Here is a 183,366-nt window from a genome sequence, read left to right as displayed (position 1 = left end):
AGACTGTCACTCCTTTAAATCTTCCAAATGTGGCATCAGCCATGAAGTGGAAATGTCGAAGAAAATAGGTTGGTGCTGATATTTATCCCCAGTAGGCAATATGAAGAGACAAAAAAATATGGATAAATTTGATTTGTTCACAACTTTATCCACAGCTTGTTGATAATTAAGAGAACAAACAAATCTATTCACATTCAAAAGTAATACCATCATAGCAAAACGCCCCTTGTTTTTCAATGAGCAGGGCTATTTTATCCACAAATTCAAGCACTTGTGTACAATTATTAGGAACACCACTACATATTGTTGATAATTTGTTTACGGTTCGACACTTTACGCCAAAGGTTCGATAATTTTATACACAGGTTGTGCTCAACTGTGAGTAGTCGACTTTATTTTTTGATCACAGGTGGATAACTGTCATATCTTGTGGATTACTTTTTTCCTGGGGAGAGTTGTGGATAAACACCTGAGCTTGAGGGGGAGGAACAAGCCGGTTACTAGGTTGACTTTTGCTCATAAAATATGTTTAAATATATAAAGGTGTTTTCTGTAAGGATATGTCTCGATATATAAAAATGATAATTCTTGTAGATACTGTCCCTACTATAAGGACGGCTTAGTCCGTTTCTGCTTATATGACAGTAATTAAGTTCCTGTAAGGGAGGTGCAATTATGAGACCGACATTTAGACCAAATGTGAGCAAACGTAGTAAGGTTCACGGTTTCCGTAAAAGAATGAGCACGAAAAACGGCCGTAAAGTGCTGGCAGCTCGCCGCTTGAAAGGCAGAAAAGTTTTGAGTGCGTAAGTTAGGCCACTAAGGGACCACTGCGGTGGTCTTTTTTTACTGCTTTTTATTATTATTGCTCTGCAAAAGTCTAGGATCTCGCTTAATGCGCTAGCTACACTTTGCGGGGCTATTTAACGTATATTGAGAAATATTTTGTGAGAAGTTGAAATTATTTTTCCTACTATATATAGAAGCTTAATTTCAGCACAGCAAATGTAGTCGTTTATGGCTGCTTGCAAATGCCTATACTATTAGAAGAAAAAATTCGGAGGGACACTTAAACCGGATTTTTATGAAGGAGATTCCCGTGCACAAAAAGTTACGTTTACGAAACCGTGCCGACTTCAGTCGTGTATACCGCCATGGGAAGTCATTTGCGAATCATCAATTTGTAGTGTATTGGTTTGGCAAAAAAGAGGTAGAGCGATTTAGAGTAGGTGTGTCTGTTAGCAAAAAGGTCGGAAACGCGGTTGTCCGTAACCGTATGAGAAGATTAGTTAAGGAAATCGTCCGTCACCATGAACCTGAGATTGCAGGTGGCTTAGACATGGTGTTTATCGTAAGAAAAGGAGCGCTTTCCATGGAGTATGCAGAGCTCGAAAAAAGTGTGCTGCATGTGCTTCGTAAAGCCAAGCTACTCAAGGCTTCCCGCAAATAAAGGGTGCTTAAGAGGCTTGTTTATTTGTATTCATAATTATGGTATGATTTACGGTGGAATGGAATGTTTAAGAGAGGGGTTTTGAAGTGTCTCTAATGAAGACTAGACGAGGAAAATGGTTTCTCCTCATCACGGTAATGGTGTTGTCGTTAGCTGTTCTGTCGGGATGCGCTCCGTCGACTGCTGTCACGCACACTACGGAGGATTTGAAGAATGGAGGCTTCTGGCAAAGTAATGTAGTGTATTATTTCGCCATTGCCTTGGACAAGTTTGCAGATTGGTTTAACGGAGAATATGGTTTAGCCGTACTTGTGATGGTTATTATTGTCCGCACGTTGATTCTTCCGCTTACTATTAAACAGGTGAAGAGCTCGCGTGCAATGCAAGCCATTCAACCGGAACTCCAAAAGATCCAGAAAAAATATAAAGACACACCTGAAAAGGTGCAGCAAGAAACAATGCGTTTGTTCCAAGAAAATAAGGTTAACCCAATGGCGGGTTGTTTACCGCTGATCGTACAAATGCCTATCTTTATCGCTCTCTACAACTCGATCTACTATAATCCACATCTACGGGAGCATACCTTCTTGTGGCTGGAGCTTGGTAAACCGGATCATCTGTTTATCTTGCCAGTACTAGCAGCATTAACAACATTTATTCAAACTAGAATGATGACCAAAATGAACCCAGTGCAACAACAAGGGCCAATGCAGTTCATGATGATGATCTATCCAGTTCTGATCTTCGTGATGTCGTACAATTTCCCTGCAGCCTTGCCACTATACTGGGTGTACAGTAACCTTTACACTATTATTCAGAACTACTTCTTATACCGCAACAACGATAAACACAAATTGGCAATCGCAAGTGCTGTAAAAAGTACAGATGACTCCAGTCCTGCTCCGAAGAGCAAAGGCGGCAACAAGTCATCGAAGGGAGCCAAAAAGTCAAAATGAGCAAAGTCGTCGCAACAGGGAAAACCATTGAAGAAGCTGTAGAACGGGGACTAACCCAGCTTGGAGTTCAAAAGGACCGGGTAACGGTCAACGTACTTGAGCAGCCATCAAGAGGATTCCTGGGATTGATCGGTGCGAAAGGTGCCAAGGTTGAACTAACCTTGATAGCCGAAGCCGCACCGGCATCAGCGGCGAGTGCTCCGTCACTGCCTCAACAGTCAGCAAGAGAGAGCAAACAGGAGGCCATCGGCGGTGTGCCACGCCAAGATTCCGGACAACCGGTGGAGGAAGCTTACCAAGAAGCCGTTCATTTCATTGTGGATGTCGCTAAGAGCATGGGGCTCGAAGTGGAGGTAGAAATCGTCCACACCAAGGAATCCACGATTCTGCAAATTTCCGGTCCAGATTTGGGACTGTTAATTGGCAGAAGAGGACAAACTCTCGATGCTCTACAGTATTTGGCTAATATTGTAGCTAACCGTTATTCCGACAGTTTTATACGGCTTGTGTTAGATGCAGAGAACTTCCGTGAGCGCCGTAAAAAAACGCTTGAAGAGCTGGCTGATCGTTTAGCCGGACGTGTAATTCGCACTCGTAAAGAGGTTGTATTGGAGCCAATGTCTCCTCAGGAGCGCAAGATTATCCACTCCAGGTTACAGGATCACCGGCAAGTGAGTACCCTCAGTAAAGGCGAAGAGCCAAATCGCCGCGTCGTTATAACCTTGAAGTAAAGACTATATGGATGCAATGACTCCTTGACCAATGTAAGGGGTCATTGTTTTTTTAAAAATAAAAGAACGTTTCTATTCAAAAAATATAAGTTTTGGGGTGAAAAACAGCATGCTTAGTGACACCATTGCTGCCGTATCGACGGCATTAGGCGAGGGAGGAATTGCTATTATTCGGGTAAGTGGCCCAGAGGCTATTTCCCAAGTGGCACCATTATTTCGTAGCCGAGTTCCATTAACTGAAGCGGAATCGCATACCGTTCATTACGGACATATCGTCAGTCCTGATAACGGAGAGAAGATGGAAGAAGTGTTGGTAACCGTTATGAAAGGACCACGTTCTTTTACGACAGAGGATGTAGTAGAGATCAGTGCTCATGGCGGTGTAATTTCTGTAAGAAGAGTGATGGATTTACTTCTGCAGCAGGAGATAAGGTTAGCCGAGCCGGGGGAGTTCACCAAGCGTGCTTTCTTGGGCGGACGTATCGATTTATCGCAGGCTGAGGCTGTTATTGATTTGATTCGCTCTAAGTCTGACCGGGCTTTTTCTGTAGCTTTAAAACAGGTTAGCGGATCCTTATCGGATCGAATTCATGCTTTACGCCATACACTTATTGAGATGCTGGCTCATATTGAAGTGAATATAGATTATCCAGAACATGATGTAGAATCCATGACAGCTGAATTTATTAAAGATAAAAGCAGTGAGGTTATGGAGGGAATAACAAAGCTGCTTAAGACATCTAATGAAGGAAAAATACTTCGTGAAGGGATTACGACAGCTATTGTCGGACGTCCGAACGTTGGTAAATCATCATTGCTAAACGCATTAGCGCGTGATAACAAAGCGATTGTAACAGATATTCCAGGAACAACACGTGATGTAATAGAAGAATTTATAACGATAAATAATATACCGCTTAAGCTGCTCGATACAGCGGGAATTCGTGAAACGATGGATGTTGTTGAGAAAATTGGGGTGGAGCGCTCCAAAGCGGCAGTTAGTGACGCCGACCTGATTCTACTTGTGCTGAATGCTAATGAAGAGCTGCATGAGGATGAATTGGCATTGATGGAACAAATCCACGGTAGACAGTGCCTAGTAATCATGAATAAAATGGACTTACCGCCCAAACTGGATAAGGATAAGTTGCTCTCATTTTTTGAAGAGTCTAACATTGTACCGATGTCCGTTCTGGAAGAGGAAGGTCTAGACAAACTTGAAGATGCCATTTCGACACTCTTTTTTGGTGGAAAGCTGGAATCGGGTGACTTGACATATGTGAGTAATGTGAGACATATAGCCCTGCTCAAAAAAGCCTATAAATCACTTCAAGACGCATACGATGCTGCAGAACAGTATATACCGATTGATATGATTCAAATCGATGTACGGCTCGCATGGGAACAGCTTGGTGAAATAATTGGCGATACTGCAGCTGACTCTTTGTTAGACCAAATATTCTCACAATTTTGTTTAGGAAAATAAGATTCACGATTTAATATAATTTCAAGGGGGAAACAGGACATGAGTTATGATGGAGGCAACTATGACGTTATCGTCATTGGCGCTGGTCATGCTGGCTGTGAAGCAGCACTGGCTGCAGCCCGGATGGGTTGCAGTACGTTAATGATCACAATTAACCTGGATATGGTTGCATTCATGCCCTGCAATCCGTCCATAGGCGGACCTGCCAAAGGACATGTAGTGCGTGAAATTGATGCGCTTGGCGGAGAAATGGGCCGCAATATAGATAAGACATTCATTCAACTGCGTATGCTGAATACAGGTAAAGGACCAGCAGTACATGCTTTACGTGCACAAGCTGATAAATTCCTTTATCAACATACAATGAAGGAAACTATGGAGAAAACGCCTAATTTGACACTTCGTCAAGGGATGGTTGAGCGTTTAATCGTTGAGGATGGACGCTGTGTAGGTGTAGTTACGAAGACTGGCACTGAGTACCATAGTAAGACTGTTATCCTGACAACAGGTACTTACCTGCGTGGTAAAGTGATTATGGGTGAGCTAACATATGAAAGTGGACCTAACAATCAACAGCCATCTGTGAAGCTTTCTGAGAACTTGCGGGAGCTTGGGTTTGAATTGGTGCGTTTTAAAACAGGTACTCCACCACGTGTACATCGTGATACGATCGATTTCTCTAAGACAGAAATTCAACCAGGGGACGATGAACCGAAATTCTTTTCGTTCGAAACGAAATCATCCGATAACGAACAGCTTCCTTGTTGGTTAACGTATACCTCTGAGGTTACTCATCAGATTATTAATGATAACCTTCATCGTGCGCCGATGTTCACAGGTATTATCGAAGGAACTGGCCCACGTTATTGCCCTTCTATAGAAGATAAGGTCGTAAGATTCAGTGATAAATCTAAGCATCAGATCTTTTTAGAGCCAGAGGGAAAAAATACATCGGAATACTATGTACAAGGTCTGTCCACTAGTCTTCCTGAGGATGTACAGCTAGCTATCTTACGTTCCATTCCCGGTATGGAAAAGGTAGAGATGATGCGTAACGGCTATGCTATTGAATATGATGCAATGGTTCCTACACAGCTATGGCCATCTCTTGAAACCAAACGTCTTCCAGGTCTGTTCACTGCTGGACAAATCAATGGCACTTCCGGTTATGAGGAAGCAGCAGGCCAAGGGGTTATGGCTGGAATTAATGCAGCACGCAAAGTGCAAGACAAAGAACCCGTAATACTAGATCGTTCACAGGGATACATTGGTGTACTCATTGATGATCTCGTGACTAAGGGAACGAATGAACCTTACCGTCTGCTTACTTCACGTGCAGAATATCGTTTGTTGCTTCGCCATGACAATGCAGATCTAAGACTTACACCTATCGGTTACGACATTGGTTTGATCACACAGGAGCGTTTCGATAACTTCACAGATAAGAAAGAACGGGTGGAGCGTGAAATTGTTCGTCTGCAAGAAACAAAGGTTAAACCTGTTGATGTAAACCAAGTACTAGCGCAATATGAATCGGCACCTATTGTAGATGGCAGTAATTTGCTTGTTCTGATGCGGCGCCCAGAGCTTGTATATAATTTTGTTGATCAAGTATCACCATCACCAGAGATGCTGGATGCAGAAATGAAGGAGCAAGTAGAAATCCAAATTAAATATGCCGGATATATAGAAAAACAACTTCAACATGTGGAGCGCCTGCAAAAGATGGAGAAGAAAAAAATTCCAGATGACATTAATTATAATGAAATCCATGGATTAGCGATGGAAGCGCGGCAGAAGCTGACTAAGATTCACCCGATCTCTATCGGGCAGGCTTCTCGGATTGCGGGAGTTACACCTGCTGATATTTCCATTCTTCTTGTATATCTTGAGCATTACAACCGGGTAACCGCGGCGAAAGGATAAGCTATGGATAATACGGAAGTTCAATTCACACAACTATTACAGGTACGAGGCATATCCCTTACAGCAGAACAGTTAGCACAATTTGATCTGTATTATAAGGAACTCGTAACCTGGAATGAAAAAATGAATCTCACGGGTATAACTGAGCGAGAGCAGGTATATACGAAGCATTTCTATGATTCTATTTCATTAGCTTTTTTCCTTGATATTAACGAGATCACCAATCTCGCAGATATCGGTTCAGGAGCTGGGTTTCCAGGAATCCCACTTAAAATATGTTTTCCTCATTTGAAGCTAACGATTGTTGATTCGCTCAATAAACGAATTTCATTTTTGCAGCATGTAAGTACGACATTGGGATTAACTGATGTACAATTGATCCATGGGCGGGCAGAGGAGGTCGCGCGCAAGTTCACTCATCGTGATGCCTATGATTTGGTTACAGCACGTGCGGTAGCAAGACTGTCTTTATTGAATGAATTTTGTCTTCCCTTCACACGCAAAGATGGGGTGTTCGCTGCAATGAAGGGCAGCGATCCTTCAGAGGAATTAAGCGAAGCTAAGTACAGCTTAAAAGAGCTTCGTGCTGAACTCAGCAAAGTGGAGTCGTTCAGCTTACCAGTGGAGGAGTCGGATCGACATATTATTATGATCCGTAAGACAGGAGCAACACCAGCTAAATATCCAAGAAAAGCGGGAATTCCTGCCAAAACACCATTGATAAAATAATGTTTCACGTGAAACATTGCCGATACTCAAAGTTCCTTTAGGAGCATTCTCTTTGAACAAAGGGAATGCTCTTTTTTTATGAAGTTGATGATAACAAAAATCGATAAATATCAAATTAGATAAAAATTAGATTTATAAGCTGATTTGGTTGTTGCACCTGTAAAAATGCAGGAAAAATAGGTCTTTACGGAGAATATGATTATGTGGAGAAAAGTGATAGAATAGCATAGTAGACTTTAATTTTGTATATAACTCCTTCTCTGTACTCTTGTTCGAAAGAAGGAGAGATTATGATGCCTGTTCATTATAGGTAATTCCATAATATCAGAATGTTTTAGATTGCTGTACGATATGCTTTCCGTGAAGAAGGTCAAGAAGATCGTACTATAACGAAATTAGGTGGTTATGAACGGAATGAAAGAACAATTTACCAAGCTATTTGGGTTTAACGAGCGGAGCAGCGGAGAAGAAATCAAACAAATACCAGTTCATGAGGTCGTTAGCAGTCCTTACCAACCACGGACTATATTCGATGATGACAAAATTGATGAGTTATGTCAGACAATTAAAACTCATGGTGTCATTCAGCCTATTGTTGTACGTATGCGAGATTCCATATATGAGATCATCGCAGGTGAACGGCGCTGGCGGGCAGTTAAAAAGCTTGGTTTAGAGACGATCCCTGCTATTGTCCGTGAGTTCAATGATTCTCAGGCTGCATCTATTGCGCTCATAGAAAATCTACAGCGTGAAGGTTTGACCTCCATAGAAGAAGCTGTCGCTTATCAGAAGTTAATTGATCTTCATCAATTAACACAAGAAAGCTTAGCACAACGCTTAGGCAAGAGTCAGTCGACTATTGCGAATAAGATTCGTTTACTCCACTTACCTGAAGAGGTTAAGACAGCGTTGATGGAACGTCAGATTTCCGAAAGACATGCGCGTTCACTCTTATCACTGGATAGTGTGGAAATGCAATTAAAAGTTTTGGCAGAGATTATTGCAAAAGGATTAAATGTTAAACAGACGGAAGCTCGTATTGCTTTCTATAAACAAGTTTCGCAAACTAAAAAGTCAAAACGGGTCTCCTATACCAAGGATGTTCGTCTAGCTCTTAATACAATTCGTCAATCTATTGATATGGTGTCAGGCTCAGGTATGGAAATCAAAACGTCAGAAAATGACCGTGGTGACCATTACGAGATTGTAATCCAGATCCCCAAAAGATAAATTGTTTCAAAAGCTGAAGGCGGCCTTAAAGTGATTGGCCGCCTTTTGTGTGACTTAAACCAGGATGTATTGCTCAGTCCTGCATTTTAGAGTTTTAGCTCATATAAAGTAACATAGTTTGGCCGTTTGTACTTGCGATCTACGAGAAGATTCTTCCTAACTATTCGAGGTGAAATTAGTGTCCAAGATTATTGCCATAGCAAATCAAAAAGGCGGTGTCGGTAAAACAACATCCTCTGTGAACCTAGGTGCCGGTATGGCTACATTAGGAAAAAGAGTGCTTCTAGTTGATATCGATCCTCAAGGTAACACTACCAGCGGCGTTGGCATCAACAAGGCGGACGTAGCGAATTGTATATATGACATTCTCATTAATGAAGTAAATCCTCTAGAAACGATACTTGAAACTCAAAATGAAGGACTGCACATCATCCCGGCAACCATTCAATTAGCGGGGGCGGAGATCGAATTAGTATCAACGATTTCCAGAGAGTTGAAATTGAAAAAAGCCCTAAATGCGGTTAAAAATAATTATGACTATATCATCATTGATTGTCCTCCATCCCTTGGGATTTTGACGATCAATTCCCTTACAGCTGCTGATTCGGTAATCATTCCGATTCAATGTGAATATTATGCGCTCGAAGGGTTGAGTCAGCTTTTAAACACCGTGCGTCTAGTACAAAAAAATCTTAATCCGCATTTAAAAATAGAGGGAGTACTATTAACCATGTTGGATGCCCGTACGAATCTAGGGATCCAAGTCATCGAAGAGGTTAAAAAGTATTTTCAGGAAAAAGTTTACAGAACTATCATTCCTCGGAATGTCCGCTTAAGTGAGGCACCGTCTCATGGACAATCCATTATTACTTATGATCCTCGCTCAAAGGGAGCAGAAGTGTATTTAGAGTTGGCAAAGGAAGTGATTTCTTATGAGTAAACGTTTAGGAAAAGGTCTGGATGCTCTGATTCCTTCTTTATCTATTAATGAAGATGATAAGGTAGTAGAAATCCCATTAGCTCAATTACGGGCTAACCCTTATCAACCACGCAAGGATTTCAATGAAGAAGCAATCCAGGAATTGGCTGAGTCCATCAGACAACATGGCGTGATTCAACCGATCATTGTACGGAGTGTTTTGAAGGGGTATGAAATCATTGCCGGTGAACGCAGATTCAGGGCATCGCAATATTGTGGTAAACCTACGATTCCAGCAGTCGTAAGAAATCTAAGTGATCAACAGGTCATGGAGATCGCCCTGATTGAGAACTTGCAACGTGAAAATTTAAATGCAATGGAAATCGCAGTTGCTTATCAAGGTTTGATGGATCAATTTTCACTCACACAAGAAGAGCTATCACTTAAAGTTGGAAAGTCCAGATCACACATCGCTAACTTCCTAAGATTGCTTACTTTACCGGAAGAAGTAAAAGAATATGTTTCACGTGGAACAATGTCTATGGGACATGCACGAGCTATTGTTGCCCTGAAAGATCCGGAAGTTATTAAACAATTGGCTGAACAATGCGTGGAACAGCAATGGAGCGTAAGAGAGCTTGAAGAAACAGTGAAAAATCTGGATCGAAAGCCAACGAACGGTACAAAGATTAAAGTTGTTAAACGTGATCCCTATATTGATAATGTAGAGGAAGTATTACGTGAACGGTTTAAAACAACGGTTAAGATAAAACAAGGTAAGGAAAAAGGGAAGATTGAACTGAATTACTACAGTGCGCAGGACTTAGAAAGATTGTTAGAATTATTGGGTAACTAAATGGGTATCTATGCCAAGAACATATCCTGAGCTATCCGTAATCGGATAAGTAGGGGTATGTTTTTTCAAAATATAAGGATGTATAAAGTGCAGCTGAATATTATCCTTATATTTTCTACAGATAAGGTTATTATCAATAAAGGGCGACAACGTTGTTTCTTCTTAATGAAAAAGAGTATGAGACGAGGAGCGGGGTTATGGAAGACTTCGTATATTTGGATCATGCGGCTACGTCCTGGCCTAAACCTCCAGAGGTGGCAGCTGCGATGATGAATGCTTTGCAGTCGGGAGCAAATGCTGGCAGAGGAAATTATTCGTTGGCCATGGGAAGCGGACGGGTGTTGGTGAGAGCCCGGAGTTTGCTGGCGGAGTTGTTTGGGGTTTCTAATGCACAAGACATAGCGTTTACCCAAAACACTACGATGGCATTAAATATGGCGATTAGAGGTACGCTCAAAGCAGGGGATCATGTAATCTCTACAATGACTGAACACAATTCTGTGCGGAGACCTTTGGAATATTTACGTAAGTCACTAGGGATAAGTGTTGATTATCTGAAGGTGGATCGAGCGGGTCAATTGGATTTGAACGAATTGGGCAAAACGTTTCGACCAAACACTAAAATGGTAATTTGTAATCATAGCTCCAACTTATTAGGTAGTATACTTCCCATTGGTGAAATCGGGGATCTAGCTAAAACAAAGGGTGCTATATTTCTAGTGGATGCTGCTCAAAGTGCAGGCTCGCTTGATATTGATGTGAAAAAGATGAATATTGACTTATTAGCTTTTCCTGGGCATAAAGGATTGCTTGGACCACAAGGGACTGGTGGGCTCTATATATCACCTGAATTGGATCTCGAGCCCTTAATGCATGGAGGGACAGGCAGTCAATCTGAGAATAGTGAACAACCCTCTGTTCGCCCAGATCGGTATGAAGCGGGAACGCAAAATGCGGTAGGAATTGCTGGTTTACTAGCTGGTGTTCAAAAGGTAAAATCGATAGGGACAAACGTTATCCACGAAAGAGAGTGGAAGCTGACTCAACTGCTGATGGAGGGCTTGTCCCATATTCCAAACATTAAACTGTTAGGGCCCACATTAGGGGCTCCGAGAACTGGAATTGTGTCGTTTGTAGTGGATGGGGAAGAATCGGCGAATATAGCCCACCGTCTAGATCGTGAGTATAAAATAGCTGTCAGAGCGGGTATGCATTGTACCCCACTGGCACATAAGGCTGTTGATACACTAGAAAGTGGTGCTGTTCGGGCGAGTGTAGGCGTAGATACAACAGAGCATAATATAAGCAGAATGCTAGCTGCTATGGATGAGTTATATGGCTGATGCCCGCAGCAGATAAATAAAAAGGATGGTCCATTCATGTCTGAAATGAATCAATTAATTAATGAACAGTTGCAGTGGTTTGTGTTTGGTTTCGTAGTAATTATGCTAGTACTGATAGTGACTGTAATCGCCCAGGGAGCTAAGCTGCGGACTATACGGCGCAAATATGAGGCCATGATGGCAGGAAGCGGTGTGGAGGATCTGGAAGGCCTTCTGGTTGATCTGAAGAACCAAAGCGACATGCTGGAAGAAGAACAACGTGAGCAAAAAGCGTTGATAGAAGCTACCCAAGTCAAAATCCGCGGCATGAAGTCAAATATCGCTCTGAAGCGTTATAATGCCTTCGGTGAACGTGGTAATGATTTGAGCTTCTCGGTGGCTATTCTGGATGACAATAGCAGTGGCATTGTATTAACCAGCCTTCATAATCGTGAGAACTCATATATTTACTCCAAGCCTATGCAAAATGGGGAATCACAATATGCCTTATCGCCTGAAGAAAAAGAAGTTATAACTCTCGCGTTGCAGCAGAAGTAGCATGCAGATTCCATTGTTTTAAAGCAGAATATAGACTTGTAGCGATAATATCAGATAATCGCATGACTAGACTTAGCCGTGTATTCTGCAATACGAAATACTCCATAAAGCCGCCGACATTAACGATTCCAGTCAAATGGATATCTCCAACCGGCGGCAATTGTTTATTTACGCCAGCTCCTGGTCTGAGGGGACCTTCAACGACTTGGATGCAGCCAACACTAGTAGAGTGACCTAAGCAGGCATCTATTCCGATGACAAACGGGTTATTATATTTTTCATTAATTAGAGACAAAGTCTCTTCAAGATTGACGGCATGAACCGGTTCTTCAAGGGTACCGTATAAATGAAACAATGGACTATGAAAACGGGATAATGCAGTACCAACAAGAGGACCGAGAGAATCTCCGGTGGAGCGATCAGTGCCTACACAGATGACGATAATTTGAGTCTCTGGACGCGTGCGTGAAAAGTGAAAAAGTAGCCGATGAGTAATTGCGGAATAGATATCGGGATCTGTATGTGATATTTTTAAACAGGACGTTTCTTGCGCTGCTGTAGCCTTGGATGAGGAGTTCATACCATCTTCCTTTCTAAGGGTGATTCTATTTGTTGGTATCTAGTATATGGATAGAAGAGGGGTTTTATACTCCAGCAGCAAGAGATAGGACGATAAACCTATGGAGAGGCTTGACGTATATGCAGGATGAGATGTTAATAGCGTTTGACTCCACCCAGCAGGCGCTTCGTGCTGAAATGCTGCTTGAGTATGCTGAAATAGAAATTGATATATTTCCAACTCCGAAGGAGATCACCGCAGGCTGTGCAATTTCAATTCAGTTTTTTCAAAATGCGCTGGAAGAGGTAAAAAGAATTATAGTTGAGCAGGAAATAGAAATACGCGGCATCTACGGAAAACACAACGAGAACTACATACTGATTTAGGGGTAGGGAGGAGTACATGCGATGAATATGTGGATACTGGAGGCTGATACACCCGGTGCGGATACATTAAAAGATGCCATTCGCTTTAAAGATAAGGTGTGGAATTGGTTTACCGATGCTGATATGTGGGCGGATGTATTATTTGCGGGTCTACGGATTCTTGTTATTTTTCTCTTAACCCGGGTTATTATTAAAATTGTTTCTAATATTATTGATCGTTCGCTTGAGCGTAAAACCGGTGGCAGACTTCTGTCCAACACACGAAGGTTTACTACGGTTGGGGAATTGATGAAAAATGTAGTGACAGTTATCTGTAATTTTGTGATGATCATGCTCGTGCTTTCTGAGTTCCACTTCGATTTGGCACCATTGTTGGCTGGAGCGGGTGTGCTTGGTTTAGCAGTGGGTTTTGGGGCGCAAAGTTTGGTGAAGGATGTTATTACAGGTTTCTTTATTATTTTAGAGGATCAATTTGCAGTGGGTGATGTAATTCAAACGGGGACCTATAAAGGAACGGTAGAATTAATCGGACTGCGAACAACCAGACTGTTAAGCACAACTGGAGAAGTATTTATTATCCCGAATGGATTAATCACGAACGTGACCAATTATTCTCTCTCGAATGCATTGGCTGTAGTTGATGTTCCTGTAAAAATGGAGCGGAGCTTGGAGGCCACGCTAGGTTTGATTGGAGAAGCGCTAAAAGGAATAGAAGAGCGTAACTCTAATGTTCTTGCTTATCCTAATGTGCTCGGTATACAGTCCATGAGTACTTCGGAATATGTAATTCGTATAGCGGCTAGCTGTTTACCTAATGCAAAAGAGGTTGCGGAGAGACAGATTCAGAATGATATTAAGCAGGCACTAGAGAAACTAAGCAGTCTAGAGCAGACCCAAGCTGCTCAAGCCGAAGAGGAAGCGCGTTTGAAGGCAGAAGAAGAAGCAAAGGCTGAAATTGAACTGGCAAAAGCAGAAAATGAGCAGGAAGTATCGGATACGCCTGACACTGGATCAAGACGCCAAATCGCAGCTACACAAGAGGGGAAAAAGGGGGAAGGGTAGTGGAACGTAAAGTTTTTCAGCTTGGAGATATTGTACAGATGAAGAAACAGCACCCTTGCGGTTCTAATGAGATGGAGATCATTCGTATGGGGATGGATATCCGCATTAAGTGTACAGGATGTCAGCATAGTGTTCTGATTCCTCGGGCGAAATTCGAGAAGAATATGAAGAAGGTACTGCGTTCTGCAGAGGGAAATACAGACAATAATTAAACTTGCAAATGGCATGTCTGCATGATACAATTATTTTTGCTGCGGAGAGGTACCCAAGAGGCCCAAGGGGGCTGACTCGAAATCAGTTAGGCGTGTCACAGCGTGCGTGGGTTCGAATCCCACCCTCTCCGCCACTTCAGCATAATATAACATTTTAATGAATCCTTCGTTCCAGTAACGGAGGTTTTTTTGTGTCCACTGAGCTGTTTGCAAAAGATCATAACATGCAAAAAGAAGGGCCCTTTCGGGTCCTTCTTCAAGAGGCAGTACATCAATGATGTTGGAATTTCTCTGTATATAGCGACTAAAGTGATTTAGGCGTTGCTGAGGTTACTGCTTTTTAGACAATAACCCACTACTATTCCCAGCTAACAATAGATGCTGAATCAGATATCCTGTGATTGTGTTCGTCTACGACGGCCAACGGAACCACACCTCTCTTTTGTACTGCCTGAGTATAGTATGTGTAATGTCATTTTTTTTATACACATTTATTTTTATTTAATGTACACGTGCTTTTTCAACCTTTTTCCACTTCCGATTTTTGTTACTGGTCTCGGGGAAGGTGTCCCCTTTTTCCATTTTAATATGCTGTGGATTCTGAATTTCGGTATGGAAGCTTCGCGCTTCACCTACCTCTGTATACATGCCTGGATTGGGGGCCTTGTCGCCTTTTTCATATTCTGTCTTTTCGCCCATCATTATCGCTCCTTCCTTAAGTGCAGATGAATTCACTGATTATTGTGCGCAGGTAGGGTTTTTTTCATGTAAAAAGAGGGTGGAAGGATGTCCGGTATTAATATTGCTTGCACTCTGCTGCTCGTTTTGGTATATTAATCAGGTGCGAGTCTATGTTTGTGCTCGTTCCTTGCTCCTGACGTGATTAGGGGCCTCAGACCATAAGGAGGTGAAAATTATGCGCAAATATGAAGTGATGTACATTATTCGTCCTGACATTGAACAAGAAGCTGTTCAAGCAGCAGTCGATAAATTCCAAGGCATCATCTCCAATGGCGGGGAAATTACAAAGCACGAAGTGCAAGGTAAACGCCGTCTTGCGTATGAGATCAAGAAATTCCGTGATGGCGTTTATGTTTTGGTTAACTTCAATGCAGAACCTGCAGTAGTTACTGAATTAGAACGTCTTATGAAGATTTCTGACGAAGTTATTCGTTATCTCATTACGAACGACGTTGCTTAAGATCTTGACAAGCTTTGTAATGAATCGCTCTAAAGGAGGGGACCAGAATTGTTGAACCGTATCATTTTGATCGGACGGTTGACCCGTGACCCGGAACTTCGTTATACTCCCGCTGGTGTTGCCGTAACTCAATTTACGCTTGCCGTAGATCGTAACTTTACGGGCCAGAACGGTGAACGTGAGGCAGACTTCATCCCGGTTGTTACCTGGAGACAGCTAGCAGAAACCTGTGCCAATTATTTGCGCAAAGGTCGTCTGACAGCAGTGGAAGGACGCATCCAAGTGCGGAACTATGAGAATAACGAAGGTAAACGTGTATACGTAACTGAAGTTATTGCTGATAATGTTCGTTTCCTGGAATCTTCACAAAGCCGTGAAGGTGGAAATACTTCAAGTGGTGCAAGTAGTATGCCTGAAGAGCCAGCATATGGTGGCGGTGGTAACGCTGGACGCGGAAATAACAACAATAATTTCTCGCGTAACAACAATACTCAAGATCCTTTTTCGGGCGATGGTAAACCGATTGATATATCGGATGATGATTTGCCATTTTAATTAGGAAGGACTGAAAAGAATATGGCTTTTAAACCAAGAGAAGGCGCTGACAACGACAAAAGACCAGCACGTCGTGGTGGACGCAACAAGCGTAAAAAAGTTTGCTTTTTCACTGTGAACAAGATTACTCACATTGATTATAAAGATACTGAACTTCTTAAGAAGTTCATCAGCGAACGTGGAAAGATTTTGCCACGTCGTGTAACGGGTACAAGTGCAAAATACCAACGCGCTCTTACCATTGCTGTAAAACGCTCGCGTCAAATCGCGTTGCTTCCTTACACAACGGAATAGGACGTTTTATAGAAGCAGTCGGGAAACCGGCTGCTTTTTTGTTGTGAAAAACCAGCGTGTGGATTACGTTGACGTTCCATCTGGAATGTGTTAAATTACAGCTATCCTATAACAAAAGGGGAAATATTGATGTTGGTGACCGTTCTTAACTAGCAATTTCATAACACTGGATTAGGAAGGCTTTAGCAGGCTCGTCTTTTGGCGTTTACGTGCTCTATTTGAGTTCGTTTCGCGCAGAGGTCTGTTGTTCCTAACGGTGGATGATTTAGTTAAGAACACACGAAGCGTCATATGGCCTCTTTACGGCTGTTGTTCTCTTTGTAATTAACCGTGCTCTTAGAGCACGGTTTTTTTGTTTTTCGGCCACCCTGGCTTTTATGGGGACCTTAAGACGCCAGAGAACAATAGCATAAAAAGAAGGGCAAGGACTGCCATAGTGGCATTCTTTGTCCTTTTTGCGTTAGGGAGATTTAGTTCCAAAAAAAGTTAGATCAATAAGGAGGATTTGCTGTGAATTTACAAAGTCTAAACACGTTGGAATACGAAATTATTAAAACCGAGCTTAGCCGTCATGCGGTATCTTATGTAGGAAAGAAAACTGTAGAAGAGCTTATGCCTATGACCTATTTGCCTTCGATTCAAAGAGCGATGGAGGAAACGTCTGAAGCTAAAGAGCTGCTCGAGCGGGGGTCCAGTATACCGATTCCTTCATTGGAGGGGATTGAGTGGATCATGTCACTAATGGGGACTGGATATTTGTACAGTGAGCAAGACTTCACTGCAGTGGCTACATTTCTAAAGAGCTGTAGTCAATTGCGCAAATATATGGCTTCTAAAGAGCAAAGTGCTCCCCGGATTGCTGCTTATGCTTCCTCGCTGCTGGAATTAAATCATGTGCGGGAAGCAATTGATCGTTGTATTCGCTTTGGGGCGATTGATGATGGAGCTAGTAAGGGGTTAGAGCGGGTTCGTAAACGGATTGGCGTAGCTAAAGAACGTCTTCATAAAAAAATTGACGGGATCATGTCGCGCCATCAATCGATTTTGCAAGAGAATATTTATAGTCAGCGTGGTGGACGTTACGTTATCCCCGTAAAGCGGGAGTATCATAAGCAAATAAAGGGATCGGTACTTGATCAATCCACAAGTGGACAGACGGTGTTCATCGAACCAGATGAGATCGCCTCCATGCAGATTGAGCTGGATTTGTTATTAGGAGAAGAGGCGCGTGAAGAAGCTGTGATCCTCAGTATGCTGACCAGCATGGTAGAACAGGAACAAACTGCACTGCGCCTAAATATCGAGGTTACAGGCACCTATGATTTTATTTTTGCCAAAGCAAAATATGCAAGAACGCTGGGAGCATCTGAGGTTACTCTAAATGATAGGGGTTTTCTAAGGATGAACGGAGGCAGACATCCCATGCTGCAGGGCATGATTCCAATTAGCCTGGAGATAGGGAAGGGATATAAATCCCTAATCATTACAGGTCCAAATACAGGCGGGAAAACGGTGGTGCTCAAGACCCTCGGGCTGCTGACCCTCATGGCTCAATCCGGGTTGTTGATTCCGGTCGAGGAGGGGAGTGAGTTTACGGTCTTTACGGATGTGATCAGTGTAATCGGAGACGGACAAAGTTTGGCCCAATCACTCAGTACATTTTCGGCACAAATGAAGTGTATTGAGGGAATGCTGAGAGATGCCTCTAAAGGGGTGCTGCTGCTCATTGACGAGCTGGCGGCAGGTACAGACCCTGGTGAAGGAATCGCCCTCTCAATCGCCATTCTGGAAGAGCTGAGCCGTAAAGGGGCCAATATTATCGTCACAACCCATTTTAATGAGCTAAAAGCCTTTGCCGCTGCGACAGCCGGTTTTCAAAATGCAAGAATGGAATTCGACAAAGAAACGCTGCAGCCGTTGTATCGTCTGACTATCGGAGAAGCGGGGGAGAGTTACGCTCTGCAAATTGCCAAAAAGCTGGGTATCCAGGATAACGTTATCAAGCGTTCGTGGGAGATCGTTGAGGCGCAGCAGCAAAGGCTACAGAAAGGTGATGGGTCGGCATGGGCAAGTCTTTTTAGCAAAGAGGGGGAGAAAGGGAAGACTGCACCTGTTATAGAGGATTTTGAAAAAGAAGAAAAGTCTGCGGAATCACTGAGCGATAAGGAGAAGCAGACCCAATATGAAATTGGTGATGCTGTTCTTGTAACTTCACTAGGGCGGATAGGCATTGTTTATGAGAAAAGAGATCACTTAGGAATGGTCGGAGTGATGATCCAGAAGCAAAAAATGCGGATTAATCATAAACGTTTAAAACCATATCTATCCAAAGATGAGCTGTATCCTGAGGAATATGACTTTGATATAATTTTTGAGAGCAAGGATACCCGTAAAAAGCGGAAATTGATGCAGCGTAAGCATGTCGAAGGCTTGAGAATTACGCATAAGGATGAAGAATAATGTAATAAAAGGATCTGCCTATGAGGTAGGTCCCTCTTTTTTATAAATACTATGAAATATGCGTAAATTCAAGCAGGAGTATAGGCCTAAAGCTTAGAAGTTATTGTAACCATTCTAAAACTTTGTTACAGTAAATATTTATTCCATAGCTTATATGTAGATATACGTTCAACTAGAGAAGGGAAGGAACACATGAAGAATAAGAAGATATGCGGGTTCTTGTTAACAATGCTCGTGATGACTACTGTATTGTCAGCATGCAGCAGAGCAGGTACCAGCAGTAATTCATTATCTTTACATCACAATGAGGTGGTCGAAAAGCCACAGACTGGCGGAGTAGTTACTTATGGATACTCATCGCCGTTTATGGGCTTCTTTGAGCCTGCTTTTTATGAAGGTGAAGATGACTTTCATGTGCTGGAGTTTATTACTGAGGCCATGTTTACGATAGATGATGATTTATCAACGGTTCCTAATATCGCCACTTGGCAGGAGTCCGAGGATCATAGAATATTTACCTTTAAAATTAAACCGGGAATCCGTTGGCATAATGGAGATGAACTGACCGTAGAGGACTGGAAATTTGCGATGGAGACTATTGCTAGTCCAGAATACACCGGATCGCGTTATTATAGTGTGGAAATGATTCAAGGTGCAGAAGCCTATCATAAGGGTGAGGCGAAGAATATAACAGGCCTTAAGGTTATAGATCCTTATACTTTGAAAATAACAATGACAGCTGCCCGCGTTAATACGATTGATAATCTATGGCCGTATCCGATGAATAAAAAATATTATACTGGAGTCGCTGTTAAGGATATGCCTGAGAGTGATCAGATGCGAAAAAATCCGATTGGGATTGGCCCCTTTGAGGTGAGCCTTATTGAACCTGGCCAGCGGGTCGAGATGAAGCGCTTTGATCAATACTATAAAGGTAAGGCTTTATTGGATGGTGTGTTGTATAAGGTATTTGATGACAAGGAAATCATCAGCCTGTTTGAACAAGGCGTAATTGATATAGAGAATGCCCCACGAGATACTTATGAAAAGCTGAGCGAACTCGATAATATTAATATTTTACAATCAAATGAGCTTGCTTATGAGTATATAGGGTTTAAATTTGGGTATTGGGATAGTGAAGCTGAAAAAATCGTAATGGATAACCCTAAATTTGCGGATAAAAGATTACGTCAGGCGATGTATTATGCACTTGATCGGGAGGGGATCATTCAATCATTTTCTCATGGGTTAGGCAAGCCTATAGAAACTCCGGTTTCCAGTGCAAGCTGGGCGAAGATCCCTGACAGTCAGATTAATACGTATCCCTATGATCCGGAAAAAGCGAAGCAGCTGCTTGATGAGGCTGGTTTTGTAGATGTTGATGGAGATGGGCTGCGTGAGGATCAAAAAGGAGAAAAGTTAGTTATTCATTATGATTCTATGCTAGGCAGTCATTCAGCGGAGTTACGAACTGCTGCTATTCTGGAGGATTGGCGAAATGTGGGACTCGATGTGCAGCTTAATGGTGGGGCGTTAAAAGAGCTCAATACCTTCTATGAAGCAGTAGAGGCTGATGATCCGTCCATTGAGTTGTTTAACGGGGTATGGGGATTAGCTAATGATCCTGATCCTTCAGGTCTCTGGAGGGAGAATGATTTGTGGAACTACCCACGTTGGTCCTCGGAGCGGAATGAAGAATTGATTCGCGATGGCACAAGTATGAAGGCATATGATAGAGATTATCGACAACAAATCTATTATGAATGGCAGAAGCTAGTGAATGAAGAGGTTCCAATGATCTTTTTTGCGGAAAGAGAAAGCATTACTGCTGTTAATAAACGTCTACAAGGTGTGCGTGTTGATTCTTTGGGCTCCATAATTGAGCCTAATAAATGGTGGATAAAGGACTAAATTAAAAAAAATAAAAAAAATTACGCAAAAAGTGAAATCAAATTGCTGTTTCATTCGTCATATATATTATGGAGGATGACAACGATGAAGAGACGGATATTGATATGGGCTGGTGCAGCTTTGATAGTCGTTGTCTTAATTACGGTGTGGAGGCCTATCGAGCTGGGCTTTAAACCGGATATTGACGCGGGTTCAGCAGTGCTGCTAGATATGGATAGTGGAGACATATGGGTCAATATAAACGGCGATGTGCCTATGCCACCGGCCAGTGTGTCTAAATTAATGACTGAAATGATTGTGCTGGATCACATAACCTCTGGAACCCTTAGGTGGGAGGATAGAGTCCCTATTAGTGCTTACGCCAGTCAAATGGGAGGTATGAGTCTCTCATTAAAACGAGGAGATTTCTATACAGTAAGGGAGCTATTCGAAGGCATCACCATCTATTCTGCTAATGATGCTGCAGTTGCATTGGCAGAATATATGGCAGGATCAGAGGATTCTTTTGTACTTATGATGAATGATAGAGCACGTAGTTTAGGTTTATCTCCTAATACGGTATTTACCAACGCCTCTGGATTGTCGAGCAAGGATCTTGGTATCATTCGTCAGCCTACGCATATCGGTGGCCAGACGTTGATGACAGCGAGGGATACAGCCAAATTGGCAGCTGCGCTAATCCATAATCATCCTGATGTACTGAATATTTCCGGTCGTACACAGATGCAATTAAAGGATAAAGGGTTATATGTTAGTAATAGCAACCTTATGCTTCCAGGTATGGGCGGCGCTTACGCATACGATGGAGCAGATGGGTTGAAGACTGGATATGATAGCCAGACGGGATATTGTATTGCGGGATCAGCCCAGCGAGAGGGGCACCGGCTTATTGCGGTCGTTATGGGGGCAGAGACCTATGGCAGCCGATTTGAGGGTGCTGCTAAATTGTTCGATTATGGGTTTTTCCGCGGTTTACATTATGGAGAACGGGTAAAACATATTATACATGCCCTTGGAATTCGAAGTTAAATTTGGAGCATCATACCAGTAATTATTACTTGGTATGGTGCTTTTTCCCTATTCATGTCGGTATTTGTTGTTTCTTTTTATCCATTTAGTGATTACAATAGAAATATTGTTTTATCCCATATTATTTTAGAAACGCAAAAAAACTTTTTTCTATAATTTAGAATGACCCGAATTTCCTGAAAGGGGGGACAATAAGATAATGGAATAAGGGACAGTAAATTCGCCGCCGAGAGAAATAAAACCATGACTGCCTGAGAACGATCAGGAGGCATTGTAAATATATGGTATGTGTAATTATTCTACAATAAAGAAGGAATCAAAGATGAAAAAAATAAAGAAAAGATACATTGCGCTAATTGTTCTCGTCGTTGTTATAGCGGGAGGCTTTCTCTTTCGGAATTCTTTGGCCGTATTAGCCTTTGATCTCTTTTTGTCCGATCGGGTAGAAAGCAAGCTGAAAGAAGAATCTTACCAGCCACTTAAGGATGAGAATAAGGTTAAGCCAGAGCCGGTTGTATACAAAAGCGATCCATTCTCGCTGATGCTGCTCGGGACTGATCAACGCGACAATGAAACCGCACGTTCAGACACTATGATGTATGCTGTTGTTCGCCCTGAGGATTACAAAATTCTGCTTATTTCTATTCCACGTGATACGTATACCGAGATTATTGGGCATAACGATAATAAAAAAGATAAGATTACCCATGCTTATGCTTTTGGTGGGCAGCAAATGGCTAAGGATACTCTGGAAGCACTGCTGGAGCATGATATTCAGTATTATGCCACCATTAACTTTCAAGGGCTCAAGGATGCCGTTGATGCTATTGGAGGCGTTCCGCTGCCAATCAAGAAGGACATTGTAAACAAGGGTAAGGACCATGAAAAGTTTACGATCGAGGGTGGAAAGTCGAATTATAACGGTCAAGAAGCACTCAACTATACACGCTACCGTGAAGATAGTGACTTTAACCGGACCAAACGCCAACAGGTTTTTATTGATGTCGTAGCTAATAAAATGTTATCGATCAGCCAAATCGGCAATATTCCTAAGCTGCTGGATATTATGGGCGATAATTTCAAGACCGATATTGAGCCTTCAATGATTATTAGTCTGGCCAAGAAATTTATGGGCGGCAAAGATATGGATATCTCAAGCTTTACGGTAATGGGCGAAGGAAAACGTATTGACGGACTTTATTATGATATCGTTGATGAAGAGGACTTGCGCGAAGCTAAGGCGCTGATTGATAATTGGATGAATGCAGGAACACCTGTAGATCAACTGATTGAGCCGGGAAAAGCAAGTAATGCACTCGAGCCCAAAGCAACAGCAGTTACGCAGTAATTCTAATTGGAAAGCTAAACTCATATAAATAAATTGCAGCAGCCATAAACATTCTCATGGCTGCTGCTTACTGTCTTCATGTTATAATGAGTTGGAACTATTATTTAGCTGCTACGTATAATCACATTGGCATGGCAGTAAAAGGAAGTTAAAGAACCGTAATTCCTTCGGAACTCTTTGAGGAGGATCAAGAGATGAATATTGCATTTTTTTTACTTCCGAAACAGGAGGTGGCCTGCGTAACGCTCGATTCTACGCTGCGCCAAACGCTTGAGAGGATGGAGTTTCACCGCTATACAGCAGTCCCGATTCTTAACCGTAATGGAGAGTATGCCGGCACGGTAACGGAAGGTGATCTGCTCTGGTACATGAAAGAGTCGGAGGGTAAGGTTTCGTTTGAGAACGCTTCAAAATTTTTGCTGAAGGACGTTCCATTACGTATGAATAACAAGCCGGTCTCAATTGATGCGGATATGGAAGATCTAATTAATTTGGCTAAGGTGCAGAACTTTGTACCTGTGGTCGATGATATGAACCGGTTTATTGGAATTGTTCGCCGGAGTCAAGTCATAGAATATTGCGAGAAATTTGTAACAAGACAATCACAGGAATCATTATAGTCCCAGTGTATTCGCGGTTATAGAAGCTATCGGAACAAGGCCTGTATTTCCGGCGATAACGGAATGCGGGTCTTTTTTAAAGAAAGCTCCTCTCCCAAAAGAGGCATAGTCAGCATGGATTGAAGCATACTTAAGGGGCGCGGGGCGTCCAGTGTGACACCGAATTTTTTATGCTATAATGGAGAATAAAGCTTTTTGCCGGAGGTAGAGAGACGTGTCCAATGTGCCGAAGGATCTGGATGTAGCCAAGCGCGCCAAGGTAATTGAATGGCTGAAAACCGAAGTGATTGATCAAGTTTCAAGGTTATTTAAAGCGTTATGGGAAGGCAGTACTACCCGTGTCGGTGACAGTCTGGCTAGCTTGATTATGAGCTCTTATATTTTGGGCCGCAGACTAGGGATTCCTTATCGTTCTTTAGATGACTTGCTACTGGAGAAGCTTAGAAAGCACAAGCAGGAAGGGCATCAACTGGAAGATTGGTACCAAGATATATCTGCTTTAGAAGAACATATGCGTAAGAGGTGAATACTGTTGAAATTTCGCTGGTCATCTGTGGCTTGGAGCGTAGCATACTTACTTTTGCTGCTTAGTTTAACGACTCCACTCCTCATCATCACTACCCTGTTTATGATTGTTCCGGCAGTAGTGTTGTTTACTACCCTGAACACGAGACAATTTGTGCTGCATGTATTGCCGGTGTTGCTGATTGTAGGCTTGATTACACCAATTTATCTGTTGATAGCTGCGTATTTCTTAATACCGGCTCTGGTTATGGGGCGCTGGTATAAAAGACATGCCCCGGCCATGTCTACCGTGATCGCAGGTACGGTTACGATTCTTGCACAGTTCCTGCTGCTTTTGCTGCTGGGTACGGCATTATTTAATTTTGACCTGTCTACCTATGTGAACGATGTATTGCAAATGGTTAATTCACCTCTGTCTGAGCTCGGAACTACCAATCCTCTGCTCACTGATATTGGATTTTCAACTGAGGATGTAAACAAGATAAGTCATATGACGGTTCAAATGATCCCTATGACTCTAATCGTAAGCTCCTTCATGATTGCTGTGATTACGCATTCTATTGCCCGCCCGATTCTGAACAGTATGAATTATGCAGTACCTAAGATGAAGCCTGCACGTGAATGGAGACTTTCGAGATCGTTTATTTGGTACTATCTGATTGGTGTTGTTCTACAGCTCTTCTTCTCAGGGTCGGAGAACAATTTCATCCTCATGATTTCTGCCAATCTTCTGCCACTGCTGCGAATTGGCTTTATGATTCAGGCCATCGGATTTTTCTTCTTCCTGGCGCATGAACGCAAATGGAACAAGATGTCTGCCGTTTTGTTAGCGATACCGGTTATTTTACTGCCGCCGCTGCGCATTATTGGTATTATTGATCTTGCGTTCCCACTGCGGGAGTATGTGACCAAATCGAAACGATAGGGTGAGAGTTCATGCCTAAATTTCTGCAAAGACGCTGGCACGGCTATCATACCGTATGGGCGTTCATGCTGCTGTTGGTCCTTATTATAATTGTCAGTGTTTATAACTGGGCGCTTGGGGTCGCCGGCCTGTTTCTGTCAGGTACTTTATGCTTCTATATGTTGAAAGCGGAGATCTCGTTCCGCCGTAATCTGGTGGAATATATTAATGGGCTATCTTTCCGCATTAAGCGGGTAGAGGGCGAAGCAGTCAGCATGCTGCCGCTTGGAATCATTCTGTTTAGCGAGGATCGAACGGTGGAATGGAATAACCGCTATGCCGGCGATATTTTCGCACGCAAGTCTTTAGTCGGGGAATCACTGCAAGAATTATTGCCTGATATGCAGTCTTTTTTCACAGGTGCTGCAGCGGGTAAGCGGGAGGTCGCCAAAGAAGGTGTGCTCCATGACACCCGTCTTGAGATCACCGTGGATGAACGATTTTATCAAGCTGTCATTATTCCGAGTGAGCGTATTCTTTACTTGTATGATATCACTGAGCTTGTGGTGTTACGTGAGCGGTATGAGGATGAGAAGCTGGCGATCGGCATAGTGATGATGGATAACCTGGATGAATCTGCTCAAGGGATGGATGATCAACAGCGAACCTCGCTGATTGCTAAGGTGACGAGTGAAATCACTGAATGGAGTAAGCAGTTTGAGGTTTATCTGCGGCGGTTGTCCTCGGAACGTTATCTAATGCTGCTTAATCATCGTAGCCTGCAAGCGTTGGAAGAGAGCCGCTTCGTGATTCTAGATGAAGTCAGAGAAATGACTGCTGATCTTAAGGTACCCATGACACTGAGTATTGGTCTGGCCTTTGGCGCAGACTCTGCAAGTGAATTAGGGGCATTGGCCCAATCCAGTCTAGATATGGCGCTTGGCCGAGGTGGTGATCAGGCGGCTGTAAAAGCAGGCCAACGGTTATCCTTCTACGGTGGCAAGAGTAATGCTGCTGAGAAGCGTACCCGAGTGCGGGCGCGGGTCATTGCGCATGCTTTGCGGGATCTGATGCAGGAGAGCGATCGTGTGCTGATCCTCGGTCATCGGACACCGGATATCGACGCTGTGGGTGCTGCAATCGGCCTGTTAAGGGCTGCGCAGATGTATAATGTAGAGGCTAGCATTGTGATGGAGACTCCTAATCCATCGATAACTAACATGATGGAGCAGATTCGTAAGGATGATGAATTGTATAAGTCATTCATCACAACGGAGCAATCCCTACAGATCATGACAGAGCATACCCTGCTTATTGTTGTGGATACACATAAGGCGTCTATGACGATGGAGCCGCGGCTAGTGCAATATGCCAGCAGAATTGTAGTGGTGGATCATCACCGCAGAGGTGAAGAGTTCATTAACGATGCTGTATTGGTGTATTTGGAGCCATACGCTTCATCGACTTGTGAGCTGGTGACAGAGCTGCTTCAGTATATTCATGAGAAGGTAAAGATCAGTCCGCTGGATGCTACAATGTTGTTAGCGGGGATCACGGTGGATACGAAGCATTTTGCGCTTCATACGGGGTCGCGTACCTTTGAGGCCGCAGGCTTCCTGCGCCGGAATGGTGCCGATACCGTACTTATTCAGCGCATGCTCAAGGAGGATTTACAGGAGTATATTTCCAAAGCCGAAATTATCAAACATGCGCGGATGGTGTATGACCAAATCGCGCTTGTAGTTACGGCACCAGGCATGAAAATTCCGCAGCTTCTTATTGCTCAGACTGCGGACACGCTGCTTGGGATGACCAACGTAGTCGCTTCATTCGTCATCAGCGAGCGGCCTGACGGCCTGATTGGCATTAGTGCCCGATCACTAGGACGTATGAATGTACAGGTCGTGATGGAGAAATTAGGCGGCGGAGGGCATCTGTCCAATGCCGCGGTACAGCTTGAAGGAACATGTAAAGAAGCAGAAGCCAGATTACTGCAGGTGCTGGCTGAAATCGAATCGAAAGAGGGGTTATTCGAATGAAGGTCATATTCATAAAAGATGTTAAGGGTCAAGGTAAAAAAGGTCAGGTTAAAGAGGTATCCGAAGGTTATGCTTCTAACTTCTTATTGCCACGTGGATTGGTTCGTCCGGCAACGGAAGGTAACGTGAAGACGCTGGAGAATCAAGCGGCTGCTGAACAACGCCGTAAAGATAACGAAAAAGAAGAAGCACAGCAATTGGGTAAGAAGCTTGACGAGCTAACACTGACAATGAAAGCAAAATCAGGTGAAGGCGGACGTTTATTCGGTGCTATTACAAGCAAACAGATTGCTGAGACACTGGCTTCCACCAAAGGAATTACTATTGATAAGCGCAAGATTGAATTAGGTGAGCCAATTCGCCATATAGGAGTATTTCAAGTAAGCGTAAAATTGCATACTGAAGTAAAGGCCACACTTAAGGTTGAGGTAACGGAGGAGTAACATGGGTGGAGATCTCTTTTTCGATCGGGTTCCCCCGCAGAATCTTGAAGCCGAGCAGGCGGTAATTGGTGCGGTTCTGTTGCAGGATGAAGCGCTCATTACTGCAATGGAACGGGTGAATACCGAAGACTTCTACGATAAAGCGCATCAAATGATTTTTGAGGCGATGGTGCAGCTCGGAGAAGAGAGCCAGCCGATTGATCTTGTTACACTTACGTCCAGACTGCAGGACAAAGGAGAGCTTGAAGATATTGGTGGGGTTAGCTACTTAGCTAAGCTGGCGCATGCCGTGCCTACTGCTGCTAACGTAGAATACTACGCCCAGATTATCGAAGAGAAAGCCATGCTGCGCCGTTTGATTCGCACAGCCACGCAAATTGTGAGCGAAGGTTATACTGGCGGTGAAGATGTAGCCGATATGCTGAGTGATGCAGAGCGGCGCATTCTTGAAATCTCCAACCGGCGGAGCGGCAGTGGATTTATTGCGATCCGCGATGTCTTGATGGAAGTGTTCGACAAGGTTGAGTTGCTTCATCAAAATAAGGGGGGTACCTCAGGTATCCCAACCGGATTTGTGGATTTAGATCATATGACTAACGGATTCCAACGTAACGATCTGATCATTGTTGCGGCTCGTCCATCTGTTGGTAAGACTGCATTCGCCCTGAATATTGCACAGAACGTGGCAGTACGCGCTAAAGAAACTGTTGCGATATTCAGTCTGGAAATGTCAGCGCCACAGCTGGTACAGCGGATGATTTGTGCTGAAGCCAACTTAGATGCCAATATTATGCGTACCGGTGACTTCAAGAGTGATGATGATTGGTCCAAGCTGACGATGGGTATTCAGTCTCTATCTGAAGCGGAGATTTATATCGACGATACACCAGGTATCACGGTAACCGATATTCGTGCAAAGTGCCGGAGACTGAAGAAGGAAAAAGGACTTGGCATGATCGTCATCGACTACTTGCAGCTCATTCAGGGCCGCGGTAAAGGCGGAGAGAACCGTCAGCAAGAAGTATCGGATATATCTCGTACACTGAAGCAGATTGCTCGTGAGCTAGATGTGCCGGTTATTGCCCTGTCGCAGTTAAGCCGGGGTGTAGAGCAGCGCCAGGATAAACGTCCAATGATGAGTGACTTGCGTGAATCGGGTTCTATCGAGCAGGATGCCGATATTGTTGCGTTTCTGTATCGTGATGATTATTACAATGCGGATACGGAGAAGAAGAATATTATTGAGATCATTATAGCTAAACAGCGTAATGGTCCCGTAGGCACGGTAGAACTGGTCTTTCTTAAAAATTTCAACAAGTTCGTTAACTACGAGCGAGCACATGCGGAACCATTTGCTGGTTAAACCTGACATGTATAATTCCCGAACGATTGCACATTTCTTTGTGTAATCGTTCGTTTTATTTGACTTTGAAAAAAACCGCTGTTACACTGAGAATTGTCCTTTAGCGGGTTAAATCTGCTTGGCGTCCGGAGGGCCACGTACATAAGAATGACGTATAGGGTCCATATTATGAAAAATAATGGTGCTAAGTAGCACCTACGGAGGAATGAACATGTCAACGGTAGTCGTCGTGGGAACACAATGGGGAGACGAAGGTAAAGGGAAAATCACTGACTTTCTAGCGGAAAGTGCAGATGTGGTCGCCCGTTATCAAGGGGGCAATAATGCCGGTCACACGATTCTGATTGACGGTGAGAAGTTTAAGCTCAGCTTGATCCCTTCGGGTGTATTTTATAAAGAGAAAACTTGTGTAATTGGTAACGGAATGGTTATTAATCCGGCTGCCTTGATCCAAGAAATTAATTATATTCATGAGAACGGTTTTGATACTAAGAACTTAGTGATCAGTGATCGTGCTCATGTCATTATGCCATACCATATGGTGCTGGATGCTCTCGAAGAAGACCGTAAGGGTCCGAACAAGATTGGTACTACACGTAAAGGTATCGGTCCTTGTTATATGGATAAGGCAGCACGCAACGGTATCCGTATTGCTGACTTGATGGACGCTGAGGAATTCGAACTGAGACTCCGCCCCTTGATGCAAGAGAAGAACCAAGTGATTACGCAGGTCTATGGTGCCGAAGCTCTTAACGTAGAAGAGATTCTGACTCAATACCTGGAATATGCAGAAGTGCTGCGTAATTATGTAACAGACACCTCTGTTATTCTTAATGATGCCATTGATGCGGATCGCAAAGTGTTGTTTGAAGGTGCGCAAGGAGTAATGCTTGATATCGATCAAGGCACGTATCCGTTTGTTACTTCATCCAACCCATCTGCCGGTGGGGTGTGCATAGGTTCTGGTGTGGGACCGTCCAAAATCAAACAGGTTATTGGGGTTGCAAAAGCCTATACCACTCGTGTTGGAGATGGCCCGTTCCCTACAGAGCTGAATGATGCAACAGGTGATTATATCCGTGAAACAGGTCATGAATATGGCACAGTTACCGGACGTGCACGCCGTGTAGGCTGGTTCGACAGTGTAGTTGTGAGTCACGCTCGTCGTGTAAGTGGAATCACAGGGCTATCTCTTAACTCGCTGGATGTACTTAGCGGACTTGAGACTGTGAAGATCTGCACAGGCTACAAATACCGTGGTGAGGTAATTACTCATTACCCTGCTAGCCTCAAAATGCTGGCAGAATGTGAAGCGGTATATGAGGAGCTTCCAGGCTGGAGCGAAGATATTACTTCTGCAAAAACGTTGGATGATCTTCCAGCAAATACACGCAGATATGTTGAACGTGTATCTGAGCTTACAGGTATTCCGATTGCTATCTTCTCAGTGGGTCGTAACCGTGAGCAGACGAATCAAGTATTGCCAATTTATATCTAAAACCTAGTTATACTAAGGAGCCTCGTTAGAGGCTCTTTTTTTTGTTCTGAGGACTATCTCTCTCTCTTTTGGGGCCTAGATTTATACCTAGACGTTTCCCAAGGCCGGTTCTAGTCAATACTGGATGTATAGAAGAACATGTACATGATCTACCAGATAGACTTGAACATAGGTGAGAGGAGAAATGAAGATGAAGATCGTGAAGCGAGCACTTAGCGTATGTCTGATTGTGGTACTTGCCAGCACTCTTTCAATTCTAACAACGGGCGTGGTTGTAAATGCTTATATTCAGTCGGTACTGGCTAGCTTCGATATTAAAGTGAATACTCCCGGTCCGGGATTTGGAGGAATGATTCGGAGCATCATTGGCATGGATAACAAATCTGACTCGGATACAGCCAATAAAGAAGTAACCACAGGGAGTACAGTTAGCAAGGAGACCGACAAAAGCACGGATTCGCCAGCTAAAGGCAAGGGCGAGCCCGTAGATGATAATACTCCGACTGATGCCTTACCAGTTATGGGGCAAGTTACAACCGAAAGTTCAACTGATAACGGAAGTGGAAGTGTTGGTGACCAACAATTAGTAATGACACCTGAGGCACTCAGTGACTTCAAAGATAATCTTCCATCGGAAGAGAAGGTAAATATATTCAATATTTTGATGTCCAAACTACCCCAGGATGAGATGGCAAAAATTTCAACAGCGATGGAGGATGGATTAACAGAAGATGAGGTTAAAGAGCTGCAACAGGTAATTGCAAAATATGTTGATGCAGACGAATATGAGAGCATAATGAAAATGCTTACACCAACTACAGAATCTACGCAATAGCTTTTATAATTGTCACTTTATAGACACAAGAAAAAGGTTAAAATTTCATATTTGCGCAAAAAACCCGCGTATTTGGCGGGTTTTTTGTCATGTCTAAAGTTGAAATTTTTCTCTAAGCTATGGTACAGTAAACAAGGACCTCAAGAGGTTAAATTTTTGTAACCTCCTTAACAACCTTTTTATAGGTTCATTAGAAGCAGGAATTAAGCACTAGTATACGTAGAAATTTACATGGACGTAATCTATATAATCGAGGTCGTACAATTAGCTTGGCCGCTTTTGTCGGAAGTAAAAGCGGACTGAAAGGGAGAGTTTCATGAAGGGATTTAAGTTCATGCGTCGGATGAGCAAGCTGCAGGATGGACATCCAGCAGCATCCGAGGCGAATGTTCAACAGAGCCACAATTTCGATCACGACTCCAAACACTTTCAACAAGAGAAAGGTACTCGCAGATTTCGGCGTGCTTGGATTTTGGGATCTGTCGGCCTTGTGCTTCTAGCTACGGTGTTGGTTGGAGCAGAGAAAAAGTATGTAGCCGCTAACACGGTTACCTATTATCAAGTGTTGGTGAAGGGTGAAGAAGTCGGAAGACTTACCGATCAGACGCAGCTTAACCAGCTATACGATAAGAAACAACGAGAATATCAGGAGAAATATCCGAATTCAACCATGGTGCTGCAAACAGAGGGCATAACAATAGAAGAGCAGAAGGCATACAAGCCAGAAGTTGATAGTGAGGCGACACTTACTAAACTAGATGGAATGCTGAAAGCTTATGCGGTAGGCGTGCAATTGATGGTAGATGGCAAGGCCGTTGGCATAGTTAAGGATCAGGAAACTGCTAATGCTGTGCTCGAAGGGGTAAAAAATCATTATGTCCCACAAGCAGAAGTAGCAACGACGGCTAGTAAGCTAACAAGAACGGCTGCTTCCAGCTCATCTGCTGCAAAAGCGAAGGCTCCAGAGCAAGTAGAGTCGGTAGAGATTAGCGAGGATATTTCTATCGTTCCTATCAAAGCAGATCCTAATAAAGTGTTGGATGTGGAAGCGGCGGTCCAGACACTTACCGAAGGCAAAGAGGCGCCTCTTCTTTATACCGTTCAAGAGGGCGATACGATTTCGGGGATTGCCAAACGGTTTGAAATCACCCAAAAAGAGATTTATAGTAACAATCCTAACGTGAAAGAGCTGACGTTGAAGATTGGAGATACACTGAAGCTGAAGGTACCCCAACCAGATGTTACAGTAGTAACTGTGGAAAAAGTGACTGAGCAGATAGTGACTGAGCCGGAAGTGGTTGTGCGTTCGAGCGATCAGCTAGCGGCAGGCAAAAGTAAAGTGGTTCGCCCAGGGCAAACTGGACTTAAGGAAATGGAGTATCGGGTAACGAAGGAAAATGGTACGGTTGTCCAAGAAGAATGGTTAGGCCAGACCGTTATAAAAGCCTCGCTGCCAGAAGTTGTTTATCGGGGAACGAAGGTTGTTGGTGAAGGAACAGGCATGTTCAGTTGGCCGGTAAGCGGCGCAACCCTGACAAGTAGCTTCGGTGAGCGTTGGAGCCGTGCCCATAAGGGTATTGATATGGTATCTAGCAATCGGAATATAAAAGCTTCTGATGCCGGGACCGTAATCTTTGCAGGGGTGCAGAGTGGATACGGGAATGTAGTTATTGTGGACCATCGCAACGGATATCAAACCTATTATGGTCATTTAAAAAGTATCTCGGTTTCTACAGGCCAACGTTTGGAGCAGGGTGGCAAGATTGGCGTAATGGGCAGCACCGGACGTTCGACGGGTACACATCTGCATTTTGAGATTCGGAAGAATGGCACTGCTGTAAATCCAATGAAGTATTTGCAATAATTCATACTTAATCCTTTAACTGCTCGATTTTAATCGGGCGGTTTTTATTTTTTTTAATCTACGAGTGACGGCAAAGCCGGTTCTTTTTGCTGGGCAGGGGGATTGCTTATTTCGTAGGATGTGACGGTTAGACAGGTATGTTAAAATAAAGGAATGATCATTAAGTAAGGATAGGAAGGTGAAGCTGGGACATGCAGATGGGAACGATTCTGGTAGTAGATGATGAACAGCCTATTGCTGATATATTGAAATTTAATTTAGAAAAAGAAGGCTACGAGGTTATTTGTGCTTTTGATGGCAACAGTGCAGTGGAGCTGGCATTGTCCAAAAGGCCCGATCTTATGCTGCTTGATCTTATGCTGCCCGGCAAAGATGGCATGGACGTCTGCCGCGAGGTGCGTTCTGCGCACTTGGACATTCCTATCATTATGCTTACAGCCAAGGACGGAGAGATTGATAAGGTACTTGGCCTGGAGCTTGGTGCTGATGACTATGTGACCAAACCTTTTAGTACACGTGAATTGCTGGCCCGAGTTAAAGCCCAGATGCGGAGACAGCATAAACCGTCACCACAGGGGATGGCGAGTGAACCAGCAGAGAATAAGCAGGGCATTTATCATTTTGATCTGTTTATAGATACAGATATGTATATGGTCTATAAGGGCGGGGAGCCGCTTGACTTGACCCATCGTGAATATGAGCTGCTCTACTATATGATCAAACATGCCGGTAAGGTGATGACTCGGGAGCATTTGCTGCAGGCAGTGTGGGGATTTGAGTATTTCGGTGATGTGCGGACCGTTGATGTGACGATCCGTCGTCTAAGAGAGAAAATTGAGGAGAACCCCAGCAAGCCCGAATATATTTATACTCGGCGTGGACTTGGCTATTTGATGCATAGCCCTAAAAATGGAGGACTGTGATGAAGTGGCGGTCCTTTATCCGGACAATTCAGGCAAAACTTATTATTATTTACGTGTTGCTGATTCTGATAGCTATGCAGTTGATCGGGGTTTATTTTGTGAGCTCGATGAAGAACTCGTTAACAGATAATTTCACCAAGGACCTTAAAGCACGTGCTGAGATGTTGTCTATCCTGACTGCTGATAAATTTGGTAGTGAGGCTGGAACGGCTGATGAGGAAACGGCTGTGGAAAGTCTGCGCGGGATGGTCAATAATCTGTACATTAACGGGGCTGAAATTCAGGTACTGGATGCCAGCGGCAAAATCATCACCACTTCCGTTCCCTCGCAGAATGACTATGTCGGGCAGCGTAACACCCAGACAGTTGTGAATCGGGCCTTGCAGGGCATCAGTGATAACGAGGAATATATTATTGCGGATGATAATGTGCGGAAAAAGGTTGTGGCTAAGCCTGTGCTCTCGGGGGACAAGGTAGTGGGCGCAATCTATATTGCTGCTGACATGAAGGATCTATACGCCACGATGGGCCGGATCAATAGTGTATTTATCTCAGGTTTGCTGTTAGCTCTAGCGTTAACGGTTGTTTTATGCGTCATTCTGGCGCACACTATCACGCAGCCTATTAAGGAAATGACGAGGCATGCTACGGCGGTCGCTGAAGGCCGATTCAATCGTAAAATGCCCGTATTGGGCAATGATGAAATTGGACAACTCAGTCAGGCGTTCAATTATATGACCGGTAGATTGCGTGAGGCACTCTCGCAGAATGAAGAAGAGAAGGAGAAGCTTACCTCTATTCTGACGAACATGAGTGATGGTGTTGTGGCTACAGATGAGAACGGAGTAGTGATTCTGATGAATCGGCGGGCAGCATTGATGCTCGGAAATGAAGGTCCGTTGCCGGAAGGTGCTCCTCTAGATAAACTGTTGGGCTTAGATTACGAACAAAGCGGATCCCTGGCTAAAGGCAATGCCCAATCTGCAATGCTTCATCTGACCCATATGGGTGGAGAAGATTCTAATATCGTAAGAGTGACGTTTACTCCGATTCATCGTCGTGAGGGTGGCATTGCCGGCACAATTGCTGTGTTGCAGGATGTCACCGAACAGGAGAATCTGGAGGAATCACGCCGGGAGTTCGTGGCGAACGTTTCGCATGAGCTAAGAACACCACTTACCACTATTAAAAGCTATGTTGAAGCACTGGATGATGGAGCACTTGAAGATCCGCAGCTGGCGGTTCGGTTTGTTGGGGTGATTCGCAACGAAACGGAACGGATGATTCGTCTGGTTACGGATTTGCTGCATCTTTCCCGTCTGGATTCCAAGGAAGCTCTCCTTCGAATTCAGCAGACAGATATTACCGAGATGCTGGAGGATGTTGCGGATCGTTTTTCTTTTCAAATTCGGCAAAAGCGTATCGATATCAGTACAAGGGTCCGCAAAGATGTTACTACGGCGTGGCTTGATCGTGATCAAATCGACCAGGTCTTGGGGAATTTGGTCTCCAATGCGCTAAAATATACGCCAGAAGGCGGTACAATTGAATTGGAAGCGTTGAAGAATGAGGATGGAATGCTCTCCATTTCTGTACGTGATTCGGGGATAGGGATTCCGAAAAAAGATATCGAGCGGATCTTCGAACGATTTTATCGCGTGGATAAGGCACGTTCGCGGAACATGGGAGGCACTGGACTTGGCCTTTCCATTGCCCGGGAAATTGTGAAGGCACATGGAGGCTCCATTTCCCTGCAATCCGAGCTAAATGAAGGTTCAAAGGTAACCTTTACCCTGCCTTTGAACGAGCAAAGGGGGAGTGAGGCGTGAAGGAACGAATCAAATCATGCATTCTAGCCTTGCTCGTGCTCGGAAGCCTGGTTGAAAGCTATTATTTGATCTACCGCTTGCCTGGTGCTGATTCTGCGGTGCTTTCTGAGAACCTGTATGTGAAGACAGATAATATGGGTCCGGAAGAGAAGGTAGAGAACCTGTTATACCCTGACAAAATGATCATCCATATGGGGGAAGGCAAGCATACGCTTTTTTATCCGGACTCTACGTTCTATAGCTTGATCATGAATCGCTTAAAAGGTCGTGGCTTCGAAAGCTTTCAGCGGCACTCGGTACAGGATTATGATTGGGATAAGATCCGCAATGAGAATCCTGGGATTGAGCTTTCGTTCGGAGCGGGCATTCCGGTAACGTTATTGCAGCGGGTGATGCAGTTATCGCCAGATTCCCTTTTTGAAGGAGAAAGCATCGATCGCATTTGGATCTATAACATTAAGAACGATTCCAAGGCCCATGCTATTTTCTTCAGTACGAGAGGCGACATCATATACGAAGCGGCAAAAGCGGATTTAACGGTTCAGGATGTGCAGCAGCATGTTGATTTCGGTAAGAATTGGACGCCTTACAAGACCGTAAGCGGGGATTATTATGTGCCAGACAGTAAGATTTCTCTGGTTCAGGTAGACATGCCTTCCGGGATGTACACCATAGAGCAAATGCAGAGTAATCTTTTCTTCGATGTTGGAAGTACTAGATATATCCGGGAGAAAAACGGCTCGGAGATTTATACGGACAGCAAACGAAGCCTTCAGGTGGACCAGGGTAAGAACTGGATGAGCTATAGCGACCCTGCGGCTCTTCCAGCTGGAGAAAGTACCCCTGCCAAGGATGCTTTGGAAGCTGTAGAATTTGTGAACCAGCATGGCGGATGGAATGGGACTTACCGTTTGGAGGCTACAGAGGAAGGGAGACAGGAGAGAAAGGTCTCTTTTCAACAATATTATGGCTCCTATCCGTACGGCTCCTATCCGATAATGAGCCATTCATCATTACAGTATGGTGTAATAAATCTGGAACTGCAGCAGGGAACAGTATCCTCTTATGAACGTTCTCTAATCTATATAGATGAAAGTAAGGCCGTAAAAAAGGTAGTGGAGCTATCTGGAGGTGCGGATCTGGAGTATAGGTTGTCTCTGGTCAGTAAAACTTCGGCAGTGAAGGATTTAACGCCTGCTTATGTGCCTGAGGTGAAGGAAGATCATCTGGAGCTGATACCTGTCTGGAAAGTTACACTTAGTGATGGCAGCGTGCTTACTTTGAATTAATGGGCAAGTGGTTCATATAACATTTAGGAGGTTCGGGTATGGATTGGGGAAGAGCTAAAAATGTACTGATTTGCGCCTTTTTAGGTCTGAATCTGCTGCTATGTTACCAGCTGTGGGTCGATTTGCGCGATCAGGTTAGTGCTAATCTTGATTTTACTTCCCTGTCTGCTGAGACCCAAGCCGTAATGGAGCAGAAAGGGATTCGTGTATTGTGTCCCATTCCGGCCTCTACCCCGCAGCTTCCTAACATTACTTATCGTTATTCTGCTGAAGAGCAGACTGAACCACCAATTAAATTAGATGTACCTATAGACAGCAAGCTGATCTATTCTTCCTTCTCAGAGCTTAGCAAGGCACTTGAGGATAAGATTCCTGACATTTCCAATTATCGCTTTGATTCACAGGAAAGTGAGGTTGGAAAGTTTGTTCTTCATCCGCTGGTTCAAAATCAGTGGTCGTTGTTCCGTGTTAGGCTAGAGTTGATTAACAGTGATCAAAAAATCGTAGCTTACCGCTGGCCGAAGATTGAAATAGGGACAAGCAGCAGCGATAAAGAACAGAAGGTGCTTCCAGCATCGCAAGCACTTAGTAGTTTGATAGAGAAGTATTTCCCGGCAGATTCCGTAGTGAAGGAGATTGAGCTGGGGTATTACGGTGAGCTGTTCAACTCGGAAAGTCAGGTAGCTTCGCCGATGTGGCGGTTTATGCTGGAGAACGGCAATGCCTATTATGTGGATGCTATTAGTGCGGACATCATCAGTCCTAAGACAACAGAGTAGAAGGAGTAAGGAAAATGGGGATTTCATTTACAGTACTGTCCAGTGGGTCTACCGGCAATGTAACGGTGGTACGAAACGGGGAGACAACACTTATGATTGACGCAGGTTTTAGTGCCAAGCGGATCGATGAGCTGTTGGCCATGCGTGAACTAACGGGTAATGATATAGACGGGATTCTAGTTACACACGAACATTCCGATCATATCAAGGGACTCGGGGCCATGGCCCGTAAATACGATCTTCCGATTTATGCGAACACCAATACCTGGGGAGCTATCGAGAAGGGAATTGGTAAAATACCGGAGTATAACCGTATGATCATGGAGTCTGGCCAGCACAAGGATTTCGGCAGTATGCGAGTAGAATCCTTTGCGATTTCTCATGATGCGGCGGAGCCAGTGGGTTACAATTTTTATGATGGAAAAGAGAAGTTATGTGTAGCTACAGACCTGGGCTATGTTAGTGATAAGGTAAGAGATGCAATTTCAGATGCAGATGTATTGGTGCTGGAGGCAAATCATGATATCGAATTGCTGAGAATGGGACGTTATCCGTGGAATACGAAACGGCGCATCCTAGGCGACATGGGTCACCTTTCCAATGAGGCAGCTGGAGCTGCGCTTAGCGAAATTCTTACAGGGCGGACCAAACGGACCTATTTGGCGCATTTAAGCCGGGATCACAATATGATGGATTTGGCAAAAATGTCGGTACGCGGCGCAATGGAGGATCGGGGCTGTTTTTTCAAAGATAGTGAGTTCAGACTGTGTGATACGTATTATGATCAACCTACGCCATGGGATAAGCTGAGCCAGTCATAAGCTGATCAAGTTCAGCGGTCTTGCGATCTAATTCTTGGCGGGAGATTAGGCCTTTTTCAATCATCAATTCGATCATTGCGCTAAAGGCAAGGGTCATGTGGTAGTGTTCATCCTTTAAGTCACCAAGCTTACCGATAAACTCGACTAAATCCATACTTGTTGAAAAAGAACTCATAATTAATCCTCCTTTAATAGTGTGAATATATAGTGTAATTAGAACTGAAAACTGTAAAAAATTCGCAGGTGTTTTAGCTGAGGAAAATCCCGAATTGCAGGTTGCCTGTGATACAATTAAAAGCGTGATGAGCAAAGCTAAAATTTTAGGGACACTTCTATTTTATTGTAGTCTTTTAAGTTGCAAAATATTCCTAATAGAGAAGATATATTAAAAGATTATCATAATCTAACGATTGATCGAAACTCTTGTGGGGTTAATGGATAAAGTGAAACTTTTTAGTGATATTTGGAGTCTAATGGTTACAGAGGTTTGGTTCGGACGTGGTTGCTATAGGTTCAGGTCTTACCAACAGTGAACGCTTGGCAATAGAAGGGGGAGATTTTCGGTGGGATTGTTTGATGACGATTTCTATTCAACTAAAGTTTCGCGGTCCAGAGGGGATGAAGCATCAAAGGGATCGTTTGCTAATCGTAGACATTCTGTACGCAGATCGCGTAAGGGTTTATCTACTTGGCAAATATCCGCCGTTTGCTCCTTAGTCAGCGCTGTGGTGGCAGTTTTGTTATTCAGTATGTTTACAGGCCAGATGAGTCATGAGACTGCTCAGAAGCCGGTTGTAGCAACTGGAAATGTTGCCCCAAGCAGTAGTGATCCATTTGACCGGATTATTCAAGCTGCTGCCACGGTTCGCCCTGCAGTAGTAAGTATTATCAATCATAAAGAAGATAATGAAGAATTAAACATTCTGGATGAGTCTGCACTAGGCTCAGGAGTGATCTATAAAAAGACAGGGAATAAAGCATTTATCATTACCAATAATCATGTCATTGAAGACTCCGGTAATCTCGAAGTAGTTACAGTGAACGGAGAGACTCGTAAGGCAACACTCGTTGGAACGGATAAAGTAAGCGACATTGCGGTACTCTCTATTGATGCCAAAGGAATCGATACCATCGCGCAGCTCGGTGATTCCTCTAAGCTTCGTCTAGGTGAAACGGTCATTGCTATCGGTAATCCGCTAGGACTTGGTGATACATTGACCTCGGGGATTGTTAGCTATACTGAACGGATGGTCCCCGTATCCCTTAATCAGGATGGAGTATATGACTGGGAACAAGAAGTGATACAGACCGATGCGGCGATTAATGAAGGAAACAGTGGCGGCGCATTAGTGGATCTGGATGGCAAGGTCATTGGAATTAACACAATGAAGATTTCAGATACGGGTGTAGAGGGTCTGGGTTTTGCAATTCCTGCGAATCATGTGATAGATATCGCTAATGAGCTGGCTGAAAAAGGACATATTGCCCGTTCGTACTTGGGTGTATATTCAGTTGATTTGAACAATCCGTACGTTCCACTAGCAGAAGATCAACGCAATGAATTGAACCTGCCGAACAGTGTTAAGGATGGAGTAGTTGTTCTAGAAGCCGTTGGCCCTGCGAAGGAAGCTGGACTGCAATTCAATGATGTCATTACCAAATTTAATGATCAATCAATCATATCTACCCTTTCTCTTCGCAAGTACTTATATAATCATACGAAGATCGGTGATGATCTGAAAATTACTTATTATCGAAACGGCGAGGCCAAACAGGCAACAGTTAAACTTCTTGAAAAACCACAGGAATAATATGCTGGAAGTCGGTATATAATGATATAGCAGTTACGACAAGTAGAGCGGACTACCCCTTCGATTCCGAGGGGGTACCTTCTTGAAAAAACGGATGAAAGTAACGTTTTTGGAAAAGCTATTTTTCTAAAACCATGATAATTATGCCAGAAAAAGGATCTATTTAGGGAATAAACACTAAGTGGCAGCCCTTACATTGGAAGGTAATACTTATTAGGGCAAAACCGGATATATTCGGATGCTTGCTTGCCTTTGCTAATCAGGTGTGGTAATATGATATCAATCATACATTTAGTCCCTAATTCTCGCATTGAAAAGGGCTGTCATATTTGGTAATACAACCTTTTTCAATGTGTGAATTTTTTCTTTGTTTGAAGATAAAAAGAACATATTAATTTAAATTTGTGGAGGTAACACACATGCAAACAGGTACAGTTAAATGGTTCAACGCAGAAAAAGGATTCGGATTTATCGAAGTTGAAGGCGGAAGCGACGTATTCGTTCACTTCAGCGCAATCACTGGCGACGGCTTCAAAACTTTGGACGAAGGCCAACGCGTTGAATTCAACGTTGTTCAAGGCAACCGTGGACCACAAGCCGAAAACGTTGTAAAACTGTAATAATAGAAGAAACCGTCCCAGCTTGTGAAAGTTGGGACGGTCTTTTTATATCTAGTTACTCACTATTGACTTACAGGATGGGAGGAACGGCAATGAACTACCGGAAGAAACCTTTGGAAGAAATACCGGAAGAAAATACCGCAATTTGGGCATGTACCAATGAGGGATGCAACGGATGGATGAGGGATAATTTCGCATTTGAACATGCGCCTTCTTGCCGTCTATGTGACTCTCCAATGGTTCGCAGCACGAAGATGCTACCCCAATTGCTTAATTCGAATGGCGATCTCAAATCGCTGAAGAAGGGTATTTCCATCTAACCAATACCTAAATGAGTCAAGCATTTAATAGAACGACGAACCACTCAAGACGGGTAAACCGTCTTATTTTTTTTGCTTTCTTTATGCTAAATTGTGATCTTTGTCACAAATCATTTGAATTTCACCGTTAAATGACTATCTTTATGTGACATTTATCACAAAAAGAAGTTTAAATTTTTGACAGAATATAATTAACGAAAAGGGGAGAAGGAAGGGACAAATATGGATACAGTAATGCTGTCGCGTATACAATTTGCGTCGACGACAATATTCCACTATTTCTTTGTACCGGTATCAATCGGACTAGCGCTCTTGATTGCAATCATGGAGACAATGTACGTTAGAAAAGGTAATGAAGAGTACAAAAAAATGGCGCAGTTCTGGGGAAAGCTATTCCTCATCAATTTTGCAGTAGGGGTAGTTACAGGGATATTGCAGGAATTTCAGTTCGGGATGAACTGGTCCGATTATTCACGTTTTGTTGGTGATGTATTCGGGGCTCCACTTGCAGTTGAGGCATTGGCAGCCTTTTTTCTGGAGTCTACTTTTATTGGGATATGGATATTCGGTTGGGATAAAGTGTCCAAGCGAGTACATTTACTGTCCATCTGGCTGGTAGCATTCGGTACGATGTTATCTGCATTCTGGATTCTAGCGGCTAACTCTTTTATGCAGCATCCTGTGGGTTTTGCGATAAATAATGGACGTGCAGAAATGAACGATTTCTTCGCGCTTATTACGAACGGACAATTGCTGGTTGAATTCCCACACACCGTACTGGCTGCTTATGCAACAGGTGCTTTTCTTGTAACAGGTATTAGTGCTTATAAAATATTGAAGAAACAAGAGGTTTCTTTCTTTAAGAAGTCTTTTCAGATTGCAGCCATCGTAGGGATTATTTCTTCTATTGGTGTAGCTGTTGCTGGTCACGCCCAAGCGCAATATTTGGTTGAAACTCAACCAATGAAAATGGCAGCTTCCGAAGGACTGTGGGGTAAGAGTGGTGACCCGGCACCTTGGACCGTATGGGCAAACATTGATCCAAAGAATCAAATTAGTAGTGGAGAATTTCAAATTCCTTATATGCTGAGTTTCCTTTCATACAGTAAATTTTCCGGTGAAGTTAAAGGTATGCTTGAGCTGCAAGCGGAGTATGAGCAAACCTATGGCCCCGGTGACTATATTCCACCTGTACGTACGACATTCTGGAGTTTCCGGATCATGGTTCTAGCAGGAACGTTAATGATTGTATTGGGAATGTACGCTATGTACTTAATGTGGCGCAAAAAAATGGACCGTCCGAACACTTGGTTTATGCGGTTTATGTTATGGGGCTTGTTGCTTCCTCCGATTGCGAATACAGCCGGTTGGGTTATGACCGAATTCGGGCGTCAGCCATGGACGGTATTCGGACTGATGACAACGGAAGACAGTGTGTCGCCTAATATTACAAGTGGTCAAGTTCTGTTCTCCGTGATTTCTTTTACAACGATTTATTTAATTCTAGGATTAGTGTTGGTCGGATTGTTTATTAAAGTGATTAAAAAAGGTCCTTATGCAATGGATAACGATCACGGCGATTCGAATGATCCATATAACGAGGAGGGTTCCCATGATATCTCTTAATGAATTGTGGTTTGTGCTGATTGCAGTTCTGTTTATAGGGTTCTTCTTCCTGGAGGGTTTCGATTTCGGCGTAGGGATGGAAACACAAATTCTCGCTAAAAATGATACAGAGCGCCGTGTTCTGATTAACTCGATCGGACCCTTCTGGGATGGGAATGAGGTATGGCTTATCACAGCTGCGGGTGCAATGTTTGCGGCTTTCCCCGAGTGGTATGCAACGCTGTTTAGTGGATTCTATATTCCTTTTGTATTTGCCTTATTAGCTCTGATAGCGCGTGGTGTCGCTTTTGAATTCAGAGGTAAACGTGATTCATTGGCTTGGAAAAGAACTTGGGATGCCTGTATTTTTATCGGCAGCTTCCTTCCACCATTCCTCTTGGCTGTAGTGTTTGCAAGCTTTATCAAAGGGTTGCCTATTGATGGGGAGATGCAAATGTATGCAGGGTTCACAGATATCGTGAATGTGTACACTGTAGTAGCAGGGCTTACTGTTGTCCTTCTGTGCCTGGTGCATGGTCTTATGTTCACAACGCTACGTACAGTGGGTGATCTACAGGCTCGCGCTCGCAAGTTGGCTCAAAAATTGCTAATCCCACTCGCAGCTTTATTTACTGCTTTTGTGATTATGACTTATAATATGACGGATATTTTCGAGCAACGTGGAACGATTCTTATGATTATTGTAGCCCTGGGAGTTATCGCCTTTGTACTGTCCGGTTACTTCATGACGAAGAAGAAGGATGGCTACGCTTTTGGAATGACAGGAGCAGTAATGGCGCTTTCGGTAACTTCTATCTTTGTAGGATTGTTCCCGCGTGTTATGATTAGTTCAATTGATCAAGCTTTTAATTTGACGATCACTAATGCGGCTTCGGGCCATTACTCTTTGAAGGTAATGACGATTGTGGCACTGACTATCCTTCCGTTCGTATTGGGATATCAAATTTGGAGTTACTTTGTCTTTCATAAACGGGTTCACGAGAAGGAGCATCTTGAATACTAATGGATAAAAACTTGCTTGGGTATAAAGGAGTTAAGCCAGTCTTTCTGATTGTAGGCTTCCTTACCCTGGTGCAAAGCTTGTCCATACTTCTGCTGGCTAAATCGCTGGCAGAAGTCATCTCTGCGCTATTTGCGGGAGAACCTCTGAAGGAACAATGGGGCACTGCGCTATTGTTCCTTCTTGCATTTCTTGTGCGCCATGCTTGTGCTATGCTGATGAGCCGTGTCTCTTACCGCTTCGCGGAAGCAACGGGCAGCACTATGCGGAGGGAAATGATGGACAAGCTCTTCCAGCTTGGCCCTAGAATGGTGGGCGGGCGTGGAACCGGGGATCTTGTTACACTGGTGCTGGAAGGGGTAACTAAATTCCGCACGTATCTGGAAGCGATCATTCCTAGAATGGTAGGGATGTCTGTTACACCGATCTTGGTGCTTATTTACGTCTTTACGATGGACACTACGAGCGGGATTATTCTTACGGTAACTATGCCGATTATTATTGTTTTTATGATTTTGATTGGGATGACGGCCCGTAAGCAAATGGATCGGCAATTGAAATCGTATCGCACATTATCTAATCATTTCGTAGACTCATTACGTGGGCTAGAAACATTAAAATTCCTAGGACGCAGCCGTAGTCATAGCGACAGCATTGCTGCTGTCAGCGATCGTTATCGCTCGGCGACCATGCGTACGCTGCGAGTGGCCTTTTTGTCATCGTTCGCCCTGGATTTCTTCACTATGCTGTCAGTAGCTTCTGTAGCGGTAAGTCTTGGTTTGCGGCTTGTAAATGAACAAATGACATTGGTTACGGGCTTAACGATTCTAATCTTGGCTCCGGAATATTTCCTGCCTGTCAGATTGGTAGGTTCAGATTTCCATGCTACTTTGGATGGGAAAGAAGCCGCTGAAGCAATGAAGAGCATTATAGATCAAGATGAGGTGAAGGCTGAAGTAATCGTCCCTAACGGTGATCTATCTGTCGGTTCTGCAGCAAAAACATCGGAACAAATATTCACTTGGCATGAGAATAGCGTGCTCACATTAAATGACGTTAGCGTGAAGTATGAGGAAGCAGGGCTTTCTTCGCTGGAAGCGCTGAACCTGCAATTTAAAGGAGCTAGCAAAATTGGGATTATCGGAGAGAGCGGGGCCGGTAAATCTACTTTAGTGGATATATTAGGGGGCTTCTTACACCCTACTTCAGGAAGTATCACGGTTAACGGTACTACGGTTAGTGCATTAACGGATGAGGCTTGGCGAAAACAGACCTCGTATATCCCGCAGCGTCCGTATATTTTTAGCGGTACGTTAGCTGATAATATACGTTTTTATTACCCTGAGGCTTCTATGGAGGCTGTTGCCGCGGCAGTGAAAGCTACGGGTTTATCGGGTTTGGTGGATACTCTTCCGCATGGCTTAGATGAGATGATTGGTGGCGGCGGCCGTTCGTTCAGCGGTGGCCAGGAGCAACGGGTGGCATTAGCCCGGGCACTGCTTAGCAGCCGTCCGATTATGCTTCTAGACGAGCCAACGGCGCATCTGGATATTGAAACGGAATATGAGCTAAAGGAGACGATGGTGCCCCTTTTTGAAGGAAAGCTGGTCTTTCTGGCTACCCATCGCCTGCACTGGATGCTCGATATGGACATTATTGTAGTAATGAAGCAAGGCCAAGTGGCAGAAATCGGTACCCATCAGGAGTTACTTGCCCGCAAGGGTGCGTATTATGAGTTGATTGGGTCGCAATTGGAGGGAATCCATTGAAACGTGAAGGATGGTTTGCTCCCTATGTATCGTCGTATTTTTGGCGTTTTGTGCTAATTATTGTGCTTGGGGCGTTGACGATTTTTACTGCCTCTTCATTGATGTATACTTCAGGATTTCTGATCTCAAAAGCGTCTACACCGGTCGAAAATATCCTGATGATCTACGTGCCGATTGTTGGTGTACGTACGTTCGGAACAAGCCGGGCAGTCATTCACTACGTGGAACGGCTGATTGGGCATGACACCATTTTACGGATTCTTTCTAAAATGCGTGTGCGCCTGTACAATATTTTGGAGCCACAGGCCTTGTTCCTGTCGTCGCGTTTCCGTACTGGGGATATTCTCGGGATGTTAGCTGATGACATCGAATATTTGCAAAATGTATATCTGAGAACCGTATTTCCAAGTGTTATTGCTTTATTGATCTACGGGGTTGCAGTGATTGCGTTGGGCACCTTTGATATCGGTTTTGCGTTATTAATGGCTTTGTATATTTTGGTGTTGGTCGTGGTATTACCGCTTATATCTTTGTTGTTCACCCAGAAACGTCAACGTGAAGTGAAGGTAGAGCGTAATCGCCTCTATCAAAAGCTGACGGACGCCGTTCTTGGTATGGGCGATTGGGTCATTAGTGGACGGCAAAGCCAGTTCGTGGAGACCTACGAAGCAGATGAGAAAAAAGTGGCCAAAACTGATGCAGCGCTGCGCAGCTGGGCGCGTCTACGTGCGTTCATCGGGCAAGCAGTCGTTGGGGTTGGTGTACTTTCGATGTTATATTGGGCCGCCGGAGAGTATGCGGATGGTGCTATTGCAGGTACTTTGATTGCGGCGTTTGTCTTGGTTGTTTTTCCTGTAGCAGATGCTTTTTTGCCAGTATCCGAAGCAGTGGAGAAAATCCCGCAGTACCGTAACTCGCTGGAGCGGTTGTCTGGAGTGGTCGGAGAAGAGCAGAATATAGTTTCCGAACAGGCATCTGTAGTCGATGTTCTACCTCAGGTCATAAAAAGTGCTCATATCAAGCTCGAAAATGTGGATTACCGCTATGGATCAGAGGATAATTGGTCGGTTCGTGATCTCAGCCTCGACATCCCACAAGGTAAAAAAATTGCCATCATTGGCCGTAGCGGGGCAGGGAAATCGACGTTGTTAAAGGCTATTCAAGGGGTTATCCAACCTTCTGCAGGTTCGGCTATGATTAATGGAATCGCGGCTGCTGCCTATGGCGATAATATTCCTTCTATTATAGCGGTGCTAAATCAAAGCCCACACTTATTTGATACTACGGTAGCGAACAATATTCGTATGGGTGATCCGAAGGCTTCCGAACAAGCGATTAAAGAAGCTGGCGCATTAGCCAAAATGGATACGCTGATCTCCTCGTTACCAGATGGATACAGTACCTTTGTCCGTGAAGCGGGGCAACGTTTCTCCGGTGGAGAGCGTCAGCGGATAGCGTTAGCTCGTATTTTGCTGCAAAATACACCTGTCGTCATTCTTGACGAACCGACCGTAGGGTTGGACCCAAGCACGGAGCGTGATCTTTTGCAGACGATGTTTGAAGCTATGGACGGTAAATCTCTAATCTGGGTAACGCATCATTTGGTTGGTGCGGAGCAGATGGATGAAGTGATTTTTATGGAAAATGGCTCGGTAGAAATGCGTGGAACCCATGCAGAGCTGATGGAAAAAGAACCACGTTACCGCAGATTGTATGAGCTGGATCGTCCAGTGGAGTTTCTAGGGTAGGATGGAGAGTTTGCAGATAACATTTATAGAAATTAGAGAGATATTAGTGAAAAGATTCCTTTTGCCCGTTTGGGGTGGGAGGAATCTTTTTTTTCGGTAGGGCAAGAATATAGACAATGGATGAACAGATTGCTGGAATGGATAGATAGGAGTTCCATTTTCGTGGGAAGTATGGTAGAACAATAGAAGGAGTATTAGGCCGCAGCGGCACAGAAAGGGATGCTTGGTTGAATGTATGTAGTATGTAAAGAACATGTAGAGTTAGCCATCGACAAATTTGTGGACGAGTATGAGGATGCACCTGATATTGTGGACTTGAAGGAGACCGAGTTCTCGGACTGGGACCCGCCGGCCAAATGTGCGGAATGTGAGAAGAATGCGGAATATTTAGTGGTCTAAAGGACTGTTAAAATTTATTAAAAACACCTTGCAGTCCCGGAAATGGGCCGCAGGGTGTTTTTTTGCATGAAATAATATATGTGTTAGCCGATTAGGTCTTATGCATCTGCTGCATCTACTATGTCGGTCAGCGAGCTACTTCGGTTGCCTCGGCGATAGAGAATAGCTGAGATGATGGCGATCAATGCTGCAATAGAGAGTCCCCAGTAGATATTGGAGTAGGCTGCAGAAAGCGGCAGTCCGCGCTGCCATTCCAGAGCGCTTGCGGCCATAGCTACGCTGAAGGCGCCGCTAAAGAATTGCAGCAGCTGGAACAGGCCCATTCCAGAGCCGATTTGCGAAGAAGGCAGAATCCGAGAGATTTCATTGGATACACTACTGGACAGTGTCGTGAAGGCCAGACTCATAATCATATAGATGAACATGACGGCAATCCATGACCGCCCAGCAAAGAAAGCGAATAGGATGGTAGCGGTCAATACGAGCAATGGTGCAAAACGTAAAATCCCCGCATTGCCATAACGGTCAATGATTCGTCCCACGGAGCGGGAGACAAAGATGGCGAGCAGCGAACCCGGAAAGATCACAAGCCCGGCATGGCTTGCGCTGAAGCCGAAACGGTGAGTCAAAATCTGCGGCAGCAGGAATAACGTGGCAAAGCTGCACAGGTAGGAGGCAACTCCGATCAGAGCCAACACGAGATATGAGCGGTTACGGAAAAGCTCCGGCATCACGAATGGATCAGGTGTGCTGCGGATACGGCCAACAAATAAAGCAATTGCGACAATTCCGGCGATCAAGGCAATCCACAGCCCGCTGGTCAGGAACAGCAGCAGCCCGGTCGTGCCGACGCCCAAGAACAGCCCGCCAAGCACATCAAAGGAGCCACGGGTGGGTACTTCTTTGGGCAGCAGAATAAGGAACAGCGGCACTAGAAGCAGAATAGCTGCCGTTACAGAGAATAACCAAATCCAACCGAGATATTCGACGATGGCTCCGCCCGCGACCGGCCCAAGCCCTAGACCCAGCGAGACGGCTGACATAATTGTCGCCATTGCTTTGCCGCGGCGGGCTTGCGGGATATAGCGGGTAAACAGGACAAGAGATAAGGACATTACCGCGCCCGCGCCCGAGGCCTGGAGAATGCGAACGATAAGCAGGAAGATAAAGTTGGTGCTGAAAAAGCCGGCAACAGCCGCGAGGCCCAGCGTCAACAAGCCTATAACCAACAGACGGCGAATCGGCAGAAAATCAGAAAGCCGGCTGTACGTGATTGAGGCAATCGAGAACATAATGGAATACCCGGTGACAATCCAAGAAGCGGACGCAGCCGTAATCCCAAAGGCTTCGGTCACATCAGGCAGCGCCAGATTGAACATAGCCGTATTCATGATGACGAGAACCACAGCGACACTGAACAGCAGGGTCAGCAGGCCTTCTCGTGGAAGAGGCGCTTCCGGAACGGAGGCTTCATGATCCGCATTCGCGGAGAGGTTATTTACAGAAGTCATGTGCGAAGCACTCCTTTTATTATTGTTTAATAGTTCGATTACTTACGAACAATTGAAATATAGCATGCGTTGATATAAAATGCAATTAGGAACACCAATATTTTTTTCGCATTCATCGTACGACAAAAGGGGATAATCATCCGTGAAAATACTATTTCATCCGGACCGCAAGGACATTCAGCTTGCCTCCGTATTGTATGCACTCAGCGATCCGATTCGCTTACATATCGTATCGGATATTCACTTAAATGGAGAACAGGCTTGCAACTGCTTCAACGTCCCGATCGCAAAATCCACCATGTCTCACCATGCCCGTACTTTGCGCGAGTCAGGGGTTGTTTTTACACGAGTTCAAGGAACACAGCGCATGTTGTCCCTGCGGACTGAGGATCTTAATGCACGTTTCCCAGGCTTGCTGGACTCTATATTGAGTGCTTATGAAGCTGGGGAGAAACCGGATTTTGTGATGGAGGAGCAGGGGGAGAGTAAGTAGAAGTAGATTGAACCTGCTGAGGACGGGGAATACATGAAATTCTAGATTCAGGCAATCTAGGAATACGTGGGATCAGATCCAGGGATTGCATGAAAAATAGGACATTTAGGGACTGCGCAAGGTAGGCCGTTTTAATTGTCGTTTCTTTTCCACCAAATATGTGATAGAACAGAAGGTACTTACTAAAACTACAAGGGACGCCCAGTGCGCGTCCTTTTGCTATTTCTATAGAGGATTATGACAGGAGGCACTTATGCTTATTCAAATTATTGGCGTAGGAAAGTTGAAGGAAAAGTACTTGATCGATGGCATCGCGGAGTATGCAAAACGGCTGACACCATACCTGAAGTTTCAGGTCATTGAGGTGGCAGATGAAAAAGCACCCGATTCTCTAAGCGAAGCAGAGGTCGTGCAGGTGAAGGGACGCGAGGGCGAACGCATCCTCGCGCAGATTAAGAGCGAGGCGCATGTCATTGCGCTCGCGATCGACGGCAAGCTGTGGAGCTCGGAAGAGCTTGCCGCAGAAATTGACCGGCTCGGCACCTACGGGACGAGCCATGTCGTGTTCGTCATCGGAGGGAGCCACGGGCTCTCCGACGAGGTCATGCGACGCGCGCAGCAGCGCATGAGCTTCGGGCGCATGACGCTGCCTCATCAGCTCATGCGCCTGGTGCTGGTGGAGCAGGTGTATCGCGCGGTGAAGATCAATCGGGGGGAACCTTATCACAAATAGTGGTAAAGCGGAGAACAGAACTCAATATTAGTTTAAATGACTTGAACTGCACGGCATAACGGTTGAAAGCCAATACAATTGAAATAACAAAAATGTAAAAAGAGCCTCCACTTCGATTTTAGTGGAGGCTCTTTTAAGGCTGCTAATCAATGCGCCAGATGCTCGCTCATACTTATGTAAAATTAAATGTTTGCTACTTGGCAATGATAGGCACCCATAATTCCTGCTCAATTTTGGCTCCCGGAGCCAAATAATTCTCTATACATGAGGAGTGACGAGTTTATGGTTACCTCAGCTGAGAGCGATATTCAGGATATTGTAGGTATGCTTCGTGACGCTAATGATGAGAAGATACGCGTGGCGAAAAATGTACTTAAGAATTATTATGAGATACGTCCCTCAGAGCAAATGAGGTCATTTAAAACAAGCGCACAAGCCATTGGCTTGTGCGTTTTGCTGCAGCTTAAGTATAGTTCTTATTTTATGATTAATGGTAATAGTCTGAAATTTGATTTTCTAATAATCTTATTAATTTAAACGGGAGCGGCCATGTCGTCATTTATCGGATTTATAGTAGTTATTATCGTATTATCCATCTTAACTGGGATGAAGCAGGGGACTAAGAAGAAGAGATGACGGAGTACGGCAAGCGGAAACCTGCTGTTAAGAAAAGCAATAACAAAAGCGTGAAAACGACCTTTAACCGTTCTTCAATACCATGCAGTCCTGACGATGTACTTTTAAGAACACCTTTGGACAAACTAGCATGCAAAACTTGCCGTTACAGACAAAGCGCTGAACCGTATCACAAGTAACTACAAATTTTATTAATTTTTGGGTCATAAGGAGGAAGAAATGACTGAATTACTAGCTCCAGCAGGAAATATGGAAGCTTTAAAAGCTGCAATTTCTAATGGTTGTGATGCCATATACTTAGGAATGCAAAAATTTGGTGCGCGTGCATACTCATCTAATTTTGATTTAGAAACGTTAAAAGAGGCTGTTACGTATGCGCACCTGAGGGACGTTAAACTCTATGTTGCCATGAATACCATCGTTTTTGAAAACGAAGTTGAAGAGATGAAAGAGCAGATCCACGAATTAAATAAAATCGGTGTGGATGGCATTATCGTCCAGGATCTGACTGCGTTCGATTATATCGTTAAAAACTTTCTTGATATGGAAGCACATTGTTCAACTCAAATGGGAATAGACGATTTAGACGGAACTTTATTATTAAAAGAACTTGGTGCCAAAAGAGTTGTTCTGTCCCGTGAGGTTGAGATTGAAAAAGTAAAAGAGATCAAAAGAAAAGCTGAGATACCTTTAGAAATTTTCGTTCACGGTGCTTTATGTGTATCTTACTCGGGAAACTGTCTAATGTCAGGATTAATGGGTAATCGAAGCGCAAATCGCGGAAGATGTGTGGGTTCATGCCGTAAGGAGTATGAACTCATGGATAAGACAACAGGTACATCTTTAGGGAAAAACCATATTCTATCTACCAAGGACTTAAACACAATCGACTATATCGAGGATTTAAAAGAAATCGATTCTTTAAAAATAGAAGGCCGAATGAAAGTGCCTACGTATGTTGCTAATGTTGTATCCAAATATCGCATGGCCTTAGATCATAAAATAACCGAAGAAGATAAAGAAAATCTGAAAAAAACATTCAATCGAACATTTACTAAAGGATATTTGTTTCACGAAGATAGGAGAAATATTACAAACATTTTAAGACCTAATCACTTTGGTTATGAAATTGGAACAATCAGCAAGATTGTTAAAGATAGGTATGAAATAACACTTACACGTCCTTTAAATCAGAACGATACCATTCGAATCAGTCACAACAATGAAGATGTTAATTTAACGGTTGCAAAACTGTACGATAAAGAGGGCGAATTAATCAACAAAGCAGATGATGTCTGCTATATCAAAATCAAAGAAAAGATGTCTACGGGAGATTTAGTATATAAAACGAAGGATTATTTCTATAACAAAGAATTAGAATCATCACTGGAAAAAGAATTTAAGCGGTTTAACCTCGATATTAGAGTATATGCACGTCCAGATTCAAAGCTTGTCATAGATGCGGAGGGCTTAGGCTGTCATTATTCATATGAAAGCGAGGAAATACTAGGCGAAGCCATTAATAATCCAACAACAAAAGACCAGGTAATCAAGCAATTTTCAAGATTAAATGATACGATATTCGAACTTAATCATGTGGATTTTGAGGAATGCAATGCTTTTATTCCAGCTAAACTGTTAAATGCAGCAAGAAGAGATATTGTACTGGGCTTATATGACTTAAAGCTTAACAGCCAGAAGAAAAGAACCAAGGCTTTGGAAGCAAAAGAAAAAATAAGCTTTGCCCCTGAAAAACCATACTTTACGGCCTCTGTAACGACTAAGGAGCAGTATGATGCTTGCGTGAGCTGTGGAATTAAGGAAATCTATTATGAAAATGTTGTTAGAAGAAATCAGAATCGTTATAAGGAAAAAGAAGGGCAGCTACTAATCGGAGGATACGGCGGAATTTATCACTACAGAGAAACGAATCCGTTTGTTACGGACTATTCTATAAATGTTGTTAATGCTACTAGTTGCTATGAATTATATAAATTAGGTGCAAAACGAGTCACTTTATCTTATGAATTGAATAAGAGCCAAATTGAAGATTTAAGGAATGCCTATTATGAAGAAAATGACGGCTATCCTGCACTGGAAATGATTGTATATGGCAAGGTTCCTTTGATGTTTACAAAATATTGTCCGATGAAAAAAATGAATCAATGCAGAATTTGCAAAACGAAGAGCTATGAGTTAAAAGATGAGCACGGAACGTTCCCTATCATTTCCCATAATGATTGTACAACGACTCTCCTTAATGGGAAGACGCTTAATCTTTTAGATGAGCTACAAAACATCAAAGGAATCGAGGCGCTCAGATTAAACTTCACAGTTGAATCCAAAGAGCAGGTTGTGAAAGTCATTAATATGGCGTCAGGCAAATTAAATGGCTCTATGAATAATGCTGTCTTTAATCAGGAAACAGACACAAGAGGACATTTTAATAAAGAGATTGTGTAGTCGTGGAATTCATTAAATGTTCTAAAATCTTGGGGAATACTATAAGTAAATCCGAGACAGGTGCAATTCAATCCAATCCTAAGGATGAACTTCAGATGAAAATATTATTAGTTGAAGATGATAAGACGATCGCGTCGGGACTGGAATATTCGCTGCAGCAAGAGGGTTATTGGACTGTTCTCTGCCATAATGCCGCTTCAGCCCGAAAGGTGCTCGCCGAAGACATCGATCAGTTCACTATTACGAGCTAGAGAAGCTGTCCATCTATTTACGGGAGATTAGCAGCGGCCAGGCCTCCCTTGACCCTCGCGATAATCAAGAAGGTGAGCTTAGCATCTTAAAGAATGATATTTACAAGGTGACACGCATGCTCTCCGAGCATCGTTCTCTATTGCAGCAGGATAAGCTTCAACTGACCGATGCCATCTCCGATATTTCACATCAACTCAAAACACCGATCACCTCTATGACAGTCATGGCAGATCTGTTAAGCGCCCCTGATCTGCCTCCACTCAAAAGAACGGAGTTCACCCATCATATTCGCATTCAACTTGAACGGATCGATTGGCTTGTTTCATCTTTATTAAAGCTAGCGAAAATGGATGGGGGACTATCCCGTTCAAAAAAGATCGAATACACATGAAAACCCTAATCCTAAATGCACTGGAGCCGGTTATGATTCCGATGGATATTAAGGGACAGACCGTTTCCATCACAGGGGATGACAACGTCTCTTTTGACGGCGATTTCCATTGGACTGCTGAAGCGGTTATCAATATTTTGAAGAATGGAGTGGAGCATACACCTGAGGGCGGTGCGATCACCATCACATTTTCCGACAACGTGCTATTTACGGAAATCGTTATTGCTGACAACGGAGAGGGCATTCCGAAAGAGGATTTGCCTTATATATTCAAACGTTTTTATAAAGGAAAGAATGCTAATGAAGGAAGCATCGGTATAGGGCTTGCGATGGCTCACAGCATCATTGCAAGCCAGAACGGCGTGATTGATGTAACGAGCGACAGCGGGACTGGTACAGAGTTTCGGATCAAATTTTATAAGCATGTGATTTAACAGCACTCCATAAGTGACTAAACTGTCACCTCCAATGTCACTGTAAAGTCATTTTGGACAGATAAAATGATATTCATCAGATGAACGATGGAGGTACAACCATGCAAATGAAGCAGCATCGCAAGATTACTTTTTTTATCACGATAGGCTACACCCTGATTATTCTTTATTTTATGTTTTTTGCTTTCGGCAGAGCGGATAAGGTAGATCTAACCAGTCAGTACACCTTTATTTTTTTGCCGGACGATTTTTTTAGGGTGCCGGGTCTTTCCGATCTTCTACATCCGACACTGATGGACTTGGTGGGTATTGGAAACATTGCAGCCTTCATACCTTTTGGCATACTGTTTCCGTTGTTATACCGCACCAGCTTTGTTCGCTTCATGACAGGGTTTATCCTGTCCATTCTTGTGGTGGAGACCATCCAGGCACTAACATTCCTCGGCAGCTTTGACACGAACGACGTCATAAAGAACTCATTGGGCGCTGCTATTGGATTCGGGGCCTACAAGATTGGCTTCCGTACAAAAAACTACTGGAGAAATATCACTGCTACGGGAATTGCCAGTGCTGTCTTAATGCTCGGCGTGTGGGGGGTCTTAGGAGTAGTTGATCAAGTGTTCACCAAAGAGTTGGCCCCTTTTGTAGCGATAAACGAATGGGAAGATAGTACCGGAAATCGATTAACGGGAACCAAACAGAACAGTCTTAAGATTGGCGGTCAAGACGTGACACCCCAATATAATGTGTATGGCATCGAAGGTAAAAAGAAGGAAACATATACGTATTCGCTAGACAATAAGGGAGATCTGTATCTTAGCTTGAATTATGGAATTCCTGATCATAAGGATTTTCAGGGCAGCATTAAGGTTACCGTTGACGGGCATGAGCTCCTGTCTGTATCTACAGAAGATCAGCTCCATGAGCCGGATATGAGGATCCTTTATCTCACCGGGGCTAAGGAGCTTAAGATAACCATTGAGGGGAATGAAACCCTTTGGGATGTTGGATATAGAGAGATGGTATATACCTGGAATTGAGCATCTAGGGAAGGAGGGATGGCAATGGAGATTTTAACAATTGAAAATTTGTCCGAAATATACGGCACAGGCGAATCGGCGGTGAAGGCGCTTGATGATGTTTCCTTTTCGGTCCAAAAAGGTGAATTCGTCGCAATTATCGGACCTTCCGGATCGGGGAAATCGACACTCCTTCATATGCTGGGCGGTGTGGATCGACCGACTGGCGGGAAAGTGTATGTACAGGATACGGATATGTATACCTTGGACGAAACGCAGCTGGCCATCTTCAGACGCAGGCAAATCGGGCTGATCTTGTGAATACGTTGAATTTGCAGCATCGATTAAACCATCTGCCGAATCAGCTATCCGGTGGACAGCAGCAGCGTGTCTCGATTGGCAGGGCGATCATCGGCAATCCTGCGATCATGCTGGCCGACGAACCCACCGGGAATCTGGACAGCAGGAATAGCAGCGAGATCGTCGTTTTATTGAAAATACTGAATAAGACCTATCATCAGACACTGATCGTAATCACGCATGACGAACGGATCGCCCTGCAAGCCGACAGAATCATTTCGATTGAAGATGGGAGGATTGCCAAAAACGAGGTGATAAGGCGATGAATATTGTCAATACATTAACCATCCGGCATCTGAAGCAGAACAAGAGACGAACACTTGTGACTATTTTTGGCGTAATTATTTCGGTATCCATGATGACCGCTGTCATTACGCTTGTTTTTTCCTTTGCGGATTTAATGATCAGACAAACTATCACAGATACAGGGGAGTGGCATATTCAGTATCAAGATATAACCAAGAAACAGCTTGCGGCGATACAGGGCGATGATGCAACCAAAACGGTTGCAATCACAAGAGACCTTGGGTATGCCCCATTAGAAGGGGGACAAAATTCCAATAAGCCGTACTTGTTCATTAAGGAATATGATGTGCAAGGGTTCACACAATTTCAGATTGAAATAAGCAAGGGACGTCTTCCGCACACGGACAAGGAGGTTGTGATCTCCGAGTCTGTTGCAACAAATGGCAAAGTGAAGTACGAAATCGGCGACCGTCTAACGCTTCGCGTCGGCGACCGATTCGAACAAGGGGGCGATCATCCCCTGGATCAGACGGAACCGCTGCGCAGGAAAGACGGCACATTGACCGAGACATTACAGCATAGCATAATTAGGGATTATACGGTGGTAGGCTTCATTAAACGTCCGGTGTCGGAAACGGCTTGGGCCCCGGCTTATACGATCATTAGCTATGTCGATGATCATATCATCGGGGGGGACGATCGGGTCGATGCGTCGGTGGTCTTGCAGCGGGTCAATCCGTTCTTGTTCGCACATGCGGAGAAGTTGGCTGAGAAAAACCAAATTGACACTGTCCAATATAATAACGATTTGCTTCGTTATTATGGCTTGTCCAGCAGCGGGGCCTCATCCAGCATGATGTTCTCATTATCGGCAATCATTATAGGGACTATTATAATTGGCTCGGTTGGACTCATCTATAACGCTTTTGCGATATCCGTCTCGGAACGTTCCCGCCATTTAGGGATGCTCGCGAGCGTGGGGGCGACGAAAAGGCAGAAGCGAAATTCCGTATTTTTTGAAGGTATCGTCATTGGTTTGATCAGCATTCCCATTGGTATCTTATGCGGTCTTGCCGGAATCGGAATCGCCTTTTCGTTCATGAACACAATGATTGAAGGGGCATTATGGACTAGTGAAAAGCTGAGGCTTATCGTCACGCCGTTATTGCTCTTGATTACTTGTCTTGTTTCGATGCTGACGATTTTCGTTTCGGCGTATCTCCCGGCGGTTAAAGCATCCAGGGCATCTCCCGTGGACGCGATTCGCCAAACCACTGACGTAAAGCTTACGGCCAAAGCAGTGAAGACGTCGAAGATCATTCGTAAGCTCTTCGGAATCGAAGCAGAAATCGGGCTGAAAAACTTAAAAAGGAACAAACGAAGACATCATGTTATTCTTTTTTCGCTTGTCATCAGCATCGTTTTGTTTTTGACGATATCGTTTTTCACGACTGGCCTGACACAATCTCTGGCATTGTCGCTGGAAGGCATCAATTACGATATTGAAGTGTCGTCCAGTAATGGCGAAAGACTAGATGACCGGTTGATGCAATCGCTTGTATCTCTGGATGGCGTCACGGAATACAACGTGAGTCATGAGTTAGTCGGGAACGCTTGGGTCGATGCAGCAAGCATCGCCGACGAGTTGCAAGAGAAGGTTCAGCAGGATAAGAGTATGCTGCAAGACGGGAAATACCCTTACGAAATTAAGCTCTATGCAATGAATGATTCGAGCCTGCAAGCCTATGCCAGAGCGGTTGGCGCAGATTACGAACAGCTTACGGATCTGGATCATCCCGCCGCAATCGTGATGGATACGATTCATTACAAAGATATAGATACGGGTAAATATATTCAGACGAAGTCCATATATGCGAATATCGGACAACATATCGAGCTAACGAGTTTTATTAAAGCGAGCGGGGAAGAAACGAAGGCAAATAAAGTGATATTTGCCGCATTGACGGATAAGGCACCGATGGGGATGAGCCCGGTAGGCGTAGGCGGGTTAAATATGATCGTGTCGGAACGCGTCATGAATCGGCTGGCAGACGGCGAGGAGCTGGCTAACGCTTCGATGTACCTCCATTTGAAAAGCACGGAACCGGTGAAAACGCAGCAGGAAATTGAAGCGATGAATGAGACCAATCTGAATGTCTACAATGTATATCAATTCAGAATAAGAGAAGAACAACAGATTCTGCTGATGAACGTCTTTTCTTACGGTTTTATCGTATTAATCTCTGCGATTTCTGTTGCGAACATCTTTAATACGATCTCAACAGGGCTGGCTCTTCGCAAACGGGAATTCGCGATGCTGAAATCCGTAGGCGCGACGCCAAAGGGGTTTGCAAAAATGCTGAACTATGAGAGTGTTTTTTATGGGGTCAAGTCGCTCTTGTATGGGCTTCCTGTCAGTTTCGCCGTGATGTTTCTGATCTATAAAGCATTTGCGAACAAATTCAGCTATGGGTTCACCCTGCCCTGGATGAGCATTCTGTCTGTCATTGTGTGTGTATTTGTCATTGTCAGCTCTGCGGTTGTTTATTCCGGAGCTAAAGTAAAAAAGGAGAATATTATTGATGCATTAAAGCAAGAGAATATATGATTCACTTACTTCACCCAGAGGAGGAGACGTTACCCGACGTCACACACAATCATGCGAGTCGACCGATTGCTCTCCATGCTGCTGATCATCTCCGGTAAAGGTACGGTAACGGGCAAGGAGCTTGCCGAGCATTTCGAGGTATCCTTGCGAATGAAGAATTTTCACGGCTTGTTTGGCAGGAACGAAGCTTTTAATGACATCATGTTAAAGGTTGAGCATACCTATAAGCGGGAGTCCGATAAGCACAAGCTGACTCTGGATATGTCCCATTTCAGCATGGAGCAGGAAAATAAAGAATACATTGGGATCATAAGCAAGGCCATCACGGATAACAGGCTGCTGGTGTTCGACTATATCAATAGGGATATGGAAAAGCTGGAGCGAACGGTAGAGCCAAGCTGGATTGACTTTCGCCACGGCCATTGGTATGTGATAGGCTTTTGCCGGGTCAGAGAGGACTACCGCAGATTCAAGCTCGTGCGGATTAGGTAACTGAGACAGGGGCCGCCTTTTGCAAAAAGAGAGCTGCCGGAAGACCAAATCGCCGAGGTTATTAAGCAAAGCTATTCGCAGCGGGACATACAGGTCGTACTCAGATTCACTTCGCGAATTGGCGCGCAGCTTACCGAGTATTTTGAGAAAGAGAAGATTAGCCGGGGTGAAGATGGCAGTAGGACGCTCCAGCTATATTATGATAGAAATGTGTATAAAGTGAAATTTATCTACATTGATCCATTTACACAAGAAGAAAAGCTAATCAATGAGGAAACCTATCGTTTCGGCGTACAATTCATGATTCCAAGTAAATCTGTCTGGGGATTAGGAGTGACTGGAATTGGATGGAAGGCGTTAGACGGGGCACCGGAAATTGATGAGTATGCTATGAACTTAGTGCCGGCACAAAATGTGACTTATGAGCTTATCTTGCCTGACGAAGGAAGCGGAGAAGGTGGAGAAGGTGGAGAAGGTGGAGAAGGTGGAGAAGGTGAAAATCCGGGATTTCAGGGAAGTCAATTCCCAGGCCTTACGGGTTTTATAAAGTTCTAATGTAGCTGTTATCATTTAGTTGGTTCTTATGAAAAGGTTCATCGCGGCTGACTGCTGCGATGAACCTTTTTTGCTGACTGTTCTATCACACAGACCACTTAATTTGCCGTCTTATTGATAAAATCAATCTCATTTCTGATCCCTTTATGGGCGTCATTCCACAGGCCCTTTGTCAGGCGAATGCGCAGCAGGCATGTGTTAGGATCTTCGTCGTTATTGGCTTCGTTATACCACCCGGCGAATATTGTGCGCAGCTTTGTCATCATCTCCGCGTTTTTCTCGTCACATACCCAGCCCAGGTTTTCACCGATACCATAGGCCGTAAAGTTTTCGACGATGATACAAACAGCGACTTCGGGGTTTTGGGCGATCTGCTGCATCTTGCCTGAGGTTGCGTAAGTAACGGTGTAGAACGCACCGTCCTCATAATAGGCGTCTACAATGCGGGCGGAGGGACGGCTTTTGCCATTAGTCCCCGGTTCCAGTGCGATGGTGGATAGTGAGATCAGGCCGTCCTTGTTACCCGCTTGTTCTTCCAGCAGCTTCATGGCTTCGTCGTACTTGCTCATTATATTACCTCCTAAAGTGTCATAAGGCATACATTATTAAGCTTATCATTGTAAAATCTTAGTGAATGTGAAGAATAATACGATAAAATATTAAATCGCTATCAATCCAAGCTTATACTCGATGGTCTTTTTTTTATGCCATTTAATCTCCAGTCTACAAATATATCTATTTTTTTATCTAATAGACATTGTAAATTACCCTGGTCCTATTGTAGAATCAAGAAGTTGTCGAATAATGGTGTAAAATGCCATCCTTGGAACTCACTAGGACGACAGACTCATTGATATTTTTAGAGTAAGAAGGGGGAAGAAACAATGTTATTCCAAGCAGCACGCCGTAAACTCAGTCTGATGATTGTGTTTGCCCTATTATTAAGCACTCTTACGCCACATATGGTGTTTGGTGAGGCCGCGCAGTTCAAAGACATCACAGGCTCTTATGCGCAAAAGGAGATTCAATCATTAACTGAAGCAGGAATAATCTCAGGTTATGAAGATAACTCTTTTAAACCGAAAAAGGCTATGTCACGTGCCGAACTGGCGAAAATCATAGTCCTGTCGTTGGGTCTAGAAGCAAATGCTGATCAAGCCGCACCGTTTAAAGACGTTGCCGCGAACAGTTGGTATCGCGGTTATGTAGGTGCATTGGTAAAGGCAGGCATTACGGAGGGGACATCGGCCACCACCTTCAGTCCTAATGCAAATGTCACCCGTGAGGAGCTGGTCGTGTTTTTCATCCGAGCTTTCGAATTGGATGAAACAGCGAAGAAGCTTCCGGTTGATAGCAAGCTGTCGGATATCTCAGAGGTGTCCGAATGGGCAAAAGCGCAAGTATCCCTTGCCTTCAAAAATGGTTTCATCAACGGGGTCCAAGGCAGTGACGGCACTCTGAAATTCAAACCGAAAGAGCATGCGGAGCGCCAGGCTCTGGCTCGTCTGGCTTATGAGTTCAAAACCAATAAATCAGTATATGTCGAGAAATCCAAACAGCTTCTGGCTGAAGAGCTTAATAAGGGCAAGAGTCCTGAGGCAACACCGACTGCCACCCCGGCAACAACTGACCGCGGGACATCTGTGACAGCACCGGCGCCGGGAGCTTCAGGTCCGGGAACGGCAGCATCGGCAACCCCAGCACCGGCAACCCCAGCACCAGTGACACCAACACCAACATCGGCACCGACACCGACACCGACACCGACACCGGCAACCCCGGCACCGGCAAATGCTCTCCAGGTTGTGGTGAAGGGGGAGATTTCAGATGCCATTTATGTGGAAGAGCCAACAGAAGTTATATTCCGCTCATCGATTAATGCGCCAGGAACGGTAATTGCTAGTGTCTATCAAGTAGATGACAGCGGCAAAGTCATTTCGCAAATCATTTCGTTGTACGATGACGGTTTGGAAGCCCATGGAGACAGTCTTGAGGCAGACGGACTGTACAGTGGCAAAGCAGTATTGACTGAAAGTACGGAGGGTTACATAAATCTGCAGGCGTTTGTGGGAGATGTGCCAAGCAGCACAGTTTTTAAATTATCTGTAATGAAGCATCTTACGGATGAACAGCTTGCACAAACGGAAATCTTTGAAAATAATACACAGAGTAAGCTTGATCAACTGGTTACTTCATATGGTAATTTGCAAAAAGCAAAGGAAGAAACTGTGGCTTGGCTCCAAGCCCAAGCAGAAGTAGAGCATGCTGGGATTTCGGGTGAAGGAGGAAGCATCTGGTATTTGCTGGACAACGGGATTCTAGGGGGGGTTTCCGCAGCTCCTGAGAATACAAAAGGGTTAAGCAGCACCGTAGAAGAGGCTGCGTCCAGTACTGCATTGGCGGCTGAGGCGCTAACGCAAAATGTGGAACAAACCGTAGCCACCATAGGAAGCCAGCGGGTTGCTGTAATTTCTCCGTTCTCAGGCACACTTCCATCTTCGACTGTTTATGATGCTGTATATCACAGCTTCGACCAGTCGAGTTACCCCTTCCTTGTGGAAAGAGTAAAGGACACCGCAGCGGGCGTTAATTTCTTTAAAGGGCTGAATCAGTATGGCGTCGTGGTCTTGGATACCCACGGAGATACTTACTATGATGAAATAGTGCTACAGAAGCTCCATAATAAATACGGCATTGATTTCAAATACGCTGGACCGCAAGTCATGTTCTTGACAGGAGAAAAGGCAACGACAGAGAGCAAAAAGACCTATGAGTTGGACTTGAAAAAGGGAAGACTGGCTATTATATCCGGTTATTATGCTATTACACCGTCTTTTATTACACGGTACAACGATATGCTTCCTGATACCATCGTATATAATGGCAGCTGCCGCAGCGCGTACAACGATTCCATGGCAGATGCCTTCATCAACAATGGTGCTGGCACTTATTATGGATATACCGATTATGTAAAGCTTGCATATGATCAAGCTATTGCTAAATCCGTATTTACCGCTTTAAACGATGACAACATGACAACCGAAAAAGCTTTTCAAGCAGCAGTGGCTGCCCATGGAGCAAACGATGGGTTGGCAGCATTCTTCATGAAAGGAAGCAGCATTGGCACTAAGACCGAAGGGGTCATCAACGGAACCTTTGAAAACGGAACTTGGACCGGCTGGAATGGAAACGGCGATGTTCGGGTGATCTCCAAGCTGGGACCGCTTAAACCGACAGAGGGGAACTACATGGCTATTATCAGCACTGGCCTTGGGTATGAAAACAATGATCAAGGAGGATATGACTACAATTCAGACAGTTATATCGAGCAAAGTTTCATTGTTCCGGCGGGTGCAACAACCCTATCGTTCGATTACAATTTCATTTCTGAGGAGCCTAAGGAATTCGTTGGAAGCAAATTCAATGACACCTTCAGAGCAACGGTAACTTCCAGTGTATACATTAATACGGCTTCCCTCATTACTTCTCACATAAATGGCGGCAATACAGTGACGTCCAGTGTCTATGGTAATGATTCTGTTATTATCGGGGCTGAATCGATTAATGAATCCACGGCCTATTGGATTGAAGAGAACAAAGTAGCGATTGATTTCTACGGCGGGGATCATACAACATACATGACGAATTGGAAGCATGTACAATTTGATGTAAGCCAATTTGCCGGCAAGGGCTCCATTGTCCTTCGGTTCCATGTTTGGGATCAAGGAGATAGTATCTACGATACGGCGGTACTAATCGATAATGTAATATTAAAGTAATCAAAAAACGGCTGGATCAGGGGAACCTGACCAGCCGTTTCTTTTGGAAATAAGCTAATGGGCGTGCGTTTGGATATGGATTCCAAATAAAGTGTGCATATTGCACATAATTTGTGTTATACTTTATTATGTGCAATATGCACATAATATGGGGTGGAAGAAGGGTGTAAATATGAAGGCAGCAATCGTAAAGGTTAAGGGGACGATTCCCGTAATGGGTCATTTTGATTCCCCCGTTGGGACAGAGGGGCTAGTTATAATTAACGTTACGGCCACAGCCTTGAGTCGAGTTAGCAAGTTCCGTTCAATGGGTATGCACTATTCTTCTAAAGATAACTTTCCAATTGTAGCCGGTATCGACGGTGTAGGAACTTTGAAAGATGGGTCTCGTGTTTACTTTGCGCTGCCTACTGCACCATATGGTAGTTTCGCTGAGCAAACAATCGTCAACGAAAAGCTGACTGTCCGTTTACCAGATGGTATTGATGATCTCACTGCTGCCGCTATCGCCAACCCTGCTATGTCGTCATGGGCTGCATTGGTATTTCGAGCTGGTTTTAAATCCGGTCAAACTGTATTGATTAATGGCGCTACTGGTGCATCCGGTAGTTTAGCAGTTCAGATTGCTAAGGGTCTGGGGGCCAAGAAGGTCATTGTAACAGGACGCAACGAATCAAAGTTGCAAGCACTTGAAGCTGATGAGGCCATTGCATTTGATATGACAGCCGACAACGGTCAAAAAATGTTTGAAAACGCCCTAATGCCAGTTATTGCTGAAGGTGTTGATGTTATATTGGATTATCTTTGGGGCGACAGCGCACTCGCCATCATGTCAGCTCTTGCTAAGGCGAAAACGGATCGTTCAACCCGTTTTGTAAGCATTGGAACTTCATCTGGCCAAGAAAGCATTCATTTACCTTCATCTCTTTTACGCTCATCAACAATCGAACTCGTAGGTAGCGGAGATAAGAGTGTTTCCAAAGCTGATATGCTATCCGCTGTTAGAGGTGTCTTTGAAATGGCCGCCGAGGGGAAGATAAAAATTACCACAAAAGAGTTCGCTCTAGAAGATATTGAAGAGGCCTGGAATGCCCCGCTAATGCCTCGTCCTGTTGTAAGGGTGAAATAAAATGGAAAACGATATTTTTAAAGCGCTGATCGATTTAGTTTCCATTATCAATAGGCCAGACCGCGATAAGAAGATGATTGCTAATGCTGGCGTAAATTTGGAGGCAGCAACCTTTCGTGTCTTTGTGGGCATCGTGCATCTCCAACCGACTAGTGTTGGTGATTTGGCCGCCATGATGGGAAAAAACTATTCGAGTGTTAGCCGGCAAATCGATAAGTTAGAAAACGCGGGGTTGGTTCATACGTATCCATCAAGTGCAGATTCCCGCATTCGTGTGTCTGAATTGACGAAAAGCGGGGAGGAAATCAATGCAATGATTAGCCTCACCCGTGAACGAATTTTGCATGAAGCTTTGGATGACTGGACTCTGGAGGAAAAAAACAGCTTATTGAATAACTTAAGGCGTTTATTTGAATCGCTGCAAAGATTCGACTAGTTGCAGATTATGACTGTTCACACACAGTTCGATGTTTATTGCCATGGTGGATATTCGGGTAAAAGGAATTACGGATTCAATAGGGAACCATTCTGAAATCGGATTTACGAGGAAGCCACAAAAATGCTAAAACGCTACTGACACACCGTTGTCAGTAGCGTTTTTGTATATTAGGTGTATAGCGAGTAGCGCATTGTTTTGGAGATAGGGTGACCTTGCTCATAATCTTATTATAGAGGTGGAATTTATTCATGAGTAATATCAAATGGGAAGTGGATCCGGATCACAGCTCCGTCGAGTTTTCGGTGACGCATTTAATGATTAATAAAATCAAAGGAGTCTTTGAGCGTTTCCAGGCGATTTTAAGTTTTGATCCCAACGAGTTAACGACCATGGGTATTCAGGCTTCCATAGACGCAAATAGTATCACAACTCGCCAAGCGCAACGAGATGAACATTTGAGGGGCGACGATTTCCTTCATGCTGCCAAGTATCCAACCATTGCATTTCAAAGCACCAACTGTGTCTTTGCTGGTGAGCGGCAATATGAACTTACAGGCAATCTAACTCTGCATGGAGTAACCCAATCTGTTACTTTTCATACTGTTTTTGAAGGACTAAACAAGGACCCCCGCGGACGGGAACGTGTAGGATTTCATTCAACAGCCAGTATTGATCGTAATGAATTTGGATTGAAATTCAACTCGCCTCTGGAAACGGGTGGAATTATAGTCGGAAATGAAGTGAGGATCGAGCTTTGTATTGAGGCAATTAAAATAAATTAGTGACCCTAAAGACTATCCTTTTATCGGGATGGTCTTTATTCAAAACTTGCTGTTACAGAAATTGCGCTGAACCGTATTACTAATTAATGTACTCTTGCACCGAGCGGAGAAGCTGCTTGGGCTTTTTTTATGTGCAGAAATGACTAGAAGATGCCTTGACTTATATTTGCATTAAATGACCGGGAGGATGGCATGCAATTTCAACCAATTTATTATAATGGGGAATTATTTCTACCGAAGATCGAATTAAATATGACACCGAATCAATCGGTTGGCATCATAACGGACTTGAAGCGAAAGCAGCTTTTAATGAATCAATTAGGTGATCATTCCCAATATTATTTATTTCGGGCTGGGCAAAACGAGTATATGCGTTTATCGGTGGAGGAACTAATCACTTTTCTAATCAGAATAACGGAGAGGTATGAGCGTGCCGCTTCGTTGATAGATTATTTTGCTTTAAAGGAAGAACGGAAGGTAAAGATCAAGGATCTAAGCTCATCGAAAAGAATGTATGTGACATTGCTGCGTGTATTTTTTGCGCATCAGCCTACACTTGTACTGGAGGAACCCTATTTTTACTTGGAAGAGCAAGATTGTCGTCAACTCAAACGGATTCTTGATGATCTTTCACAAGAAAAGCAGATCTTAATTTTAACTTCGAATTTAGAGGATGCCCTTATTTCCTGTGATGCCATTTATCGGTTGAACGAATCGGGATTTCATCCATTGGATATTCGGGACTTCGACGAGGATAAGCAGGAAGTACAGAAACAAGACGAGGCCAATATAACCTTGCAGAAGATCTCTACCAAAAGAAATGACAAAGTGATTTTATTTAATCCGCCTGAAATTGATTTTATAGAAAGTGTAGAGGGGTCAATCCTTGTTCATGTGGGCGGTGAAAATTATGACTGTGCGCTGACGCTGACCGAGCTCGAGCAGAGATTATTAAATTTCGGTTTTTTTAGGTGTCACCGATCCTATATTGTTAATCTGCAAAAAGTAAGAGAGATTATTACATGGACGAAAAATAGCTACAGCTTGCGATTAAATACAGGTCAAGATGCCGTGGTTCCGTTATCCCGTTCAAAATTGTCTGAATTAAAAGCACTTCTTAACATTTAAAGGGTACCATTCAGGCGCTTACAGCTACATTTCGGCGCGTTTTGATGGCAGGAAGCATGTAATCTGTATATGTTTAAGCCATCAACACTAAGGATGTGGAGTTAATGAATGTTATTCGGGTAGAACGTATCCGTAAGAGATTTGGAGAAAAAGATGCGTTAGCAGATGTTTCTTTTTCAATTCCTAAGGGTGAAATTTTTGGTTTCCTTGGACCGAGTGGCTCAGGCAAAACAACATTAATCAAGATTTTAACGGCACAATTAAATCCGACAAGTGGACAGGCAAGTGTATTTGACCAGCCAGCGGAGATGATGCAGCAGTCTGCTCAGAAGATGCGTTTTGGCATTTTGACGGATAACAGTGGTCTATATGAGAGGTTAAGTATTGAGGAAAATCTGGAGCTGTATCGTAAGCTATATGATCTTCCCAAATCTGCGGTCGACAAGGTGCTGCAGTTTGTAAACTTAAGCGGAGAGCGCAAAAAGAAAGCCAACCTCTTATCCAAAGGGATGCGTCAGCGTGTCATGCTGGCATGCGCGATTATCCATGAGCCGGAATTATTATTTCTGGATGAACCAACTTCGGCTTTGGATCCGGTAAACACAGCACATATTTATAAAGGCTTACGCTACTTAAATGAGAAAGGAACAACGATTTTTCTGACTACGCATGATATGTCTGAAGCAGAATTGATATGCAACCGTGTAGCGATTCTGTATCAGGGACAAATCCAAACCATAGGCTCACCAAAGGAACTTAAGCGGCAGCACCGGGAGAACGTAATTTGTGTGGACTTAATCAATGGGGAAACCTACGAGCTCCCGATCGATGAGGGGGCGGCTGATCAAATCGCGGATTGGATGAAGCGGGGGCTAATTGACCGGTTAGAGATGAAAGAACCAAGTCTAGGTGATATCTTTATTAAAATGACAGGAAGTGAGCTACTATGAGTATCTCATACAAACGTGCCCGGGCGATATTTGTGAAGGATTACAAAGAGTTTTCACGTAACTACGCGCTGTCCATTATGCTGATTTTTCCTATTATTATCGCTCTGATTTTCAAGAGGGCAGGTGCGTCTTTACCTGGAGCCAGCGGTTTTCTTTTTAATAGTTCGTTTGTATTGCTAACATGTTTCGCACAAGCCTGCTTGATTGCGGAAGAGAAGGAGCGTAACACTTTACGGTCATTAATGATGACACCGGCTACGACCATGGATGTACTAATCGGTAAAAGCAGTTTGGTCTTTGTCATGTCTGTTGTTGTTCTCGCTATTTCCACATTATTATTTGGCTATGAGCCAGCTAATATATGGGCGTTTGTGGCAGTAATCATTCTTTCGATTATTCTGTACACTGCAGCCGGGACGATCTGCGGCTTATTCTCCAAGACGTTGCTTGAAGCCTCATTATCTATACTCCCTGTGGCGTTCATATTTATGGGGGCACCGTGGGGAGAAGTACTAGCGAAGGATTATCCGGTCTTCAAAGTGCTGGATTACATGCCAAGCAGTCAGCTTGTGCATCTGCTGGGTCTAAGCAATACAGGTTATACGACGGGCGATGTATTGAAACCACTCCTCATTAATTTGGTATGGACGGTTGTGCTAACAGTAGTGTCTGTCATTTTGTATCAGCGGCGGTTGAAGGACGAGTAAGGGAGCTCTGAAGGGACTTTAGCCAGCCTTCGGTGGGTCTTTGGTAGGGTTGAAACAAGCGGCCGACTGAGACTATACGACGATTATTTTCCAATTGAGGCTGTGATGTTGTCATGACGGGGCCTGCCGGGTAATAAAGATGATTAGAACTTTCAAATTTGGCTGATTTTGGATTGGGAGCCAAGGAAACGGGGGGAAAGATCATGGCGGCACAGACAGTATCAGGCATCAGCTCCGTACAGACCATTGCGGCCTACGGCGGTACACAGAGTGATGTCAGTTCTCTGGAGAAACAGCGAAACCGGCTGATGATGGAACTGGATAAAGTGAATGCGGCACAAGGAAGTGAGATGCAGACGCCTTATCGCCGGGAGCAGCTGCAGCGGCAAATCCGGCTGCTGGAGTCCCAACTGGTACAGAAAAGCGGGAGCAGCACCTCCGTAAATTTTGTGCCTGCTTCTCCGCTTCAGGATCACCTCCCCCTTTGGGGAAATGAAGGAATGGGAGGCCTCAAGGGCATCGGCCTGACTGATCCCCGGACGGCGACGGTGGACGCGGAGGGTCATTTCGACGCGTTAATTTAGGCAAGCGAGCGAAGGTGCGGAAAGCGTCAGGTGATGAACTGACGGCCCATAATCATGAGGCTAGCTGAGCTTCCACCGAGAAGACCAGCAACACGGTAGAAACAACAAAATAGGCGAGAGGGAAGCTTCAACACTTCCTCCTCGCCTATTCGTGTTCATGCAGTTGCTTAGGGTTCAACTACTTTATTCTGGTGTTCCTTGGGTTACCCCATGGATATACGAGAGCGTTGGGGAATCGACGGCCCCTTGTCCCGGATTATAGGTGAAGGAGTACTCGATGGTATCCCCGTGTTGCAGGTGATTTACAGGGTAGGTATAGTTTCCGTTTCCTGCCGGGGTCATGGCTACGTTTAGCTGCCCACCGTTATTTAGCTTATAGTGTAAGTCGGCAAAGGTTGCGCCGTTCACATAGAACAGCAGGTCGTCACCTATTTTCTTCAGACCCCGCACCTCATCGCCGACGATGATAACACCGGATGATGCTGCCGGTACAACAGTGATGGTGGAGAGGGCTGTTTTATTGCCGTCGGCTGTTGTAGCCGTTGCGGTTGTTGTGCCTGGAGTGAGTCCCGTCACGAGACCGTTCGGATTCACGGAAGCGACGCTGGTACCTGATACGGTCCAAGTGACCTGCTTATTGGTTGCATTAGACGGGGCAATATTGGCGTTCAACTGCACAGTCTGTCCAACCTCCACCTGCGCAGTAGTTTGATTCAGAGAAATACCAGTAACTGGTACGTTTACCGGATTCTCGCTGTTGCCTTCTTTATAGACACGAACATAATCCACTTGCATTGCTGCAGGAATATCGGACGGATCTGGGGTTTGGCCGCTGTCGAAGTGCCCGCCGATCGCCAGATTCATAATGATGTAGAAGGGTTGATCGAATGGGGCATTCGGATTGTTAGGTGCAGCTACGGAATACCATTGATCTCTACTGACTTTAAAGAAGAACTTGCCGTCCACATACCATTTCATATTATCTTCTTCCCAGATCATGGAGTACACATGATAATCATTGGCGAAGGTCTGGCCTTCAGGGAAGTGATATTCACCAGCAATATATCTGTTTACAGGCCATTGTCCGCCAAAGTGTATGGCCCCGCTGGTCGTGCCGGGCAAGCGTCCTTTGGCTTCCATAATATCAATTTCTCCGGATGCGGCCCACGCTCCATAAGCGGCATCTTCCGGAAGCATCCAAAGCGCTGGCCAAACGCCGTTACCTGTAGGCAGCTTAGCACGAATATCTACTCTGCCGTACTGGAAGGACAAGTGATCTTTGGTGTTAATCTTGCCGGATGAGTACTGGGCATACCGGCTTGGGTCCTGTGGAAAGGATTTTGAATCGTTCAAAGCTCTGATATTCAGCTTTCCGTCCTGTACAAATACATTTTGTGTACTGTCTGTATAGTGCTGCAGTTCCGCGTTGCCCCAGCCCCAGCTATTCGGATCGTCAGTAATATAATAACCTTGTTCGTAGCTCCATTTGCTCGTATCGAGCGCTGTTCCGTTAAATTCATCCTGCCAAATGAGATTCATGCCTTCTATCGCGGTGTCGTTTGGTGTTCCGATGGCAATGTCATCATGGTCGGATACATCCGGACGTGGGGCATCTGGATTACCGATAAAGGTATAGTTGACGTAATTGTTGCCGACACTTCCGCCCGCCTGTCCATTTAATGGATAGCCAATACGGATTTGCACATCCTCTTGGACGGGCTGGAACCAAAGCCCATAGATATAGTCAGCCCAATATCCCCACTGGTTGGCATCGGACATGTTGTTATAGCCATTGCCGGCGTATACAAATCCGCTTTGGCTGGAATCACTCATAGCAACCCATTGTCCGTTGATGTTAATTTGGTATACGTAATTTCCTAGCTCAGTGCCTATTGGAGCGCCCCCATCAATCTTAGGTAGCGGTACACCTATTACACCTTTTGCATCTGCGGTAAAGGTCGTTCCCTCATAAGGAGTTAAGACATATGAATTTCTTACCGGTTTATTAAAGGTGAGGGTATAAACGACGTTAGCCGTTGAGGTTTTCGATTCTAACTTGACGTTGATAGACTCTGTTACGGTGAACCAGTAGCCGCCGCCGCCTTCGGTGAATTGTCCGAAGTTGTTATCATAGATCCAGCCGCTGGCTGCATTATTGTCAATATCAATCCATGTATTGCTGCTTACAGGTTTTACATATACCTTCAGATCTTCAGCTACGGCTTCATAGGTAACGGCCGGATCATTGTTGAAGGTAGGATAAGTAAAGCCTGCACTTCCTGTAAATCCTGCTGTAATCTGCGGCCCTTGTGTAGGGGCCATAGCAGTAATGGTCGTTTTGTTTATGTTTTGAAATACCAGGGTGTAATCAAGTGTAACTCCATTAGCCTTGGAGAATAGCTGAATCTCCGTTGTTGCGGAGAGAGTGAACCAATAGCCATTCAAGCCACCGTCGCTCCAGTGTCCCCAGTTTTGGTTGTAGGTATAGCCGCCTGCATTGTCAATATCCACCCAGTTTCCAGCAACTTTTACTTTTACACCGACGTCATCGGAAACATCATTCCAGGTGGCAGAGCCCCCATTAAATGTAGGCATGACGAAACCATAGCTAGCTTGCCCAACCCCTGATTTTGAGATGACAGGACCGTCTGCTGCTGAAAAGTAAGACATAGAGGTAACTGTGGTTCCTGCTGCCTGCACCTTTGAAGTCGGCAATAGGCCAACCCCAGCTAACAGTACTACTGCTAAGAACAAACTAAATACCTTCTGCTTAAAACCACTCTCCGTATTGTAAAGTCGTTTCATACTTGCCCTCCTTTAATAAAATAATGAAGAAACGAAACCGCTTACATTTAGGGACATCTCTATTCTATCGAATATAATAATCAGCTAAAAGGTACAATTATTTTTGTTCTAACCCAATTTTTTGGCTTTTGATTATTTATAGCGCTGTGTCACGGTACTTTTCCCCGCTGTCGTGCTTCCGGCGCATCATTTGCCGATATTCTGTGGGCTGCATATCCATGACATCCCGAAAGGATCGTGTAAAACTTTTGTAGCTTTCATACCCTACCATGGTGGCTACCTCTACAATTTTATGATCGGTTTCGGCCAGTAGCCGCCGGGCTTTATCCAGGCGCACATCGCGCAAGTATTCTGCAAAGCCTTTGCCGATATTTTTTTTGAACAGGTTAGAAAAATAGGCATAATTAAGCGACACGTGATTCGATACCATCGCGAGATCCAGGGGTTTATGATAGCTTTCGTGTATAAAGCGTATGGCTTCATTTAAATCTTGCGAGTTGCGATAGCTGCACTTATATTCATAATAAAATTGGTTCAGCCGAAGCAGCTGTTGTTGCAGCGCCTGAATATAATCGCGAATACCCGGATAATCGAATAGATTTCGTAAACATTCGATGTCCAGCGCTTCTTCCCCCATGTACGGGCGGATCACACGTACAGATTCCTCCAGCATCTGTACAATGGCACGGCATAGCTGCTGTGTGTATTGGATGTGATAGCGTTGCAATGTATCTTTGTGAAATATCATAGAAATGCCTTGGGTGATTGTACCGCTGTTTTTGGTGCCGATTAACTGAAACAGGGCGTATAACTCTTCATAGGGAAGCTCCCACTGCTGCTCCAGTCGCTCAATATGTGTTGGCAAGATGCAGCTCTTCTCTGGAAATAGGTAACTGTGGCGATAGAGCTCCAACGCTTGTGTATAGCTGCGGGGCAACTCCTTCAATCCTTGCTGCGGGCTGGTCATAGCAGTAATGGCATCTATTTGTCCTGCTTTGAGGGCGGCCGGGAAGGCTCCCGTATCTACGGCCGCATCAACCGCGAGAATCAGGTACGGGCGGTGTTGCAGGCATATACACCCTCGTCTGCCATACACACGGTAGGCAAGGGATTCCATGCTGTGGCTACTGTCGGCTCCCGGTTGGTTAATCCATAATTCCTCCCGCAGCAGACACAGGCGGTAATTACTCCACAACTCTGGATTCTGTTGCTGGGTCTGGATAACCCACGCCTCATCAATCATTGCACCCTGCATGAACACACTCAGTTCTTTGCGGTCTGTCTCCCGGGCGCGGCGGGAGATATGCTCCATATTACGCGAGAGCGTCTGCCGTGTTTTTATCTCATTCGCTACATGTTCTACTGCGGTTTGCAGATCTTCACGTTTCACAGGTTTGAGCAGGTAGCCCTTTGCTCCAAGTTCGATGGCCTTTTGAGCATAGGCAAAATCACTATAGCCGCTAATAATCAGATAATCTACCTCGATGTGCTTCTGTTTGCTCTGCGCCATCAGCGTCAGTCCATCCATATCGGGCATCCTGATATCAGTAATCACCAGTTGGATGTTGTGCTGACTCAATATATCCAAGGCCTCAATTCCGTTTACTGCACAGTAAATATTGTCCAGCTGCAGCGCAAATTGGCGCAGCATAGCCTGCAGCCCATCACGAATGTGCTTTTGATCGTCCACAATTAGAATATTGATCATGCCCTACCATCCTCCAAGATTCACATTTTCCCAAGGCAAACGTATGGTTACACAAGTATAGGCGCCCTGCACACTGTCAATCCAAAGACCGCAGTCCTTACCATAATGAAGCTGTATGCGCTTATGCACGTTCTCCAAGCCCAGTCCGTTTTTGCTGGTAACAATCGGTGAATCTGAGTCGCCCCGCAGCACAGCCTGCAGACTGGACAGCATTTCCGGGTCAATACCTGCGCCATCATCTCGTATCTCAATTAGCAGAAGGCTGTCATTTTCTACCGATACGGTAATTTGGATACTTACGCTGCCGCCCGAGGGCGCTGCATGATGAACGGCATTTTCGACGATGGGCTGCATGCACATTTTAGGAATTGTATAACGCAGTACCTCCTGCGGGAGATCGGCCGTCAACTCAATGCTGCCATCCTCCATAAAGTTTATGAATCGGACATAGCTGTGTATGTTGGCAAGTTCTTCGCTAAGCGCAACCGTATCGCTGCGCCATTGCATGCTGTATCGCAGTTGTGAGCCTAAAGACACCAACGCTTCCGCGATAGCCGGCTGTCGCTGAACCTCCGCGAGCATACGGATGGATTCCAGCGCGTTATATAAAAAGTGTGAATTGATCTGCGAATGCAGCGAGTGCAGCTGTGCATTTTTGGCGATCAGCTGCTTATCTACCACTTGGGTCATCAAATGTTTGATTTCGTCCAACATATTATTGTAGCTGACGGCCACCTCGTCGATTTCGTCACCGGTTTCGTTTTTATCCAGGCCGGTATCAATTTTCGCATCCAGTTGGCCTTGCCGCACCTTGCGCATAGAAACCAGCACCCTGTCGAGCCGGCGGAAAATGCGCCGAGTGGTATGTGAAACGAGCAGTAACATCAGCAGCAATACACACAATGTGATCGCTACTACGAGCAAATACCAGCTTCGGGGGCCTTTCATCAGCGCTTGATGAGAGGCAATATCCACTACATAGGCGTTCAGTGGGGCGATGTAGCGATACAACGCGTAGTAAGTATGGTCGCCTACCTTTACCTTAATGGGGCTACTCTGCTGCAGCACATCCAACCGCTGGTGAATGCTGCCTAGAATTTTATCCAATTCTTCACCGGCATTTTGAGAAAAAATATGCTCAGGATTGTATACCGATCGGGAAGAGTCGGCTCCATCCATCACTACAGAAAAGAAATCCCCCCCGCTATCCTCAAGCAAGTCACTGAAAAAGACGCTATGCTGGGCGCGGATTTCCATAATGGTAGGGAGTTTCTGCTGTTGCCCCTGAAGACGTACCAACCGGTAATAGGATAGCGTATGCTCTCCATCTTTAAAAGCAAATAAGCGGTATGCCGCACCGCCTTCCTCCCGAAGTGTCACCCAGTAGTCCTTCGGCCAGAACTTGTCATAATGGTAGATTTCAGGCCAAATCTCAAATAGGTTTGGATTATCGACATAGAAACTGAGCTCGCTGATCATCTCGTAGCTTTGAATGATATTATGCATTTGCTCAAATTGATTTTGTCTAAATTTTACGAGACGCAGGCCATCCCCGCGCATATTGGAGTGAATAAAATCTACAAATGCCTTTTGATTCAGCGCAGTAGAGGAAGCGTTCTCAATAATGCCCATTTTGCTGCGCAGCTGTTCGTTAATTCTTGAGACATGGCTGCTGCCGGTAGCCATAGCGTCCTTGTATAGCTGACTTTCCTGTGTGCGGATAAATAAAAAGGATACCACAATCGCAGGGATGGCAATCATCATGCTAAAGGCCAAAAACAATTTTTGGGAGATGCGGGAATTACGGTACAGCTTCTTCATTTTAGTCAGCAGATACTTCATTTAAGTAGCCTCCTACCCTTGTAATATACCATATATTACAAACTGCCCGGTAGGTAACTAGGCTGTTTTGTTAAATGGTTAAAAGAAGCGAAAAAGGGAATACCGGCCAACCTTTCGGTGGCCGGCAGTAATCTTTATACGGGCATTATTACTCTGCCATTTTGGATTTTCGCACATCCAGTTCAGCCTGGCGGTATTCCATCACCTTGCCAAAGTTGTAATTCTCGCGGCGGTCAAGGAAATTGTCGAAGATTTTATCAAATTCAGCCTCATTCTTGGCCGTAATTAGCTCAGGGAGTACTTCCTCCCAATTTTGCGAAATACGGGACCAGGCTACCGACACATCAGAATCGCCCTGTGGATCTAAGCCCTTATAGATACCGCTATCAATATCGGCCTGCTTATTGGCGAAGTCTTCCATTTGCTTAATGACAGGAGATTTCTCCGGTCTCCACTGGTTGACGATTACAGGGTTTCGCATCATCCAATAGGTATCCATGATGCCGTATTCTTTCTCCAGCTTCTCAATATCAGTGTCGAGTAATTTTACCATTTCAGGCTTCAGTTGCGGCTTGCCATCCACCATCTCCCATGTTTCGCCTTCCTTGCCAAGGAACAAATCTCGCTGGCCTTCTTCGCTGGCCAGATAGGTCAAAAAGCGGATGGCTCGTTCAGGGTTTTCGGTTGATTTGCTAATCATCGTCACCATCCAGCCGTCCATGTTGCCAGGGAATAACTTAGGGTTATCGCCCTTGCTGTTCTTTGGCCCATCGACTGCGATGTAGTAAGAGTCCGGGTTGCCGCTAGCAGCCAGCATAGGATTGACAGCCGACATACCGGTCCACTCGCGGACCATCATGAAATAGCGGGCGTTGTTTGTTTTTTCCTCTACCTGAGTATCGGAATCCACCAGGAAATCCACATTAATCAACCCGCGCTCGTAAGCCGTACGGAAGGTTTTAAGCCAGGCAATATAATCGGGATCGGTAATGCGGTCGTATACTTTTCCGTCTTTCTCATGCGGTACGGCCAGTAGGTTCTGCAGATATTCGGTCATCCCGTAAGGGACGTTCCCTTGTGCAAAAAAGGGACTGATGGGCTGGCCTTTATATTGGGAGTACTTATCCTTTACCAGTTGCAGTGCGTTCAGAAAGCCCTCTGGAGTGCTAAGGTCCGGGCTGCCCATCTCCTCATACAGATCTTTCCGCACCAGGAAAGTCTGGTTGGCGGCCGTCATGCCAGTTTCATGCATCAGGTTGGGGCTATATGAATCATTCGGAACGCCATAGGTATTGCCATTTTCTTGACGATACCACTTCAGTGTACCGTCCCCGGCCACCTTGAAGAAGTAAGGGTCATACTTGTCAGCTAATTCATTTAAGGCGTAGACATGATCGCCTTCCCACAGCTTTTTGACAGCGGTTTCCCACGAACCCATTGATATCAAGTCTGGCAGCTTGCCCGAGGTCATCATTAGGGTAATATGCTCATTCGCTTCACCAGAAGGTACTTCAAGCTTGATGTTTACGCCTGTTTTTTCCGTTACGTACTTGGAGGTCAAGCTGTCTCCCCAAGTGTGGGCATACCAGTTAGCACCTACGAACCAGGTCAAATCAACAGGGCTGGTATCCAGCTTCCATGCCGGATCATCGGGATTGAGCTTTGCTTCACTCTGCGGCGGCTGTGTACTATCTGTAGGCTGTGGTGTTGGCTTATTTTCACTATTCGCTGAATTGGAACACGCGGCTATGCCTAGCATCAGGCTTGCGGCCAGAACGAGGGTCAACCCCGGCTTAATGAGATTGCGTTTCATGACATAATCATCCTTTCTTTGCTGCTTCTGAATTTTTGTATACCAGTTTCTAGACACTCACACTCTTATCCCTTAATGGCGCCAATCATTACACCTTTGACCAGATAGCGTTGAATGAAAGGATAGACTATCAGAATAGGCAGTGTGGCCACCATCATGGATGCAAATTTAATAGAGTTGCCGGGAAGTCTTGCGCCGAATTGCGCCATAGCTTGCTGCTGCATGAAGGACATAGAATTCTCCGCAATGATTTTGTACAGCATGGTCTGTAGTGGCAGTAATTCCTGCGAACGGATGTAGATGACCCCCTGGTAATAATCATTCCAATGATAAACGGCTGAAAAAAGCGATATAGTCGCAATGACAGCCATGCTATTGGGCAATACGATTCTGAACAGGACACCATAGTCTGAAGCACCGTCTACTTTCGCAGATTCCTCCAGGCTGTCAGGTATGGTGCGGAAGAAGCTCATGAAAATGACCATATTAAAAAAAGTGTACATAGAGGGAATGATGAATATCCAAAAATTATCATATAATCCCAGCTTCGTCATCAGAATAAATGTAGGGATCAGCCCGCCTGAGAACAGCATCGTAACCAATGCGATTTTAAGATACAGCTTGCGTCCGATTAGATTAGACTTGCTCATTCCGTAAGCAATAATGGCGGTAAACAACACATGCGTTGCTGTCCCGATGACTGTGCGCAGAGTGGTGATGTAAAAACCGTTCATCATTGTTTTATCATTGAACACAACGCTATAGCTGGCCAGCGATAATTCTTTGGGAAACCAGTTGACGGTGCCCAGGGATGCCTGCTGCGGCGCATTAAGCGAGTTAATGAATACAAACCACATCGGGTACAGTGTTAAAAAGCAAACCGCCAGCATCAGCAGGGTGTTGCAGACCTCAAATACTCCAATTTGCCGAAATCTTTTGCGTCTTTCCATACCTCTGTCCTCTCCCTTCTAAAAAATGCTGTCGCCGGTTAGTTTTTTGGATGTGTGATTTGCCAAAAACAACAAACCTAGCGCCACAATAGAGCGGGCGAACAGGACGGCTGTTGAGAAGGAATGGCGCCCGGAGACCAACCCCATGTTGTAGATATACAAGTCTAGGCTTTCCGCCATCCTCATGTTCATATTGTTCTTCAACATAAAGATCTGCTCAAAGTTACTGCCAAGTATCCCGCTGACAGCGAGGATGAACAAAATAGCGATGGTGGGGCGTATACTCTGAATGGTGATATGCCACATCCGCTGCCGCCGGTTTGCGCCATCCAGCTCAGCCGCTTCGTACAACCCCGGATCAATGCCGGATATTGCCGCTATGTAGATAATGGCGCTCCAGCCGGTTTCTTTTAACGTATCGGTGAAAAAGGTGATCCACCAAAAGTACTTAGGGTCGCTGTTAAACAGGATTTCGCGTTCCTGGAGCCCGATCGCCATCATCAACTGATTGATCACACCGCCCTCGCCCAGCCAATTGAGCGCAATGCCGCCAAAAATCGTCCAGGCAATAAAGTGCGGCAGGTACGAAATGGTTTGTACCGTTCGCTTAAATCGAAGACTCCGTATTTCATTCAGCAGCAAGGCAAACAAGATAGGAATGGGAAAACCCAAGACCAGCTTGATGCTGCTCATCCCCAGCGTATTGCGAATCGAACGCCAAAAACGCTCATCCGTCAAAAAATCCTGAAAATGCTTCAGCCCGACAAACGGTGATTCTAGTAAGGGTTTGGCGATGCTGTAGTCCATAAATGCAATAATGAGCCAAAACATAGGGATATAACAAAAGATAAACATCCAGATGATTCCCGGGATAACCATGCTTTGCAATTGCCACTGCTTAAAAAGCGCTTTCATTTGTTCCGTTCTGTATTGGAACATTTTCCGTGCCCCCTTTCTATTTCATCGTATGAAAAAGCGTATAGGAAAAAAAGCCCATGATTATCGACCCTATCCCATTTTTTTAGATTTGTTTGACCAGCCGCAAAAATTAAGTATGCTGTGATTAAATGAAGGGAGTGTGCAAAGGATGAATAAACCTATATGGGAACAGAATTTCTTAGATAGAAATGCCGATTTGAAGCTATGGAATATCCGCCTTGGCAACGACTTATTAGATAATGAAGGTAATCCCATAGACCCAGGTTGGGGCAACGGAGAACAGCAGTATTACACGGATCATTCCAGCAATCTGTACATCGATGAATTTGGCTTAAACCTATGCGCACGCAGTGAATCCTATGGAAAGGATGGGCGCAATTTTGCATATACCTCGGCTCGTTTGGATACAAAGGACCATTTTTCCTTTTGCTATGGGAAGTTAGTTGTGCGTGCAAAGCTGCCGGTGGGGCAAGGGGTTTGGCCTGCCATCTGGTTGCTTCCGCAGGAACAGGCTTACGGACCTTGGCCAGCTTCCGGCGAGATTGATATCATGGAAGCCAAAGGCCGCTTGCCTCAGCAAATATCCGGAACACTGCACTACGGAAAGGATTGGGAACATCAAATCGTCGAGGAGTTCTCGCACCATTTTGAAAGCGGAACCATTAATGAATTCCATGATTATGCACTGGAATGGACCGCCAGTTCGATTCGATGGCTGGTAGACGGACATTGCTTTGCCGAGCGCTGCTTGGAGCCAGGGGTTATGCCCTTTAACGAGTCATTTTATCTGGTGCTGAACCTTGCAGTGGGCGGCTGGTATGACAATGTAGCGGTTGACGAGGCTGTACTGCCAGCGGTGATGACGGTTTCAGGGATATGGCTGTACCCATAATTAAGAATCTTTGTGAGGCTCTATTATCGATTTTCAATACCTACATCCCATCTGGTAGAATAGGGAAAACCATATTTCTCTATATTCTAGTAACTTGATTATAAGCTTGGGAGGTAGACCATGGACAAAGAACTAATCGCACAGCTGACACAGTGGCATGAAGATGATGAACACCAGAAGATTGTAGACACTCTGATGGAGATTCCTCCAGCGGACAGAGATTACGAGATGGTCAGCAGTCTGGCAAGAGCGTATAACAATTTGGAACGTTATGAAGAAGCCCTTGAACACTTCGCGAAGATTGCGGAACAAGGACAGAATGATTATCTGTGGCATTTTCGTGTGGGATATTCCTACTATTATTTGAATCGATATGAGGAAGCGGTGAGAGTGCTGGGTATTGCCCATGACCTCGATCCGGATGATGAGAATACGGCCATGTTTCTGAAATTCAGCCAGCGCAAGCTACGCAAAGAACAACACGCCGCAGCCAGACAGGCAATCAGAGAGCAACATAATGATTCGGGGACGACTGCAACTCCTTTTGAAGGGATGGACCTCTCCGAATTTTGGAAAGATAGCGATTATGCGCTAAAAGAATATGTTTCGGCCCCGCCTACGGATGAGCTGATTGCTTCTGTAGAAGAAGAACTGGGTTACAAGCTTCCTGCCTCTTATATCAGTCTGATGAAGCAGCACAATGGGGGAGTGCCTTATAATACCTGTTTTCCTACGGAGGATGCGACCTCATGGGCTGAGGATCATATTGCGATTACGGGCATTATGGGCATCGGACGTGAGAAAAGCTATTCACTCTGCGGCGATCTCGGCAGTCCGTTTATGATTGAGGAGTGGGGATACCCTGACATTGGCGTGGTAATTTGTGATTGCCCTTCGGCAGGTCATGATGTCGTGATGCTGGATTACCGGAATTGCGGGAAGGACGGTGAACCCGAGGTGATTCATGTGGATCAGGAAGATAATTATGAGATTACGTTTCTGGCCCCAGACTTCGAGACGTTTATACGCGGCCTGGTGAGTGATGAAGAATACGACACCTCTGAAGAAGATAAAGAGGAGGATTTGCGCAAAGTAGCCGTAGGCCAATTCTCACCATTGCTTGCGAAGCTGTGCAGCCATGTGTCTGAAGTAGATCATCTTGAGCATAAGATCCGTAAAGTATGTACCCGAATCGTTGAAGAGAAGGGACACTTCTCCTTTCATGCGGATGAGCTTTCTACTCTGATGTATGATGTGCAGTTCTGGCTATACACAAGCTCTTATCCAAATACGAGCCGTCAACAATATCTGGATGTATATGAAGAAATGATTGCTTTTGGCGGCGAGTTCGGCCAAGGCGGGTATGCTCCCGGCTGGATCAGCGATTGGCTGGATGGCCGAATACGGGAAGGACTGATCGTTCAGGAAAACGGGGTGCTTAGCTTCACAGATCAAGCCCGCTCAGAGGTCATTGCACGGCTGGAAGCGGAAGCTGCAAAATAGGAGACGTTGATTCGGGATTTATTCCCGTGCGGAGCTCGATTGATCACGATAGTATTCAAGGGTCATCCCACAAGGGATGGCCCTTAAACTTGCCGTTTCAGACAGTGCAATCCGCATAATAAGCGAAAGGAAATTAAAGCGCTTACTCTTGAGTGTTTATATAAAAATGTAATTATTAACATTTTTCGACAACATTCACCTTACTTTTACATGGTAGTTATGATATATTCTGGGCGAATATGGATAACAAAAAAGAGAAAGGGGAATGAGTATGGAAGCGTTGGTGTGGACATCCAATCATAAGCTGGAGCTCTGCGAATGGGAAGAGCCGCAGATTGCAGCACCGGATGAAGTCAAGATCCGGATTGAGATGACAGGTGTATGTGGAACAGATTTAGCAGTCATAACTGGGAAAGAGGAGGGGGTTCCAGGGGTCATTCGGGGTCATGAGGCAGTAGGGACTGTAATCCAAATCGGCAGCAACGTTGACCGTGTTAAGGTAGGCGACCGAGTAGTTATCGATCCGAATCAAAGCTGTGATGAATGCTATTTTTGCTTGAAGAAACAGCCGCACCTCTGTACGGGCATCGATGGAAATGGGATGCCTATTGCGGGTTTGAATCGAAATGGGACATTCACTTTTTTTTACTCAACTGCACAAACGTTTGCACACCGTCTTCCCGATCATATGAGCTGGGAGACGGGGGTTTTGATTGAGCCGCTTGCCTGTGTACTGCACAATTTCAAAGAAGCCAATGTCACAGCAGACGACAAGGTACTTATTCTTGGATCGGGTCCAATGGGACTGTTAAGCCAAATTGTGAGCAAGTCGAAATCTGCGCTCACGGTAGCGACTGAAGTCAATCCCTATCGGCTAGCTTTTGCCAGAGAGATCTCAGATTTTGCTCTAACCCCTGCCCAATTAAATCAAGCTACCGTAGACAAAATCTGTGCGGGACATAAGTTTGATGTGATTATCGATACGGTGGGCACTCAACTCGAAATGGCGGAGAAGTGGATTGAACGTGGAGGCCGCATCGTTCCTTTTGGTATTAATGCGAAGTATCGCTACACCTTTTCCCCTACCAAATTCGTGCAGCATGCAATAAAAATTATAGCAGCAGGTGAATACCGCTACATGTTCGAGGAAGCTTTGCGGTTTGCCGCTGAAACTCCTGAAATGGAGAAACTAGTAACTAGAAAAGTTAAGCTCAGTCAGCATGAAGCAGCGATAGATGAGTTAATCGGCTATGAATTGAACTCTTTGAAGGTGGTTGGGAGTGAAACCGTAAAGACGGTTTTTGTTCCCTAAACGTAAGACTACAATCAATGAGAGGTGGCACTGTTGATGAGCAATGATAGCAAATTCAGATTAATTCAAGATTACTTGTCTACACAAAAGGCCAAAGAGGTAGAGCCAATTTGGATACCCGCAGTGTGGAATGAGTGCCAATATGAACGTGTTCTCTTAGAAAAAGAGGGTGAAATTTGTGTACACCCGTATGATTTTTTGACTGATCATTTGAATTATGTGGACAGGCTTTCGTGGAGATATCTGCTTAATGAACGCATAAATCTGGACGATAGCGCGATCTATTCTTCGCTTATTCGCTATTCTACGGCTTGGGATTATAACCATGACGGAAAAATTGAATCGGGTACTTTTTTAAGATTCTTTATTCTTCTGCCTCTGCTAAAGAAAATGGGCATCAATATTCTGTACATGCTTCCAGTTAACCAGTACAGCAAGTTGAATCTGAAGGGGGATATTGGGTCCCCTTACGCAGTGCAATCGTTATTCCATTTGGACGAGAACCTGCACGATAGCCTATTGGATGATATGGAGGAGTTTACGATCCACGATGAGCTCAGCGCTTTGGTAGAGGCTTGTCATTTACTTGATATTAAGACTGTTGTTGATTTCATTCCCCGTGTGACGGCGAAAAACAGTGTGTTCATTACCGAGCATCCTGAATGGGTATATTGGATCAAAATGGACGAATTAGAAGGCTTTGCGCCGCCCGCGATTCCCCAGCTTGGATTTTTTGAGGAGTGTACGCCGGACAAATTGGAGACGGTCTACCGCAGCCAGGAGACAGCAGTATTTCTGCGGAAGTTCACGCCACCGCCCAATGAACTCCATCCAATTCTTTGGCAGCACTTAAAGGAGAAAGCTGCTAAAACTGGAGATGAGCTATTAACTTTGGTGGAGCAAGAGATGGGCATAACGACTGCTCCAGCGCATTCGGATTGGATAAATGATGTGCAGCCGATTTGGACAGACATTACGTTCTTACGCCTCTACGAGGATTTCTCTCCGCAAGTGAGACATCTTATAAGTCCGGATCAGGCGCCATATGTCCTTTTTGATACGATTAAATGTAATGACTACCCGGGAGAGGAGCCGAATCTGGAGCTGTGGGATGTTCTGGAGGAGGCAGTACGGGTTAATCTCGAAAAATATGGGATTGACGGCTTCCGCATCGACATCGGACACGTGCTTCCTATTCCGTTGTTGACTCGTATTTTTGACACGATTAAAGAGATGAATCCAAATGCGATCTTAATCAGCGAAGATTTGTTCAATCGCAACCACAAGAAGGCGGCAAACACCGGCTATAACATTATGCTTGGCAGTGGGTGGAACGTCATGACACAAATTACTAAAGACAATCTCGTTTCATTCTTAGAAGAGCTGCCTGAGTTGAATATTCATGTATTTGCTTGTGCAGAAACAGCAGATACTCCTCGGATCACCAGCCGTGGTGGTGTTGAGGTTGCTCGGATGATTGCGGTATTTAATCAATTTCTTCCGAACGCAATTCCATACGTGACGACGGGTTATGAAATGAATGAGGAGCAGCCGCTCAACTGTGGTCTTGGAGACAACACGAACGGAGAGGAGATTTCCCGAGCTTTTTTTAACGTCATGCAAATTAATTGGACCAATCCTACACCGATGCTGCCGCTGTTGGCGGAGCTAAGTGAACTCAAGAGAGATTGGCGCCACCTAGTGAAGCCGGAAAACTTTTTCGTGGCTCAATCCCCGGAAGGTATTGTTCTGTATGGGTATATGCAAGGGGATGAAACGCTGCTGTGCTGCTTTAACTTGAGTGCTGATGCTTTCTGCCAAGTTGATTTGAAGGTAGCCGTACCTGGCCGATGCCCAATGACGGTAACACTGGATAGTTCCTTAACGGGTAGCAGCGTAGGTCAGGCGTTAGACTGCTTGCTGCTTGCGCCTAATCAGGCTTTAGTGCTCGTAAACAATCATAGACAATTTAGGTAAGGGAGAGAGGCTGCAATGGAAAAGAACAATAAGGAAGTCGTGATATGGCATGAGTTTGATGGTCCGGGAGATACCTCGATTGAGGTGCTGGAGGGAATTTGTAAGCTGTATACTGAGCGCTTTGGGGTACAAATTACGCCACAAGTCATGAATATTACGGAGCTGACTGCGCGTCTGAACCAAATTAAGGACACCCAGCAAGGTCCGCATCTGGCGATGGTTCCTGCCGACATGTCCTCCTATGTTGAGAACGGTCTTTACTCCGAAGTGCCAGGCGGGCTTTTTGGCGATACGCTGACTGAGGGTGCCCTTTCAACGATGCAAATGAATGGTGTACAGTATGGTATCCCGGTATTGCGGGGCAATCATCTGGTTGTGTATTACAACCCGTTGTTTTACCCTAGTGCGCCGACGACATGGGATGTGTTCGAAGAGGCAGCAGAAAGGTTATCCGCCCAAGGTATCGTACCGATTGGAGCAGATTTACAGCAAGGCTATTGGTTTATTCCGTTCCTTACAGCTTTCGGCGGCTGGCCTGTACAGAATGGAAAGCCGAATATCGTCACCTCTGAAATGAAGCAGGCGCTTCAGTTTATTCGCGACAAGATGGATCAAGGCGTGCTCGTTAGTCTCGACGGCTCGACAGGACTGCTTGAGCAGTTCATTGACGGTAAGATCGGCGCCATTATTTGTGGCGAGTGGATTTATAACCATCTAGATAAGCATATGAACAATAGGCTTGCGGTTTGCCAGCTTCCGAGCATCGTAGGGCGGCAATCGTTATCCATGTCTTCTTCTATTGGCCTGATCTACCCTAATCATTCATTAACGTCCGAGGAGCGGGAAGATATTTTATCATTCACGCGCTTTATGCTGAGTGACGAATGCCAAACGATGTGGACGCTGGGTGTACAGCGGATTCCGGCTCAGGAAGAGGTGCTAAACCGTCTAGCTGCCTCTGCTGCGCCTAACAAAAAGATGATTTTATCGCTTTTGGATCATTCACGGCCGATGCCGACTTATCCCTTCATGATCCATGTATGGGAGGCGTTAAATGCGGGTCTTATTGAGCTGCCCCTGAGCAATCCTGAACAAGCATTGAACAAAATAGAACAGACTATTCAAGCCTCTTGGGGCGCATTTAAAAGCTAATTAGAGATGGGGAGAGCCAAATGAAAACAACGATATTCAGCCAAATTTCTATTGATGGAAAGCTCACTATGGGCGCTGGTAATTCGAGTAAAGAGCTTTTTTCTTTATTTTCCAGTGAGGATATGGAATTTATTCATCTATTCCGGGGGAAGGTGCAGGGAATTATGGTCGGCAAAAATACAATTTTGACGGACAATCCCTTCCTTACTAATCGGTATGAGGAAAATAAAAATCCAATTCGTATCATTCCGACAACTACCTTGGATATTCCGCTAGATTGCAATGTACTCTCGGACCAAGGAAAGACGATTATTGTCACGACCGAGAAAGGACGGGATGAAGAAAAAATCAAACAGATCCGGCAAAGAGGGAAGGAGTGCCTTATCTGCGGCGAGGATAAAGTAGATTTTGTGGAGCTTGAACGTCAGTTGGAGGAGAACTATGGGATTACCAGTCTGATGGTCGAAGGCGGCGGATTCTTAAACTGGCATATTTTCAATCAGGATATCGTCGATGAGATTATTCTAATGCAGCTTCCAATCATCATAGGCGGCTCGACAAACATTACTTTAGTGGATGGAGACGGGTATCAGCAATTGAACTTTGCGAAAAAGTTCAAGGTTGTAGAAATTCAACCAAAAGATAACTACACGCTCATGCGCTACAAAAAGGTGATCTAACCTCACACTAAGTCATAGACTGCGAATGGCAATGGGTTCTGGAAAAATCGAGAATATGGGGGTTGTGAACGATACATGTCAGAGAAAGAAGATTTCTACAAAAGTGTTTATAAAATCGCTGTGCCCGTTACGCTTCAAAGCTTGCTGATGGCGTTGCTTAATTTGACGGATCAATTGATGGTTGGGCAGCTGGGAGATGTGGCAATTGCCTCGGTGGGGATGTCGACTAAAATATACGGGATCATCGCGGTTGTCTTGGCCGGTTTATCGACGGGTGTATCCATATATGCAGCCCAGTTTTGGGGAAATAAAGATTCCAAAAGCGTCTCTCAAGTACTGGGTCTCGGACTGATCACCGGCTTTGCGTTCTCATTCCTGTTCTCTGCGGCTGTCTTCATCGATTCGCCGCTCTTTCTGAGCCTGTTCACTACAGACGTGAATGTAATAGATGAGGGTTATATCTTTCTCCAGATAATGTCGATCGGTTTTGTGCCTGTCATGCTCACGATGATGTATTCCGCGATTTTACGCAGTACTGGCCATGCCAAATGGCCGATGTATGTAAGTCTAATTGCAGTCGGCTTGAATATTATACTGAATTACGTACTTATTTACGGTCATTTCGGTGCTCCTGCGCTTGGTCTGAAGGGCGCTGCCATTGCTACTCTTATCTCTAGGGTCTTCGAATGCTTGTTGATCATTGGTGCCGTGTACCGGTATCGTTTACCGGGAGCTGTCGGGTTAAAGAACTTATTCATCGTTCCTAAACCGCTCATTCGCAAGTTTTTTGGAACGACCTATCCGCTGCTACTGACTGAATTGATTTGGGTATTGGGTGAAACGGCATATGCGGTCATTTATAGCCGTATGGGGACGATGGAAATGACTGCAATGACCATTACCTTCCCACTTCAGGGTCTTTGCATCGGTTTATTATCGGGTCTGGCTAGTGCAGCAGGGGTAATGGTTGGCAACCGTTTGGGTGCGAATGAATCTGATATCGCACTCGATCATGCGAAAAGGTTCATTCGTCTAGGCATCATTATCTCTCTGATCGTCGGGGTTATCATTGCGGCAGGCTCGAAGCTGTATGTCTCTGCGTTCAATATCTCCGAGGACGCTAAACAAATGAGCATGTATATCGTTATCGTGTTTGCTGGATTTCTTTGGGTCAAAGTATCCAATATGATTATAGCCGGCGGTATTCTAAACAGCGGAGGAGACAGCAAGTTCGTATTCGGCATGGAGTCTACCGCAACGTGGCTGATAGGTGTCCCATCCGGGCTGTTGCTGTCATACATTTGGAAGCAACCTGTCTACCTTGTGTATCTCGTAATCTCGCTGGAGGAGGTTGTCCGCTTTGGTTTCGGCTACGCCCGGATTTACTCCCGTAAGTGGATGAGAAATTTAGTTAGCGATCTGGCTGAAAAAGCTATGTAATGTACGACCTGATTGGGTCGATGTGGAGTATTAACCTCCCCTAAATTGGATATCTCTTCACTTAACAATGCAAAAGGTACTGCCTCAAGGTAGTGCCTTTTGCATTGATTTTTAAATATTCAGTTGTTAACTGCCAAGTATCTTAACCACTACGTTTTAAAGCACCAGTTACTTCGTTGACGGTTATTTTGATCATAAAGTAGAATTTTTACTTCGAAGAAGTAACAAAAAACCACCAACTTACATTGGTGGTTTACGATCCATATAGTATTATTTCAATTCAATCTGTCCTTGTTCGGTTCCCCAGAACCCAGTTTGGACATTTAAAAGAAAGCCAGTCATATCTTCTGGGATTTCAAATACTACATTGCCTGTTTGAGCCAATCCAGGATTGATTCCTTCATATAAAAAATAGTCTCCGGAAGTAGTAATCAACGTTGACGGGTTATACGTAACTTCATCTTTTAGGAGTTGAAAGTATGATGAGTCTGTGGTAATCATTTTTTTACCAGCATTTTTAACAGTTACATTTACTACTAGGAAAATACTTCCGTCAGCACTAGGTGAGTAGGATAAGTAATTTCCATCTTTAATTTCCTTGGTAGTAGTTACCTTGTTAACTTTAAAAACAACATCGCCAACTTGTAATTCCTCTCCTTTTTTTGCTAGTTTTTTCGCATCTTCTTTTGAGGTGCCCTTTGTTTCTACAGAGTTTGCGGTGGTATTAGATTTGCTAGTTGTGTCGTTTGAACTATCCTTATCTTTAGCAAATATACCAATAACAATGATTAGTACAATTAAAGCGATGAATCCCAGACACCCGATTTTAAAAATCTTTTTCAAATAAAACCCTCCCAATTAGGTAATTTGAACCATTATGTGTACTATTAATATATCGGAAATTCCAGAAAATTCTTTATAAGGATTATGCTTTTTTTGAAAAAATTGTTTATAAGGAAAGTTGAGTAAACCGATATGCCTTTGAGTAGTTTCTTGGTAAGTTTTTAATAGTATTAGAGTGCAGTGTTTGAATATTTCTCGGGAGCCGTAGATGAGAGAAAAATAAGCCGCACTCCATGAAAAGAGCGGCCTATTTCTTTTTACATTTACTTAGGTTACTTACGTCTTCTGAGATAGGCCCAGATCACAAATACCGCTGCTAGAGCAATAATGGCGCTAATGGTGATAGACCTTGTTAGGTGATTATTATCGTCCGGGTAATACACGGAAGCAATGGTTTCCCAACCATCCTGCTCGTCATCGGAAGAGTCGTTCTGCATCGTCTGCAACACATCTATTAAATGTTCTGGGGTTTGAGGCTCTAAATTACTGGTTAGTCCTTTGGCTTCTGCCGATGAGGCTTGTTGTGGAACAATGATGAATTCCTGATTGTCTTTCTTGAAGGCAGCTATATATTCGTCGCGCTCACGGATTAGTGTGGGCTCACTCCCTTCACCCTCAGCCTGTAGAGATTGAATGACATAGGCTAGAGTATCAGGATTCCCTCCAAACTCAGTAACTTGAAAAGACCCGTTTGAATCCTTTTGAATGATCATTTTAGATTTGGGCACTCCGCTCGATAAAATAAGAAACTCCCAGATCTCTTGGGGGGTGACCGTTTCAATCAGACTATCGGAAGCCGCCCTAAGCTTAGCACCATCAATAAAATGAATTTGCATTCCTTCGCCTACGGTAATTATACTAATCTCTGCTTCATTGCTGTAACCGTATCCTTTAGGCTCTTTAGAAAGCCCTTCTCTAGTCAATGTTAATCCTTCTTTATTCGCAAAAGAAATAACATCTTCAGCTATGGCCTGAGCCCATGCAGGCAAGGGAAAAGTCAGAAATAATAAAAATAAAGCTATGGTTAACAACAGCATTTTCTTAATGGGAAGCCCTCCTAAAAAATATTTTCTGAAGCCATAAAGTCCCCATCTCCAGGTTCTATCGCAGTTTCAATTTACCATATATTAACTTTCGTTTGAAGTTTCAATGGTTTCATAAATCTAAAATAGTCTATGGACTGTTCAACAAATTTTGTGAGTGCTGCGGAAATGATTTTATAGGATCAGCTCCGCAAGACGATGAATACCCTGCTCAATCGCTGCCTCATTTACTTTTGCAAACCCTAATACCCATCCTTTTCTTTTGCTATCCAAACAATAGGGCCCAAGAGGGTACACACGTATTCCATGTTGTAGGGCTAACTTTGTCACAGCTTCCTCGTCGAATGTTTCCTCAGCTTCTAATAACATATGTAATCCAGTTTCTACTCCACTGAGCGTGAAGCGCTCCCCTAAACCGCTAGCCATAATAGCTTTTGCCATGACCTCGTGTCTTCGCCGGTACACATTTCTGACTCTTCGCATATGGCGCATAAAATGACCATTTTTAATGAAGTGGGTTAGTGTTAGCTGATCCATAATCGGAAGATGACGGTAAGTCAGCTCCTGCACCTTTGCTAGCTGAGCAATTGCCTCGACTGATCCAATAATAGCCGAAATACGAATGCCTGGTGCAATCATTTTAGAGAAACTCATGAGATACAAAGTATTATTAGATGCCTGACTAAACAGCGTTGGCAACGGCTCCCCGCGATATCGAAATTCACTATCATAATCGTCTTCAATGATCCAAAATCGTTCTTGAACGGCCTTATGCAGCAATTGTTGCCGGCGGGGCTCCGACATAACGACCCCTACTGCGCACTGGTGGGAAGGGGTGGCAAAGACCAGCTTGGATTGCGGGTGAATATGCTCAACCACTAGACCATACTCATCAACGGGAACGGGTACCACATTCATACGGCGGTATTTCATTGCCATCCAAGCAGCTGGGAAACCTGGATCCTCTACTGAGACAGTGTCCCCATCAGCTAAAAGTGACTGTGCGATTAAGTCAATACTATGCTGAGCTCCTGAGGTCAACAGAATCTGATTGGTTTGGACATGTATGCCCCGTTCAAGTGATAAATAACGCTGTATTTGCTCACGTAATGGTGTGTACCCGTAGCAGTTACCGTAAGCCCAGCTTGATAAATCCATTTCAGAGGATGCCTGGAGCAGCGATTGCCGCCAGTTTTTTTGAAATTGTTCATCCAAATAGGGTTCATGGGGACTGAAATCAATATCCACTTCTAGCGGCTCTTTACCTCTGAACCAGTCATGTAATTGATCAACAGCTGAGTCTAGCAAGGAGAGTGAAGGAGGTGTGGGGCCCTCTGTTTCTATTTCCTTCGTTGATATAGCGACTTGCTTCCATGTACTAACTCGCGTCCCTCCCCGGCGGGAGGTAACTGTATAACCCCGACTTAACAATTCCTCATAGACGATCTGTATAGTTGAGCGGGAGACACCTACGATGTGCGCAAGTTCGCGGGTAGGAATCAGTAGTTCTCCTGGTGCCCAGACTCCGCTAGTAATATTATGGATCGCTTGATCAAGCAATTGCTGCCAGATCGGTCTCTTATCATTACGAATTACTTTCATCATCGTACATACCTCCAAATAGAAACTCCAATCATAAAAAGCTGATTATGGATTGCTCTAAACAGCGAATTATGGATATTTTAATGCAATCCATTTATTGATATACTACCGTAACAACGCTGGTATCCGCAATTTAAATAAAAGGAGAGATTCGATATGAATTCGGTTCGTTACAAGACCAGGGAATGCCTAGATCAAGAGAAGATTGAAAGGTTCCTTCACCAAACGAGATTAGGTTATCTGGGGTTGGTTGATGGGAACCTCCCTTATGTTGTGCCACTTAATTATGTATGGACTGAAGGGAAACTGTATATTCATGGGGCTGGAGATGGAAGACGTAATCAGGTCATGCGTGATAATCCGGAGGTATGTTTTACGGTATGTGAGGAATACGGAACTATTACAGATCCGGTACCAGCCAAAACGGATACAGCTTATATGAGCGTAATGATTTTTGGACAAGCAGAACCGATTTCAGATTTGGATGAAGCCACACACGTACTTCAGGAATTGATCAATAAATACGTACCGGGTTATTATAATCGCCCCTTGTCCAAGCAGCATGTGGAAAAGTATAGATCGGCTGTATTTGGCGGTCCGGTTCAAGTTTATCGGGTAATTCCGTATCATATCACGGCAAAAGAAAGTCCTATTGAAGCAGAAAAAATGTATAAAAGGGGCATGGGTACTGGACGAGATAGTTAATCAATAAATACTGTTACAAGCGGAGTTACTCCAATTCCACCTTTGGTAGCGTATGCAGTCTTGCTTAACTTATTCGGTCATTAAAGCTCATCTTGGGCTTTCTTGACCAAATAGGCGATGAATCTCACTGTCATCAACACAATATCCGGCTGTAAACCATTAATACGATCAACAATCTTTGTGAGAACCTGTACATCTTTTACGTAGCCCAAATGTAGCTGCTGATCAGAACAATATTGAAATAATCTAATGAAGTGATTTTGCTTATTTAGATCGGATAAGTATCCTCATGCACTCATGCAATAGTTCCTTAACTGACCAATAAAATTAACAATATTTAAATCAATTGTTATAGCTGAAGAGTATACAGTAGATATTGTATATGTTTCTTAAATAGAGCGTTCATAAAATTGTCCTCAAAATGATATGTAGAACCGTAATACAAATGAAGGTTAATTTTTTTGTGCCCTAGAACTAATTATAATATATCGTAGATCATAATTTAATATGTCCATTCAGATTTTTGTCGAAAATTCCGATAAGAAACTATACCTATATAGAAAGGCGTGAAGTTATGGAGGTCCGCTATTTTAGAGTATCTGAAAAAAAAGAATTAATGCAGGCTATTCATTCGGTATGGGCAAACAACCACATATTAAGCAGAGATGAAAAGCTGCTCAACTACATGTTTTATGACAATCCAGCAAAGCAATATTGGGTTAATTCAGAAGAATATAGTTTTTTAGGAGCATGGTATGATAATAAAATTGTGGGTTTGTTAGGTGTTATGCCATTTGAAGTGAATAATAAAGGGAATATGGGTGTTGGATGCTCCTTGACGAATTGGATCGTACATCCCGATTACAGAAATACAGGTGCCGGTTTTGCGCTATTTCAAAAGGTCAAAGATCATAATCCCGAAATGATCCTATCTCTAGGTATTAACAGCACTGTGGCCAAATTATATAAGAAAATGAAGTGGGATGTCCTTGATAATGTACCTAGGTGGATAGGAATCGTCAATAAGCAGAAGACGATTGACAAAATGTTGAACGGAAATGAATTTCCATTAAGATATTGGAATGAGCTTAAACCCTTATCTACAAGTACTAATTATCGAATTTCTGGTCAAATTAATGAAGAACGCTGGGATGAATTTTATAGTCGGTTTTTTTCGAAAAAAACCATTGGCTTTTCAAGGGATTTTAAATTTATTAAATGGAGGTACTTAGACCATCCTCAATTTAATTATCAAATTTTAACATGCGTTGATAAGGATGATAATTATAAAGGCCTAGCTATCGTTCGTATTGAATCGATATTTAACCAAACTGAACGAATTGGACGAGTCGTAGAATTCATTGCAGAGGATCAGGACAGTTCCGTTCTACTTGCCAATGCAATTTGTGAATTGGATCGTGACGTATTGTTTTTTGAATTCTATTGTTTTTCAACCGTCAGTACGTGGGGTCTGGAATCTATTGGTTTTAAACGAATTTTAGATAGTGCAAATGACTCTCTCGTAGTACCTACAAGATTCCAACCATTAGATTTAAAAATTACGAATATGATTGCAGCATTCTCGGTACAGTCTACGATTGTAAACCAACTTAATTATGCTAAGGAATCTTGTTTCTATATCACTAAAGGCGATTCCGACCAAGATAGACCCAATTAATCTAAACAAGGAGAAAAAAATGGAAGATATATCCATAATGTATCACTATGTGAGGGCAAAAGATTGGAAAGGGATTAATCCGTTAGAACCTGAAAGATTCGCAGAACAGATAGACATTTTACATAAATCTTATGAAATTGTTAGTCCGGAAGATCTACAAAAACCCGTTGGATTAAAGCCTAGGTGTGTATTAAGCTTTGATGATGGAACCAAAGATCAATATACAAATGCATTTCAAATAATGAAGAGCAAAGGAGTTCCCGGATATTTCACAGTAATGTCTGGTCCATTGAAGGAAGGAGTAATTCCTGTTTTTCATTTAGTACATATCCTGCTTTCCAATCATTCAGATGAAGAAGTCTGGGAAGATTTAAACAAGTTATATGATTTAAAAGAAGTACCGAAATTATCAGGAATATATAATTATGAACAAAATATTTACAGAAGATATAATAAGTATGCACTTAATTTCTTTTTAACTGAAAGTCAATCTAAGAATTATCTGACGGATAAGGCTTTGAAAATATTTGGTTCGAGTGAAAATCTTATTGATCAATATTATGTGAACAAAGAAGAGTTTATGGAAATGAAGAACCAGGGAATGACGATAGGTGTTCATAGTTGTAACCATAATTCGTTTTTTGGCGATGGAGAAGAATTTTATAAATTGGAGATTGAACCCTGCGCTAAATTCCTGAAAAGTGAAATGAATATTACTCCTAATTGGTATACTCCTGCTTTTGGGGGGGGCAACAATTATAAAGAAATGTTTCGAGCTTTAGAACCAATATTGAAAGAAAATGGCTATAAAGGTGCTTTTGCTACGACACCAGGTAAGAATAAGGGGTTATCAAATTTTTGGTTGAATAGATATGATTGTATAAATGTTCCACCATTTAAACCGATAGGGGATTGAATAATCATATCCAAATGGAGGTGCCAGTATGGTTGTGATTAAGGGGATTGAGTACTATCTACCAGAACAAACTGAATTGAATAATAGTGGGGATAAGCTCACGGATAAAATTGGCATTAATCAAAGGCATATTGCAAAAAAAGATGAATTTGCATCAGACTTGGGAATAGCAGCGGCAAATATATTATTTGAAAAGAATAATATAAGTCGGACAGACGTAGATTATCTAATATATTGTACACAGTCACCTGAGTATTATTTACCATCAACTGCGTGTATTCTTCAGGATAAATTGGGACTTTCTACATCTATTGGTGCACTTGATGTTAATTTAGGATGTTCTGGATATGTTTATGGATTATCTTTGGCAAAAGCACTAATCCAAACAGGACAAGCGAAAAATGTGTTATTTATTACGGCAGATACTTATAGTAAATTTATTAACAATCAAGATCGGAGTGTAAAGCCACTCTTCGGTGATGGAGCAACTGCAACTCTACTGTCTGAGAGCAGTAGCATTTATGGTTTACAATCTTTTGTATTTGGTACCGATGGAACTGGTATGAATAATTTAATAGTTCCAGCAGGCGGTCTCAGAAATCCAATTTCAGAATTTAATTTACAAGAAGAAATTGATTCATTCGGGAACGTCAGATCAAATAGCAATTTATATATGAATGGTCCGGAGATTTTCAACTTTTCTTTGAGAGAGGTACCCAAGTCCATTAATGAATTAATGGAAAAAGAAGGTTTTTCTATAGAGGACTATGATTTCTTTGTTTTTCATCAAGCAAATCAGTTTATGCTAGAGTATTTACGAAAGAAGTTAAAGATAGAAAGCGACAAGTTTTCTATACAAGTTAATGATTGTGGTAATACAGTATCATCATCCATTCCTATTGCACTTAAAAGGGAATTGTTAAATGGAAAGATAAAAAAGGGCGATAGAGTTATGATGGTGGGTTTTGGAGTCGGTTATTCTTGGGCAGCTACTTCCATCGTGTGGCATGAATAATACATTTTAGGAGGATTATAAAATGATGACAATTGAGGAGTTTAAAGAGTTATTTGAAGCGGATATTGTAATGGTATCAAAAGGTGAAGTTAACGATGAAACCGTGCTACAAGATTTATTAGATTGGGACTCCCTCGCGTACATCGCACTAGATGCCGCTTTGGACGAACACTTTGGATTTACACTGACTACGGATGAATTATTGGGTTTGAAGACATTTGGTGATATACTGCAATATATTAAGAAACGTGTTTAGGTAGAGATCGATGAATCCGTATAGTCTAGAGGGTAAGTCAATTGTTGTATTCGGTGCATCATCTGGCATAGGCCAAGTAACTGCCCAGTTTCTCAGTACTTTAGGCGCTAGATTGATACTAACAGGTCGCAGCAAGGATAAGTTAATTGATACTCTTCAGAATATGGAGAACACAAAAGATCATCTTGTTAAGACGCTAGATTTACAGTATCCAGATCGAGTCAGGGATTGGCTGAAAGAAGTCGTTCAAGAAACAGGAACTAAGTTAGATGGTATGGTTTACTCAGCAGGGATTCATTATTTTACACCGTTGAGAAGTATTAATCATGATCATATGCAACAAATGTTAAATATAAATATAAACAGTGTAATCCAACTTTTAGGTAGCTTTTCTAATCGAAATATTACAAATGATAATAGTTCAGTTGTTCTATTATCCTCTATTTCTGCAATCGCAGGGGAAAAAGGGGCTGCAGGATATTCAGCTGCTAAAGGAGCTATAAATTCTATTGTAAAATCGGCAGCAGTAGAATTAGCCCAACGGCAAATAAGAGTAAATAGTATAATGCCGGGCATTGTTGAGACGGAAATGAGTAAAAAGATTGAAAATAGCTTAGGGGAAGCAACATTTGCACAAGTTAAAAACAAACATCTTCTAGGGATCGGTAAACCTGAGGACATTGCTTTCTGTATCGGGTATTTACTTGCACCTGCTTCTAGATGGGTGACGGGAACTAATATGGTGATAGATGGAGGATACACTTTGTAACAACATGTACACAAAGCATCCTTTTAATTTTAGCGTTAGGTCTGTTACGGTGACCACAAATAGGGCAAGTTTTAATCATAAAAAAACCCGAAAAGAAACGCTTTTTTGAGCGTGTATTCTTTCGGGTTTCTTTTTCAATTTTGGATAACATAATTGATTAATTCGTCATGTCAAAGATGAATCGCCCATTGAATTTTACTTCCGCAACGAATTGTAATGTTTCTTATAATCTTTGCGAGTGCTGTTAATCAAACTGACTAACTTTGTACCGTATCAAGAGTTGGAATATCAATGAATTCAGGAGGCAACTCAATTATGACGCAGGGTTCCGTCGCAAAAAAATGGAAAAATAATACTTGTTTAAATGCTTTTTTCGCAACCGCTGTACAAACGATGCCATGATCTCTGCCGATTTCTTTTTGAAAAAAGTTTGCCAATTCTATTTTTTATGTGCTTAGAATTTTGTCTGCACCAAGTTGCATCCGACGTGTCGATGGCCATTATGTTCTTCTGGTGTTATGGTTTATTTTATTTTTTATCCGCTATTCGATTAGAAGAAAAAAGGGAAAATGACCAATCCTGAGTTAGGGCGGAATTATTAACTAAAAGGCGAAGCCAATGGCTTTGCCTTTTAGGGTACCTATTCTATTATTGAATATATATTCCATTTATAAATCAGAAATATTGTTTTTCGTGGGCATAAATAAGGTTATAACAAATGCGGCAATGGATAAAATCATCATGAAGTAGTAGGCGTCACTTGCCCCAAGAATTGATGTAAGGGATTTAAGAATCTCAGGAGTAGTGGAGGGATTGTTCAGCATCACTGTAGTTGCATGGCTTGTTGCCTGCACTGTATAAATTGTAATTACGACAGCAGTACCAATGGCCCCGGCAATTTGGCGAACGGTATTGTTCACAGCTGTACCATGAGTGCCAAGTTGTTTGGGCAACGCATTTAGTCCGGCTGTATTGAGTGGCATAGTAATGAAGCTTAATCCAATTCGCAGGCCAATAGTACGAATCATTAGATACGTATACGTAGTTGATTCAGATAAATCTGTTACCGCCCACATAGATGGAATAATAAACAATAGACCAATGATGAACAGCGGCTTCGCACCGAAACGGTCGTATAGTTTACCGGTGACGGGTGACATGAACGCATTTACGAGTGCGCCCGGCAACAATAGTAGTCCTGCATCAAATGCTGTAAACCCGCGGCCATTCTGCAGATAAATAGGCAATAAAATCATATCTGCGTACATCATCATCGTGATTAATACGTTAATAAGAGATGTCATCGTAAAAACCTTATTTTTAAAGACCGACAGGTTTAGCAGCGGATCATCCGATTTGATTTGTCGAAGACAGAATACGGCTGTTACCACGACCCCAATCCCTAAGGTCAGGATCACGATTACATCATCCCAGCCTTTACTGCCTGCACTACTGAAGCCGTATAAAATTAAGCCAAATCCGACGGTTGATAAAAGAACACTTATGACATCAAGCTTCGACTTAGACGTCTCAGATACATTCACTAAATACTTGAGTGCCAACGCTATAACAATGAGGACAAGTGGAATAAGCCCGATAAATAACCAGCGCCAAGAGTGGTATTCGACAACAAAACCCGCGAGCGTTGGCCCAATAGCAGGAGCGAATATCATCGCCAGTCCAAGCAGTCCCATAGCGCTGCCACGTTTTTCAACGGGGAAGATCGCCAGCACAACACTCATCATGAGCGGCATTATAATGCCAGCACCGGCAGCTTGGATCATTCGTCCGATTAAGAGTAGACTAAAGCTCGGCGCTGCTGCACAAATTATAGAACCGATTAATAAAAATGACATGGCACTTATAAATAATTGCCGTGTTGTAAAACGTTTCATTAAATAGGCCGTAATCGGAATCAAAATCCCGTTGATCAGCATAAATCCTGTTGAAATCCATTGTACGGTTGTTGCCATGACATCAAATACATCCATCAGACTACTTAAGGCGACATTTAAAAGCGTCTGATTGAGTGTGGATAAGAAACAACCAAAGATTAAGATGGTTAGTAAGATCCCTTTATTTATTTTCTTAATGTCTTCTTGCATGTTGCAGTCCTCTCTTCATTGCTTTTTCGACATAGTGTCAATAAAATAAATCATATCAGGATTTAAATAGTATTCCTATTTGCAATTTTATTGAAAATGTCGACTAATCGACAGAATAGGCAAATTAGTTGATGAAAGGCCATTTAAACGATAGTAGAGGGATGAAATGACTGAACATAAAAGAGTTGACCCACGAGCTATTCGCTCAAAAAAGATGCTTAAGAACGCCGTTTTTTCATTATTGGCCGACAATGTGGAGATTTCGCAATTGACCGTCCAAAAAATCGCCAACCGCGCGGAACTAAATCGCGCAACATTTTATTTGCATTATGAGGATATTAACGATTTATTGCGCCAGATCGTACATGAAATCTTCGATGACCTGTCCATGAAGGTTGAACCGCTATTACAAATGAAGAGCAACAACGAACAGGAGCAGCTGGTCACCTTTTTAAATTATTTTTTTGAATACCGGAAAGTTTTTGCTGTATTGATTGAGCATAAAGGCTTCAAAAAACACTTGACCAACCTGTTAAAAAGTACTGTCGAAAAACGAAGAAACGCGAGGAACATTGACCTTACTAAGGAGGTAGTCTCCGTTGATATTATTGCAGCCTCACTACTGGGGATTATTATGTGGTGGATTAAGGATGGCAACCAATATAGCGCTGAATACATAGCGGGGCAAATTACCTTGATGTATAAAAGAAGGTATTTATAAGGGCTTTTATGATATATTCAAGTAAAGTTTGAGTCCCTAGCCAATAATCTAAAAAGGAAGTGCGAACAATGGATTTAGAAACGGTCATGCAAGAGCTTGAAGCTCTCGGCAAGGAACGCACCAAGAAAATATATCTATCCAATGGCGCGCACGAACCGCTTTTTGGTGTGGCCACAGGCCAGATGAAGCCTATCTTCAGAAAAATAAAACATAATCAACCCTTGGCCGAGCAGCTTTATGCTACGGGAAATTACGACGCTATGTATTTTGCCGGGGTGATCGCGGAGCCTAAAGCAATGTCAGAGTCGGATTTTGAGCGGTGGATTGCTGGCGCTTATTTCTATATGCTATCGGACTTTGTGGTGGCAGTAACGTTGGCGGAGACGGATATTGCGCAAGAGGTTTCTGATAAATGGATTGCAAGTGAGATAGAGCTGAAAATGTCGGCGGGCTGGAACTGTTACTGCTGGCTGCTCGGAAATCGCCCGGACAGTGAATTTTCCGCAGAAAAATTGGCCGCTATGTTGGAGCTTGCAAAAAACACGATTCATGAAGCTCCTGAGCGAACGAAATATGCAATGAACAATTTCATCTACACTGTGGGCGTATCCTATCTGCCGCTTCATGATAAAGCGGTTGAGATTGCAAAGGAAGTTGGCCCGGTGGAAATCCATACCGGTAGTGCAAAAAGCAAGATTTTGAATGCTTCAATTAATATTCAAAAGGCAGTTGATAAATCGCAGCTCGGCTTCAAACGAAAACATGTAAGGTGTTAGTCAATCATGGACATCAATGACCTTATTGCTGTATGGAATCACGCGAATTGCAAAGTAGTTGATATTCGTCGGATGACCCTTAGACCTGGCGAATCTATACCTTCCTATTACGTCCCCTCAAGGCTGTTTCTTATGTCGATTCACGGTAATGCTACAGTTAACCTGGGAAGCCAAGTTCACCGTTTACAGCGCTTTACAGTGCTTCATGCAGGCAAAGGAACTGTGCTCAACATTGACGCAGGCAGCGAGGGGCTGGATTACTATAGCATTTATTATAAAGTGAGTATGCATCCCTCACTACCCTTAGAGATTGCTACGCTATACGAGGGCGCTAAATCCTTTGATCATTCGTACAGCATGACGCCTGACAATTCGGTAGCGCTGTATCGCATAGTGAGCGAGATGTTTAAGGAGTGGGAGAAGCCGCAGCCGCTTGCGCGGTTGCATGTTCGCACTTTACTCCATCAGTTTGTGTATGAGCTACTCCATCAAATGTCGGTGCACGGTGTTAATACGACTAAGCGTGATCTGGCCGCCCGGATCGCCGACATTATCCATGAACATTATACGGATAACATTACGCTGGAATCATTATCGGAAAGCCTGAACTATAGCGTCCCCCATTTATCTTCCTACTTCAAAATCCGTACTGGACTTAGCCCGATTGATTACTTAATTAAGGTGCGCATCGAAAAAGCGGTGGCACTTCTGCTGGAAACAGATGCTACGCTGAAGGAAATTGCAGTGGGCGTCGGTTATCAAGACCCTAGTTATTTGGGCAGGCTGTTCAAAAAGTATAAGGGTGTTTCCCCGATTAGCTATAGAGAATTGCATTCCAGAAAGAACAAACTAGAAGATAGTCCTGCCACAAACATAGAATCCTCCATTGTTGCCCTTGAATCATTTGACTATACTGATTATATTGATAACGATTATCAGTATCATTTTGATCAAGAGGGAGATTCATTCATGTTTAAACATTCAAGGCCTACGCTGGCATCGGTATTGCTGTTAAGCTTCATTTTGGTACTGAGCGCATGTGGTACAAACGGTGCTACGGAGAATGCTGCCTCACAGCAGCCGAAGACCAAAATCGTTAAAACGGTTAACGGTGAGGTGGAGATCCCCCTTCATCCCAAAAGAATTGTTGCAGGTGAATATCTCGGCAGCTTAATTGCGCTTGGCATTACACCTATCGGAACCTCCGAACATCATATTAAAAATCCATATTTTCAGGAGTATTTGAAAGACGTTGAGAATATAGGGGACGGAAATGGAAATGTAGAGAAAATTCTGTCGCTTAATCCCGATTTGATTATTATGGATGATTTTTATCCTGAGCTAAATGAGCAGATGTCAAAAATCGCACCTACGGTCGTTATTCCATACGCTTCCTTAAAAACGGTACATGAGGAAGTGGGTTATTTCGGTGAGCTGCTTAGTGAAGAAGATAAGGCCAAAACCTGGCTTGCAGACTATGACAGCCGTATGGCCAATGCCAAGGAGAGCGTATTGAAGGTTGTGCCTGCAGATAGCACATTTTCCATTATTGAATGGTCTGAAAACAGCTTGATGGCCGTCGGAACAGACTTCGGCAAAGGTGGACAACCAATCTATAATGGATTAGGGTTTAAGCCTCCTGCGGATATCGCCGCCGAAATGGCCGATCCGGGCTGGGCTTCATTCTCTGCTGAGGTCTTACCAAAGTATGCCGGTGACTATATTATTCTTACCTCCGACTCGAAAAAGCTGGATGAACTTAAAGCCGACCCGATCTGGGGCGCACTGCCAGCAGTCAAAAATGATCACGTATTTCTTTGGACAAGCGATCGCTCCGGCTACTGGGACCCGATAGCTATTCTGAGTCAGACAGAAGAGTTGGCGGCTTGGCTGACAAGCCACTAATAGAGTGTGTTTCAAAACATAAAGGGGCTGTCTCAGGAGTAGAATTCTACAATGAGATAGCCCTTTTTTCATATTAACCATCAGCCAATCTTGATCTGTTGGTTGCGATGTTTCCGAAGCAATGCGTGATATTCGCGTATTTCGCAGTTGAAATAAAGCGGTAATTAATGTTATTGACAAAATATTTGACAATGATTAGTATTGAAAAATATTAAAAATGAAGTTAGCGGCATAACAATTAAATAATTCGCAAGCTATGATTGCTATGGATCACACTATAGCAGGAGCAGCTTCTGGAGAGACCGTGGGGGATTCCCCCGGCGCCGAAGGGTTCACAATCTCAGGCAAAAGGACAGAAGAGTACTAGATAATTCATTTGTTATTCTGATCATCGTCAGAATAAAGGAATGTATTTTATTTATTATTCTTAGACCTAAGAGATTGGAGCGTATCCAATCTCTTTTTTGTTATCATTTTTACTTGTTATTTTTTTCACATAAGGGGGAGTTCGAAATGGCAGCACAAGAATTAAAGAGAGATTTAGAGAATCGGCATGTTCAGCTCATTGCGATTGGTGGAACCATCGGTACCGGATTATTTTTAGGATCAGGCAAAGCTATACAACTGGCAGGACCATCGATCATTTTTGCTTATTTAATCGTGGGTATCGCTATTTTTTTTGTGATGAGGGCATTAGGAGAACTTCTGTTGTCTAAAGCAGGTTATCAATCTTTTACAGACATTGCCGAAGACTATCTTGGACCGCGGGCGGCGTTTGTAACTGGATGGACCTATTGGTTTTGTTGGATCATGACGGCTATGGCCGATATTATAGCTGTTGGGGTCTATGTACAATATTGGTTTGATATCCCGCAATGGATACCCGCAGTCATTTGTTTAATTATTTTATTAGGACTCAATTTATTAACGGTAAAAAGCTTTGGCGAATTGGAATTTTGGTTTGCTTTAATTAAGGTAATCACTATTCTCGCATTGATTGCTATCGGGGTAGTCTTACTGGTGATTGGATTCAAAACAACTACCGGAACCGTTGCGCTCAGTAATATTTGGGCACATGGGGGAGTATTTCCAAACGGCATTTCAGGGTTCCTACTTTCATTTCAAATGGTTGTGTTTGCTTTTGTGGGTGTGGAATTGGTGGGCGTATCGGCAGCAGAGACCTCCAATCCAGAAAAAACTATCCCATCGGCGATTAATAAAATACCTTTACGGATTCTATTTTTCTACGTGGGTGCTATTATTGCCTTATTATGCATCAACGCTTGGACAGAACTAAACCCGGCAGAAAGTCCTTTTGTTAAAACATTTAGTTTAGTGGGGATTCCGATTGCCGCGGGGGTTATTAACTTCGTTGTATTAACTTCAGCTGCGTCCGCTTGTAATAGCGGGATGTTCTCAACAAGCCGGATTCTATACAATCTAAGCAGAAATGACCAGGCTCCAGCCAACTTTGCAAAGCTTAATAAAAATCATGTACCAAGTAATGCTTTATTCATATCCACGCTTGTCTTATCTGTAGGCGCTTTGTTGAGTAAGCTGATTCCGGAGACGGCTTTTGGCATCGTGACAACAATTAGTGCCATTTGTTTCATCTGGGTTTGGGGCGTCGTTCTAATTTGCCATTTGCGATATAAAAAGACGAAGCCGGAATTGCAGGCCAAATCAAAATTCAAAGCACCGTTTACACCCTTTGTGAATTATGTTGTTCTAGCTTTGTTTGCAATCATACTCATAATTATGCTATTTGCTGATGAAACTCGTCCGGCCTTATTGTTGACGCCTTTATGGTTTATATTATTATTTGTTTTGTATTCGATAAATAGAAGAAAGAGGGAAAGAATAACGCCTGATCCAAGAGAACGTCTCGAAGGTATTCGAAATAACACGGAGATCCGGCATGATTAGTCGATGAGGGTGCTTGCTGATATTACAGTTAGATAGGCAGTCATAGAAATCCACCACCGCATACGGTGGTGGATTTTCTCATTAATGTGGTCGATGCTCTTTTTCGAACTTATGTATGCTATCGGGATATTCTTCCATGTTTTTTAATCAGTCTAAAATTATCGTCTATTTAAAATCAACTTTGATTTGTGCTATCTCACTATTCGTGCCAATTCGTAATGGCGGTCCCCAAGTCCCTGCACCAGATGTAACGATGACGTGAGGGCTGTTAGGATTCTTCTGATAGTGGCCATAATCTACTGTAAACATAGCATTGGTGATCAGATTTGCAGGGAATACTTGTCCTTGATGCGTATGTCCGCTAAGTATCAAATCAACGTCATCTGCGTATTCAATCCTATTGGTTGGTTGATGATCCATTACGATAACGGGCATATTTGTATCAATGTCACTCATCACTTCTGAAGTAATTGCTCGAGGGTTCCCTTGATTACCAATCGGTGATGAATCCCTTCTGCCAACAACAACGAATTGATTATCAATAACGACATGCTCATCATTTAGAAGTTTGATATTACTCTTATCTATAAAGTTCACGATCTCATCGTATGAGCGTCCTGCATCATGGTTACCTAAACAAGCATAAACTCCATAGGTTGACTGAATAGTACTTAATAACTCTATTCCTTTGGAAGGGTTAGAGAGCGCATAGTAGTTACCATTAAATATATCTCCTGTCATCAACACTATATCCGGCTGTAGTCCATTAATACGATCAACAACGTCTTCAATAAACTTTACATCATTTACGTAGCCTAAATGTAAGTCGCTGATCAGGACGATATTTAACTGATCTAATGAAGTGTTTTTATGTATTTGGAGCGGATAGGTGACTTCTTTTAAATGATTTGCATTATAAATCCCATAGGACACCAATCCTATGACTAGAATTAATACTATGGACCTTGTATGAAAAATAACACGTGCTGGTATAGGAGAAGGGAGGACCTTGATCCATTTACTAATTAGTAAGATTACATCTGAAAGGATCAAAAGCAAGAACAAATAGAAGTAGATACCCATCCAATAGTCCCCGAATTGACCAATAAAATTAACAATATTTGAATCGGTCGTCATAGCTGAAGAAGACAATAGTAAATTAATAATGATTGATAACGCACATAAGCTGTAGATGACTCCATATATGATCCCGTTTATATGTGAAAATATATGTTGTAACCATTTAAAAATCTTTCTCGCAATGTAATAGTTAGTTGCCGCGTACATAGCGAATATAAATAAAAATGCAAATACCATAGGGAACACCATCCTAATGCTTTAGATATCAGAACTAAAGTGAATACAATGATTATAGCAATAATTACTAGTTTCAGAAATTAAATGGGGTATTGAGTTTACAGTTTTTTTCAGTTATTGTTTATTACTATTTCAGCTGATATAATTCTTATTTCGACAATCAATTTAAAAGTGGTGAATTCATGAGAGAGTTCTACAGTCGGGTGAATCGAAAAACCTATTACATATTAATGTTAATGATCATCGTTCTTATGATGTCTGGATTAATACTATCTACTCTAGAGTTAGATGGAATTGATTTTGGTTATATCATTCATTTTTTATGTGTGGCGTTTCTAACGGTTTGTTTATGGATTTACCCTAAGCATGAGACACATACTTTTAGAAAGATTATCATTCTATTTGGATTTGCGTATTTTTATACGCTATTCTTTTTATATCCTCAAACTTGGACTACCTATATCCTCATTTGTCTTATTCCTGCACTCTCTATTCTATTTTTTGATTTAAAATTGTTTTATTTTTCCTTCATTATAAATGGAATACTGATGGTAATTACATTTGGCTATATCCTCTTGATTGATAGAGGGGATCTATATACATATTTACATTATGATATTCTAGGGAATTTCATTAATATAATAGCGGTTCAAGTGTTATTATTTTTCATTTTTCAAATATCATTTAAACGGATGAAAAAACAGCAGCTTTATTATGAACAATTACAGCAATCTGAGCGCTTAAAGATGGTTGGACAATTAACTGCTGCCGTTGCGCATGAAATTAGAAATCCAGTGACAGTGGTTAGAGGTTTTTTGCAGTTTTTTGATGAGGATCCTTCATTTGATGATCCTATGAAAAGAAAATTTAAATTAATGATTGATGAATTGAACACAGTAGAACAGATTATCTCGCAATTTCTAACCCTTTCAAAGCCAAATGGAGAACAAAAGCTAGAAAAAGTAGATGTGAAGGATGTTATTGAGAGTGTCACAGGATTGCTCCATTCCTACGCAATGTTATCTGATAATCAAATTGTTACCTATGTAGAAGAAGACTGCATGATCTCTATTAATAAAATTGAATTTAAGCAGCTGCTTATTAATATAATAAAAAATGCTTTAGAGGCTTCGGATGTTGGTAAATCAATCTCTATTATGGCGAATAGGAACAATAATTTTATTGAGATAACAATCATCGATGAAGGAAGCGGGATGTCGGAAGCTGAGGTTAAGTCGCTAGGGACTCCTTTTTATTCATTAAAAAGTAATGGAACAGGTTTAGGATTAATGATTTGCTTTAATATCGTAGAAAAGTACGGCGGGGAAATTTATTATAGTAGTTCTGAAGGTAAGGGGACAACAGCTACTATCCGCTTTTTAGCTATAAATGACCAGTAAAACGGAACATTCTTTCCATTGAAAGAAGGGGATTACCTCAAGCCTTCGGCCGGAGAGGTAATCCCCTTTTCCTAGATAAATATGTTTATGTTTGCTGCGCTAACGATTATTTTAGAGGGATTTTGATCTCCAATTGCTTGTTGTAATTTTTAACTACATTGCCTTTGGCATCTACTTTATAAGCCCCGGTGTTGCCTTTTTCAAATACGGCTTGATACGGTCTGATAATCAGATATTCTGCCGCTGAGCTAGGTGCTTCGAACAATAAATCTTCAGAAACCGTATTTTGAGTTGCTGCAACAGAATCCCTTGCAATAAATTCTAATTCATTTCCCAGATTATCATAAATGTCATATCCTAAAGCCTGTGCTTGGGTGGCAACCCCTTTAACCGCTAAAGCGATACGCACAGAAGTCTCTCCTGCAGCAACACGGGTGGTTTTGATTTCAAATTGGTTGTCTTTCTTTATAGCAGGCAGCTGAATGTTACGCACTAATCCTGCTTGCTTGAGAGAAAATTTAAGTACATACGGTTCATCGATTCCGTTAAGCTTCACATGGATACTCAATTCAGAGGAAGCCAGGTTTGCCTTTTGTTGCTCAGTTAGCCATTCGGTCTGCAATACAACAACCGCCTTGTTGGCATCACCGTCACTGATCCAGCGTGGTGTTTTTAAATCAATGCCTCCTGGTTGAGTGAGCTTGGCGTCTATTCCCACAATAGTACCTTCTGCAAGATAGGGCTCACCTTTATCATTTAAAGTTACTCCTGCGAGCATTCCTGAAAATAGCGATCCCTCACGGCTCAGGTCGATCTTAATATAGTTACCATCAAACTGCGCACTGCCCTTTAAAGTAAGCTGATCGTGTGAATCGGCCACTTTTGTTGTATTCAGGGAAGCTTCAACAGCGGGTTGGGCACTGGATGCTTGAGTTAAAGCTGGCATTCCCAGCGCTCCTAGGCATACAGCAGCACTTAAAATTACAGACATCTTCTTAGTCATTTTTTTCATGATATTATCAAGCTCCTTAATTTTTATTTAACTAGCACGTTTATCTCTAGACCGTCAATATAATGCTTCACTGGGTTTCCAGAACTGTCTGTTTTAAATGCTCCATTCTTACTTTGTGGGTTCTCAAACTCATAAAGATAGCCACGGATTGTGAGCATATTAGGGTGTTTCTCAAATGGCTCAGTAAGCAAATCGACATTAAGTGACCTATTGGAAGTCGAGAGGACTTTCTGTGAAATATCTTTCAGCACCTGTCCTTGTTGATCCTTTACTTCAAAGCCCACTAAACTCAATGCTGCATGATCTTCGTCTGTATCCTGTTCCAGCATGAGCGACAGGCGTGTCGTTAATGGACTATATTCCAGCTTTTTCAGGATCAAACTCCATCCTCCAACTTGTGCGCGTATATCAGGTGTGGAAATTTTATTAATCGTAGCCTTCCGCGCAGGAATTTGGAGAACAAACGGTTCATCCATACCGTTTAAGCCAAGAGTTACGGTCAATACAAATCGATCAGAAAAAGGTTTGTTGGAGATTCCGGAATTCGAGGAATCCACTAGTCTAAAAATAGCTGTGTTGCTTTCCGCACCTTCTATCCAGCTTAGAAACGGCATAGCTTTCCAGAGACCATCTGAAAATTGCTCCAGGGAAGCGCCGTCGATCAATACTTCTGCAGAGGTTATTGCACCTTTCGCTAAAAAAGGCTTACCATCCGCTCCAATCGTTACTCCGGCTAGCTTACCTTCCAGTTCTTCTCCCTCACGCTTCACCGAGAATGCCAACCGGCTGCCATCAAATACAGCCTCTTCGGCAGACAAGGTGATCCCTTCATGCGTATCACTACTGTTTAGACGGGAAGTCAGTCCCAGACGCTGGGCCGCTTGTAACCCTATATCATCTGCCCGTTCAAAAATACCGCCTATCAAGGGAAGCTGCTTGAGCGCATTGGCCAACGTAGGCGGATAGATAGCCGTTAGCATAACACTTAACAATATCGCCGCAGTCACAGCAGCTGTGATTTTTGGATATATCCGCTTTTTCTTTTCCTTTTCCACAGGATCCTGGACAATGGTGGCCAGCGATGCATAAATCGAATCCTGCCGTGATCGTAGTAAAGGAGGAAGCTCCTGTATATTAGCTTTCCCTAGCTCCCTGATCTGCTTTTCTAAATTGTTATTATTCATTAGCAAGACCCTCCTCCCGCACAGGATGTATCTGTTTGGACAACAATCTCCGTGCGCGATGAAGTCGTGCCCTGACCGCTCCCTCGGAGATGTCGAGCACATCTGCAATCTGCTTAATGGATAAATCGTCATAATAAAAAAGCACGATAGCAAGCCGCAGGGATTCGTCCAACTGATTAATGAAGCTTTGCAGGTCTACGTTGCCTGAATCTTCAAAATGCACATAGGAAACGACCGGTTCCTCGGGAATTTCCGCCACAGCTATAGTTCGTTCTCGCATACGAAGTAACTGATTGCATTCATTAATCAGGATGCGTATAACCCAGGTTTTAAAAAACTTAGGCTGTTTAAGGTTGGCCAACCCTTTATACACCTTCAGTGTTGTTTCCTGAAGAGCATCCGCGCAATCTTCATCTTTTAGCAGAATGGTTTTGGCTAATCTGTACAACTGGGATTCCAGTTGCCTGAAAAGACGGGTAAACGCCTCGTGGTCGCCTTTCTGCGCTTTTTTGATATCCAGTTCGTTTTCCAGCAAATGATTTTTCCTCCTTGAGGGCCCTCTGTATAATTAGATGGAGAAGACATCCAAAAAGTTATATTTAGGATAAAATTCATTCTCCTACACAAATCACTTACCTCGGTAGTAGTATAAAATCCATGCAATTCATTGTTTTTGGCAAAGATGGAGAGGTTAATAGAAAGGGGGGGACTTCAAGTGGATAAACTGAAATAAATTCAGGAATTACCACCTTATCAGAAGAGAAGTAGTGGGGTAATCCTGAATTAAAAAGTGTATACATATACCTTGGTACGCAGTGTGTCCGTGCATGTTATGGTACGGACAGGCTGCATGCCTGGAAGGGCAAAACAAATGCTAATGACCACCGCGCCCGGCAGTAGCTCACGCTTGAACTTGTCCCCAAGCCGTTTCATCGCTCCGGGAAATAAGTAACAAAGAACAATATCCGCATGCTCGTAAGAGCTGCTATAAATATCCCCACGTACATAACGAAGCCTTCCGTGGAGCAGATTCTGGCCTTCGTCTGCTCGCAGCATACGTGTGCCGAACCTAGCAAGCAGCTGGGATGTCCACAAGGGAATACTGGAATTTTCAATGCCTGTCAGCCTTTTGCCTGGACATTGGCGAATAACATCCATGCCAAGTGTTCCCCAACCCGATCCCGCCTCCACAATGCTGCTATATCCCGAAATCCGATTCACCTCAACGGCAACAGCCGAGCGTACAGATTTTGACGTAGGCATCGGCGATATCCCGTTCCTCCAGCTCACCAGCACAATCGACACCATGGATAACAAGGCTGCGAAGGCGATGAGCCAAGCGATGACTTGAATCACGATCAATACTATCATTCCTTCTTCATCTGCTAGAAGCAGGATTCAATTCTCTTACTTTCTCCCAGCATTTCGTTTATTAACTTCATATGGATAAAGATCCTGAATTTCCTTGCTTTCAATATCTTGACCTACATAAAAAATCAGAGTGGGATCATTTGCTGGATGGGCATAAGAAAGATAAGTGCGATGTATAAAATCAAAGTCCATCTTACCCAGCTGGAAATCGATTTGATATTTATCTTCTAAATAGACTTCAAATTGCTTTTTTAAAGCCAGAGACTTCCACGGAAGTCCAAAGAATAAAAAGTAGACTCCTATAAGAAATATCAAAAAAATTAAGAGGAAAAGCGACTTTTTACTGAGAATGGTATGTTTTATAATTCATAACCCTCCCTAGCGTTTATTCTACATGAACTTTGCTGGACATATCAAAATCAACCTCTTCAAGAAATTCGATAACTTCTCCATTGGGACTGTGAATGATCGCGTTTTTAATTAGAAGAGGCGGTTCGCCCAGAGACAGAGAATCCGGTGCTATAAAAGCCTTGGCCCCATGTGCAAGGGCTTTTTGATACATCTCCTCTACATTATCTACATAGAAGGCAAGATGTAATAACGCTCCGTGTGCTATATCTTCATCAGACAAGGCTTTTTTTCCTTGAGCGGCGATGACTGCATCATTATCAAAAATCTCAATGCAGGTTCTGCGGTCAGGTGAAATCAGCATGGAGGCTTCTTTGATCTGAAAGGATGGCAGACTCCAATGATGACCTAGCTTGAATCCTAAAACGTCAATATAGAAAGAAATAGTTGCTTTATAGTCTTTAGCTTGAATCGCTACATGTGCAAGGCCTTTTACACTCATTTATAATCGCTCCCAACTTTAATATATACTTATTATAGTTGTATTAAAATATGAGATATATATATAAGATAAGTGTTTTGTAGTAATATGGTTATTAAATTTAAGGTATTTTAGTGGAATAAGTTTATTTTATAAAATGGGTTTAGGAGGCGCTTGCTATGGAACAACTTGTGGATGACATTGATAAAAAGATTATGCAATTACTTCAGTACAATGCCCGAATGTCCATTTCACAAATCAGTAAAGAGGTTTCGATGTCACAACCCTCTGTTAAAGAACGAATGATCAAGCTGGGGGAAAGGAATATCATTTCTGGGTATCATACAGCTTTTAATTTACGAGATCTGGATCGGGGCACAACTACGTTTATTCTATTAAAAACAGAACATTGCCAAGAGATTACGGATTTTTGCAAAAATGCTAAGGAAGTTACCGATTTATATCGGATTAGTGGAGAATATAATTACCTCATAAAGGTGCAAACCGCGTCGATTGAGGAGTTAGCTGAATTCCAAGACAACCTTATAAAGTTTGGACCTTCAAAATCTCATATCAGTCTGAAAAATATATTGGAAAATAGGGTGTTGCTCTAAAGCCCATTTTCCAAACACAATATCTAGTAACCGCTTTCATTCCATTGTAGAATGGATGAAAACAACGTTAGCATTAACTCGGATACAAGGGAGCATGGGTATGGAGAGGTTTTTATTCAGTAAAAAGTATATTCCGTTCACCTATAAGATGATGATACCGTACCTCATTCTAGTATTGCTGACAGATGTATTGGTGGGTTATATAGCTTATACGATGCTCGTAGAGTCCAGAACGGAAATGGCGGAAACGAATGTCCGGACAGCTTTGAAGCAGACGAGGAACAATATCGAATATCAGACAGATGAAATCAAACGAATGACTAACTCGCTGTTTCTCAATACGAATTTTCAGAATGCTCTGCAGTTTAGGGGAGATGCATTGGAAAACATGCTCAAAATGAGGGATGATATCGTTCCTTATATGAAAGCCCCTCTGCAATTGTATGGGAACAATCTGAGACTTGTGCTCTATACCGCAAATGAGACGATGCTTGAAATCCCCGGTGATGATATGACTGTACCTATCGGTAGAAGCGATTATTATATTCTTTCTGATCAGGTTATTGAAGATAAGGAATGGTTCAAGTCGATTGTTGCCAATAACAAAGACAGCTTGTGGCTTCAGGCGGACAGCGACAGTGAACTAAGCAATATTTCGTATTTCCGCAAGCTGGTTTCTTCTAAGGGAGGCCCATCGATTATTGGTTATATTCGCGTCACGGCGAGAATTGACGAGCTTTTTGGCAATTTCGATACCTTTCCGATTGAACAGGGCATAGACCTTCGTCTAGTGGATCGGGTTAGTGGATTAACGCTTTATGAACAAGGTATTGTCGATGAACATGCGAAGCAAGATGCTTATCTGATCATTAGTGAAGATATTCCGTTGTCTGACTATGCTATCGAGGTACGGGTGCCGCATGCCTACTTGAATAAAGATGCTAGCCGAATGCAGAAGGTGATCACCACCGTTTGTCTGATCAGCTTTTTAGTCATGGCGGTGATCGGCTTCCTCGTTGCCCGCATATCAGGCAAAAAAATTAAACGGATCGTATATTTGGTCCGGTCCTTTCAGGAAGGGAATTTTTATAAAAGAATCGGGTTTGCCGGGAATGATGAATTTGTCTACATTGCTAATAGTTTTAATCAGATGGCGACTAGTATCCAGGACCTGATCCAGAACGTCTATGAGCAAGGGATTCAGAAAAAGCAAGCAGAACTGGATGTGCTTCAAGCTCAGATCAGTCCGCATTTTTTATACAATACATTGTCGACCATTGGTAGCTTAGCCAATTTGGGCGAAGTTGAGAAGGTTACACAGATGGTACAAGGTCTTTCTAAATTCTATCGCCTCACCTTGAATGAAGGACATGTCTATATCTCTCTTGAAAAAGAGCTGGAGCAGGTAAGGATGTACCTTGAAATTCAGAGGGTAAAGTATGCCGATGCGTTTGAGGTTTATTATGATATTGATCCTGATATTTTACAGGTTCCCATCATTAAGCTGATTTTGCAGCCATTTGTAGAAAATATATTCAAGCATGCTTGGTTTGGGGAGACGATTGCGATCCGGATTACCGGAAAACGGCTGGGTGAACGCATCGAGCTCAAGGTCATCGATAACGGAATTGGTATGCGGGCGGAGACACTGCGAAATATGCGTTCAAGCTCATTCCATTCGAGCAGCTATGGACTGAGAAACGTGGAGGAACGAATCAAGCTGAGATACGGCCATGATTTCGGCATTCATATCGGCAGTTACTTTGGGGCAGGAACGACCGTTCAAATTATCTTACCGGTGGATAATGCGGAAATCCGGGAAGTTATGGGGGAGTAAATAGTATGGCGATGGAAATCAACGTTCTGTTGGTGGATGATGAAGTGATCGATTTGGAATGGCTGAGACGGCGGGTGGCGGGCAGTGATCATTTGCCTTTGCATAGCGTGAGAACGGCAACGAGCGGTTTCGCCGCTTTAAAAATGATGGAGCAGCACCGCATTGATATCATTCTCTCCGATATCCGCATGCCGATTATGTCGGGCGTGGAATTTGCCCGGAAAGCGAAGGAGATTAACCCTGAGGTCCATCTGCTTTTTATTAGCGGACATCAGGATTTCAACTATGCCAAAGAGGCCATTCAATTAAATGCCTCCGGTTATTTGCTTAAACCCGTTGATGATGACGAGTTAAATAAGACACTGACTGAACTCTGCGCCAAGATTGAGAAGGAGAGGAAGCAGCATATTTCCTTGTCGGAAACACTGACGCTTGTGAATCAGGAGCTGCTGCTGCGCTGGTTTAATGAGACTGCCCCGGGGCAGGTGGAGACGCATATTCACAACGTTCTTACGTCTTACTTACAAGGCGCGTCGGCGGTTGCCATCGTCGAGATTGACGATATGGCACGGAAAATCCAAACTTGGACGGAAGAAGAGCGGAGTTTATGGAGCAGCACAGCCAATCATTTTATCCGGAAGTTCGCGCAAGATCAAAATTTAGGCATGGTCATCACAACCTATGACTATCATTTTGTGATCCTTGCTGCGGTTCAGGAACAGTATTTTACCGCTTTGATGGAAGAGCTCATTCGGTCATTCTATCAGGAATTTTCCTGTTCAATTACGATTGGAAGAGGGATGTACACAACAGAACTGGGTAAGCTGCATGATTCCTATCGGCAGGCTCAGGCTGCTTTAAGTATTAAATGGATTGTTGGGAAAAATAGAATCATCCAAGATGCCTCGGAATGGAGCCCGAAGGAAAAAATCGCCTCAGATTTAGAGGTTATTGTGGACCGGATGCTTAAAGCGATGCTCGATTACGACCTTACCACCATTGATGATTGTTTGCTGCAGCTGTTTGCCGGGGACAGTCCGCTCTCCCAGAAAAACGACATCTACGATATCATTATTCGAATTACCTCCAAGCTTCATGCCGATCTGCAGCAAATGAACGAGCATCTATACGAGATTTTGAATTGGGATTCACATCATCCCTTTGTGCTGTTTCAGTTTGAAACGGTGCATGATATTCTCTCTTGGCTGAGAAGAAGATTTTTTGAGTTGTCGGAGCTGCTTTATTTGAAACGGCAAAGACAAAAGCGGAAGTTAATTGATGAAATCACGGAATATGTGAAAGAAAGATTAGATCAAAAAATAACGCTGAACGAAGTGGCCGCCCATTTCGATTTTACGCCTAACTATCTCGGTCATTTATTTAAGGTTGAAACCAACAGTTTATTCAGCGATTTTTTAAGTGAATTACGGATGAAACGGGTATGCGAGCTGCTCGAAGATCCGACTAAGAAAGTTTATGAGATTGCAGAACAAGCCGGATATAAAAATATTATTTATTTCAACAGACAGTTCAAGCAATACATGGGCATGTCACCCGGTGAGTACCGGAAGAAAAATAAAATCTAACAAAAAAGCGGTGAAAATGAAAACCCGGCGATGATTTTTCGGTTATTGGAGAATCGCTGCCGGGTGTTTTTGGTCTGCCGGCTAACCTTTTTTTGTCGAATCGTTGAATTAGTATTATGTTTAGTTGTTTCGCTGAATTATCTAAGCGCCTGTGCCCTTTTATAATAAGAGATATAGAGAAGAGAGGGGTGCAAAGATGAAAGGGCATACATTTTGGAGCGATTTAAAGAATTATAGGGTTCTCTTGCTGATGCTGGCTCCGGCGGTTGCTTTTTTCCTTCTGTTTGCCTATGTCCCGATGGCGGGCATTATTATTGCCTTCAAGCATTATGATTATGCGGGCGGTATTTTTGGAAGTGCCTGGAACGGGCTTGACAACTTCCGCTTTTTCTTTGAATCAGGCGATGCTTGGCGGGTAACACGAAATACAGCACTATATAACATTGCGTTTATCGTCGTCAATAACAGTTTGCAAATTTTTGCAGCGATTATGTTGTTTGAGGTCGGTGGTAAATGGTTCCGCAAAATCACACAATCGGCGTTGTTCCTGCCTTACTTTATCTCATGGGTCGTTGTCGGAGCGATTGCTTATAACCTGCTCAATTATGATATTGGCACCGTGAATGCTTTGCTCAGAGGTATCGGACTCCAGCCTGTCGATATTTATAATACACCTTCCTATTGGCCGTATATTCTGGTTATAGTTTCTGCATGGAAAAGTCTCGGATACGGAACGGTGATGTACTTGGCCGCGATTACGGGGATAGATACAGAAATGTATGAAGCAGCCGAAATCGATGGGGCTAATATTTTTCAGCGAATTATGAAAGTAACCATTCCGAATTTGTATCCAACGATTATTATTCTGGTGCTGCTGGCAGTCGGGAACATTTTCCGTGGTGATTTCGGGATGTTCTATAACATGATCGGCAACAACGGCTTGTTGTTCTCCTCGACAGACGTTATCGACACTTTCGTATTTAGGTCACTGATTACTTCGAATGATATCGGCATGTCAGCTGCAGCTGGTGTTTTCCAGTCCGTTCTTGGCTTCGCGACGATCATGTCAGTGAACTATGCTGTCCGTAAATACGACAAAGACCGCGCTCTGTTCTAATCGTATCAGGAGTTAAGTCTTTCATAATGGAGGTAACGATATGAAGCAGCTTGATCGTAAAATATTTTCAGGTATTGGTTATGTATCCCTGATTTTTCTCTCAGTTTTATGTATTTTTCCTTTTATACTTGTCGTATCTTCATCCTTTACGGAAGAATCCAAAATCCTAACGGATGGTTATCAATTTATACCGACTGCCTTCTCAACTGAGGCCTACAGCATTTTGTTTAAGTATCCCGAACAGATGATTCAAGCCTATATAGTGACAATAGGAGTTACTATACTCGGCACGGTGCTTGGCTTGTTTCTGACTTCGATGACTGCTTATGCGCTATCCCGAAAAGATTTTAAGTGGCGCAATAAATTTTCGTTCTTCTTTTTCTTTACGACTTTGTTCAGCGGCGGTTTGGTTCCGTGGTATCTGCTTATGGTCAACTACCTTCATATGAAGGATACGCTGATGGCCTTAGTGGTTCCGATGATGCTCAATGTCTTTTATATCATTGTTATGAAGTCTTTTATGGGCAGCATTCCGGAAGCTATTGTAGAATCAGCAAAAATTGACGGCGCAGGCGACTTTAAGATCTATGCTCGTCTAATCCTGCCGCTGTCCAAGCCGGCGTTAGCTACCATTGGATTGTTTCTAGCGCTGGCCTACTGGAATGACTGGTACAATGCATTGCTGTTTGTATCGAATGAAAACTTGATGCCGCTCCAATATTATTTGTATAAAATGCTAGGCAATATGGATGGCATGCGCAAAGCGATGATGGGTGCAGGGGCAGTCGTAACGACATCGATCCCAACCGAGAGCTTGAAAATGGCGATGACAGTTGTGGCCACTGGCCCGATTTTGCTGGCTTATCCATTCGTGCAGAGGTATTTTGTCCAAGGTTTGACGATTGGTGCTGTGAAAGGATGAACCCGGGGAAACTCGGTTTATCAATATAATTAAACACAAGGGGGAAGGCTTGAGATGCTGAAGAGAAATAGATTGATGATGCTAGCGCTCGTTTTAACCTTCGTAATGATTCTAAGTGCATGTGGTGGTGGCAATAACAATGCTAATACGTCTGCACAGGCTACAAATAATGCGTCAGAGGGAGGAAGCGACACTACGAACAACTCAGAACCTGCAACTACCTCAGACACCCTTGATACCTCTAAAGAAGTGAAGCTGAAAATGATTTTTGTTGGCCCTAAACCGATAGACTATGATAGCGTTTTTGCTGAGATTAATAAAAAGCTGAAAGAAAAAATTAATGCTACTGTAGAGGGCGAGTTTCTGGATTGGTCGGACTGGGCACAAAAATATCCGCTGAAGCTGGCAGCTAATGAGGATTTTGACCTCATCTATTCGGCAAACTGGGCTGGTTACAATGACCAGGCGCTGAAAGGCGGATTCCTGGAATTGACCGATGAGCTGCTTACCAAATATATGCCGCAGACTTTAGCAGCTATGTCTGATGTGAGCTGGGATCAAGCTAAGGTAAACGGCAAACTGTATATGGTTCCGCAAAACAGAGGGGAATCCGTTGAAAAACTGATTTTGTACCGCGAGGATTTGCGTAAGAAATACAATCTTCCGGAGATCAACAGCCCAGAAGCGTATGCCACTTACTTGAAAACCATAGCACAAAACGAAAAAGGAATTACACCGTTCACCCCGGAAACAGGAGACTGGAAATATCATAATTTGGACCGTGTATTGCTGAAGCAACAAAACGAATGGAATATGTTTGATCTCGACCTTCCGTTTGCTTTCAAATTGACGGATGAAAAAGGGCAAGTATTTAACGTATATGAAACGCAAGAGTTTAAAGATCTACTCGTATATTACAAAGATCTCGCTGATAACAATGCATGGTCGAAAAACGTTCTAAACAGTAAAAATGATCATCAGGCCGATTTTAAAGCAGGCAAAACAGCATCGATTACGCACAACAACGGAACACTTGGAGCACTTATGGCTTTGATGCGCCAAGAGAATTCTCCTTATGAAGTAGCATTGGCTGACATCAACCAAGGCAAGAAGAAATCAGTGGCGATTTCCACCCAAAACGGTACTTCGATCCACGCTACTTCCAGAAATGTGGAACGTTCCTTGATGTTCCTCGATCTGATGCAAAATGATAAAGAACTGCACGACCTGATGATGTACGGCCTTAGCGGTGTACATTACGAAGCGGTTGGTGATGACAAATATAAAGCCCTTGAAAAGAATCCGAACTATACTGGCTTCTCTAACTGGAACTTCAACTCGCCACTTAACCGTGACAATGAAGCATTCCCGCAAGAAGCAAACGATCTGGCTAAAGGCTGGGAAGCAAATGTCTATCACTACGCGCTTGAAACCTTCGTATTCGATAACAGCAAAGTGAAAACGGAAATTGCCAACGTTGGTAACGTAATGCTCCGTTATGCGATTCCGCTCGAATACGGCGTAATCAAAGATATCGACAAAGGTCTTGAAGATCTGAACAAGCAACTGAAATCCGCGGGCATTGATAAAATCCAAACCGAACTACAAACTCAAATCGATGCTTTCTTGGCAAACAAATAAGCTACAGAATAAGGGAGACCTAACAGTCATCAAATGGCTGTTAGGTCTCCCTGTTTAATTGGGCTCATCCGCGGGTGAAGCCGCTATCGGACACAGTTGACCCTAATAGCAGCATTATCGCACTTTTGGAATACTAACGGACCTCACAGTCGCTATTAGCCTAAAACATGCCTAGAATGAAGCTCAAGATAAAGAATAGCTGCACTGGAGTCCGAAAGTCTGCTTTAAAGGCTGAAAATCAGTAAATAAAGTCACCTCGGTCCGTTAGGCAGACCAGAAACAAAAGGCAGCAACCCTTTTGCTAGGGAAATGGATACTTAGGGAGAACGGCTACTCTTTGTGAAAAGGAATAAAAAAGAAGAACCGGCATGAGCTGCCGGTTCTTCTTAATATATAATTTGCGCGCAATGAAATAACGTGATATTATGAGAAGACCACTGTTAATCTGCGTATTTTAGATAGATTTATTACATCTTATTTATACATTAATAATACCACGCGGATTGGCAGTTTGTCAAATTTGTATTTTTGCTTCTTGATAACAACCTTGAAAAGGAGCGTGTTAGTAAAAATGTTAAACGAAAAAGATTGGCAGGGAGAACAGAAACGGCTAGATTCGGTCACGGAAGAATTGCAATCAAAGATTGGCGAGCTGGAACCGGAAGTGACAGGATTACGTGAACAGGTGACGGACATCCGCAAGCAGTTTTGGGAGGAAGTTACGGTCAATACGAGCACACATGAGGATTTCGAGGAGACCTTTTACAGTATAAAACAGCAAGAAGCGTTGTTGTCTGAACGGGAACGTAGCCACCGCCAACGGCTGCTGCGTTATAAAAACATGAAACGGCTGCTGCCGTCACCCTATTTTGGACGAATGGACTTTCAAGAAGATGGGTTGAACTCCAGTGAGCAAATCTATATCGGGGTGGCGTCTTTCATCGATGCAGAAGGTGTAAACTTTCTGGTATATGACTGGCGGACACCTATTGCAAGTATGTATTATGACCATTCGCCAGGCCCCGCCACTTACGATACACCGGGAGGACAAATCTCAGGAACGATGATGCTGAAGCGGCAATACCAGATCCGTCAGGGTCAGCTTCAGAACGTGTTCGATACGAGCTTAACGATCGGTGATGAATTACTTCAGCAGGTGCTTGGTAAGGGTGCGGATTCACAAATGAAGAGCATCGTGGCGACTATTCAGAAGGAACAGAACGCTATTATCCGCAACGATAGTAGCCGTATGCTCATTGTGCAGGGGGCGGCGGGCAGCGGAAAAACATCCGCAGCGCTGCAACGGGTAGCCTATTTGCTATATAAACACCGCGATAGGCTCAAAGCGGATCAGATTGTTCTTTTTTCGCCTAATCCGATGTTTAACAGTTATGTATCTACGGTGCTTCCCGAGCTTGGCGAGGAGAATATGCAGCAAACAACCTTTCAGGAGTATATTGATTATTGGCTTGGATCTACGCTTCGTCTAGAGGACCCGTTCGAGCAGATTGAATATGTACTGACGTCCAAAGCTTCTCCAGAGTATGAAGCACGGCTAACTGGAATGCAGTATAAAGCTTCAGAAGCTTTTCTGCATGCTTTGCAAAACTATGCGTTGTGGTTAGGGAAGGAAGGGATGTTGTTTCATAGTATCCGTTTTCGGGATCGCGAGTTGATTACTGCGGAGCAGATGAAATCGCAATTTTACAGCTATGATAGCTCCATTCGCTTGGCTAATCGCATCGTTTTATTGCGTGAATGGCTACTGCGTCAGTTGGCTTCGCTGGAGCGTCAGGAACAGGAGGCATTCTGGGTTCAAGATGAACTCGATTACCTCGATACCGATCAGTATGCCGAAGCCTACAGTGAGATACTTAAGAAGTATCGGCGGGAGGAAGCCGTCTTTGATTTTACGACTCAGTATCTTGAGAACTATGGGGATTTTCCTAATCAGGATCAAGGGGAAGAGAATGTTTTTGACTTTGGTCTGCAGGAAGAAGAACTGCTGCGCCGCATGATTGTGAAGGAGCACTTTACACCGCTGAGACGCGATGTCAAACGGTTTAAGTTCATAGATACGATTGGGTTATACGATCAGTTGTTTAGTGCCGACGCCAGTTATCGGCATATGACGAACGAGACTGAGGTACCTGCTCAGTGGCAGGAAATTTGTAAGCAAACAAAGGAAAAACTGAGCCGCGATGAACTCTTTTGCGAGGATGCCACTCCATTCCTGTATTTAAAAGAACTTGTCGAGGGTACTCGTATGAACACAGAAGTTCGGCATCTGTTTATCGATGAAGGCCAGGATTATTCGCCGTTCCAATACGCGTTTCTCAAACAGCTGTTTCCCCGCGCGCGCATGACTGTGCTCGGCGATTTCGGCCAAGCAATTTTCCCTCAAGCAACGAATTTGCACGAGGTGGATTCACCTTTGATCCGGCTTTATGGTGAAGATGAAACGAGCCTGATCCGTCTAATTCGAAGTTATCGTTCAACTCGTCAGATTGTGGAGTTTACGAAGGCGTTGCTGCCTAATGAGGAGATCGTACCTTTTGAAAGAGAGTGTAAGAAGCCGTTCCTAGTGAAGGCAAGTAGCGACGTAGAGCGGGCAATAAGAATTAAAGAAGATCTCGCGGCGTTGATGGCTGAAGGGCTTGACTCTATTGCCGTGATTACCAAGACTGCAGCTGAAAGCCGTGCGGCCTATGAAGAATTAAAGTCACAAGGATGCGAAGCTCTGCGGCTTATTACGAAGGAGACGCTCACTTTTGAGAAGGGCATTTTAGTAATTCCCGCTTATCTCGCAAAAGGGGTTGAATTCGACGCCGTACTGATTTATGATGCTTCCACACAGACGTATGATCGGGAAAGCGAACGCAAGCTTTTTTATACAGCCTGTACGCGTGCGATGCATCGGCTTCTGCTGTACACAACAGGTGAGTGGTCACACTTTATTCAGCCGTTAGAGGTATCTTTATATGAGGTTGTGCAATGAGATTGGAGAGATAAATGAAAAGCATATTGTATAAGTTTATGAGTAAATTTACATCTCTTAACGAAGTGGAACAGCAGGATATTGTTGAAGGTATTCCTATTGAGGAATACAAGAAGGGAACGGTACTCCTTAGACAAGGAGACGTTCCCTCAAAATGTTTTTTTGTGTTAAAGGGATGTGTGAGGCAGTCCTCGATAGATGAATCGGGCAAAGAAGTCACATCTAATTTTTATACGGAAGAGCAAGCGGTTTCGATTTTTAATCGGCATCAGGAGAGTAGACCCTCAGCGTACACCTTAACCTGCCTAGAAGACAGCATATTGGTGGTTGGTGATCTTATTGCGGAACAGGATATGCTCCATAAACACGCTCAGCTGGAAACCATGATACGCAAAATGGTAGAGGAAAACTTGGGTGAGGTTCAGGATGAGTTGACTTCCTTTATTGCTTCCAATCCTGAAGAACGTTACAAAGCCTTGTTACAAAAAAGACCTCATTTACTTACCCGTGTCCCCCAACATCAATTAGCCAGTTATTTGGGGATTACGCCAGAGTCATTAAGTAGAATTAAGAAGCGGGTTCATTCCGGTGATGAATAGCAAAATCGTTATACACTTTTGGGGATTTTTCCACCTCTAAGCAGTAGCCATATCCCAAAGCCTAGTTCTCCTACAATCATAGGAATAGTAAAAATAAAATTAAGTGTTGTAATGACTGCCTCATATTGTGGGAGAAACATTTTGCTTAGATGAATGATAATATAGCCTATTGAAGCAAGCAGCAGCAAGATGCTGATTACTTTAGGAATGACATCGGATTTTAAAGCCACATAGCCCACTATTAACAAATGCCCGCCAAAAACGACCAGCCCCATAGACCAAATGAATTGAAATGCATCCAGAAATAACATCATAAATGCTTGAGTTTGTTCGATTGTTAATGAGGAAAAGCCATTTGTGTTTCCCGTGAGCAGCAGCACAAATATCAAAGTTAATATAGAGATTGCCAATATAGCGGAATAGGTTAGACGGAGCCATGCGCCAAGTAATGAAAGATTTTGGTTGATGGGTTCTAGAAACACATAAAACGCCCAGGCGACCAGAATGTCAGTAATCATAATGATGATCCAGCCCAAGATTTCCCCTTTGAAAAGATTGTTGGAAGATACAATGTTAATAAATGTGGCACGGGCATCGCCTTGCACAACAAGAGTCCCATGGACAAAGCCATATGAAAAAAATGAAGCGAGGGTCATGATGATCAGTGATATTCCAGCTGTTAAAGCGGACTTACGCTGGTTCGATAGGTCTTTTTCTGAGATAGCCATAAGATAGCCTCCTAAAGGACTTTTATTTCATTGTAATTAGGAGTACTATGGCGGGCATTGACTTAAATCAAGACTCTGAATCAATCAAGCGAAGTAAGTATCATTGTTATCGCGTTATCAACAAAGGATCGCTCCGGGCGGGATTTCAAGAGTACAGTAAGCCCAATTAGCGATACGATTAGTGCCTGTGCCAAGGCCTTCGCATTTACACCACCCTTAAGCTCACCTGATTGTATACCACGTTCAATAGTTTCTTGAAATATGACCGATAGATACATTTGGTGTTCTCTTGTAAGAATCTCGAACTTCTCATCATGAGGTGCCAGCTCGACCATTGTATTGATGCAAAAACATCCTCGGTTCACACTGCCTGCATACTCCTCCGCCACCACATCTTCAAAAAAACTACGAAAGGCTTTTTTCGCGGATGGATTGCTTTGAAGTTGGGCTCGGACACGGGAAGCATGGGACATCGTGTATTTACGTAGCGCAGCTTCGAATAATTCTTTTTTGTCTCCAAAAGCTGAGTATATACTGGGGCGTTGAATGCCCATTCTGGAAGTTAAATCGCTTAATGAAGTAGCCTCATATCCCTTCTCCCAAAATAGCTCCATAGCTGATTCTAATGCTTTTTCCTCGTCAAATTCGCGGGTTCGAGCCATTTTTAACACCCCTCGTTATATTTGATTTCAATAATTTATTACCGATCAGTATTTTATAATACTAGAACTAGTCGTCTATATTGTCAAATCAAAGTCGGTAGCATCAAATATTTATGTTGACACACACCATTTTGTAAGATAAATTTACTGAGCATAATAACATACTGATCAGTATGAAATGTATTTGCGATTTAAATTTATCAGAGAAAGGGTGTGTCCAAAATGCAGGGGACTAAAGAGAAGCTTTCGTCACAAGAGACGCATACGCCATCTGATTCTATTCATGCTTCCTCGATGCCTCGGTATATGACACTTTTGTTTGCCGTTGTCTGCGGGATGTCGGTTGCAAACATCTACTTTGCTCAACCGTTGCTTGATCATTTGTCGAAAGAATTTGGTATTGATTATTCAACCATTGGTATTCTTATTACTATCACGCAGATTTTTTATGCAGTGGGGCTGTTACTGCTCGTGCCACTAGGAGATTTACTGAATCAGCGCCGCCTGATTATCGGCCAGATGTTATTATCTGTGGTGGCTTTGATTATCGTGGGTACTGCCTCTTCCAGCACGGTACTATTCGTAGGTATGGCTTCAGTGGGACTACTCGCTGTTGTAACGCAGACGCTTGTTGCGTTCGCGGCGACAATGGCTGCCCCTGCCGAACGCGGGCGAGTCGTAGGCATGGTCACAAGTGGAATTGTGATTGGAATACTTCTTGCGCGATCCATTTCAGGAATACTTACAGATCTTGCAGGTTGGCGTTCCGTATACCTTTTTTCTGCTGCTTTAATGCTTTGTATGGTGTGTACATTATTTAGGGTGTTGCCAAATGTGAAACGTGAGGTAAAAACACTGTCATACGCTCAGCTGCTTAGCTCAGTGTTTATGTTGTTTGTACAAGAGAGAGTATTGCGTATCCGCGCTATTCTGGCTTTGCTGATTTTTACTGCTTTCAGTATTCTGTGGACTTCTGTGGTCTTGCCTCTTAGTGCTCCGCCGTTATCACTTTCACATACTGCAATTGGGGCATTTGGTCTGGCGGGAATTGTGGGAGCATTAGCTGCTGCGCGGGCGGGAAAGCTAGCTGATCAGGGTCATGGACAGAGAACGACAGGCATAGCTTTACTTCTATTGTTGATTTCATGGTGGTTTATCAGTTTTACCGAGCAGTCGCTGTTGGCATTGGTCATTGGTATTGTTCTGCTTGATTTGGCTGTGCAGGCGGTGCATGTCACCAATCAAAGTATAATACTTACCTTGCGCATGGAGGCACGTAGTCGGCTCACCGCAGGGTATATGGTTTTTTACTCCATTGGAAGTGCTACCGGATCGATTGCTTCCACTCAAATATATTCTCACTATGGCTGGAACGGGGTATGTTGGCTTGGGGCTTCTGTTAGTGCTGTGGCTTTTTTATTTTGGGCTTTAACCTTGCGTGCTACGAATGCCGCGTTGCAACGGCGCCCTGCTTGGAAATAATCGGGGCAAGTCAATAAGGGTGGAGGTTCCGCTTTCCGGGCATGTTATTTAAAACAGGTTTGGGAGGGGATAAGGATGTCTAGAAGGAACAGGAAATATGCAGTGCCGGGAGCCAGCCGCGGAATGCAAATTTTTAAAGCGGAAGTGATGCGGCGCGAGGGGTATGATGTAGATCCGGAGCGGCCTGATGATGTGAAATACGAAGTTGCAAAAGAACTGGGTGTCCCTTTGGAGCACGGTCAAAATGGTCATTTGAGCACAGAATCGGTGGGCCAGATCGGCGGTAAAATTGGTGGATCGATGGTCCGCGAAATGATTCGTCTCGCACAGCAGCAATTGGTGGATCAGGAAAGGCAGTAGCATTTTTCTAATTTATGTTGCAGAGATCGCGGGAGGCGGTTTTCGTCCTATATTGTATGGGACTGAGACCGTCCTTTCGGTGTTTGCGTTATTTTATATTTGTATAGTAAAAAAATTCCTGGAATTCCCTAAAACAACCTGATTCATGGTAGAATTTTACCGATGTTCCACGGTATAGTGGAGAAGGATATATCATCATTCAAGTCTGTAGTGGGAGAGGAATTATCAGATGAATCAGAGATATCGCAAACGCAACACGGCTGCTTTTACGGGGGCATCGTATTTTGCATTGGGGGCAGGACTTTTTCTATTCTGTTTGGGAGTGTACAACGACACTTGGGAGCTAAACGTAAAAGGGTATTATTTGCTTTGTATGGTGTTAATTACGATTTCCTGTATCGTTGTGCAAAAGGTGGTTAGGGACAATACAGAGGATAAAGAATTTCGTTTGGATAACCCTAAACACAGGATGAGAAACACAGGGGCCTTCACAATTATGGCTTTTGTGGGTTTGATTATCGGGTATGCGATGTTTTTTATTGGCCTTTACAATGCTCCATTTGAATTAAATGTAAAGGGGTATTACATAGCTGTTATTCTCTTGATTTCTTATAGCGCTATTGGCGTTCAGAAAGTGACGCGGGATAACGCGGAAGATAACGAGATTCTTGCCGAGCAAGAGGCGAGACGGGACATCCAAGGGTAAAGAGGGATATATCCAGCTTTCTCGCTGACACCAGCAAGCTGCTTCAACTTTACTTACCATCATAAATTGTAAACAGGAGCTTCGTGAATTTACGGAGCTTCTTTTTATTTTTTTGAAATGCAGCAATAATCTTGCCGATTTGAACATTATGAGGACTATTTGTTAGAACAACATCCTTAGTTTGGATTGTTTTTTACTATACGGTTCTCTATACTCTTCATAATACTTGAAGTAGGAGTGGATAATGGATGATCCGTCTGAAGGATATAGGGAAGTTCGAGGAACTGCCGCAAATGGCCATGCATATTTACAAAGGAAATATTCCGGAATTAGAGGCTGCCATTAGAGCAGGCTGGGATATTGAAGAGGGCATCGTACTTAGCAAATATACCACGTTAACCCCGTTAGATTTGGCGCTTATATCAGAGAGAATGGATGTCATAAAGCTGCTGGTACAACACGGGGTAAATCTGAATGTGAAGAATAATCCGGCTTTTTTGCTCGCGGTCCGCTATTGCAAAGAAGATATCGTCCGCTATATTGCAGCACAAGGGGCCAAACTGGACAAGCTTAATCAGGTCAAGTCAGGTGCATATTCGCAGGCCTACTATGGCAACAAAAACAATATCCCGCTCATACATGAGCTAGGATTAGATATTAAGCAGCATGGTGGGGCTGTATTACGCAAAGCGGTGTCAGATCACGACCTTAAGACCGTTGCTTATTTACTGGATCATGGGGTGGACATTAATTACAACAATTCTGATATGGTCTATCCTTATCAAGCCACTCCGTTAACAGTTGCCACAAGAATGGGTAATCAAGCGATGGTACAATATTTGATTGAACGTGGCGCAGACGTTACCTTGGCGGAAAAAGATGGCGATCGCCCTTACACCATTGCTGTGAGCAATAAGAATACAGCTTTGGCTGACTTTTTGAAATCGTTAGAGCCGGCTGAATTTCATGATATCGAGAATAAGAAGTTTGAGCTGAGAAAATATAAATTGTCTGATGAATTGGTTAGCTTTCTTACTGGAACAAAACTGCGTCTTGAGCTAACACAAAATGAATATGAAATTAGATATATCGACTTTTTCACATTAACTGATACCATTGAAATAAAAATCGGCCGGCAAAAGCTGCTCCGTCTGTCAGCCGATATAGATAATTACTCTGATCTGCTGCTTATGTGGAATCCGAAGAAAAAAGGCCTGATAGGCTGTTACGACGTGGAACATCAGACGTACGCGGATTTATGTAGTTTTGCAGATTTTCTCACGCAACCGGAGATATACCTCATTAATTTTCTTGAAGGAACATAGTTGTTAATATCTCATGATCTGTCTATTTCTTTTGCAGGAATCATTCTATTCGTCGTTGAATATATCCCGGTAACCGTATTACGTATTCAAAATACGTAGCCACAGGAGGAGAACAACATTGAAATCGATTACCGTTCAAAGCCTTACGGAAACGTTTAAGCTGGAAGTGCTTGCGGGTGCTAGCTGCATGGACCGCGAGATCACTCGCTCTAAGACACATAGACCTGGCCTGGAGTTCGTGGGTTACTTCGACTTTTTCCCCATGAAGCGAGTACAAGTATTGGGCCGTAAAGAAATCAATTATCTGCTAAAGCTAAGCGTTGAGCAACGCAAGTTACATATTGGCAATATCGTTAAGTATCATCCCCCATGTTTTATTGTGACGACGGGTCAGCAGGAGATTCCCTATTTGACTTTATTCTGCGACCAAGAAGGTATACCACTACTTCGGACGGAAGAGACGACGTCAGAGTTCATCGCAAAGATTGATACTTATCTGGTGAAGGCGCTGGCGCCAGAACTTTCAATTCATGGAGTGTGTGTGAACGTGTCTGGCATAGGTGTCCTATTGAGAGGCAAGTCCGGGATCGGAAAAAGCGAAACCGCTCACACGCTCATTAGAAGAGGCCATCGGTTTGTGGCCGATGATGTAGTTGTGCTTAAGAAGCTGGGACCGGCGACGCTTCTCGGCACGCATAATGAAACGACCCGTGAATTCCTAGCACTGCGCAGTATTGGTCTGATCAATGTTGTACGGCAGTACGGGCGTAGAGCTTTTCAGGAAGAGACACGAATTGTACTCGACATCGAGTTGTCACCATGGCGGGAGAATTCCTTGAATAATGAGCTCGAAATCGAACCCCAGTTCACAGACTATCTTGGCGTGCAAATTCCGCATATTGAAGTTCAGCTTCAGCCTGGCCGCGACGTGGCTGGCCTGATCGAAGCGGCTGCGAACAATTGGTACCTTAAGCAGCTTGGCTATAGTGCCGCTGAAGAGTTCCTGCAGAGGATCGAAAACGGGATGCAGTCGTAAAGGCAGGATAGAAAGCAGCAATTATAGTTACCATAATTAAAATGGTTTTCTGTATACGAAAAACAGACCGCAGATAAATGCTGCGGTCTGTTTTTCACAGCAAAAAGGGAAGTTGCTTTTTGATTGATAGGGCTAGGACATGCGTTATTGGCTGGGCATAGGTTAGAAATGGTATAATTTCTAATAGGTATTTTGAGTGATCGTTAATAGGAGGTATTAATGATGAGTGATGAGTTATTGGCAAAATTGGATGAATGGCATGAGGAAGATGAATTTCAAGAAATCGTGGATGCAATCACGGAAATTCCTGAAGAGGAAAGAGATTATGTTCTAACTAGTCATTTGGGCAGGGCGCTTAATAATCTCGGGCAATATGAAGAGGCTTTAGAGCAGTATTTGAGCATTGAAGATGAGGGTGAAGGTGACCCGCTATGGCATTACCGTATCGGGGTTTCTTATTATTATCTGAAAAGATATGACGAAGCTTTAAAAGCGTTTACGATTGCCGATCAGCTGGAACCTGATGATGAAGACACATTGGAGTTTCTGGGCTGGATCAAACGTAAATTGGCTAAAAAAGCTGCGAAAAAGCCTGTAAACAAACCTGCTAAGAAGCCTGTAATAGCGTTGGATACCACTAATTTCTGGGATGACAGCGAGTATGCGTTCTCAGAATATATCTCTGATCCGCCTTCAGATGCATTGATTACTTCAGTACAAGAAGAGCTGGTCTTTAAGCTGCCTGCTTCCTACGTGGATATGATGAAGTTACATAATGGGGGAATTCCTCATAACAATCGTTATCCGATTCCGGGAACAGGAGAATTTATTACGATTTCTGGTATCCTCGGAATTGGACGAGATAAGAATAAGTCGCTGTGTGGAGCTTCAGGCAGCCGGACTGTGATTGAAAATGGACGTTATCCTGAAGTTGGCGTGGTGATTTGTGATTGTCCTTCTGAGAATGAAGTGGTGATGCTGGATTACCGTGAATTCGGGAATGATGGCGAACCTGAGGTTATTCATGTAGATCGGGATAACAAATACAAAATCACACGTTTGGCTGACAATTTTGAGACCTTTATCAGCGGACTGGTGAAATAGTCTATTTCGCTGGCTAAGAATACTTATAACCAAATCAAGGCATTCCTTAAGAGGAGTGCCTATTTCTATTAGGGGATTATTAGGGAAGCGTCTTTCGGACTCAGCTGACCTTAAATGTAGCTTTTTCGCATATTTGGAATGCCAACGGACCGCATAGCAGCTATTGGCATAAAAAACACCCAATATGAACTCGATTCATAGGAATAGCGTCGCTGGAGTCCGAAACTACGCACAAAAGGCTAAAAACATGCCAATAACGTCATCTGGGTCCGAAAGCCTCAGTGGACGAGTGCGATTTGGCGATTTAGCTGAAGGTGAGGCTGATTCGATTTCGTTAGGCTTTAACTAGCCAATAATCGGTCTTGAGTCAGCTAATCATCGACCCAAAACCAGAGCAGCGGTGCTCCCATTAATGGGGAACCGCTGCTCTGCTGTCTTTTTCTCGGATCATTGCTGGGTGTTAAACACCTTAGATTGCAGGATATCGAGGGCATGGTTAATCTCGGCTAATTCCTCTGGGGGAACCTCTTTAATCCGGTTCAGAAAACGTTCACCGATCCGTTCAAAAGCTTCGTTCATCATCGCTTGTCCAGCATCAGACAGCCGAATCATTTGCTTACGCCGGTCCTCGGCGACATCAAGCTTCTCACACAGGTTTTTTTCTGTTAATTTCTTGAGCTCACGGCTGGTATTCGGCATAGAGATATTCTTACAATCGCTGATTTGGCTGAGGGTAACAGGCTGGCTAACCGCAATATATTCCAGAATACTATATTGAACGGGCGTAATGCCTTCCGGTCTAACATCTTTGGTAAAGTCAAATGTTACTTCATGGACTGCTGTCGTAAAGGTAACAATTTTCTGAAAAAACGCTTGTTTGTCCATAAGGATCACCTCTTATTGTAAACCTTAACAAAATAATTATCATAATACAATTATCATTTGACAACTAAATAACGGTTGTGATACCATTTTGTTATCAAATGATAATTAAAGAGGTGGAGCAATGAACGTTTTAGTCATCTATACACATCCGAATCATAAAAGTTTAAGTTATGCTTTTTTCAATAAAGTCATTCAGGGAAGTAATGAGAATCAAAAGATCACGAAGATAGAGGTCCTTGATCTTTACGAAGAGCAATTTGATCCTGTGCTGGTCTTTAATGAAAATAAACGTAGAAGAGACATGCATATCGATCCCAAGCTAGAGAAGTATCGGGAGCAGATTCGTCAGGCCGATAAAATTGTGTTTGTGTATCCAATCTGGTGGGGACGTCCTCCCGCGATGTTGCTCGGTTATATTGACCAAATGTTTGCTTCTAATTTCGCTTACAGAGAAAAGGGTGGTCTCATCCCCGAAGGGCTGCTGAAAGGAAAGTCTGTGGTTTGCATTTCCAGCATGAAGGGGCCGACCCTTTATCCTTTATATTGGCTGAATAATTCCCATAAAGTGCTGATGAGAAAAGCACTATTTCAATATTGTGGCATCAAGAAAGTGAAGTTTTTCGAATTTGGGAATATGGAGAGTCCAAAAGGGAAACATGATAAGAAGTTAAATCAGGTGTACCAATATTTTAAAGCTGTGGCTAATTAATACCTCGAAAATATCTGCTCTATGATTATTCGAGATAACCCCGGAAATGGATGTCTCAAGCGATCCCATAGTTGGATGGTCCAAAACAACGGTGGGATCCTTATCTTTTTGACTAGCCAGAACGATTTTATTTTTGCTGGCTAGCTCATGATAGAGGACAGCCATTTCTTCAATATCTTTTGCGGCTAATAAGGGCACTAGTTGTGCTGCTGATGTTATAGCTTCGTTCCTCGTTCGTCCTGAAATCAAATCAAACCAAATGTTCTCCACGATATAAATACGCGCATACATTGTAGTCATACATTTCTTCCACCGGATGCTTTTTCATTTTTTTATAATACCTAGATTATTCTAAAGCAGCTTGTGAGCTCAGATGAAGATGGAGAAATAGCTCTCACACCGGTGTAAGGTATGGTGTTGCTGGCTAATTTTTTTTGTTGGCTTTTGAAATAAGGGCTGTTATATTTGAAAATACTATGTAACTAAAGGTTCAGCAACTGGGTATCGACACAATGGAGAGGCGGATTTACATGCAACAGATGTTAGATAGTATGATTAGCGCAACAAATGACTTTCTTTGGTCGAAAATTTTGGTAGTTCTGCTTATTGTTTGTGGAATTTATTTCACCATTCGATCGAAGTTTGTTCAGTTTAGCATGTTTAAAGAAATGTTTAGGGTTCTTAAAGAGTCCAATGAAAGGTCAAAAGATTCCATTTCGTCGTTTCAGGCTTTCTGTATCAGTATGGCAGCAAGGGTTGGGACAGGGAATATTACAGGGATCGCAATTGCTATCGCAATAGGTGGACCAGGGGCTGTTTTTTGGATGTGGGTCATAGCTATTATTGGATCAGCGTCCGGATTTATTGAAAGTACTCTGGCACAGGTGTATAAAGTGAAGGACAAGACTGGATTTCGTGGGGGTCCCGCCTATTATATGGAGCAAGGCCTGAAAAAACGCTGGATGGGCGCGGTATTTGCGGTTTTGATCACGTTATCCTTTGGTCTTGTATTTAATGCAGTTCAATCCAATACGATTACAGTGGCCTTTGAGAATTCATTTGGCACTAATCGGGTGATTCTTGGACTTCTAGTCGCTGCTGCTTTTGCGGCTGTTATCTTTGGTGGGGTTAAACGTATTGCTAGAATGTCCGAGTATATTGTAGTGGTTATGGCAGGGATCTATATTGGGGCTGCTGTTATTATTATGTTAATTAATATTACGGAAATACCAGCGATTCTGGCGCTTATTGTGAAAAGTGCTTTCGGATTTGAACAAATCGCGGGGGGATCTTTTGGGGCAGTTATTCTGCAAGGGGTGAAACGGGGACTATTCTCCAATGAAGCGGGAATGGGTAGTGCTCCGAATGCTGCGGCAACTGCAACAACTAGTCATCCGGTGAAACAAGGGCTGATGCAAGCGCTGGGTGTACTTACAGACACGTTACTTATTTGTTCGAGTACTGCTTTTATTATCTTGTTATCCGATGCGTATAAACAGCCAGGGCTGGATGGAATTAAGCTGACACAAGCGGCATTAAGCGAACATATTGGTTCGTGGGCTTCTGGATCCCTAGCGATCATGATTTTGTTGTTTGCTTTCAGTACGTTAATCGGAAATTATTATTATGGTGAGACCAATATAGAATTTTTGAACTCCAATAAAAAAGTATTACTATTCTATAGATACAGCGTCTTGGCGATGATTATTTTTGGCTCCGTAGCTAAGGTTCAATTGGTATGGGACTTGGCTGATTTATTTATGGGCTTCATGGTCATCGTGAATTTGATCGCTATCCTTTTGTTATCTAAAGTGGCCTTTGCAACCCTGCAGGATTATAAGCGCCAGAAGCGCGCAGGGAAGGACCCTGTCTTTTATAAAGATAGCATAGAGGGTCTGGAAAACGTGGAGTGTTGGGACAATTCTTCAGATATAAAAACATAGTAGGGTAAGTATTTGCGGGCTCAGGAAACTGAGCCCTTTTTGCTGTAGGCACTTAAATGTCTATGCATTATTTGTTGAGAATTTCTTCTATGATTTGTTTTGACTCTGTTTTAAACTGCTCAATATTTTCGCTTATAAGCAGCACTTTTTTATTGTCCAATAGGATATATGAAGGGTAAGTGTTGATCTTCAAATCCTCTTTTAAGCGGCCCCCCTCTTTCGAATCTTTTTTGATAACACCTGCTTTGCTGATAGAAGTCATATTTTCCTTGTAAATATCCTCAAGCTCTTTAGTTTGCTCAAAAAAACGATCGTTCTCCGATAAAATTAGGATTGAAAAAGATTTATTTTCTTGAGTAAGGTATGGCGTCAAAAAGTCATCTTTTTTCTGATTACCATTACAAGCTGCGATAAAGATTAAAGTAATCAAGCTTATCAGCATAATTACTAAGGCGTTTTTTTTCATATATACACCCTATTCTTTTTTATTCATAACGACAATTATGTTTTGAACTCCACATTAACTTCTAGACTTACTAGATCATATCCTGTTTTCAGTTATAAATGAAAATAATGAAATATTTTTTGAAAAAAAGCAAAAAAGACTTACATTAATCATTTTTATATTGTTATAATAACAAACAGACCGGTTGGTATGTTAGGGGGAGTACGTTATTGTGGATACAAAATCGCTAATGATTGAGACGGCGACACTTCTTTTTCAGCAAAAAGGATATAAAAATGTAGGCGTGAATGAAATTTTAAAAGCCTGTAATGTGACCAAAGGAGCGCTTTATCATCATTTTCCAAATGGAAAAGAAGAACTATTAATTGCTTGTTTAAAGGGCTTAAATGAAGCAATTACGATAGATATTGAGGATATTTTTAAAAAGCATCCATCGACGTTAGAAGCTATACAATCCATGATCGACAAGTTGATTCACAACTTAGAAACCGAGGGCACGATTACCGGATATACCTTTAGCAGTATTGTCAGTGAAATGGCTACGGTGAGTGAACCTGTTCGCCAGGCATGTAGCTTGCTCTATGAGAACATGGAACGAATTTACTGCGATAAGCTTGTAACTGAAGGTTATTCGCAGGAATCAGCCTCCGAGATGGCATTGTGGATGACGGCTTCGATCGAAGGCGCGATGATGTTGTGCCTAACGCAAAAATCCACAACTCCCTTAAAAACTATCGCCAAACTATTACCGACAATTTTGAAAGGAAGTACATCATGAATCAAGAAGCAAGATTACCAAGAAACGGCAAGGAGGGGGCATTATATGGTGCAATCATTTGTACACTGACGGTACTGTTTATGTCCTCAATAAATATCATTTTAGGGGTTGGAGAATTTAATGGTGAGGTTGCCTTAACGATTCTTAAAGTGTTTCCGATCATTTGGGTAATTGTCATGATTATTGAGCCTGTTGTTATTGGCCGTATTGCCGAAAAGCTGACAGCTACATTCACACAACCAACAGATAGCTTCAACGCCAAAATCCTATTCCGTATCTTGTTCACCGTACTAGGAATGTCATTTTGTATGACGTTTATTGGAGACATTATCGGAAATGGGTTGAGTTCTCAAACGTTTAATCACTTCTTAGCCAATTGGCCAAGAAATTTCCTGATTGCACTGTTCGCTGAAAGTATATTGATACAGCCGTTTGCAAGATTTGTGATGGTAAAGCTACATGCTTCTCAGGACAAAAAGAAATCCAGCGCTGTTGGCGTAACTATACATGGATTATCAGAACAAAATTCCTAACCTAAATAAGCTCTCAGGCGAAGCGATTCGTTTGAGAGCTTTTCTATTACCGTGTATAATGATGTTTTGGTTGAATAATTGAAACTCAAATCTTTGCCCGATATCTTTCGGGTAAGCCCTCCTATAAAACCATGAAAGCATAACAATGAAAGGTGATTTTCTAACATGATGATCTATAGTCGTCTTGCTATAATGATGCCCCCATTTCCCTAGCTAGGCTCATATTCTTGTAGTTGTTCGAGGATATAAGCTTGTAGGAGGGCGAAAATAAGATGAAAAAATATGCAGCACCATCGTTACTTTTAATGATTGTTCTTGTGGCTTTTCCGCAAATTAGTGAGACGATTTACACCCCATCGTTACCGGATATCGCAGTAGCACTTGGGGCCACCAATAGTTCTGTACAGTTAACGTTAAGTATATATTTTATTGGATTTGCTTTAGGAGTTTTTAGCTGGGGTTGGTTGTCTGACTTCATCGGGCGGAGATCTGCCATGCTGGCTGGACTTCTTGTATACGGTATGGGAAGCTTGATGTGTTTTTACTCAGAATCCATTCATCTGCTGTTAGTCAGTCGGTTTATACAAGCGTTTGGAGCAGCAACAGGTTCGATTATTACCCAAACCATTCTTCGTGAGAGTGTCTCCGGGAATAAACGGCATGTTATGTTTGCCCAAATCTCGGCGGTCATTGCTTTTACTCCCGCAGTAGGTCCGTTAATTGGCGGATGGGTGGATCAAGCTTTTGGTTTTCGAGCGGTTTTCTTTACATTAGTAATGATGAGTGTGTTGTTATTTATGTATGCTTTTTGGAAGCTGCCAGAAACCACTGATGTTTCCATGAGAAAAAAGGTGGCTATTCTGCCTATAGTCAAAAAAATGCTCGCATTGCCACGTGTATTGGTGTTTGGGTTACTAATTGGAGGCATTAACGGAATCTTGTTCAGCTATTATGCTGAAGCTCCTTTTATATTTATTGAACACTTTCAGATTTCGCCAGGAGTCTATGGTTTTCTCGGCATTATTGTGGCTTTGGCGTCGATTGTAGGCGCAATGATCTCCAAAAGATTATTAACCCTCTATGCCCCAGAAAAAATAATCCATATCGGCTGTCTAGTAATGGCGAGCGGAGCCTTGCTATTAACAATCGCAAGCAGTCTTGACTCGCTGCCGGATATGATAGTGATCGTATGTATTCTAATAACACTGTTTGTCCTATTAATGGGTGCAGGGATTGCTTTACCTAATTGTCTAAGTCTTGCTCTTGTTCAATTTCAGGATGTTGTAGGAACAGCAGGTGCGATATTCAGCTTGGGCTATTATTTGCTTGTTAGCTTGGCGACGTGGGGAATGAGCGCTCTCCATAATGGTTCATTACTGACGATGCCTATTTATTTCTTAGGGATTAGCGGCGGAATGTGGTTATTAGGCAAAAAATTTATTGTAGTGGAATAGAAATAACTTCTTAGTCATTTGATTAGTAAGATATGGATCGGGGCGTCCATAAATTAAGGGCAGTCTGGAACTTTTTGAGTTCCGGACTGCTTTTTGTTTGTTAGTCCACTTCTGGCACAATGACTTGGATATGACGAGGGAGAACACTTAGCGTAATAGGCAAAGTTGGACCTTCTTCGCCATCTACATTGGTTCTTACGGTTTCTGGAGAGCTTACACTTACATTGTGGGCTGTGAAATAGACAACGTCTTTATGATCCTTAAGGGTACCCAGCAGTAAAGATATACTGGCTGTAATGGTATTGAATATACTGAGGTCCAAAATAATAAAACAATGAAGCAGACCGTCGTCAACCGCAGCATCCGGTATTAGATTCTCGAACCCGCCGACTGAGTTGGTTAATACGGCGAGAAAGAGTAAGGAGTCTCCTTGCCATATTTGTTCATCATGGTGAATGACAAGGGGGTGGGCTGTAGGGCTTGTAAGTTGTTTAAGACCTTCTTTCAAGTATGCCAATGAGCCGAGTTTGGTTTTATCTTCGGAGGATACAGAGGATAATGCTCCGGCAATTGAACCTACAGCAACCACGTTGCCGAATAGGCGGTCATTTAAGCGACCGATATCTACTGTTTTTAAATTTGAGGAGGCAAGGGTTTGAATGGCTATTTCGGGATTCAGTGGAATTTGTAATGCACGGGCGAAATCATTAGCCGTTCCTAAAGGAACCACACCTAACTTTGGGTGGTGTTCCTGATCGATAAGACCATTAATGGTCTCGTGAAGCGTGCCATCCCCGCCGATGGAGATCACCAGATCATAACCTTCCTCACAAGCAGTGATGGAATAACGAGTGGCGTCTAGTTCTTTTGCCGTCTCCTTGATCGTAACGGAGTAGTCTTTATCACTTAGAACTCTTGTTGCATATCTGACATATTGGCTGGCTTCCTCTTTGCCGGATGAGGGGTTAATAATAATCATAGCTTGCCGCATAAGGATAATCCTCTCTATTGTGATCTAGTAGAAGTTTATTCTTACCATTACCCCAAAGTAGGCCAGTGGAACTCGTTCCCATAAAAAAAGGTGAGCAAGATTGACCTAAGTCATCCTGCCCACCTGTGTATTCAATTAATAGACTTTATCTCCATTAAAAATGGAGTTCTTAACGATAACGTAATCCACATTACGGATAGCCTCTAATTTATTGCCACCTGCATAAGAGATGGAGGATTGAAGATCCTGCTCCATTTCTCTTAGGGTTTCTGCTAAAGCCCCTTTATGCTCAACCGCAATTTTTTTACCTTCGACGTTCTTCTTTTCACCTTTTTGGTATTCTGAAGCGGAGCCAAAGTATTCTTTATAGAGCTTCCCAGCGATTTCAATGGTTTCACCCGGAGATTCTTCATGACCGGCAAATAGTGAACCAATCATGACCATAGAAGCGCCAAATCGTACGGATTTAGCAATATCACCGTGTGTGCGAATGCCACCATCGGCAATAATTGGCTTGCTTGCAGCCTTGGCACACAAGCGTAGTGCAGCTAACTGCCAGCCGCCTGTACCGAATCCAGTTTTGATCTTAGTGATACATACTTTCCCTGGTCCAATCCCAACTTTAGTAGCATCAGCTCCAGCGTTTTCTAATTCTCTAACGCCTTCAGGTGTTCCTACATTTCCTGCAATAACAAAACTAGCAGGCAGGTATTGTTTAATATGTTTGATCATCCGAATAACTGCTTCGGAATGGCCGTGTGCAATATCAATTGTAATGAATTCCGGAACCAGCTGTTCTTTGGATAATTGTTCGACGAAATCATACTCTTCTTCTTTAACTCCGACGCTGATGGATGCGATTAATTCACGGGAGTGCATGTCTTTGATGAAAGACGTACGTTTCTCCGGTTCAAAACGATGCATAATGTAGAAATAGCCATTTTGCGCCAAGGAGATAGCGATCTTCTCATCAATGATGGTTTGCATGTTGGCAGGTACCACCGGCAATCTAAATTTATGCCCACCGAGGGTGACTGATGTATCACACTCCGAACGGCTGTTTACGATACATTTTGCAGGAATTAATTGAATATCTTCATAATCGAATACTTCTTTCATAATTTACACCTCTAAATGCGAACATTATAGTATTTTGGTTTGTTAATTGTTCGTCCAAATTGTAATGTACCTCATTCTGCGCCGTAAGTCAAAATTCTAGTACATTATGGTGTAAATTGGACATAATTATACGGCAAATTGGTGTACAGCATTCTTTTTCCTCCACTTAAAAAAGCTTGAAGGCAATATAAGCAGCAACGATCCAAATAATGATCGCGGAGATCTTATTAATAATCCGCATGATTTTGCCACTTGAGTCGATTTGTCCTACGGTTTTTCCGGCTACAGCCAGCCCAAAGAACCAAATCCATGACACTAGGATAGTCGCGCCAGCAAATACAACTTTGTCTACGCCTGTGTAACTAAGCGAGCTAGTGCCAATAACGCCGATAGTATCCAAGATCGCATGAGGATTTAATAAAGAAACGGACAGCGCGAACAGGATTTGTTTTTTAGAGGATAGAGGGGTTGCGTCTTGCGCTGACGATGTAGGTGTACTTTTCCAGATAGACCATCCCATATACAAAAGAAATAAAAGTCCTACAGCAAATAAAGCGGTCTGCAGAACGGGGATGGCAAACACAAGGACTGAAACACCTAATACGGCTAATAGAATAAGCAGGGTATCGCATAAAGCGGCTGTAACAATAACGGGAATGGCTTTTTTAAAATGTGGCTGCGAGGCCCCTTGGTTAAATACAAAGACATTTTGTGCGCCAAGTGGAAGAATTAATCCAAAGGCCAGTGCAATGCCATGAAGTAGTGCGGCTAACATAGTTTATTATTCCTCCGATAGTGTTCATACTTTATAGAATTGGCTGTCCTATTGGTTCAATTGGTTTACTACAATTTTATGGACAAATAATATGTACTATCATACAGTCTGTGTCTTGATTTAAAAAGCTGCTTAATATAATCTTGTTGTCCCTTAGAAAAGGTAGTAAAGTAACAGAATACATACTATATATGGAAAGAAAGGTTGATATTTTTGAAAAAAGGAATATTTACAGGGTTGGTTGCTCTCTTGTTGATGACTACAAGTACGGTGACCTCTGGCACTGTAGAAGCTGCAGCAGCAGTAACCAGATTACCGAATGCCCAATGGAGTCAGCTGAATGTTGTGGGAGAGCTGGAGAGTGTGGAAGGCAATCCTATGGAGGTTACTAAATTAAACACAGTGTATCTACACACCAAAGAAGAGCATGCTACTCAAACTAAGATATGGTTAGTGGATACGCTGAAATCATATGACACACAGACTGGAAAGCTGAAGTGGTCGGTTAATTTTGCAGACCCTGGTACATCGATGTTTCGTGAATCCAAAGAATATTTAGTGTCACCAGATGGAACGGTATACATAACTTTTACAGATAATCTTTCTCCTGACGCAACTCAAATCTACGCGGTGGGAGCTGACGGGAAACGGAAATGGAAGGTGAATTTATCTCAAGCAGAGGGATACTTGTATAGACTTGATAACGGCAATTTAGTCTTTGCATCCCGAGGACAGTTTGATGGTTCCGGTAATTATTCTGGGTCCCTAACCTTAATTAATAAAAATGGAACTAAAATAAAAAACGTAACTTACAAAGGGACGGTAGCAGGGAAAGGGAATCGTATCCTCATTCAAACAAATTACGGAAGTGGGAAAGGCTCGCGAATCCAGGCTCTTGATTCTTCGCTAAATTCAGTATTTACATACCAGTTGCCTGCGGATTCGTATACAGAAGTCGATTACAACGAGGTGCTCACCGATGGAACCGTACTAATTCGGGCTAATCTTCCCAAAACAGGGAACCGACTATTTGGTTTTGACTCTAAAGGTAAATTGCTGTGGGGTAGAGATGTCGCAGGTAATGCTGTCATATCATCCCTGGGAGAGGTATATGGGATTTATGCCAATGGGAAGCTGTCCTTATATAATGTAAAAGGATTGGTTAAGTCAGTAGCCCTACAAGATGAGACGGAATTTTTTGTTTCGTTGTATCAATTACAGGATGGTAATATTGAGCTTAGCTTTCCTGGTTCTGCAACATATATTTTAAATCCTAAAACGCTCGCAGTAGATTATACTTTCAGGCTGAAGGATGATTTTAATTTCAATTATGTGGGGAATAGCGTGGGATATGTAAAGACAGACAAAGGATTTTCAAGAATTAAGTTTTAAGTCTTGGTATTAAAGAATATGATTGATCAAGGATGCCTCCCTAAATGGGTTGGCATCTTTTTTACGTTAATGCTAAGTATACAAGGGTACCTATTCACTAATTACACCATTAGTAAAAATGTCATCTCAACTCATGACTTTTTGTAACTAGTGAGCCCTTAAGGGGTTACACTATAATAAAGATTAAGTCAGCAGAGTATATAGGGGGAAATGCCTTGTTTAATCTGGTCAAACAGTGGTTCTGGTACGATTGGCTCGTCCTCCTGTTTCGGATTTGTTTTTCTACTTCTTTTTTGGTCACCATGTGTTATCTTTCGGAGGATTTTACGATTCCTTTCTGGATCGCGTTTGTTTGGGGCGTGGTCTCTTTTTCTGTGCCTTGGTTTTGTTTGCAGCTGCATTACAAGTATTATCTGATAGCGGAGATCCTTTTTTCGGGTGGGCTTTGTTTATATTTGGCTGCTTTGTTTCCTGAATCGTACGTAACTTTTCTGCCTATCGCTTTTATGATCGCCAGCAATAGTGCACAGAAGTCCTATCGTTGGACAGCTCCGATCACGGTCATTTTGATTCCAATTATGTTATCTAGATTGTCACAACAAATGGATGCTGTATCGATGATTGTTAACATGGGTTTGGTGTATACGCTTGGGTTCGCTTTTCATTTACTGGTGGTGAATCACAAGCAGGGCAGAATTATTAAGGAGCAAAATGCTGTTTTAGAGCAGTACATCTCGCAAGTTGAACGTATGACACTTCTGGAAGAACGAGATCGTTTATCCAAAGATCTGCATGATACGGTGGGGCATTCTTATACTTCAATTATTATGGGGCTAGAGACTTTACGTTCGGAGGTGAATACTTCTGAAGGGGAGCACAAAATAGATGCCTTGTTAAAGTTAACCCGCAATGGCTTGGATGATGTTCGGCGATATTTGCACCATGTGGGCGCTTCGGAGGATTCATTGACGCTAATGCAGTCCCTACAGAAATTAGTGGATGATTTCCAGACCTTCTCCAAGGTTAAGATTCGCTTAAGAACATTCGGAGAGCCGTATACAGTATCTAAGCAGGCCCAAATGACATTATACAGATGTTTGCAGGAGTCGATAACCAACGCTGTACGTCATGGTCAAGCCAGTGAAATTGTCATCAGCTTACATTATGAAGAGAAGCTGATTCGGCTGGATGTGCAGGATAATGGATTAGGCACTGAAGATTTAAAAGCAGGATTTGGTGTGAATGCGATGAAGGAGCGTGCCTCCAACTTGCAAGGACAAGTGTATTTCTACTCTAAGCCAGGGGAAGGGACCTTAGTGACCTGCAGTTTACCAAGGCTTGAAGAGATACAGGAGGAAACGATTCGTTTATTGCTGGTAGATGATCAACCCTATATCCGGGATAGTCTGCGAATTATCCTAGAGCAGGAGCCGGATTTTGTGATCAATGGGTTAGCTGAGAATGGTGAACAAGCGATAAGCTTCTGCGAGCAGGAACAACCTCACGTGGTGCTGATGGACTTAAATATGCCGGGCATGGACGGTGCGGAAGCGACCAAGCTTATTAAGCAAAAGTGGCCAGGGGTACGAGTGTTGATCCTGACTACTTTTCAAGAAGCAGATATGGCAGTCGAAGCACTGCAAAACGGGGCAGATGGCTACTTGTTAAAGTCTACCGAGCCGCAGGAGCTGTTCGAAGGAATACGTCTCGTACATCGGGGCGTAAAGATGATTACACCCGATATTACGAATGTACTAATTGATCACTATGAGATGCATCCAGCTTCAGAGGCGCCACCGACAGAGAAGAGTAATGAATATGGACTGACTCCGCGTGAGCTGGAGATTCTAGAATGCCTCTCGAAGGGAATGCGTTATAAAACTATTGCCGCTAAACTATATCTGTCCGATGGAACGGTGAGGAATTACGCGTCCACCATCTATGCCAAGCTCGGGGTACGAAACCGTGAGGAGGCAGTCGAGAAGGCTTTTGGCATTTCGGATTAATCCTGACCGAAGTATTTGAAATTGATGAGCACCTTATTGTTTGCTTTCCCTTGTGGGAGTAGGCAGTAGGGTGTTTTTTTTGTCATATGACATTATGGCACTGGTCGATTTTACACCAAAAGCACTAGCATAGGAGTTACTTAGAAATGAACAATTTTTATTGCAGAGAGGGAGAGAAAAACATGAATCAAATAATCCGAAAACATGTGAGGAATTTTTGTTTCTTATTAATTACTTTTGCCACAGGGCTATTTTACTTTTGTTTTTATTTGGTGGGCATTACCTTTGGAGTTTCGATGTCCTTCACCTTAGTGGGGATCCCGATCCTTTATTATGTTTTGCGTTCTACCGAGACTTTTTTACAGCATGAGCGAATTCGAACTAAAGTCTATACGGATATCTCGGTTCGCACGCTTCCAACCCGATCTCAAGAAGAAGGCAGCTTGTGGGAAAGGGTTAAGGCAGAGTTTCTGGATGAACATAACTGGAGAGCGATTTTAGGGTTGATGTTGCAGTTTGGAATCGGCATGGTCAGTCTCATTTGTGCCACTCTTTTTTACTTGACCCCTATTATTCTCTTGTTGTCACCTGTCCTGTATTTATTAGATGTGTCCTCTATATCGCTATTTGGGATTGAAAATAAAACATTCAACATCTCACTTTTCTTCATGTTGTTAGGTGCAGTGTCTCTATGGATAGGTGCTTATCTCGGAAACAGTCTGGTAAAGATGATCGGCAGGTATACGCGGCGTTTAGTGAAGGATTTTGCTAGAAGATAAATTTAAACAGGAAAGAAGGAAAAATGATGGTAACCTCAGTTCCATTTATAAAATTATTCTCACAATCCCTTTGGATGATGTGGGAGAACATATTTGCTGTCATCACCAAATTTCGTAGTCAGTCCGTGCGTAGATATGGGATATGTAAGTTGGTAGTGTTGAAATATCACGGAGAAAGTTTGGTCTGCCAAGATGGGCAACGGATACTTCCGGGAGATTGGGTGGGTGAGCTTCATTTGGACAATCGCCAGATTGTGCAGCTGACACGTACGCTTGGCGCAGATCGGGCCGGAATTCGTACGGCACGCATGCTTCGCGAGGCTATGAAGGAGATCAGTCGTGATCTAGACAGCAATCCGGAACTAAGCAAAGTAAACGCGCTAACCGGGATTACACTGCTTCACCGGGGGATTATTCATGGAATAGGGTTTGAGCAGCGTCCTATCAAGTCCAAATGGCAGCGGCACTGGTTCGGGATATACCTTCGTTTTTTACTTCGCATGCTGCATCCGGAAGGGAAACATCGTGTAGAGGACAGCACAGAGAAGTTATCTCCCATGATGCTTGTGCTTAGCAAGCAGTCCTTGAAAGCGCGGTTTGCCCCGCGTAAGACAGAGGCGGCTTCCTAATGTGGGCCTTCATAATTTTAGCAGTGGATGTGATTGTTCTTTATATGATCGTTCCTTTTGCGCTTACCCGAATATTGGGATGGGGGGTTCACTCGGAGGTAGGTGCAGAGAAAGAAATTGCGTTTACGTTCGATGACGGTCCGGATCCTTGTTATACACCTGAACTTCTAGATCTATTAAAAGAGCATGGCATAAAGGCGACCTTCTTCGTATTGGGCAAAAAAGCGCAGAAATATCCGGAACTGATCGAGCGTATGCACAGAGAAGGGCACCAAATCGGCATTCATAATTATACTCATACACCCAACTGGATCCAGTTCCCCTGGACCAATAGACGGAAGCAAGTAGATCGCACAGCAGACATTGTTGAGCGAATTACAGGAGAGCGGCCTATCTTTTACCGCCCACCTTGGGGGCTTCTCAATCTAGGGGATTTCTTTTTGCTAAGAGAATCTTATCGAATCGTATTGTGGTCTGTTATGGTCGGAGATTGGAAAGCGTCACTGAGTGCAGAACAATTAAAGGATGCCTTAATAAAAAAAATAAAACCAGGCTCAATCATTGTTCTACACGACAGCGGAGATACACCGTGGGCAGATGAAGAAGCGCCCTTGAATATGATCACTGGATTAGAAGAAGTCTTAAAAGAAATGGATAAAAAGGGTCTGAAGTGTCTGCGGATGGATGAACTGCTGAACAAGGAAGTTAGTTATAGTAGAGAAGCTAGATCCAGAGTCAAACATAGGGGTCAGATTGATCTGTAGCTATTGAAATTTCTCAATCATTTTTTATATGGCAAGGGCTATGGTAACATTTAGAGTAAAGCGGTCCGTACCTATATAAATTGTTGAGAAAAGGATGGGGTAGCATGTTGAATGCTTCTTATTGGTTAACCAATATAAGATTAGAACAAGGTTATGTTATTGAGGATGGGCAAGTAGCGGGTACGAATACGAAGGTTTGTCATCTCCGCATTGACGGGGATAAGATTTCAGAAGTTGTTGGAGCAGACATCGAGCTTCAGAGCCAGCTCCCGAAATACGACTGTAAAGAGTTGTTGATGCTGCCTTCTTTCGAAGAAGCACATATCCATTTAGATAAAACATATTTCGATGGACCTTGGAGAGCGGTAAAGCCTGCGTCCAGTGTTTTCGATCGGATTGAGGAAGAGAAGGTATTATTGCCTAAGCTGCTGCCCATGGCGAGACAACAAGCAGAGAGCATCCTGACGCTTATTCAGGGGTTTGGTGCCACACATGTGCGCAGCCATTGCAATATTGAGCCTGTCAGCGGCTTGCAACGATTAGAAGCGACTGTACAAGCATTAAATGCATTCGCGGGTAAAATTTCATCTGAAATTGTGGCGTTTCCGCAACATGGCCTGCTGCGCTCGGATTCTGTACAGCTGGTAAAACAGTCTCTGGCAGAGGGAGCAACCTTTGTAGGCGGAGTAGATCCTTATACGGTGGATGGAGATATCGAGAAGTCACTTCAGACGATGGTGGAATTAGCAGTGATGAGTAATGCCGGCATTGATATTCATTTACATGATGGAAAAGAAGCGGGAAAGAAAACACTGACGCGGTTAGCTGATCTGACGGAAGAAGCTGGCTTGCAAGGAAAGGTCACGGTCAGTCATGCGTTCTGGTTCGCAGGAGCTCAGCAGCAAGAGGCAGAAGAGGTAGCTAAACGGATGGCATCACTGGGTATGACTATTGCATCCACAGTGCCTATTGGAAGAATGATGATGCCACTTCCGATGCTGCACAGCCAAGGGGTAAAAGTGAAGCTGGCAACAGATAGCCTTACCGATCACTGGTCCCCTTTTGGAAATGGAGATCAACTGGAGAAGGCAGGGCGTTACGCGGAGTTGTACGGCTGCAATGATGAATTGGCATTATCTCAATCTCTCAGATTTATAACAGGAGGATTAACACCCCTTGATCCAAAAGGCGAGCAGGTATGGCCAAAGGTTGGCGACACTGCTAGCTTTGTGCTGCTGCATGCCAGCTGTTCGGCTGAAGCAGTAGCCCGAAGAGCGCAGCGCCAAGCCGTCTGGTACGAAGGCCGACTGGTGAGTGGTTCGATAACAAATAGAGACCTGTGAGGCAGATGATATGCTCCTCTCTACCTATCTGCAACAGTATAAATCGGCGATCCTCTCACTCCCGAAGGGTACAGTGCTAACTAAACAGGATCTGCAGGTGGATAAGCTTCTAATGGAGCGTAATGGCAAGGTGGAAATGTATTATGCCCCCCATAATGAGTACATTAATCCTTCTGCTAAGGTGATCATTATAGGGTTAACGCCCGGGTTCACACAAATGGGTATAGCGATACAAGAAGCGATCATAGGTCTGGAGGCTGGTTTGTCAGATGAAGAGGTATGTAGGACAGCGAAGGAAGCGGCGAGATTCGCAGGCTCCATGCGGAACACGTTAATTCATATGTTAGATACACTTAAACTGCATCAACACTTGAACCTAACCTCTTGTGAAGAACTATTTCAGCAGCAGCAGACGATCCTGCACACCAGCTCTTTATTACATTTTCCCGTGTTCGTGGATAAGAAAAATTATAGTGGGGCCCAGCCCAAGCTACTTTCAAATTCATTCCTCAGGGCGCAGGCATTATCTTCCTTGCGTGAGGAGCTGAACATACTGAGCCGGGCCTTAATTATTCCCTTAGGAAAAACAGTGGAAAGTATACTTCAACTCCTTGTGTCCGCAGGTGAGCTTGATAAACAACGCTGCTTATGGGGATTTCCCCATCCCTCGGGCGCCAACGGACATCGATATAAGCAGTTCGCCAGCCAGCAAGAACAAATGGTGAAGATACTGCATAATCATTCATGGAAGGGCTGATTCAAGCTCCCCATCAGATGATCTACATGAAGTCGAAAAAATAACGAATGACATGAAAAAAGACCGGTGAAGTGTAGGTTAAGCTATCGATCCGGCTTAAATGGCTTTGCTTCAATGCCACGAATTTATCGCCATCGCCGATTAGCAGATCCCGCTTTAACACGGAAACCGTTAAACTGCCAAAGAAGCCGCTCAAGCTGATCAACATGCCTGACAGTAACCCGAAGATTGGGTTGAGCGGTGTCAGGTAGGGATAGATTAGGTAGGAAACTCCTGTTGTGATGACAAATGCGAAAGCGAAACCCTCCCAAGTCAAATACGGATTGGCGGTGGGAACTATTTTCCGCTTCCCTACATAAAGTGATGCGAGATAGTGGACCACATCATTGAGCTGCGTTAGCACTACTAGAAAAAGCACAAGCCCCGCCCCATACTCCGGTGTAGCAAATTGAAAGTAGGCTAAGTGACTAAGTCCGAATACCATCAGCATAAGCCCCCATTGGGTGGAGCTGACACTACGCATAAAACCAACCGTGCCTTTATTAATCATTCTGGGCAGCGGTAGGAGCAAGAATACATAAACCGGGATGAAGACAATAAACATTCCGTACCACTCGATATAAATCCAGTAGAACTGCAACGGGATGGATAAGTAAGCCCACAGAAATAGCCTGCGGTCGGATTTTCGTGATTTCATCATAGAGAAATACTCTTTCAGTGCAAAGAAGCAGAGCACCATGAGAGACAGCAGAGAGACGACGGGATTAAATAGGGTAGCTAGGCAAAAGATAAAAAGCATTCCCCACCACGTCTTGATACGAAAGCCAATGCCCGTATAATCCTTATTTGGTTGTAGCTTCCCTATAACTACATACATCAAGTGAATGGCCGATAAGGCCGCAAAGATAAGAATTATAGTTAATAAAGAGCGGTCGATAACTGATCACCAACTTGTCCTAGAGTAGATTCCATTAATGGGTTCATATGTTATTATGAAGGAAACGCTCAAACTTGATAAGGGGAAAATTGTAAATGGCAGCAGATCCATCGGTCTTTATATTACTGACGAATACCGGGACGCTTTTTACGAAGCTCATTCAAGGCTATACAAAAGCACCCTATAATCATGCCTCGATCTCCTTTAATCGGGAGCTTTCCGAGCTGTATAGCTTTGGCAGAAAGCATCCGAGCAACCCCCTGAATGGAGGGTTTGTGAAGGAGGATATTAAGACAGGTACGTTCAGCAAATACCCTAATACAACATGTGTCCTATATGAACTTCAAGTTACAGCCCGCGAAGTGGAGAAAATGGAGCGGGTCTTGCAAGTCTTTATCCGAAGCCGTCAAAAGTATCTCTATAATATTCTCGGCGTAATTGGCATTGCCCTGAAGGAGCCTGTCGAATTCAGCAACTCTTATTTTTGTTCGCAATTTGTAGCGGAAATTCTAGAGCGGTCGGGCATTAAGTTATGGGATAAGCTGCCCGCACTCGTTACTCCGGATGATTTTCGCCAAAGTGATCGGCTGCGTTTGGTTTACCAAGGTAAATTAAGTGATTATGAACCTGAGCGCTTAGGAGGAGACGAAGGATGAATAGCAAAGAAATATTTTCTAATCGGGTGGATTCGTATGTAAAATATCGGCCGAGCTATCCTGGAGAAGCCATTGATTATTTGTACAATACTATTGGGCTCCAACCCAATTGTGATATTGCTGATATTGGTGCAGGAACAGGAATATTCTCAGCATTACTTCTGGAGCGCGGGAGTCGTGTGACTGCCGTTGAACCCAATCCGGAAATGCGTAGAGCTGCGGAAGAGAATTTCGCAAAGGATAACCATTTCTCTGTATCGCCGGGGTCTGCTGAACATACAGAATTATCCGATCAGTCCATGGACTTTATCGTATGCGCCCAAGCGTTTCATTGGTTTGATAGGGACGCAACGCAATTGGAATTCAAGCGGATTCTAAAACCGGGTGGAAAAGTTATTCTGATATGGAACTCCCGGCTTACTTACGGTACCCCATTTCTGGAGGAATATGAGCAGCTGCTGCAGACCTTCGGGACGAACTACACTCAAGTTAATCATAAGAACATTACCCCTGAGATCCTTAGTTCCTTTTTCAAGAAAGGACAGATGCAAGTAGCGCATTTTAGCAATCAGCAGGTATTTGATTTGGAGGGATTAAGCGGGCGGCTTCGATCGTCTTCCTACACTCCGGTCCCCGGAGATCCAAGCTATGAGAATATGATGGCTGAGCTGCGGAATATTTTTGAACGAAATAATCAGGGTGGGCAAGTGTTTTTTGATTATAATACCGAAATTTATTGGGGCGAAGTGTAAAGTAAATAAAAAGACTCAAACCTTTGAGATAACAGGGTCTGAGTCTTTTTTACTTGGTAGTTATGAAAGATGTACGTAAAACGTGGTGGACTCGCCGACAAAACTTTTGGCATAAATTTTTCCCTTATGCTGTTCAATAATCGATTTGGCAATCGCCAGTCCTAGGCCATACCCCCCTTGTTTACGCGCCCGGGAAGCATTTGTACGGTAGAATCTGTCAAATATTCTTGCTAAGTGCTCCGGCGCAATGCCCTCCCCCGTATTGGTGACCGCTAACACCATGTCATTATGTTGTTTTTTAAGGGATAAGGTGACTGAACCTTTAGGGTTCGAATATTTTACAGCATTGTCCAAGAGGATCATAATCACTTGTTTGATCTGTTCACTATTGCCTAGCACTGTCAGATCAGGCTCGATGTCATATTCAAGGGAGATATGCTTCTCAAAGATTACAGCTTCCATCGTTAAAATGATATTTTCAACCACGTCGCTCAGATTGAATTTCGAATAAATCATTCTCGATCTGGAATCGTCCATCTCGGTCAGGTACAACAGATCATTGGTCAGGCTGGTCATTCTTTCTGTTTCCGACTTGATATAGTGCAGCCACTTGGACTGATTGTGAATGGTGTCATCACTGTTGGACAGGAGAACATCCGCATTGGTGTTAATAATAGTCAACGGCGTCTTTAACTCATGGGAAGCATCCGCAATAAATTGTTTCTGTTTCTCAAAAGCCTCCTTTACCGGCGCAATTGAACGATTAGCAAAAAAGCGGCTAGCGAAGTACAAGATAATCAGCATCACTGAGCCAACTACAGAGAAGGTATAGATTAGATTGGTGAGGATTTTTTGCTCTGCAGTGATGTCCAGAAATACAAGCATCGCCCCATCATTCGTATGCTGGATGTTGAAGATCCATTTGCTGCTATCCAAGGTGAACCTTCCGGTATCTTTACCGGCGCTTAGTGCTTCTTGCAGAGCCGTATTATAAAATTCATCGTCCATAGTAAATTTGGAATCTTTCCCCGTAAGGTTCGACGCTGTATCTATTTTCAGCATAAATGAGATTGAGCGTTCTGGAGGAGGTGTTCCGTTATCCGTACGTTTATTATCCACACGTGGTAACGTGGCTCCTCCTTTGGTATTGCCTAATCGTCCTGTGTCACCACCGGGAGACTTGTAGTTTTCCATGATTCTGTGAAGATCCATCTGAATATCGTTTTGGACATCCCGGTACGTAATTACATATATGGAGATGAAGGCCACAAGCATGATCACCGAGATGGTGACTAAGTTAACAATAAGAAACCGATTTCTGAGCTTTGTGAACATTAGGTCGTCACCTCTAATACATACCCTACGTTTCTGATCGTACTAATGCGTACGGTCGAATTTAAGAAGGTCAGTTTTTTTCTCAAAAAAGAAATATACACCTCTACATTATTGTGCTCAGCATCTGAATCAAAGCCCCACAGCTTCTCAATAATTTGTTCTTTGGAGGTTACAGCTTGTTTCCTCAAGATCAGAAGCTCCAATAGCTCGCATTCCTTTAGATTGAGCTTGATCTCTTTGCCACCCACGGTAAGTTTCAGATTGGATGTATTCAGTTCAATATCCCCGAACTTTAAAGCATCATCTGGTATCACCTCGCCTTTACGTCTTAGTACAGCCCTTATTCTTGCCAATAAGATCTCCGAGGAAAAAGGTTTGGCGATATAATCGTCAGCTCCATAGTCCAGCCCAGTGACCATATCTGTAATTTCACCCTTTGCGGTAAGCAGGATAACGGGAGTGGGTATCCCCTTTTTCCGCAGCGTCTTGAGGACGCTGACCCCATCCATCTCAGGCAGCATGATGTCGAGCAGCAGCAAATCATAGATTCCACTCAGTGCGTAATCCAGACCCGACCTGCCGTCATGGACTGCATCCACCGAATAATTATGTTTTTTTAATATTTGAGTTAAGGCTTCAGCGAGATGAAGCTCGTCTTCTACTATTAATATTCTCATGGTTTTGCCATCCCCTACATAGAACCAGTATTTGTTATTGAGGTCATTATATCAGGATTACCTTTATTGAACCTTAATGAAGGTTGAGATAGAAGTGACTGCGAACAGCAGTTTGAAATCAAGAAATCTGCAGACAACAGCGGCCGGAAGAACAACATTCACCGCAGTTACGATTTACACCTGTGTTAAGGGAATGTAAAAGATAATCAATAATTTGTAAAACCATTTAAGATTCATTAAAGGTTTGGGGTCTAAGATACATTCATAAGCACACGAGACAACGATAAACAGAAAGGATTGATCACATATGGCGATTGAGGTATTCAACCGTTATGAGAACAAATATTTGTTGGACAACGAAGCCTACTATAAATTTTATAACCAATTGCTTGAATACATGGAACTAGACGATTTCAACAAGCAACATGAGTTTTACTCCATAACCAACTTATATTATGACACGGAGCACAACACCCTGATTCGTAACAGTCTTGCGAAGCCCAAGTACAAAGAGAAGCTTCGTTTAAGAGCATACGGTGTTCCAAATCAAGATACGAAGGTGTATCTGGAAATCAAAAAGAAGGTATTTGGTCTTGTTAATAAAAGAAGAACGTCGCTCAAATTAAACGAGGCTTATGATTTTGTCGCCACCGGTATGGAACCGGAATTCAAGGATTACATGAATAAACAGGTGATTGAAGAGATCAAATATTTTCTGACACGCTATGATTTGCAGCCCAAGGTGTATCTGTCTTATGACCGAAAAGCGTTGTTCTGTAAAAACAATCGCGATCTAAGAATTACATTCGATACAAATATTCGCAGCCGCCGGTACGATCTGAAGATGGAGCACGGTGTTCATGGCGAACCCTTGCTGGAGCCGGGGCAGTGGCTTATGGAAGTAAAAGCTGAGAACACGATTCCGGTCTGGCTGGCCAAAATGCTCTCAGAGCATCAAATGTACCGTACAAGCTTCTCCAAGTACGGCAACGAATATAAAAAAATGCTGAAGAACAGTAAAACAGAACGGGAGAGTGCCCTCTATGCTTGATTCATTATTTACCGTAGCAACTAGTACAGAGTTAACGTTTACCAACGCACTGCTAACTATTTTTATAGCTATTGCTCTTGGCGGGATCATTAGCTACACCTATATGAAGACCAATGCAAGCGGCTATTCGCAAAGCTTCACACTAACAATGGTACTGCTGCCCGTAATTGTGGCCATCATCATTTTGCTTATCGGAAGTAATGTTGCCAGAGCTTTCAGTCTTGCCGGGGCGTTCTCCATCATTCGGTTTAGAAGTGCGCCGGGCGATCCGAAGGATATCACATTTGTTCTGTTCACCATGGCTTCTGGACTTGCCTGTGGAGTGGGTTCCTTTGGATATGCAGTTTTTTTCACCCTTATCCTATGCGCCCTTATGTTTATCCTTAACCGGACTAACTTTGGTGTAAGAACAACGTCGCAAAAAACATTAAAGGTAACCATCCCGGAGAGTCTGGGATATGAGGAAGCCTTCGCTGAAGTATTCAATAAATATAACGTTGGGTATGAGCTTAAAAAGATTAGAACGACTGAGCTTGGCAGTTTATATGAACTGGTCTACGCTGTAACGCTGGGTGAGGCTGTAAACCAGAAGGAATTTTTGGATGCGATTCGTACCCGGAACGGTAATTTAGACCTGTCTCTGACCATGACTCCAACTGCTAATGACTATTAAGATAACGAAAGGATGGATGAAAAATGGATAAATATATAACCGGAAGTAAAGTAGGAATCTTGCTATTGTGTGCATTACTTATGTCGGCTTGCAGTACCAATGCCACAACAACACAGTCTGAAGCGGCGGCGGGTACAGTAGCAGCCTCGGGAACAACGATAACTCAGAATGGGGCTGCTACGGGAGTACAACTGGCAAGCGCCAAATTGTCCGATCTGGTGACGTTCGATGAAGAGGATTCTAATACAACTTGGACGGCTGACCAATCGACGGAAATTGCTTTGGCTGGAACAAGTGCGCTTGTTGACGGCACCGGGGCTGAGTCCAAGGATGGCTCAGTGACAATTACTGCAGCAGGAACTTATGTGCTGTCTGGTAAGTTGAGTGATGGACAGATTGTAGTTAATAATCAGGATGAAGGTACTGTGCACTTGGTACTGAACGGTGTGAACATCACGAACAGCGATAGTGCAGCAATTGATATTAAAGAAGCGGGGAAAGTGATCATTACCTTGGAAGACGGGACGGAGAACTCCGTATCTGATGGAGCAACTTACGTGTATGCCGATGAAACTACAGATGAACCGAGTGCGGCTATCTTCAGTAAAGCGGATTTAACGATTAATGGGACCGGGAAGCTGTCTGTTTCCGCTAACTATAATGACGGAATTACGAGCAAGGACGATCTGAAAATTATGGGTGGCACTATTGAAATTAAGGCTGCCGATGACGGGATTGTAGGTAAAGATCTTGTCGCTGTAAAAGACGGAAATATCAGCATAACGGCAGAAGGCGATGGAATGAAATCAACCAACGATACTGAGACGGACAAAGGCTTCATAGCAATAGCAGCAGGAACATTTGATATTACGGCTGGTAATGATGGAATTCAAGCTGAGACTTCACTTGTAATAGATGGCGGAACATACACCTTAGTTACGGGTGGGGGCAACGAGAAGGGTGAAGTGAAAACAGGTGATCAAGGGCAAGGTATGGGCATGAGAGGTGGCCGAGGTCAGGGAACAGGGGATCAAGCACCAGGAACAACAGGAACAACAGGAACAACAGGAACCTCAACATCTGAAACCAAACCAGAGACGATGCCAGAAACAAAATCGAAGATACCAACAACGGAAGCATCAACAACGACAACAACGGCAACAACTACAGAATCGGAAATACCAAGTACTAAAGGTTTGAAGGCTGGAGGAGATATTAGCGTAAACAACGGAACCTTTACCATCGATTCTGCTGATGATGCAGTGCACAGCAACAGTAACATTGCTATAGCTGATGGAGAATTCAACATCAAAACTGGCGACGATGGAATCCATGCGGATGCTTTGGTGGCGATATCTGGTGGTAAAATTGATATTACGAAGAGCTACGAAGGGATTGAAGGAGCAAACATCGAGATTTCCGGTGGCGAAGCTCATGTGGTTGCTTCTGATGATGGAGTGAATGTAGCAGGAGGTAACGATGAGGCGACTGTAGGCGGCGGCCCTCAGGAGCAGGATCAATTCAGCGATTCTGCTAGCAATATGCTAACGATTAGTGGAGGAACACTAACGGTCGATGCTTCAGGTGACGGGCTGGATTCGAACGGCTCCATCACAATGTCGGGTGGCACGGTTATTGTTAATGGACCTACCAATAGCGGTAACGGTGCACTTGATTTCGACGGTAGCTTTGAACAGAGTGGAGGAACTTTGGTGGCTGCGGGAAGTTCGGGCATGGCACAAGCACCGTCTGACACCTCTAGCCAACATGCAGTCAGCATGACTTTCCCTCAGACCCAGGAGGCTGGAACATTGGTTCATCTAGAGGACAGCGAAGGTAACTCGATCCTGACCTTTGCTCCTTCGAAGAGCTATCAAACGGTGGTGATTAGTTCACCGGATCTGAAGGACGGCGGTTCTTACACCCTCTACTCGGGAGGTACCTCGACTGGTAGTGAAGCGAACGGACTGTATACGGATGGTGAATATACAGGAGGAACAAAAGTAGTAGCGTTCGAAATTACAAGCAGCGTAACTTGGCTAAATGAATCCGGAGTAACAACCGCAAACACTAATCAAGGTCCAGGTGGCGGTGGTGGTGGAAACAGAAGACCTTAGGTTATAAATTGCATTCAAAAGCCACTCCAGCATTTTGGAGTGGCTTTTTTTAGTTTGAGATAAATTAGTCGCCGTTAACAGGGATGGAATTCTGTTTAATCGGTTGATTTGAAGTGTTGATGATCACATTATGTGAATTAAAAGACAGAATTTCAATCAGCTGCTCTGCCATATGGTTAGCTGTATATTTAAATCCGCCTTTTACCCACTCTATGATTAATCCAAATAGAGCATAGGCGGTATAACTGGAAAACAATTCTATATTTACATTGGTATTAGTGTTATTAACTGCGACTAAGTCCCGCTTGGTGAGCTCCTTTAAGAGGTCGCAAATCCTATTTTGGAACCCTGGCAGAACATTGGAATTTATAATGATGGTATAAAAATTAGAGTAAGAGACCACATGTTCAAAAATCTTGATGCTCGAGGTGGTCAGCTCACTAACTATAAATTTATCGGTATGAAGATAGGGTTCTTTATAAGCCTTAATTAAATCCTCCAACACATCATCAATTAGCTCATTTAGAAGTTCTTCTTTGGTTTGATAATGTTTATAGAAGGTTCCGCGGTTTAAATCGGCAAGGGTAACGATATCGGTTATCGTAATGGTGCGGAAATTCTTTTTTTCCATGAGTAATATCAATGCGTTTTTAAGCTCTTTACGCGATTTGCTAGTTCTCCGATTATTTTTAAGCAACAGAAGACCACCTAACTGTCTATTTTCTAATCCTATTTGAACAGAATCCCACGTTATATATATTTATGAACATTTGGTGTCTCATTTGTATATTGATAGTTAAATTTTAGAGGATTAAACTTGAGTAGTATAAATTTTAAGCGTTAAAGAGATTTTATATATTGATATTTACATTATAGATAAACGTAAAGGAGACTTCCAACATGAAACTTCGAGACAGAGTTGCAGTGGTTACTGGGGCGGCATCGGGTATGGGGAAATCTATCGCAGAGTTGTACGCTAAAGAAGGGGCAAAAGTGATTGTAGCCGATCTGAACCTAGAAGGTGCTGAACAAGTAGCCGCAGGCATCAATAGTAACGGTGGAGTAGCTAAGGCACTGAAAGTAAATGTTGCCCTGGTTGGAGATATTGATAGCATGATTGATACCGCTGTAAAAGAATATGGCACGCTAGATATTTTAGTGAATAACGCAGGGATTATGGATGGCTTTGAGCCAGTTGGTGATATTACAGATGAACGATGGGATCTTATCTTTGATATCAATACCAAAAGTGTAATGCGGTCCACTCGTAAAGCACTGCCTATTTTTCTGGAAAAAGGAAAAGGGGTTATCGTTAATACCGCTTCTACAGGTGGGGTAAGTGGTGCCCATGCGGGAGCAACTTATACTGCCTCTAAACATGCTGTAGTAGGCTTGACGAAAAACACAGCTTTTATGTATGCCAACAAAGGGATTCGTTGTAATGCTATCGCACCAGGAGCTACTGCCACAAACATCAGTGCTTCAATGAAAAATATAAATGAATTCGGCGTGAGCCGTACGCAATTAACACAGGCTGTGATCCCTCGTGTAGGTACACCTGAAGAAATCGCACAAGTTGCGTTATTCCTGGCTTCGGATGATTCCAGTTTTGTAAACGGAGCTATCATCGCTGCTGATGCGGGTTGGACTTCTGCATTCTAAATGTTGGTTGTCTACCTCTGCCTCAACAGTTTATCCACGGAGTCTTACGGACCCAGATGATGTTATTCGCAAATTTTCAGCCTTTTGAGAAGGAATTCGGACTCCAGAGACGCTATTTCATATAAATCGGCCCATATTTTGTGCTTTCGCGCCAATAGCTGCAGTGGAGTCCGATAGCAATTCAAATGTGGAATAATGGCGCATTTAAGGTCTGCTCGGTCCGCTAACCAATTTTTTCGGACAAAATGTGATCGGATTAAACGCAGAGGTACCCCAGCACGCTACCATTTTGCCAAATGATGACCCAAACGGGAGGCTACATAAAACTCCGCTAGAGATTAATCTAGCGGAGTTTTTTCTACGCTTGATATTTCCAGGGGAACCCTGCAAAATAGAGAGAATGCTAACTATAGAGGAGTTATATGAAATGAACGATGTTATGGTGCGGAATCATGTAAAAGTCATTGGAGCAGGAGAAAAAACTATCCTTTTTGCGCATGGATTTGGGTGTGATCAAAGCATGTGGCAGTTTATCACGCCATCATTTGAGAAAAAGTATCGAATCGTTCTATTTGATTATGTAGGCTCAGGCCATTCAGATTTAAGCGCATATACATCGGATAAATATCATACTCTCCATGGTTATGTACAGGATGTACTAGATGTTATCGAAACATTTGAACTCAAGGATCTTATTTTTATAGGCCATTCTATTAGCTCTATGATCGGTTTGCTTGCTTCAATCGAGCGGCCGGATTATTTTAATAAAATGATTATGATCGGACCTTCCCCACGTTATTTAAATGAGGGAGATGCTTATTTCGGGGGCTTCGAAAAAAGTGATATTACTGAGCTTCTGGATATGATGGAGATGAATTTCGCGGGCTGGGCTAGCTTTATGGCTCCACTTGCGATGAATAATCCTGACCCAATGTTGACTAAACAGCTGGAACGAAGCTTTATTTCGGCCGACCCTATTATCGCTAGAGAATTTGCGGAAGTTACATTTTTTTCGGATCATCGAGAAGATCTGCCTAAAGCGACAGTGCCTACACTCATATTGCAATGCTCGGATGATAGTATCGTTCCTATAGAAGTAGGAGAATATTTACATAGACACATGAATAATAGTACGTTCCGGTTAATGGAGGCCAAGGGCCATTATCCACATATTAGCCATCCGCAGGAGACCATTACTTTGATTAATGAGTATCTTGGGTGAGATGGAGAAGATTATGGTGTTGAAAGGATATTTAGACAATGGATGACCGGTTAAAATATGCGCCATGCGGATATGTTTCCATTACCCATGAAGGAATGATCCTCGATGTGAATCAAACCTTTTTGGATGGGATGGGATATCAACAGGTTGATTTGGTGAATAAACATTTTGAATCTATCATGTCTACGGCCAACAAGCTTATTTTTCATTCATACTTCTATCCTTTTATCAATCTGAATGGACATGTAGAAGAGCTATTTATCAATTTGAAGGACAGCAAGGGGCAAGCCGTGCCTTACTTGTTAAATGGCAGACGCCTTGAGTGTGAAGGTGTAGAGGTCATTGATTGTATTCTCGTACAGATGGGCAAACGTATTGATTATGAGCTAGAGTTACGATCTGCGAAGAAGCAAATAGAAGAGGCGTATTGGGAAAAAGATCAGGCGCTGGCAAAGCTCAAACAAATCCACCTGGAAATCGAGCAAAAGCAAGCTGAATTACTGGAGATGAATGCCGTTTTAGTAGAGCTATCTACTACAGACAAGCTTACTGGATTAAAGAATAGAAGGTTCCTGCAAGAAAAGCTGGAAGAACAGATTGCAGCGTATCAACGTGATCAGGCGCCTTTTTCATTATGTATTCTAGATATTGATCACTTTAAAAATGTGAATGATAGCTACGGTCATCAGATGGGTGATTATGTCCTGGAGAAATTGGCGAGTGTCCTGAAGTCCCAATCTCGTAAAGAAGATATCGTAGCTAGGTATGGTGGTGAGGAGTTTATCCTTTTGCTGCCTAATACAGATTCAGCGGATGCCACGGCAATAGCGGACAATTTGCGGCAATTCATAGCCAGCTCCACTTGGGAGATTGGCAGCATTACGGTAAGCATTGGCATAGCTACCTTTGAAGCAACCGATACAGACATCACTCTTCTGGAAAAAGCTGATCAAGCGCTTTACGTTTCTAAAGAACAGGGGAGAAATCGCGTTACGCATATTATGGATTTGAGTGAAAAGCTTCTTTAATTGGAGGCTTTTTTTGTTATTTATAAACGATACATCCTCTTTGCTCTAATTGCTCTAAAATGTCTGTTCCCTTCAAGCTGTGATTCCATCTGAGATCCAGTTTCTCTAATCGTTCAAGCTGTAAAAGGGAATTCGGAATTTCATGAATGGATCTCCTTTGTAAATCGTATTGGCATCAAGCCTATGTGACAACGTTACGATAGAATATAACAGGATGATGATTTATTATCAGTATGTTGGCATACAAAACTATGGAATGTGGATCATGCCTACATTATCTATTCGGGGATTATGGCGATCTGGAAGTGATCCATCCCTCCAATATAAGAGTGCTGTCTGCGGTGGCTATGAATGATACTGTATTATTTGAGATTAAACATGAGCCTTTTAAGCAGATGCTTGCCGATTACCCGTTGATTAAGGAGCAATTGATGCTGCTGCAAATGGACCGTTTATTTTTATCGAATCGGTTATTATATGAAATGAAATTTCATGATGCGAGAGCGCGTGATATGATCGGAACGTTAAGGGAGACGGCTACCCTTGTGCTTAAAGATCTGCAAGAGCAAAAGATTATTGAGATTCAACATCAGCAGATCACCGTGTTAGACCCGGCGTATTTACTGGAGTATACGGATTTCGATTGAGAAGAGCCGTTCCGGGATCTTTTTCAGAGAATCGATTATTAAAGGGGTTATGAATGTGGCTTGTAATCATTGTGTAGTAAGAGAGCTGAATTTTCAAATCAAGGCTCATGGTGAGCTTAATCTTAGGGTTTTACCTGAGGTTATTCATCACTTGAGTAGAAGTAATACGATACATAAGGTGGAAGAAAATGTGATTACAATTAAGGAGGCTGGGGTGCGGGATTTTCTGGATTTCTGTAATGACCATATGGAGTCGGAGCAGCTTGAATTCCGTATAGATGACCAAACATGGAGACCTCTATCCGAATTACCCACTGTACTTGATATGGAGTGGATTGATGAGGTTATCACTAAGGGTCTTGTTACTTGCTACTTCCAACCGATTGTGAACGTAAGGGAAGAGATTTTTGCATACGAGCTCCTATCCAGATTTAAAAAAGAAGACGGATCTCTTATCTATCCTAATGAGATTTTTGCGGCGGCACGGAATCGTGGGCGTTTATATGCTTTAGACCGGTTATGTAGAATGACGGCTGTAAAATATGCTGCACCCTTAAATAAAAAAACGTTTATTAATTTTATCCCAACGTCGATCTACGCTCCAGAGTTCTGCTTAAGATCAACCGTTGAACTGGCCAATCAATTAGGCGTCGATCCTTCTCTTTTTGTCTTTGAAGTTGTTGAGACGGAGAAAGTGGATGATCTCGCTCATTTGAAAGCTATTTTGACATATTACAAGGATCGGGGATTTGAATACGCTTTAGATGATGTTGGTGAGGGCTTCAGCACGATCGAGATGTTATTGGAGCTTAAACCCCATTACATGAAGCTGGATATGAAATATGTTCAGGGTGTGTCCAGCGATCTGAACAAACAGAAAATAGCAAAGCAATTTTTAGAAAAAGCTTTAGAAATCCAATCCGTTCCTTTAGCAGAAGGTGTGGAGTTTAGAGAGGACTTTGAATGGCTTAAGCAGAGTGGTTATCAGTTGTTTCAGGGCTATTTATTTGGAAAGCCTGATCCTATTCCCAAACAGTAATCCTAATGAGTATATATCCGTCCAGAGGATGAGATGAATTTCAGGTCAGAGTCTGAGTACAACCAACCCCCGGGGTTGTATAATTTAGGTAATTGAAAAGGGGGACGGGATGGATATGAAATGGCATCAATTTGTAACGCGCTGGGCAGATTCTAGGGGCTTTGATGGACGAGAGATTGATTATCAATGGCCTTCTCCCTCATTTCCGGTCATCAGTATTCGCAGTAATCTAGGGCGATACTCAGGTCAGGCGTATGGTCGTGGAGGTAAACCCCGTGTGAAGACAGCCGTTGGATTAATCGCTATTGGAGATGTAGCTGTCGGATTGATTTCCATAGGTGCGATAAGCGTGGGCGTATTATCCTTAGGAGCAATATCACTGGGAATGTGGTTAGCGATCGGAGCAATAGCACTTAGCTGGCTTGGCTTCGCAGTGGGAGCGATTGCGATTGCAGGCGTGGCTGTAGGAGCGATCGCAATCGCGGAAAAAGCGTTGGGGGCCATCGCCATAGGGGATACGGCATTTGGTGCGATAGCGATAGGCAGGATCGCTGGGGGTGCCATAGCTATCGGACAATGGGCATATGGTGTAATCGCAGTTGGCGAACATGGTTTCGGATTAATTCCCGTCACGGGCGATGTGTGGAATTGGTTCCGGCGTTTGTTTGGATCGGGGAGTTAAGTAGACCTACAGTCCTAAAGGATGTCCTTCTCTTCCGGGATAGTCGATAAATAATATCTATCACATAAGAAAAACTAATTGCAATTACCTATACTCATTTCATACCAATTAATCATGCGATCAGATCTAGGCTTATGTTACTCTTTGAATGTATTCGAAACTTCATAGGCAAACCTATGGAAATGTAGGGACGCAAAGCTATAGGGACTAAGGTTATCATAACTATTGTCAGCCAGCTGCCAAAGAGTGCGTAACGCTTTTTGTTAAAATATAAGAAAGTATAAGTTATACACCTATACTTAATATCTTATATTTCTCGCTTAAACGCTTACCGTCCTTATAAGGACGCCGAAGGCGTTTATGCTTGTTAAGGTTTAATAAAAATTAAGTCTTAATTTTTAGGCGACTTTATACGCAATCAAGCTACTCTTTTGGGGTAGTTTTTTTTGTGCCCATTTTTGGGCACTGGAGAGATTCATATGACATCTGGGGGTAAGAAGAGATGAAGAAAATGATTGCGATCGCTACATCGGCGGCCATGTTGGCCAGTTTTTCGAGTGAGGCAGGTTATGCTTTAGCAAGTGAGGCAAGCAAGGTAAATGTAACAAAAACAGTGGCGCAAAGTAAGGTTAACTTATTAAGCAACGCCTCGGTTATTCCGTTTGAGCTGTACGGCAAGGATGCTCTAAATGCCTATAATGAGGTTTTTAGAATGAATCCAGCAAATATTAAATCCATCACAAATAACGGTGGCAACTACTCAGGCTCGCCTATAGCTAAGGCTATGGATGGGGATATGAGCACGCATTGGGAGACTGGCAAACCGAATAGTTCAACGTTTACGAATGAGGTTGTGTTTGTTTTCAATGAGTCCACTGAATTAAATAGAATGGTATACGCGGCTAGGCAATCCGGTGCGAAAGGTAAAGGTTTTGCTCAAGAATTTGATATCTACGGCTCCACTACCGATGCGGGTGATTTTACGCTCGTGTCTTCTGGAGAATATACAGGCTCAACCGGTGATGTAGTGGAGATTCAGTTCGCACCTACGGCTTTTAAGAGACTTAAATTTGTCTTCAAAAAAGCGAACCAAGATTGGGCGAGTGCGGCTGAGTTTTCTTTTTATAAAGAGGATAGTGTCTCTGCTAAAATGAAAAAATTATTTACAGATGATACCTTGAGCCAAGTTAGTGCTGCCTTTAATACGACAGAGAAATTAACAGCTTTAGAGAATGAAGTGCAGGCACATCCACTGTATGCGCAGTTTAAAGAAGAGATAGAGAATGCAAAGATCCTTTTGAAGAACCATCAGGTAGAGGCAACGGCAGCCAAGGTTTCGAAGCTAAAAGGGTATGGAACAGCCTATGAAAATGCCTATAGCCAAGCTTATAGAATGCCGAATGCAAACGTATCAAAAGTAACGGTGAACGGTGGAAGCTACCCAGGTACGAAGCCTGAATATATGCTGGATGACCAGCCCACTACGCATTGGGAAACGAACAAAAACAATGATGCAAGCTTCACGAATGAAGTCGTGTTTGAACTAGCGCAAGCGGAAGTGCTGGACAGAGTGGCTTTTTTGGCTAGAGATAACCGCAAAGGATTCCCAGAGGCTTTTGAAATCTATGCATCAGAGACGAGTAAAGGAGAGACCTTCCAACTTGTATCTAGCGGAACCGCGATTAGTACCAATGACTTTCTGGAATTTAAATTCGAACCGACGAAGTTTAAAAGATTAAAATTTAAGTTCACAAAAGCTAATATCAACAGACCTTTTGCGGCTGAATTTAGATTTTATACAGAAGATAAAGTAAGCGAAGCTGTAAATGGTATTTTCACAGATGGAACGATGAGTGCGGTTGTGCCTGCTTATAATAGCGTCGAAGCAATCAACGAATTAGAAGAAGCGGCAAAAGTACATCCGCTCTATCCAATCCTGAAAGATTCTTTGGATTTAGCTAAGAGGCTAGTGAATGGTGAAGTTCAAACCGAAGGCACCATCATTGAGGCGGAACAACGTGGAGATATGAAAAAGCATGCGCAGGAAAACCTGAGAATTGGTTTTGGTACGAACAACCAGCCTACAGGTCTCGTTGCAATGCCTGGAGATACGATCAACGTTTATGTGGATGCAGCTTCTAACGATAAGCTACCTTCTTTAGTCTTTTCTCAACAAGAGGCCGCTTGGAATGTTTGGGCTAGAGGTGTGCAATTGCGTCCAGGTAAGAACATTATAACCGTTCCTGAATTTGCTATGAATAGTTATTATGCACATGAAGTGACTAAGGGCGGCACCGTTTATATCGTAAATCCCTATACAGCAGAGGAACAAGGGAAAGCGCCATTGATCCGCTTCGAAGGTTTAGAAAAGATTCCTTTTATGACCAAGACCACGGATCCAGAACAATTCAAAACCTTCTTAATCACATACAAACAAAGACTAGACGAAGATAAAGCGGCTCATCCAAATGTTCAAGATCGTAAACTCATAGATGTGGTAGAACTGGCCAGCGATCATGTTATTTTCACAGGAACGGCGACGGAGGCGTACAACAAATATATTACGCAAGGAAATAACCCGCTGGACACCGTAACTGGGTATGACACCTGGATGAAGAGTATTTTTGCCTTCTATGGCCTGGATGGCAGTAGCGAGATTCATGATGCCAAGCTAATTCGTGAGAATATTCGCTTGATGCAGCCTTATGGTGCGATGTATGCAGCGGGAGATCATACAGGGATCCAACTTGGAACAGTAGGAACCATGGTAGGTGATTTTAACAAAGCTTATCCGGGCTGGGGACTGAATCACGAAATCGGGCATCGCTTGGCTATGGGTGAACGGGAATATGGCGAAGTAACTAATAATATGGTGTCTATGTTTATGTCTGTCGCGGCGAATTCGATAGATAATCGTATACCGTATGAATCAGATATCTATAAATATGTCCTCGAAGAAAACAAAGTGGTTATGAATCAGCAGGGCTTATTTGCACAACTCGGAGCCTATTGGCAGCTGGAGCTGGCACATCCGGGATACTGGACAGAGCTGACCAAGCTATATCGGGAGCGGAAGGTCATCCTTACCAACGGTGACAATTCTAAGCAGCAGTATTTGGTGGAGTTCTCCTCCGAAGTACTGGGATTAGATTTAAGCAGCTATTTTGCCAGACATGGCTTCACTGTGAATCCTGAGACAAAAGCGAAAGTAGCCAAGTATCCGGCACCGCAAAAGTTATGGTATTTAAATAACTCGGTGATTAATTATGAGGGAACTGGAATAGCGGATAAAAATCTGGCCATTAAGGTTAATATCACACCTAACACCACGGCTAGAACGAACACGTTAAGTTTCAGTATAGATAAAGAGCTTAAGCAAGACTTTTTAGGATATGAAGTGTATAGAAATGATGTGTTAGTTGGTTTTACAGGAACTGAGCAATTTGTGGATCAGAATGTAGATGCGAGTATCAACTATACGTACAAGATCGTCGGTTATGATAAAAAGCTGAACCCACTGAAGCCCGTACAGGTTAAAGCCTTTAAGCCAGCCTTGTCTGTTGAAGATCAGCTCACTTTAAAGCTTAATCAAACCTTTGATCCGATGAGCTATGTAAAAGCGGCTAACTATCTAGGAAACGATATTACTGCAGATGTCTCTCTGAAAGCCAATAACGTTGATGTAACGCAAAAAGGCAACTACGAAATTGTATATGAAGTGAAAAGCGAAGGGGTTACGGAAACGAAAACCACACAGGTTACGGTAACGAGCGACTACGCCTATATTTCCGATCTCAATGCCAAGTCAGTCGTTGTAGGCTGGGGTGAATTAAAGAAAGATAAAGCCGTTTCCGGGGGAATCATAACCCTTGTTCGCCAAGGGTTGGCTGCGACGTACGCGAAAGGGATTGGTGTTCATGCCAACTCTGAGGTAGTTTACGATATTGAAGGTAAGGGTTACGACTTCTTTGAAAGCTACATTGGGATTGATCAAGCCATGAAAGGGAAACCTTCCTCGGCTACTTTTGCAGTGTATGTGGATGGAGAACAGAAATTTGAGAGTGATGTTTTCCGGGCAGGAACAGAACATCAATTTGTGAAAATCCCTGTGACTGGCGCAAGAGAGGTGAAGCTGGTTACAACAGATGCTAAGGATGGCAATGCTTCAGACCATACGGTATGGGCGGATGCGAAGTTCTCGAATAATTCAAGCAAACCTACCATTACAGTACCGGAAGAGACAACCTTCGTTAAGCTGAACAGCGAATTTGATGTGTTGAGCGATGTAACAGCTTTTGATACGGAAGATGGTAACTTAATTGGAGCCGTTGAAGTGCATTCAAATGGATTCACATCAAGCAAAACAGGGACTTACAACGTCGAGTTTTCAGTTACAGACTCAGATGGGAACTCCGCTGTGCAGGCCAGAAAGATTGTTGTATACAGCGCTAGTAAATACCTGAGTGATATAGATTGGCAATCGGCAAAAACGGATTATAATGTGGTTCGAAAAGATAAGGCTAGCTCTAACAATCCGATTAAGCTGCTGGTAAATGGCGAGGTCAAAGAGTTCGCTAAGGGCTTAGGAACCCATGCCAGCTCTGAAATCGTGTATAATCTGGCAGGTGCAAACTATGAATATTTTGAAACGTATGTAGGGGTTGATAGAAATATCCCTGAGCAAAGCAACTCCAGTGTAATTTTCAAAATTTTTGCCGATGGGGCAGAGGTTTATAACAGCGGACTGATGAAATTTGGTACAGAAGCCAAGCTTGCGCGGATACCTGTTAAGGATGTAAGTGAATTGAAGCTGGTGTTAGATAATGCAGGTAACGGAAATGCTTCAGATCACGGTGATTTTGCTGATGCGAAGTTTATGATCTTGAACAATACACCAGAGCTTACCATACCTAAATCTGTCTCAACCAAAGTGGGCCAAGCGATTGATATCAGTGAAAGCTATTCGGCAATGGATTCGGAAGACGGTGACTTGACGGCTCAAGTGAAGGTCACAGGCCAAGAGCAAGTTAAATTCAACCGGGCCGGAAAGTATCCAATCACTTACACAGTAACAGATAGTGATGGAAATACGACCACGAAGATTAGAACTATAGCCGTAGTAGACATGACGGACTTTACGTACCTGACGGATTACGACTGGAATTCTACTCAGAACAGCTATACTGCACCTTTGAAGGATAAATCTATTAGTGCAAATACGCTGAGATTAACAGATGAGAACAATCAGGTAGTGTCCTATGAAAGAGGAATTGGAGCGCACTCTAATTCGACGATTGTATACAATCTAAGCGACAAAAACGCGGACTATTTCACTTCCTATGTAGGTGTAGATAGACAAATGTACGGTTCTGTTGGTTCGGTGAGCTTTGAGGTGTTTGTCGATGGAGAGAAGAAATTCGATAGTGGGGTCATGGGTTCGAGAGATCCGCAGAAATTCATCGAATTGGATATTAATGAAGCAAAAGAACTGAAATTAGTCGTCACAGACGGGGGAAATGGCAACGGATCTGACCATGCTGCATGGGGTGGAGCCAAACTACATTTCGCGAATGGAGATCACTTATTCACTAGAGATCTCGAACAGGCGATTGCAGCGGCTAAAGCAATTTCTCTAGAAGGCTTCACACCTGAGAGCATCGCGGCATTTACGTCCAGCCTCTCGATAGCAGAGACAGTGTTGGCTAACTCTTCTGTTACGCAAAGTGAAGTAGACGAAGCTGTAGCAGCGTTGCAACAAGCAACCGAAGGTTTGGTCCAAATAGATCTTACGCAAGTAATTACTGTGGCGGACCCGTATTTAAGTGCTTCGATCAAGACTACATTGGGCGTAACTGGAGAATTAACATTAGGTGATATGTATAACCTTACAACGTTAACTAGCGAAACCAGAAGAGCCGGATCCTTGGAAGGTTTGCAGTACGCGAAGAACCTAGAGACACTTGATATTACTGGAAATGAAATTACAGATTTCTCCCCATTACAAGGATTAACTAAACTAACGAGCTTATTGGCCGACCCACAAATGGTAGAGGTAGGAGAATTTAAGGGACCTGTAGTTGAAGTGGCCAATCTGGTGAAAGGGCTCGATGGCAGCAAAGTGATCCCTAATTCGGCTGGAGTAAGAAACACTAGAACATCTAAAGAAATTGTGTTTGATATGAAGGAATGGGCTGCTAATCCGGATGTGTTCACTATTGACCTATCAAACGAGGAGAAAGGAACTTACATGCTGGGGTTAACTTACCAAGTCGCAGGTAATCTCGTGCAAATCATTTCTTTTATTGATAATAATTAAATTCCCAAGAAAGCAGGCGGATTGTGGTCTCTATAACCATGGTTCGCCAGTTTTTAAATGAAGGCGTTTTATGTAAAAATATCCATTTTGTCATATGACAAAAGAAATGACAACGCTCACTATAAGCGGTGTAGTCTTTTAACTATACTTAATCAGAAATGCGCCAAATTTAAATGAATACTCCAATTGAAGCTTTTTATACAAAGAAGTAAATAATGTATGCGGTTTAGAGGGAGCTGTTTCTGTGAAAATCATCATTGTAGATGATCATCCTTTAGTTAGAAGAGGGCTGGCATCTGTCATTGCAATGCAATCGGATATGCAATTTGCCGGTGAAGCTACGAATGGTCCGGAAGCACTTGATGTGATTGAAGAGACAAAGCCAGACATTGTCCTCATTGATCTTAAACTTGCTGATGAATCAGGACTGGATGTCATTAAGATAGCACGTACCCGCGGCATTGTTAGTAAATTCATACTGTTGACTTCCTCTGCGAGCAGAGAGGATTTTTTGAGGGCTGAAGAAGTACTGGTAGACGGATATGTTCTGAAAGAGGCACTGCCGGAGGAATTACTGTTTGCTATCCAGTTGGTGTACAAAGGGAGAAAATACTATGATCCTGGTCTAATGGAAGAAAAGATGCGAATGAGCGCCAGCAGTCCAACAGATGAATTGACACCAAAAGAGAAGGAAGTCCTGATTCAGCTTGGACAAGGTGCTTGCAATAGAGTGATTGCCACACGTCTTTTTATCAGTGAATTTACGGTGAAGAAGCATGTCAGTCAGATTTTAGCGAAGCTGCAGGTTACTGACCGGACACAGGCGGCATTGTGCGCGAACGCGATAGGATTAACGAAATATGAAATGTCTTATGAGTAGAACGGCAAGATCAGATGTTATAATGGCTTTAACTACTTTGCGAGATTGAGTATTCTGTCTAATTGTAATTAGGGAGTGCTGTTGATGTTTGAATTGCCAGGATACCAAACCTTAGATCTGATAGATAATACCGCAGATATCAGGTTATACAGACTCCTACGTCAAGAGGACGGCCTAAGAGTTATCGCTAAGACAACAATAGGAGAATATCCGGGAGCTGCCATGGTCGATGCTTTTCGTCATGAGTATGACATGCTTAAGCGACTTTGCGGTCGTGGTGCAATAGAGCCGTACAGTTTGGAAATTATGGCGGACCGACCAGTCCTTCTCTTAAAAGATATAGAGGGGAGTACCCTTGGGCAGATCCTGCGTGTGCCTGTTAATTCACTGGGTCTTCCAGCGCTAATTCGAATCGCTACAGCTATTGCTGATTGTCTTATGCAAATTCATCGTGAAAAAATAACACTAAATGAACTAACCCCCGCTCATCTAATCGTCAATCCCATTACTTTTGAAGTGAAATTTATTGATATAAGAATGTGTTCTACCGAAAACACCACGAGTCCTTTGTCACCGTTAGGCGGCCGGCCCGATGTTCTGCTTCCTTATATCGCTCCAGAACAAACGGGACGAACCGGAGTCAAACCAGATTACCGTTCTGACTTTTATTCGCTGGGGATCATCCTGTATGAATGTCTCTCGGGCAGCCGCCCCTTTGAGCTGCATGATGTTGTTGATATTGTATATCGTCATCTTGCAGATACACCTGAGCCTCTGCACCGCAGGTTCCCCACTATCCCTCTATCGGTCTCTGATATTGTTGGTAAATGCATGGAGAAAATGCCTGAAGCGAGGTATGCCAGCGCGTTTGGCATTAAATCGGATCTTGAGGAATGTCTATCCTGTCTAGAAGAATCCGGGCATATTGAGCCTTTTCCACTAGGAAGCTGGGATATCCCAGAGCGCTGGATGGTATCAGGACGCTTCTATGGAAGACATCTTGAGCAACAAAGCTTAAGAGAAGCACTGCAACGAGCATCACAAGGTGCCGTAGAGACGGTTTGGATTAGCGGGGAGAGTGGTATCGGCAAAACAACCTTTCTGAAGGAGACCCTTAGCAATACAGTCTCTTTGGATGGTTTCTTCGCCAGAGGCAAGTTCGAATCCCGACATACCTCACTCCCTTATGGCATCTGGCATCAAGTCATAGAAGAGTTGGTTAGTCAGCTGCTGATGGAAACAAAGCTGCAGGTGGAGGTTTGGAGGCTGCGTATTCTACAAGCAGTGGACAATTACGGTCAGTTGCTGATCGATTTTGTTCCTAAGCTTGAACTCTTGATTGGCCCTCAACCCTCCGTGCCTCCACTGCCACCGCTGGAAGCTCAGCATCGCTTTCAATTAATCATGAGCCGATTTATTCAACTCTTTCCTCATGAGGATCATCCTTTGATCTTGGTATTGGATAATTTGCAATGGGCTGATGATACGTCGCTGCAATATCTCACTTCGCTTATAGAGGGTACAGCAACGACTCATCTGCTAATCGTGCTTTCCTATCGCAATCGGGAGATTACAAGGCTGCACCCGCTCAGTAGGCTGGAAAAACATCTGGTTGACCGCAACGTAGCGATGAGCAGAATTTCTTTACAAGCGCTTGAACTCACCGATTTAAAACAACTGCTACTTGATGTTATGCGTTACGAGGCAGCTGACTTGGACGAGCTGGCGCGCGTGCTGCTTCATAAGACAGATGGAAACCCGTTATTTATTAAGCAATTCCTTCAAGATTTGATAGATGACCAGCGAGTGGAATTTGATGAGAATATTCGAAGCTGGAAATGGGATCTCCAGCGTATTACTGAATTGAATGTACCCGATAACGTAGCTTCATACCTTTCAAGTAAATTGCAGCAATTTCCTGAACAGACGGTATATGCACTTAGCAGAGCCGCATTTATAGGCAGCCTATTTGATTTACGTACACTTGCTGATATTACGGAGACACCGATAGAGACATTGAACGATGCGTTGGCGGTTGCTGTACATGGGCGCTTGTTGCAGCCCGTTAACGGGGAGGAATATCCGCATTATAAGTTCCAGCACAACCGCATTCATCAGGCAGCATATACTTTTATTTCCGAAGAGGAGCGTTCCGAGCTGCATTGGAGGATTGGTCTGTTATTGCTAGGCCGAGGCCCGCTTAGTGAAGGAACGACTCTATTCGAAGCTGTCCATCATTTGAATCAGGCACTTACATGGTTAGACCGCCCTGAAGAGAGGCTTCAACTAGTAGAGCTGAACTTACAGGCAGGGATAAAAGCGAAGCAAACAACCGCACATGAGACAGCCTTGCAATATATGCTTCAGGCAACGTCATTATTAGAGGAGCAGAGCTGGGAGGCAAATTATGGGCTGACCTTCCGGGTATTTCGTGAGAGGGCGGAGCTCGAATATTTATGTTCCCATTTTGATACGGCTAATGAATTATTCCATCTGTTAATTGATAAAGCTACGACAAATATGGATAAGGCTTACGTCTACGTAATGAAGGTGCAGTTGGAAGCAAGTAATGATAACCATGAAGAGGTGATCTCCTTAGGCCAGCATACCTTATCGTTACTGAAAGTGAAGCATCAATTTGATCCTGGTTATGCTCAATTGACGCTTCAATGGTTACGATTGCGGCATAGACTCAAGAAGGTCTCACTCGAATCGCTTACTCTTTTACCTCCAATGACTGATGAAGCACGTAGAATCGCAATGTCTACTTTAGATCATTCAAGCAATGCTTGCTTTTACGTCAATCGAGAAGGGTGGCTTGCTTCTTCCTTCACCATGATTGAATTAACGCTTGATTATGGGATGACTCCGGAGGCTTCCATTGGATTTATAGGTTATGCAATGTTTCAATACTATTACTTCCGTAATGATGAAGAGACATTCAAATGGGCCATGCTGGCGTTCAGCTTATCCGAACCCTATCCGAAACAGCACATGACAACCTTAGCCGCGTTCGCCATGTGCTACGATAGCTGGCGGCATTATGATCCTGCTATGCTCCATACGTTTACCGAGAAAGCTGGTAAAGTAGGACTGGAATCAGGTGACTTATGGAAGGGCAACCAGAATGTGTTGATCAACTGTGCCTCCCTTTTGCAATTTGGTCATCCTCTCGGCGATATCTATGAGCGATTAATTACTCATTCCGGTGATTTGCTGCGCCATAACAACAGTCTTCATTGTAAGCAGGCTATTGTAGCAGCGGCCATTCTTGTTCGCTTGACAGGTTATCGCTCTATAGATGATCCCTTTCCCATCGCGGAGATTAGCGAGCCTGCTTTTGCACAGTCGGTTCATGGGGACACCTTTGATTTTATACAAGAAATGGTCTGGATCTATCAATATTTGACGGGCTATGTATTTGGGGAATACCGAGAAGCCAGTGAGGCATTAGCCAAATCAGCGGCCATTATAAAATCACGCGAAGATGGCCTAGACAGTCCCATGCAGATCATGTATGAATGTTTAGTCTGGGCTCAGTTGTATGAGGAATATAACGCTGAAGAGCAACGTACATATCGGGCAAAAATGCGTAAATGCTTGAAGAAAATGAAAAAGCTTGCCAGGCGTTGTCCGGGGAATTATCAGCATAAATATCTGTTAATGAAGGCTGAGTTAACTCGTCTATCGCGAGATCCCCGCCAAGCTGAAGCATTGTATGAGCAATCCATTGAGAACGCTCGGATCCACGGTCATATTCACGATTTAGCGATGGCAGCGGAATGTTATGGTAAATACGGGCTTCGTCATGGCAAAATGCATCTGGCAAGAATCTATATGACTGAGGCCTATGAGGCTTATCTGCAATGGGGCGCAAAGGCTAAAGCGGCTGACCTGGAGCAGCAGCATCGCCATTTGCTGCATATTAAACGAGAGCCCGGGCTCGATCGTGTGGATTCCCTTTCTGTGGTAATGTCTGCCCAAGCATTATCCGGCGAAATGGAGATGAGCCGATTATTGGCCACGCTGATGCGAATCATGCTCCACAATGCTGGGGCAGAATATGGGGCTGTTATTTTTGATCATGACGGCAAATGGATGGTGGAAGCTTATGGGACCTCAGAAGCCCAGCATATCGAATCTGTTCCACTTGGGGAAGAATCGGGGTTGGTCCCGGCAGCGATTATAGCTTACGCGGCAAGAACACAAGAACAGGTTGTATTACATGATGCACTCAGTGAAGGAATATTTACACGTAATACTTACGTTAGGAATAATAGACTGAAATCGGTTCTATGTCTCCCCATCATGAATCAGAATAAATTGGTTTGCCTGCTCTATTTGGAGAATAATCTATCGCCGGGTGTATTTACTCCAAGCAGACTCGATGTGCTCAAGCTGCTTGGTTCACAATGCGCAATCTCAATCGCTAATGCCAAGCTGTATTCGGGAATCCAATATCTCAAAAAAAATCTGGAGGATCAGGTGGTAGAAAGAACTCGTAGCCTGGAGCGTTCGATGCGTGAAACATCTGCGGCTTTGGCCGAAGCTACTGTTTTTGAGGAACGCAATCGTATTGCCCAAGAGATTCATGATATTGTCGGGCATACCCTTACATCGACGATTCTGCAGATTGAAGCTGGCAAGCGGCTGCTTCAGAAGAAGGAGATAGACAGCGGCTTTCAGCGTCTGGCTGAGGCCCAGGATCTTGTGCGGCATAGCTTGAATGAAATCCGCGGCTCTGTCCATATGCTGAAAGAGGACAGGTATTCTGATCTAACCGTGATGCTGAAGCAGTTGATTCGAGATACAGAACGCAATGCAGGCGTTGTTGTTCATGCAGTTATTTATGATCTGCCGGAAGCCATGTCAACAGCCTATAAAAAGGCAATCTATCATGCTTTGCAGGAGGGCTTAACTAATGGGATCAGACATGGGAAGAGTGTGGAGTTCCATTTTAGTCTGGAGTCTGTTGGAGCGAACTTGCAGTTTAGACTCAAGGATTGTGGGCTAGGGATGAGTCCAATCGTGATGGGATTTGGACTTAGGACGATGAAGGAACGGGTTGAGCAGCTGGGAGGCAGCTTATCCATCGATTCAGAAATGGATGAAGGCTGTTTACTGGAGATTGATCTGCCCATGCGAAGGGTTGTGGATAGAACATGAGTAAAATAAAAATTGTAATTGCCGATGATCAATTGTTGACGCGGGAAGGACTTCGCACCATTTTGGATCTGGAAGATGATATGGAAGTGGTTGGTGCTGCCAAGAATGGAGAAGAAGCTTGCGAGATGGTTGAGGCACTCCAGCCTGATCTGGTGCTGCTCGATATTCAAATGCCAGTTATGGATGGCCTTAGCGCCTTGAAACGAATAAAGCAGATTCGGCCGAACATCTTCATTCTGATTCTGACTACTTTTATAGAGACTGATTATATTGTAGAGGGAATGGCCTACGGAGCAAGCGGTTATATGCTGAAGGACATGGATGCAGATAAAATGATCGCTTCGATTCATGATACGTTATCCGGGCAATTTATTCTGCCAGCTCCGGTAGCAGCCAAACTGGCATCGAGGATGAACAGGTTAACAGAGGACTATGAACACTGGCAAAGATCGGGTCTGGATCGTATCAGTCTGACAGAACGGGAAGAGGAGCTGGCACAGCTCATTATCCGGGGACTGAACAACCGTGAAATCGCCGATACATTACATATTGCGGAAGGTACGGCGCGCAATTATATTAGCAATCTTTACAGCAAATTAGAAGTGGTTGATCGGGCCCAAGCAATTGTGCGACTGCAGGCTATTTTGTAATAATTGTTGCTGTTAACGAATTACTGTCGGGGCCAAATATTCAAACAGCGGGAGATTCCTCAGTATTCCAAATGTAACGGTCAGAATCAACATTATAGCCATAATTGCCTGGCTAAGAGGCCGGATTTGCTTCTTATTAGTAATCCAATACAACATATACAGAGGTGCTAAAATAAACAGCAACGGGTTAAATCTAAACGCTTGAATAACGTCGAACTTCAGCAAGGAAAGAATAACTCTTGTGACTCCACATCCGGGACAATACAATCCAGTCCATTCATGAAATGGACAAGGGATACTAATATTGGTTAAGGGTATCCATGCTTTGAGATATACTACGCCGACGAGACTTAAGGACACACCCCAAAATAGTTTAGGGTGTGTCCTTTTATAAATCGTAAACTTATACCAGTTTATTAACATCGGATTGTACCAAGGCATACGTGACAATACCCAGGCCAAAGAGTGTCAGGATCACATAAAGCACTGAATTATCTGACGGGTATTGGCCGCGCTGTCTTTGAGCTTCAGCAATATGTTTACCTACCTGATAGGCCCAAATGAAGCTCCAGATCCCGCACGTAACCAACGTTAGAAGGAAATGTTTTCCTCCTGTAAATGTATAGTCTCCACTCAGTTCGCCTACCTCATTGGTTAGAACAATAAACCAATAGATTGTATAGAGCCCACATGTAATTAATGACAAAATAATGGCGAATGCAACACTTCTGCGACTTATCATTACTCACTCTCCTATGTATTTACATAAAAATTCGACATTTCCATCTTATTGAATTAGGAAAAAATATACAAGACAATATTTGAGAATTACTGTCCGCTGTCGAAATCTAGACAAACTTACTGCTGATATCTAGTGGAAACCTTACCAAATATGAAATATACTTTTGAGGCTATGCACTGGAACCACAACTAGATTTACATTAACGAATGGAGGACACTTTGATGTCAACTTTGCCAAATTGCCCGAAATGTAATTCAGAATACACTTATGAAGATGGTAGTTTGCTCGTCTGCCCGGAATGTGCGCATGAGTGGAGCCTCGACACAGAGGCTGAAAGCAGTGAAGAGAACAAGGTTGTCAGAGATGCCAACGGAAATATTTTAAATGATGGAGATGCTATAACTATTATTAAAGACCTTAAAGTAAAAGGAAGCTCATCCGTTCTGAAGATAGGAACAAAGGTGAAAAACATTCGTTTAGTGGACGGAGATCATGATATTGATTGCAAAATCGATGGTTTTGGAGCTATGAAATTAAAGTCCGAGTTTGTTAAAAAGATCTAAAAAATAAAAATCAGCTTAACTTCAACAGAAGTAGGCTGATTCTTTATTTTAAACGTTATCTATTAATCTCAACAATCTGATTTCGTCCGGCATTTTTTGCTTGATATAAGGCTTTGTCCACTGATTCGAATAAATCATTTAGTTGATTGGTCAGGCTTTCTGTATATTGTGCTGCAAAATTACTAATGGACAGCAGTCCCATACTAACAGTAATCGAGAGGGAATGAGCAACATCCTCTACATGTACTTTATTAGCTTCTATTATAGATTTGATATGTTTTGCTAAGTGGTTTGCTTGTGTTTGATCTGTATTTGGTAAGTAAATGATAAATTCTTCTCCGCCATAACGCGCCAGAACATCCGTCTCCCTCAACGTTTTTTTAATTACCTCTACCGTGCTGCAAATGACGACATCACCGATTAAATGGCCGTAATTATCATTCACTGTTTTGAAAAAGTCGATATCCAGAAGGATGATAGCAAAAGGCTGCTTGAGTTTCATATTTTCTATGATCTCATGCTCTAAGTGCAACGTTAAGTAATGACGATTATAACAACCGGTTAGGCTGTCCGTTATGGCCATCTGCTTAAGTTTTTGGTTAGTCTGCGATAATTCATCCTGGATTTCAGTTAATGCAGCATTACGCTCTTGCAGGGTCTCGTTCTGGTGATTGGTCTCGGCTATGAGGCGATGCAGCTCGCTTCTGTCCTGAAAAGTGAGAATGCGTCCAACCCTGATTCCACCTACCACAATCGGCGCCGCAGTAATGTTAATGTATGCATCGAGTGAGGTGTAGAATAGTTCAACCTCAGTCCTCTCCATGGGCTGGTTCAAGTATGTATGAAGGAATAAATCGAAAGCTCCGGAAGTTTGCTCTATGGGTGCGATGGTCGACACGTCAAAGTGAGCACCGATTTGCAGATGGATTTTTGGAAAAAGCGAGCGATTGATTTCTACTACAGTCTCACTATCATCCAGTACAAGAATTCCTTCTGTAATGGTGTCAATGATATCCTGATGGGCGATGGTTACGAGATCAAATATTTTATCCCGATGGATAGCAATTACGAAAAAGATTGCCGAGATTAAGATCCCCAGAGAGGTCAGCCCTGGAATAACTGGATCAGATTTAAGCAATACCACATTAAGAAAAACATCCAATAAAATAAATACCGTTAGCACCAGCACCCCTTTGAGCACATGAGCAACTTGTTTTTTGATCCGCTGTGTAGTGTTTGAGACTAGCGCTGAATAGATGATATACAGAGAAATCATTACGCTGGTGGTTAAGAAGATAATAAGCAGCCAAAAAATCGGACCATAATATCTTTCGATATATCCGCCGTTCATAGGGAGAACAAAACTTCCGTTTGGATTGGCGATCACCCCTACTAAGATCAAAGCTGCGAGAATGTATAGGATCAATGTGTTCTTTTTTCGAAGAAGATGTGAATTCCCGGTGAGTAGTACCGTGAACAGAAGCCAGCCAATCGTTAACAGAACCGAGTCGATAAAAGCGAGCTTTACATAAAACAATTGAAACTTGGGATCGTCGGTCGTTTTGATAGCGAATTGGCAGAAGGGCCATAACATCATAGTAAAATGAAAAACTAAGTATGCTTTATGTAGGTTAGTGATAGTTACAGACGCAAATATGTAGATGAACAAAGCGAACAAAACAAAAAATAATAACAAATCAATCCATGTCATGATATTCATTTCAGTGACACCTTCTCCCACCCGGTTAACAGTTCTTTCATGTTACCTTGAATTTTATTCGTTTGCCATATGATTATTTGTTCTACGACAACCGCTATTTGTTTAAGAGTCTTTCAACATATTCCTTCAAAATCCTCTATTTATAAGCGTGGTTTTGCAAATTTTAAGGATGAGTTTCCCGGGAAACTAGGGTTGGACAGAATGACTAGCTTTTTTAACCTTAACTTGTGTTATAATCAAACAAACAATTTAAAGAGGAAATTATAGTTAAGGGGGATTTGTAAGTGGAAATAGGAATAAGCACGTTCGTAGAAACAACACCGGATGTTCAGACGGGTGAAGTGATAAGTCATGCGCAGCGATTGCGCGAGGTTGTAGAGGAGATTGTGCTTGCAGATCAGGTGGGTTTAGATATATTTGGCGTGGGCGAACATCATCGCAAAGATTATGCGGCGTCTTCTCCAGCAGTTTTACTGGCTGCGGCGGCCTCACAGACGACACGGATTCGGCTAACCAGTGCGGTTACAGTACTTTCCTCTGATGACCCCGTACGTGTGTTTCAGGATTTCGCTACCCTGGATGGAATCTCGAATGGACGCGCAGAGATCATGGCAGGCCGGGGTTCTTTTATTGAATCGTTCCCGCTGTTTGGGTATGATTTGAATCATTATGATGAGCTGTTCGATGAGAAGCTGGACTTGCTGCTCAAAATACGGGAATCCGAAAAAATAACCTGGAGCGGCGTGCACCGTCCTGCCATTAATAATCTGGGGATTTATCCGCGTCCCGTGCAGAATCCATTGCCAGTATGGATTGGCAGCGGAGGAAATACAGAATCCGTAATTCGTGCAGGTCTACTAGGGTTACCGCTTGTGCTGGCTATCATTGGCGGCAGTCCGCTACAGTTTGCTCCGCTCGTGAAGCTCTATAAGAAGGCTGCAGCGCAAGCGGGACATGATGTATCGAAGCTGCCCGTTGCTTCGCACTCGCACGGCTTCATTGCAGAGGACAATCAGCAGGCTGCCGATATGTTCTTCCCTTCTACACAAGCTAGTATGAATGTTATTGGCCGGGAACGCGGATGGGGTCAATACACCCGTGCAAGCTATGATGCGGCGCGTAGATTTGAAGGTGCCTTGTATGTAGGTGACCCAGAGACCGTTGCTGAGAAAATCATTCACCTGCGCAAGCAAGTAGGCATCACACGTTTTATGCTGCATGTGCCGCTTGGCACAATGCCTCATAAGGATGTAATGAGAGCCATTGAGCTATTGGGTACCCAAGTAGCACCCATTGTTCGCTCTGAGATATCGAGATGGGAAGCAGAGGTTGAAGCTAAGTAGTAACTATGATCTTACTTAATTATTGAAGCTGTTGATAATGGAGGGGGAGATGGATATGACAGAGCACACTATAGCGAGCAGACTCGAAGCATTAGGAGTTGTCCTGCCCGAGGCTAGTGAACCGGCGGCAAAATACGCTAACTACGTAATTGTTAATGGTTTATGTTTTGTGTCGGGAAAAGGACCAGCGGGCCATCCCAAAGGGAAGCTGGGACAAGATTACACTACCGAGGAAGGCTACCATTTTGCACGTTTAACGGGTACAGAAATCCTTGCCGTCCTGAAGACAGCTTTAGGTTCTTTGGACAAAGTGAAAAGAGTAGTCAAAATTCAAGGCTTCGTTAATGCAGATCCCCTTTTTGAAGAACATCATAAAGTGCTTAATGGTTGTTCAGATTTAATGCTTGAGGTGTTCGGAGACAAGGGTGTTCATGCTCGTTCTGTATTGGGTGCTGTTTCTGTAAGGGATAATCTTCCGATCATTATTGATTCCATTTTTGAAGTTGAGGAACCTGTCTAGCCGGCTCCATGAGGCATATTTAAAAAGAGGACTATGATACCGAAAGGTGATCGTAGTCCTCTTTTTTTTAGGTGCTTATGCCGTAGGTAGATGCTTACCCCAAAATTTGTAACAAAACTAATCACCCTTTTTTTAGTAACAATAGGTGTACATATCAATCAACGAGGTGATGACATCATGAAATTTCAAAAGAAAGCTATGTTACTTTTACTACTTACATCTATGCTCTATACTGCTCCGGCCTATGCGGCGACAACGCCTCAGACTCCGGTTACAGCCGTCTATCTGGATGATCAACAGCTACAATTGGGGGCTCAGCCCTTGTTAGTAAACGATACAGTACTAGTCCCTATGCGCAAGTTATTTGAAGCTCAGGGGGCAAAGATTACTTGGAATAATGATACCAAGACCGTTAAGGCAACCAAGGGAGACCTGGTGCTGACCTATCGTATTGGTGATCAGGCAGCGAATAAAAATGGCCAGTCCTTAAGTGTAACGGTTCCCGGCCAGATTGCCGGCGGTTATACGATGATGCCACTGCGTTTTGTCAGCGAAGCTTTGGGCAGCACTGTGAAGTGGGATACCACTACTCGTGCCGTTCGTATCTACTCGGCAGTGGATTACGATACGACAATTCTATATGGGGTTAACCTGCGAAGTTTGCCAGACTCGTCAGCCCAATCAACAGTGCAGCAAATGTTGTCAGCAGGAGATAAGGTACATGTGTTTAGAGAAGTAGATGCTTTATGGTTAGAAGTGCGAACACAAGATAACAAGAGTGGCTATATATCTGCTAAACCCAAATATAGCAATTATACTAGTACGGCTCTTGTAGAGCGGCAGGGAAGCGAGCTGCTTGCTTACGGAGAAAAATATCTGGGAACACCTTATGAATTTGGTGCTGCTACTGACCAGACATCTACCTTTGACTGTTCTTCTTTTGTAGGACATGTATTTAAGGATGTGTTGGCAATTGACCTGCCACGTGTCTCTTACAATCAGGCCAAAGAGGGCAAAGAGGTTGGAATTAACGAGCTGCGCAAAGGGGACCTGTTATTCTTCAGTGCACGAGGACTCGATATTGGGCATGTGGCGATTTACGCGGGAAATAATCAGATCCTACATACGTACTCCAAGGAGCTTGGCGTTCATTATGAAGCCTTAAGTGACAAGTGGAAGAAACGTTTGGTGACGGCTCGCAGATTGTTTTAGCTAGGTAATAATTAGGCTATAATTATCACGGTGAAGAAAAGTTGAAATCCCCTCTCCATTAAAGATTATTTGCAGGCATAAAGACGGTTTTTGAGTCTCTTTTCCGTCTATGTTATGAGCTTGATGTTAAGGAGGAAAATAGTGACTTGTACAGACGCAGAACTGGTAGATAAGGTGTGTAAAGGTGACATGGATGCATTCAGTGTACTTATCGGCAAATATTCCAATGCAGTATACGGGGTTGCTTATGGTAAATTGGGTGATTTTCATACCGCACAAGACATTGCCCAAGAGGTTTTTGTTAAAACCTATCGCAAATTACCTAACTTAAAGGAGCCTGAGAAACTCGCCAGTTGGTTATATGCGGTTACTGCACGGGAATGCATGGATTGGTTTAGGTCAAATAAAAAGAAAACTGCTTACGAATTCATGCAAAAAATGGAGGTTCCGCAGCCAGAATCTACCGAAGACCAGTTGCTCAGAAAAGAACTCCAGCAAGATGTGTGGAAAGCCTTAAACACCCTATCAGAAGCTAACCGTATAGTCACAATTCTCTACTATATCGACAATTACAAGGTTAGGGAAATCGCCGATTTCCTTGATTTATCCAGCGAAGCTGTTGAGAGTAGACTCCGCAGATCAAGAGCGATCTTAAAAAGGGAGATGTTGAGTACAGTGAATAATAATCTTAGTGAAAACAAATTACAGGACGAATTTAAGAAGAGAGTCTTTCAGGATGAAAGAATGACTGAAACGAATTTTCGTCGTGTGGCTATGGGCCAGAGTGAATTTGATGATATTGATATGCATAAAACAAACTTCTCCAATGTAAATATGGAGGGGACCGGATTCGATAATATTAATATGAGCAGTACTACCTTTAATGACATCAATATGCATTCTGTTAAGTTTAATGAAGTGGGGCTGTGGGAAATAGAGGTTAGTAATAGTGAACTAGGGGAGGCTTATTTCCACGATATTCATTTGTACGGTAAAGGCAATAAGTTTGAGCGATGCCAGCTGAACGGGACATCCTTTGTAGATTGTGATCTTTCGAATGTGGATATAAGAGACTGCAATCTTTCAGGCGTCACAGTAAATGGGATTTCATTAGAGCTATTGTTAGACAGCTATAATAAAAGGAAATAGACTATATAAATCATAGATTTAATCGGAAACCACTTCTTTCTAGGAGTGGTTTTTGAGTTTAGGGTATAATGGATGAAGAGTGTACAGCACAACCTATAGGAGTGAAAAATAGATGAAGCGCATCACCATTTTAATTGCGGATGATGAGGCGGAAATTGCCGACTTGGTGGCCTTGCATTTGCAAAAAGAGGGGTATCATATCCTCAAAGTGTCCGATGGAAGGGCAGCGGTACAAGCCATTGAGTCGCAAACGATAGATTTGGCGATTCTGGATATCATGATGCCGGGGCTGGATGGTTACGAGG

At 43.3% G+C, this 183,366-nt stretch carries 164 protein-coding genes, 1 tRNA gene, 4 pseudogenes and 2 riboswitches (1 of these 171 only partly in view); of the genes and pseudogenes, 131 read left to right on the top strand and 38 right to left on the bottom strand.

The features are described from left to right. Positions 1-675 precede the first annotated feature (675 nt). The 12 genes from rpmH (at position 676) to MHI25_RS30815 (ending at position 12,163) form a co-directional block, all read left to right on the top strand. The gene (gene rpmH, locus MHI25_RS30870; protein ID WP_036677745.1) at positions 676-810 is read left to right on the top strand and encodes a 50S ribosomal protein L34; all 135 of its coding nucleotides are present in this window, start codon (positions 676-678) and stop codon (positions 808-810) included. Positions 811-1,099: 289 nt separating this feature from the next. Further along, complete coding sequence (rnpA, locus tag MHI25_RS30865; protein WP_036677842.1) at positions 1,100-1,450, top strand: ribonuclease P protein component; 351 nt, start codon at positions 1,100-1,102, stop codon at positions 1,448-1,450. 86 nt (positions 1,451-1,536) lie between these two features. Then, positions 1,537-2,406, top strand: coding sequence for a YidC/Oxa1 family membrane protein insertase (locus MHI25_RS30860; protein WP_036677747.1), 870 nt, complete (start codon positions 1,537-1,539; stop codon positions 2,404-2,406). After that, positions 2,403-3,137, top strand: coding sequence for an RNA-binding cell elongation regulator Jag/EloR (jag, locus tag MHI25_RS30855; RefSeq protein ID WP_036677749.1), 735 nt, complete (start codon positions 2,403-2,405; stop codon positions 3,135-3,137). The genes MHI25_RS30860 and jag overlap by 4 nt, the downstream gene beginning before the upstream one ends. A 109-nt stretch (positions 3,138-3,246) precedes the next feature. Continuing rightward, positions 3,247-4,623, top strand: coding sequence for a tRNA uridine-5-carboxymethylaminomethyl(34) synthesis GTPase MnmE (mnmE, locus tag MHI25_RS30850; protein ID WP_339191321.1), 1,377 nt, complete (start codon positions 3,247-3,249; stop codon positions 4,621-4,623). 39 nt (positions 4,624-4,662) lie between these two features. Then, positions 4,663-6,549 (top strand): tRNA uridine-5-carboxymethylaminomethyl(34) synthesis enzyme MnmG, encoded by a 1,887-nt coding sequence (gene mnmG / locus MHI25_RS30845; RefSeq protein WP_076301556.1) that lies wholly within the window; start codon positions 4,663-4,665, stop codon positions 6,547-6,549. Between the two features lie 3 nt (positions 6,550-6,552). Then, the gene (rsmG, locus tag MHI25_RS30840) at positions 6,553-7,278 is read left to right on the top strand and encodes a 16S rRNA (guanine(527)-N(7))-methyltransferase RsmG (protein WP_340394786.1); all 726 of its coding nucleotides are present in this window, start codon (positions 6,553-6,555) and stop codon (positions 7,276-7,278) included. Between the two features lie 414 nt (positions 7,279-7,692). Then, a complete protein-coding gene (noc, locus tag MHI25_RS30835; protein ID WP_036677760.1) occupies positions 7,693-8,508 on the top strand; it encodes a nucleoid occlusion protein in 816 nt (271 codons plus the stop codon). A gap of 178 nt (positions 8,509-8,686) precedes the next feature. Beyond that, positions 8,687-9,448: an AAA family ATPase gene (locus MHI25_RS30830; RefSeq protein ID WP_036677762.1), complete on the top strand. Its 762-nt coding sequence runs from the start codon at positions 8,687-8,689 to the stop codon at positions 9,446-9,448. After that, positions 9,441-10,283: a ParB/RepB/Spo0J family partition protein gene (locus MHI25_RS30825; protein ID WP_036677764.1), complete on the top strand. Its 843-nt coding sequence runs from the start codon at positions 9,441-9,443 to the stop codon at positions 10,281-10,283. The genes MHI25_RS30830 and MHI25_RS30825 overlap by 8 nt, the downstream gene beginning before the upstream one ends. 197 nt (positions 10,284-10,480) lie before the next feature. Beyond that, a complete protein-coding gene (locus tag MHI25_RS30820) occupies positions 10,481-11,626 on the top strand; it encodes an aminotransferase class V-fold PLP-dependent enzyme (protein WP_340394785.1) in 1,146 nt (381 codons plus the stop codon). A 36-nt stretch (positions 11,627-11,662) separates the two neighbouring features. Next, a complete protein-coding gene (locus MHI25_RS30815) occupies positions 11,663-12,163 on the top strand; it encodes a DUF4446 family protein (protein WP_036677768.1) in 501 nt (166 codons plus the stop codon). Here MHI25_RS30815 and yyaC read toward each other — a convergent pair. Beyond that, positions 12,135-12,743, bottom strand: a complete 609-nt coding sequence (gene yyaC, locus MHI25_RS30810) for a spore protease YyaC (protein ID WP_036677770.1) — start codon at positions 12,741-12,743, stop codon at positions 12,135-12,137. The genes MHI25_RS30815 and yyaC overlap by 29 nt on opposite strands. 119 nt (positions 12,744-12,862) lie before the next feature. On the opposite strand from yyaC, the gene MHI25_RS30805 reads away from it, so the two are divergent. The 4 genes from MHI25_RS30805 (at position 12,863) to MHI25_RS30790 (ending at position 14,516) form a co-directional block, all read left to right on the top strand. Next, positions 12,863-13,108: a DUF3343 domain-containing protein gene (locus tag MHI25_RS30805; protein ID WP_076124321.1), complete on the top strand. Its 246-nt coding sequence runs from the start codon at positions 12,863-12,865 to the stop codon at positions 13,106-13,108. A gap of 21 nt (positions 13,109-13,129) precedes the next feature. Then, on the top strand, positions 13,130-14,170 hold the full coding sequence (locus tag MHI25_RS30800) for a mechanosensitive ion channel family protein (RefSeq protein ID WP_340394784.1): 1,041 nt from the start codon (positions 13,130-13,132) through the stop codon (positions 14,168-14,170). Further along, on the top strand, positions 14,170-14,382 hold the full coding sequence (locus MHI25_RS30795) for a DUF951 domain-containing protein (RefSeq protein WP_036677772.1): 213 nt from the start codon (positions 14,170-14,172) through the stop codon (positions 14,380-14,382). Before MHI25_RS30800 ends, MHI25_RS30795 begins: the two co-directional genes overlap by 1 nt. A 43-nt stretch (positions 14,383-14,425) precedes the next feature. Beyond that, positions 14,426-14,516: transfer RNA gene (locus tag MHI25_RS30790), tRNA-Ser, on the top strand. A 367-nt stretch (positions 14,517-14,883) separates the two neighbouring features. Here the strand turns inward: MHI25_RS30790 and MHI25_RS30785 are convergent. Continuing rightward, positions 14,884-15,081 (bottom strand): YjzC family protein, encoded by a 198-nt coding sequence (locus MHI25_RS30785; RefSeq protein ID WP_036677774.1) that lies wholly within the window; start codon positions 15,079-15,081, stop codon positions 14,884-14,886. A 217-nt stretch (positions 15,082-15,298) separates the two neighbouring features. Between MHI25_RS30785 and rpsF the strand changes: the two genes are divergently transcribed. From rpsF to MHI25_RS30680, 21 genes are all read left to right on the top strand, one after another. Beyond that, a complete protein-coding gene (rpsF, locus tag MHI25_RS30780; RefSeq protein ID WP_036677776.1) occupies positions 15,299-15,583 on the top strand; it encodes a 30S ribosomal protein S6 in 285 nt (94 codons plus the stop codon). A gap of 48 nt (positions 15,584-15,631) precedes the next feature. Continuing rightward, positions 15,632-16,138: a single-stranded DNA-binding protein gene (ssb, locus tag MHI25_RS30775; protein WP_036677780.1), complete on the top strand. Its 507-nt coding sequence runs from the start codon at positions 15,632-15,634 to the stop codon at positions 16,136-16,138. A gap of 21 nt (positions 16,139-16,159) precedes the next feature. Then, positions 16,160-16,432, top strand: coding sequence for a 30S ribosomal protein S18 (gene rpsR, locus MHI25_RS30770; protein WP_036651767.1), 273 nt, complete (start codon positions 16,160-16,162; stop codon positions 16,430-16,432). A gap of 510 nt (positions 16,433-16,942) precedes the next feature. Next, positions 16,943-18,892, top strand: a complete 1,950-nt coding sequence (locus MHI25_RS30765) for a DNA mismatch repair protein MutS (protein ID WP_340394783.1) — start codon at positions 16,943-16,945, stop codon at positions 18,890-18,892. Positions 18,893-19,084: 192 nt separating this feature from the next. Then, positions 19,085-20,803, top strand: coding sequence for an oligopeptide ABC transporter substrate-binding protein (gene opp4A, locus MHI25_RS30760; RefSeq protein ID WP_076278205.1), 1,719 nt, complete (start codon positions 19,085-19,087; stop codon positions 20,801-20,803). An 84-nt stretch (positions 20,804-20,887) separates the two neighbouring features. Beyond that, complete coding sequence (locus MHI25_RS30755) at positions 20,888-21,832, top strand: D-alanyl-D-alanine carboxypeptidase family protein (protein ID WP_312147237.1); 945 nt, start codon at positions 20,888-20,890, stop codon at positions 21,830-21,832. Between the two features lie 322 nt (positions 21,833-22,154). Beyond that, positions 22,155-23,180, top strand: coding sequence for an LCP family protein (locus tag MHI25_RS30750; protein ID WP_076099795.1), 1,026 nt, complete (start codon positions 22,155-22,157; stop codon positions 23,178-23,180). 194 nt (positions 23,181-23,374) lie between these two features. Then, entirely contained in the window at positions 23,375-23,800 is a 426-nt protein-coding gene (locus MHI25_RS30745) for a CBS domain-containing protein (RefSeq protein WP_036677795.1), read from the top strand. 223 nt (positions 23,801-24,023) lie between these two features. Beyond that, positions 24,024-24,326 carry a MazG-like family protein gene (locus MHI25_RS30740; RefSeq protein WP_170914153.1) on the top strand — a complete coding sequence of 101 codons (303 nt, stop codon included), beginning with the start codon at positions 24,024-24,026 and terminating at the stop codon, positions 24,324-24,326. A gap of 6 nt (positions 24,327-24,332) precedes the next feature. Continuing rightward, positions 24,333-25,250 carry a DUF2232 domain-containing protein gene (locus tag MHI25_RS30735; RefSeq protein ID WP_076124314.1) on the top strand — a complete coding sequence of 306 codons (918 nt, stop codon included), beginning with the start codon at positions 24,333-24,335 and terminating at the stop codon, positions 25,248-25,250. A gap of 11 nt (positions 25,251-25,261) precedes the next feature. Further along, positions 25,262-27,268, top strand: a complete 2,007-nt coding sequence (locus tag MHI25_RS30730; protein ID WP_076124313.1) for a DHH family phosphoesterase — start codon at positions 25,262-25,264, stop codon at positions 27,266-27,268. Next, positions 27,265-27,711, top strand: a complete 447-nt coding sequence (rplI, locus tag MHI25_RS30725) for a 50S ribosomal protein L9 (protein ID WP_036677804.1) — start codon at positions 27,265-27,267, stop codon at positions 27,709-27,711. The genes MHI25_RS30730 and rplI overlap by 4 nt, the downstream gene beginning before the upstream one ends. Before the next feature lies 1 nt (position 27,712). After that, on the top strand, positions 27,713-29,074 hold the full coding sequence (gene dnaB, locus MHI25_RS30720) for a replicative DNA helicase (RefSeq protein ID WP_036677807.1): 1,362 nt from the start codon (positions 27,713-27,715) through the stop codon (positions 29,072-29,074). A gap of 211 nt (positions 29,075-29,285) precedes the next feature. After that, positions 29,286-30,572, top strand: a complete 1,287-nt coding sequence (locus MHI25_RS30715; protein ID WP_076105178.1) for an adenylosuccinate synthase — start codon at positions 29,286-29,288, stop codon at positions 30,570-30,572. A 190-nt stretch (positions 30,573-30,762) separates the two neighbouring features. Further along, positions 30,763-31,407, top strand: coding sequence for a hypothetical protein (locus MHI25_RS30710; protein ID WP_339189048.1), 645 nt, complete (start codon positions 30,763-30,765; stop codon positions 31,405-31,407). 316 nt (positions 31,408-31,723) lie between these two features. Beyond that, positions 31,724-33,271 carry a M23 family metallopeptidase gene (locus tag MHI25_RS30705; protein ID WP_076191477.1) on the top strand — a complete coding sequence of 516 codons (1,548 nt, stop codon included), beginning with the start codon at positions 31,724-31,726 and terminating at the stop codon, positions 33,269-33,271. 191 nt (positions 33,272-33,462) lie between these two features. After that, positions 33,463-34,194, top strand: coding sequence for a response regulator YycF (yycF, locus tag MHI25_RS30700; RefSeq protein WP_076124308.1), 732 nt, complete (start codon positions 33,463-33,465; stop codon positions 34,192-34,194). Further along, positions 34,194-36,023: a cell wall metabolism sensor histidine kinase WalK gene (gene walK, locus MHI25_RS30695; RefSeq protein ID WP_036677817.1), complete on the top strand. Its 1,830-nt coding sequence runs from the start codon at positions 34,194-34,196 to the stop codon at positions 36,021-36,023. The genes yycF and walK overlap by 1 nt, the downstream gene beginning before the upstream one ends. Next, positions 36,020-37,312: a two-component system activity regulator YycH gene (gene yycH / locus MHI25_RS30690; RefSeq protein ID WP_076124306.1), complete on the top strand. Its 1,293-nt coding sequence runs from the start codon at positions 36,020-36,022 to the stop codon at positions 37,310-37,312. Before walK ends, yycH begins: the two co-directional genes overlap by 4 nt. A gap of 38 nt (positions 37,313-37,350) precedes the next feature. Beyond that, on the top strand, positions 37,351-38,091 hold the full coding sequence (yycI, locus tag MHI25_RS30685; RefSeq protein WP_036677823.1) for a two-component system regulatory protein YycI: 741 nt from the start codon (positions 37,351-37,353) through the stop codon (positions 38,089-38,091). Positions 38,092-38,105: 14 nt separating this feature from the next. Next, positions 38,106-38,912, top strand: a complete 807-nt coding sequence (locus MHI25_RS30680) for an MBL fold metallo-hydrolase (RefSeq protein WP_036677825.1) — start codon at positions 38,106-38,108, stop codon at positions 38,910-38,912. Here the strand turns inward: MHI25_RS30680 and MHI25_RS30675 are convergent. Further along, on the bottom strand, positions 38,881-39,087 hold the full coding sequence (locus MHI25_RS30675; protein ID WP_036677826.1) for a hypothetical protein: 207 nt from the start codon (positions 39,085-39,087) through the stop codon (positions 38,881-38,883). The genes MHI25_RS30680 and MHI25_RS30675 overlap by 32 nt on opposite strands. A gap of 388 nt (positions 39,088-39,475) precedes the next feature. On the opposite strand from MHI25_RS30675, the gene MHI25_RS30670 reads away from it, so the two are divergent. The 8 genes from MHI25_RS30670 (at position 39,476) to MHI25_RS30635 (ending at position 48,205) form a co-directional block, all read left to right on the top strand. Beyond that, positions 39,476-40,723: a trypsin-like peptidase domain-containing protein gene (locus MHI25_RS30670; RefSeq protein WP_076124305.1), complete on the top strand. Its 1,248-nt coding sequence runs from the start codon at positions 39,476-39,478 to the stop codon at positions 40,721-40,723. Positions 40,724-41,142: 419 nt separating this feature from the next. Beyond that, entirely contained in the window at positions 41,143-41,343 is a 201-nt protein-coding gene (locus tag MHI25_RS30665; RefSeq protein WP_019914582.1) for a cold-shock protein, read from the top strand. Positions 41,344-41,435: 92 nt separating this feature from the next. Next, positions 41,436-41,663 carry a cold-shock protein gene (locus MHI25_RS30660; RefSeq protein ID WP_036677829.1) on the top strand — a complete coding sequence of 76 codons (228 nt, stop codon included), beginning with the start codon at positions 41,436-41,438 and terminating at the stop codon, positions 41,661-41,663. Positions 41,664-41,885: 222 nt separating this feature from the next. Then, entirely contained in the window at positions 41,886-43,289 is a 1,404-nt protein-coding gene (locus MHI25_RS30655) for a cytochrome ubiquinol oxidase subunit I (protein WP_339170612.1), read from the top strand. After that, positions 43,276-44,292 (top strand): cytochrome d ubiquinol oxidase subunit II, encoded by a 1,017-nt coding sequence (gene cydB, locus MHI25_RS30650; RefSeq protein ID WP_076124301.1) that lies wholly within the window; start codon positions 43,276-43,278, stop codon positions 44,290-44,292. Before MHI25_RS30655 ends, cydB begins: the two co-directional genes overlap by 14 nt. Then, the gene (cydD, locus tag MHI25_RS30645; RefSeq protein ID WP_076303501.1) at positions 44,292-46,058 is read left to right on the top strand and encodes a thiol reductant ABC exporter subunit CydD; all 1,767 of its coding nucleotides are present in this window, start codon (positions 44,292-44,294) and stop codon (positions 46,056-46,058) included. Before cydB ends, cydD begins: the two co-directional genes overlap by 1 nt. Beyond that, a complete protein-coding gene (gene cydC, locus MHI25_RS30640; RefSeq protein WP_340394782.1) occupies positions 46,055-47,806 on the top strand; it encodes a thiol reductant ABC exporter subunit CydC in 1,752 nt (583 codons plus the stop codon). Before cydD ends, cydC begins: the two co-directional genes overlap by 4 nt. 231 nt (positions 47,807-48,037) lie before the next feature. Next, the gene (locus MHI25_RS30635; protein WP_063829780.1) at positions 48,038-48,205 is read left to right on the top strand and encodes a CxxH/CxxC protein; all 168 of its coding nucleotides are present in this window, start codon (positions 48,038-48,040) and stop codon (positions 48,203-48,205) included. Between the two features lie 98 nt (positions 48,206-48,303). Here MHI25_RS30635 and MHI25_RS30630 read toward each other — a convergent pair whose 3' ends face one another. Next, positions 48,304-49,716, bottom strand: coding sequence for an MFS transporter (locus MHI25_RS30630; protein ID WP_038573941.1), 1,413 nt, complete (start codon positions 49,714-49,716; stop codon positions 48,304-48,306). Positions 49,717-49,858: 142 nt separating this feature from the next. On the opposite strand from MHI25_RS30630, the gene MHI25_RS30625 reads away from it, so the two are divergent. From MHI25_RS30625 to MHI25_RS30575, 11 genes and pseudogenes are all read left to right on the top strand, one after another. Next, positions 49,859-50,209, top strand: coding sequence for a helix-turn-helix transcriptional regulator (locus MHI25_RS30625; protein ID WP_076181727.1), 351 nt, complete (start codon positions 49,859-49,861; stop codon positions 50,207-50,209). Positions 50,210-50,462: 253 nt separating this feature from the next. Beyond that, positions 50,463-50,942, top strand: coding sequence for a 23S rRNA (pseudouridine(1915)-N(3))-methyltransferase RlmH (gene rlmH / locus MHI25_RS30620; protein WP_036677839.1), 480 nt, complete (start codon positions 50,463-50,465; stop codon positions 50,940-50,942). Positions 50,943-51,224: 282 nt separating this feature from the next. Further along, entirely contained in the window at positions 51,225-51,479 is a 255-nt protein-coding gene (locus tag MHI25_RS30615) for a hypothetical protein (protein ID WP_340394781.1), read from the top strand. 318 nt (positions 51,480-51,797) lie between these two features. Next, positions 51,798-54,041 carry a DUF3656 domain-containing protein gene (locus MHI25_RS30610; RefSeq protein ID WP_340394780.1) on the top strand — a complete coding sequence of 748 codons (2,244 nt, stop codon included), beginning with the start codon at positions 51,798-51,800 and terminating at the stop codon, positions 54,039-54,041. Between the two features lie 95 nt (positions 54,042-54,136). Then, a pseudogene (locus MHI25_RS30605) lies at positions 54,137-54,283 on the top strand (DNA-binding response regulator); the annotation flags it as partial. Then, positions 54,280-55,118 (top strand): annotated as a pseudogene (locus MHI25_RS30600) (HAMP domain-containing sensor histidine kinase); the annotation flags it as partial. The pseudogenes MHI25_RS30605 and MHI25_RS30600, both read left to right, overlap by 4 nt. Positions 55,119-55,219: 101 nt before the next feature. After that, positions 55,220-56,158, top strand: coding sequence for a VanZ family protein (locus MHI25_RS30595; RefSeq protein WP_339189025.1), 939 nt, complete (start codon positions 55,220-55,222; stop codon positions 56,156-56,158). Between the two features lie 24 nt (positions 56,159-56,182). Further along, positions 56,183-56,763, top strand: a pseudogene (locus tag MHI25_RS30590) (ABC transporter ATP-binding protein). Continuing rightward, complete coding sequence (locus MHI25_RS30585) at positions 56,760-59,351, top strand: FtsX-like permease family protein (RefSeq protein WP_340394779.1); 2,592 nt, start codon at positions 56,760-56,762, stop codon at positions 59,349-59,351. Before MHI25_RS30590 ends, MHI25_RS30585 begins: the two are co-directional and overlap by 4 nt. 51 nt (positions 59,352-59,402) lie before the next feature. Beyond that, complete coding sequence (locus MHI25_RS30580; RefSeq protein ID WP_340011666.1) at positions 59,403-59,843, top strand: WYL domain-containing protein; 441 nt, start codon at positions 59,403-59,405, stop codon at positions 59,841-59,843. Positions 59,844-60,053: 210 nt separating this feature from the next. Next, positions 60,054-60,398: a hypothetical protein gene (locus MHI25_RS30575; protein WP_340394778.1), complete on the top strand. Its 345-nt coding sequence runs from the start codon at positions 60,054-60,056 to the stop codon at positions 60,396-60,398. Positions 60,399-60,496: 98 nt separating this feature from the next. Here MHI25_RS30575 and MHI25_RS30570 read toward each other — a convergent pair whose 3' ends face one another. Further along, positions 60,497-60,967 carry a pyridoxamine 5'-phosphate oxidase family protein gene (locus MHI25_RS30570; protein WP_340011663.1) on the bottom strand — a complete coding sequence of 157 codons (471 nt, stop codon included), beginning with the start codon at positions 60,965-60,967 and terminating at the stop codon, positions 60,497-60,499. Between the two features lie 315 nt (positions 60,968-61,282). Between MHI25_RS30570 and MHI25_RS30565 the strand changes: the two genes are divergently transcribed. The 8 genes from MHI25_RS30565 to MHI25_RS30530 all read left to right on the top strand — a co-directional run bounded on the left by MHI25_RS30565 (position 61,283) and on the right by MHI25_RS30530 (position 69,896). Next, on the top strand, positions 61,283-64,177 hold the full coding sequence (locus tag MHI25_RS30565; protein ID WP_340394777.1) for an S-layer homology domain-containing protein: 2,895 nt from the start codon (positions 61,283-61,285) through the stop codon (positions 64,175-64,177). 172 nt (positions 64,178-64,349) lie between these two features. Next, on the top strand, positions 64,350-65,306 hold the full coding sequence (locus MHI25_RS30560; RefSeq protein WP_340394776.1) for a zinc-binding alcohol dehydrogenase family protein: 957 nt from the start codon (positions 64,350-64,352) through the stop codon (positions 65,304-65,306). 1 nt (position 65,307) lies between these two features. Then, positions 65,308-65,742, top strand: a complete 435-nt coding sequence (locus tag MHI25_RS30555; protein WP_036682401.1) for a MarR family winged helix-turn-helix transcriptional regulator — start codon at positions 65,308-65,310, stop codon at positions 65,740-65,742. Between the two features lie 251 nt (positions 65,743-65,993). Beyond that, a complete protein-coding gene (locus tag MHI25_RS30550) occupies positions 65,994-66,527 on the top strand; it encodes a YceI family protein (RefSeq protein ID WP_076278212.1) in 534 nt (177 codons plus the stop codon). 192 nt (positions 66,528-66,719) lie between these two features. Then, entirely contained in the window at positions 66,720-67,655 is a 936-nt protein-coding gene (locus MHI25_RS30545; RefSeq protein ID WP_340011658.1) for a LytTR family transcriptional regulator DNA-binding domain-containing protein, read from the top strand. 104 nt (positions 67,656-67,759) lie between these two features. After that, entirely contained in the window at positions 67,760-68,605 is an 846-nt protein-coding gene (locus MHI25_RS30540) for an ABC transporter ATP-binding protein (RefSeq protein WP_076278213.1), read from the top strand. Beyond that, positions 68,602-69,312, top strand: coding sequence for an ABC transporter permease (locus tag MHI25_RS30535; protein ID WP_076124278.1), 711 nt, complete (start codon positions 68,602-68,604; stop codon positions 69,310-69,312). The genes MHI25_RS30540 and MHI25_RS30535 overlap by 4 nt, the downstream gene beginning before the upstream one ends. A gap of 203 nt (positions 69,313-69,515) precedes the next feature. After that, entirely contained in the window at positions 69,516-69,896 is a 381-nt protein-coding gene (locus MHI25_RS30530) for a hypothetical protein (RefSeq protein ID WP_340394775.1), read from the top strand. A gap of 183 nt (positions 69,897-70,079) precedes the next feature. On the opposite strand, the gene MHI25_RS30525 is transcribed toward MHI25_RS30530, so the two are convergent. The 6 genes from MHI25_RS30525 to MHI25_RS30500 all read right to left on the bottom strand — a co-directional run bounded on the left by MHI25_RS30525 (position 70,080) and on the right by MHI25_RS30500 (position 79,953). Next, on the bottom strand, positions 70,080-72,701 hold the full coding sequence (locus MHI25_RS30525; protein ID WP_340394774.1) for a family 16 glycosylhydrolase: 2,622 nt from the start codon (positions 72,699-72,701) through the stop codon (positions 70,080-70,082). A 136-nt stretch (positions 72,702-72,837) separates the two neighbouring features. Then, the gene (locus MHI25_RS30520) at positions 72,838-74,409 is read right to left on the bottom strand and encodes a response regulator (protein ID WP_340394773.1); all 1,572 of its coding nucleotides are present in this window, start codon (positions 74,407-74,409) and stop codon (positions 72,838-72,840) included. Between the two features lie 3 nt (positions 74,410-74,412). Continuing rightward, on the bottom strand, positions 74,413-76,251 hold the full coding sequence (locus MHI25_RS30515; protein ID WP_340394772.1) for a histidine kinase: 1,839 nt from the start codon (positions 76,249-76,251) through the stop codon (positions 74,413-74,415). A 148-nt stretch (positions 76,252-76,399) separates the two neighbouring features. Continuing rightward, positions 76,400-78,064 carry an extracellular solute-binding protein gene (locus tag MHI25_RS30510; protein WP_076220283.1) on the bottom strand — a complete coding sequence of 555 codons (1,665 nt, stop codon included), beginning with the start codon at positions 78,062-78,064 and terminating at the stop codon, positions 76,400-76,402. 65 nt (positions 78,065-78,129) lie between these two features. After that, on the bottom strand, positions 78,130-79,014 hold the full coding sequence (locus tag MHI25_RS30505; RefSeq protein WP_038573901.1) for a carbohydrate ABC transporter permease: 885 nt from the start codon (positions 79,012-79,014) through the stop codon (positions 78,130-78,132). An 18-nt stretch (positions 79,015-79,032) separates the two neighbouring features. Next, the gene (locus MHI25_RS30500) at positions 79,033-79,953 is read right to left on the bottom strand and encodes an ABC transporter permease subunit (protein WP_076124267.1); all 921 of its coding nucleotides are present in this window, start codon (positions 79,951-79,953) and stop codon (positions 79,033-79,035) included. Positions 79,954-80,101: 148 nt separating this feature from the next. Here MHI25_RS30500 and MHI25_RS30495 point away from each other — a divergent pair, with 148 nt between their 5' ends. The 7 genes from MHI25_RS30495 to MHI25_RS30465 all read left to right on the top strand — a co-directional run bounded on the left by MHI25_RS30495 (position 80,102) and on the right by MHI25_RS30465 (position 88,909). Further along, positions 80,102-80,845 carry a glycoside hydrolase family 16 protein gene (locus MHI25_RS30495; RefSeq protein ID WP_339170560.1) on the top strand — a complete coding sequence of 248 codons (744 nt, stop codon included), beginning with the start codon at positions 80,102-80,104 and terminating at the stop codon, positions 80,843-80,845. Between the two features lie 120 nt (positions 80,846-80,965). Further along, the gene (locus MHI25_RS30490; RefSeq protein ID WP_340394771.1) at positions 80,966-82,348 is read left to right on the top strand and encodes an SMI1/KNR4 family protein; all 1,383 of its coding nucleotides are present in this window, start codon (positions 80,966-80,968) and stop codon (positions 82,346-82,348) included. 265 nt (positions 82,349-82,613) lie between these two features. Next, positions 82,614-83,660, top strand: coding sequence for an alcohol dehydrogenase catalytic domain-containing protein (locus MHI25_RS30485; protein WP_248548889.1), 1,047 nt, complete (start codon positions 82,614-82,616; stop codon positions 83,658-83,660). Between the two features lie 36 nt (positions 83,661-83,696). Then, entirely contained in the window at positions 83,697-85,637 is a 1,941-nt protein-coding gene (locus MHI25_RS30480) for an alpha-amylase (RefSeq protein ID WP_340394770.1), read from the top strand. A gap of 15 nt (positions 85,638-85,652) precedes the next feature. Continuing rightward, on the top strand, positions 85,653-86,789 hold the full coding sequence (locus MHI25_RS30475) for an extracellular solute-binding protein (RefSeq protein ID WP_340394769.1): 1,137 nt from the start codon (positions 85,653-85,655) through the stop codon (positions 86,787-86,789). A gap of 20 nt (positions 86,790-86,809) precedes the next feature. Then, positions 86,810-87,469: a dihydrofolate reductase family protein gene (locus MHI25_RS30470; protein ID WP_036682374.1), complete on the top strand. Its 660-nt coding sequence runs from the start codon at positions 86,810-86,812 to the stop codon at positions 87,467-87,469. A 75-nt stretch (positions 87,470-87,544) separates the two neighbouring features. Then, on the top strand, positions 87,545-88,909 hold the full coding sequence (locus MHI25_RS30465) for an MATE family efflux transporter (RefSeq protein WP_076132870.1): 1,365 nt from the start codon (positions 87,545-87,547) through the stop codon (positions 88,907-88,909). Between the two features lie 270 nt (positions 88,910-89,179). Here MHI25_RS30465 and MHI25_RS30460 read toward each other — a convergent pair whose 3' ends face one another. From MHI25_RS30460 to MHI25_RS30450, 3 genes are all read right to left on the bottom strand, one after another. Beyond that, positions 89,180-89,752 (bottom strand): DUF4352 domain-containing protein, encoded by a 573-nt coding sequence (locus MHI25_RS30460; RefSeq protein ID WP_052097390.1) that lies wholly within the window; start codon positions 89,750-89,752, stop codon positions 89,180-89,182. A 272-nt stretch (positions 89,753-90,024) separates the two neighbouring features. Then, positions 90,025-90,741, bottom strand: a complete 717-nt coding sequence (locus MHI25_RS30455) for a hypothetical protein (RefSeq protein WP_340394768.1) — start codon at positions 90,739-90,741, stop codon at positions 90,025-90,027. A gap of 228 nt (positions 90,742-90,969) precedes the next feature. Next, positions 90,970-92,400 carry a PLP-dependent aminotransferase family protein gene (locus MHI25_RS30450; RefSeq protein WP_340394767.1) on the bottom strand — a complete coding sequence of 477 codons (1,431 nt, stop codon included), beginning with the start codon at positions 92,398-92,400 and terminating at the stop codon, positions 90,970-90,972. A gap of 153 nt (positions 92,401-92,553) precedes the next feature. Here MHI25_RS30450 and MHI25_RS30445 point away from each other — a divergent pair, with 153 nt between their 5' ends. Then, positions 92,554-93,102, top strand: a complete 549-nt coding sequence (locus MHI25_RS30445; RefSeq protein WP_340394766.1) for a pyridoxamine 5'-phosphate oxidase family protein — start codon at positions 92,554-92,556, stop codon at positions 93,100-93,102. An 80-nt stretch (positions 93,103-93,182) separates the two neighbouring features. Here the strand turns inward: MHI25_RS30445 and MHI25_RS30440 are convergent, their stop codons facing one another. Next, the gene (locus tag MHI25_RS30440) at positions 93,183-93,314 is read right to left on the bottom strand and encodes a hypothetical protein (RefSeq protein WP_340394765.1); all 132 of its coding nucleotides are present in this window, start codon (positions 93,312-93,314) and stop codon (positions 93,183-93,185) included. Positions 93,315-93,676: 362 nt separating this feature from the next. Between MHI25_RS30440 and MHI25_RS30435 the strand changes: the two genes are divergently transcribed. The 5 genes from MHI25_RS30435 to MHI25_RS30415 are packed head-to-tail and all read left to right on the top strand — an operon-like array spanning position 93,677 to position 97,736. Beyond that, positions 93,677-94,780, top strand: coding sequence for a GNAT family N-acetyltransferase (locus tag MHI25_RS30435; RefSeq protein WP_076202202.1), 1,104 nt, complete (start codon positions 93,677-93,679; stop codon positions 94,778-94,780). Between the two features lie 19 nt (positions 94,781-94,799). Further along, entirely contained in the window at positions 94,800-95,696 is an 897-nt protein-coding gene (locus MHI25_RS30430) for a polysaccharide deacetylase family protein (RefSeq protein WP_340394764.1), read from the top strand. Between the two features lie 28 nt (positions 95,697-95,724). Continuing rightward, positions 95,725-96,711, top strand: a complete 987-nt coding sequence (locus MHI25_RS30425) for a ketoacyl-ACP synthase III (RefSeq protein ID WP_340394763.1) — start codon at positions 95,725-95,727, stop codon at positions 96,709-96,711. Positions 96,712-96,733: 22 nt separating this feature from the next. Continuing rightward, positions 96,734-96,967 carry an acyl carrier protein gene (locus MHI25_RS30420; protein ID WP_340394762.1) on the top strand — a complete coding sequence of 78 codons (234 nt, stop codon included), beginning with the start codon at positions 96,734-96,736 and terminating at the stop codon, positions 96,965-96,967. Between the two features lie 10 nt (positions 96,968-96,977). After that, positions 96,978-97,736 (top strand): SDR family oxidoreductase, encoded by a 759-nt coding sequence (locus tag MHI25_RS30415; RefSeq protein ID WP_340394761.1) that lies wholly within the window; start codon positions 96,978-96,980, stop codon positions 97,734-97,736. Positions 97,737-98,404: 668 nt separating this feature from the next. On the opposite strand, the gene MHI25_RS30410 is transcribed toward MHI25_RS30415, so the two are convergent. Then, positions 98,405-99,841, bottom strand: coding sequence for a DHA2 family efflux MFS transporter permease subunit (locus tag MHI25_RS30410; protein WP_340394760.1), 1,437 nt, complete (start codon positions 99,839-99,841; stop codon positions 98,405-98,407). Positions 99,842-100,007: 166 nt separating this feature from the next. On the opposite strand from MHI25_RS30410, the gene MHI25_RS30405 reads away from it, so the two are divergent. From MHI25_RS30405 to MHI25_RS30390, 4 genes are all read left to right on the top strand, one after another. Beyond that, entirely contained in the window at positions 100,008-100,562 is a 555-nt protein-coding gene (locus tag MHI25_RS30405; RefSeq protein ID WP_076124245.1) for a TetR-like C-terminal domain-containing protein, read from the top strand. 68 nt (positions 100,563-100,630) lie between these two features. Continuing rightward, the gene (locus tag MHI25_RS30400; RefSeq protein ID WP_340394759.1) at positions 100,631-101,338 is read left to right on the top strand and encodes a DNA alkylation repair protein; all 708 of its coding nucleotides are present in this window, start codon (positions 100,631-100,633) and stop codon (positions 101,336-101,338) included. 6 nt (positions 101,339-101,344) lie between these two features. Next, the gene (locus tag MHI25_RS30395; protein WP_340394758.1) at positions 101,345-103,243 is read left to right on the top strand and encodes an AraC family transcriptional regulator; all 1,899 of its coding nucleotides are present in this window, start codon (positions 101,345-101,347) and stop codon (positions 103,241-103,243) included. 283 nt (positions 103,244-103,526) lie between these two features. Next, positions 103,527-103,609, top strand: a riboswitch (glycine riboswitch). A 147-nt stretch (positions 103,610-103,756) separates the two neighbouring features. Further along, entirely contained in the window at positions 103,757-105,169 is a 1,413-nt protein-coding gene (locus MHI25_RS30390; RefSeq protein WP_076303520.1) for an amino acid permease, read from the top strand. 165 nt (positions 105,170-105,334) lie between these two features. Here MHI25_RS30390 and MHI25_RS30385 read toward each other — a convergent pair whose 3' ends face one another. Then, positions 105,335-106,486, bottom strand: coding sequence for a metallophosphoesterase (locus MHI25_RS30385; RefSeq protein ID WP_076181791.1), 1,152 nt, complete (start codon positions 106,484-106,486; stop codon positions 105,335-105,337). A 236-nt stretch (positions 106,487-106,722) separates the two neighbouring features. On the opposite strand from MHI25_RS30385, the gene MHI25_RS30380 reads away from it, so the two are divergent. Beyond that, positions 106,723-107,886: a HAMP domain-containing sensor histidine kinase gene (locus MHI25_RS30380; protein WP_340394757.1), complete on the top strand. Its 1,164-nt coding sequence runs from the start codon at positions 106,723-106,725 to the stop codon at positions 107,884-107,886. A gap of 106 nt (positions 107,887-107,992) precedes the next feature. On the opposite strand, the gene MHI25_RS30375 is transcribed toward MHI25_RS30380, so the two are convergent. From MHI25_RS30375 to MHI25_RS30350, 6 genes are all read right to left on the bottom strand, one after another. Next, positions 107,993-108,898, bottom strand: coding sequence for a DUF5643 domain-containing protein (locus MHI25_RS30375; protein WP_340394756.1), 906 nt, complete (start codon positions 108,896-108,898; stop codon positions 107,993-107,995). 23 nt (positions 108,899-108,921) lie between these two features. After that, positions 108,922-110,082, bottom strand: a complete 1,161-nt coding sequence (locus MHI25_RS30370; RefSeq protein WP_340394755.1) for a DUF4179 domain-containing protein — start codon at positions 110,080-110,082, stop codon at positions 108,922-108,924. Next, positions 110,075-110,617 carry a sigma-70 family RNA polymerase sigma factor gene (locus MHI25_RS30365; RefSeq protein ID WP_232061486.1) on the bottom strand — a complete coding sequence of 181 codons (543 nt, stop codon included), beginning with the start codon at positions 110,615-110,617 and terminating at the stop codon, positions 110,075-110,077. Before MHI25_RS30365 ends, MHI25_RS30370 begins: the two co-directional genes overlap by 8 nt. A gap of 248 nt (positions 110,618-110,865) precedes the next feature. Then, the gene (locus MHI25_RS30360; RefSeq protein WP_340394754.1) at positions 110,866-111,453 is read right to left on the bottom strand and encodes a class I SAM-dependent methyltransferase; all 588 of its coding nucleotides are present in this window, start codon (positions 111,451-111,453) and stop codon (positions 110,866-110,868) included. A gap of 36 nt (positions 111,454-111,489) precedes the next feature. After that, positions 111,490-111,768: a hypothetical protein gene (locus tag MHI25_RS30355; protein WP_340394753.1), complete on the bottom strand. Its 279-nt coding sequence runs from the start codon at positions 111,766-111,768 to the stop codon at positions 111,490-111,492. Between the two features lie 70 nt (positions 111,769-111,838). Beyond that, positions 111,839-112,303 (bottom strand): VOC family protein, encoded by a 465-nt coding sequence (locus MHI25_RS30350; protein WP_036682343.1) that lies wholly within the window; start codon positions 112,301-112,303, stop codon positions 111,839-111,841. Positions 112,304-112,461: 158 nt separating this feature from the next. On the opposite strand from MHI25_RS30350, the gene MHI25_RS30345 reads away from it, so the two are divergent. The 8 genes from MHI25_RS30345 (at position 112,462) to MHI25_RS30310 (ending at position 123,596) form a co-directional block, all read left to right on the top strand. Then, the gene (locus MHI25_RS30345; protein ID WP_340394752.1) at positions 112,462-112,896 is read left to right on the top strand and encodes an Lrp/AsnC family transcriptional regulator; all 435 of its coding nucleotides are present in this window, start codon (positions 112,462-112,464) and stop codon (positions 112,894-112,896) included. 55 nt (positions 112,897-112,951) lie between these two features. Then, positions 112,952-114,733 (top strand): histidine kinase, encoded by a 1,782-nt coding sequence (locus MHI25_RS30340; protein ID WP_340394751.1) that lies wholly within the window; start codon positions 112,952-112,954, stop codon positions 114,731-114,733. A gap of 5 nt (positions 114,734-114,738) precedes the next feature. Continuing rightward, a complete protein-coding gene (locus MHI25_RS30335; RefSeq protein WP_339245499.1) occupies positions 114,739-116,319 on the top strand; it encodes a response regulator in 1,581 nt (526 codons plus the stop codon). A gap of 196 nt (positions 116,320-116,515) precedes the next feature. Continuing rightward, positions 116,516-117,436: an ABC transporter permease subunit gene (locus tag MHI25_RS30330; protein ID WP_036682339.1), complete on the top strand. Its 921-nt coding sequence runs from the start codon at positions 116,516-116,518 to the stop codon at positions 117,434-117,436. A 40-nt stretch (positions 117,437-117,476) separates the two neighbouring features. Beyond that, on the top strand, positions 117,477-118,358 hold the full coding sequence (locus MHI25_RS30325; RefSeq protein WP_076124225.1) for a carbohydrate ABC transporter permease: 882 nt from the start codon (positions 117,477-117,479) through the stop codon (positions 118,356-118,358). A 54-nt stretch (positions 118,359-118,412) separates the two neighbouring features. Beyond that, positions 118,413-119,999, top strand: coding sequence for an ABC transporter substrate-binding protein (locus tag MHI25_RS30320; RefSeq protein WP_076124223.1), 1,587 nt, complete (start codon positions 118,413-118,415; stop codon positions 119,997-119,999). 571 nt (positions 120,000-120,570) lie between these two features. Continuing rightward, positions 120,571-122,997 carry an RNA polymerase recycling motor HelD gene (gene helD, locus MHI25_RS30315; RefSeq protein ID WP_340394750.1) on the top strand — a complete coding sequence of 809 codons (2,427 nt, stop codon included), beginning with the start codon at positions 120,571-120,573 and terminating at the stop codon, positions 122,995-122,997. A 14-nt stretch (positions 122,998-123,011) separates the two neighbouring features. Continuing rightward, positions 123,012-123,596: a Crp/Fnr family transcriptional regulator gene (locus tag MHI25_RS30310; RefSeq protein WP_076179254.1), complete on the top strand. Its 585-nt coding sequence runs from the start codon at positions 123,012-123,014 to the stop codon at positions 123,594-123,596. Between the two features lie 8 nt (positions 123,597-123,604). On the opposite strand, the gene MHI25_RS30305 is transcribed toward MHI25_RS30310, so the two are convergent. After that, a complete protein-coding gene (locus MHI25_RS30305) occupies positions 123,605-124,324 on the bottom strand; it encodes a DUF4386 domain-containing protein (protein WP_076179253.1) in 720 nt (239 codons plus the stop codon). An 80-nt stretch (positions 124,325-124,404) separates the two neighbouring features. Further along, a complete protein-coding gene (locus tag MHI25_RS30300) occupies positions 124,405-124,986 on the bottom strand; it encodes a TetR/AcrR family transcriptional regulator (RefSeq protein ID WP_312147404.1) in 582 nt (193 codons plus the stop codon). Between the two features lie 294 nt (positions 124,987-125,280). On the opposite strand from MHI25_RS30300, the gene MHI25_RS30295 reads away from it, so the two are divergent. From MHI25_RS30295 to MHI25_RS30265, 7 genes and pseudogenes are all read left to right on the top strand, one after another. Further along, positions 125,281-126,468, top strand: coding sequence for an MFS transporter (locus tag MHI25_RS30295; protein WP_076124378.1), 1,188 nt, complete (start codon positions 125,281-125,283; stop codon positions 126,466-126,468). A gap of 75 nt (positions 126,469-126,543) precedes the next feature. Beyond that, the gene (locus tag MHI25_RS30290) at positions 126,544-126,828 is read left to right on the top strand and encodes an alpha/beta-type small acid-soluble spore protein (RefSeq protein ID WP_036682328.1); all 285 of its coding nucleotides are present in this window, start codon (positions 126,544-126,546) and stop codon (positions 126,826-126,828) included. Between the two features lie 229 nt (positions 126,829-127,057). Next, a pseudogene (locus tag MHI25_RS30285) lies at positions 127,058-127,270 on the top strand (YiaA/YiaB family inner membrane protein); the annotation flags it as partial. 27 nt (positions 127,271-127,297) lie between these two features. Then, positions 127,298-127,534 carry a YiaA/YiaB family inner membrane protein gene (locus MHI25_RS30280; RefSeq protein WP_305953524.1) on the top strand — a complete coding sequence of 79 codons (237 nt, stop codon included), beginning with the start codon at positions 127,298-127,300 and terminating at the stop codon, positions 127,532-127,534. A gap of 248 nt (positions 127,535-127,782) precedes the next feature. Then, positions 127,783-128,859 carry an ankyrin repeat domain-containing protein gene (locus MHI25_RS30275; RefSeq protein WP_076124213.1) on the top strand — a complete coding sequence of 359 codons (1,077 nt, stop codon included), beginning with the start codon at positions 127,783-127,785 and terminating at the stop codon, positions 128,857-128,859. A 118-nt stretch (positions 128,860-128,977) separates the two neighbouring features. Beyond that, positions 128,978-129,895, top strand: a complete 918-nt coding sequence (gene hprK, locus MHI25_RS30270; RefSeq protein ID WP_036682323.1) for an HPr(Ser) kinase/phosphatase — start codon at positions 128,978-128,980, stop codon at positions 129,893-129,895. A 222-nt stretch (positions 129,896-130,117) separates the two neighbouring features. Next, positions 130,118-130,999 (top strand): SMI1/KNR4 family protein, encoded by an 882-nt coding sequence (locus tag MHI25_RS30265; protein WP_076124209.1) that lies wholly within the window; start codon positions 130,118-130,120, stop codon positions 130,997-130,999. A 447-nt stretch (positions 131,000-131,446) separates the two neighbouring features. Here the strand turns inward: MHI25_RS30265 and MHI25_RS30260 are convergent, their stop codons facing one another. Further along, positions 131,447-131,884 (bottom strand): MarR family transcriptional regulator, encoded by a 438-nt coding sequence (locus MHI25_RS30260; RefSeq protein WP_076124207.1) that lies wholly within the window; start codon positions 131,882-131,884, stop codon positions 131,447-131,449. Positions 131,885-132,005: 121 nt separating this feature from the next. On the opposite strand from MHI25_RS30260, the gene MHI25_RS30255 reads away from it, so the two are divergent. Continuing rightward, complete coding sequence (locus MHI25_RS30255) at positions 132,006-132,593, top strand: NAD(P)H-dependent oxidoreductase (RefSeq protein WP_036682318.1); 588 nt, start codon at positions 132,006-132,008, stop codon at positions 132,591-132,593. Here the strand turns inward: MHI25_RS30255 and MHI25_RS30250 are convergent. Beyond that, positions 132,552-132,893 carry a hypothetical protein gene (locus tag MHI25_RS30250; protein ID WP_339170520.1) on the bottom strand — a complete coding sequence of 114 codons (342 nt, stop codon included), beginning with the start codon at positions 132,891-132,893 and terminating at the stop codon, positions 132,552-132,554. The two genes, MHI25_RS30255 and MHI25_RS30250, sit on opposite strands and share 42 nt — an antisense overlap. A gap of 230 nt (positions 132,894-133,123) precedes the next feature. Here MHI25_RS30250 and MHI25_RS30245 point away from each other — a divergent pair, with 230 nt between their 5' ends. Then, on the top strand, positions 133,124-134,536 hold the full coding sequence (locus MHI25_RS30245) for an alanine/glycine:cation symporter family protein (protein ID WP_340394749.1): 1,413 nt from the start codon (positions 133,124-133,126) through the stop codon (positions 134,534-134,536). Between the two features lie 67 nt (positions 134,537-134,603). Here MHI25_RS30245 and MHI25_RS30240 read toward each other — a convergent pair whose 3' ends face one another. Then, positions 134,604-135,002 carry a hypothetical protein gene (locus MHI25_RS30240; RefSeq protein WP_340011631.1) on the bottom strand — a complete coding sequence of 133 codons (399 nt, stop codon included), beginning with the start codon at positions 135,000-135,002 and terminating at the stop codon, positions 134,604-134,606. Positions 135,003-135,213: 211 nt separating this feature from the next. Here MHI25_RS30240 and MHI25_RS30235 point away from each other — a divergent pair, with 211 nt between their 5' ends. The 3 genes from MHI25_RS30235 (at position 135,214) to MHI25_RS30225 (ending at position 137,767) form a co-directional block, all read left to right on the top strand. Next, entirely contained in the window at positions 135,214-135,780 is a 567-nt protein-coding gene (locus MHI25_RS30235) for a TetR/AcrR family transcriptional regulator (protein ID WP_076301519.1), read from the top strand. Further along, positions 135,777-136,313, top strand: coding sequence for a DUF2798 domain-containing protein (locus MHI25_RS30230; protein ID WP_036682312.1), 537 nt, complete (start codon positions 135,777-135,779; stop codon positions 136,311-136,313). Before MHI25_RS30235 ends, MHI25_RS30230 begins: the two co-directional genes overlap by 4 nt. 272 nt (positions 136,314-136,585) lie before the next feature. Next, positions 136,586-137,767, top strand: a complete 1,182-nt coding sequence (locus MHI25_RS30225) for a multidrug effflux MFS transporter (protein ID WP_076301518.1) — start codon at positions 136,586-136,588, stop codon at positions 137,765-137,767. Positions 137,768-137,867: 100 nt separating this feature from the next. On the opposite strand, the gene MHI25_RS30220 is transcribed toward MHI25_RS30225, so the two are convergent. The 3 genes from MHI25_RS30220 to MHI25_RS30210 form a co-directional block, all read right to left on the bottom strand. Beyond that, a complete protein-coding gene (locus tag MHI25_RS30220) occupies positions 137,868-138,758 on the bottom strand; it encodes a diacylglycerol kinase family protein (RefSeq protein WP_340394748.1) in 891 nt (296 codons plus the stop codon). 135 nt (positions 138,759-138,893) lie between these two features. Next, positions 138,894-139,877: a GMP reductase gene (gene guaC, locus MHI25_RS30215; RefSeq protein WP_036682307.1), complete on the bottom strand. Its 984-nt coding sequence runs from the start codon at positions 139,875-139,877 to the stop codon at positions 138,894-138,896. 166 nt (positions 139,878-140,043) lie between these two features. Then, a complete protein-coding gene (locus MHI25_RS30210) occupies positions 140,044-140,652 on the bottom strand; it encodes a LysE/ArgO family amino acid transporter (protein WP_076124191.1) in 609 nt (202 codons plus the stop codon). Between the two features lie 255 nt (positions 140,653-140,907). Here MHI25_RS30210 and MHI25_RS30205 point away from each other — a divergent pair, with 255 nt between their 5' ends. The 7 genes from MHI25_RS30205 to MHI25_RS30175 all read left to right on the top strand — a co-directional run bounded on the left by MHI25_RS30205 (position 140,908) and on the right by MHI25_RS30175 (position 148,322). Next, positions 140,908-142,044, top strand: coding sequence for a hypothetical protein (locus tag MHI25_RS30205; RefSeq protein WP_340394747.1), 1,137 nt, complete (start codon positions 140,908-140,910; stop codon positions 142,042-142,044). Between the two features lie 215 nt (positions 142,045-142,259). Then, a complete protein-coding gene (locus tag MHI25_RS30200; RefSeq protein WP_076191568.1) occupies positions 142,260-144,050 on the top strand; it encodes a hybrid sensor histidine kinase/response regulator transcription factor in 1,791 nt (596 codons plus the stop codon). Positions 144,051-144,232: 182 nt separating this feature from the next. Beyond that, entirely contained in the window at positions 144,233-144,829 is a 597-nt protein-coding gene (locus MHI25_RS30195) for a sensor domain-containing protein (RefSeq protein ID WP_076124185.1), read from the top strand. A 74-nt stretch (positions 144,830-144,903) separates the two neighbouring features. Then, complete coding sequence (locus tag MHI25_RS30190; RefSeq protein WP_340394746.1) at positions 144,904-145,458, top strand: polysaccharide deacetylase; 555 nt, start codon at positions 144,904-144,906, stop codon at positions 145,456-145,458. Next, positions 145,458-146,222 (top strand): polysaccharide deacetylase family protein, encoded by a 765-nt coding sequence (locus MHI25_RS30185; RefSeq protein WP_076132805.1) that lies wholly within the window; start codon positions 145,458-145,460, stop codon positions 146,220-146,222. The genes MHI25_RS30190 and MHI25_RS30185 overlap by 1 nt, the downstream gene beginning before the upstream one ends. Before the next feature lie 104 nt (positions 146,223-146,326). Continuing rightward, positions 146,327-147,565, top strand: a complete 1,239-nt coding sequence (locus tag MHI25_RS30180) for an amidohydrolase (RefSeq protein ID WP_340394745.1) — start codon at positions 146,327-146,329, stop codon at positions 147,563-147,565. Between the two features lie 73 nt (positions 147,566-147,638). Further along, on the top strand, positions 147,639-148,322 hold the full coding sequence (locus MHI25_RS30175) for a uracil-DNA glycosylase family protein (RefSeq protein WP_280753210.1): 684 nt from the start codon (positions 147,639-147,641) through the stop codon (positions 148,320-148,322). Positions 148,323-148,344: 22 nt separating this feature from the next. On the opposite strand, the gene MHI25_RS30170 is transcribed toward MHI25_RS30175, so the two are convergent. Continuing rightward, on the bottom strand, positions 148,345-149,259 hold the full coding sequence (locus MHI25_RS30170) for a phosphatidate cytidylyltransferase (RefSeq protein ID WP_076132799.1): 915 nt from the start codon (positions 149,257-149,259) through the stop codon (positions 148,345-148,347). Positions 149,260-149,354: 95 nt separating this feature from the next. On the opposite strand from MHI25_RS30170, the gene MHI25_RS30165 reads away from it, so the two are divergent. After that, entirely contained in the window at positions 149,355-149,915 is a 561-nt protein-coding gene (locus tag MHI25_RS30165; protein ID WP_076124175.1) for a hypothetical protein, read from the top strand. Beyond that, complete coding sequence (locus MHI25_RS30160; protein WP_280753209.1) at positions 149,912-150,667, top strand: class I SAM-dependent methyltransferase; 756 nt, start codon at positions 149,912-149,914, stop codon at positions 150,665-150,667. The genes MHI25_RS30165 and MHI25_RS30160 overlap by 4 nt, the downstream gene beginning before the upstream one ends. Before the next feature lie 60 nt (positions 150,668-150,727). Here the strand turns inward: MHI25_RS30160 and MHI25_RS30155 are convergent, their stop codons facing one another. Both MHI25_RS30155 and MHI25_RS30150 read right to left on the bottom strand, forming a co-directional pair. Next, positions 150,728-152,002, bottom strand: coding sequence for a HAMP domain-containing sensor histidine kinase (locus MHI25_RS30155; protein ID WP_339245472.1), 1,275 nt, complete (start codon positions 152,000-152,002; stop codon positions 150,728-150,730). Then, a complete protein-coding gene (locus tag MHI25_RS30150; RefSeq protein WP_076099753.1) occupies positions 152,002-152,679 on the bottom strand; it encodes a response regulator transcription factor in 678 nt (225 codons plus the stop codon). Before MHI25_RS30150 ends, MHI25_RS30155 begins: the two co-directional genes overlap by 1 nt. A 76-nt stretch (positions 152,680-152,755) precedes the next feature. Between MHI25_RS30150 and MHI25_RS30145 the strand changes: the two genes are divergently transcribed. The 4 genes from MHI25_RS30145 (at position 152,756) to MHI25_RS30130 (ending at position 156,520) form a co-directional block, all read left to right on the top strand. Next, a complete protein-coding gene (locus MHI25_RS30145; RefSeq protein ID WP_256716004.1) occupies positions 152,756-152,878 on the top strand; it encodes a hypothetical protein in 123 nt (40 codons plus the stop codon). 108 nt (positions 152,879-152,986) lie between these two features. After that, positions 152,987-153,730: a polyphosphate polymerase domain-containing protein gene (locus MHI25_RS30140; protein ID WP_076105108.1), complete on the top strand. Its 744-nt coding sequence runs from the start codon at positions 152,987-152,989 to the stop codon at positions 153,728-153,730. Next, on the top strand, positions 153,723-154,403 hold the full coding sequence (locus MHI25_RS30135; RefSeq protein ID WP_076124168.1) for a DUF4956 domain-containing protein: 681 nt from the start codon (positions 153,723-153,725) through the stop codon (positions 154,401-154,403). Before MHI25_RS30140 ends, MHI25_RS30135 begins: the two co-directional genes overlap by 8 nt. Positions 154,404-154,426: 23 nt before the next feature. After that, the gene (locus MHI25_RS30130) at positions 154,427-156,520 is read left to right on the top strand and encodes a carbohydrate-binding domain-containing protein (RefSeq protein ID WP_340394744.1); all 2,094 of its coding nucleotides are present in this window, start codon (positions 154,427-154,429) and stop codon (positions 156,518-156,520) included. Positions 156,521-156,584: 64 nt separating this feature from the next. Here the strand turns inward: MHI25_RS30130 and MHI25_RS30125 are convergent, their stop codons facing one another. Further along, positions 156,585-157,217 (bottom strand): TetR/AcrR family transcriptional regulator, encoded by a 633-nt coding sequence (locus MHI25_RS30125; protein ID WP_254847725.1) that lies wholly within the window; start codon positions 157,215-157,217, stop codon positions 156,585-156,587. 203 nt (positions 157,218-157,420) lie between these two features. Here MHI25_RS30125 and MHI25_RS30120 point away from each other — a divergent pair, with 203 nt between their 5' ends. The 10 genes from MHI25_RS30120 (at position 157,421) to MHI25_RS30075 (ending at position 175,812) form a co-directional block, all read left to right on the top strand. Continuing rightward, entirely contained in the window at positions 157,421-158,182 is a 762-nt protein-coding gene (locus MHI25_RS30120; protein ID WP_076278246.1) for an SDR family oxidoreductase, read from the top strand. A 427-nt stretch (positions 158,183-158,609) separates the two neighbouring features. Beyond that, complete coding sequence (locus tag MHI25_RS30115) at positions 158,610-159,404, top strand: alpha/beta hydrolase (protein ID WP_076181841.1); 795 nt, start codon at positions 158,610-158,612, stop codon at positions 159,402-159,404. A 38-nt stretch (positions 159,405-159,442) separates the two neighbouring features. After that, entirely contained in the window at positions 159,443-160,432 is a 990-nt protein-coding gene (locus MHI25_RS30110) for a sensor domain-containing diguanylate cyclase (protein ID WP_076282187.1), read from the top strand. Between the two features lie 251 nt (positions 160,433-160,683). After that, positions 160,684-161,079 (top strand): helix-turn-helix domain-containing protein, encoded by a 396-nt coding sequence (locus tag MHI25_RS30105; protein WP_340394743.1) that lies wholly within the window; start codon positions 160,684-160,686, stop codon positions 161,077-161,079. A gap of 190 nt (positions 161,080-161,269) precedes the next feature. Beyond that, positions 161,270-162,118, top strand: a complete 849-nt coding sequence (locus tag MHI25_RS30100; protein WP_340394742.1) for an EAL domain-containing protein — start codon at positions 161,270-161,272, stop codon at positions 162,116-162,118. A gap of 115 nt (positions 162,119-162,233) precedes the next feature. Continuing rightward, positions 162,234-162,800, top strand: a complete 567-nt coding sequence (locus MHI25_RS30095; RefSeq protein WP_076276340.1) for a hypothetical protein — start codon at positions 162,234-162,236, stop codon at positions 162,798-162,800. 157 nt (positions 162,801-162,957) lie between these two features. Next, positions 162,958-163,044: riboswitch (cyclic di-GMP riboswitch) on the top strand. Between the two features lie 258 nt (positions 163,045-163,302). After that, positions 163,303-169,116: an NPCBM/NEW2 domain-containing protein gene (locus MHI25_RS30090; RefSeq protein WP_340394741.1), complete on the top strand. Its 5,814-nt coding sequence runs from the start codon at positions 163,303-163,305 to the stop codon at positions 169,114-169,116. Positions 169,117-169,360: 244 nt separating this feature from the next. Then, positions 169,361-169,996 carry a response regulator transcription factor gene (locus MHI25_RS30085; RefSeq protein WP_076124152.1) on the top strand — a complete coding sequence of 212 codons (636 nt, stop codon included), beginning with the start codon at positions 169,361-169,363 and terminating at the stop codon, positions 169,994-169,996. An 84-nt stretch (positions 169,997-170,080) separates the two neighbouring features. After that, positions 170,081-175,162 carry an AAA family ATPase gene (locus tag MHI25_RS30080; RefSeq protein WP_340394740.1) on the top strand — a complete coding sequence of 1,694 codons (5,082 nt, stop codon included), beginning with the start codon at positions 170,081-170,083 and terminating at the stop codon, positions 175,160-175,162. Next, positions 175,159-175,812 carry a response regulator transcription factor gene (locus MHI25_RS30075; protein ID WP_036682266.1) on the top strand — a complete coding sequence of 218 codons (654 nt, stop codon included), beginning with the start codon at positions 175,159-175,161 and terminating at the stop codon, positions 175,810-175,812. Before MHI25_RS30080 ends, MHI25_RS30075 begins: the two co-directional genes overlap by 4 nt. A gap of 12 nt (positions 175,813-175,824) precedes the next feature. Here MHI25_RS30075 and MHI25_RS30070 read toward each other — a convergent pair whose 3' ends face one another. Continuing rightward, the gene (locus MHI25_RS30070) at positions 175,825-176,235 is read right to left on the bottom strand and encodes a DUF2752 domain-containing protein (protein WP_076124149.1); all 411 of its coding nucleotides are present in this window, start codon (positions 176,233-176,235) and stop codon (positions 175,825-175,827) included. After that, on the bottom strand, positions 176,216-176,554 hold the full coding sequence (locus MHI25_RS30065) for a DUF4234 domain-containing protein (RefSeq protein ID WP_051491231.1): 339 nt from the start codon (positions 176,552-176,554) through the stop codon (positions 176,216-176,218). Before MHI25_RS30065 ends, MHI25_RS30070 begins: the two co-directional genes overlap by 20 nt. Before the next feature lie 221 nt (positions 176,555-176,775). Here MHI25_RS30065 and MHI25_RS30060 point away from each other — a divergent pair, with 221 nt between their 5' ends. Next, positions 176,776-177,117 carry a zinc ribbon domain-containing protein YjdM gene (locus MHI25_RS30060; RefSeq protein ID WP_036682263.1) on the top strand — a complete coding sequence of 114 codons (342 nt, stop codon included), beginning with the start codon at positions 176,776-176,778 and terminating at the stop codon, positions 177,115-177,117. A gap of 55 nt (positions 177,118-177,172) precedes the next feature. Here the strand turns inward: MHI25_RS30060 and MHI25_RS30055 are convergent, their stop codons facing one another. Further along, positions 177,173-178,837, bottom strand: coding sequence for a diguanylate cyclase (locus tag MHI25_RS30055; protein WP_076124145.1), 1,665 nt, complete (start codon positions 178,835-178,837; stop codon positions 177,173-177,175). A 284-nt stretch (positions 178,838-179,121) separates the two neighbouring features. On the opposite strand from MHI25_RS30055, the gene MHI25_RS30050 reads away from it, so the two are divergent. The 5 genes from MHI25_RS30050 to MHI25_RS30030 all read left to right on the top strand — a co-directional run. Continuing rightward, complete coding sequence (locus MHI25_RS30050; RefSeq protein WP_076278251.1) at positions 179,122-180,180, top strand: LLM class flavin-dependent oxidoreductase; 1,059 nt, start codon at positions 179,122-179,124, stop codon at positions 180,178-180,180. A gap of 55 nt (positions 180,181-180,235) precedes the next feature. Further along, positions 180,236-180,700 carry a RidA family protein gene (locus MHI25_RS30045; RefSeq protein WP_340394739.1) on the top strand — a complete coding sequence of 155 codons (465 nt, stop codon included), beginning with the start codon at positions 180,236-180,238 and terminating at the stop codon, positions 180,698-180,700. A 177-nt stretch (positions 180,701-180,877) separates the two neighbouring features. Next, complete coding sequence (locus tag MHI25_RS30040; RefSeq protein ID WP_076124139.1) at positions 180,878-181,912, top strand: stalk domain-containing protein; 1,035 nt, start codon at positions 180,878-180,880, stop codon at positions 181,910-181,912. 141 nt (positions 181,913-182,053) lie between these two features. Continuing rightward, complete coding sequence (locus MHI25_RS30035) at positions 182,054-183,061, top strand: sigma-70 family RNA polymerase sigma factor (RefSeq protein WP_076124138.1); 1,008 nt, start codon at positions 182,054-182,056, stop codon at positions 183,059-183,061. A gap of 112 nt (positions 183,062-183,173) precedes the next feature. Next, positions 183,174-183,366 carry the 5' portion of a response regulator transcription factor gene (locus MHI25_RS30030; RefSeq protein ID WP_076124136.1) on the top strand. It continues 503 nt past the right edge of the window, so only the first 193 of its 696 coding nucleotides appear in the window; its start codon is at positions 183,174-183,176; the stop codon falls past the right edge of the window.

The sequence above is a fragment of the Paenibacillus sp. FSL E2-0177 genome, from assembly GCF_037992975.1.
In the GTDB taxonomy this organism is placed as follows: Bacteria; Bacillota; Bacilli; order Paenibacillales; family Paenibacillaceae; genus Paenibacillus_AQ; species Paenibacillus_AQ odorifer.
The sequence above is the reverse complement of the archived record's forward strand: the minus strand, read 5'-3'. Positions and strand labels throughout refer to the sequence as shown.

Excerpts from the sequence above, each read along its gene's own strand:
- rpmH (WP_036677745.1), top strand. The coding sequence starts at position 676 with ATGAGACCGACATTTAGACCAAATGTGAGCAAACGTAGTAAGGTTCAC.
- jag (WP_036677749.1), top strand. The coding sequence starts at position 2,403 with ATGAGCAAAGTCGTCGCAACAGGGAAAACCATTGAAGAAGCTGTAGAA.
- mnmE (WP_339191321.1), top strand. The coding sequence starts at position 3,247 with ATGCTTAGTGACACCATTGCTGCCGTATCGACGGCATTAGGCGAGGGA.
- mnmG (WP_076301556.1), top strand. The coding sequence starts at position 4,663 with ATGAGTTATGATGGAGGCAACTATGACGTTATCGTCATTGGCGCTGGT.
- rsmG (WP_340394786.1), top strand. The coding sequence starts at position 6,553 with ATGGATAATACGGAAGTTCAATTCACACAACTATTACAGGTACGAGGC.
- noc (WP_036677760.1), top strand. The coding sequence starts at position 7,693 with ATGAAAGAACAATTTACCAAGCTATTTGGGTTTAACGAGCGGAGCAGC.
- MHI25_RS30825 (WP_036677764.1), top strand. The coding sequence starts at position 9,441 with ATGAGTAAACGTTTAGGAAAAGGTCTGGATGCTCTGATTCCTTCTTTA.
- MHI25_RS30820 (WP_340394785.1), top strand. The coding sequence starts at position 10,481 with ATGGAAGACTTCGTATATTTGGATCATGCGGCTACGTCCTGGCCTAAA.
- MHI25_RS30815 (WP_036677768.1), top strand. The coding sequence starts at position 11,663 with ATGTCTGAAATGAATCAATTAATTAATGAACAGTTGCAGTGGTTTGTG.
- yyaC (WP_036677770.1), bottom strand. The coding sequence starts at position 12,743 with ATGAACTCCTCATCCAAGGCTACAGCAGCGCAAGAAACGTCCTGTTTA.
- MHI25_RS30805 (WP_076124321.1), top strand. The coding sequence starts at position 12,863 with ATGCAGGATGAGATGTTAATAGCGTTTGACTCCACCCAGCAGGCGCTT.
- MHI25_RS30800 (WP_340394784.1), top strand. The coding sequence starts at position 13,130 with ATGAATATGTGGATACTGGAGGCTGATACACCCGGTGCGGATACATTA.
- MHI25_RS30785 (WP_036677774.1), bottom strand. The coding sequence starts at position 15,081 with ATGGGCGAAAAGACAGAATATGAAAAAGGCGACAAGGCCCCCAATCCA.
- rpsF (WP_036677776.1), top strand. The coding sequence starts at position 15,299 with ATGCGCAAATATGAAGTGATGTACATTATTCGTCCTGACATTGAACAA.
- rpsR (WP_036651767.1), top strand. The coding sequence starts at position 16,160 with ATGGCTTTTAAACCAAGAGAAGGCGCTGACAACGACAAAAGACCAGCA.
- opp4A (WP_076278205.1), top strand. The coding sequence starts at position 19,085 with ATGAAGAATAAGAAGATATGCGGGTTCTTGTTAACAATGCTCGTGATG.
- MHI25_RS30755 (WP_312147237.1), top strand. The coding sequence starts at position 20,888 with ATGAAGAGACGGATATTGATATGGGCTGGTGCAGCTTTGATAGTCGTT.
- MHI25_RS30750 (WP_076099795.1), top strand. The coding sequence starts at position 22,155 with ATGAAAAAAATAAAGAAAAGATACATTGCGCTAATTGTTCTCGTCGTT.
- MHI25_RS30745 (WP_036677795.1), top strand. The coding sequence starts at position 23,375 with ATGAATATTGCATTTTTTTTACTTCCGAAACAGGAGGTGGCCTGCGTA.
- MHI25_RS30730 (WP_076124313.1), top strand. The coding sequence starts at position 25,262 with ATGCCTAAATTTCTGCAAAGACGCTGGCACGGCTATCATACCGTATGG.
- rplI (WP_036677804.1), top strand. The coding sequence starts at position 27,265 with ATGAAGGTCATATTCATAAAAGATGTTAAGGGTCAAGGTAAAAAAGGT.
- dnaB (WP_036677807.1), top strand. The coding sequence starts at position 27,713 with ATGGGTGGAGATCTCTTTTTCGATCGGGTTCCCCCGCAGAATCTTGAA.
- MHI25_RS30715 (WP_076105178.1), top strand. The coding sequence starts at position 29,286 with ATGTCAACGGTAGTCGTCGTGGGAACACAATGGGGAGACGAAGGTAAA.
- MHI25_RS30710 (WP_339189048.1), top strand. The coding sequence starts at position 30,763 with ATGAAGATCGTGAAGCGAGCACTTAGCGTATGTCTGATTGTGGTACTT.
- MHI25_RS30705 (WP_076191477.1), top strand. The coding sequence starts at position 31,724 with ATGAAGGGATTTAAGTTCATGCGTCGGATGAGCAAGCTGCAGGATGGA.
- yycF (WP_076124308.1), top strand. The coding sequence starts at position 33,463 with ATGCAGATGGGAACGATTCTGGTAGTAGATGATGAACAGCCTATTGCT.
- walK (WP_036677817.1), top strand. The coding sequence starts at position 34,194 with ATGAAGTGGCGGTCCTTTATCCGGACAATTCAGGCAAAACTTATTATT.
- yycI (WP_036677823.1), top strand. The coding sequence starts at position 37,351 with ATGGATTGGGGAAGAGCTAAAAATGTACTGATTTGCGCCTTTTTAGGT.
- MHI25_RS30680 (WP_036677825.1), top strand. The coding sequence starts at position 38,106 with ATGGGGATTTCATTTACAGTACTGTCCAGTGGGTCTACCGGCAATGTA.
- MHI25_RS30675 (WP_036677826.1), bottom strand. The coding sequence starts at position 39,087 with ATGAGTTCTTTTTCAACAAGTATGGATTTAGTCGAGTTTATCGGTAAG.
- MHI25_RS30665 (WP_019914582.1), top strand. The coding sequence starts at position 41,143 with ATGCAAACAGGTACAGTTAAATGGTTCAACGCAGAAAAAGGATTCGGA.
- MHI25_RS30660 (WP_036677829.1), top strand. The coding sequence starts at position 41,436 with ATGAACTACCGGAAGAAACCTTTGGAAGAAATACCGGAAGAAAATACC.
- MHI25_RS30655 (WP_339170612.1), top strand. The coding sequence starts at position 41,886 with ATGGATACAGTAATGCTGTCGCGTATACAATTTGCGTCGACGACAATA.
- cydB (WP_076124301.1), top strand. The coding sequence starts at position 43,276 with ATGATATCTCTTAATGAATTGTGGTTTGTGCTGATTGCAGTTCTGTTT.
- cydD (WP_076303501.1), top strand. The coding sequence starts at position 44,292 with ATGGATAAAAACTTGCTTGGGTATAAAGGAGTTAAGCCAGTCTTTCTG.
- MHI25_RS30635 (WP_063829780.1), top strand. The coding sequence starts at position 48,038 with ATGTATGTAGTATGTAAAGAACATGTAGAGTTAGCCATCGACAAATTT.
- MHI25_RS30630 (WP_038573941.1), bottom strand. The coding sequence starts at position 49,716 with ATGACTTCTGTAAATAACCTCTCCGCGAATGCGGATCATGAAGCCTCC.
- rlmH (WP_036677839.1), top strand. The coding sequence starts at position 50,463 with ATGCTTATTCAAATTATTGGCGTAGGAAAGTTGAAGGAAAAGTACTTG.
- MHI25_RS30615 (WP_340394781.1), top strand. The coding sequence starts at position 51,225 with ATGGTTACCTCAGCTGAGAGCGATATTCAGGATATTGTAGGTATGCTT.
- MHI25_RS30610 (WP_340394780.1), top strand. The coding sequence starts at position 51,798 with ATGACTGAATTACTAGCTCCAGCAGGAAATATGGAAGCTTTAAAAGCT.
- MHI25_RS30595 (WP_339189025.1), top strand. The coding sequence starts at position 55,220 with ATGCAAATGAAGCAGCATCGCAAGATTACTTTTTTTATCACGATAGGC.
- MHI25_RS30585 (WP_340394779.1), top strand. The coding sequence starts at position 56,760 with ATGAATATTGTCAATACATTAACCATCCGGCATCTGAAGCAGAACAAG.
- MHI25_RS30580 (WP_340011666.1), top strand. The coding sequence starts at position 59,403 with ATGCGAGTCGACCGATTGCTCTCCATGCTGCTGATCATCTCCGGTAAA.
- MHI25_RS30570 (WP_340011663.1), bottom strand. The coding sequence starts at position 60,967 with ATGAGCAAGTACGACGAAGCCATGAAGCTGCTGGAAGAACAAGCGGGT.
- MHI25_RS30565 (WP_340394777.1), top strand. The coding sequence starts at position 61,283 with ATGTTATTCCAAGCAGCACGCCGTAAACTCAGTCTGATGATTGTGTTT.
- MHI25_RS30560 (WP_340394776.1), top strand. The coding sequence starts at position 64,350 with ATGAAGGCAGCAATCGTAAAGGTTAAGGGGACGATTCCCGTAATGGGT.
- MHI25_RS30555 (WP_036682401.1), top strand. The coding sequence starts at position 65,308 with ATGGAAAACGATATTTTTAAAGCGCTGATCGATTTAGTTTCCATTATC.
- MHI25_RS30550 (WP_076278212.1), top strand. The coding sequence starts at position 65,994 with ATGAGTAATATCAAATGGGAAGTGGATCCGGATCACAGCTCCGTCGAG.
- MHI25_RS30545 (WP_340011658.1), top strand. The coding sequence starts at position 66,720 with ATGCAATTTCAACCAATTTATTATAATGGGGAATTATTTCTACCGAAG.
- MHI25_RS30540 (WP_076278213.1), top strand. The coding sequence starts at position 67,760 with ATGAATGTTATTCGGGTAGAACGTATCCGTAAGAGATTTGGAGAAAAA.
- MHI25_RS30535 (WP_076124278.1), top strand. The coding sequence starts at position 68,602 with ATGAGTATCTCATACAAACGTGCCCGGGCGATATTTGTGAAGGATTAC.
- MHI25_RS30530 (WP_340394775.1), top strand. The coding sequence starts at position 69,516 with ATGGCGGCACAGACAGTATCAGGCATCAGCTCCGTACAGACCATTGCG.
- MHI25_RS30525 (WP_340394774.1), bottom strand. The coding sequence starts at position 72,701 with ATGAAACGACTTTACAATACGGAGAGTGGTTTTAAGCAGAAGGTATTT.
- MHI25_RS30520 (WP_340394773.1), bottom strand. The coding sequence starts at position 74,409 with ATGATCAATATTCTAATTGTGGACGATCAAAAGCACATTCGTGATGGG.
- MHI25_RS30515 (WP_340394772.1), bottom strand. The coding sequence starts at position 76,251 with ATGAAGTATCTGCTGACTAAAATGAAGAAGCTGTACCGTAATTCCCGC.
- MHI25_RS30510 (WP_076220283.1), bottom strand. The coding sequence starts at position 78,064 with ATGAAACGCAATCTCATTAAGCCGGGGTTGACCCTCGTTCTGGCCGCA.
- MHI25_RS30505 (WP_038573901.1), bottom strand. The coding sequence starts at position 79,014 with ATGGAAAGACGCAAAAGATTTCGGCAAATTGGAGTATTTGAGGTCTGC.
- MHI25_RS30500 (WP_076124267.1), bottom strand. The coding sequence starts at position 79,953 with ATGTTCCAATACAGAACGGAACAAATGAAAGCGCTTTTTAAGCAGTGG.
- MHI25_RS30495 (WP_339170560.1), top strand. The coding sequence starts at position 80,102 with ATGAATAAACCTATATGGGAACAGAATTTCTTAGATAGAAATGCCGAT.
- MHI25_RS30490 (WP_340394771.1), top strand. The coding sequence starts at position 80,966 with ATGGACAAAGAACTAATCGCACAGCTGACACAGTGGCATGAAGATGAT.
- MHI25_RS30485 (WP_248548889.1), top strand. The coding sequence starts at position 82,614 with ATGAGTATGGAAGCGTTGGTGTGGACATCCAATCATAAGCTGGAGCTC.
- MHI25_RS30480 (WP_340394770.1), top strand. The coding sequence starts at position 83,697 with ATGAGCAATGATAGCAAATTCAGATTAATTCAAGATTACTTGTCTACA.
- MHI25_RS30475 (WP_340394769.1), top strand. The coding sequence starts at position 85,653 with ATGGAAAAGAACAATAAGGAAGTCGTGATATGGCATGAGTTTGATGGT.
- MHI25_RS30470 (WP_036682374.1), top strand. The coding sequence starts at position 86,810 with ATGAAAACAACGATATTCAGCCAAATTTCTATTGATGGAAAGCTCACT.
- MHI25_RS30465 (WP_076132870.1), top strand. The coding sequence starts at position 87,545 with ATGTCAGAGAAAGAAGATTTCTACAAAAGTGTTTATAAAATCGCTGTG.
- MHI25_RS30450 (WP_340394767.1), bottom strand. The coding sequence starts at position 92,400 with ATGATGAAAGTAATTCGTAATGATAAGAGACCGATCTGGCAGCAATTG.
- MHI25_RS30445 (WP_340394766.1), top strand. The coding sequence starts at position 92,554 with ATGAATTCGGTTCGTTACAAGACCAGGGAATGCCTAGATCAAGAGAAG.
- MHI25_RS30435 (WP_076202202.1), top strand. The coding sequence starts at position 93,677 with ATGGAGGTCCGCTATTTTAGAGTATCTGAAAAAAAAGAATTAATGCAG.
- MHI25_RS30430 (WP_340394764.1), top strand. The coding sequence starts at position 94,800 with ATGGAAGATATATCCATAATGTATCACTATGTGAGGGCAAAAGATTGG.
- MHI25_RS30425 (WP_340394763.1), top strand. The coding sequence starts at position 95,725 with ATGGTTGTGATTAAGGGGATTGAGTACTATCTACCAGAACAAACTGAA.
- MHI25_RS30420 (WP_340394762.1), top strand. The coding sequence starts at position 96,734 with ATGATGACAATTGAGGAGTTTAAAGAGTTATTTGAAGCGGATATTGTA.
- MHI25_RS30415 (WP_340394761.1), top strand. The coding sequence starts at position 96,978 with ATGAATCCGTATAGTCTAGAGGGTAAGTCAATTGTTGTATTCGGTGCA.
- MHI25_RS30410 (WP_340394760.1), bottom strand. The coding sequence starts at position 99,841 with ATGCAAGAAGACATTAAGAAAATAAATAAAGGGATCTTACTAACCATC.
- MHI25_RS30405 (WP_076124245.1), top strand. The coding sequence starts at position 100,008 with ATGACTGAACATAAAAGAGTTGACCCACGAGCTATTCGCTCAAAAAAG.
- MHI25_RS30400 (WP_340394759.1), top strand. The coding sequence starts at position 100,631 with ATGGATTTAGAAACGGTCATGCAAGAGCTTGAAGCTCTCGGCAAGGAA.
- MHI25_RS30395 (WP_340394758.1), top strand. The coding sequence starts at position 101,345 with ATGGACATCAATGACCTTATTGCTGTATGGAATCACGCGAATTGCAAA.
- MHI25_RS30390 (WP_076303520.1), top strand. The coding sequence starts at position 103,757 with ATGGCAGCACAAGAATTAAAGAGAGATTTAGAGAATCGGCATGTTCAG.
- MHI25_RS30385 (WP_076181791.1), bottom strand. The coding sequence starts at position 106,486 with ATGGTATTTGCATTTTTATTTATATTCGCTATGTACGCGGCAACTAAC.
- MHI25_RS30380 (WP_340394757.1), top strand. The coding sequence starts at position 106,723 with ATGATCATCGTTCTTATGATGTCTGGATTAATACTATCTACTCTAGAG.
- MHI25_RS30375 (WP_340394756.1), bottom strand. The coding sequence starts at position 108,898 with ATGAAAAAAATGACTAAGAAGATGTCTGTAATTTTAAGTGCTGCTGTA.
- MHI25_RS30370 (WP_340394755.1), bottom strand. The coding sequence starts at position 110,082 with ATGAATAATAACAATTTAGAAAAGCAGATCAGGGAGCTAGGGAAAGCT.
- MHI25_RS30360 (WP_340394754.1), bottom strand. The coding sequence starts at position 111,453 with ATGATAGTATTGATCGTGATTCAAGTCATCGCTTGGCTCATCGCCTTC.
- MHI25_RS30350 (WP_036682343.1), bottom strand. The coding sequence starts at position 112,303 with ATGAGTGTAAAAGGCCTTGCACATGTAGCGATTCAAGCTAAAGACTAT.
- MHI25_RS30345 (WP_340394752.1), top strand. The coding sequence starts at position 112,462 with ATGGAACAACTTGTGGATGACATTGATAAAAAGATTATGCAATTACTT.
- MHI25_RS30340 (WP_340394751.1), top strand. The coding sequence starts at position 112,952 with ATGAAAACAACGTTAGCATTAACTCGGATACAAGGGAGCATGGGTATG.
- MHI25_RS30335 (WP_339245499.1), top strand. The coding sequence starts at position 114,739 with ATGGCGATGGAAATCAACGTTCTGTTGGTGGATGATGAAGTGATCGAT.
- MHI25_RS30330 (WP_036682339.1), top strand. The coding sequence starts at position 116,516 with ATGAAAGGGCATACATTTTGGAGCGATTTAAAGAATTATAGGGTTCTC.
- MHI25_RS30325 (WP_076124225.1), top strand. The coding sequence starts at position 117,477 with ATGAAGCAGCTTGATCGTAAAATATTTTCAGGTATTGGTTATGTATCC.
- MHI25_RS30320 (WP_076124223.1), top strand. The coding sequence starts at position 118,413 with ATGCTGAAGAGAAATAGATTGATGATGCTAGCGCTCGTTTTAACCTTC.
- helD (WP_340394750.1), top strand. The coding sequence starts at position 120,571 with ATGTTAAACGAAAAAGATTGGCAGGGAGAACAGAAACGGCTAGATTCG.
- MHI25_RS30310 (WP_076179254.1), top strand. The coding sequence starts at position 123,012 with ATGAAAAGCATATTGTATAAGTTTATGAGTAAATTTACATCTCTTAAC.
- MHI25_RS30305 (WP_076179253.1), bottom strand. The coding sequence starts at position 124,324 with ATGGCTATCTCAGAAAAAGACCTATCGAACCAGCGTAAGTCCGCTTTA.
- MHI25_RS30300 (WP_312147404.1), bottom strand. The coding sequence starts at position 124,986 with ATGGCTCGAACCCGCGAATTTGACGAGGAAAAAGCATTAGAATCAGCT.
- MHI25_RS30295 (WP_076124378.1), top strand. The coding sequence starts at position 125,281 with ATGCCTCGGTATATGACACTTTTGTTTGCCGTTGTCTGCGGGATGTCG.
- MHI25_RS30290 (WP_036682328.1), top strand. The coding sequence starts at position 126,544 with ATGTCTAGAAGGAACAGGAAATATGCAGTGCCGGGAGCCAGCCGCGGA.
- MHI25_RS30280 (WP_305953524.1), top strand. The coding sequence starts at position 127,298 with ATGAGAAACACAGGGGCCTTCACAATTATGGCTTTTGTGGGTTTGATT.
- MHI25_RS30275 (WP_076124213.1), top strand. The coding sequence starts at position 127,783 with ATGATCCGTCTGAAGGATATAGGGAAGTTCGAGGAACTGCCGCAAATG.
- MHI25_RS30265 (WP_076124209.1), top strand. The coding sequence starts at position 130,118 with ATGAGTGATGAGTTATTGGCAAAATTGGATGAATGGCATGAGGAAGAT.
- MHI25_RS30260 (WP_076124207.1), bottom strand. The coding sequence starts at position 131,884 with ATGGACAAACAAGCGTTTTTTCAGAAAATTGTTACCTTTACGACAGCA.
- MHI25_RS30255 (WP_036682318.1), top strand. The coding sequence starts at position 132,006 with ATGAACGTTTTAGTCATCTATACACATCCGAATCATAAAAGTTTAAGT.
- MHI25_RS30250 (WP_339170520.1), bottom strand. The coding sequence starts at position 132,893 with ATGACTACAATGTATGCGCGTATTTATATCGTGGAGAACATTTGGTTT.
- MHI25_RS30245 (WP_340394749.1), top strand. The coding sequence starts at position 133,124 with ATGCAACAGATGTTAGATAGTATGATTAGCGCAACAAATGACTTTCTT.
- MHI25_RS30240 (WP_340011631.1), bottom strand. The coding sequence starts at position 135,002 with ATGAAAAAAAACGCCTTAGTAATTATGCTGATAAGCTTGATTACTTTA.
- MHI25_RS30230 (WP_036682312.1), top strand. The coding sequence starts at position 135,777 with ATGAATCAAGAAGCAAGATTACCAAGAAACGGCAAGGAGGGGGCATTA.
- MHI25_RS30225 (WP_076301518.1), top strand. The coding sequence starts at position 136,586 with ATGAAAAAATATGCAGCACCATCGTTACTTTTAATGATTGTTCTTGTG.
- MHI25_RS30220 (WP_340394748.1), bottom strand. The coding sequence starts at position 138,758 with ATGCGGCAAGCTATGATTATTATTAACCCCTCATCCGGCAAAGAGGAA.
- guaC (WP_036682307.1), bottom strand. The coding sequence starts at position 139,877 with ATGAAAGAAGTATTCGATTATGAAGATATTCAATTAATTCCTGCAAAA.
- MHI25_RS30210 (WP_076124191.1), bottom strand. The coding sequence starts at position 140,652 with ATGTTAGCCGCACTACTTCATGGCATTGCACTGGCCTTTGGATTAATT.
- MHI25_RS30205 (WP_340394747.1), top strand. The coding sequence starts at position 140,908 with ATGACTACAAGTACGGTGACCTCTGGCACTGTAGAAGCTGCAGCAGCA.
- MHI25_RS30195 (WP_076124185.1), top strand. The coding sequence starts at position 144,233 with ATGAATCAAATAATCCGAAAACATGTGAGGAATTTTTGTTTCTTATTA.
- MHI25_RS30190 (WP_340394746.1), top strand. The coding sequence starts at position 144,904 with ATGATGTGGGAGAACATATTTGCTGTCATCACCAAATTTCGTAGTCAG.
- MHI25_RS30185 (WP_076132805.1), top strand. The coding sequence starts at position 145,458 with ATGTGGGCCTTCATAATTTTAGCAGTGGATGTGATTGTTCTTTATATG.
- MHI25_RS30180 (WP_340394745.1), top strand. The coding sequence starts at position 146,327 with ATGTTGAATGCTTCTTATTGGTTAACCAATATAAGATTAGAACAAGGT.
- MHI25_RS30165 (WP_076124175.1), top strand. The coding sequence starts at position 149,355 with ATGGCAGCAGATCCATCGGTCTTTATATTACTGACGAATACCGGGACG.
- MHI25_RS30160 (WP_280753209.1), top strand. The coding sequence starts at position 149,912 with ATGAATAGCAAAGAAATATTTTCTAATCGGGTGGATTCGTATGTAAAA.
- MHI25_RS30155 (WP_339245472.1), bottom strand. The coding sequence starts at position 152,002 with ATGTTCACAAAGCTCAGAAATCGGTTTCTTATTGTTAACTTAGTCACC.
- MHI25_RS30150 (WP_076099753.1), bottom strand. The coding sequence starts at position 152,679 with ATGAGAATATTAATAGTAGAAGACGAGCTTCATCTCGCTGAAGCCTTA.
- MHI25_RS30145 (WP_256716004.1), top strand. The coding sequence starts at position 152,756 with ATGAAGGTTGAGATAGAAGTGACTGCGAACAGCAGTTTGAAATCAAGA.
- MHI25_RS30140 (WP_076105108.1), top strand. The coding sequence starts at position 152,987 with ATGGCGATTGAGGTATTCAACCGTTATGAGAACAAATATTTGTTGGAC.
- MHI25_RS30135 (WP_076124168.1), top strand. The coding sequence starts at position 153,723 with ATGCTTGATTCATTATTTACCGTAGCAACTAGTACAGAGTTAACGTTT.
- MHI25_RS30130 (WP_340394744.1), top strand. The coding sequence starts at position 154,427 with ATGGATAAATATATAACCGGAAGTAAAGTAGGAATCTTGCTATTGTGT.
- MHI25_RS30120 (WP_076278246.1), top strand. The coding sequence starts at position 157,421 with ATGAAACTTCGAGACAGAGTTGCAGTGGTTACTGGGGCGGCATCGGGT.
- MHI25_RS30115 (WP_076181841.1), top strand. The coding sequence starts at position 158,610 with ATGAACGATGTTATGGTGCGGAATCATGTAAAAGTCATTGGAGCAGGA.
- MHI25_RS30110 (WP_076282187.1), top strand. The coding sequence starts at position 159,443 with ATGGATGACCGGTTAAAATATGCGCCATGCGGATATGTTTCCATTACC.
- MHI25_RS30105 (WP_340394743.1), top strand. The coding sequence starts at position 160,684 with ATGGAATGTGGATCATGCCTACATTATCTATTCGGGGATTATGGCGAT.
- MHI25_RS30095 (WP_076276340.1), top strand. The coding sequence starts at position 162,234 with ATGAAATGGCATCAATTTGTAACGCGCTGGGCAGATTCTAGGGGCTTT.
- MHI25_RS30090 (WP_340394741.1), top strand. The coding sequence starts at position 163,303 with ATGAAGAAAATGATTGCGATCGCTACATCGGCGGCCATGTTGGCCAGT.
- MHI25_RS30080 (WP_340394740.1), top strand. The coding sequence starts at position 170,081 with ATGTTTGAATTGCCAGGATACCAAACCTTAGATCTGATAGATAATACC.
- MHI25_RS30075 (WP_036682266.1), top strand. The coding sequence starts at position 175,159 with ATGAGTAAAATAAAAATTGTAATTGCCGATGATCAATTGTTGACGCGG.
- MHI25_RS30070 (WP_076124149.1), bottom strand. The coding sequence starts at position 176,235 with ATGTTAATAAACTGGTATAAGTTTACGATTTATAAAAGGACACACCCT.
- MHI25_RS30065 (WP_051491231.1), bottom strand. The coding sequence starts at position 176,554 with ATGATAAGTCGCAGAAGTGTTGCATTCGCCATTATTTTGTCATTAATT.
- MHI25_RS30060 (WP_036682263.1), top strand. The coding sequence starts at position 176,776 with ATGTCAACTTTGCCAAATTGCCCGAAATGTAATTCAGAATACACTTAT.
- MHI25_RS30055 (WP_076124145.1), bottom strand. The coding sequence starts at position 178,837 with ATGAATATCATGACATGGATTGATTTGTTATTATTTTTTGTTTTGTTC.
- MHI25_RS30045 (WP_340394739.1), top strand. The coding sequence starts at position 180,236 with ATGACAGAGCACACTATAGCGAGCAGACTCGAAGCATTAGGAGTTGTC.
- MHI25_RS30040 (WP_076124139.1), top strand. The coding sequence starts at position 180,878 with ATGAAATTTCAAAAGAAAGCTATGTTACTTTTACTACTTACATCTATG.